Below are 225,579 nucleotides of genomic sequence, written 5' to 3'. Positions count from 1 at the left end.
TCTCCGTCATTGCTGCGGAGGCGGCGGCCATTTTTCGGTCATCTCCTCGCCCGAATGAGAAAAAGCGTGACCTAACGCACGGCCCTGCTGCGGCGCAGCGCAGGGAATGATTGACCGCGCGCGCCGAAAATCCCATCATGCCCGCACCTTGCGACCGGGGGCGTGATGACGGAAACGTACGAAATCGCGATCGTCGGCTCGGGCCCTGCGGGGGCGAGCGCGGCGACGAGGGCGGCGAAACTCGGCGTAAGCCACGTGCTCCTTGAGCGGACCGACCACCTTTCGGACACGATCTACAAATACCAGCGCGGCAAATATGTCATGGCGACGCCGGACAACCTGCCGTTGCAATCCGACCTGAAGTTCGAGGCGGACACGCGGGAAAACATCCTCGGCTGGTGGGACGAGGGGACGGCCGGCTCCGGCGTGAACGTCATGTTCAACGCCGAAGTCACGGCGATCGAGGGCGAAAAGGGCGATTTCACGATCCGCACCGCCAAGGGCGACAGCGTGAAGGCGCGCAACGTCGTGCTCGCCATCGGGTTGCAGGGCAACCTCCGCAAGCTCGACGCGCGGAAGATCCCCGGCGCGGACAACGGATTGACCGAGTACCAGCTCGACGATCCGCGCGACTATTTCGACAAGGACGTAGTGGTCATCGGCGCCGGCGACGCGGCGATCGAGAACGCGGTGGCCCTCGCGCAGGCGCAGAACCGCGTCACCATCGTCAACCGCAGCCGCGAATTCTCCCGCGCCAAGAGCGGAAACATCTCGCTCATCCTCACCGCGATCAAGGACGAGCTCCTCGAATGCGCCTACAACGCGGAGCCGGCGCGGGTCGAGGAGCGGGCCATCGTGCTGAAGACGCCGGAAGGCGAGCGCGTCGTGCCGGCGGACCGGGTCGTCGCCCGGCTCGGCGCCATGGCGCCGCGCGCCTTCGTCGAGGCCGTGGGCGGCGTCTTCGAGGAGGGGGCGGACGTGCCCCGCGTCTCCGAAAGCTACGAGGCGGACCGGCCGGGCGTCTACATCATCGGCGCCCTCGCCGGCTATCCGCTCATCAAGCACTGCATGAACCAGGGCTACGAGGTGATCCACACGATCATCGGCGACCCTGTCGAGAGCATCATCCGCAAGGAGCTGGCGAAGAAGTTCCAGGTCATCCCCGGCTATCGCGACGTGCAGTCGATGCTGGAGCGGATCAAGGACGCCGTGCCGCTCTTCCAGGGCCTCACGCTCCTCCAGCTTTCCGAGTTCCTGCTGGACGCCGAGGTGCATTTCAAGAAGCCGGGCGAGCCCTTCATGAAGAAGGACGAGGCGGGGGACAGCCTCTTCGTCATCCATGAAGGCTCGGTCGAGATTCCCGTCACAGCGGAAAAGATCTTCCGGCTGGAGAAGGGCGCCTTCTTCGGCGAGATGGGCCTCATCATGGGCCGCCGCCGCACCGCGACCGTTCAGGCGGACCGGAACGGCGCCGGCGCCGTCTGCATCGAGATCCCGCGCACCGCGGCGCTGAAGCTCATCGCCTCCTCCCCCGTCGCAAAGCAGGTCATGGACGAGACGGCGATCCTCCGCCAGCTGCAGACCTTCCTCTCCCCCGAGCTGACGCGGGACGACCTGACCGAGCTCATCGCGGCGGCGGAAACGAAGAAGTTCGGCCGTGGCGAGGCGCTCATCAAGGAAGGCGAGGAGGGCGATTCGCTCTTCGTCATCCGCTCCGGCTCCTGCACCGTCTCGAAGCGGGTCGGAAGCTCCGACGTCGTGCTCGCCTATGTGCCCGCCGGCAAGTTCGTGGGCGAGATGGCGCTGCTGACCCGGCAGGTCCGCTCCGCCACCGTGCGGGCGACCGTGCCGGTCGAAGCCGTGCAGCTCGACGGCGCGCTCTTCCGCTCGCTGCTGGACGGCAAGCCGAAGCTACGCGCCATCGTAGACCGCGTGGCGCGCGAGCGCGAGGAGGGCAACCAGAAGGTCTCCGACGACGAGCTTTCGAAGAAGATCGAGTTCCTGACCTCGGTCGGCCTCGGCGAGGCGACTAACGCCATCGTCATCGACGAAGGGCTCTGCGTCCGCTGCGACTATTGCGAGAAGGCCTGCGCGGAGACGCATGGCGGCGTCAGCCGGCTCGACCGGGCGGCCGGGCCGACCTACGCCAACATCCACGTCCCGATTTCCTGCCGCCATTGCGAGCAGCCGCACTGCATGGCGGACTGCCCGCCCAACGCCCTGCAGCGGGACGCGAAGGGCGCGGTCTATGTGAACGAAACCTGCATCGGCTGCGGCAACTGCGCCCGCAACTGCCCCTATGACGCGATCAAGCTTTCGGCCCTCCCGCCGCCCAAGAGCGGCCTCTTCTCCTGGCTGCTCTTCGGCGGGAAATACGGGCCCGGCGAGGCTGGCAAGGCCAAGAAATCCAAGGAGAACAAGGAGCTCGCCCGCAAGTGCGACCTCTGCGCCGGCGACGACGCCGGCCCGGCCTGCGTGCGCGCCTGCCCGACCGGCGCGGTCGTGCGCATGGGGCCGGAAGAGCTCTTCCAGCGGATCAGGGAGGGCGCGTGATGTCCGCCCATTCCTCCTTTCTCGTTTATGAGCGGTTCCGCTGGTTCAAGCGTTCGGCCTGGCTCTGCCTGCTCGTGATCGTGATCTACTCCGCCTATGCGCCGGTCGGCGGGAGGAACGGCGGCACCTGGGTCGGCTACGGGCTCGGCGGGCTCGGGCTCGCGCTGATCCTGTGGCTCACCTGGCTCGGGGTGAAGAAGCGCGGCTTCTCGACCGGGGCGAAGGGCGTGAAAGGCTGGACCTCGGCCCATGTCTATCTCGGCATCTCGCTCGTCGTGATCGCCACGCTGCATACCGGCTTCGAATTCGGCTGGAACGTGCATACGCTCGCCTATGCGCTGATGATGCTGGTGATCCTGTCCGGCGCGTTCGGCGTCTTCGCCTATGTGCGCTATCCGCGCCTGATGTCGCAGAACATGTCGGGCCAGTCGGCCGAAGGCCTCAGGCGCGAGAGCGCGGAGATCGACATCCGCCTCCAGCGGCTGGCGCAGCGCCTGCCGGACGCTTTCGCCGCCGCCGCGCGCGAGGCGCTGGAGGCGCGGATCGGGGGCGGCTTCTTCCAGCTTCTGTCCGGCTCCAGCCGCCGCTGCGCGGCCGCCTCCGCGCTCGGCAAGGCGCGGGCCGAAGCGGAGCGCATCACGGACCCTGAACAGCAGAATGCGGCGACGGAGATGATCGCCGCGCTTTCCCGCAAGGCGGAGATCTCCGCCCGCCTGCGGCGCGACCTGAGCTTCAAGGCGATGATGGACGTCTGGCTCTGGATCCACGTTCCGGTGACAATCGGGCTCATCGCGACGCTGATCGCGCATGTCCTCATCGTCTTCTTCTACTGGTGAGGCCCGGCATGCGTCTTTCGCTCATAACCCTGAAGCGCCGGCCGGACAGCGAAGATGTCTCGAGGCGCGAGACGATGCTGGAGGCGGATGTCTTCCGCGTCGGCCGCGGCTCGGACATGGATGTCAACCTGCCCGACGTGAACGTCGCCTATCACCATGCGACGCTCAGCGCGGGCCCCGGCGGGCTCCGGCTCGAAGGCGTCGGCGGCGCGCTGATCGAGTCGGGCGGCAAGATGGTCGATTCCGTCGCGCTGCGCCCGGGGGAGTCCTGTCGGGTCGGCGCATACGAGATCGGCTGCGAGGCGCCGGGCGCCCATGCCGACGCGGCGATCACCCTGGCCCGCGTCGAGGCGCAGGCGCGCGCCTATCGCACCCCGCAGCGAATTGCGGATACGCTGCCTTCGCGGCGCCGCCTTTCCTGGCTTCTGGCGCTCGCCTCGCTTGTTCTTTTCATCGCCTGGCCGCTTTCCGTCATCCTCCTCCGCGAGGCGCCGCCGCCGGGCGCCGTTGTCGTCAACGCGATGGTCGCGCCGGAGAAGGCGGAGGCGCGGGCCGGCAGCGTCGCGACGCTCGTCGCCCTCGGAACCAGCCTGGCGGAGGGGACGGAGCCGCCGCCGGCGCCCGCCTTCACGCCGATGGAGACGCTCTGGCTCTCGGGCCCGATGTCCAACGTCCATGCCGGGCTCGCAGAGAACTGTTCCGCCTGCCATCTCCGGCCCTTCGAGATGACGACGAACGACGCTTGCCTCGCCTGCCATGCGGAGACGGCGAACCATTTCGACGTTGCGAAACATGCGTCGGCGGCGGACGACCCGTCTCTCGCCCGCTGCGCCGCCTGCCACAAGGAGCATGTCGGCGGCGAGAGCCCGATCGAGGAGGCGTCCTCCACCTGCACCGATTGCCACGCGGACCTGAAGGCCGTGGCGAGCGCGACCGAGCTCTATGACGTCTCCGACTTCGCGCTCCAGCATCCGCAATTCCGCCCGACCCTCGTGACCGGCGTCGGCACGGCGGTGGACGGCGCGCTTCTCCCGACGGTCGCGCGCGCGCCGCTCGACCCGAAGTTTCCGCTCTCGGAGCAGTCCGGACTCAAGTTTCCGCATGACGTCCACCTGAACAAGGAGGGCGTGCGCGGGCTCGGCAGGGTCGCGGACAAGACCTGGGAAATGAACTGCGAGTCCTGCCACCAGCCGCAGGCGGACGGCGCGCTGATGCGGCCGATCGAGATGGAGCGCGATTGCGGCTATTGCCACGAGCTCGTCTTCAAGCCCGACAATCTCGACGTGCTGCGCGAGCTGCCGCACGCCAAACCGGTGGAAGTGCAGGAGATCGTGCACGACTACTATGGCGCGCGCGTGCTCGAGGGCGGCCTCAACGTCCCCGGCGCGCCGGCGAGCGCGCGCCGCCGCCCGGGCGAGGCGATCGGCCTCGCCGGCCGGGCGGAGGGGCTGGACTGGGCCGCGGAACAGGCGGAGCTCGAGCTGAAGCGGATCATGGAGGTCAGCCTCTGCGGCGACTGCCATGTCGCCGAGGCCTCCGCGGAACCGGATTCGCGCGGCCGCACGGTCTGGACGGTGCAGGGCGCGCTTCTCCAGCGCCACTGGATGCCCAAGAGCTACTTCAACCATGGGCCGCATTTCGCGATGGACTGTGTTTCCTGCCACGCGGCGACCACGTCCAAGTCGAGCACGGACGTGCTGATGCCCCCCATCGAGAATTGCCGGGATTGCCACAAGGGCGAGCAGGCGGGGGCCTCCGCCTCCTCCGAGTGCCTCGCCTGCCATGTGTTCCACGCCGATCCCTACGGGGCGATGTCGCCGCCGCACGGGCAGGCGATGGAGACGCGCCGGAATGAGGCGGAGCGTTCGACCGTGGTTCGCGCCACGCAATAGCCGCGCCCTCCGGGGCGCGCAGAAGGGAGAAACCCGATGCGCCGACCATTCATCGCCCTCGCGCCGCTCCTCGCCGCGCTGGCCGCGTCCGGTTCTTTCGCGGCGGAGCGCCTGAGCGCGGGCGGCGCGGCGCTGCCGTCGGTCACCTTCGCGCCGGGGGGCGCGCTGGAGGCGCGGGTGGACGCGGGTGGAGACGAGGTGCTCTCCGTCCACGCCCTCCTGCGCCCCGCCTCCTCCAACCAGGTCTGGATGCGGGACAGGGACGGGTTCTGGACCGAGTGGAACGGCGACCGCGCGGCGCTGATCCCGGCCGCCGCGCGGCGTGAGGGAAGCGAGCTCGTCTTCAAGCTCTTCACGGCGCCGCCCTCCGGCGTCTCCTCCATGACCATCACCCTCGCCTACCGGACGCCCGAAGGGCTGAAATACGGCTGGTTCGAAGCAGCGGAGCGCAACGAATGAAGGCCCCCTTCCGATACGGCCTCGTCGGCCTGCTGACCCTTGGCCTCCTCGCCGCCTGCGGCGGGGAAGAGACGGGGAGCGACGACGGCGCGACGCCCGAGCCCGGCACGCGGTTCACCGGGCTCATCGACTTCCCGCCGCTGGAGGCGCTCACCAGCGCCGAGGTCCAGCAGATCATTGCGCAGGCCGCGGCGGAGGCGACCGCGCAGGGATCGCCGGCCGCCATCGCGGTGGTGGACCGCGTCGGCAACGTCCTCGCCGTCTTCCAGATGAACGGCGCGCCAGCGCAACTCTCCGCCATCGCGGAAGTGCCGCGGACGATCGACCAGGGCCCCCTCTCCGGGACCGTGCTCGCCGGCGCCGACGGGTCGGGCCTCGACGGGCTCGTGATCCCGGGCGCCGCCCCCGTCGGCGCAATCGCCAAGGCGGTGACCGGCGCCTATCTCTCCTCCGGCGGCAACGCCTTCACGACCCGCACGGCAAGCCAGATCGTGCAGGAAAACTTCAATCCGGAGCAGACGTTCCAGGCCGGCGGCCCGCTTTTCGGCGTGCAGTTCAGCCAGCTTCCCTGCTCCGATCTCTCCACCCGCTTCGCCTCCGACAACGGCGCGGGAACGGTCGTCGGGTCGACGGTCGGCCCCCGCCGCTCCCCGCTTGGCCTCGCCGCCGACCCGGGCGGCCTGCCTCTCTACAAGAACGGGACCGTCGTGGGCGGGATCGGCGTGATCGCGGACGGGGTCTACGGGCTGGACCTGCGGGTCACCGACATCGACTCGGATGCGGACATGGTCGACGAGCTGATCGCGCTCGCCGGAACCGCAGGCTTCGAAGCGCCGGCGCAGATCCGGGCCGAGCGGATCACGGTGGAGGGCAACACGCTCCGCTTCACCGACACGGTCGACGATACGGACCGGCTGCGCTCCAACCCCGCCGCCGCGCCCGCCTTCGGCGCGATCCTCGGCGTCCAGGGCGCGCTCCTCGCCGTGAACGGCTACTACGCGACGCCGACCGGCACGGCGGCGGATGTCCTGCCGGGCGCGGCCTATGGCGACGCGGCTTCCGGCTATGTGCCGGCGTCGAGCCTGACCGGCGGCAGCCCCTTCGAGAGCCGGAGCGCCTTCGTGCTGGTGGACGAGAACGGGGACCCGCGCTTCCCGCCCCGCGCCGCGATGGACGCGCCGGGCGGCGACGCGGCCAACCGGCTGACGCGGCGGGAAGTCATCGCGCTCATCGACGAGGCGCTCGGCGTCGCGCTCGCCGGGCGCGCGCAGATCCGCCAGCCGCTCAACAGCCGCATTCAGGTCACCGTCTCCATCGTCGACACGAACGGGGAGATCCTCGGCGTCGCCCGCACGCCGGACGGGCCGATCTTTGGCACGGACGTGTCGCTGCAGAAGGCGCGGACGGCGATGTTCTTCTCCTCCGCCACGGCGGGGACAGAGCTGAACACGCTGGCGGCGGTGGACAGCGGTCCGCTCCTCGCGAGCCTCGGCGTCTTCGCGCCGGACGGGCTGATCCCGAACCCGCTCGGCGGGCCGGGCCAGCGCGTCCTCCTGAATTCAGGCGCCTCCTACGTCCAGAATGCGCGGGATTTCATCGGGCCGAACGCGCTCGACGGCTCCATCGCCTTCTCGGACCGCGGCAACGGCAACCTCTCGCGCCCCTTCTTCCCGGATGGCGTGCAGCGCCAGCAGAACGGAACGCCCTCGCCTCCGGGCCCGTTCTCGCGCCCGTTCAACTCCGCCGACACGACGCAGAACTGGTCTCCCTTCTCGACCGGCCTGCAATTCGACCTCGTGGGCGTGAACATCCTGCAGCATGTCCTCTTCATCCTCGGTCTCCTGCCCGACACGCCGGTGGGCTGCACCGGCCTCGCCCCGCGAGACGGCCTGGCCTTCCCCGAGCCGGCGCTGGCGAACGGCGCGCAGATCTTCGCCGGCTCCGTGCCGATCTACCGCAACGGCGTGCTGATCGGCGGCATCGGGGTCTCGGGCGACGGCATCGACCAGGACGACATGATCTCCGCCCTCGGCCTGCGCCGCGCCGGGCTCCGCCTCGGAAACGGGCTCGGCCATGCGCCGGAGGCGATCCGCTCCGATACGCTCGTGCCGGACGGGCGGAACCGGCTCCGCTACGTCTCCTGCCCGTTCCGCCCGTTCATCGCGAGCGACGTGCAAAATCCGTGTCAGGTGCTCTGATGCCGTCATGCGAGGGAGGCCAGAGATGAAGCCGCGAACGCCAAGAGCCCGAACCGGCCTTCTCGCCGCCGCGGCGGCGGGGGCGCTTCTGGCGGGGTCAGCGCCCGGCCGGGCGGAAGCTCCGCTCCCCGCCGCCGGGCCGCTGAAGGATCAGGAAGTCTTCGTCTTTACGCAGGTCCTTCGCCGCAACCAGCAGCCCGACGTGCGGCAGGTGGCGCCGGAATCCGTGCCGGAGCCGGTCGAGCGCAACCTGTCCATCGTCGACGATACGGGGCGGGAGCGCCCCGCGGGCGTCGAAGGCAGGGACGCCCCGGCCGACGCGGGCGCGGTCCCGCAGGTCGAGAGCGACTGGCGCCGAACGCCGGACGCTTCGGGCGTCGAGACGACGAACATCCCCGCCGGCCCCGGGGCCGGTGAGCCGGGCCCGACGATCCGCCCCGGCGGCTTCCTGCTCAACGACCGCGTGCTGCTGACCGGCGAACCGGACGAGGGCCGCGTGCGACGCCAGACCCTCGACGGCCGCCGCGCCCCTCCGGGGGTGGACGTCGCGCCGCCCGAGCCCGAGCCGTATATCGACCCCACATCCATCCCCCTGCCCCCGCCGCGGGCCGCGGGGCCGGACGATTTCCTCGCCATTCCGGATCGCTGGCGGCTCGTGGACACGCTGGGGCTCATCAAGGAAAACCCGTTCGACCCCTATGACCAGAACACGCTGAAGGGCGACAAGCCGATCTATGAAGGGAACTGCTTTCCGTTCCTGACGCCGCTCACCGGCGAATTCCCGACCGACTGCTTCCTCATCCTCCTCGGCATCTCCGACACGGTGATCGAGCCGCGGAGCTTCCCGACGCCGACCGGCGTCCAGTCCACCGCAAGGCCCGGCACCAACGACATCTTCGGGAAGCCGGACCAGATCATATTCAACCAGAACTTCATCCACGGCTTCAGCCTCCTGAACGGGGACACTGCCTTCCGCCCGCAGGATATCGAGTTCCGCTATACCGGCGTCCTCAACGCCAACTACGCGGATGTGGACGAACGCCGCGTGCTCCGCGCCGACCCCGGCGCCGGCGCCAGCCGGTTCGACTATCACTACGGGATCATCGAGCTCTTCCTCGATTATCACGTCGCCAACATCACGGATCGCTATGACTTCTATTCGATCCGCGCCGGCATACAGCCCTTCTCGTCCGACTTTCGGGGCTTCCTGTTCCAGGACAGCCAGCTCGGCGTCCGGTTCTTCGGCAACTGGGACAACAACCTCTGGCAGTACAACCTCGCCTGGTTCCGCCGGCTGGAGAAGGACACGAATTCCGGCCTGAACGACCCGTTCCAGGACGTGCGGGACGACGACATCTTCGTCGCCAACGTCTACCGGCAGGACTTTCCCATCCTCGGCCTGACGAGCCAGGTAACCGCGATCTACAACCGCAACCGCGAGGCGGGCGAACGCTTCTTCGACGACAACGGTTTCCTCGCCCGCCCCTTCCCCTTCGGCACGCAGCAGGAGCGAAACTATGACGTCTTCTATGTCGGCTACAACGCGGACGGGCGCATAGGCTCCTACAACCTGACGGCCTCCGCCTACTATGCGTTCGGCGACGACCAGAACCCGTTCACGGGCGAGGATTCGAACATTTCCGCCTTCTTCGGGGCGGCGGAGATCAGCCGGGATTTCGACTGGGCGCGCTGGCGGCTTTCGGCGCTCTACGCGAGCGGCGATTCCGATCCGTTCGACAATACCAGCAACGGCTTCGACGCCATCTTCGAGAACCCGCAATTCGCCGGCGGCGACACGAGCTACTGGATCCGGCAGCAGATCCCGCTGATCGGCGGCTCCGGCGTCGGCCTCTCCTCACGCAACGCCGTGCTCCCCTCGCTCCGGCCGAACAAGGAGCACGGGCAGTCGAACTTCGTGAACCCGGGCATCATCCTCGTCGGCCTCGGCGCGGATTTCGACCTGACGCCGGAATTCCGCCTCTCCGGCAACGCCAACTACATGTGGTTCGACGACACCTCCTCGCTGGAGGCGCTGCGGCTCCAGGGCTCGATCGACAACGACATCGGGCTCGACGTCTCGGTGGCGGCGATCTGGCGGCCGTTCCAGACGCAGAACTTCGTCGTCCGCCTCTCGGGCGCCGCGCTGATCCCCGGAGAGGGGTTCAACGATCTCTACGCGTCGCAGGGCGAGCGCGATCTCTACTACTCCGTCCTCGCCAACATCGTTCTGACCTATTGAGGCGGCCATGACCCGGTTTCCCTTCGCCCTCCTTCTCTCCGCGCTGATCGGCCTCGCCGCATCAGGCGCCTGGGCGGCGGGGGGCGAAAAACCGGTGGACCGGGTCTATCCGGTCTATCCCCCGGCGCCGAACGGCCAGTCCCCGGCCGATGTCGCGCTGAAGACGGCGGGCTGCATGTCCTGCCATGAGAAGACGGACAGCCCGACCATGCACATCTCCGGCGCCGTGCCGCTCGGCTGCACGGATTGCCATGGCGGGCAGGCGGATGTCTTTCGGGACGCGAGCCACGCGCCCGGCTCCTCCGAATACAACCGGGCGATGGAGGCGGCGCATGTCCTGCCCCTCTACCCCGAGAGCTGGCACTGGCCGACCTCCGCCAATCCGAAGCGGAGCTACACGCTCATCAACAAGGAAAGCCCCGAATTCCTACGCTTCGTGAACCCTTCGGACTACCGGGTGGTGCGGGAGTCCTGCGGCGCCTGCCACATGAAGCAGATCCAGGCGGCAGAGCGCTCGCTCATGGCGACCTCGGCGATGCTCTGGGGCGGGGCCGCCTACAACAACGGCATCCTGCCCTTCAAGCGCTACGTGCTGGGCCAGGCCTTCACGCGCGATGGCGAGCCCGCCGTGCTGGACAGCCCGATCGCCGTCACGCCCGAAATGGAGGCGAAGGGCATCCTTCCGAAGCTCTACCCGATGCCGGCCTGGGAGGTCCTGCCGGCGGCGGACGTCTTCCGCGTGTTCGAGCGCGGCGGGCGGAATATCATCACCATTTTCCCGGAACTGGGCCTGCCCAACGCGCTGGGCCAGCTCCAGCGGCTCGAGGAGCCGGGCCGGCCGGACATCCGCCAGTCCAACCGCGGGAACGCGACCGGCATCCGCATCGCGATCCCGGTGCTGAACATTCACAAGACGCGCCTCAACGACCCGCATACCTGGTTCTTCGGGACGAATGACCAGCCGGGCGACTACCGCACCTCAGGCTGCGCCGCCTGCCATGTGCCCTATGCGAACGACCGCGAGTGGGAGAGCTCCGGCATGTACGCGAAATACGGGAACAAGGGGCAGACCGTCACCATCGACCCAACCATCAACGGGGAGCATTTCCCCGAGATGAAGGGGGAGAAGGGCCACCCGCTCCGCCACGCCTTCACCTCGGCGATCCCGACCTCGCAATGCATGTCCTGCCACATGCACCAGCCCAACATGTTCGTGAACACCTATCTCGGCTACACGATGTGGGACTACGAGTCCGACGCGCCGCTGATGTGGCCGGAAAAGCAGGTGGATCGCGGCCGGCAGGAAGTCGGCCAGAAGCGCCGCAAGGAGGAGAAGGTCGCCACCCGCGCTTACTGGCACGGCGAGAGCCACGGCGAGGAGGAAACCTACGGCCCCTGGGCCCGGATGCGCGAGATTCTCGATCGGAACCCGGAGGCGGCGGCGGCCGGCGGCAAGTGGCGCGAACTCGCCTTCCTCGAGGAAGTCTGGCGGGACGTGAACCCGAAGGCGAAGGACACGCAATTCGCCGATTACCACGGCCACGGCTGGAACTTCCGCGCCATCTTCAAGCGCAACCGCGAGGGCGACCTGCTCGACAAGGCGGGGAACATCGTCTCGAACGACGATCCGGAGAAGTTCGAGAAGGCCGTCCACATGAACTCGATCCATGCCCAGATCGGCATGCACTGCGTGGACTGCCATTTCAGCCAGGACGGCCACGGGAACGGCTTCATCCATGGCGAGGTGGCGCAGGCCGTGCAGATCATGTGCAAGGATTGCCACGGCTCCGCGCAGGCCTACCCCACGCTCCGCACCTCCGGCCCCGCGGCGCAGCCCGGGGGGGAGGACCTGACGCTCCTCCGCAATCCGGACGGCCAGCGCCGTTTCGAGTGGGTCGGCGGCAAGCTGATCCAGCGCTCCATCGTCAATCCCGGCCTCGAATGGGAGATGTCGCTGGTGAAGGACACGGTGACGCCGGGCAAGCGCGCCTATAACGAGAAGGCCGCCCGCGCGAAGCTGATGTCGAAGCTGTCCGGCCCGACCGACGCGAAATTCGACTGGGGCCCCGGCGTCTCGAATTCGGACCTCGCCCACAAGGACGAGGAGATGGCCTGCTTCGCCTGCCACACCTCCTGGACGACCTCTTGCGGCGGCTGCCACCTCCCCATCGAGGCGAACTGGAAGACGACGCACCACCATTACGAGGACGGGCGGGAGACGCGGAACTGGGCCTCCTACAACCCGCAGGTGGCGCGGGACCAGATCTACCAGCTCGGCAAGCACGGGCCGGTGAAGGGCGGCGTGATCGCGCCGATCCGCTCCTCATCCGCGCTTGTTCTTTCCTCGACCAACATCAACCGGGAGCGGATCTACATCCAGCAGCCGCCCGTCGCCGCCTCCGGCTATTCGAGCCAGGCCTTTGCTCCGCATTTCCCGCACACCGCCCGGAAGGAGGAGACGAAGACCTGCACGGATTGCCATCTCTCGGAGGAAAACGACAACAACGCGATCATCGCGCAGCTGCTGATCCAGGGCACCAATTTCATCGATTTCGTCGGTCACCACGCCTATGTCGGTCAGGTCGGCGGGCTCCAGGCCGTGCGCGTGACGGAATGGGAGGAGCCTCAGGCCGTCTATGGCTCGTATCTCCACAAATACGCCTATCCGGACGACTGGAAGATGATGCAGGCGCGGGACAAGGAACTGGCCTGGGACGGGCGCAACATGATCTCCTCCCAGTCCGCCCCCGGAACGGTCGGCTGCCTCCAGCTCCGCGGCGAGTATGTCTACGCCAGCCAGGGCGACGGCGTGCAGGTCTATGACGTGGCCTCGATCGCCAACAAGGGCATCTCGGACCGGATCCTCACCGCGCCCTTCGGCCCGCTCGGCCATGACGCGCATCTCGACACGAAGGCGGCGACCTGCATCGCTCTGCCGACCGAGCAGCCGATTTCTCCCTTCAAGCAGGAGAAGTACGGGCATGAACTGATGTTCGAGACCAATCTCGAGCAGCCCTTCCACCCGCTCTATCGCTACGCCTATGTCTCCGACGCGGAGGAGGGCCTCATCCTCTTCAACAACGAGACCTTCCAGGACGGGGAGCCGCGCAACAACTTCATCGAGCGGGCGGCGACCTTCAATCCGGGCGGCGCGCTCACTGGCGCCTCCTTCCTCATCGTCCGGGGCGAATATGTCTACATGGCGGTGCCGGACGGCGTCGCCGTGGTGAACATCGACAATCCGCTGGCGCCGCGGCTCGTCACCACGATCCCGATGCGGGGTGTGAAGTATTTCGACCACATGTTCCGCTACCTCTTCGTCACCACCGATTTCGGGCTCGAGATCGTGGACGTGACGGACATGGAGGGGCCGAAGATCGTCCCCGGCGCGGCGGTGGAGATCGCCGATGCGCGGAACCTCCATGTCGCCCGCACCTACGCCTATGTCGCGGCCGGCGCGGAGGGGATCGTGATCGTGGACGTCAAGAACCCGGAAGAACCGTCGATCTACCTCAAGGAGAATTTCGGCGGCCGCATGGACGATGCGACCGATATCGTGATCGGCACCACCAACGCGTCGCTCATCGGCTATGTCGCCGACGGGAAGAACGGGCTGAAAGTGTTGCAGCTGACATCGCCGGACAGCCAGCCGAACTTCTACGGCTTCAGCCCGGCGCCGGTCCCCGAACTCATCGCCTGGTACAAGACGCCGGATCCGGCCGTCTCCCTGTCAGGCGGCCTGAAGCGGGACCGCGGGGTGGACGAGAACGGCAACCAGATCGCCGTCTTCGGCCGCATCGGCTCGCGGCCCTTCACGGAGGAGGAGATGCGCCGCTTCTACCAGAAGGACGGCGAGATCTACCGCGTGACGGACGAGGTGAGAAAGCAGGACTTCCGACGCTGAGGCGCCGGAAGCCTCTTTCACTCGGTTCTTGACGGATGGCGGAGACCATCTGGAGAGAGCGCGTACCCGTCAGCTGCGTCCCGTCGGGCTGTGCCCATGTCGGCGGCGTATCAGGCCGGTGAACCCTGCTTCATTGCAATCCGAAACCAGCGCCCCGGGAGAGCGCCGCCACCGGCGGCGGCGTCAGGCGAAGATGTTCTCCGCACAAGCTTCACAAAGCGGGACGCGCGATCGAAGCCTATTTCTTGAGATCGGGGTTGCGCGTGACCCCCTCGAGTTTGACAGTCTTTGCGTGCAGGCGGCCTGAAAGAAATACCTCCAACTCGCTCAAGGGCAGGCATTCCTTCTCCTTCACAGCCTCACCTGTAAGCGTGAAGTATATGCGAGACAGGTTTTCCAGCGTAATTTCATAAAATTCACGCCGCTTCGATTGGCTTACTTCCTGTATTTCCTCATATTGACTATAAAACTGTTCAACCTTGCTGACCAGATCAGCCGATAGAGTCTTGCTTTCTATATCGACCACATGATCGCCAAGTCCGCTGTCGTTTGCAAAGTACACGACCTTGGGGGCCACATTTACAGGAATGACCGCAGAGCCAGACCCAAACGGCACCATCGCCCCATGACCTCGCGTGGACACGACGAGAGGTTGCCCTGAGAAATAACGAGGCCCCTTGAGAACGTCCTGACCGCCGGTATCCATCTTCACATATGAAAAATCATCGAACCCGTTGTTTCTCAAGTAATTCACGATCTTCTCATCGAAGATATCGAAGAATGACGCGATGCTGATCTCGTAGCCGCGCCGCCGCAAATCAAGACAAGCTGCAAGAACATTCCGCGATATCCGCTCGGAGTCAGGATCCGACCCACCGAGTGTGATCTGAAGTACGACCTTCTTCGCCTTGGCGGGCACGCGCTCTGGATCGAATTCAGCGACGAGATGCCTTATGAACGTGGTCGGGCAGGGTTGGAGATAGATGTTCGAATGAAATCTCTTGTCAACGCTCTCCTTGACCTTTTCAATGGATCCGTTGTTTCGCAACCCGGTGAAAACGGTTCTTTCAAGAAGAGCTTCAAAATTCTCCTTGAACACCTTACTGAATGTATTGTTGCGCTTGTATACGTTGTATCCTACCGCAAAAATTACGGTCCTCTCCATCTTTCGCATCAGTCTCGTCGAACAATTGAATGTCCAGCCACTCGTCTCATGGTTCCGGGGGTAGAGCAGGCCTCCCCCGGCGACAAGGCGGGCGTCAAACTTGTTCGCATGCTCGACCAGCCTCGGACCGATCGGATAACGCAAGTCGGCTCCATCCGTCAGTCGAAAGTATTTTCTCTGACCGAACGAATGAAACAGATAGCGAACCGCCTCATCAAGTATCAGGTCTCCATAGTTCCTGAACGTATAAAACTGCCAAGAAAACAATTTCAACATGGGGGTTTCATCCTGTTTTCTCTTGAGGTCAGCCGAGGATAGAAGGCGAGACTGGAGACGCCTGTCACGATTTGCAAATAGCCTGGGGCAAGTCAAGCGTAGGCGACCAGCACTCCGCGCAAAGGGCGGAGCCGGAAGCCGCGAAGAACGGCTCTCTGACGGCGACCTCCACCGCAGCGCCGCCCGGGGGCGCGGCTTCCTGCTTGCCGCGCTGCATCCACATGTTCCGCCACCACTTCGCCCCGCCGGTTTCGGCCTCGTGGTCGTGGACGCGGCGGACATGAAGGCGCCGGGGATCGCCCCCCGGCGCGGCAGTGGAGATCGCCGGCGCCCGGAACCTCCATGATCGGCTCGCGGCCCCTCACGAAGGAGGAGATGCGCCGCTTCCATCAGAAGGACGGCGCGACCTGCCGCATGACGGGCGAGGCGAGCAAGCGGGACTTCCGGCGCTGAGGCGCCGGAAGCCTCATTCCGTCAATTCGTAGCGGATGGTGGAGACCACGCGGACGACCTTCCGCCGTTCGGTCCGCTCCTCATAGTCGCCGTCCGCGGCGAAGATCTGCACCACGCCCTGGTTCGCCTCCACGATCCGGCCGACCGTAGAGCCCGAATCCGCCGCGAACTGGGCGGCGGAGGCGCGGGCGGCCTGCGTCGCCTCGGCGATGAGACCGGGCTTGATTTCGTTGAGACCGGTGAAGGCGTAAGCGGGCCGGGCGGGGCCGTCATAGTCCCCGGCGCCGAGCAGAACGCCGGAATCGAGCAGCTCGCCCGTCCGCGCCGAGAGAGCGGCGATCAGCCCGGCCTCTTCCGTCCGCATCCGCACCGCGCCGGCGGCGACGTAGCGCTGCCGCTCCTCCTGCCCGCCCGCCGCGGACTGGAGGACCATCCGCTCGATGGTGAGCGCGAAGGGTTCGACATCCATCGCCTCCGGCCCCATACCGCCCTCGCGCCCGAAGGCGAGGACCGCGTCGCGCGCGCGGATCGCCTCGGCGATGGCCTCGTCCCGCCCGGCGCCCACGCCGCGGAAGGCGAGCCGCCATGTCGCCGCGTCCGCCTCCACGACGCGCTCCGCCAGCCCCTTCACCGTCACGGCGCGAAGCGGCGCGCGGCTCTGCTCCAGCGCCTCCGCGAGCTGCAGCGCGCCGAAGGCGATCCCGGCCGCCACCGCCAGTCCGGCCACCCCGAGCCCTGCTCCGTTCCCGTTCATGCCCGCACTCCCCTCGCAGATCGACCTGTCCGACGAGGGCATAACGCGGGAGGATCATGGCGCCGTCGCGGCGGCGCGATGCCCGCAAAGAAAAAGGGCGGCGCCGAAGCGCCGCCCCCGATCCCTTCGCCCCGCTCAGAGCGAGGCGGCGAGGCCCTGCACCGCCCCGATGAAGCGGGAGACGACATAGCGCTCGTCATTCGCCACAGCCGCATAGACCGGCTCCATGCTGGCGGAAAGCTTGTCGTAGCCGGCCGTGTCCACGAAGCCGGCGACGCGCATCGCCTCGATGATCGCGCCGATCGCCATGGTCGCCTGCTCCGCCGTTTCGTAGTCGGCGAAATAGCCCTGGCTGCCCTTCTCGATCAGCGTCTCCATCGCCTTGCGCATCGCCGCCGCGTCAATCTCCTTCGTGGCGAGGATCTCGACCGCCTGCCGCGCCGTCTCCTTCGTGGCGCGGGCGGCCGCGTTCATCGCCTCGCGGGAGGTTTGCGAGGCCTTGTGGATGTCGAGGATATGCTGCGCCATCCGGTCCGCGAGGTCGGGCGCGGCCATGTCGAGCGCGATCTCGAGCATCAGCATGTTGGAGTCGTTGAACTTCGCAACGCCCGGCCCGAGGCCGGTGCCGGGCCGCGGGTTCCACGCCGTCGGAAACTCGCCGCCATCCGTCGGGAGGGAGGAGGACATCGGCTGGTGGCAGGCATGGCAGTCGAAGAACGCGAGCTCGGGGAAGAGCCCGTCCGTCGCGAACTTGCTGTCGGCCAGCAGGTCCATCCGCCGCTCGACCATCAGCGCCTGGCCGATCGCCCAGGTGCGGACGCCGTCCACCACCCGCTTGCGCTTGCGGTAATCGTCATCGACGAGGAAGTGGGCCGGCTGGAAGTCGGTGAAGCTGTCCATCTCGAAGCTGATGCGCGGATGGCCGGCGCCCATGATCCGGTGCGTGGCGAACTGGTCCTCGTCGCCGAGATGGCAATCGAGGCAGATGCCCGCGCGCACGATCGGATCCTCGAGCGGGATCAGCCCGTTCTGCACGTTCTGGTCATGCGGGGAGCCGCCGATATGGAGGCCCATCCACGGCGCTGAGCCCGCGCCGTGGCACGCCTCGCAGCCTACGCCGTCCGCCAGCACGAATTGCGGGCCGCGCTTTTCCTCCGGCACGTTGTCCGCATGGCAGTCGAGGCAGATCTTCGCCTCGTGCGCGTTCGGCAGGCCGAGATTGGCCGCGATCCGCTGGGAACGCGGCTCGAGCAGCACCTTGTAGGCAGTCGCGTGGGCGTCATATTTCTGCCAGGTGACGTATTCGTTCAGGAGCACGTTGGTCGAGGAGGATGCGACCTGCCCGTGGCAGCCGCTGGAGCCGCAGCTCTTCACCCCGAGGTGGACGTCCTGCGCCACGGCTGGCGGCGCGAGCCACGCAAGCGCCAGAAACAGTATCGCAGTCGCGCTAAGCCTAGACATAGGTCCCTCCTCCGTCGGCTTCGGCTGGGTCGGTTTGGCCCCCCGCCAAATCTGTCAGGAGGATACGGCTTGCGCGGCGATACGCCAAACTCGAATATGCCCGCCATGTGGAAAAACCGCGAAAACTCAGTGGCCGCGCCCCCCGAATCCGGGGCGGCGGCGTGCATTCGGTCACTGATCGCCGAAGGCGCGCTGAGCGCGGCGGACGCGGCGCGGGCCGAAGCGGCCGCGCGGGGGAGCGAGTCTGCGGTCGCCGCCTGCGTCAGGCTCGGGCTGATTCCCGCGGGCGCAGCGGCCGGGGCGGCGGCCGCGGCGCTCGGCCTCCCCTTCCATGACGAAGCGGCCGCAGCGGCGCTCGGCCCGCCGCCCGCCGGGAACGGCTCCCTCGCCGCCTTCGTGGCCGCGCATGCGCTCGTGCTGACGGAGGAGCCCGGCGGCGGCCTCCTCGCCGCGCTCGCCGATCCTTATGACGAGCCCCTCCGCCGCGCCGTCGCGCTCGCCGCCGCCGGGCCCGTCCGCTTCGCGGTGACGACGCCCGAAGGCGTCGCCGCGTGGCGCGCGCGGGCGCTCGCCGGGGGCCGGCCGAAGCCCGCGCCGGCGACGGAAACGGAGCCAGCGCCCGGCGGCGCCGCGGTCGAGGCGCTGGAGGCGCTGCTGGAGACGGCGGCCCGCCTCGGCGCCTCCGATCTCCACCTTGAGCCCGCCGGCGCCGGCGGGCGCGCGCGCGCGCGGGTGGGCGGGGCGATGCGCGTCGTCGGCGCGCTCGACGCCGCCACCTACCCCGCCGCGCTCGCCCGCGCCAAGGTGCTCGCCCGGCTCGACGTGGCGGAGCGGCGGCTGCCGCAGGACGGGCGGGCGCGCCTCGCCCTCGCGGGCCGGACGCTGGACCTCCGGCTCTCCACCGCCCCCGCGATCGGGGGCGAAACGCTGGCGATCCGCCTCCTTGACCCCGCGGCGGCGCCGGGGCGGCTGGAGGCGCTGGGGCTCCCCGCGGAATACGAGGCCGCCGTCGCCGCCGCCGCCCGCGCGCCGCACGGGCTCTTCCTCCTCACCGGGCCGACCGGCGCAGGCAAGACGACGACGCTCCACGCCGCCCTTTCCGGCCTCAACACCGAGGCGCGGAAGATCATGACGGCGGAGGACCCGGTCGAATACGAAATCCCCGGCGTCGTGCAGATGCAGGTCCGGCCCGAGATCGGGTTCGACTTCGCCCGCGCCCAGCGCGCCATGCTCCGCCACAACCCGGACGTGATGATGGTCGGCGAGATCCGGGACGGGGAGAGCGCGGCGACCGCGATACAGGCCGCGCTCACCGGCCATCTCGTGCTCTCCACCGTTCACGCCAATTCCGCCGCCGGCGCCGCCATCCGGCTCCTCGACCTCGGTGTGGAGCCCTTCCTCGTCTCCGCCGCGGTGATCGGCGCGGGCGCGCAGCGCCTCGCCCGTCGCCTCTGCGAGGCCTGCGCGGAGCCCGACGCGCCGGACCCTGCCGCCCTCGCGCGGATCGGCGCGCCGGAAGGCGGGCGCTGGCGCCGCGCGCCCGGCTGCGCCGCCTGCGGCGGGACGGGGACGAAGGGCCGCGTCCCGGTCGCCGAAGCCTTCCTCGCCAGCCGCGCCTTCGCCGAGGCGGTGCGCGGCCCGGCCCCCTCGGAAGCCGCGCTCGCCGAACTGACCGGGGCGACGCCGCTCTCCCGCGCCGCGCTCGACCTCGCGGCGCGGGGCGCGATCTCCCTCGAAGAGGCCTTGCGCGTCGCGCCGCCGGCCCGGTCATGACGACGCTTTACCGCTATGCCGCGGCGGAGCCTTCAGGCGCGCGCCGCCGCGGCGTCCTCTCCGCGGCGTCGGAGGCGGAGGCCGCCTCGATGCTGGAGCGGGCGGGGCTCACGCCGCTCTCCCTCGGGCCGGGGCGCCGCCCGACCCGCCCGCGGGCGAAGCTGGCGGACCGGGCGGCGGCGCTCCGCCGGCTCGCCTCCCTCACCGCGGCGCGCGCCCCGCTCGACCGGGCGCTCACGCTCGCCGGCGGCTCGGAAAGCGCGGGGCCGCTCTTCGCCGATCTCGCCCTCGCCGTCGCCTCCGGCAGGCCGCTTTCCGCCGCGATGGCGGACTGGCCGGGGGATTTCACCGAGGCGGAATCCGCCCTTCTCGCCGCGGGCGAGGCGGCGGGGGACATTGCGCGCGCCGCGGCTGCGGCGGCGGCGCTGGCCGAGCGGCGCGCCGCGGGGCGCCGCGCCCTCGCCGGGGCGCTAGCCTATCCGGCCTTCGTCCTCGTCGCGGCGCTGATGGCGCTCGCCGTCTTCATCGGCTTCGCGCAGCCCCGTTTTGCGGAGGTGCTGCGGGCGACGGGGGCGGAGCTTTCCCCCGCCACCGCCGCCTTCTTCGCGATCTCGGATGTCCTCAGGGCGATCGGCGGGCCGCTCCTCCTCCTGCTCGGGGCCGCGCTCCTCGCCGCGATTGTGGCGGGGGGAACGGAGGGCGGGCGCCGCGCGCTCTCGGGCCTCGCGCTCCGGCTCCCGCTTGTCGGCCCGCTGGCGCGGGACCGGGCGGCGGAATCCTATGCCGGCGCGCTCGGCGCGATGCTTGCGGGCGGCGCGCCCCTGCCGGAGGCGGCGCGGCTCGCCGCGCGCACCCTCTCCGCCCCCCGGCTCCGCAAGGCGGCGGAGGCGGCGGCGCGGGCGGTGGAGGAGGGGCGGGATTTCTCCGCCGCGCTCTCCGGCGCCGGCTTTCCCCCCGCACTCCCCGCCTTCGCCGGGATCGGGGAGGAGACGGGCGAACTCGCCCCGCTGATGGAGAGCGCCTCGCGCCATTTCGCGGACGAGGCGGAGGCGCGGGGCCGCCGCCTCGCCGCCGTGGCCGCGCCGCTCGCCACGCTGATCCTCGGCCTGTTGATCGGCGCGGGCGCCTGGCTGATGATGACCGCCGTGCTCGACGTGTACGACGCCGCCCTGTGAGGACCGCTCGATGAGAAGAACCCGGCGAAGACAGGGCGAGGCGGGCTATTCCCTCCTCGAAATCCTGATCGGCCTCGCCATCGTCGCGCTCCTGATCGGCGTCGCCGGGCCGCGCGTCTTCGCCCTCTTCGAACGGGGCAAGCAGAAGGTCGCCGTGATCCAGATGGAGAGCATCCAGGCGGGGCTCGATCTCTTCCGGCTCGACATGCGGCGCTATCCGACCGCGGAGGAAGGGCTCGCCGCGCTCGTCTCCCGGCCCGCAGGCGCGGCGAACTGGTCCGGCCCCTATATCGAGGGCTCGGCGGCCCCGCTCGACCCGTGGGACGCCCCCTATCTCTACGAACCCGCGGGCGCCGCGGGCTACACCCTTCTCAGCTATGGCGCGGACGGCGCCCCCGGCGGCGATGGCGAAAACGCCGACATCCGCGCCGAATAGGCGCGAGCGGGGCGCGGCGCTTCTGGAGGCTGCGGTCGCGCTCGCCCTCATGGCGCTGGTCGCCGCCGCCGGCTTCACCGCCTTCGGGCGGGCCGGGGCGGCGGGCGCGGCGGCGGAGGCGCGGCTCGAAGCGCTGGCCCTGGCCGAAAGCGCGCTGGAGCGCGGCTCCGCCCCCGGCTTCCTCGCCGCCGCGCTCGAAGGGGAGGCGGCGCTTTCCGGGGAGGGCTGGCGCCTCTCGGCCCTGCCCTTTCCGACCGAGGAGGAAGGGCCGCTCGCCCTCGTCCGCCTCGTCGCGGAGGCCGGCTTTCCGGAGGGAGAGGACGGCGCGCCGCTGGTCCGGCTGGAAACATTGCGGAGCCTGCCGCGATGAGCGGCGAGCGCGGCGCGGCGCTCCTTGAAATCCTCGTCGCGCTCGCGATCACGGCGATGCTCGCGGGCGCTGCGGCCGGGATGCTCGGCATGGGCCTCACGACGCTGGACCGGGCGGGCGCCGCAGCGGCGCGGGGCGCCGACGCGCTCGCGCTCCGACGCGATCTCGGCGCGATGCTCACCCGCCTCTCCGCCGGGCCGGAAGCGGCTTCGGGCGGGGAGGAGGCCTTCCGCTGGCGCGGCGCGGCGCCGGACGGCGCGGGCGGCTGGCGCGTCGGCTTCTGGCGGCTGGGCGAGGAACTGGCGCTCGAACGCTGCGACAGCCTCGAAGGACCCTGCGCGGCGGAGCGCGAACCGCGCGGCGCCGCCCGCTTCGCCTATGCGGGGCCGGACGGCGAATGGCGCCCCGATTGGCCGCCAGGCCCGGCCCCGGCCCTGATCCGCGTCACGACGGAGGGCGGCGAGATGATCTTCGCGCCCCGCGTCGCCGGGGCCGCGCGATGAGAGGGGAGCGGGGCTCGGCGCTCCTCGTCACGCTCGGCGCGCTCGCGCTCGTCGGCGCGCTCGCCGCCTCGGCGCTGGTTCTGGTCGCCGGCCCGTCCTCCCGCGCCGCCGCGGCGCTCGCGCAGGCGGAGGCGATGCGGGCGGCGGAGGGCGCGGCGCACCGGCTCATCGCCGCCGCCTCGTCCGAGGCGCTCCGCGGCGCCGCGCCGCTCGACGGCACGGTGATCTCCACCGATTTCCTCGGCGCGCAGATCGACTTCGCGGCGCAAGACGCCGGCGGCCTGATCGACCTCAACGCCGCGCCGGAACCGGCCCTCGCGCGCCTCCTCGCCGCGACCGGCGCAAGCGAGGCGGAGGCGGAGGAGATCGCAGCGCTCTGGATCGCGGCGCGGGCCGAGGCCGGGCCGCGCGGCGGATGGGAGGAGGCGGAGGCGGCGCTGGAGGCCCTGCCCGAGAGTCTCCGCGCGGCGGCGCGGCCCGCCCTCGCACACGCCACCGTCCGGAACGGCCGGCCGGGCGTCGACCCCTGGGCGGCGACCGCCCCCGCCCTCGCCGCCGCCGGCGCCCTCGACCTCGGGGAGGCGCAGGACTTCGTCGCCCGCCGCGCCCTCGAAGGCCGCCGCGCCGCGCCGCCCGAACCCCGCGCCCCCGGCGCCTGGCTCGCCTCGGAGGCCCGCTCGGCGCGGCTTACCGTGAGGGCCGAGGGCGCGCGCGGCGGGCGGGCGGAGATCACGGTCGAACTCCGCCTCTCGACCTCGCCGCTTGCGCCTGTGGCCATCCTCTCGTGGCGGTAGGGGGGGCGGGCCCTCCGATCGACTGAAACAATCCGATCACGAGTTTTTTCTTTTACTTTCAACGCTCCGAGGCCGATTTCCATGGAAATCGGCCTCAAAGGGGCGAAAATCGCCCCTCTCAGCCGGGCTCGAACTCGATCAGCAGGTCCTTCGCGTCGACCTGGGAGCCCGCCGGGGTGACGACCCGCTTCACCACGCCGGCCCGCTCCGCATGGATCGCCGTCTCCATCTTCATCGCCTCGATGGCCATGAGGACGGCGCCGGCGCTCACCTGCTGCCCCTCCCGCACCGAGACGGAGGCGATGACGCCCGGCATCGGCGCGGCGACATGGTTCGGGTTGCCCGCCTCCGCCTTCGGATGCTTCGCCGCCGTCGCCGCGACGGAGCGATCCGGCACGCGGATCACCCGCGGCTGGCCGTTCAGCTCGAAGAAGACCTTCACCTCGCCGTCCTCGTTCGGCTCGGACACCGTCTGGAGCCGGACTATCAGCGTCTTGCCCGCCTCCAGCTCGATGGAGACCTCCTCGCCCGTCTCCATGCCGTAAAAATAGGTCGGCGTCGGCAGGACGCGGACCGGGCCGTATTCCCGGTGGCGGCCCATGTAGTCGAGGAAGACCTTCGGATACATGAGGTAGCCGCAAAGGTCCTCGTCATCGACGGTGAAGCCCTCCAGCTCCTCCGAAACCTTCGCGCGCACCGCCTCGAGATCGACCGGCTCCATTCCCTCTCCCGGCCGCCCGGTCAGCGGCACCTCGCCCTTCAACACCTTCTTCTGCAGCGCCGCAGGGAACCCCCCCGGCGGCTGGCCGAGCCCGCCGCGGAAGAAGTCCACAACGCTGTCGGGGAAGGAAACCTCCGCCGGCCCCGCCACATCCGCCCGCGTCTGCCCGGCGGAGACCATGGCGAGCGCCATGTCTCCGACGACCTTGGAGGAGGGCGTGACCTTCGGGATGTCCCCGAACATCAGGTTCACGTCCGCATAGGTCTCCGCAATCTCCGCCCACCGCTCCTCCAGCCCGAGGCTCCGGGCCTGCGCCTTGAGGTTGGTGAACTGCCCGCCCGGCATCTCGTGGAGGTAGACCTCGGAGGCGCCGGAGATCGTGCCGCTCTCGAAAGCGGCGTAGAGCGGGCGCACGCCCTCCCAATAGGCGGAAATCTCGCGGATCGCGGAACCGTCCAGCCCCGTATCCCGCTCCGAGCCGCGCAGCGCCTCCACGATCGAGCCGAGGCAGGGCTGCGAGGTGCCGGAGGAGAAGGCGTCCATCGCCGCGTCCACCGCATCCACCCCCGCGCTCGAAGCGGCGAGGATCGATGCGGCGGCGATCCCGCTCGTATCGTGCGTATGGAAATGAACCGGGAGGCCCACCTCCTCCTTCAGCGACTTCACGAGGAGATAGGCCGCGCGCGGCTTCAGCAGCCCCGCCATGTCCTTCAGCCCGATGATATGGGCGCCCGCGTCCCGCAGGTCCTTGCCCATCTTCACGTAATATTTGAGATCGTATTTCGAACGGTCCGGGTCGAGGATGTCGCCCGTGTAGCAGATCGCGCCCTCACAGATTTTCCCGGTGTCGATCACCGCGTCCATCGCCACGCGCATGTTCTCGACCCAGTTGAGCGAGTCGAAGACGCGGAACACGTCGACGCCCGACTTCGCGGCCTGATCAACGAACTTCACCACCACATTGTCCGGGTAGTTGGTGTAGCCGACGCCGTTGGCGGAGCGGAGCAGCATCTGCGTCAGGAGGTTCGGCATCGCCGCGCGGAGGTCCACGAGCCGCTTCCACGGGCATTCCTGCAGGAAGCGATAGGCGACGTCGAAGGTCGCCCCGCCCCAGCATTCCATCGAGAAGAGCTGCGGGAGGTTGTGCGCATAGGCCGGCGCGACCTTCAGCATGTCATGCGCCCGCATCCGCGTCGCGAGGAGGGACTGGTGCGCATCCCGCATCGTCGTGTCGGTGAGGAGGAGCTTCTCCTGCGCCAGCATCCAGTCCGCCACCGCCTTGGCGCCCTTCTCCTCAAGCAATTGCCGCGTGCCGGGCGGCGGCGTCTCCGTCCGCTTCGCGGGCGGCTTAGGCGGCGCCGCATGCGCGGGCGGGCGCGGCCGGCCCGCAGCCTCCGGATGGCCGTTCACGGTGATGTCGGCGATATAGGTGAGGAGCTTCGAGGCCCGGTCCCGCCGCTTGCGAAAATTGAAGAGCTCCGGCGTCTCGTCGATGAACTTCGTGGTGTAGGTCGCCGTCCGGAACTTTTCGTGTGCGATCAGGTTCTCGACGAAGGCGAGGTTGGTGGCGACGCCGCGGATACGGAATTCGCGGAGCGCACGGGTGAGCCGCAGCCGCGCCTCCTCCGCCGTCGGCGCCCAGGCCGTCACCTTCTCCAGCAGGCTGTCGTAGTAGCGGGTGATGACCGCGCCGGAATAGGCCGTGCCGCCGTCGAGCCTGATGCCGAAACCGGTCGCGCCGCGATAGGCTGTGATGCGCCCGTAATCGGGGATGAAGTTGTTGAGCGGGTCCTCCGTCGTCACCCGGCACTGCACCGCGTGGCCGCGCAGATGGATGTCCTCCTGCCGGGGAACCCCCGTCTCCTCCAGAACGCCGATCCGCCCGCCCTCGGTGATGCGGATCTGCGCCTTCACGATGTCGATCCCCGTCACCTCCTCCGTGACGGTATGCTCGACCTGCACGCGCGGATTGACCTCGATGAAGAAGAACTCGTGCGTCTCCGCGTCCATCAGGAACTCGACCGTGCCTGCGCAGCGATAGCCGGCATATTGCGCGATCTTGAGGCCGAGCCCGCAGATCTCCACCCGTTCCGCCTCGGTCAGCAGCGGGTCGGGCGCGCGCTCCACCACCTTCTGGTTCCGGCGCTGGACGGAGCAATCCCGCTCGAAGAGATGGACGATGTTTCCGTGATGGTCGCCGAGGATCTGCACCTCGACATGGCGGGCCTTCTGCACCAGCCGCTCGAGGAAGCCCGCGCCGTTGCCGAAGGCGGCCTCCGCCTCGCGCCGGCCCTCCTTCACCTTCGCCTCAAGCTCCTTCTCGGAGAAGATCGGCCGCATCCCGCGCCCGCCGCCGCCCCAGGAGGCCTTGAGCATGAGCGGATAGCCCGTCTCGGCCGCCATACGGCGCACCTCGTCCATGTCGTCCGGCAGCACGTCCGTCGCCGGGACGACCGGCACCCCTGCGGCGACGGCGGCGGCGCGCGCGCTCGCCTTGTCGCCGAGAAGGCGCATCGTCTTCGCCTCCGGGCCGATGAAGGCGATGCCCGCCGCCTCGCAGGCGTCCACGAAATCCGGGTTCTCGGAGAGAAGGCCGTAGCCGGGATGGATCGCGTCCGCCCCGCATTCCTTCGCCACGCGGATGATCTCGGGAATCGAGAGATAGGCCTCGATCGGGCCGAGCCCCTCCCCGATCTGGTAGGCTTCATCGGCCTTGAAGCGGTGGAGGCTCAGCTTGTCCTGGTCAGCGTAGACGGCGACCGTCCTCTTGCCGAGCTCGGTCGCCGCGCGCATGACGCGGATCGCGATCTCGCCGCGGTTGGCGACCAGAATCTTCCTGAACGTGCGCATCGCCGGCCCCTCTCGCCTTCGAATCGTTTCGTTGACGCTAGACCCCGCGACGCCGGGCGCGAAGTCCGAATTCGCAAACAGCGCAAAGGCCTGCCCCTTACCGCTCCGTCAGCGCCGCAATCGCGCGGTCCAGCGCCGCCCGGTCCTCCGGCGCGAGGCGCGCCAGAACTGCCGCCTCGTAGGCTTCCGCAAGCGGGATCAGCGCCGCCATGGTCTCCCGACCCTTCGGGCTGAGCGTGAGCGCGACGAGGCGCCGATCCCCCTCCCCGGCGCGCTTCTCGATCAGACCCGCCTCCTCAAGCCGCGCCGCGGCGCGGCTCGCCTTCGACTTTTCGAGGTCGGCATGGAGGTGAATCTCCCGCACGGAGACCGAGCCCGCCGCGCTCAAATGCGCGAGCACGCGCCATTCCGCGACGGAGAGACCAAACCGCTCCCGGTATATCGCGCTGAAATCCCTGCTCACACGCTGCGCGAGCACAGCGAGACGATAGGGCAGAAAGCGTTCGAGCGCGAACATCGCAGGATCATTGCAGATGCAATGAGGCGGTCAAGGCTGATGACGACGCGCGAAAAACCGCATAGCTTCTGCGCATGAGGGCGCCAGTTATTTCCCTTTGCTTCTTCGTGCTCGCGGCTTCCACGGCGGCGGCGGGAGCGACGCGAATGGAGGCGAGGATAGACCCTGCGGCTTGCCAGAATGCGAACTGGTTCGAGATCGGCCGCCATGACGGGGAAAAGGGCCGCCCGCAGCCCGTGCGCTACACCGCAATCTCGAAAGTCTGCGTCCCGACCGGGCATCCGCCGGATCAGGACGAATATTTCCGAGGATATACCGCGGGTTTCAATCCGATCCGGCGCTAGGGCGGCGGCCCCCTCCCGATCCGGGCGGAAACTTGCTATGTTTCGGGTCCGGCTCATTAGGACAGCCGGAAAAGGAGGATCGAAGATGACACGCCATGTGATCGACGACCGAAAGGACGAACGCGCGGCTGAACTCGCGCGAGTCGCCTCGCCCCGCGCCCGCGGGGCGGCGGAAGCTTTAGAGAAACTGCGCCGGCAGGAGCGCCTCAGGGACGAGGCGCGCACGGCCCAGTACGCCCGGATCGAGCGGGGCCGCGAAGCCTGATCTTGACTATCGTTGCATTTGCAACGATCATCGCGGGCGACAAGGAGGCCGGTCCATGAACAAGCAGCCTGCGCCCGAAAACTTCGCCCGCGATCTCGCCGGGCATGACAGCCGATATGGCGTCACGCCCGGCTATCTCCCCGGTTTCGGCAACGATTTCGAGACGGAGGCGCTGCCCGGCGCCATCCCGCGCGGGCGGAACTCGCCGCAGCGGGTGAATTACGGGCTCTATGCCGAGCAGCTTTCCGGCTCACCCTTCACTGCGCCGCACGCGACGCTGGAGCGGAGCTGGATGTATCGCATCCGCCCCTCGGTGAAGCATGTCTCCCGCTTCCGCAAGGTGGCGATGCCCTACTGGAAGACGGCGCCGAACGTGATCGAGGACGTGATCTCCCTCGGCCAGTACCGGTGGGACCCGATCCCCTTCCCGAAAGAGCGGCTGAACTTCATCTCCGGCATGCGGACGATGACCACGGCGGGGGACGTCAACACACAGGTCGGCATGGCCGCCCATGTCTATCTCGCCAACGAGGACATGGTGGACGACTACTTCTACACGGCGGACAGCGAATTGCTTGTCGTGCCGCAGCACGGTCGGCTGGCGATCTTCACCGAGTTCGGGAAGATCGACCTCGAGCCGCTGGAGATCTGCGTCCTCCCGCGCGGGATGGTCTTCAAGGTCGCGCTGCCGGACGGGGAGGCGCGGGGCTTCGTCTGCGAGAATTACGGCGCGAAATTCACTCTGCCGAGCCGCGGCCCGATCGGGGCCAACTGCCTCGCGAATCCGCGCGACTTCAAGACGCCGGTTGCGGCGTACGAGGACAAGGAGACGCCCTGCCGCGTCTGGGTAAAGTGGTGCGGGCAGTTCCATGTGACGGAGATCGGGCACTCGCCGCTCGACGTTGTGGCGTGGCACGGCAACTACGCGCCCTACAAGTATGATCTCCGGACCTACGCCGCTGTCGGCTCCATCACCTTCGACCACCCCGACCCGTCGATCTTCACGGTGCTGACGGCGCCGACGGCGGAGGAGGGAACAGCGAATATCGACTTCGTGATCTTCCCCGAGCGCTGGCTGCCGCAGGAGGATACGTTCCGCCCGCCCTGGTACCACAAGAACATCATGTCGGAGCTGATGGGCAACATCTACGGCCAGTACGATGCGAAGCCGCAGGGCTTCGCGCCGGGCGGCGTCTCTCTCCACAACTGCATGCTGCCGCACGGGCCGGACCGGAACGCCTTCGAGAAGGCGACGACGGACAGCTGGGAGCCGATCAAGCTGCGCGAGACCATGAGCTTCATGTTCGAAACGCGCTTCCCGCAGCAGCTCACGGCGTTCGCCGCGAAGGAGGCGCCGCTCCAGGACGATTACGTGGAGTGCTGGGACGGACTGGAGAGAAAGTTCGACGGAACGCCCGGCCTGAAGTAAGCCCGGAGTGACAGCCAGCGGGGCGGCGGCCATTGGGCCGGCCGCCCCATCGCCGTGAGGAAAGCCGATGCCAATGCTCCGCTCCCGCCTGAGCGCCGCCAACCACCCCGATTGCCCCTTCCCGCTGAACAACCTGCCCTATGGCGTGTTCTCGACCGAGGGGACGGCGCCTCGCTGCGGCGCGGCGCTCGGAGACCGCGTGATCGACCTCGAGGCGCTTGAGACGGCGGGGATGATCGACGCGGGCGCGCCTGTCTTCGGCGCCGCCGCGCTCAACCCCTTCATGGCGCTGGGGAAGGATGCGTGGGGGCGGGTCCGCGCCAGGCTTCAGGCGCTCTTCGCGGAGGGGTGCATCGAGTCGCTTCCGGGCGATGCGCTCGTCCCACTCGCGGCGGCGCGTCTGCACATGCCGTTCACCGTCGCGGAATACACGGATTTCTATGCGGGGCGGAACCACGCCTTCAATGTCGGCGTCATGTTCCGGGGTCCGGAGAACGCGCTGCCGCCGAACTGGCTCCATATTCCCATCGGCTATAATGGCCGCGCCTCCACCGTCGTCGTCTCGGGGACGCCGGTGACGCGCCCGCTCGGCCAGATGAAGCCGCACGGGAGCGAGACGCACGTCTTCGGCCCCTGCCGGCGGCTCGATATCGAGCTCGAGATGGGCATCGTCGTCGGGACAGGCAACGCGATGGGCCGCCCCATGACGGTGGCCGAAGCGGACGATGCGATCTTCGGCTTCTGCCTTCTCAACGACTGGTCGGCGCGGGACATTCAGGCGTGGGAATACCAGCCCCTCGGCCCCTTCCAGGCCAAGGCCTTCGCCACCTCGATCAGCCCCTGGGTGGTGACGAAGGCGGCGCTGGAGCCCTTCCGCTGCGCCCCGCCGCCCCGGGATTTCGAGCTGCTGCCGTATCTGCGGGAGCCGGGCGCGATGAGCTATGACGTGAAGCTCGAAGTGCTGATGCGCCCGGAAGGCGCGGCGAGGGCCACGCGCATCGCCCATACGAACTACAACGAGATGTATTATTCCGCCGCGCAGCAGCTCTGCCACCACGCCATCGGGGGCTGCGCGATGCGGACCGGGGACCTCCTCGGCTCCGGCACGATCTCGGGCCCGGAGAAGGAGAACCGCGGCTCGCTTCTCGAAATCTGCTGGGGGGGCAAGGAGCCCTTCACGCTGGAGACGGGCGAGACACGGACCTTCCTGGAAGACGGGGACGAGATGACGCTTGGCGGCTGGGCCGAGGGCGACGGATACCGCATCGGCTTCGGCGAGTGCGTGGGCCGGATCCTCCCCGCCCCGGCCGAACGCGACTGGGGCGCCTGAGGCATCGGGGCTGGACCGGCGGGGCGGATCGTGGCAGCCATGCGAGGCAGCAAAGACGGACCTTCCCTCATGGTCTCCACCCCAGCCCGCGCGCGAACGGCGTGACCGCCCTGCCCCCTTGCGGCGAGGTCAAGCTCGGCCTCGTGATCGACCTTGACACCTGCGTCGGCTGCCATGCCTGCGTGACCTCCTGCAAGGAATGGAACACAGGCGGCTACGGCGCCCCGCTTTCCGACCTGAACGCCTACGGGCCGGAGCCCGAGGGCGCCTTTCTCAACCGCGTCCACATGTATGAGGCGGTCCCGGAGACGGGGCCGGCGCAGGTCGTGAACTTCCCGCGCTCCTGCCTCCATTGCGAGGATGCGCCCTGCGTCACCGTCTGCCCGACCGGCGCCAGCTACAAGCGGGCGGAGGACGGGATCGTTCTGGTGAACGAAGACGCCTGCATCGGCTGCGGGCTTTGCGCCTGGGCCTGCCCCTATGGGGCGCGGGAGATGGACCGGGCGGCGGGGGTGATGAAGAAGTGCACGCTCTGCGTGGACCGGATCTACAACGACAACCTGCCGGAGGAAGACCGCGTTCCCGCCTGCGTCCGCGCATGCCCGACCGGCGCGCGGCATTTCGGCGATCTCGGGGACGAGGGCAGCGCCGTGTCCCGCCTCGTGGCGGAGCGGGGCGGCTTCGCGCTGATGCCGGAACAGGGGACGAAGCCGGTCAACCGCTATCTGCCGCCTCGCCCGAAGGCCGCGCCGGAGCCCCTTTCGCTTGCGTCGCTGGCGGAGCCGGAGGCGAAGGGCTTCCTCGGCTGGCTCGACAAGGCGCTGGAGCGGCTCTGACATGCATCCAGCGCCTTCAGTCATCGTCTTCACGGTGCTCTCCGGCCTCGGCTTCGGGACGATGACGCTGCTCGGCCTCGGCTTCGGCCCGTCCGGCGCCGTCGCCGGGCCGTTTACCGGGCTCTTCGCGCTCGCGCTGGCGGGCGCGGGGCTCCTCGCCTCGACACTCCATCTCGGCAATGCGCAGCGCGCCTGGCGGGCCTTCAGCCAGTGGCGGACGAGCTGGCTGAGCCGGGAGGGCGTCGTCTCCGTCGCGCTCATGGCGGTGTTCTTCGCCTATGTGGCGGGGTGGTTCCTGACCGGCGCGCCCTCTCGCCCGCTCGGGCTGCTCTCGGCCCTGCTCGCCGCGCTGGCCGTCTTCTCAACGGCGATGATCTATGCGCAGCTGAAAACGGTGCCGCGCTGGTCCAACCCCTTCACCGTCGCCATGTTCCTCGGCCTCGCCCTCGCCGGCGGGGTGATCGCAAACGGCCTCGCCATGGCGATGGCCGGGGAGACGGCGGGCCCCGGCGCGGGGCTGCCGCTCCTCATCGGCTCCGCCGCGGCCTATGCCTATCGCCGCCGCACGGGCGCGCTCACGCTCGGGACGGCGGCGACGCCCGAGAGCGCCACGGGGCTCGGAGCCCTTGGCAAGGTCAGGCAAGTGGAGCCGCCGCACAGCGCGCCCAACTACCTGATGAAGGAGATGATCTTCGTCGTCGGGCGGCGGCGGGCGGAGAAACTCGCCGTGCTCTTCGTCATCTTCGGGCTCTTCGCGCCGCTCTTCCTCTACATTCTGTCCCGCGATGCGGGGGCGCTGGCGGCGCCGGGCCTCGCGCTCGCGCTTCTCCTGCATCTCTTCGGCGCCTTCGTATCGCGCTGGCTCTTCTTCGCGGAGGCGGAACATGTCGTCGGCCTCTATTACGGGCGTCGATAGCCTCCACATTTTCGCCGCCTTGGGGTAGCATCTGCGCAACGCGCAATGGGTGCGAACGACAATAACGAGGCGCGCGTGAGCAGGACGAAGACCGCGAAGGCCGCCGAAGGCGGGCGCAAGGCTGCGCCGCGCGCGAAGAAGCTCGGCTGGTTCGACCGGGTGATCGGCGGCGCGGTGCGATGGCTCCTGCGGCTCGCCTTCCGTCTCGGCCTCCGGCTCGCCGCGCTGGGGCTGCTGATCCTCGCCGGTTCGACCGTCTATTACGTGGTGAAGCTGCCGGCGGCCTCCACGCTCCTCGATGCGCGGGAGCAGGGCTCGGTGACCATGCTGGACGCGAACGGGGACGTCTTCGCATGGCGCGGCGAGCAGTTCGGCGGGGTCGTGCGGCCGGGGGATGTCTCGCCCCATCTCGTCGCCGCGATCCTCGCGGCGGAGGACCGGCGGTTCTATTCCCATTTCGGGGTCGACCCGCGGGGGCTGGCGCGGGCGATGGTCGTCAACCTCCGCGCCGGTCGGCTGGTCCAGGGCGGCTCGACGATCACGCAGCAGGTGGCGAAGAACGTCTTTCTCACGACGGAGCGGACGCTGGAGCGGAAGCTCAAGGAGATCCCGGTCGCGCTGGCGCTAGAGCTGAAATACTCGAAGGACGAGATCCTCTCGATCTACATGAACCGGGTCTATCTCGGCGCCGGGGCGACGGGGTTCGAGGCGGCGGCGCAGCGCTATTTCTCGAAATCCGCGAAGTTCGTGACCGTGCCGGAGGCGGCGATGCTCGCAGGGTTGCTCAAGGCGCCCTCCCGCTTCGCGCCCACGTCGGACATGGGGCGGGCCGAAGGCCGGGCCGCCATCGTCATCAATGCGATGCGCGAGACAGGGGCGATCAGCGAGACGGACGCGCTCGCCGCCCTCGCGGCGCCCGCGCGCCTGAGCCGGGAGGCGGAGCGGCGCGTCGGCGCGCATTTCGCGGACTGGGTGATGGAATCCGGCCCCTCCTTCCTCACCGCGCGGACGACGGAGGACGTGCGCATCGCCACGACTTTCGATCCGGCGGCGCAGACGGCGGCGGAGGCCGCGCTCGCCCATGTGTTCGAGACGCGCGTGGCGCCGGACAGCCCGGCGGAAGCGGCGATCGTGGTCATGACCCATGACGGGCGCGTGCGCGCCATGATCGGCGGGCGAGACCCGCGCGGCGGCGCATTCAACCGCGCGGCGCAGGCGCTGCGGCAGACGGGCTCCGCCTTCAAGCCCGTCGTCTACGCCGCGGCGCTGGAGGCCGGATGGTCCCCCAATGACGTGATCGTGGACGAGCCGCTGACGATGACCATCCCCGGCTCGGGCCGCTGGAGCCCGGAGAATTACGGCGGCGGCTATTCGGGCCCGGTCACGCTGACGGAGGCGCTGGCGCGCTCGATCAACACGGTCGCCGTCCGGCTCTCGGAAGATGTCGGCCGCGGCAAGGTGCGGAGGCTCGCCGCGGAGATGGGGCTGACCGCGCCGCTGGCCGAGGGGCCGGCGCTGGCGCTCGGCGTTTCCGAGGCGACGCTGGTGGAGATGACCGGGCTCTTCGCCGTCATCGCCAATGGCGGCCTCCGCACGCCGCCGCGCGGGATCGAGGAGATCACGATCCGCGGGGAGGCCTCGCCGCTGATGACGGCGTCAGACACCGGCGCGGGGGAGGCCGTTCTCTCCCCCGCAACGGCGGGCCGGCTCACCGGGATGCTGGAGGACGTGATCCGGACGGGCACGGGCGCCCGCGCCGATCCGGGCCGCCCCGCCGCCGGAAAGACGGGAACGACTCAGGCGGCGCGGGACGCCTGGTTCATCGGCTTCACGGCCGACTACGTGATCGGCGTCTGGATGGGGAAGGACGACAACGAGCCCTTGCGCGGCGTCACCGGCGGCGGCCTGCCCGCCGCGATCTGGCGGGAGGCCGCGATCCGGCTGCATGAGGGGCTGCCGGCGCGCCCGCTGCGCACCGCGCCGGCAGGCGCGCCGGGCCGGAGCCCGGACGGGGGCGAGGAGGCGGACGGCGTCGTCTCCACCGTCTTCCGGGAGGTGCTGCAGGCGCTCGGCGGCGGAGATGGCGGCGGCGCGGCGGAGGCGCCGCGGATCGACCGCTGAGGCCTCAGATCAGGCCGACCCGCCGGCGGATCCCCTCGTCGCGGAGCGAGATGTCCTTCCCGTGGAAGGACGCCGCCTCCGGCCCCGTCGCCCAGAGAATCGCCCGGGCCGCCCAGTCCGCCGGGATATGCGCGGAGGGCGCGAGGCGGGAGACGCGGTTGACCCCGGAGGCGCGGATCGCGGCCTGCATCTCCGTCGCCACTGTGCCCGGGCTGAGGCCGACGATGCGCACGCCCGTCCCCTCCGCCTCCAGATCGGCGCAGCGCGTGAGCATGAGCGCGCCGGCCTTCGAGGCGCAGTAATGGCTCCATCCCTCCAGCGGGTTGAGCGCCGCGCCGGAGGAGACGTTGACGACGACGCCCCCGCCGCGCGCCCGGAACCGGGGCAAGGCGGCGCGGAGGCCGTGGAACACGCCCTTCAGGTTCACGTCGATGACGGCGCCCCAGGCCTCCGGGTCCATCGTCTCGATCGGGCCGATTGGTTCGATCGCGCCGGCGTTGTTCACGAGGATGTCGAGCCCGCCGAACGCCGCCTCGGCCTGCGCCGCCGCCGCCTCGACATCGGCGAAGCGGGCGACGTCGCAACGGACGGCCTCGGCCCGCCCGCCCGCGGCGACGATCTCCGCCGCAAGCCGCCCCGCCTCCCCGTCGCTCCGCGCCGCGAGAATCACCGCGGCGCCCGCCTTGGCGAAGAGGCGCGCGGCGGCCGCTCCGATGCCCCGGCTCGCGCCGGTGACGAGAACGACCTTGCCCTCCAGATGCGTCATGCCCCCTCCCCCTCGAACCGGTAGCGATGCAGCGCCGGCCCCTCCCGCTTCAGCCAGTCCCGCTCCCGCCGCCATCCGGGGCGGAGACGCTCCACCAGCGCCCAGAAGCGGGGGCCGTGGTTCATCTCCACGAGATGCGCCGCCTCGTGCGCCGCGACATAGTCGAGCGCGGAGGGCGGCGCCATCGCGAGCCGCCACGAGAAGCTGAGATCGCCCCGGCCGGTGCAGGAGCCCCAGCGCCCCTTCTGGTCGCGGAGCGTCAGGCTCCGCGCGCGGGCGCCGAGCGCGGCGGCGCAGTCCTCCACGGCGGGGAGCAGCGCGGCGCGGGCGCGCTCCTTCAGCCAGGCGGCGAGCCGCGGGCCGGCCTCGCCCCTGCCCTGGAGGATCACGCGATCCCCCTCGATCCGCGGGGCGCGGCGGGGGCCCGGCGCAGCCTCGATCGTCAGAAGCCTGCCGCCGACGGGAAGGGCGGCTCCCGGGCGGACCGGCGACGGCGCCGGCGCGCGCGCCAGCGCCTCCCGCAGCCAGTCCGAATGGCGGAGAAGGAAGAGCCGCAACTCGCCCTCCATGGCGCCCGGCGGCGCCGTCAGGCGCGGCGGCGCGCCCGTCTGCGGCACGGTGAGCGTGATGCGCCGCGCGCGCGGGGCGCGACGGATCTCCACCTCCGTCTCCGGATCGTCGAGCCGGATGCGGAGCGGCGCCCCCGGCATCAGCTCTCGTTGCGGCGGGCGCGGGGCTTGCGCGGGGTCGCGGGCTTCCGGGGCTCGGCGGAGGCCTCAGGCTCCGGCGCCGCGTCGGCGACGAGGCGGAGCGGCGCGGTCTTGGCCGCCCGCGCGAGCCGGGCGGCGAGCGCACCGCCCCGGTTCTCCGCGAGAAACTCCACGATTCGCGGGCGAATCGAGTTGCGGAAGCGCGAGCCGTTGAAGACACCGTAATGGCCGACCTCGGGCTGTTCCCAATGGAACTTCATCGCGCCCGGCAGATCGGGGCAGAGCACATGCGCCGCCGCGGTCTGGCCGCGGCCGGTGATGTCGTCCTTCTCGCCCTCGACCGTCATCAGCGCGATGTCGGTGATCGCCTCGGGCCGCACCTTCCGCGCCCCGCGATACATCATCCGGCCCTTCGGCAGGGCGTGCTTCTGGAACACGGTCTCGATCGTTTCGAGATAGAACTCGGCCGTCATGTCCATCACGGCGAGATATTCGTCATAGAACGTGTTGTGCGCGTCCGCGCTCTCCCCGTCGCCCTGGATCAGGTGCTGGAACTGCTTCATGTGCGCGTCGACATGCCGGTCCAGATTCATCGACATGAAGCCGGAAAGCTGGAGAAATCCCGGATAGACGCGCCGCATGAAGCCGAGATTGGGGAACGGCACGGTGACGATCACGTTCTTCTCGAACCAGGAGAGAGGCCGCGTAGTGGCGAGCACGTTGGGTTCGGTCGGGTTGCGCGTCGTGTCGATGGGGCTGCCCATCAGAACGATGGATGCGGGGCGGTGCGGATCCCTGTCCTCGGCCATCACCGCGGCGGCGGCGAGAACGGGCACGCCAGGCTGGCAGACCGCCATGACCGCCGGCCGCTCCCCCCGGAGCTCGTGCAGGGCTGCGCAGAAGTCGCGCACGTAGTCGATGTAGTCGTCGAGGCCGAACCGGCCCTCGGAGAGCGGCACGTCGCGCGCGTCGATCCAGTCGGTGATGTAGACCTCATGGTCCTTCAGCATCGCCTGCACGGTGCCGCGCAGGAGCGTCGCGAAATGGCCGGACATCGGCGCGACGATCAGCACCGCGGGGTCCTTCCGCGCCGCGGCGCCGTCCCGCCGGAAATGGAGGAGCGTGCAGAACGGCTTCTCGATCACCGGCTCCTCGAAGACGGCGATCTGCTCGCCGTCCACCTCCACCGTCTCGATGCCGAATTCCGGCTTGCCGTAGCGTTTGGTGGCGGAGACGAACATCTCCAGCATCGCCGCGGATGTGCGGGCGGGCAGCGCCTCGGCGAAGGGATTCAGCGGGTCCCGCAGCATCCGCATGGAGAGCTTCGCCGCCTGCCGCATCGGCGCGATGGCGGCGTGCGTGAATTCATAGGCGTGATAGAGCATATTGTCCCCTCGGTCCCGCGAGGCGGCGCCAACCCCACATGCGCGCGCGTCGCATTACTGAAACACTAGACACCGCCTTGCGGCGCCACAAGGCGATTTCGCATCTGCGGCGCCTGACGCAGGGTCAGCCGCAGCGGCTTTCCTTTTGACTGCCGCCGGGACATGTGGCATTGCCCCGCTTCTTTCGAATCGACCGTTCCCACGGGGGAAGTCTGATGCCCAAAGACGAATGGGGCGTGAAACGCCTGTGCGGCGCCTGCGGCGCCCGCTTCTACGACCTGAACCGCGACCCGGTGGACTGCCCGAAATGCGGGGCGACCTACGAGCCGGCGATGGCCCTTGCGGTCAAGTCGCGGGTCACGAAGGCGGCCGCGTCGAAGGTCGTCGTCGAGGACGACGAGGACGAGGAGGATCTCGACGTCATCGAGGCGGATGACGAGGAGGACGCCGAGGACGAGGAGGAGATCGTCGAGGCGCCGCTGATCGTGGCCGCCGACGACGATGATGATTCCGATCCCCTTGTCGCCGCGGACGACGACGACGAGGAAGAGGAAGAGGACGAGATCGAGGAGGACGTGCTGCTCGCCGACGACGACGAGGAGGACGACGACGACCTCGGCGAGTTCTCCGGCGTCGACCTCGACGAAAAGGACGTCTGACAGCCGCCCGCGGCGCGGCGCGCCCGATTTCGGGCTTGCGCCGCGGCGCGCGCGGACCTAGAGAAGCGCGCACCGCCCGGCCCCATCCGGGCGGAGACGACAAGGGGCCGTAGCTCAGTTGGGAGAGCGCTTGAATGGCATTCAAGAGGTCAGGGGTTCGATTCCCCTCGGCTCCACCATCCCGCCGCAGATGATCCGGCCTGGCGCCTTGGCGACGGGATCAGGCGCTCTCCCGAAGAAGCGCCTCCGGCCTGCGGAGCCTAGAGAAGCTGGCTGAGCTTCATCGCCACCGCCATGTCGCCCTCGACCTTCAGCTTGCCCTGCATGAAGGCCGCCGTGGGATCGAGGTCTCCGGCGATGATGGCCTCCAGGTCTTCGAGGGAGACGCCGACGGTGCAATCGGCGTCCTGATCCGTCGTCGAGACGGACTGACGGTCGATCACCAGCACTCCGTCATCGCCGCAATCGAACTTGATCGAGGCGTCGAACGCCCCGCCCTCGACGCGGGCCTTCATGTCGTTCGCGAGATCCTGCACGCTCATCCTTGTCTCCCCTTCGGCTGTCGCGCCTGAAAATGACGGGCGCAGGGCGGAATGGGAAGAGGCGACGCAAGGTCAGCCCGCGAAAGGCGTGGCGCCGCCGCGCCGGACGGCTAGTCTCGCCGGAAAACCGGAGGAGACCCATGCAGTTCACCGCTGAGCACCGCCAGCTGCGAGACACCGTCGCCCGCTTCGTGGCGGAGGAGATCAACCCCCATGTGAAGGACTGGGAGGCGGCGGAGCAGTTTCCCTCGCACGAGGTCTTCAAGAAGCTCGGCGATCTCGGCCTCCTCGGCGTGAAGTACCCGGAGGAGGATGGCGGGCTCGGGCTCGATTTCTCCTACGCGATGGTGGTGGCGGAGGAGCTGGGCAAGATCGATTGCGGCGGCGTGCCGATGGCGATCGGCGTGCAGACGGACATGTGCACCCCCGCCCTCGCCCGCTTCGGCTCCGAAGCGTTGCGCAAGGAGTTCCTCCGCCCCGCCATCGCGGGCGACGCGGTGGGCTGCATCGGCGTCTCGGAGCCGGGCGCGGGCTCGGACGTGGCCGCGACGAAGACATGGGCGCGAATCGACGGCGACGACTACGTCATCAACGGGCAGAAGATGTGGATCACCAACGGCATGAAGGCCGACTGGTGCTGCCTCCTCGTCAACACCGAGCCGGACGCCGCGCCGCACAAGGCCAAGTCGCTGATCATGGTGCCGATGGACAGCCCCGGGATCACGCGCCAGAAGATCCACAAGATCGGCATGAATTCCTCCGACACGGCGCAGCTCTTCTTCGACGACGTGCGCGTGCCGCGCCGCAACATTGTCGGCAAGCCGGGGGACGGGTTCCGGATGCAGATGATGCAGTTCCAGGAGGAGCGGCTCTGGGCCGCGGCGAACGGGCTGCCGAGCCTCGACAGGATGATCGACGCCACGGTGGAGTATTGCCGCCAGCGCGACGCCTTCGGCAAGAAGCTGATCGAGAACCAGGTGATCCATTTCCGCCTCGCCGAGCTCCGGACGGAGGTGGAGCTGTTCCGCTCCCTCGTCTGGCGCGCGGTGGAGGATTACGTGAACGGGGAGGACGTGACGCGCCTCGCCTCCATGGCGAAACTGAAGGGCGGGCGGCTCAGCCGGGAGATTTCCGATTCCTGCCTGCAATACTGGGGCGGCATGGGATACACGCGGGACAACATCGTCAGCCAGTTCTACCGCGACGGGCGGCTCTGGAGCATCGGCGGCGGGGCTGACGAGGTGATGCTGGGCATCATCTGCAAGTACGAGGGCACGCTCCCGCCCCGCCTGCAATGACATTCACCCGCCTTTAAAGGCGGATGCGCTTTCTGGAGCCGCAACATGGAGGCGCGAACATGCGGATGATCGGAGCGGCGGCCTTTCTGGGCGTTCTTGCGGGCTGGGCTTCGGCGGAGGGAGCCGAGCGCGACTGGGCGCACAAGGACTGGCGGGCGGAAATGCGGGGCGAAGTCTGCTCGATCCATACGGGCGGCGATGCGGAGGGCTCGTTCCGGCTGGAGTTCGATCGGGGCGGCTTCAACGCGGAGGCGATCTATCATCCGCTCTGGTATCGCTCGGAGCCGCAGCCGCTGGACTTCGACGACGGGTTCGAGATCCTGATCGACGGAGAGGCGATCTGGCTCGGCGACGAGCTTTCGGTCTATGTCGGCGCCGACGAGTACGGCGACTATTTCCGCGCCGCGGCCCTCACCTCCGGCTTCGTGCAGGAACTGGCGACGGCGCTTCGCGCCGGCGGACGCATCGGTTTCGTCGTGTTGCGGGCCGGGCGGGAGCCGGCGCTCTATGACGAGCTGTCCCTCTCCGGCTTCACCGCCAACTTTCTGAAGGCCGCTGAATGGTGCGGCTTCAACCCGGACGCGCTGCCGGCCTCCTGACGCCGCGTCGCGCTTGGCGGCGCGCCCGCGCCGCCATAGCCTGCGCGCGAAAAGGGAGGCGCGCATGAGCGGAACCATCGACATCGAGACGAAGGAGGGCGTCGCCCTCCTCGTGATGAATCGCCCGGAGAAGAAGAACGCGCTGACCGACGCGATGTATCACGCGCTGGCGAACGGGATGGCGGCGGCGGAGGCGGACGCGGCGGTCGGCGCCGTCCTCCTCGCCGGCGCGGGCGGGAACTTCACCACGGGGAACGACATCGTCGACTTCCTCGCAGCGTCTAAGGGTGGGGCGAAAGGCGGGGCCGGCGGGCGCGGCGTCGGGCGGTTCCTGATGGCGCAGGTGGAGGGGAAGAAGCCGCTGATCGCGGCGGTGGAGGGGCTCGCCGTCGGCGTCGGCGCCACCACGCTCTTCCAGTGCGACCTCGTCTATGCGGCGGAGAGCGCCTCGATCCGGACGCCCTTCGTCGATCTCGGCCTCGTGCCGGAGAACGGCTCCTCCCTCCTCGCGCCGCGGCTGATGGGCCATGCGCGGGCCTTCGAGATGCTGGCGCTCGGCGAGCCCTTCGACGCGCGCCGGGCGGAGGCGGCGGGGATCGTCAACCGCGTCGTTCCGGCGGACCGGCTTATGGAGACGGCGCTGGCCGCCGCGCGCCGCCTCGCCGCCAAGCCGCGTGAGGCGCTGCTGGCGACGCGGGCGATGCTCCGGCCCGACCCGGAGGCGGTGAAGGCGGTGAGCCTTGCGGAGAGCCGGGCCTTCGCGGAGCGGCTCGGCTCGGCCGAGGCGCGGGCGGCGTTCGAGGGCTTCCTCGCGCGGAAGGCTTAGGCCCGCCGGTTCCCCCGCCCCGGCGCTTTCGCTACTCTCGCCCCGAAGCCGCCGCGCCCGCGCCCGATTTCCGTGCGAGGAGCGGCGCGAGAGACGAGAGGAGCCTTGCCCATGCGCCGCCTTCCCCTGTTCAGAAGCGCCCTAGCCGGCGTCGCCGCGCTCTTCATCGCCGGCTGCGCCGCGCCGGGCGGCCCTTCCGCCGACGAGCCGAGGACGGTCGCCGCCCGCTCCGCCTCCGAGCAGCGGACGGGCGACCAGGCGCATCCGCAGATCCTCGCGCAGTTCGGCGGCGAGGTCTCCGACCGGGCCCTGCGCGACTATGTGGACGGGATCGGCCGCCGCCTCGCCGCCGCCTCGGAACAGCCTGACGCGAAATGGACCTTCACCGTGCTCGACAGCCCGGTGGTGAACGCCTTCGCGCTGCCGGGCGGCTATGTCTACGTCACGCGCGGGCTGATCGCGCTGGCGAATGACGAGGCGGAGCTGGCGGGCGTGATCGGGCACGAGATCGGCCATGTCACGGCGGCGCATGGCGTGCAGCGGCAGGAGCGGGCGGGGATCGCGCAGATCGGCATCCTCGGCGCGACGATCCTCGGCGCCGTCGCGGGCCTTTCGGGCGACGCGCTGAACGCCATCGGGCAGCTCGGCTCGACCATCGGCCAGGGCTATGTCGCCTCCTATTCCCGCTCCCAGGAGTTCGAGGCGGACAAGCTCGGCGTCCGCTATATCGCGCGGGCGGGCTACGACCCGCTGGCGCAGGCGGATTTCCTCGCCAACATGCAGGCGGAGACGACGCTGCAGGCGCGGCTCGCGGGCGGGGCCTACAACCCCAACCGGGTCGATTTCTTCTCCACCCATCCGGCCACGGCGGAGCGGGTGCGGGAGGCGATGGCGGCGGCCGGCGTCTCCGGCGCCGCGGATGACGGGCGGCGCAACCGCCCGCGCTTCTACGCCGCGATCGACGGGATGATCTATGGCGACAGCCCGGCGCAGGGCTTCGTCGAGGGGCGGCGCTTCAGCCATCCGGAGCTGCGCTTCACCTTCACGGCGCCCGAGGGCTTCCGCATCCAGAACTCGGCGGCGCAGATCACCATGGCGGGGCCGAACGGGGCCGGGATCGTCTTCTCCGGCGACGACCGGCAGGGGCAGGACGCGGCGGGCTACATCGCCCGCACCTGGGCCCCCGGCATCGCCCGGCAGACGCGGACGGGGCAGCTCCAGAACGTCCAGCGGGGGCGGATCGGCGGGCTGGAGGCGGCCTCCGCGCTGCTCCCCGCGGAGACGCAGCAGGGCGTCCGCATCCTCCGGCTCACGGCGATCCGGGACGGGGACAGGATCTGGCGCTTCATGGGCGTGCAGCCGCAGGGGCAGGACCGGCTCGGCCTCGTGATGGACCAGGCGGCGGCGAGCTTCGCCAAGCTCTCCCAGCGCGAGGCGGCGGCGCTGAAGCCGCTCCGCATCGCGATCCACGACGTGAGGGCGGGGGACACGCCGGCGAGCCTCGCCCGGCGCATGGCCCTCGCGGACAATCAGGAGGCGCGGTTCCGGGTGCTGAACGGGCTCGGCCCGCGGGAGGGGCTGCGGGCGGGACGCAAGGTGAAGCTGGTGGTGCGGTGATCTGACGGGTTTATCACGCGCGGCGCGAGGTCGGCCGACGCTCGAACGGAGCGCGGAGGGTCGCGGGCTCCCTCGGGGGGCCGCCTCGGAGCGATTGGTCGAAGCGGTTTATGGCGTCAGGAACTCTGACGGTTGCGCCTCTTGCGACGTTGCTATGCGGCCTCCCTTGGGGGGAGGGAGGCCGCGGCCCGGGCTGGTCGCCCGGGCCAGGGGGCGAGCGGGAGCGCGTCGTTTCTGCCCGGCCGGGTCCACAAAGCCGGGCCAGGCGCACGAATGTTTCAATCGAACACGTCGCCCGCCGCCGCGCCCCAGATCTCGGTCTTGAGAACCCAGCCGTGGGCGCCCTTGACGTCCGCCTCGCACCAGTCCGGCGTGCAGGCGGAGAGGGAGAGGATCACCCCCGCCTCGGCCAGCGCGGCGAGCGGCGCCTCCCGGTCCGGCTCGGCGCGAAGCGCGGCGCGGGGGGCGGTGACGACCGCGGAACGGTCGCCCCGCAGCATGGCGTGATGGACCCAGCCGCCGGCGTCGTCCACATCCCGCACCCGGCGCCAGTGCCCGTGCTCGGCCACGATCTCGAGCGGCATGCCGCGGCGCTGGAACACCCAGTCCACCCGGTGGCCGATGCCCGGCCCGCGCCGCACGTTGACGGTTTCCGCCTTCAGGCTCACGAAGCGCGGCAGCGGCAGGTTCGTCTCCGGCCCCAGAGTCTCCGCCGTCGCCGGTTGCGCCAGCGCCAGCGCCGCCGCGAGGAATGCGCCCTTCATCCGTTTCATGCTCTGCCCGCCTCGGGGATCGGTTTCTTGTGGTCTTGTTTGCCATATCCTATCACGGCTTTCTGTTCCTGTCGCAACCGGAAGGCCCGCCCATGCCCACGCGTCTCAAGGTCGTCGTCACCCGCCGCCTGCCCGAGCCGGTGGAGACGCGGCTGCGCGAGCTCTTCGACGTGACGCTGAACATGACCGACGCGCCGATGGACGCGGAGGCGCTCTCCGAGGCGATCGCGACGGCGGATGTGCTCGTCCCCACCGTGACGGACGAGATCGACGGCAAGCTCCTCGCCCGCGCGGGGGAGCGGCTGAAGCTCATCGCCAATTACGGCGCCGGTTTCGACCATATCGACGTGGAGACGGCGCGGGGGCGCGGCATCCTCGTCACCAACACGCCCGGCGTGCTGACGGACGATACGGCGGACATGACGATGACGCTGATCCTCGCCGTGCCGCGGCGGATCATGGAGGGGGCGGCGCTGATCCAGTCCGGCGACTGGGCCGGATGGTCCCCCACCGCGCTGATGGGGCGGCGGGTGACGGGCAAGCGGCTCGGCATCCTCGGCATGGGCCGGATCGGGCAGGCGGTGGCGCGGCGCGCGCGGGCCTTCGGGATGCAGATCCATTATCACAACCGCCGCCGCCTCCATGCAGACGCGGAGGCGGCGCTGGAGGCGACCTACTGGGACAGCCTCGACCAGATGCTTGCGCGGATGGACGTGGTGAGCGTCAACTGCCCGCACACGCCGGCGACCTATCACCTCCTGAACGCGCGGCGGCTCAAGCTGCTGAAGCCCACGGCCTATATCGTCAACACCGCGCGGGGCGAGATCGTGGACGAGAACGCGCTGACGCGGATGCTGGTCCGGGGCGAGCTCGCCGGGGCCGGGCTCGACGTCTTCGAGCATGAGCCGGCGGTGAACCCGAAGCTGATGGCGCAGAAGAACGTCGTCCTCCTGCCGCATATGGGTTCGGCGACGGAGGAGGGGCGGATCGAGATGGGCGAGAAGGTCATCATCAACATCAAGACCTTCGCGGACGGCCACCGCCCGCCCGACCAGGTCCTGCCCTCGATGCTCTGAGGCGGGGGCGGCTGTGGCCGGGCTCTACGCCTTCGTCGAGGCCAATCTCTGGCTCTGCCTCGGCGCGGGCGTCGTCATCCTGATTGTCGCGGACGAGATTTTCGGGATTTCCCGCGCGCTTTTCGGCACGCCGCCGGAGGACCGGCCGCCCGACCCGCCGCGCGCGGAGCGGCAGGCGGAGAGGGAGGACGGGCCGAAGGTGGAGGACTTCCTGCCGCCGCGGCGGTAGCAACGGCGCGCAACAGGCGCAAGGCGGACGGGGAGCGGCGCGGACGCCGCGATTCGGGCGAAAACCGGAGCGCGCGTTGCGCGATTTCGGGGTCTGATGTGCGAAAACCGGGGGTAGCCGCACAAGGCTCTGATATCGTTCGGGAATTACCCGTCGCTCGTGTATTACAAACGTATTACAAGCGTATTACAAACATATTTCGCCAAAGCCCGCGGCCCGCGATCAGGAGCGTCTTTCCGCCCGGGACGGACAGGACATCCCCGATGACGGGAGGATGCCGGAAAAAGGTCTCCATCCCGTGAATCCGCCGCGCGCTACTCCTCGGGGAGCGCGTGGCGCTTCAGGAGCGGGGCCTGGGTCATCACGAAGAGGATGGTGAGGACGGGGCTGCCGAAGGTCTTGAAGCTCACCCAGAAGCTTTCGGAAAAGCCGCGCCAGACCACCTCGTTCACCAGCGCCATGAAGAGGAAGAAGAGCGCCCAGCGCTTCGTGAAGAGCATCCAGCCCTCGTCGGTCAGCGGGATCAGCTCCCCGGCGAGATACTTGAGCCAGGAGCGGCCGAGCATCAGGCCCCAGAACAGGGCGCCGGCGAAGATGAGGTTCACGATGGTCGGCTTCATCTTGATGAAGGTCGCGTCGTTGAGCCAGATCGTGAGCCCGCCGAAGACGACGACGACGACCGCCGTGACCATCGCCATGCGCGGCAGATGCCGCGTGAGCGACCAGGAGATCGCGAGGGAGAGGAGGATCGCCGGGATGAAGGCGATGGTCGCCACGACCACCCCCTGATACTCGGCGCCGAAGAGCGAGACGCTTTCCTCCGCATAGGCGCGATAGGTCAGGAAGAAGACGGCCAGCGGCCCGATCTCCAGCGCGATCTTCACCCAGGGGTTCATGGCTTTTTCGATCATGCCGGGGGCATAGCGGAATTCAGCCGCGCCGGGAAGCGGGCCGGTCAGGCCGCTTCGCCGCAGCGGCGGATGAAGTCCCGCATCAGGGCGAAGGCGCGCTCGGGCTGGTCCTGCGTCACGCCGTGGCCGCAATCGGCCAGCCGCTCGAACCGGGTCAGCGCGGGCGGGGCGCAGCGGGCGATCTCCTCGCTGAAGGGGATCGGGGTCACCGGGTCGTCCTCCCCGCAGAGGACGAGCGTGGGGCAGGCGAGCCGCGCCAGCGCCTCGCGGTAGTCGAAGCGGCCCTGCTCCCGCCCGGGGCCGTTGAAGTGGAGCGAGATCTCCGTCCCCTGCGGAATCCGCGCCCAGAAATCGGGCGGGGCGGGGCGGCGGGTGTAGAGCGGCAGGCAGATTTCGTGATAGCGTGCGCGGCTTTCCGCGCTCGGGGCGAGCCAGTAGCCGGCGGCGGCTTCCTCCGCCCCGGGGCCGCCGATGCGGCCGAAGGCGGCGATCATCGCCGCGAAGTCGAACCGGGCGGCGGTGCTGGCGAGGATCAGCCCGGCGGGATGTTCGGGCCGCGCCGTCGCGTAGGCCTGCGCGACGAAGCCGCCGAAGGAGGCGCCGTAGACGACGGGCCGCTCGATCCCGAGCGTCTCGCAGAAGGCGTGAACATCCTCCCCCCATTGCGCGAGGGTCCAGAGCGCAGGGTCCCCCGCCTCGCTCCGCCCGGCGCCGCGATGATCGAGCCAGATCACCTGCGCGACATCGGCGAGCGCGGCGAAATCGGGCTTGTAGATCGAATGGTCGGCGCCCGGCCCGCCATGGAGGAGGAGAAGCGTCGGCCGCTTCCGCATCCGCGGCCCGTCGGGGACGAGGCCCATCCCCTCCACGTCGAAATAGAGCCTTACGCCGTTGACCTTCACCTGCATACGCCGCTCCTCACCCGAACTCCACGAGCGCGGCGCCGAGGGCGATGAGCGCCATGAGGAGGGCGCGGACGGGCCCGACCTCCTCCTTGAGAAACACCCAGCCGATGATCGCGGCGAAGACGACGGAGGTCTCCCTGAGCGCCGCCGCCTCGCCGACCGCGCCGAGGCGCGTCGCCATCATCACCGAGCCGAAGCTGACGAAGGCGACAAGCGCGGCGACGAAGCCGCGCTTCATCATCGGGCCGAGCGGCGGGCGGGAGGGCCCGCGCTTCCGCCAGAGGATGAAGGAGAGGACGGGGAAGAACACCCCGTCCACCACGAAGAACCAGAAGAGGAAGGAGAACGGGTTCTCCGCCAGCCTGATCCCCCAGGCGTCATAGGTCGTGTAGCCGGCGGTGAAGAGGCCGGTGAAGAAGGCGAGGATCAGCGCGTTGACGAGCGTGTCCCGCTGCAGCTTCACGCGCATCAGGTTCACGCCGGCGAGCGCCATGATGGAGAGGGAGAGGAGCAGCACCCCGCCCCATTGCCCGAGCCGGAACGTCTCCCCGAACACCACGCCTGCGAAGAGGACGGTGGCGAGCGGGCTGACCCCGCGCACGACGGGATAGACGACCGTGAACGCGCCGCGGGCGTAGGCGGCGGCGAGGAGGAGCTTGTAGGCGGTGTGGATCAGGAAGACGCCGATGAAGACGGGCGCAAGCTCGAGCGGCGGCAGCGGAAAGACGAAGAGCGCGATGGGGAGCGCGATGGCGAAATACCAGATGTCGATGGCGCCGCGGATCAGCCACGGGTCCATCCCCTTCGTCTTCTGGAGCGCGCCGAAGGAGGCGTGGGCGAGCGCGGAGACGAGGGCGAGGACGGTGGCGACCAGCCCCGCCGTCTCCGTCCCCTCGATGCTCGCGACCCATTCGGTCAGCATGGGCCGTTCTCCCGCTTCCGCCGGGATTAGCGGGTTTGCGGGGCCGCGGGAAGCGCGTCTATGAGACGGCCGAAGCCGCTGCGAGCCGGGAGCTGACCAGAGTTCTCAGCCGCTCCACATCGAGCGGCTTGGGCAGATAGGCGTCCATTCCAGATTCGATGCAACGCGCCCTGTCGCCGGCCATGGCATGGGCCGTGACGCCGACGATCAGCGTCGGCTCGACGCCGTCCTCGCGCTCGCGCTTGCGGATGAGGCGCGTGGCGTCATAGCCGTTCATCACCGGCATGGAGACGTCCATCAGGACGATGTCGGGGCGATGAAGCGTCGCCGCCTCCACCGCCTCCGCGCCGTCATGCGCCTCGATGACCCTGAGCGGCAAGGTCGCGAGCATCTGTTTGGCGACGAGCCGGTTGACGACATTGTCCTCGACCAGGAGCACGACGCCGATCTCGCCGGTTTCCGGCGCCGCCCGGGACGCGACCGGCGCGGCATCGGCCGGTGCGGGCGGTGCGGGCGGAGCCGCCTCCGCGATACGCCGGCTGCTGTTCGAGAGGGCGTTCGCGAGCGCATCGAAGAGCGCCGAAGCCGCAACCGGCTTGAGCAGATACTGGTCCGCGGACATTTCGGCGGGGGCCGCATTCGACGAATCGACCGAGGAAAGAAGCACGATGCCGACATCCTTCATCGCCGGATCCCCCCGGACGGCGGCGATGACGTCATCGCCGCCGAGGCCGGGCATGTGCTGATCGAGGATCACGACGTCATAGGGGCGGCCGGCGTGAGCCGAACGGCGGATCATCTCGATGGCCTCGCGGCCCGTCGAGGCGGCGTTCTCCGTCATCCGCCAGGACTGCACCAGCTCGCGGAGAACGAAGCGGTTGACCTCGTTGTCGTCGACGATCAGCACGCGCTTGCCGGCCACGTCCGCCGCCACTGTCAGCCTCTCCTCCACCTCGGCCCCGGCGGGAAGGGTCAGTTCGATCCAGAAGATCGAGCCGCCGCCGGGCGCCGGCTCGACGCCGATCCGCCCCCCCATCTGGAGAATCAGGCCGCGCGAGATGGCGAGGCCCAGGCCGGTTCCCTCATGCGACCGGGTGGCGGAGTCGTCCAGCTGCGTGAAGCGCTCGAAAATCCGGTCCTGCATGTCAGGCGGAATGCCGGGCCCGGTGTCCTGAACCTCCATCCGGAGGGCGACCATCTCGACCCCGTCGATCGTGTGCGTCTTGCCGGTCAGGTTGACGTAGACATGGCCCGCGGGCGTGAACTTCACGGCGTTGTTGATCAGGTTGACGGTCACCTGCCGGAGCCGGTCGAGATCGCCGACCACGTAGCGCGGAAGATCGGGCTGGACGCGGACGGTCAACTCTATCCGCTTTTCCTCCGCAAGCCGGGCCACCATCATCAAAGGCTCCGACACGACGCGGCTCAGCTTGAAGGGCCTGCTTTCGAAATTGAGCTTGCCGGCGTCGACTTTCGAGATGTCGAGAATGTCGTTGATCACGCCCAGCAATTGCTCGCCGGATTTGATCACGACCTCGTTGAGCATCTTCTGGCGCTCGGTCAGCTCGGTCTCGGACAGGAGGAGCGACATGCCGATCACGCCGTTCATCGGCGTGCGGATCTCGTGGCTCATCGTCGCGAGGAAATTCGACTTGGCCTGGTTGGCCGCCTCGGCCTTCGCCTGAAGCTTGCGCGTCTCGCGAAGCGTCATCGCCAGCGCCGTCGCAGGAACCCCGAAGGCCGCCGCGAGGAGGAACATCACGATCAACCCGAAGACCTGATAGTCGGCCATCACGACCGCGCGCGTCGCGGTCTGATCGAAATAGACCTCAAGAACGCCTGCGATCCGGCCGTTCTTCAAAAGCGGAAGATAGGTCTCGCTGTAGAAATCCGGCCGGTTTGGCTTGTCGCCGCCGTCCTTGACCTCAGTGAAGGGGACGCCGCTCGTGACGACAGAAAGGGCGGCCGCATTGTGTTTGGCCAGTTCGCCGCTCTTCGCTTGCGCATCCTCGGTATCGAAGTTCAGGCGGCCGACCTCGTCAAAAAGCTTGAAGCGGAAGATATCTCCGACCTGCATCAGATGCGCGATTCTCTCCCTCGTCGCCTCGTCCACCGAGGCGCCCTGGGCGACATCGTGGATCGTCTCCAGATGCGCTGCGGCCACCTCTGCGAAGACGACCGACTGCCATTCCGCATGTCGGATGACGGCGCGCTCGACATGGGTGAGGTAAGTGACTCCGCCGCCGGCGGCGAGGAGAGCGAGTATCGCCCCCATTTGCGCCATCTGAATTCTTGTCACAGCGATCCCGACCCCGGCTGATGCGGCCAAGAGGTCATTGGAGGGAAATTGTTAAGGAGAGGTTTGCTCGCGGATTGCGGGCGACGCGGCGCGGCCGGGTCAAACCCCCGTCAGCGCCTTCGCGAATTCCTCCGGGTCGAAGGGCTGGAGGTCGTCGATCTGCTCGCCGACGCCGATGGCGTGGATCGGGAGGCCGAACCGGTCCGCCAGCGCGACGAGGACGCCGCCTTTCGCGGTTCCGTCCAGCTTCGTCATCACGAGGCCGGTGAGGCCGGCGACCTTGCGGAAGATGTCGACCTGGGAGAGGGCGTTCTGGCCCGTCGTCGCGTCGAGGACGAGGAGCGCGTCATGCGGCGCGGTCGGGTCCTTCTTCTTCAGGACGCGGACGATCTTTTCCAGTTCGGCCATGAGGTCGGCGCGGTTCTGGAGCCGGCCGGCGGTGTCAATCAGGAGGATGTCGGCGCCCTCCGCCTCGGCGCGGGAAAGCGCGTCGAAGGCCAGCGAGGCCGGGTCGGCGCCTTCGGGCGCGGTCATCACGGGAACGCCCGCGCGCTCGCCCCAGACCTGGAGCTGTTCGACCGCGGCGGCGCGGAACGTGTCCCCCGCCGCGATGACGACCTTCTTGCCGGCGCCGCGGAGCTGGCTCGCGAGCTTGCCGATCGTCGTCGTCTTGCCCGAGCCGTTGACGCCGCAGACGAGGACTACCTGCGGCTTCAGGCCCTTGAGGCGGAGCGGGCGGGCGACGGGTTCGAGGATGCGGGCGATTTCGGCGGCCAGCGCCGCCTTCACCTCCGACGCGCCGACGCGGCGGCCGAAGCGGCCCTCGGCCATCGCGGCGGCGACGCGGAGCGAGGTCTCCACCCCCATGTCGGCGCCGATCAGCAGCTCCTCCAGCTCGGCGAGCATCGCATCGTCCAGCACCCGCGTCGGCTCCGCGCCGCGGCCCGTCACGGCGCCGGCGAGGCGGGCGGCGAGGCCGGGCTTCGCTGGTTCGGGCGCGGGGGCGGTTTCCGGGGTGGGGGCGGGCGCCGGCGCGGCCTCGACCAGCGCGGCCACGCCCTCGTCGAGTTTCGTGGAGGATCGGGTCAGCCGATCCTTCAGCTTGCGGAAGAAACTCATCGCCCTCGCGTCTCCGGCCTGTCCGTTTCCGGCCCCTGATACCGCCTCGCGCGCGCCAAGGCCACCTTGCGCCCGCGCCGTCTCCGGGCGAGGCTCGCGCCAAAACGGAGGGGCGCATGACGACGGACGAGGAACCGGGCGAGGACCTTCACGAGCGCATTCTCGCGGCCATCGACGGAGGGGAGTTCCCGCCCGGCGCGCGGCTGCTGGAGGCCGATCTCGCGACGCGGTTCGGCGTGAGCCGCACGCCGGTGCGGGAGGCGCTGCGGCGGCTCGAAAGCCAGGGCGTGGTGACGCACGAGGCGCGGAAGGGCGCGGTGGTGGCGACGCTGGACTATGACCAGCTCGGGGAGCTTTACGCGGTGCGCGAGGTGATGGAGGGGCTCGCCGCGCGGCTCGCGGCGCGGAGCGCCTCGGCGGCGGAGGTCGCGCTCCTCTTCGAGATGATCGAGGCGGACGAGGCGCTGACGGAGCCGCGGGCGCTCGCCCAGGCCAACAAGCGCTTCCACCGGCAGCTTCAGCGCGCGAGCCACAACCGCTACCTGATCGAGACGCTGGGGCCCGTCCGCCGCTCGCTCTCCCTCCTCGGGGGGACGACCTTCGCGGCGCCGGGGCGGGCGGAAAGCTCTGCGCGGGAGCATCGCGCCATCGTCGAGGCCGTGGCCGCGCGGGACGAGGCGGCGGCGGAGGCGGCGGCGCGCGCCCATATCGCCAGCGCCTACGCCGTGAGGCTCCGCTTGGAAGCGGCGCGTTGACGCTCTATCCTCCCGACCGGAAGGAGCAATTCCATGCTGACCAAACCCCTCGGCCGCCTGCGCCTCGGCGTCAATATCGACCATGTCGCGACGATCCGGAACGCCCGCGGCGGCGCCGCGCCGGACCCGGTGCGCGCCGCGAAGATCGCGGAGGCGGCGGGGGCGGACGGGATCACCGCGCATCTGCGCGAGGACCGGCGGCATATCGTGGACGCGGATATCGAGGCGATCCTCGCCGCGATCTCCATTCCGCTGAACTTCGAGATGGCGGCGACGGAGGAGATGCAGAAGATCGCGCTCCGCCACCGGCCCCACGCCGTCTGCATCGTGCCGGAGCGGCGCGAGGAGCGGACGACGGAGGGCGGGCTCGAAGTCGCGCGCGAAGAGAACCGGCTGGCGCATTTCATCGCGCCGCTCAGGGAGGCGGGCTGCCGCGTCTCGATCTTCATCGCGGCGGACCGGCGGCAGATCGAGGCGGCGGCGCGGATCGGAGCGCCGGTGATCGAGCTGCATACGGGCGCCTATTGCGATTATCACGCCGAGGGGCGGGTTGCGGAGCGGGATGCGGAGCTGGCGAAGCTCCGCGACATGGCGGCCTTCGGGCATTCGCTCGGCCTCGAGGTTCATGCCGGGCACGGGCTGACCTACGAGACGGCGGCGGAGGTCGCCGTCTTTCCCGAGGTGATGGAGCTGAACATCGGGCATTTCCTGATCGGCGAGGCGATCTTCTCCGGGCTCGACAGCGCGATCCGGCGGATGCGGGAGGTGATGGACCGGGCGCGGCGCGAGGCCTTCGGGGCGGGCGCGGCGTGAGGGGGGAGTGCGGCGCCTCACCTTGGGGCCGGAACCATAGGGCCACCCGGCCGGACTCCGCGGAACGGCTGCGACATGCGCCCGGCCGATTTGACCCGCGTCAAATCGGCCCGCGGCCGCGTCGGGCGTATACGCTCGACCCCGGCGGCCGCGATTCCGCGGCCACCGCAGCGGCCGCGCTCCGATTTGGAGCTGTTCGGGCAAGCTCGGCGCCCCTCGGCCTCCGGCTTGCGCCTCCGGCCGAACGGCCTCTGCAGGTCTCCACTGGAGACCTGCTGATCGAGGCCGTGGCGCTGCTTCAGCCGCCTGCGCAGCGGAACGGACAGCGCCGGAGCGCCCGATGACCGACCTCGCCTTCCTCCTCGCCCCCGCCATCGCCTTCGCCGTCGCCTGCGGGGCGCCCGGGCCGGCGACGCTCGGCGTCGCGGCGACCGCCATGGCGCAGGGGGCGGGGGCCGCGGCGCGGTTCTCGCTCGGGCTCGCGCTCGTCCTCGCGCTCTGGGGCGCGCTCGTCGCCGCGGGGCTCGGGCCGCTGCTTCTCGCCAGCGCGGCGGCGCTCACCGTGCTGAAGATCGGCGGCGGGCTCTTTCTCCTCTGGCTCGCCTTCGGCGCGGCGCGGAGCGCGATGCGGCCGGGCGGGGCGCCGGCGCCCGCCGCTGCGCGCCGCCATTTCGCGCGGGGCGCGCTCCTCAACGCGATGAACCCCAAGGCGATCCTCGCCTGGGCGGCGGTGATCGCGCTCGGCCTCGGGCCGGAGACGACGGGGGCGCAGATCTGGGCGATCTGGGCCGTTTGCTCCGCCATCGGCCTCCTCATCTATCTCGGCTATTCGCTCGCCTTCGCGGCGCCGCCCGCCCGGCGGCTCTACGCCCGCGCAAGGCGGGGGATCGAGGCGGCGACGGCGGCGCTCTTCGGCCTCGCCGGGCTCCGGCTGCTGACATGGAGGCCGGAGGCGCCATGATCATCGGCATAGGCTCCGACCTCGCAGACATCCGCCGGATCGAGAACACGCTCAACCGGTTCGGGGAGCGGTTCGTCATGCGCGTCTTCACCGAGATCGAGCGCCAGAAATCCGACCGGCGGAAGGAGCGGGCGGCGAGCTACGCCAAGCGCTGGGCGGCGAAGGAGGCCTGTTCCAAGGCGCTCGGCACCGGGCTCCGCATGGGCGTCGCCTGGGCGGAGATGGGGGTGGTGAACCTCCCCTCCGGCCAGCCGACCATGCATCTGACCGGCGGGGCGGCGGAACGGCTCGCCGCGATGATCCCTGCGGGCCATGTGGCGGAGATCCATGTCACGATCACGGACGACCACCCCTACGCCCAGGCCTTCGTCGTGATCGAGGCCCGGCCGCGCGCCCCGTCGCCTTGACAGCGGCGGGGGCCGGACGCACAAGCGGCGGCCTGATCGGGAGACGCGCATGGCCAGGACGCGAGGCGGCAAGCAGAAGGAAGGGATCGGCGAGACGATCCGGACCATCGTCTGGGCGATCGCCATCGCGCTCGTCTTCCGCACCTTCCTGTTCCAGCCGTTCTGGATTCCCTCCGGTTCGATGAAGTCCACGCTGCTGATCGGCGATTACCTCTTCATCTCGAAATATTCCTACGGCTATTCGAAGCATTCCTTCCCCTGGTCGCTCGGGCCGTTCGACGGGCGCATCTTCGCCTCGGAGCCGGAGCGGGGGGACGTGATCGTCTTCAAGCATCCGCGGACCAACGAGGATTTCATCAAGCGGCTGGTCGGCCTGCCGGGGGACCGCATCCAGATGCGGGGCGGCAAGCTCTTCCTCAACGAGGAGGAGGTCCCGCAAGCGCGGCTGGACGATTTCATCGAGCCGATCGACCCGTCGCGCACGCGCTGCATCGACAAGCCGACCATCGGCGGCGAGGTCGTCTGCGCGAAGGAGGCGTGGACGGAGACGCTGCCTTCCGGCCGGAGCTACACCGTGCTGAACGCGGACGGGAACCTTTCGGCGGCGACGGACAACACCCGCGTCTTCACCGTGCCCGAGGGCCAGTATTTCTTCATGGGCGACAACCGGGACAATTCCAACGACAGCCGGCAGGGCGTCGGCTTTGTTCCTTACGAGAACCTCGTCGGGCGGGCGGAGATCATCGCGATCTCCTCCGACGGGCCGTTCTACGAGATCTGGAACTGGCGGTGGAGCCGGTTCCTCACGGTCATCCGGTGAGCGCCCTTGGCCTCTGACGCGCGCGAGGCGGCGGCGCGGCTCGGCCACGCCTTCACGGATATCGCGCGGCTGGAGGAGGCGCTGACCCATCCCTCCGCCGCGACGCCGGCGCGGCCGCACAACCAGCGGCTCGAATTCCTCGGGGACCGGGTGCTCGGGCTGCTGGTGGCGGAGGCGCTGGTCGCGCGGCATCCGGATGCGAACGAGGGCGAGCTCGCGCCCCGCTTCAACGAACTGGTGCGCAAGGAGACCTGCGCCGAGGTGGCGCGGGAGATCGGGCTCGACCGGGCGCTCCGCCTCGGCAAGTCCGAGGCGCGGACAGGGGCGCGGCGGCGCGACGCCCTCCTCGGCGACGCGATGGAGGCCGCGCTCGCCGCCGTCTATCTCGACGGCGGGCTGGAGGCGGCGCGCGGCGTCATCGCCCGGCACTGGCGCGCGCGGATCGAGGCGCAAGGGGCCGAGGCCCCGCGCGACGCCAAGACCTGGCTGCAGGAATGGGCGCAGGCGCGGGGCATGCGGCCGCCGCGCTACGAGGAAGAGGGGCGGACGGGGCCGGACCATGCGCCGCGCTTCACCGTCGTCGCCCGGCTGGAGACCGGCGCCGAGGCGCGGGCCGAGGCGCGCTCGAAACGCGCCGCGGAGCAGGAGGCGGCGATGACGCTGCTGAAGCTGATCGGAGAACTGGATGGCTGACGTCGCCGAAACCCGCGCGGGGTTCGTCGCGCTGATCGGGGAGCCGAACGCCGGCAAGTCCACCCTGCTCAACGCGATGGTGGGCGCGAAGGTCGCCATCGTCACGCACAAGGTGCAGACGACGCGGGCGCGCATCCGCGGAATCGCGATGGCGGACACGCCCCCGGATTCAGGAGGCGGGCGGGCGCAGCTCGTCTTCGTCGATACGCCCGGCCTCTTCCGCCCGCGCCGGAGGCTCGACCGGGCGATGGTCGCCGCCGCCTGGGCCGGGGCGGACGACGCGGACGTGATCTGCCTCCTGATCGAGGCGCATCGCGGGCTGACGGACGGCGTTCAGGCGATCCTCGACCGGCTGGCGGAGCGGCCGGGGCTGAAGGTCGCGCTCGTCATCAACAAGATCGACCGGGTGAAGGCGCCGGCGCTGCTGCACATCGCGCAGGAAATGAACGCGAAGCGGGATTTCGCGGCGACCTTCATGATTTCCGCCGAGCGGGGGCACGGGGTGGAGGCGCTCCGCCTCTGGCTCGCGGCGGAGATGCCGGCGGGGCCGTTCCTCTACCCCGAGGACGAGATTTCCGACCTGCCGACGCGGATGATCGCCGCCGAGATCACGCGCGAGAAGCTGACGCTGCGGCTGCATGAGGAGCTGCCCTACCAGCTCACGGTCGAGACCGAGAGCTGGGACGATCGGAAGGACGGCTCTGCGGAGATCCGCCAGATCATTTACGTGATCCGCGACGGGCACAAGGGCATCGTGCTCGGCAAGCGGGGCGAGACGATCAAGACCGTCGGGCAGGAGGCGCGGAAGGAGATCGAGGCGCTGATCGGCCGGCGCGCGCATCTCTTCCTCGAGGTGAAGGCCCGGCCCGGCTGGCTCGACGAGAAGGAGCGGTTCGACGCGATCGGGCTGGATTTCTCGGGCGGGGAGGAATGAGGGCGGGGCGGCGGGCCGCCCTCCCCCCTCTCCCCCAACCCGAAGGCGGGAGGGGGGAAGCGCCCGCGTCTTTGTGTGCGCCCGATTGTGTCGGTCCCGGCCTCGATCAGCGGCTTTCCGGGGGAAAGCCGCAGAGGCCGTCGCCCGGAGGCGCAAGCCGGAGGGCGAGGGGCGCCAAGCCTTCCCGAACGTCGAAGATCAGTCCGCGGTCGCCGCGGCGGGCGCGGAAACGCGGCCGCCGGGGGGCGGCGGCCGCGGGCGGATCAGCCGCGGGTCTGATCCGCCGGGCGCTTCTGGACAGGTTCTGCGCAATCCCGAAGGCAGGAAGGCGCGGGCGAAGAACTCGCTCAAACCCCCCGTCTTTCGAACGATGACCGCCCGGCTCACCACCGATCTCTGGGTCTCCGCCTATCTCGCGCGGCTCCGCTTCGCCGCCATCCCCGCCTATCTCGCCGCGAAGGGCGACCCGACCGCCGGCGCGGTGGCGGTGAAGGTCGCGACGATGGACGGGCGCGCCTCCGTCTTCGTGCGCGCCTACGGGGCGGAGGGGGAGCGCGTCTGGTCCCCGCTCGTCGAGGCGGCGGAGGAGGCCGAGGCGGAGGCGGCGCTCGCCCGGCAGCGCCGTTTCGACCCCGATCTCTGGATTGTCGAGATCGAGGATCCGAAGGGCCGGACCCTCCTCGGCGAGGAAGGGCTCGACTGACGGGCGCGCGCGGCGCATCCTTCCCCGAAAACGGGAGGCTCCCATGGCGCTCGACAAGCCGAACACGCTCGATGAATGGAACGCCCGCACCGCGGGCCTCTTCCCCGATCTTCTCGGCGCGAAATTCGAGAAGGTGACGCCGGAGGAGGTGATCGGATCGGTGGAGGTGCGGCGCACGCTCTTCGCGCCGAACGGCTATCTCCATGCGGGCGTCGTGGTGACGCTGGCGGATACGGCCTGCGGCTTCGGCGCCATCGCGGCGCTCCCCGAGGGCGCGACCGGCTTCACCACGATCGATCTCTCCTCCAGCTTCCTCTCCACCGCGAAGGAGGGGCGCGTCGTCGTCCGGGCGAAGCCGCTGCATCTTGGCCGGTCGACCCAGCTCTGGGACGCGGTGGTGACCTCGGAGGCTACGGGCCGCGTGATGGCGCAGTTCCGCTGCACGCAGATGGTGCTCTGGCCCAGGGCCTGACGCTTGGAGTGGCGCGACGAAGGCGTGATCCTCTCCGCCCGGCGGCACGGGGAGGATGCGCTGATCCTAGAGGCGCTGACCGCGGCGCACGGGCGCCATGCCGGGATCGTGCGCGGCGGCGCCTCGCGGAAGATGGCGCCGCTCCTTCAGCCGGGGGCGGATGTGAGCCTCGAATGGCGGGCGCGGCTCGGCGAGCATCTCGGCGCGTTCCGGGCGGAGCCCCTGCGCTCCCGCGCCGGGGCGCTGATGGCGGACGGGGACGCGCTGGCGGCGATGGCGTCGGTCGCCGCCCTCCTGACCGCGTTCCTGCCGGAGCGTGAGCCCTGCCCCGCCCTCCATGCGGCGACGGTTTCGCTTCTGGATTCGCTGGGCGCCGCGCCGGACTGGCCGGAAGCCTATGTCGCCTGGGAGCTGATGCTGCTTTCGGAGCTCGGCTGGCCGCTCGAACTCTCCGCCTGCGCCGTCACCGGGGCGCGGGAGGACCTCACCCATGTCTCGCCGAAGAGCGGGCGCGCGGTGAGCCGGGCGGCGGCGGAGCCCTGGGGCGGGCGGCTCCTGCCGCTGCCGGGCTTTCTCGGCGGCGCGGCCGGGGACGCGAACGGGGGCGGGCTTGCGGAGGGGCTCGCGCTCAGCGGCTTCTTCCTTGAACGCTGGGTCGGCGCCGGCGACCTGCCCGCGCCGCGCGGGCGGCTGGCGGAGCGGCTCGCCCGCCGGGCCTGACGCCCGCGGCATTCGAGGCGAATCCGAAGCGGTTTTCGCTGGCCAAACAGGCGGATCGTGAGAGATTCGCATTTGTGTTCGTGTGTGTGCGTGTGTGGGGGCTTCGATGCGGCATCCTCAAGGATTCGGTCGCGAGTTCGGCGATCTTGTGAAGGCCCGACGACGCGAGCGCGGCCTCTCCCGGCCCGAACTGGCGGCGATGGCCTTCGGCGGCCCGGGCGCCGCGCGGCGGGTCGCGGAGATCGAGGACGGGCTCGTTTCCTCACCGGCGCCGCGGGTCGTCGAGGCGATCCGCCATGCGCTCGGCCTTGCGCCCTCCGACCTGCCGGGGGCGGAGACGGAGCCGCCCGGCGCGGCCCCCCTGCGGCAGATGCTGGAGGCGTCGCTCAGGACGCTCGACTCCCGCGAGCGGGACCTGCGGGATGCCGCCATCCGCCTCAAGACGCTGGAATGGCGCGCCTCCCGCGCGCGCCTCGCCGGGATCGTCCGGAACCGGCCGGACGTCCAGCCCTTCGCGACTGCGGCGCAGGCTGCGATCGACCGGGGCGATTTCGCGGAGGCGGAGGCCCGCCTCTCCGCCGCCGAGGCGGAAGTCGGCCGCGGGCCGGCGCGGATCGAATTGCGGCGCGAGCGGGGGGAGGTCGCGCTCATGTCCGGGGCGCCGGGGCTCGCCGCGACGCTCGCCGAATCCGCCGCGGGCTTCCTCGATCCCTTCGTTCCCGATGCGGCGGCGGACCTCCGGCAAGCCTTCGCCGCCGCCCTGCACCGGCACGGGCGGCTCTTCGGGGCCGACGCCATCGCCGCCGCCGGGCCCTTCCTCCGCCGCAATCTCGACTACTGGCGAAAGAACCGGCGGCCCGAGAAATGGGCGACGACGCGCAACAACCTCGCCAACGCGCTGCACGACCTCGCGATCATGCATCCGCACGAGGCGAGCGTGGCGCTGCTGGAGGAGGCCGTCTCGCTCTATCGCGCCGCGCTCGAAGTCTTCACCGAGCGGGCGCATCCCGGGCGGCGGGCGACGACGAACAGCAACCTCGCCACGGCGCTCGGCAATCTCGCGCGGCGGAAGCGCGGGAAGGAGGCGGCGGCGCTGCATGTGGAGGCGGCCGCCGCCTACCGCGCCGCGCTCTCGGCCCGCGCGCGGCGGTCGAAGCCGGCGGACTGGGCGCAGGCGCAGGCGCAGCTTGGCCTCGCCCTCGGCGCGGCGGCGATGGCGACGCCGGGGCCGGCGCGGGCGCGGATGCTGCAGGAGGCGGAACAGGCGGAGCAGGCGGCGCTCGGCGTCTACAGCCGGGAGGCGACGCCGGCGCACTGGGCCGCGGCGCGCAACAATCTCGGCAACACGCTGCGCGCGCAGGCGGCGTCGGGCGGGGGCGCCGGGATGCTCGTGAAGGCCGTCGCCGCCTATCGCGACGCGCTCGACGCGCTCGGCAAGGAGGACGGCGCGGAAGAGCATCGCCGCGCGGCGATCCGCTGCAACCTCGCCCGGGCGCTGGCGGAGCTGGCGGAGTTCGCGCCGAAGGAGCAGGCGGCGGGGCTTGCGGCGGAGGCCGCCGCCTCGGCCCGCGCCGCCCTCGCCGCGCGGTCGCGGGAGCGGGAGCCGGAGGCCTGGGCCGCGGCGCATTTCACCCTCGTCGGCGCGCTGACCGCAGAGGCGCGCTTTTCCGCCGGGCCGAGCGCGGCGCGCGCCGCCTCGGAGGCGGCGGCGCTCTGCCGCAAGGCGCTTCAGGGGGAGGCGGCGGGCGCGCCGCGATGGGTCGACCTTCAGCTCGCGCTCGGGCGGGCGCTGGAGGCGGAGGCGAAGGCGGGCGGGCCGCCGGAGACGCTGCGCCGGCTGCAGGCGGCGGCGCGGGCGGCCTACGCCGCCGCGCTCACCAAGCTCGACCGCCGCTCGCCGCTCGCCGCGGCCGCGGCCGCCGCGCGCGACCGGCTGGCGGCGTGATCAGCGGAGGACGGCGCCCGGGTTCATGATCCCCGCCGGGTCGAGCGCGGCCTTGAGCGCGCGCATCGCGGCGAGGAGGCCCGCATCGCCGTAGCGTTCGAGATCCTCCACCTTGGCGCGGCCGACGCCGTGCTCCGCGCCGACCGAGCCCTCGGTCTCGTGCACGAGGTCGTGGACGAGGCGCTTCACCTCCTCCCGCCGGTTGCCCATCTCCGCCTTGTCGCGGCCTCTGGGCGGATAGACGTTGTAGTGCAGGTTCCCGTCCCCGACATGGCCGAAGCAGTTGATGCGGAGCGCGGGATCGAGCCGGTTCAGCGCAGACGTCGCCTTTTCGATGAACTCGGGCAGGCGGGCCACGGGCACCGAGATGTCATGGTTCGAGAGCGCGCCGACCGCGCGGTTGGCGAGCGGGATCGTCTCCCGGATCGTCCAGAGCGCGTCCCTTTGCTGGGCGGATTGCGCGACGGCGCCGTCCGTCGCCAGCCCGGCCTCGAAGGCCGCTTCGAGCGCGGATTCGAGCGCCTCGCCCACGCCCGCGCGCCCGCCGCATTCGACGAGGACGGACCATTTCGGCATCGGGTCGAGCGGCGCGGGCTTCGGCATTCCGGTCTCGGCGAGGAAATCGAAGCCCACCACGTCGATCAGTTCGAAGGCGGATATCACGTCTCCGACGCGGGGGCGGAGGAAGTGGAGGAGGTCCACCGCCGCCTGTGGGCTCGGCACGGCGAGCCAGGCGGTCGCCGTCTCCGCCGGGCGGGGAAAGAGCTTCAGCGCCGCGGCGGTGATGATCCCGAGCGTCCCCTCCGCGCCGATCAGGAGATGGCGGAGGTCATAGCCCATATTGTCCTTCCGCAACCGCTTCAGCCCGTTGAAGACGGTTCCGTCCGGCAGCACGGCCTCCACCCCGAGGCAGAGGTCGCGCGCGTTGCCGTAGCGGAGCGTGTTCACCCCGCCGGCATTGGAGGAGAGGTTCCCGCCGATCCGGCAGGAGCCTTCGGAGGCGAGGGAGAGGGGGAAGAGACGGTCCACCGAGGCCGCGGCGTCCTGCACGTCCTTCAGGATGACGCCCGCCTCCGCGATCAGCGCATTGTCCGCCGCGTCCACCGCGCGGATGCGGTTCATGCGCTGGAGCGAGAGGAGGACGGGCGCGGGCTCCGCCGTCGTCACATGGCCGCCGACGAGGCCGGTGCCGCCGGAGACGGGGATGAGCGGGGTCCGCGCCGCGGCGCAGCGGCGCACGACTTCCGCGACTTCCGCGGTGGAGGCGGGGCGCGCGACGAAGGCGCCGTGGCCGCGATAACGGTCCCGATCCTCGCGGAAGAGGCCGGGCTCGTCCTCCGGCGTCTTCGCGCCATTGGGGCCGAGAAGCTCGCGGAGGCCGTCCAGCAGCGCGGCGGAGGCGGGGTTCAGGCTCATGCCGGGCTCCTTTCCCGCGGCGCGGCGGCGCGGCGGAGGCGGTCGTTGATCGCGCGGCCGAGGCCGCGTTCGGGGATGGGGGAGACGGCGATGGGGCCGCCCCGCGCGTCGAGCGCGTGGAGCATGGCGAAGAGGTTCGCCGCCGCTTCCTGCAGGTCGCCTGCGGGCGAAAGGTCGAGCGCGGCGCCCGCCGCGCCGCCGAAGCCGAGCAGCGCCTCCCCCGGCGCGGGCGAGGCGGCGGCGAGCCGGAGCGCGGCGCGCGGGGCGTAGTGGCTGAGAAGCTGCCCCGGCGCGCTGATCCCCTCCCCCGCCGGGAGGAGCGGGGCGGCGAGCGCGGCCTCGATCTCCTCCGCCGGGAGCCCGCCGGGGCGGAGAAGCCGCGCGGCGCCCGCATCGTCGAAGCCGACCACCGCGCTTTCGAGGCCGACCGGGCAGGCGCCGCCGTCGATCACGGCGGCGATCCGCCCGGAGAGGCCGGCGAGGACATGGGCGGCGGTCGTCGGGCTGATCCGTCCCGAAGGGTTGGCGGAGGGCGCGGCGAGGGGGCCGCCGAAGGCGCGGAGCAGGGCCTGGGCGACCGGGTGGGCGGGGACGCGGAGCGCCACCGTCTCCAGCCCCGCACGCGCGAGGAGGGAGACAGGCGCGCCGGCGCGCGCCGGGGCGACGAGGGTCAGCGGGCCGGGCCAGAACCGGGCGGCGAGGCGGCGCGCGCCTTCCGGCAGATGGGCGAGGCGCGCGGCGGCCTCTTCGTCCGCGACGTGGAGGATCAGCGGGTTGAAGGAGGGGCGGCCCTTGGCGGCGAAGATCGCGGCGACCGCTTCGTCGGAGGCGCCATCCCCCCCGAGGCCGTAGACGGTTTCGGTCGGGAAGGCGACGAGGCGGCCGGCGCGGAGCAGCGCCGCCGCCTCCACAGCGTCGCCCGGCCCCAGAACCCGCGTGCTCTCCGCCCCCTTGTCCATGCCCCGCACATAGCGCCAAGCGGCGGCGATGGCGAGACGCGGTCAGCGGCGGCGGAGCGCCCGCTCGACGAGAACGAGGTTCAGGAGCGCCGCCGCCGCGACCGCAGCGGCGCCCCAGCCGAGCGCATCGAGCCCGAAGCCCGCCGCGAGGCCGGAGCCGGCGGCGGAGCCGAGCGAGACGCCGAGATAGAGAAGCGCGGAGTTGAGCGAGAGGACGACGGTCGCCCGCTCCGGGACCGCGGCGATCAGGCGGTTCTGCTGCACGGCGAAGAAGCCCCAGCCGAAGACCGACCAGAGGAAGGTCGCGCCGTAGAGGAGGAGGGGCGGGACCGGGAGAAGGGAGAAGATCGGCGTCACGAGTATGGTGACGACGGAGAGCGCGCCGAGGGTCCATGCCGGCCCGATCCGGTCCGCCAGCCGGCCAGAGATCAGGTTGCCGGCGACCGCGCCCGCGCCGGTGACGAAGAGGAAGAGGCTCACCCCCTCCCGCCCCATGCCCATCCGCGTCTCCAGGATCGGCGTCGCGAAGGTGTAGAAGACATAGGCGGCGCCGACGAAAAGCGGGGTGAAGGAGAGGGCGAGCATCGCCCGCCGGTCCATCAGCGTCGCGAAGAGGGCGGAGAGGCGGCCCGGCTCCGCCGAGACGTTCGCGGGCACGAAGCGCATCGCCCCCGCCGCGGCGAGGAGCGAGAGCGCGGCGACGGCCCAGAAATCCACGCGCCAGCCGAAGGTGTAGCCGACCCAGGCGCCGAGGGGGATGCCCATCACCTGCGCCAGCGTGAAGCCGAAGAAGGCCGCGGCGAGCGCCCGGCCCCGCGCCTCCGGCGCGACGGAGGCGGCGGCGACGGCGGCGATGACGGGGGAGACGATCCCGGCCCCGAGCGCGGCGAGCGCCCGCCCGAAGAGGAGGACGCCCGCGCTCTCCGCCAGCGCGATCACCACCGCCGCGACGGCGAAGAGAAGGAGCGCGCCGGCGAGAAGGTCCCGCCGCCGCAGGCCCCCCGTCAGCGCGACGAGGAGCGGCGAGCCGATGGCGTAGGCGACGGCGTAGACGGTCATCACCAGCCCCGCCTCGGCCTCCGACATGCGGAGTTCAGCGGCGACGGGCGCCAGCACGCCGATCACCATGAAGGCGCCGACGCCGATGGTGAAGTTCGCGAAGGAGAGCGCGGGAATCAGCAGCCGCGGGGAGGGAGACGCCATGCGACAGCGTTAGGCGCGCGGCGCGGGGGCTTCAAGCGGCCTGGCGCTCGGGCTCCGCGGCCCCGGTCAGCGGCAGGTCCGGCAGCCAGAGCAGGAAGATCGAGCCGCCGCCCTTTCCGGCGCGATACAGGACATCGCCGCCCATCCGCCGCGCATTCTCCCGCGCCAGGGCGAGCCCGAGCCCGGCGCCGCCGACCGCGCGCCGCTCCGTCTGGTCGAGCTGGAGGAACGGCTCGAAGATGCGCTCGCGATCAGCCTCCGGCACGCCGGGCCCTTCGTCCGCGACGCTGAAGAGGAGGCCGCCCTCCGGCGAATCGGCGACGGAGAGGACGATCGCGCCGGAGGGCGCAAATTTCGCGGCGTTGTCGAGCAGGCAGGCGAGAATCCGGCGGATGCGCTCCGCATCGCCGCAGCGCGGGAGGGCGGCGCCCTGGACAATCTCCCGCCGTATCTCCCGGCCGGTCGCGCCCGCGGCGTCGGCGGCGGCCTCCGCGATCTCCGTCGGCACGAAGGGCGCGGAGAGGGCACCGGCGCGGCCGATCTCCGCAAAGTCCCGCATCGAGCCGACGAGCGCGGCGAAGGCGGAGGCGGAGGCTGCGAGCTGGCGCAGCGTCGCCTCGCTTCGCGGATCGGCTGCGCCGGAAGCCCCCGCCCGGGTCAAGGCTGAGCAGAGCGCAGCCGTCTCCGCGGCGAGGTCCGCGCTCACCTCGTCGAGCAGCGCGGCCTTCGCGTCCCGCGCCGCCTCGGCGAGCTGGAGCGCGCGGTGAAGCCGCCGCGTCCGCTGGCGGCGCGAATAGACGTTCATGAAGGCGACGAAGCCGAACCCGGCGATCATGGCGAGCGAGGAAAGCGTCCAGAGCAATCCGGCGTCGAGGGTCTGCGACGGCTTCAGGGCGAAGAGGCCGTCCGGCGTCGCGCTCAGGCCGTGGATCGCGAGCAGGCAGAGCGCAACGACCAGAATGGAGGCCGCCGTGTCCCGTATCCGCCCCAGCGAGGCGATGACCATCGGGATGATGAATAGCCCGGCGATCGTATAGTAGGCGAGGCCGCCCATGAGGGAAGCGCCGATGACGACGGCGCCCGCGGCGCCGCCAGCAAACATCCAGACCCGCAGCCGCTGGCGGCCTGCGACCCCCGCCATGAACATGGAGCCGACGACGAGCGCGGTGAACGGCAGAGCGAAAAGGAAGGCCGTGCCGCCCACGCGCCAGTCTTGCAGGACAACGAGGCTGAAAACGGCGAAGTAGAAGAGATTAAAAACGCGGGAGATGAAGTTCACAAGCCGCGGCCCGGCGACGACCTCGGGCAGCGCCGCCTCCCGCTCCTCGGCGGCGCCTTCGTCGGGCAGCGCTTCCACCCGCGTCGCCGTGGCTTCGAGCGCGCGCTCGACCAGCCGGGTTAGCCGCCGCCCCCTGCGGCGCGTCTCCTCGGCCAGTTCGCGGACCTTCGGGTCCGGATCAAGGCTCAGAAGTTCCGCGAAACCGAAGACGCCGTTCAGCGGCGTCCGCAATTCATGGCTGATCGTCGCGAGGAAGCGTGACCGGGCGAGGCCCGCCTCTTCCGCCCGGGCGATCGCCAGGGTCAACCGGCGGTGAAGACGCTCCCGCCCGTAGAGATTAAAGAGGCTGGCGATCCCGTACATGGCGAGCGTGACGAGGCTCGCGCCGAGCCAGACGAGCTGGGGAGAAGCGAGGGTCGTGGGCGCCGCCGCATAGGCCGGATCGACGCCGTCCCCCGCGGCCCCGACCGCAAGGACGACGAGGAGGCCGACCGCGGCGCTCAAGGCCGTCGCGCGCTCCGTCGAGAACGAGGCGGCGACGACGGGAACAAGCGCGAGGAGCGGCGCCGCGTGGTAGGCGAGCCCCCCCATCCCTGCCGAAACGACTCCGATCACGCCATAGCTCGCCGCGGTCAGAAGCACGACGACGAGCGAGGCCGGCCTCCGCAGGCGCGCCGCCACGACGGACGCGAGCCCAAGGACGAGGAAAGCGGAGACGAGCGGAGCGACGTCGCGCGCGCGGCCGGCATCGTGCAGAAGCGCGATCAGCCAGATGACGACGAGCGCGATGAAGGCCGAAACGGCGCCGACCTCGATCAGCCTTCCACCCTCCCGCGTGCGGCCCGGTATAAGCGGTCCGACCGGCATCGGCTCTGGGTTCCCTCCCCTATGCGGCGCGCGGCGCCTGGCGCGCCGATCTTTCGCGGACTCAGTTTAACGCGCGGTTAGCGGCGGTTCCACCGCGGCGCGGTTGCGCGGCCCGGCGATTGGCGATAGCGCGAGGGGCGCGCCGCCGAGACGGCGCGGTTCGGGAGGAGGGACGGCCATGACCTATCGCGCCCCGCTGGGCGAGATCGAGCACATCCTCACCCATGTCGTCGGCGCCGGCCGGCTGGCGGCGACGCCGCTCTTCGCCGAGGCGACGGCGGAGACGCGGGCCGCCGTGCTCGGCGAGGCGGCGCGGATGGCGGAGGAGCGGCTCGCGCCGCTCCAGCGGGCGGGGGACCTTCACCCCGCAAGGCTCGAGAACGGCGTCGTCCGCACCTCCCCCGGCTTCGCGGACGGCTTCGCCGCGATCGCGGAGGGCGGCTGGATCGGCATCGCGGCCAACCCGGAGCATGGCGGCATGGGCCTGCCGCTCACCTTCGGGACGGCGGTGAACGAGATGATGGCCTCCGCCTGCCTCTCCCTCTCGCTCTGCCCGCTGATGAGCCAGGGGCAGATCGAGGCGCTGGAGCATCATGCGAGCGACGCGATCCGGGCGCTCTACCTGCCGAAGCTCATCTCCGGCGAGTGGACCGGCACGATGAACCTGACGGAGCCGCAGGCGGGATCGGATGTAGGCGCGCTCCGCACCACGGCGGAGCCGCGCGGCGACGGGACCTATGCGATCACCGGGCAGAAGATCTACATCTCCTGGGGCGACAACGACTTCGCGAGGAATGTCTGCCATCTCGTGCTCGCCCGGCTGCCCGGCGCGCCGGCGGGGACGCGCGGCGTCTCGCTCTTCCTCGCGCCGAAATTCATCCCCGACGAGGAGGGGCGGCCGGGGCGGCGCAACTCGCTCGCTGTCGTGAGCCTCGAACACAAGCTCGGCCTCCACGGCTCGCCCACCGCGGTGATGCAGTATGACGGCGCCACGGCCTGGCTCATCGGGCCGGAGGGCGGCGGCATGGCGGCGATGTTCACCATGATGAACAACGCCCGGCTCGGCGTCGGCGTCGAGGGGCTCGGCGTCGCGGAGGCGGCGACGCAGAAGGCGGTCGCCTTCGCGATGGAGCGCAGGCAGGGGCGCACGCCGGTCGAGGGGACGGGGGCGATCATCGACCATCCGAACATCCGCCGGAAGCTGATGCGGATGAAGGCGCTCACCGCCGCCGCGCGCGCGATCTGCCTCGACTGCGCCTTCAGCCTCGACATGGCGCGCGCCGCGCCGGAGGCGGCGCGGGCGGGATGGGCCGCGCGGGGCGCGTTCCTGACGCCCATCGCCAAGGCCTTCTCGACCGATATCGGGCACGAGGTCGCGCAGATCGGCGTGCAGGTGCATGGCGGCATGGGCTTCATCGAGGAGACGGGCGCCGCGCAATACGCCCGCGACGTGCGCGTCACGATGATCTACGAGGGGACGAACGGCATCCAGGCGATGGATCTGGTCGGCCGGAAGCTTTCGGACGGCGGCGCGGCCGCGCGCGGGCTCCTCGCCGAGATCGCGGAGAGTGCGGCGGCGGGCGAGGCGCCCGGCCTCCGGCTCGGCGAGGCGCGGGCGCGGCTCGATGCGGCGACGGAATGGATGCTCGGCGCCGAGGCGATCGACCGGAACGCCGGGGCCACCCCTTATCTCCGGGCCTGGGGCCTGATCCTCGGCGGCCATTACCTCCTCCGGGCCGCCGCGGCGGACGAGGCGCGCCTGCCGCTCGCCGTGTTCCACCTGCGGCAGCTCCTGCCGGAGGCGGAGGCCGCGCTTGAAGCCGCCGTCGAGGGCGCGGCGCCGCTCTACGCGCTCCCGGCCGAGGCGTTCGGCGCATGAGCGACGCGGAGTCGCCGCCCCCGCTCGACGAAAGCCGCCGCCTCCCCGCCGGGCTCGCCTATCCGCATGGCGAGGCGATTCCGGAGCCGGGCGGGGCGATCGAGGTCGCGGAGCGCATCCTCTGGCTGCGCCTGCCGCTGCCGATGGCGCTCGACCATGTGAACGTCTATGCGCTGGACGACGGGGACGGGTGGACGGTGATCGACACCGGCTTCCAGACCTCGAAGACGAAGGCGCTCTGGGCCGATCTGATGAACGGGCCGCTGGCGGCGAAGCCGGTGACGCGCGTCGTCGCCACGCATCACCACCCGGACCATATCGGCCTCGCCGGCTGGTTCCAGGCGGAGCATGGCGCCCGGCTCTGGACGACGCGGACGGCGTGGCTCTTCGCGCGGATGCTCACGCTCGACCATCAGGAGCGGACGACGGAGCCCTCCCTCCTCCACATGCGCCGCGCCGGGGCGGACGAGGCGCGGCTCGAATGGGCGCGGAACCGCGAGCCGATGAACTTCTCCCGCGTCGTCGCCCCGCTGCCGCCCGGCTTCAAGCGGCTGAAGGACGGGGACAGGATCGAGATGGGCGGGCGCGCCTGGCGCGTGCTGACGGGGGACGGCCATGCGCCGGAACAGGCCACGTTCTGGTCGGAGACGGACGACATCGTCATCTCGGCGGACCAGATCCTGCCGCGCATCTCCCCCAATGTCGGCGTCTACGTCACCGAGCCGGAAGCGGACCCGCTGGGCGAATGGATGGCGTCCTGCCGGAAGTTCCAGCCCCATGCGCGGGAGGGGCATCTCTGCCTTCCCGGCCACAACCGGCCCTTCACCGGGCTGCCGAAGCGGCTGGAGCAGCTGATCGAGAACCATCACGGCGTGCTGAAGCGGCTCCGCAAGGCGCTGGCGCAGCCGAGGACGGCGGTGGAATGCTTCGACGACATCTACAAGCGGCCGATCGGGGACGGGGAGTTCGGCCTCGCCATGGTCGAGGCTGTGGCGCATCTCAACCACATGTGGGCGACGGGCGAGGCGGAGCGGAGCCTCGGCGAGGACGGCGCCTGGCGCTTCCGGCTGCTTCCCTAGAGCCCTGCCGGGCTCCCGGGCTCCGAACGCATTGAAGTTGCGGCTGCCTTTCTTTTGCCGAAAACGCCCTCGATTGCGAAGAAATCAAGGTAAATTTCCGGCCTCTCTTCGAGTCTTTGGCGGCAAGCTATTGATTCCACGCTGAATCAACCAAGAGCAGAGGGTTAACGAAAAACTTCGGTTCTTTTAATCGACTTCGGATTCGTCTACATCACAAACCGTGGGTTGTGGGGTTTGTGAGTGTGGGTGGATGTGGAACCGTGACAAGTCGCGCCGCGTAGCGGGCTGCCTGCTCGCCGCTGCGCTTGCAGCAATTCCTGTCGTCGTCGCGACGGTCGAGCTCGGCTCGCCCTCGGTCGGCGCTCCGTCTCGACATGTCGCCCTCGACGAGGCGCCGGGCGTTGCGGTCGGCTCGGCCGACTGGGCGTTCGCGCCGGTCTGCTATGGCGCGTTCTGGGCCGGGCGGCAGACGGCGACCGCATGGCTCGGCGGCCATCGCCACGCCCTGCGCGACCCCTTCGGCGGGATGCGCGACGGGGTGGCTATCGTTCTCTCCATGACGCCGAAGGGCGCGTCGTTCGCCGGCGACGGATCGGGCGGCGCGGGCGCGGGCGCGGGCGGGTCCGTCGCCGGGCCGGTCCTCGCGAGCATCGTGCGGGGCGGCTCGGGCGGGAGCGCGGGCGGCGGCGGCGGCGGCGGCGGGGGCGGCGGAGCGGCTGGCGGCGGATCGCCCGGCGGCGCCGCGAACCGGCCCGCCCCTGACGGCGGAACGGACGGCGCCGAAAGGCCGGGCGGCGATCTCGACCCGCTCATGCCGCCCGCCGTGATGCGGCCGCCGCATGAGAAGCCGGTCGTCAACCTCGGGCCGGAGGACCGGCCCATCGAGCCGGGCGGCGGCGGAACGACCGCGCCGGTCTCGGCCGTGCCGGTTCCCGCCGCCCTGCCCCTCCTCCTCACCGGCCTCGCGGCGCTCGGCTTCGCCGGCGCCCGGCGGCGCAAGCGTGTTTCAACCCGGCCCGTCGCGGGCTGACCGGAGCGTAACCATGTTCAAGTCGACCTCTCTCGCCCTCGCCCTCTCGCTCGCCGCGCTCGCGGCGCCGGCCCATGCGGTCATCGTGAACGGGAGCTTCGAGGATGTGAGCTCCTCCACGCCCGGCGCCGGCCTCGCGAATGGCGCGCAGCTCTCGAACCTCGCGAGCGGGCCGGGCGCCAGCTGGGACGTGTTCACCTCGATCCCCGGCTGGACGACCACGGCCGGCAGCGGCATCGAGGTGCAGACCAACCGGACCATCGGCTCGATCAACGCGCATAGCGGGCTTCACTATGTCGAGCTCGACAGCCATCCGAGGCCGAACTCCAACTCGACCATGGCGCAGACGCTGAACCTCGCCAGCGGCGTCTACCAGCTCGACTTCCATTACAGCCCGCGGACGCGCGACATCGGCACCAACGGGATCGCCTATTCGATCTTCAACGCGGCGAGCGCCTCTCTTCTCGCCGGGTCGGTGACTGGGCCGAGCGCGACGGCGGGCACGGCGGTCGGCCTCTGGACGCTGGTCTCCACGCTCTTCACGGTCACGGGCGGCGACTCGCCGGTGACGCTGAGCTTCGCCGCGACGGGCAAGGCGGACACGCTCGGCGGCTTCCTCGACGACATCAGCGTCACGCGCGTCGCCGCCGTGCCGCTCCCGGCCGCCGCGCCGCTCCTCGCCGCCGGAATCGGCGTGCTGGTCTTCGCCGCCCGGCGGCGGCGCAAGACCGCCTGAGCCCCCAAGCAGGGACCTGCCGCGCGGGCGCCCCTCCCGGGGCGCCCGTTTTCGTTTCGCTGCGGCGAAGAAATGCGTCGCAGCGGAAAAACGGCTATGCTATCCGCTCCGTGGAACCATGAGATGGAGGAGCGGCATGGCGGAGCACAGGCAAGGCGAGATGGACATCTCCGAACAGAAGCGGACGTTCGCCGGGTTCATCAAGAGCGGCGTCTGGCTGGCCGTGAGCATCGTCGTGATCCTGATCATTCTGGCCATCGTCGGCATCTGACCTAAATCGCCACACGCCCGGCGGAAAAGCGCGGGCGACGAGGGGGAGACCTTATGAAGATCGCCATTCCCAAGGAGACGCGGGAACACGAAACCCGCGTCGCCGGGGTTCCCGAGACCGTGAAGAAATTCGTCGCCCTCGGGGCGGAGGTCGTGGTGCAGGCCGGCGCCGGGGACGGCGCCTCGCTGCCCGACGCCGCCTATGAGGCCGCGGGCGCGACCATCGCCAAGACCTTCGCCGCCACGGTGAAGGGCGCGGACGCCGTGCTCAAGATCCAGAGGCCGACCGAGGCGGAGGCGAAGAGCCTCGCCAAGGGGCAGATGCTCTTCTGCACCATGTCGCCCTATGGCGACCGGGAGATGCTCGGCTCGCTGGCCGAGAAGGGCGTGGACTGCTTCGCCATGGAGTTCATGCCGCGCATCACCCGCGCGCAGTCCATGGACGTGCTCTCCTCCCAGGCCAACCTCGCCGGATACAAGGCGGTGCTGGAGGCGGCGAACGCCTATGGCCGCGCGATGCCGCAGATGATGACGGCGGCGGGCACGGTCGCCCCCGCAAAGGTGTTCATCATGGGCGTCGGCGTCGCCGGGCTCCAGGCCATCGCCACGGCGCGCCGGCTCGGCGCCATCGTGACGGCGACGGACGTGCGCCCGGCGACGGAAGAGCAGGTCGCCTCGCTCGGCGGCAAGTTCATCGCCGTGAAGAACGAGGAATTCGCGCAGGCGCAGACGGCGGGCGGCTACGCCAAGGAAATGTCCGACGACTACAAGAAGCAGCAGGCGGAGCTGGTGGCCGGCCACATCGCCAAGCAGAACATCGTCATCACCACCGCGCTGATCCCCGGCCGCAAGGCGCCGATCCTCGTGACGAAGGAGATGGTGGCCTCGATGGCGCCCGGCTCCGTGATCGTCGACCTCGCGGTCGAGCAGGGCGGCAACGTGGAGGGCGCGAAGCTGGCGGAGAATGTCGTCACCGACAACGGCGTGACGATCCTCGGCTTCGCCAACCTGCCCGGGCGGCTGACGGCGGACGCCTCCGCGCTCTACAGCCGCAACCACCTCAATTTCCTCACGCCTTTCTTCAAGGACAAGGCCTTCGCCCTCGACGACGAGGACGAGCTCGTGAAGGGGATCCGCCTGACGAAGGGCGGCGAGGTCGTGCATCCGCAACTCGTCGCAGCGAAGGGGTAAGACCATGTCCGAAGTCCTCACGTCCCTGAGAGAAGCGGCCGAGGCCGCCGCCGCGGCGAGCCAGAAGGTCGCCGACCTCGCGGCCACCGCCGCGACGACGGCGCCGGAAGGCGTCGTGGAAGCCGCCGCGCACGGCGCCGGCATCTCCCCCTTCGTGTTCTATCTCTCGGCCTTCGTGCTGGCCTGCTTCGTCGGCTATTACGTCGTCTGGTCGGTCACGCCCGCGCTCCATACGCCGCTCATGTCGGTGACGAACGCGATCTCCTCCGTCATCGTCGTCGGCGCGCTCGTCGCCGTCGGCGTCGACACGAGCCTCGCCTCCTGGTGGACGCCGGTCTTCGGCTTCCTCGCGCTGGCGATGGCGGCGGTGAACATCTTCGGCGGCTTCATGGTCACCGAACGCATGCTCGCCATGTACAAGAAGAAGGGTTGAGGGGGCGGAGATGGCCAATTTCGCAGCATTCGCCTACCTCGTCGCGGGGGTGCTCTTCATCCTCGCGCTCCGGGGCCTCAGCCACCCGACGACATCCCGGCAGGGCAACCGCTACGGCATGATCGGCATGGCGATCGCCGTCGGCACGACGCTGATCGCCTATCCGCCGGTCGGCGCCGCCGGCTTCCTGCTCCTCCTCCTCGGCTTCGCCGTGGGCGGCGGGGCGGGCGCGACGATCGCGAAGCGGATCGAGATGACGAAGATGCCGCAACTCGTCGCGGCCTTTCACTCTCTCGTCGGCCTCGCCGCCGTCTTCGTGGCGGCGGGCGCGTTCTATTCGCCGGAAGCCTACGGAATCGGCGAGGTCGGGGCGATCTACACCGCCTCCATCGTGGAGATGAGCCTCGGCGTCGCCATCGGCGCGATCACCTTCTCGGGCTCCGTGATCGCCTTCGCGAAGCTGGACGGCCGCATGTCTGGCGCGCCGATCATGCTGCCGCAGCGGCATCTCCTCAACATCCTCCTTGGCGGCGCGCTCGTCGTGATGGTGATCCTGCTCGTCACCACGCAGTCCACCACGCTCTTCTGGCTCATCACCATCGTGGCGCTGATCCTCGGCGTGACGCTCATCATCCCGATCGGCGGGGCTGACATGCCGGTGGTCGTCTCGATGCTCAACTCCTATTCGGGCTGGGCGGCGGCGGGCATCGGCTTCACGCTCGGCAACATGGCGCTGATCATAACCGGGGCGCTCGTCGGCTCCTCCGGCGCGATCCTCAGCTACATCATGTGCAAGGGCATGAACCGGAGCTTCATCTCCGTCATCCTCGGCGGCTTCGGCGGCGAGGATGCGACGGCGGCTTCGGGCGGCGGCGAGCAGAAGCCCTTCAAGAAGGGCTCGGCGGACGACGCCGCCTTCATCATGCAGAACGCCGGCTCCGTCATCATCGTGCCGGGCTACGGCATGGCGGTGGCGCAGGCGCAGCATGCGCTCCGCGAGATGGGCGACAAGCTGAAGGCGCATGGCGTGGACGTGAAATACGCGATCCACCCCGTCGCCGGCCGCATGCCGGGCCACATGAACGTGCTGCTGGCCGAGGCGAACGTGCCCTATGACGAGGTCTTCGAGCTGGAGGACATCAACTCGGAATTCGCGCGGGCCGACGTCGCCTATGTGATCGGCGCGAACGACGTGACGAACCCCTCCGCCAAGACCGACCCGAAATCGCCCATCGCGGGGATGCCCATCCTCGACGTCGAGAAGGCGAAGACGGTGCTGTTCGTGAAGCGGTCGATGGCCTCCGGCTATGCCGGCGTCGAGAACCCGCTCTTCCATTTCGACCAGACGATGATGCTGCTCGGCGACGCGAAGAAGATGACCGAGGACATCGTCAAGGCGATGGAATGACCATTCGGGCCTGCGGGCCCGGAGAGGGGCGCCGCCGGGAGACCGGCGGCGCCCTTTTTCTTTCGGGGGCGTCGCGATGACCTGGGAAGAGGCGGCGGCGCTCGGGTTGCTGCTGCCCGGGGTAGAGACGGGGACGTCCTACGGGACGCCGGCGCTCAAGGTGCGGGGGAAGCTCCTCCTGCGGCTTCGGGAGGACGGGGAGAGCCTCGTCCTGCTCGACGTTCCGGCGGAGGAGCGGGAGACGCTGATCGCGGCGGAGCCGGAGGTCTTTTTCCTCACGCCGCATTACCGGGACTACGAGATCGTCCTCGGCCGGCTTGCCGGGATGGATGCGGGGCGGCTCCGGCCGTTTCTCGAACGGAGGTGGCGGCGGCTCACGACGAAGCGGGCCGTTGCGGGATGGGAAGGCTGGGGCTGAATTCCTGACGTAACGGCCGATCCGACGAGGCCGGCCGCCTTGCGAACGGAGCGTGGAGGGCCGCGGCCTCGCTCGGGAGGGCGCTTCGGAGCGATTGATCCTTGTGATTTATGTCGACAGGAACTTGAACGATTGAACGTCTTGAGACGTCGCAATGCGGCCTCCCTTGGGGGGAGGGAGGCCGCGGCCCGTGCTGGACGCACGGGCCAGGGGAAGAGGGGGGAGCGCGGCGCTTCAGCCCGGCCGGATGGACTTTCGACCTATTCCAGCGTCGCCAGCAGCCCGGCCATGACCTTCCCCCGGCTCACGAGGGTCGGCACATGGATGTGCTCGTCGAGCGTGTGGATGCCGGCGCCCTCGACGCCGAGCCCGTCCAGCGTCGCGAGGCCCATCGCGCCGGTGAAGTTGCCGTCCGACCCGCCGCCTGAGGATTGCCGCCAGGCCTCGATCCCGAGTTCGGCGGCGAAGCCCTTCGCCATCTCGAAGAGCGCGAGCGTCCCCTCCCCCGGCTCCCAGACGGGGCGGGTGACGCCGCGCCTGACCTCGAAGGCGACCTCGGCATCCGGCGCGTTGAGGGCAAGCATCTTCGCCACGCCGGCGTCGAGATCCTCCTGCCGCTTGGCCATGGAGAGCGCCTCGGCCACGGCGCGGGAGGAGACGCAGTTGACCCATTGCCCGGCATGGAGGACGCCGACCGAGAAGGTGCAATCCTCCGTCGTCATCGCCTCGATCTCGATGATCTTGCGGCACATCTCCCGGATCGCGGAGCGGCCGTCCGCCAGCCGCGCGCCGGCATGGCTGGGCTTGCCGACGGTCGCGAGGTCGAACCGGGCGATGGCGTAGCGGCCCGTCGTCATGCCGCCGTCCTTCAGCCCCGGCTCGGGGACGAGGATGTAGCGGTGCCGAGACGCCTCCGCCTCGATCAGGTCGCGGGTGGAGGGGCTGCCGATCTCCTCGTCGCTGGTCAGGAGGATGGTGACTGGGAGCTTCGTCGCGACGCCGATGCGGGCGAGGACGCGGAGCGCCTCGAAAGAGAGATAGGTTCCGCCCTTCATGTCGCAGAGGCCGGGGCCCCAGGCGCGGTCCCCCTCCCGCCGGAAGGGGAGGACATTGATCGTCCCGACGGGATGCACCGTGTCGAGATGGGCCATGACGAGGATGCCGGGCTCGCCCTGCCGGGGATGCGGCAGGCGGGCGCGCACGCAGTCGCCCCGCCCCATCCGCCCCGGCACGCGTTCGACGAGGGCGCCCATCAGCGCGAGGTCGCGGCTCGCGACGTCCATCATCCGGTTCACGGCGGCGGCGTCGAAGGTCGGGCTTTCGCACTCGATCCAGGGGCGGAGCCCGGCGAGCATGGACTCCGCATCGAAGGGCAGGTCGGCGATCTTCATCATGGTCCTCTCAGGCGGCGCTTTCCGAGATCGGGCGGAAATGCGCAAAGTCCCAGTCACGCCCCGGCGCGGCCTCGATCAGGTCCTTGGTATACTCGGTCTTCGGCGCGCCGAGCACTTCTGCGGCCGGGCCGTATTCGACGACGCGGCCGCGCTGCATCACCATCACGTCGTCGCAGATCTGCGCCGCGACGCGGAGATCGTGGGTGATGAAGAGGAGGCCGACGCCGAGCCGCTCCTGAATCTCCGCCAGAAGGTCGAGCACCTGGGCCTGCACGGAAACGTCGAGCGCGGAGACGGCTTCGTCCGCCACCAAGAGGTCCGGGTCCATCGCCAGCGCGCGGGCGATGGCGATGCGCTGGCGCTGCCCGCCGGAGAACTGGTGCGGATAGCGGTCTATCGCCGTGCGCGGCAGGCCGACGAGCTCCAGCAGCTCCTGCGCCCGCTTCATCGCGTCGGCGCGGGATACGCCGAAATTGGTCGGCCCCTCGATGATCGACTCGCCCACCTCGATGCGCGGGTTGAGGGAGCGGAACGGGTCCTGAAAGACGATCTGCACGCGGCGGCGATGCGGCTTCAGCGCCCTTTGCGAGAGCGTCGCGACCTCCTGCCCGGAGATGCGGATGGAGCCCTCGGTCGGGTCGATGAGCCGCACGATGCAGCGGGCGACGGTGGACTTGCCGGAGCCGGATTCGCCGACGATGCCGAGGGTCCGCCCCCGCTTCAGCGAAAGGTCCACGCCCTGCGCCGCGATCACCTCCCGCCCCTTCCCGAACCATGCGGTGGAGGAATAGGTCTTGCCGAGGCCGGTCGTCTCCAGAGCCGTGGGCGCGCTCCGCTCCGCCGGGCGCGGGGCGCGGGGGATGAGGCTCGGCACGGCCATGAGGAGGCGGCGGCTGTAGTCGGTGCGCGGGGTGCGGAGGAGGTCCATCACCGGCCGCGTCTCCTCCACCTCGCCGAGGCGCAGCACCGTCACCTCGTCCGCGATCTCGGCCACCACGCCCATGTCATGCGTGATGAAGAGCACGGCGGCGCCCGTCGTCTCCCGCAATTCGCGGATGAGGGCGAGGATCTGCTTCTGCGTCGTCACGTCGAGCGCGGTGGTCGGCTCGTCCGCGATGAGGAGCTGCGGGCGGAGGACGAGCGCCATCGCGATCATGATGCGCTGCCGCTGCCCGCCCGAAAGCTGGTGCGGGAAGGAATTGTAGAGCCGTTCCGGCTCCGGCAGGTGCACCTCCTCCATCATGGCGATGACCTTCGCCCGCGTCTCCGCGGCGGAGAGGCTGGCATGCGCCTCCAGCACCTCGGCGATCTGCGGCCCGACGCGGTGGACGGGGTTGAGCGCCGTCATCGGCTCCTGGAAGATCATCGACATCGACGTGGCGCGGAGATGCCGGAGCCGCGCCGGCGTCGCGTCCAGCACGTTTTCCCCCTTCAGGAGGATCTCGCCGCCCGTCGGCTTCAGCGCGGGGGGCAGCAGGCCCATCGTCGCCAGCGCGGTGAGCGACTTGCCGGAGCCGGATTCGCCGACGAGGCACATCGTCTCGCCGGGCTTGATGGAGAGCGTGAGGCCCTTCACCACCTCCGCCGCCGGGTCCCCGTTCAGCGCGATGCGGAGATTGCGGATGTCGAGCAGCGCCCCGTCCTTCGAAGCGCTCACCGGTCGATCCCCCGCTTGGCCATCCGCGGGTCCAGCGCGTCCCGCACCGCGTCGCCGACGAGGTTGATGGCGAGGATGGTGATGGAGACGACGAGGCCCGGCCAGAGGATGATGCCGGGGTTGATCTGGAAGTAGATGCGGCCCTCCGCCATGATGTTCCCCCAGGTCGGGATTTCCGGGCTGATGCCGGCGCCGAGGAAGGAGAGGATCGCCTCCACGAGGATCGCGGAGGCGCAGATATAGGTCCCCTGCACGATCAGCGGCGCGACCGTGTTGGGCAGGAGATGGCGCACCAGGATGCGCCAGGTCGAGGAGCCGGCGGCGATGGCCGCCTCAACATAGGGCTCCTCCCGCGCCGAGAGGACGACGGAGCGCACGAGGCGGACGACGCGCGGAACCTCCGGAATCGTGATAGCCACCAGCACCGTCCAGAGCGAGGCGCCCGAGAGCGCGACGATGGCGATGGCGAGCAGGATGTTGGGGATCGCCATGAGCCCGTCCACGATCCGCATCAGCACCGCGTCGAGCCGGCGGAAGAAGCCGGCGGCGAGACCGACCACGAGGCCGAGGAACACCGCGGCCACGGCGGCGCCGATGCCGACGACGAGGCTGATCCGCGCGCCGTAGATCACGCGGCTGAAAAGGTCGCGCCCGAACGCGTCCGTCCCCAGCAGGAACTCGTCCGAGGGCGGCTTCAGCCGGGTCGCGGGCGAAAGCCGCATCGGGTCATGCGGGGCGAGGAGCGGCGCGAGGAGCGCGGCGATCACGATCAGCAGGAGCAGGATCGAGGCGCCGGTCACCAGCGGGCTGCCGGCGAAGATGCGCCGGAACGCGGCGAACCGGGGCGGACGAGCCGGCGCGGCGTCGATGGTTTCCGTGCTCATGCGTATCTGATCCTCGGGTCCAGGAAGACGTAGAGAATGTCGATGACGAGATTGATCACCACATAGATGAGGGAGGCGAGGAGGATGACGGCCTGGATCACCGGGTAGTCCCGCGCCAGCACCGCGTCCACGGTGAGCCGGCCGATGCCGGGCAGGTTGAACACGCTTTCCGTCACGACCACGCCCGAGATGATGAGCGCGAAGCCGATGCCGATCACGGTCACGATGGGCACGGCGCAGTTGCGGAGCGCGTGGCGCATCAGCACCTGCCGCTCCTTCAGCCCCTTGGCGTGCGCGGTGCGGACATAATCCTCCCCGAGGATTTCAAGCATCGAGGTGCGGGTGATGCGCGCGATGAGCGCGATGTAGAGCAGCGTGAGCGTCAGCGTCGGCAGGGCGATCCGCTCCGCGAAGGGCCAGAACCCCTCCCCGATCGGCTTGAAGCCCTGCACGGGCAGCCATTTCAGGTCGAGCGCGAAGACGGAGATCATCACGTAGCCGATCACGAAGATCGGCACGGAGAAGCCGAGGACGGAGAGCGCCATCACGAAACGGTCGATCAGCGTGCCCTGCTTCCACGCCGCGACGACGCCGAGCGGCACCGCGATGATGATGGAGAGGGTGATGGTGGTGAGCGCGAGGGAGATCGTCGGCTCAAGCCGCGCGGCGATCAGCTCCGTGACAGGCTTGCCGGAAAGGATCGACTTGCCGAAATCGCCCTGGAGAAGATTGCCGATCCACGTGAGGAACTGGACATGCAACGGCTCGTTCAGGCCGAGGCTGATCCGGATCCGCTCGAGCTCCTCCTGCGTGGCCGCATCGCCCGCGATGATCGCCGCGGGGTCGCCCGGCGTCAGCCGCAGGAGCAGGAAGACGAAGAGGGCGACGAAGCCCATGACCGGAATCGCGGCGAGGATCCGGCCCAGAATGTAACCGCCCATCGGGCCCCTCCGGAAAGAAAGGGGCCGGCCGCGACGCGCGCGGCCGGCCCGTCAGGATCACTCCGACTTGGAGATGTTCCAGAAGAACGGCGCCGGGCCGTCCAGCACGCCTTCGACCGAGGAGGCCCAGGCGGTGGTCACGTTGTACTGCCCGAGCGGCACATACATCACCTCCTCATAGGCGAAGGCCTGAAGGTCGCTCGCGATCTTCTGCTTCTCCTCCAGCGATCCGGCGCGGGCGAAGTCATCGCGAAGCTTCTCCGCCACGTCCATCTGCGGCCAGCCGAACCAGCCGCCCTGCGGGCCCTTGCCGTTCACCATGTTGTTGGTGATCGGGTTGAAGACGTCGGCGCCCACCCAGTTGGTGATGAAGGCGTTCCAGCCGCCATTCGCCGGCGGCTCCTGGCTCGCGCGGCGGCCGACGAGCGTCTGCCAGTCCATCGCCTGCAGGTCGACGGTGAAGCCGGCGTCGCGCAGCGCCTGCGCGACGACGACGGGCTGCGCCCGCAGCGTCGAGACGTCGGTCGGGTGCATGAAGACGACGGGCGTGCCGTCATAGCCCGATTCCTTCAGGAGGGCGCGGGCCTTCTCCATGCCCGTCCCGTCGCGCACATCGACCCCGCCGACTTCCGTTTCGAGCGGCGTGCCGCAGACGAACATCGCGGCGCAGGTCTGGTAGAGGTCGGGATTGCCGATGAGGGCGTCCAGCACGTCCTTCTGCGCGATCGCCAGCATCGCCGCCTGCCGCACCTTCTTGTCGGTGAACGGCGGGTGGAGATGGTTGGGCCGGAAGATCGTCTGAAGCCCCATCTTGTTGAGGATGCGCGTCTCGACGTCCGGCGTCGCCTGCACGATGGGCAGAAGGTCGGCCGGCACATCCTCCCAGTAGTCGATCTCGCCCGACTGGAGGGCGGCGAGCTTGGTCTGGTCGTCAGGCATCACCACCCATTCGACCCGGTCGACGTTCACGACCTTGCCGCCGGCGGCCCAGCTCGACGGCTCGGAGCGGGGGACATAGCCCTCGAACTTCTCGTAGACGGCGACGACGCCGGGCTGGAACTCGTCGGCGTTCCACTTGAACGGGCCGGAGCCGATCTGCTCGGGGATCGGCTCGGTCGACGGCGTCGAGGCGATCCGGGCCGGCATGATGAAGGGCACGTTGGAGGAGGGCTTCGCGAGGCTGTCGAGCACGAGGCCGTAGGGCTCCTTCAGCGTCATCACCATCACAGCGTCGCCGTCAGGCTGCATGTCGGCGACGAAGGTCATCAGCTTCTGGCCCATCCCGTCCCGCTCGCCCCAGCGCTTCAGGGAGGCGATCACGTCCGCGGAGGTGACCGGCGCGCCGTCATGGAAGACGAGGCCGTCGCGGAGCGTGAAGCGGTAGGTCAGCTTGTCCTCGGACACCTCCCAGGACGCCATCTGCGGCTGGACGTTGAAGTCCGAATCCATGGCGACGAGCGTGTCGAAGATCATGTAGCCGTGGTTCCGGCTCATGTAGGCGGTGGTCATGATCGGGTCGAGCACGCGGAGCGCCGAGTGCTTGACGGCGCGGAGCGTCTGCGCATCCGCCATCGGCGCGGCGAGCGCGAGGCCGAGCGCCGCGAGCGCCGGCAGCGCGGCGGCGCGGAAGGCGCGGTTTCGGAACGAATGGACGGTCATCGGCAACCTCTCTCCTGTAGGTCGTGGCGGCGTCATTCCGCGGTTCGCGGCGCGCGCGCTTCACATGTTCAAAAAGCTTGCGCCCCGGGCTCAACCCTTGTCAACACTTGTCCGGACACGGAGCGAAGCGCCGCAGGGCGGCGCCGAAATCGGAGGCGGGATGATGCTTGATGAGGCGCCCGAGGCGGCGATCCGCGCGGCGGTGGCCGCAGGGTTCGAGGCGGAGACGCGCTTTCTGGCCGATCTCGTCGCGATCCCCTCCACAAGGGGGGAAGAGGCGCCGGCGCAGGACTACATGGCCGCCGCGATGCGGAAGCGCGGCTTCGCCGTGGACGAGTGGACGATCGACCCGGAGGAGCTGAAACCGCTCCGCGGGTTTGGCCCGGTGATGCACGATTTTTCGCGCGCGCGCACGGTCGTCGGCTCGCTCCGCCCCGATTCGTCCGAGGGAAAGTCGCTGATCCTGCAAGGCCATGTGGACGTGGTGCCCGCCGGCCCGCGCGAGATGTGGACGACGCCGCCCTTCGAGCCCGTGGTGAAGGACGGCTGGATGCATGGCCGCGGGGCGGGGGACATGAAGGCGGGGCTCGTCGCCGCGCTCTTCGCGCTCGACGCGATCCGCGCCGCCGGATACCGGCCCGCGGCGACGGTGCATCTGCAATCGGTGATCGAGGAGGAAAGCACGGGGCTCGGCGCGCTTTCCGCCTGCGCGCGGGGCTATCGCGCCGATTGCGTGCTGATCCCGGAGCCCACCGATTTCCGCATGACGCGCGCGCAGGTCGGCGTGATCTGGTTCCGCCTCCGGGTGCGGGGGCGGCCCACCCATGTCGCCGTCGCGGGCGAGGGCTCCAACGCCATCCTCGCGGCGATGAGCGTGATCGAGAACCTGCGCGGGCTCGAAGCGGAGTGGAACGAGCGGGCGAAGTCGCACCCCGTCTACGCCGATCTCGACCATCCGCTCAATTTCAACCCCGGCGTGATCGCGGGCGGGGACTGGGCTTCCTCCGTCCCGGCCTGGTGCGACGTGGATTGCCGGATCGGCATTCTGCCCGGAACGAAGATCGAGGACGCGCAGGCGGAGATTCGCGCCTGCGTCTCGCAGGCCGCATCCGGCCATCCGTTCCTGCGCGACAATCCGCCGGAGGTGATCTGGAACGGCTTTCTCGCCGAGGGCTGGATCCTGGAGGACGCGGACGAGCCGGAGCAGGTCTTCGCCGGGGCCTATCGCAAGGTCTTCGGCGGGTCGAAGCCGCCCGACAGGACGATGACGGCGCTGACGGACACGCGATTCTATGGCCTCTATTACGGCATGCCCGCGCTCTGCTGGGGGCCGAAGGCGGAGAACATTCACGGGTTCGACGAGAGGGTGGAACTTGAATCGATGAGGAAATGCACGGAGGCCATCGCGCTCTTCATCGCGGACTGGTGCGGGCTGGTGAAGCTGTGAGCGCGCCCCTCCGCATCGCCATCGGCGGCTTCCTGCACGAGACGAACACCTTCGCGCCCTCCCCCGCCACGCTGGAGCGTTTCGTCTCCGGCGGCGGCGCAGGCGGGCTCTTCGAGGGGGAGGATGCGGTCGCCCGCCTTCGCGGCGTGAACCAGGGCTTCGCGGGCGCGCTCGCCCATGCCGAGGCGGAGGGATGGGAGGCGGTTCCGCTCCTCTGGTCCGCCGCCTCCCCCTCCGCCCATGTCTCGGAGGAGGCGTTCGAGACGATCACGGGGAAGATGCTGGACCGGCTGAAGGCCGCCCTGCCCGTCCACGGCGTCTATCTCGACCTCCACGGCGCGATGGTGACGGATCATCACGACGACGGGGAGGGGGAGATCCTCGCCCGCGTCCGCGCGCTCGTGGGGCCCGGCGTTCCCGTCGTCTCCTCGCTCGACCTCCATGCCAACGTCACGGCGCGGATGGTGGCGGAGGCGGACATGCTCGTCTCCTACCGCACCTATCCGCATGTGGACATGCGGGAGACGGGCGCCCGCGCCGCCCGCGCGCTCGGCGCGCTGATGAAGGGCGGGCCGCGGCCGGCGAAGGCGATGGCGCGCGCGCCCTTCCTCCTCCCCATCGCCTGGCAATCGACGGACATGGAACCGGCGCGCGGCCTCTATTCCGCGATGGAGGCGATGGAAGGCGATTGGCCGATGAGCCTCAACATGGGCTTCCCCGCCGCCGACTTCCCGGAATGCGGGGCGACGGCGCTCGCCTACGGGCCTGCGGCGGAGGCGCTGGCGGCGCGGCTGATGGGGATGGTGGAGGCCGCGGAGCCGGATTTCGCGGGGCGCGTCTTCACGCCCGGCGAGGCGGTGGCGGAGGCGTTGCGGCTCCATCGCACCCGCCCCGTCGTGATCGCGGACACGCAGGACAATCCCGGCGCGGGCGGGGACAGCGACACGATGGGCATGGTCCGCGCCCTCCGCGGGGTGGAGCGGGCCGCGATCGGCTCGATCTTTGACCCGGCGGCGGCGGCGGCGGCCCATGCGGCGGGGGCGGGCGCGCGCATCCGCCTCGCCCTCGGCGCGAAATCCGGGATTCCCGGGGACGCGCCGCTCGAAGCCGAATACGAGGTGGCGGCGCTTTCCGACGGCCGCTTCGTCTGCCCCGGCCCGTTCCATGGCGGGCAGGAAGTGGCGATGGGCCCCTCCGCGCGGCTGATGCTGGACGGGCTCGCCATCGTCGTCGCCTCGGCCAAGGCGCAGATGGCGGACCTCGCCATGTTCCGGCAGGTCGGCGTCGACCCGCTGGCGATGCGCATCCTTTGCGTGAAGTCCTCCGTCCATTTCCGGGCCGATTTCGCGCCCGTGGCGGAGGCGATCCTCACCGCCGCGGCGCCGGGGCCGATGCCGGTGAGCCCGGCGAGCCTGCCGTGGCGGCGGCTGCCGAAGGGGTTGCGGCTCGAACCGCTCGGCAAGGCGTTCGGGGGCTGAGATGTCCACGGCGCCGGTCTGGGAGATCGACCACGCCCGCTTCGCGGCGGACCCTTACCCGGACCTCAAGGCGATGCAGGAGCGGGCGCCGGTCGCCTTCGTCCCGCAACTGAACGCCACGCTCTTCACCCGGCGGGACCATATCTTCGAATACGAGAAGCGGATCGACCTCTTTTCCTCCACCCAGCCCGGCGGGCTGATGACGGTGCTGATGGGGGAGAACATGATGCGGCGGGACGGGGAGCCGCATCTTTCCGAGCGGAGGCAGATCTTCCCCGCCCTTTCCCCCCGCACGGTGCGGGATGTCTGGACCGCGACGTTCGAGGCGGATGCGGCGCGCATCCTCGCCGGGCTCGCGCCGAAGGGGCGGGCGGAGCTCTGCCGGGATTATGCGATGCCGCTCTCGGGCGACGCGCTCCGGGCGATCACCGGGCTTCTCTCGATGACGGCGGAGGAGCTGGACTTCTCCAGCCAGGCGATGATCGACGGCTGCGCCAATTATGTCGGCGACCCGGCGGTGGAGGCGCGCTGCCACGAGGGCACGGCGCTCATCGACGCGCATATCGACCGGATGGCGGGCGCGGCGCCGGCGCATTCGATCCTCGCCGTGCTGCAGGAAGCCGGGGCGGCGACGGAGCGGATCCGGGCCAACATCAAGCTGACCATCTCCGGCGGACAGAACGAGCCGCGGGACGCGATCGCCGGGGCGGTATGGGCGCTGCTGGCGCATCCGGACCAGCTTGCGAAGGTTCTCGGCGGCGAGGTGGGATGGGACCAGGCCTTCGCCGAATACGTCCGCTGGATGTCCCCCATCGGGATGAGCCCGCGGCGGGTGGCGGAGCGCTGCGCGGTGGAGGGGGTGGGGTTCGAGCCCGGCGAGCGCGTCTTCTTCATGTTCGGCGCCGCGAACCGGGACCCGGACCATTTCGACGAGCCCGAGCGGTTCGACCTGACGCGGGACGCCTCGGCCCATATCGCCTTCGGCGCGGGGCCGCATTTCTGCGCCGGGGCCTGGGCCTCGAAGGCGCTCGTCGCCGGGGTCGCGCTGCCGCGGCTCTTCGAAAGACTGCCGGGCCTGAGGCTGGCGGGGGAGACGCGATTCCACGGCTGGGCCTTCCGCGGCCCGCTCTCGCTCCCCGTCGCGTGGGAGGCCTGAGGGGGCTGAGGCGGCGGCATTCAGAGGCATAACCATGGTTATCCGCCTCGGCGCATTGATATCGTTGATAATTATCCGTGATCGATTGTTTCAGCGCCGCTCGCGCCGCCTTCGCCGGAGGGCGTGACAAAGGCGCCCCGCAGCCCCATATTCCGGGCATGGCGAAACTCCTCCTCCCCGTTCTGCTCGCGGCCCTCTGGGGCTGGGTCATGTGGCGCCTTGCGATGAGCCGGATGAAGTCCGAGCTCGATTCGAAATCCTGCCCGATCGACGACCCGGCGCTCGAAGCCGTGGTGCGGCGGCTCGGGCGGCAGGTGGGCATCGACCATCTGCAGGCCAATCTCTACGCGATGGAGGCGGTGAACGGGCTCGCCGCGCCGGACGGGCGCATCTTCATCACCTCGGGCCTCTTCGACCGCTACAAGAAGGGGCAGTTCACCGCCGCCGAGATCGGCTCCGTCATCGCGCACGAGCTCGGCCATGTGGCGCGCGGCCATGCGAAGCGGCGGATGATCGACTGGACGGGGCAGAACGCGGCGAAGATGGCGCTCGGCATGATCCTCAGCCGGTTCATCCCGGTGATCGGCTATTACATCGCCAATTTCCTCGCGACGCTGGTGATGACCGGGCTTTCCCGCCGCGACGAGTTCGAGGCGGACGAATACGCCTCCGCGCTGATGGTGAAGGCCGGGCTCGGCACGGCGCCGCAGATCTCGATGTTCGAGAAACTCTCCCGCCTCACGCCGGGCGCGGGGGCCGGCGTCGCCTGGCTGCAGAGCCACCCGCCGACGGCGGACCGCATCGCCGCGATCAAGTCGCGGGCGGCCGGCTGGGCGCCCGAGACCACGCCGAACGCGCCCGCCGAAAGGGAGTGAGCGGCGCGACGCAGCGCTTGCATTCCCGCGCGCCCGCGGCTATCCCCCGCCGCACGCCGCAGTAGCTCAGCTGGTAGAGCACGTCATTCGTAATGATGGGGTCGGGGGTTCGAGTCCCTTCTGCGGCACCACTTCCAGTGTTCCGGGCGTTCCACGGCCCTTTGGCGTGAGGCGACGCCGCCAGAATGGCTTATGGCGGCGCGCCATGCTCCTGCGCCTTGCCCCAGGTGCGGCCGCGCGGTCCGGCCAAACCCTTCAGGCGACCTTGCTGATCGCTTCCTCGCGGTCGATCAGGGACAGCAGTTCCGCCTCGATCCTGTTCAGGGTCGACGTGACCTTGCCGACCGCGGCGGAGGCCAGGGCGGCCTGCGAGGCGTTCGCGTCCATGGCGACGCCGACCTGATCGGTGGCCTCGCGCACCCGGGTCGCAAGGGTGCGCACCTCCTTCGCGACCACCCCGAAGGCGGCGCCGTGCCCGCCCGCCCGCGCCGCCTCGATGGAGGCGTTGAAGGCGAGGAGCGTCGTCTTCCGCGCGATCTCGTCGATGACCGAGACGATGGAGACGGCCTCGCGCGAGGCGCGCTCGATCGCCTCGATGGCGGAGGACGCATCCCCGGTGACGGAGCGGGCCTCGCTCGACATGGCGCCGAGCACGGCGCCGGATTCTTCCTCCTTCGCGCGGAGCCGGCGGATCGACCCGTTGTAGTTCGCGGAGATCGCCGCGAAGGCGCCTGCGCCCCGGTTCGGCATCTCCGTCTTCAGGTCGCCGTTCGCGAGACGCTCCATCGCGCTGGCGAGATCCACGGTCACGCCGTCCATCACGTCGAGAAGCTGGTTGAAACCGGCGCAGACCGTGGCCAGAACCCCATTCGCCCGTCCGAGATCGAGGCGGCCGTGGAACGCCCCTTCCGTGGCCTGGGCGATGATCTGGTTGATTTCCGCGACGACCTCGTCATCCGTCTGCTTCCGGGCGCGGAGCCGCTCGTGACGGAGGCGCGCCTCCATCGCGGTTCTGGCGTTGCGGGCCCGCATGCTGAGAAGCAGACGGTTGAAGAGCTCCGCCAGTTCGCCGGCCTCGTCTCCGGGCTCGACGGCGACGAGTTCCGGCTCGAGCCCCTCGTTCGCGAGCATCGTGGACAGCATCTGCTGCACATGCCCGGTGCCGAGCGTGACGCCATGCTCCGCCGTGTTCAGCCCGACATCCTCTTCATCGGCGGAGACGCGGAGCGGAACAATGAGCCCGATGACCTTGAGCGCCGCATAGACGGTCCCGAACGCCCAGACGGCGCAAAGGGCGACGCCGGCGGCCTGGGCGCCAAGCTGCGCGAGGCGCCCCCCCGCCGCGAGGCTTTCCACGGGCGCGAAGACCGCGACGAGCAGGGTCCCGGTCATGCCGGCGACGCCGTGGACGCCGATGGCGCCGACGACATCGTCGATCCGCGCGCGATGGAGAAGCCAGTCATTCGCGACCTGCGCGACGAGCCCGCCAAGGGCGCCGATCGCGACCGCGCCCTGGAGCCCGACCACGTCGCACCCGGCCGTGATGGCGACGAGGCCGCCGAGAAGGCCGTTGACGATGCGGTCGAACTTCATCACCCGCCCGTCCCGGAACCGGCCGAAGCCCATCCCCGCGATTCCGCCCGCGGCCCCGGCGAGCAGCGTGTTGGCGACGATCTGCGGAACCGCGTCGCTGAAGGCGAGCGCCGAGCCGCCGTTGAACCCGATCCAGCCGACCATGATGATGAGCGCGCCGCAGCCGCTGAGCACCGGATTGTGGCCCGGCATCTCCTGCACCTCGCCCGAAGGCTTGAAACGCCCGAGACGAGGCCCGAGCACGACGAGCGCGGCGAGCGCGGCCCAGGCGCCGACGGAATGGACGACGGTCGAGCCGGCGAAGTCCATGAAGCCGATCGATGCGAGCAGCGTCGGCTCGCCGCCGACGAGCGCCGAGCCCCACGCCCAGTGCCCGAACACCGGATAGATAACGGCGCTGAGCGCCGCGACCATGAGCGCGTAGCCGGCGAATGTCATGCGCTCGGACACGGCGCCCGAGACGATGGTCGCCGCCGTGCCGACGAAGGTGATCTGGAAGCAGAGGAAGAGCAGGTCGTAGGTCGAAGGCCGGTCCGCGGCCGCCATGCCGCCGCCGAAGCCGAAGAGGCCGCCGATCGTCGGGCCGAACATCAGCATGAAGCCGATCAGCCAGAACATCATCGCGGCGAGCAGGAAATCCAGCACGTTCTTCATGGCGACGTTGATCGTCGTCTTCGAGCGCACCATGCCGCATTCGAGCAGCATGAACCCCGCCTGCATGAAGAGAACCAGCGCGGTCGCCGTCAGAATCCAGACATGATCGCCCTGCGAGGCCGCCGGCTCCGCCGCGTCCACGCTTGCGTTAAGGCCGCTCGATGCAAACAGCGCGAGGGCCAAGACATGCGACACCAGTTTCGCCGTCTTCTTCATGCAGAACCTCCAAAGTTTTGGGGGCTGTCTCACGACGACGGTTCATTTCGACATAACGAGACTTGTAAATGTTTAGTCATGGGAAGAAAATTTCGGATCGGGGCTTCAGGATCACGCCCGTCGCGCACGACGCGGGCCGATCTTCGTCAGGCGTCGCGATGCCGGCGCGGGACGACGCCGCGCGAGGCGAGGAGCGCCTGAATGGTGGACGCTATGGCGCAGGCCGCGCGGGTCGTCCGGGCATGCCGGGCCGCCCGAACGGCGATGGAGTATCCGCCGGCGGCGCTGAAGCCGGCGACGCGGGCGCAAGGGTACGCGGCGCAGGCGGCGCCGGAGCGGCCTTCGGGCAGGGTGGAAGGTCTCAACGACGAGCGCGGCGGGGCAGCGGCATATCGGCGTCGAGGGGCCGCTCGGTCGGATTTGTCAGGCGCTCCGCCCTGACGCGAATGCCGGCCGCGCCGGAGCCGCCCCTCACAACGAAGCGAGAAACCGCGCCGCGCTCGCCCGCAGCGCGTCGCGCGCTTCGGGCTTCATCCGGCCCCAGGTGGAATAGACCGGCCCGAGGCGGGGGTTGCCGCGCAGCGTCTTCTCGTTCCGGGCGATGAAATCCCAGTAGAGGGCGTTGAACGGGCAGGCCTTCGGCCCCGTCTTCGCCTTCACGTCGAAGCGGCAGCGGCCGCAATGGTCCGACATCCGGTCGATATAGGCGCCCGAGGCGGCGTAGGGCTTCGAGGCGAGGAGGCCCCCGTCTGCGAAGAGGGCCATGCCGAGCGTGTTCGGCGCCTCCACCCATTCATAGGCGTCGGCGTAGACGGCGAGATACCATTCATGGACCTCGTGCGGGTCGATCCCGGCCAGAAGCGCGAAATTGCCCGTCACCATCAGGCGCTGGATGTGGTGGGCGTAAGCCTCCCGCCGCGTCTGGCCGATCGCGTCGGCCAGGCAGGCCATTTCGGTCTCCCCCGTCCAGTAGAAGGCGGGGAGGGGGCGCTTGGCGCCAAGCGCGTTGCGGCGGAGATAGTCCGGCCCTTCGCGCCAGTAGATCCCGCGCACGAATTCGCGCCAGCCGATGATCTGCCGGATATAGCCCTCCGCGGCGTTGAGCGGCGCGGCGCCGGCGCGCCAGGCCTCCTCCACCCGGCGGCAGATCGTGAGCGGGTCGAGCAGGCCGGCGTTGAGATAGAGGCTGACGACGGAATGCCAGAGGAAGGGCCGCCCGTTCAGCATCGCGTCCTGATGATCCCCGAATCGCGGCAGCGCATGCTCGATGAAGTGGTCGAGCGCCGCTTCCGCCCCTTCCCGCGTCACGGCGAAGCGGAAGGGGCGGAGGTCCCCGAACCGGTCCGGGAAGCGGCGTTCGACCATGGCGAGGACGGCCTCCGTCTCCTCGTCCGGCTCCGCGGCGAAGGCCTCGGGGATGAAGAGGTCGTCGGAGGCGGGCTTGCGGTTTTCCGCGTCGAAGTTCCAGCGCCCGCCCGCGGGCGCGCCGCCCTCCATCAGGAGGCCGGTCTTCTTCCGCATCTCGCGGTAGAAATACTCCATGCGGAGCTGCTTCCGCCCCTCCGCCCAGGCGTCGAAATCGGCGTGCGAGGCGAGGAAGCGGTGATCCTCGCGGATCTCCACGGGAAGACCGAGCGCCGCTTCCCAGCCCCGCATCTCCGCCATGAGCCGGTGCTCGCCCGGCTCCGTGACGACGAGCCGCGCCGCGCCATGCCGCTTCGCCGCCCGCGCCGCCTCCGCGCCGAGGCTCCCTTCGTTCGCCTCGTCATCGAGCCGGACGTAATCGACCTCCCATCCCTCCGCCCGCAGCGCCGCCGCGTGATGGCGCATGGCGGAGAAGACGAAGGCGAGCTTCTTGCGGTGGTGCTGCGCATAATCCGCCTCCGCCGCGACCTCGGCCATGAGGATCACGCTCGCGGCCTTGTCCGCATCGCGAAGCGAGGAGAGCGAGAGCGAAAGCTGGTCTCCCAGCACGGGGATCAGGGTCTTTGCCATGCGCGCGGAACTGGCGCGACGGGCCGCGGGATCAAGGCCGCTTGCCGCCCCCCGGCCCCGCCGCTAAGACGGGGCGACCAGAGCCGGAGCCCGCCTTGTTCGCACATCGCCATCTTCTCGGCATCGAAGGGCTTTCGCAGCCGGACATTCTCTCCATCCTCGACCTTGCGGAGGATTATGTCGGCCTCTCCCGCCAGAGGGACAAGAAGAAGAGCGTCCTCAAGGGCCTGACGCAGATCAACATGTTCTTCGAAAACTCGACCCGCACCCAGGCGAGCTTCGAGCTGGCGGGCAAGCGGCTCGGCGCCGATGTGATGAACATGTCCGTCGCCTCCTCCTCCGTGAAGAAGGGCGAGACGCTGATCGACACGGCGGTGACGCTGAACGCCATGCACCCCGATATCCTCGTGGTGCGGCACCAGCATTCCGGCGCGGTGGCGCTGCTGGCGAAGAAGGTCAATTGCTCGGTCATCAATGCGGGCGACGGGCGGCACGAGCACCCCACCCAGGCCCTGCTCGACGCGCTGACGATCCGGCGGCACAAGGGGCGGCTTCACCGCCTCACTGTCGCGATCTGCGGGGACATCAACCACAGCCGCGTCGCCCGCTCCAACATCGTGCTGCTGAACCGGATGGAGAACCGGGTCCGCGTCATCGCGCCGCCGACGCTGCTGCCGAACGGGATCGGGCGGATGGGCGTCGAGGTGTTCGACGACATGCGGAAGGGGCTGGAGGGCGTGGACGTGGTGATGATGCTCCGCCTCCAGCAGGAGCGGATGCAGGGCGCCTTCGTCCCCTCCAGCCGCGAATATTTCCACCGCTACGGGCTCGATGAAGAAAAGCTCTCCCATGCGAAGCCGGATGCGATCGTCATGCATCCCGGCCCGATGAACCGGGGCGTGGAGATCGACCCGAACGTGGCGGACGACCCGAACCGCTCGGTGATCCAGGAGCAGGTGGAGATGGGCGTCGCCGTCCGCATGGCGGTGCTGGACCTTCTGGCGCGCAACATCCCGGGGGGCGCGGCGTGAGCGCGCTCGTCCTCCGCAACGCGCGCCTGATCGACCCGGCGACGGGGCGGGACGGGCCGGGCGCGCTCCTGATCCGGGACGGGCTGATCGAGGATGTGAGCCATGACCCCGCGCCGGCCCTGCCCGAGGGCGCGGCGCTCGTCGATTGCGGGGGCCTGCCGCTCGCGCCAGGCATCGTGGACATGCGCGTCTTTGTCGGCGAGCCGGGGGAGCGGCACAAGGAGAGCTATCGGAGCGCGGGCGAGGCGGCGGCGGCGGGCGGGGTGACGACGATCTGCGTCCAGCCCGACACCGCCCCGCCGGTGGACGACCCCGCCGTGCTCGAATTCGCCATGCGCCGGGCGGAGAAGGCGAGCGCCGTGCGCGTCGCGCCGATGGCGGCGCTGACCAAGGGCATGAAGGGGCGGGAGATGGCCGAATACGGCTTCCTGCTGGACGCCGGCGCGCTCGCCTTCACCGACGCCTCGCACCCCGTTTCGGACCCGACGGTGTTCCGCAACTGCCTCGACTATGCGCATTCGCTCGGCGCGCTCGTCGTCCACCATCCGCAGGACCCGGCGATGGCGGCGGAGGGCTGCGTGACGGAGAGCCTCTTCGCCTCCATGCTCGGCCTGCCCGGCGTCCACCCCTTCGCGGAGCGGATCATGCTGGAGCGGGACATGGCGCTGGTGGAGATCACCGGCGCCCGCTACCACGCCGACCTCGTGACGACGCGGGGCGCGCTGGAGGCGCTGCGCCGGGCGAAGGAGCGGGGGCTCGACGTCTCCGCCGCCGTCAGCCACCATCATTTCACGCTCAACGAGCATGACCTTGCGGACTACCCGACCTTCTTCAAGCTCGACCCGCCGCTCCGGGAGGAGGAGGACCGCGCCGCCGTCGCGGAGGCGGTGGCGGAGGGGCTGATCGACGTCATCTGCTCCTCCCACCGCCCGCAGGACGAGGAATCGAAGCGCCAGCCCTTCGAGGTCGCCGCCTATGGCGCCGTGGGGCTGGAGACGCTGCTGCCGGGGGCGCTGAAGCTCTTCCATGACGGGGCGATGAGCCTGCCCGCGCTCTTCGAGCGGCTCTCGCTCGCCCCGGCGCGGCGGCTCGGCCTGCCGGGGGGGCGGCTCGCGAAGGGGGCGCCGGCGGACCTCGTGCTCTTCGATCCTTCGGTTCCTTACGTGCTGGACCGGTTCTCGCTCCGCTCGAAATCCAAGAACACGCCCTTCGACCGGCGGCTGATGACGGGCCGGGCGGTGCGGACATGGGTCGGCGGGCGGGAGGCGTTCCGCCGTGGGTGAGGGGGGGAGGAAAACCTTCAACGCAGCGGGTCCGGCCCCGGAAAGCGGGTCTCCGGTGGAGACCCGCAGGCGAGCGCCCGGAGGCGAAGGCCGGAGGGCGAGGGGCGCCAAGCCGCAGCCATCGTCGAAGATCCGCACGCGGTCGCCGCGGCGGGCGCGGACTCGCGGCCGCCGGGGTCGGGCGTATACGCCCGACGCGGCCGCGGGCGGATCAGCCGCGGGTCTGATCCGCCGGGCTGCTGCGGCTCGTGTTGCGCGTCGCACCAACCCGGGAAGCGCGCAAAGAACAAGACCATGACCTTCGCGGACCCCTCCACGGCCCTCCTCTGGCTCGCCCTCGGCTACCTTTCCGGCTCGATCCCCTTCGGCGTCCTCTCCGCCCGCGCCTTCGGGCTCGGCGATCTGCGCAAGGTCGGCTCGGGCAATATCGGGGCGACCAACGTGCTCCGCACCGGGAACAAGGCCGCGGCGGCGACGACGCTGCTGCTCGACATGGCGAAGGGCTGGGCGCCCGTCTTCGCGGCCTCGATGCTGGCGGGGGAGGGCGCGGCGGCCTTCGCCGCGCTCGGCGCCGTTTTCGGCCATGTCTTCCCGGTCTGGCTCCGGTTCCGGGGCGGCAAGGGGGTGGCGACCTTCCTCGGGGTCCTCCTCGGGCTCGCGCCGCTCGCCGGGGCGCTCGGGCTTCTTTCCTGGCTCGGTTTCGCCGCGCTCTTCCGCATCTCCTCCCTCGCCGCGCTGCTGATGACGCTGACGGCGCCCGCATGGCTCTGGCTCGCGGGGGCGGGCGGCGCGCTCTGGGCGCTGGCGATCCTCGTTCCGCTCATCTGGGTCATGCACCGGGAGAACGTCGGCCGGCTCCTCCGCGGCGAGGAGCCGCGGATCGGCAAGAAGTGAGCGACGCCGCCCTCGCCTGGCTCCGCCTCGCCCGGAGCCGCAATGTCGGCCCCCAGACCTTCCCGCGCCTCATCGAGCGCTTCGGGAGCGCGGAGCGCGCGCTGGAGGCGCTGCCCTCCCTCGCCGCGAAAGGGGGCGAGCGCGCCTATCAGCCCTGTTCCGAACGGCAGGGGCGGGAGGAGATGGCGCGGGCCGAGGCGGCGGGGGCGGTGATGCTGCGGCTCTTCGAGGAGGACTATCCCGCCCCGCTGGCCGAGATCGCGGACCCCCCGCCCTTCCTCTGGGCGCTCGGCGACGTGGCCCTTGCGCATCGGCCCGCCATCGCGGTGATCGGCGCGCGGAACGCCTCGACCCTCGGGCGGCGCATGGCCGGGATGCTGGCCGAGGGGCTCTCCGCCGCCGGCTTCGTCGTCGTCTCCGGCTTCGCGCGGGGGATCGACGCGGCGGCCCATGCGGCGGCGGTGGAGGGCGCGGGCACCGTCGCCGCCATGGCCGGCGGGGCGGACGTGATCTATCCCGAGCAGAACGCCGCCCTCGCCGCCCGGATGCGGGAGGGGGGCGGGCTGTTCCTTTCCGAGGCGCCGATGGGGATGCAGCCGCTCGCCCGGCATTTCCCCCGGCGCAACCGCATCGTCTCGGGCCTCTCCGCCGCGACCGTGCTGATCGAGGCGGCGGTGCGCTCGGGCTCGCTCATCACGGCGCGCATGGCGCTCGAACAGGGGCGGGAGGTGATGGCCGTCCCCGGCTCGCCGCTCGACCCGCGGGCGGAGGGCTGCAACGGCCTCATCCGGCAGGGCGCCGCGCTGATCCGTTCGGCGGAGGACGTGCTGGAGGCGCTGGAGGGGCCGCGGCGGCTCCTCTCCCCCGCGCGGGACCGCCCCGCCCCGCCCGCGCTCCCCGAACCGGAGCCGGGAGGGGACCTCGCGGCGCGTCTTTTCGAGCTGATCGGACCCTCGGCGGTGGACCTCGACGCGCTGGCGCGGGACCTCGGCGCGGCGCCCTCCGCCCTCGCGGCGGCGCTCCTCGAACTCGAACTCGCCGGGCGGGTCGAGCGGCTCTCCGGCGGCATGGTGGCGCGCGCGGCGGAGTGACGCCGCCCGCCCCGCCGGCAGGAGGCCGCGTTGACAAGCCCCTTCCTCGCGCACATGGTCCGCGCCCTTGGAGCGAAGAAATCGCGGAGCCCTCATGCCTGTCGTCGTTGTCGAGAGCCCGGCCAAGGCCAAGACCATCAACAAGTATCTCGGGCCCGACTACAAGGTTCTCGCCTCCTACGGCCATATCCGCGACCTCCCCTCGAAGGACGGCTCGGTCGACCCCGAGAACGGATTCGAGATGGTGTGGGAGATCGATTCGAAGGCCGCGCCGCATGTCCGCGCCATCGCGGAGGCGCTGAAAGCGGACCCCGCGCTGATCCTCGCCACCGACCCGGACCGGGAGGGCGAGGCGATTTCCTGGCATCTGATGGAGGCGCTCAGGAAGCGCCGGGCGCTGAAGGGAGACGCGCCGGTGCAGCGCGTCGTCTTCAACGCGATCACGAAGACCGCCGTGACGGAGGCGATGCGCCAGCCGCGCGAGATCGACATGGAGCTGGTGGAGGCCTATCTCGCCCGCCGCGCGCTCGACTATCTCGTGGGCTTCACCCTCTCTCCGGTGCTCTGGCGGAAGCTGCCCGGCGCGAAATCGGCGGGCCGCGTGCAATCCGTCGCGCTCCGCCTCGTCGTGCAGCGGGAGATGGAGATCGAGGCGTTCCGCGCCCGCGAATACTGGAGCGTGAAGGCGGAGCTGGAGACGCCGCGGGGGGACCGGTTCACGGCCCGGCTCACGACGCTCGGCGGCAAGCGGCTCGACCGGTTCGACCTCGCCGACGAGGCCGCGGCGAAGGCCGCCGTCGCCGCGATCCGCGCCGCCGCGCTCAAGGTCCTCAGCGTCGAGGCGAAGCCCGGCCAGCGCAACCCGGCCCCGCCCTTCATGACCTCCACGCTCCAGCAGGAAGCCTCCCGCAAGCTCGGCATGGGCGCGCAGGCGACGATGCGCGCGGCGCAGCGGCTCTATGAGGCCGGGCGCATCACCTACATGCGGACGGACGGGATCGACATGGCGCCGGAGGCCGTGACCATGACGCGGGAGGAGATCGGCGGGCGCTACGGCGCCTCCTATGTTCCCCCCCAGCCGCGGGTCTACAAGAACAAGGCGAAGAACGCGCAGGAGGCGCATGAATGCATCCGCCCGACCGCGATGAGCGCGGCGCCGGGGGAGATTTCCGGGCTCGAACCCGACCAGGCGAGGCTCTACGAGCTGATCTGGAAGCGCACGATGGCGAGCCAGATGGAGGCGGCGCGGTTCGAACGCACGACGGTGGAGATCGCGGGCGGGGAGGCCGGCCTCCGCGCCACCGGGCAGGTGCTGAAATTCGACGGCTTCCTCAAGGTCTACGAGGAGGGGCGGGACGACGCGGAGGACGAGGAAGAGGGCCTCCTCCCCGAGATCGTCGCCGGCGAGCCCGCGAAGCAGGTCGCCGTCACGCCGACGCAGCACTTCACCCAACCGCCGCCGCGCTACACCGAGGCGACGCTGGTGAAGCGGATGGAGGAGCTTGGCATCGGCCGCCCGTCCACCTACGCCTCGATCCTCGGCACGATCCAGGACCGGGACTATGTGCGGAAGGACAAGGGCCGCCTCATCCCGGAGGACAAGGGCCGGCTCGTGACCGCCTTCCTCGAGAACTATTTCGAGCGGATCGTGAACTACGACTTCACCGCCTCGCTGGAGGAGAAGCTGGACGACGTCTCCGGCGGGCGAGCGAACTGGAAGGCGATCCTCGCGGACTGGTGGCGGGATTTCTCGGGCGACCTCGCGGAAACGAAGGACCTCCGCATCGGAGAGGTGCTGGAAACGATCAACGAGGTGCTCGCTCCGCATTTCTTCCCCGATCCGGGCGACGGGAGCGACCCGCGGCTCTGCCGCGCCTGCGGCGTCGGGCGGCTCTCGATGCGCACGGCGCGCTCGGGCGGGGCCTTCATCGGCTGCTCGAACTATCCCGAATGCCGCTACACCCGCGCCCTCGGCGGCGAGGAGAACGGCGGCGCCGAGGAGCGGGTTCTGGGGCAGGACCCTTACGGCGTCGACGTCTGGCTGAAATCCGGCCGTTTCGGCCCCTATGTGCAGCTTGGCGAGGCCGCCCCGGGTTCGGACGAAAAGCCGAAGCGCGCCTCCCTGCCGAAGGGCCTCGCGCCCGAGACGCTGGGCCTCGCCCGCGCGCTCGAACTCCTCTCGCTGCCGCGCATCGTCGGCGCGCATCCCGAGGACGGCGAGCCGATCGAGGCCGCCATCGGGCGCTTCGGCCCCTATGTCCGCCACGGCAAGACCTATGCGAACCTGAAGGACGCGGAGGATGTCTTCACCATCGGCATGAACCGGGCGGTGGAGCTGATCGCGGAGAAGCGCGCCAATCCGGGCCGCGGGCGCGGCGCGGCCGTCGCGCCGCTGCGCGAGCTCGGGGAGCATCCCTCGGGCGGCAAGGTGAGCCTTTATGAAGGCCGCTACGGGCCCTATGTGAAGTGGGAGAAGGTCAACGCAACGGTGCCGAAGGGCGAGGACCCGGCCGCGCTGACGCTGGAGGCGGCGCTGGCGCTGATCGCCGCGAAGGCCCCGAAGGGGAAGGCGGCGCCGAAGAAGGCCGCCGCGAAGCCGGCGGCGGCGAAGAAGCCGGCCGCGAAGAAGAAAGCCCCTGCGAAGAAGAAGGCCCCCGCGAAGAACAAGGCCGGCGGCGGCGACGTCATCGAATAGGCGCGACGCGCCGGAAAGGGCCACCATGCCGCTCGTCGCGCTCTATTTCGCCTTCGGGCTGATCTTCTTCGGGATCGACATGGTCGGCATCCCGCTGCTGATCCTGCCGGAATTCGAGGCGGCGCTCGGCGATCTCCTGATCGAGGAGCCGCGGCTCGATGCGGCGCTGCTCTTCTATCTCCTCTATCCGGCCGGGATGCTGGGCTTCGTGCTCGCCCCCGCCTTCCGCTCGGGGCGCGGCCCCGTCGCCGTCGCGGCGCCGGCCGCCGGGTTCGGCCTCGTCGCCTACGGAACCTACGAGCTGACCAACCTCGCCACCCTCGCGCCCTGGACCTGGCGGCTCACGGCGATCGACATGGCCTGGGGCGCGGCGCTCAGCGCCGTCTCCGCCGCGCTCGCCCTCGCGCTCGTCGGCGCGGTCTTCGCCCGGCGCTGAAGCGCCGCCCGCTTGCAGGACGGCGGGGGAGGCCACATATTCATCGGGCGCGGGCGCCGCTTCAGGGCCCGCGCGCGCACGTCGCTTGACCAAGGACCGTGACAGATGAGCCGCATGAGCTTCGCCCAGCATCCCTTTCTTCTCGGCTTCGAACAGCTCGACCGCCTCGTCGAGCGGACGCAGAAGGCGGGGGGGGACGGGTATCCGCCCTACAATATCGAGCAGCGCGGCGAGACGGCCTATCGCATCACCCTCGCCGTCGCCGGCTTCGCGGAGGACGACCTCGCCATCACGGTGGAGGACCGCCAGCTCGTGATCCGCGGCAAGCAGGCGCCGGAGCCGGAGGGCAGGGTCTTCCTCCACCGGGGCATCGCCGCGCGGCAGTTCCAGCGCAGCTTCGTGCTTGCGGACGGCGTGGAGGTAGCCGGGGCGAATCTCGCCAACGGCCTCCTGCATGTCGATCTCGTCCGCGCCGAGCCCGAGACCGTGATCCGCAAGATCAGGATCGGCGGCCGCGACTGAATTTCCAACGCCCGCTCAGAGGAGGAGGCGACCATGACCGACAGGTTCAACCCCAGCGCCCCCGGCGCCGAGAAGATCGTCTATGTCCGCCAGGTGCGGCCCGACGAGATGCCGCCCGAGGCGGCCGGCGCCGCGGCGCTCTATGCGATCCATGACGAGGCGGGGAACCGCATCGGCCTCGCGCCCCGGCGCGACCTCGCCTTCATCGCGGCGCGCCAGCACGACCTCGCGCCCGTCAGCGTGCATTGAGGGAGGGCGGCCTCAGGCCGCCTTCGAATCCACCGGGTTGGTGAGGACGGCGTAGATCGCCGTCGCCCCGTCCGCCCCCCGAACCTTGGCGCAGACCGAAGCGTCCCGCAGGGAGCGGGAGATGCGGGCGAGGGCGCGGAGATGATCCGCCCCCGCCTCGCCCGGCGCGAAGAGGGCGAAGACGAGGTCCACCGGCTCCCCGTCCGCCGCGTCGTAGTCGAGCGGCTTCTGCAGGCGCGCGAAGACGCCCACCACACGGTCCAGCCCCTCGATCCGGGCATGCGGGATGGCGACGCCGCGGCCCATGCCGGTGGAGCCCAGCCGCTCCCGCTCCAGCAGCGCCTCGAACGCCCCCCGCGCGTCCAGCCCGTAGGAATCCGCCGCGCGCTGGGAGAGTTCCTGCATCAGGTGCTTCTTGCTCGTCGCGTTCAGCGCGGGCTGAAGCGCGCCGGGCGAGAGAATGTCCTTCAGGTCCATATCGGCCTCCGGATTTCGCCAGCGCCTGTTTCAGGCCGCCTTGTCGTCAGGGTCGATCCAGCCGATGTTCCCGTCTTCCCGGCGGAAGACGACGTTGAGCCGGCCATGCGCATCGTTGCGGAACATCAGGAACGGCGCGTTCTCCAGCTCCATCTGCATCACCGCCTCGCCGACGGTGAGGGAGCGGAGGCGCGTCTTGGTCTCCGCGATGACGACGGGGTTGAGCGTCTCGACATGCTCGTCCTCGTCGGTCGCCTGGGCGATGACATAGGCGGCGGCCGGGATCTCCCCCGCCGCCTCGCCGCGATGCTGGGTCAGGCGGCGCTTGTAGCGGCGCACCTGCTTCTCGATCTTCTCGGAGACGCCGTCGAAGGCCGCGTAGATCTCGTTCGCCTTGTCGGAGGCGTTCGCCGTCAACCCGCGGGCGAGCTTCACCACCGCGTCGGCGCGGTAGCTGTGGGCGTCGCGGCTGAAGGTGACCTCGGCGTCGATCACGACATCGGCGTATTTCGAGACTGCGGCGAGAAGTTCCGTCTCCACATGGGCGCGGAGGGCGTCCCCGATGTCGATCTGACGGCCTGTCACCTGAATCCGCATGTTCCGCTCCGCGCTTCGCCCCCGGGCCCGCCGGGAGGCGGATACCTATGGGGGGCTCCCGACCGAGTCAACCGACCCGCCCGGGCGCACGCCTTCAACGGACCAAGGCGTTCGCCTTCATCCGTTTGCGCTGCGCCGAGGACGGGATGCTCATGCCTTCACGGTATTTCGCGACCGTCCGCCGCGCAATATCGACGCCGTTTTGTTTCAGAAGCGTGACGATCCTGTCGTCCGAGAGCGGCCGCGCCGCATCCTCCGCCTCGATCAGCGACCGGATGCTGTGCCGCACAGCGGCGGCCGAGACGGCGTCGCCCCCGTCGGCCGCGGCGATCGCCTGGGTGAAGAAGAACTTCAGCTCGAAGGCCCCGCGCGCGCAGGAGAGGTATTTGTTGGCGGTGACGCGACTCACGGTTGATTCGTGCATCTCGATCCGCTCCGCCACCGCGCGCAGCGTCATCGGCGAAAGGGCGGAGACGCCGTTCTCGAAGAAGCCGGACTGGAGGCGGACGATCTCCGTCGCCACCTTCAGGATCGTCCGCGCCCGCTGGTCGAGCGCGCGGAGCAGCCAGTCCGCATTCTGGCGGCACTCGGCGAGATAGGCGCGCGTCTCGGCCCCGCCCTCCGCCGCGAGGCTGACGGCGTAGCGACGGTCCAGCAGCAGGCGCGGGAGCGCGTCCGCGTTCAGCTCGACGGCCCAGCCGCCATCCGGCGCGCGGCGGACGAAGACGTCCGGCGTCACCGTCGCGGCGAGGCCGCCGGAGAAGGCGGAGCCCGGCCGCGGGTCGAGCCGCCGTATCTCGGCGATCATCTCCGCGAGATCCTCGTCGTCGACGCCGCAGGCCGCGCGCAGCCGGTCCATCCGGGCGGCGGCGAGATCGTCGAGCCGCGCGAGCAGCGCCTCCATCGCCGGGTCCAGCCGGTTCCGCTCCCGCAATTGCAGCGCGAGGCATTCGCGAAGGTCCCGCGCGCCGATCCCCGCCGGGTCGCAGGCCTGCAGCGCGGCCAGCGCCTCGGCGACGAGATCGCCCCGGGCGCCGAGCCGGGCGGCGAGATCGTCGAGATCGGCGCGGAGATAGCCGGCGTCGTCCAGCTCGTCCACGAGCAGGGACGCGAGGGCCCGCGCCGCCGGCCGCGCGGCGAAAAGCGCGATCTGCGGGAGGAGGTGGTCGCGCAGCGTCGTCGTCGCCGCCGTCCGCTCCGCGAAACTCTCCTCGAACGGATCGGTCGCGCCGCCCCCCCCGCCGTCCCGGCCGCCGCCGCCCGGGCCCCAGAGGCCGGATTCGTCCGTCGTCCGGGATTCGGCGCCTTCATAGAGATTGTCCCGGCCCGTCTCGAAGATCTGCTCGGCGGCGCCCGGATCCTCGCGCGCGATGGCGCGGTCCACCCCTTCCGCCGCATCGCCGCCGGGCGAAGCGGCCGCCTCGCCGCCGCCCTCGTCGATGTGCAGGAGCGGGTTCTTCTCGGCCTCCTCGGAGAGATAGGCGGCGACATCGAGGCCGGACATCTGGAGCAGACGAATCGCCTGCTGCAGCTGGGGCGTCATCACCAGCTGCTGGCGCTGTCTGATCTCGAGGCGCGGCCCGATCTTCATTCCCAGCCCCCGGCTTCTTTCCGACCGGCCGGAAGCGGGCGAAGCCGCGCTTCAGATCCGGAAGCCCTCGCCCAGATAGACCCGGCGCACGGCTTCGTCCCGCACCACGTCTTCCGGCGTTCCGCTCATCAGGACGAGCCCGTCATGCAAGATGTATGCCCGATCGATGATCTCCAGAGTTTCCCGCACATTGTGGTCCGTGATCAAGACCCCGATATCGCGATCTTTCAGATGTTTGACGAGAGTGCGGATATCCGAGACCGCGATCGGATCGACGCCGGCGAAGGGTTCGTCCAGCAGCACGAAGGCGGGGTTGGAGGCGAGGCAGCGCGCGATCTCCACCCGCCGCCGCTCGCCGCCCGAAAGCGAGGTGGCGGGCGCGTGGCGGAGGCGCTCCACCGCGAATTCCTCAAGGAGCGAATCGAGCCGCGCCATCCGCTCCTTCCGGTCCGGGGTCGAGAGTTCGAGCACGGCGAGGAGGTTCTTCTCCACCGTAAGCCCGCGAAAGATCGAGGCTTCCTGCGGCAGATAGCCGATGCCGAGCCGGGCGCGCCGGTACATCGGCAGGCGCGTCACGTCGCGCCCGTCGATCTCGATGCGCCCGTTATCCGGCGTCACGAGACCGGTGATCATGTAGAAGGTCGTCGTCTTTCCCGCGCCGTTCGGGCCGAGGAGGCCCACCGCCTCGCCCCGCCGCAATTCGAGATCGACGCCGCGGACGACCTGCCGCCCGCGATAGGCCTTCACGAGCCCGCGCACGACGAGGCCCGGCGCGGCGTGGGACGCGCGCGCTTCTGCCGGGGGCGGCGCTTCCCGGTTCACGCTTCAGTCCGCCGGGGCCTGCGGCGCCGGGGTGAAGACGCTCTGAACGCGGCCGCCGCCGCCCTCCACCTTGCCCTGCCCGGTATTGAGGTCGATGGCGAGGGTCGCGCCCTTCACCGCGTTGCCGCCCTGCGTGAGCGTCACGCCGCCGCTCATGGCGATCCGCCCGGCGGCCACGTCGTATTCCGCGTAGTCGCCCGCCGCCGTCTCCGCCCCGTTGGCGAGGAAGACGGAGCCGCGCGCCTCGATCCGCCGGATCTGCCCCGTCTCGCCGCCGCCCTCGCCGTAATTCACCTCCAGCTCGTCCGCGGTCAGCCGGAGCGTCCCCTGCCCGGCGACGACGCCGCCGCGGAAGATCGCGATCTTCTCGCCCTCGCGCACTTCGAGGCTGTCCGCCGCGATCTCGATCGGCAGCGTCCGGTCATGGCGGAAGCCGCCGAAGGGCCCCGAGGATTGCGCCGCCGCGCCGGCCGCCGCCAGCATGAAGGCCATCGCCGCCGCGCGGCCGAACCCGAACCTCATCTCGCCTCCCTAACCCCGCTCAGCCGCCATCGCCGCGCTGTCGATGCGGACCTTAACCGCTTCCTCGAACCAGATGTAGGCGCCATCGCCATCCGGCGCCCGTTCCGCGCGGAGCCGCTTCGCCACGATGCGCCCGAACGGCCCCTCGGCGGAGACCCCGCCGGAGGCGTCGAGCCGCTCGGCCCCGAGGTCGAGCCGCGCCTCTTCCGCCGCGAGCGCATAGCCGTCCGAGGTCTCGACCCTGACGCCGCCGGAAAGCTCGACGCGATCCTCGCGCGGCAGAAGCACGCCCGAGGCCGCCGAGGCGGTGACGGCGCGCCCGTTCTCAAGGTCGATCCGCGCCTCCGCCGCTTCGAGCCCGACCCGCTCGGGCCGCGGCCCGTCCGGCGTCGCGGAGGCGGCGGAGACGGTAAAGGGCTCGCCCCGCTTCGTCGCGCCGGTGAAGCGGGGATTGGCGATCTTCAGCCCTTCGTCGAGCGCGGAAAGGTCCACCCCGTCGAAGCTGATCCGCCCGTCGAACCGGGCGCTGGAAAAGATGAAGAGCGAGGCGAACACGGCGAGCGCGAAGAGCGGCAGGGCGATCTTCAGGCCCATGACGAGCCGCCGCCGGCCCGCCTCCCTCACGTCACCCCGGCGCGCAGCGCATCGTGCATGTGCAGGACGCCCGCCGGCGCGCCGGCCTCGTCCTCGGGGTCGACGACGAAGAGGCAGGTGAGGGGCCGTTCCGGGTCGTTCATCCGGCCCACGGCGGCGGAGACGAGCATGTCCGGCGCGATCGTCGCCGGGCGCCGCGTCGCCACGTCGCCCGCCGCGCAATCGAGCAGCCGCTCCATGTTGCGCCGGAGGTCCCCGTCGGTGATGACGCCGACGAGCCGGCCCGCTTCGTCCGTCACCCCGGCGATGCCGAAGCCTTTCGAGGTCATTTCGATCAGCGTCTCGCGCATCGGCGTCGTCTCGCGCACCAGCGGCATCTCCCGCCCGCGGTGCATGATGTCGGATACCTTCACTAGCCGGGCGCCGAGCGCGCCGCCGGGGTGGAACTCCCGGAACATCTCCGGCGTGAAGCCGCGCCGCTCCATCAGCGCGACGGCCAGCGCATCCCCCAGCGCCATCGTCAGCGTCGTCGAGGTCGTGGGCGCGAGCCCGGCGGGGCAGGCCTCCTCCGCCCGCGGCAGGAGGAGCGCGACATCCGCCGCCTTCAGGAGCGCGCTCTCGGGCCGGCTTGCGACGCCGATCAGCGGGATGCGCCGGCGCGCGGCGTAGGAGATGACGGGCGCAAGCTCCGCCGTCTCCCCCGAATTGGAGAGGACGAGCGCCACGTCCCGCGCCGTCAGCATGCCGAGGTCGCCATGCGCCGCCTCGGAGGCGTGCAGGAACTGGGCCGGCGCGCCGGTGGAGGCGAAGGTCGCCGCCACCTTCCGCGCGACATGGCCGGACTTGCCGATGCCGCAGACGACGATCCGCCCCGGCGCCGCGATCAGAAGCTCCACCGCCTCGGCGAAGGCGGCGCCCAGCGTCTCGGAAAAGCCCGTCAGCGCCGCGCCTTCGAGCGCGAGGACGCGCCGCCCGGCGGCGATCGTCGCCTCCCGGTCCGCTTCGTCCAGCCTCGGCATCGGCTCATTCATGGCTGAAGATGTCCACCCCGTCCCACCCGGCGAGGTCCAGGAGGGCGCGGTCGGGCAGATAGGCGAAGGCGGCGGCGGCCAGCGCCTCCCGCCGCTCGCGCGCGAGGCGGCGCTCCAGCTCCGCCTTCAGCGCATGGAGATGGAGCACGTCGGAGGCGGCGTAGGACTGCTGCGCCTCGGTCAGCGCCTCCGCGCCCCAGTCGCTCGATTGCTGCTGTTTCGAGAGGTCGACGCCGAGCAATTCCTGCGTCAGCGCCTTCAGCCCGTGCCGGTCGGTATAGGTGCGCACCAGCTTGGAGGCGATCTTGGTGCACCAGACGGGGCGCGCGGCGACGCCGAAGCGATTCGCCATCACCGCGATGTCGAACCGGCCGAAATGGAAGAGCTTGAGCGTTCCCGGATCGGCCAGCATCGCCGTCAGCCGCGGCGCGGGGGCGCCGCCCGGCCGGATGCGCACGAGATGCGCGTCCCCGTCCCCCGCCGAAAGCTGGACGAGGCAGAGACGGTCCCGATGCGGTTGAAGGCCCATCGTCTCGGTGTCGATGGCGACGACGGGCCCGAGGTCGAGCCCCTCCGGCAGGTCGTCGATGTGAACGTGAATCGCCATCCGGCCCTCCGCCCCGCCGCCGGCGCTTGGTGCCCAGGAGAGGACTCGAACCTCCACGTCCATACGGACACCAGCACCTGAAGCTGGCGCGTCTACCAATTCCGCCACCTGGGCAACTGGGGCGAGAGCGCCGTTTACGCCGGGCGCGGAAGGCTGTCAACGGGGGGCGCCGGCCCCCTGCCGCGCCCCGAAATAAGCCTCCCCGGGCAGGAAGCGGGCGAGCCGCGCGGCCTCGGCCCAGCGCTCTTCCTCCTCGCCCTCGCCGATCATCACCACCGCGTCGCGCGGCAGGCGCAGCGGCGCGAGCGCTGCGAGGATGCGGGCGCGCGCGAGGCCCCAGGAGGCGCCCCGCTCCGGCGCCGGGGCTGCGGCCTCGATCCGCGCGCCGGTCGCGGCCTCGAGCTCGGCGCGGAACGCCTCCGCCGGCTCCTCGGGCGGGGAGAGCGCGAGCCGCCCGGCCCCTTCGAGCCGCCGCAGCTTCTCCGCCACCGCCGGCGCCGCCTCCAGCTCCCGCGCCAGCCGCAGCTGGAGCCCGCCGACGGTGAAGAGAAAGCCCGTTATGTCCCGCCCCGAGCCGAGCAGGATGGAGGCGTATTGCGGATAGGCGAGGCCGAGCGCCTGCGCCCGGCGCACCCGCAGCCGCACGATCTCCACGGGGACGCGGGCGCCGATCAGCTCTTTCCGCGCCTTCTTCCAGGCGTAGCGGCGAAAGCCGCGCCCGCCGTCCAGCGACGGCCCGTCATTGTGCCCGATCCCCACGATGCGCGTCATGGCCCCTCCGTTTCGCCGGGAAGCCTGCCGCGGCGGCGGCGGCGCGTCAACGCGAGGGCTTGAGCCTTTCGGCCCCCTCGCACTACATGACGCGGCAACGCACCTGCGAAGGGACGGAGAGATGACAGCTGCATCCGCGCCGATCGTGGCGATCTTCGGGGGCTCCGGCTTCGTCGGCCGCTACATCGCCCGGCGCATGGCGAAGCGCGGCTGGCGCGTGCGCGTCGCCGTCCGCCGGCCGAACGAGGCGATCTTCGTGCGGCCCTATGGCGATGTCGGGCAGGTCGAGCCGATCCAGGCCAATATCCGGGACGACGCCTCGACCCGCCGCGCCATGGAGGGCGCGACCGCGGTGATCAACTGCGTCGGCATCCTCTATCAGGACAGCCGGCAGCGGTTCGACGGCGTGCAGGCCGAAGGCGCGGCGCGCATCGCCCGGCTCGCGGCGGAATGCGGCGCGGCGCGGCTCGTCCACATCTCCGCCATCGGCGCGGACGCGAATTCGGAAAGCGCCTACGCCCGCACAAAGGCGGCGGGCGAGGCGGCGGTGCGGGAGGCGTTCCCGAACGCCGTGATCCTTCGCCCCTCCATCATCTTCGGGCGGGAGGACCAGTTCTTCAACCGCTTCGCCGCGATGGCCCGCCTTTCCCCCGTCGTGCCGCTCATCGGGGCGGAGACGCGGTTCCAGCCGGTCTATGTCGACGACGTGGCCGAGGCCGCCGCCCGCGGCGCCGAGGGCGCGGCGGCGCCCGGCCTCTATGAGCTCGGCGGCCCCGAGGCCTACACGTTCCGCGCGCTGATGGAGCTGATGCTGAAGGAGACGCGGCGCCGTCGCCTCCTCCTCCCCGTCCCCTTCTTCGCCGCGAAGATCATGGCCTCCGTGCTCGACACGATCCAGGGAATCACGCTCGGCGTGCTCGCCAACAGGCAGATCACGCGGGACCAGGTCTCGCTCCTGCGGGGGGACAATGTCGTCTCCGAAGGCGCGAAGGGCTTCGCCGATCTCGGCATCGAGCCGACGGGGGTGGAGAGCGTGGTGGGCGAATATCTCTACGCCTACCGGCCCTACGGCCAGTATGACGCGATCACCGAATCGGCGGCGCGCCTGAAGGGCTGAAAGCCGCGCCGACGCGGTGGCGGCCCCGGCAGGACTCGAACCTGCAACCTCGGACTTAGAAGGTCCTTGCTCTATCCGGTTGAGCTACGGGGCCGGAGGGGGCGCGGGGCCTCAATGGGTCCAGGAGCCCCGGCGGTCATGTGCGAAATTGCCGCCATATCCGCCCGGCTTGATGACCGGCGCGCGCCGCTTCGGCTCCTCGACGCGATAGGCGAGGCCGTGCGTCTCGGCATAGGCGACGGCAGCCTCCTTCGTCTCGAACCGGAGGCGGACCTGGCCGTTCATGTCCCCCGACCCGGTCCAGCCCATCAGCGGGTCGATCCGCTTGGCCTGGGCCTGGTCGAATTCCAGCGTCCATTCCCGCTTCGCCTGGCCGGACTGCATGGCGGTCTTCGCGGGCTGGAAGATGCGGGCGAGCATGGGCGGCCTCGGGCTGGTTGTCGACGCCCCGCTTATGCGGGAACGGCGCGCGGCGCGCAAGGAAAACGGGGCGCGGGCCTGTTGCCGCATCCTGTCACGGGGCCTAGGTAGAGCGGTCAGGAAAGGCGCGCCCATGACCGTCGACACCCTCGTCACCGTTCCCCTGCCCCGCCGCCGCGAGAAGCTGGAGGGCGGCGTCCGCATCGTGATGGAGACGCCGTTCCAGCCGGCGGGGGACCAGCCGGCGGCGATCGCGGAGCTTGCGGCGGGCGTCCTCGCCGGGGAGCAGGACCAGGTGCTGCTCGGCGCGACCGGCACGGGCAAGACCTACACGATGGCGAAGGTGATCGAGGCGACGCAGCGCCCCGCCATCATCCTCGCCCCGAACAAGACGCTGGCGGCGCAGCTCTATGGCGAGTTCAAGTCGTTCTTCCCGAACAACGCGGTCGAGTATTTCGTTTCCTACTATGATTATTACCAGCCGGAGGCCTACGTTCCGCGTTCCGACACCTACATAGAGAAGGAGGCGCAGATCAACGAGCAGATCGACCGGATGCGCCATTCCGCCACCCGCGCCCTGCTCGAACGGGACGACGTGGTGATCGTCGCCTCCGTCTCCTGCATCTACGGCATCGGCGCGGTCGAGACCTACGGGGCGATGACGCAGGACCTGAAGGCGGGGGAAAGCTACGTCATCCGGGACGTGATCCGCGAGCTTGTCGCGCAGCAATACCGGCGGAACGATGCGGGTTTCCAGCGCGGCTCCTTCCGCGTGAAGGGCGACACGGTGGACCTCTGGCCCGCCCATATGGAGGACCGCGCGCTCCGCTTCGCCTTCTTCGGCGACGAGCTTGAGGCGATCTCGGAATTCGACCCGCTGACGGGGGAGAAGACGGGCAAGCTGGACCGCGTGCGCATCTACGCCAATTCGCATTACGTCACCCCGCGGCCGACGCTCAACCAGGCGATCAAGCAGATCAAGGCGGAGCTGCAGACGCGGCTCGACCAGCTCATCGCCGAAGGGCGGCTCCTCGAGGCGCAGCGGCTGGAGCAGCGCACGAATTTCGACGTGGAGATGATGGAATCGACCGGCTCCTGCGCCGGGATCGAGAATTACAGCCGCTACCTCACCGGCCGGAAGCCGGGCGAGCCGCCGCCCACGCTCTTCGAATACATCCCCGACAACGCCATCGTCTTCGCGGACGAGAGCCATGTCTCCGTCCCCCAGCTCGGCGCGATGTACAAGGGCGACTTCCGGCGCAAGATGACGCTGGCGGAGCACGGTTTCCGCCTGCCCTCCTGCATGGACAACCGCCCCCTGAAGTTCGAGGAATGGGACGCGATGCGCCCGCAATCCGTCTTCGTCTCCGCGACGCCGGGGGGCTGGGAGCTGGAGCGGACGGGCGGCGTCTTCGCGGAGCAGATCATCCGCCCGACCGGACTCATCGACCCGCCGGTGGAGGTCCGCCCGGTCGAGACGCAGGTGGACGACCTTCTCGACGAAGTGAAGCGCGTGGCGCTGGCCGGCTATCGCAGCCTCGTCACCGTGCTGACGAAGCGCATGGCGGAGGACCTGACCGAATATCTCCACGAGCAGTCCGTCCGCGTTCGCTACATGCATTCGGACATCGACACGCTGGAGCGGATCGAGATCCTGCGGGACCTTCGGCTCGGCGCCTTCGACGTGCTCGTCGGCATCAACCTGCTGCGCGAGGGGCTCGATATCCCCGAATGCGCGCTTGTGGCGATTCTCGACGCGGACAAGGAGGGGTTCCTCCGCTCCGAGACCTCGCTGGTGCAGACCATCGGCCGCGCCGCGCGGAACGTGGACGGGCGCGTCATCATGTATGCGGACCGCGTCACCGGCTCGATGGAGCGCGCGATGCGGGAGACGGACCGGAGGCGGGAGAAGCAGCTCGCCTACAACGCCGCGCACGGCATCACGCCCGAGAGCATCAAGTCGAAGATCGGGGACATCCTCGGCAGCGTCTACGAGCGCGACCATGTCACGCCCGACATCGGCAAGGGCAAGGCGATGGTCGGCGGCAACCTGAAGGCGCATCTCGACGCGCTCAGGAAGGACATGATGAAGGCCGCCGAGAACCTCGAATTCGAGGAGGCGGCGCGGCTGAGGGACGAGGTGCGCCGGCTTGAGGCGGTGGAGCTGGCCGTGGCGGAAGATCCCCTCGCCCGGCAATCGGCGGTCGAGGCCGCCGCTGCGCCCGAACGCGCGAAGGGCCGCTCGCAGGCCGGGAAGGCGGGCACGCGGGTCTATCGGGGCAAGAGCCGGCCGAAAGGGTAGCGGCCCCTCCCCGACGGTGGAATTTTACACGCCCCGTCACGCCGCGTTGACAGCTTCGAAAGGTCTCTCACCGAGGTTAATGGCAGCGGCGCCCCGATGGTTTCGTGATGTGTCCGGGGCGCGCAGATAAGGAGAGAGACAATGTTCAAGGCCAAGTGCATTCTCATCCCCGTGCTCCTCGCCGCCGCGCCCGCGGCCGCGAACGAGTTCGAGGGCCCGCTCCGCGACCTCGCCGAGACGAAGGTGCGCGCGCTCGTGCAGGACCCGGCGATCATCGCCGCGATCGTCGAGCAGAACGCCCGGCATGAAGGGCTGACGCAGGCCGATATCGACGCGATGGACAAGGCCTGGCGCGCCGAGGTCGGCGCGGGCTCGACGCCGACGATCTCGCCGGTGGCGGATCACGCCGTCTCCGCGCTTCTCCGCGACATGGTCGAGGCGGGCGGCGGGCTCTACACCGAGATCTTCGTGATGGACAATCGCGGCCTCAACGTCGCCATGTCCGACACGACCTCGGATTACTGGCAGGGCGACGAGGACAAGTGGAGCCTCACCTACGCCGTCGGCCCGGATGCGATGGACATCAGCGACATCGAGCTCGACGAGTCGACCCAGACCTACCAGAGCCAGATCAGCGTCGCGATCGTCGATCCGGCGACGGGCCAGCCCGTCGGCGCGGCGACCTTCGGCGTGAACGTCGAAGCGCTCGAATAACCTCAACCGCATTCGTCTGAAGCCCAGCGGCGCCCGGAGCTTTCCGGGCGCACGGAGGACCATTGCATGACGCTCAGGCAGAAAATCGCCCTCGCCCTTGCGGCGGGCATCCTGGCGACGTCCGGAACGGTGATCGGCGGCGCCGTCTTTCTCGGCCTCTCGGCTGCGAAGCAGGCCACGGCGGCGCGCGCCGACGTGCTCGAAGGCCTTCTCGCGGAAAATGCGGCGGGCGCGGTCCGCTTCGGCAAGGCCGACGCGCTCGGCGGCCCGGCCGGCGCTCTCCTCGAAGGATCGGACGGAGAGGTGGAGGCGCTCTTCTTCTATGGCAAGGAGGGCGCGCTGATCGCGGCCTTCCCCGAGGGCGCCGCCGAGAGCGGCGCGGCGGAAAGAGCGGCGACCCTGCTCTCCGGCGCCGAACCCGGCTTCGATCTCGCAACGATGCTCGGCGGGCAGGCGGTGCGGTTCGGCAAGGACAACGAGGTCGTCGGCGCGCTCGTCACGCGCTGGAGCCTCGAGCGGGCGATGGCGACGGAGATCGCGGGCCTGCCCGCGCGGCTCGGCCTCGCGGCCGCAAGCGCGCTCGTCGTCACGCTTCTGCTTCTGGCCCTCTTCGAGCGGATGATCTTCCGCCCGTTCCGCGACCTCGGCGAGGCCGCCCCGAAAGTGGCGAGCGGCGAGGCCGGCGACCTGCCGCATCTCGACCGGAAGGACGAGATCGGCGTCGCCATGCGCGCCCTCGCCGCCCTTCGCGAGACGATCGACCGCAGCGCCCGCATGGCGGAGCGGATCGCCGGCGGCGATCTCACGGCGACGGCTCAAAAGGCCGCCGCCGGGGACCGGCTCGGCGGCGCGCTCGGCGACATGAGCGGGCGGCTCACCGGCGTCCTCGCGGTGGCGGGGGAGAGCGCGGGCTCCGTCGCGGACATGAGCGGCGACATGGCCTCGCTCGGCTCCGAGCTTCGCGACGCGGCGCACCGCCAGGCGGCGGCCGTCCACGAAGCCTCCGCCGCGGTCGAGGAGGTCGGCGCCACGATCCGCCGCACGTCGGAGCACGCGCGGGAGACCGAGGGCATCGCGACCGGCGCCGCCGAGCAGGCCCGCGTCACCGGCGCGACCGTGTCCGAAGCCATCGCGGCGATGACCACCATCGCCGAGCGAATCACCGTCGTGCAGGAAATCGCCCGGCAGACGGACCTCCTCGCCCTCAACGCGGCCGTCGAGGCGGCGCGGGCGGGGGAGATGGGCCGCGGCTTCGCGGTCGTCGCTTCCGAGGTCCGGAAACTGGCCGAGCGGAGCCGCGTCGCCGCCGCCGAGATCGGGGATCTCTCGCGGAAGACGGTCACGGTCTCCGGCGAGGCCGGAAAGCGGCTCGAATCGCTCGCCCCGGAGATCGCGCGCACGGCGGAACTGGTCCGCGACATCGCCGCCGCGGCGCGCGAGCAGGAGATCGGGGCGGACCAGATCGGCAAGGCGGTGCTGGAGCTGGAAGGCGTGCTCGGCCGCAACGCGGCGATGGCGGACCAGGCCGTCTCCCTCTCCGGCGGGCTCGCGGAGCGGAGCGCGGCGCTCCGCGACACGATCAGCTACTTCCGGAGCGACGAGGCCGAGCCGGCCGCCGCGCCCCGGGACAGGGCTCCGCAACCGGACGACGAAACGGGCGCGCTGGCCGCCTGAGCGCTCACGAAACGGCGAGGAGGCTTGATCGAAGCGGCGCGGCGGGATTTTCTGCCGGGATGCGCGCGATCCTTCTCCTCCTCGCCGTTCTCTTCGCCGCGCCCGCCGCGGCGCAGATCGCGGAGGCCGACCGGGCGGTCCTGCTCGACGAGGCCTTCGCCGACCTCTCCGCCGCGCCGGACGAGAACGCGGCTCAGAAGGCCGAGGCCGAAATCTGGTCGATCTGGTTCATCGGGCCGGACGAGGACGCGACCGCCCGCCTCGCCGCCGCCTCCGCCGCGATCCGCGCGGGCGATGCGGTTTCCGCCCGGATCATCCTCGAAAAACTGATCGAGACGCATCCCGGCTTCGCCGAGGCGTGGAACCAGCTCGCCTTCGCGAAATTCCTGTTGGGGGACCCTTACGGCTCCCTCGCCGACATCGACGCCGTGTTGCGGCGCGAGCCGCGGCATTTCGGGGCGCTTGCGGGGCGCGCGCAGATCGAGATTCGGCTCGGCCGGCGCTATGCCGCGGAAAAGACGATGGGCCGGCTCGGCGCGCATCATCCCTGGATGGCGCGGCGGAGCGCCATTCCGGCCAATCCGCCGCCCCCGCCGCCGCCGATCTGAGCCTCAGGCTCAGAACAGGAAATCGTCCGCGCCGGGCTCGACCGAGGCCTGGACGAGTTCCCCGTCGCTCTGGAGGCCCGCTTCGCGCACCACCTCGGCGGACGCTTGCCCTCCATCACCGACGACGCCGGCGCTCATGCTGCTGATGAGCCCGTCTTTCATATCGATCTGCTCGCCCGCCCGCCCCGTCGCCTTGAAGTCGAACGAGTCGTCGGAAGTCTTTTCATATTTGACGCTGATATGCTCGAAGTTGAGGCTAAAGCTTTCGGTCGCCATCTTCGTCTCCCTTCAGGCGCTGTCTCTCGCGCTTCACGCACATGGCGAGCCCGTACGCGATTGAAAGCCGCGCCGTGACCGATGGTTGACGGAGATCACGAGCCGGTTGTCCCGCGCCGTCTCCGTGACAAAGGTCACCGCCCGCCGGCTGTCGCCCTCCGCCTTTCGCGTTGTTCCGGCCGGAATGCGCCGCTATACCGCCGCGATCCCGAGAGCGGACGGTCACCCATGCGCTACATCTCCACACGCGGCGGCGGCGCGCCGCTCGACTTCGAAGCGGCGATGCTTTCGGGCCTCGCGCGCGACGGCGGGCTCTACGTTCCCGAAAGCTGGCCGACGATGCCGCGGGAAGAGATCGCGGCGCTGGCCGGCGCGCCCTATGAGGAGGTCGCGTTCCGCGTGATGCGCCCCTTCATCGGCGGCGCCTTCTCCGACCCGGAGTTCCGCGGCCTGATCGACGCCGCCTATTCCGGCTTCGGCCACCGGCTCCGCGCGCCGCTCGTCCAGATCGGGGAGGAGACCTTCCTGCTCGAACTCCATCACGGCCCGACCCTCGCCTTCAAGGACGTGGCGATGCAGCTCATAGGGCGGCTCTTCGAGGCCGCGCTCGCCCGGAAGGGGGAGCGGGTGACGATCGTCGGCGCCACTTCGGGCGACACCGGCTCCGCCGCGATCGAGGCCTTCCGCGGCTCCGCCGTCGCCGATTGCTTCATCCTCTATCCGCATGGCCGCGTCTCCGAGGTGCAGCGCCGGCAGATGACCACGCCGGCGGAGCCCAACGTCCACGCCATCGCCGTGGAGGGGGATTTCGACGCCTGCCAGGCCGCCGTGAAGGCCATGTTCAACGACCATGAGTGGCGGGACAGGATGCGCCTCGCCGCCGTCAACTCGATCAACTGGGCGCGGGTGCTGGCGCAGGCCGTCTATTACTTCACCGCCGCCATCGCCCTCGGCGCGCCCGGCCGCGCCCTCTCCTTCGCCGTGCCGACCGGCAATTTCGGGGACATCTACGCCGGCTACGTCGCGAAGCGGATGGGCCTGCCCGTGGACCGGCTCGTCATCGCCACCAACCGTAACGACATCCTGCACCGGACGGTGGAGACGGGCCTGCACGAGAAGCGGGGCGTCGCGCCCACCTCCTCGCCCTCGATGGACATCGAGGTCTCCTCGAATTTCGAGCGGCTGCTCTTCGACCTCTACGGGCGCGACGGCGCGGCGATCGCCGCCCTCATGGCGCGGCTCGGCGGGAACGAGGCGGGGTTCGCGCTTTCACAGGAGGCGCTCGCCGCGCTCCGCGCCGGATTCGGCTCCGCCCGGTTCGACGAGGCGGAGGTCTCCGCCCTCATCGGCCGGCTGCACCGGGAGACGGGGCAGCTTCTCTGCCCGCACAGCGCCATCGGCGCCGGCGCCGCGCTCGCCCATCCCGGCCCCTCCGTCGCGCTCGCCACCGCCCATGCCGCGAAGTTCCCCGACGCGGTGGAGGCGGCGAGCGGCCTCCGCCCCGCCCTGCCGCCCCGCATGGCGGACCTTTACGAGCGCCCGGAACGCATTACCGTGGCCCCGAACGACATCGAGGCGCTGAAGGCGCTGATCGAAGGAAAGTCCCGCGCATGACCATCCGCCTCACAACGCTCCCCAACGGGCTCCGCGTCATCACCGAGGCGATGCCGGGCCTCGGCTCTGTCGCGGTCGGGGTCTGGGTGGCGGCGGGGTCGCGCAACGAGGGGGAGGCGGAGAACGGCGTCGCCCATTTCCTCGAACACATGGCGTTCAAGGGCACGGCGCGGCGCAGCGCGCTCCAGATCGCGGAGGCGATCGAGGATGTGGGCGGCCATCTCAACGCCTATACGAGCCGGGAGGCGACGGCCTATTACGCCCGCGTCCTGAAGGAGGACGCCTCCCTCGCGCTCGACATCATCGCGGACATCCTCACCGAGCCCGTCTTCGCGCCCGAGGAGATCGAGCTCGAACGCGGCGTGATCCTGCAGGAGATCGGCCAGGCGCTCGACACGCCGGACGACGTGATCTTCGACTGGCTGCAGGAGACGGCCTATCCCGGCCAGCCGCTCGGCCGCCCGATTCTCGGCCCGGCGGAGCGGGTGCGCGCCTTCGGCGAGGCGGAGCTCCGCGGCTTCGTCGCCCGCCATTACGCGCCCGACCAGATGATCCTTTCCGCCGCGGGCGGCGTCGACCATGACGCCATCGTGCGGGAGGCGGAGACGCGCTTCGGCCATCTCGCCCCCAGCCCCGCCCCGGCGGGGGAGGCCGCGCGCTATCTGGGCGGGGAGCGGCGGGAGGTGAAGAAGCTCGAACAGGCGCACATGGCCATCGCCTTCGAGGCGCCCGCCTGGAAGGACGAGACCTATCACGCCGCGCAGCTGATGAGCGTCGCGCTCGGCGGCGGCATGTCCTCCCGCCTCTTCCAGGAGGCGCGGGAGAAGCGCGGGCTCTGCTACACGATCTTCGCGCAGGCCGGCGCCTTCCTCGATTCGGGGCTCCTGACGATCTACGCCGGCACCGGCGCCGCGGAGGCGAAGGCGCTCGCGGAGCTGACGGCGGACGTGATCCGCGGCGCCGCCGAGGGCCTCAGCCAGGCGGAGCTGGACCGGGCGCGCGCGCAGGTCCGCGCCGGGATCGTCATGGGCCTCGAAAGCCCGTCGGCCCGCGCCGAGCGGCTGGCCCGCTCGCTGATGATCTGGGGCGAGGCGCCGGACCTTGCCCGCACGATGGAGAAGATCGACGCGGTGAGCGTCGCGGACATCCGCGCCGCCGCCGCCCGCCTCGCCGCCGGGCGCCCCGCCCTCGCCTGGTACGGGCCCGTCAAGCGGGCGCCCGACCTCGCCGCCTTCGAAGCCCGCCTCGCCGCCTGAACGGATGTTCGGGCTCTTCGAAGGGCGGGAGATCCGGATCGAGACCGGGCGCCTGATCCTCCGCCCGCCGCGCCTCGAAGACCATGCCGCCTGGGCGAACGCACGGCGCGACAGCCGGGAGCATCTCGCCCCCTGGGAGCCGACATGGGCGGCGGACCACCTCACCCGCGGCGCCTTCCGGCAGCGCGTGCGCTGGGCCCGCGCCGCGATCCGGAAGCGCCAGGCCTGGCCCTTCCTCATCTTCCTCGCGGAGAGCGGCGCGCTCGTCGGCGCCGTGACGCTGGACAATGTGCGCCGCGGCCCGGCGCAGGCCGGCACGCTCGGCTACTGGACGGCGGCGGCGCATCTGCGGCGCGGCTACATGCTCGAAGCCCTCATCGCCCTCCGCGCCTTCGCCTTCCGCGAGCTCGACCTGAGCCGGTTGGAGGCCGGATGCCTGCCGGAAAACGCGGCCTCCCGCGCGCTGCTCGAAAAGGCCGGGTTCCGGCTTGAGGGAACGGCGGAGGCCTATCTCCAGATCGCCGGGCGCTGGCGCGACCACGCGCTCTACGCCGCCCTGCGGCCGGATCGCCGCTCCGCGCCCGCGTGAGGCGTCAGGCCGTGCCGCCGACGGCCGAGAGCGCGGCCGGGTCGATCCCGAGCTTGGCGAGCGCGGCGGCCCATTTCACCCCGTCATCGGCGCCGAAGATGATCTCCTCGTCGGCGTCGCAGGTGAGCCAGCCGTTCTGCTTCAGCTCCCCTTCGAGCTGCCCGCCGCCCCAGCCGGAATAGCCGAGCGCGATCATGCAGCGGCGCGGCCCCTGCCCCGCCGCAATGGCCTTCAGCACGTCCACCGTCGCGGTCATCGAATAGGAGCCGTCCACCTCCAGCGTCGCCTCGGGCGCGCCCCAGTCGGCCGAATGGAGCACGAAGCCGCGGCCCGTCTCGACCGGCCCGCCGTAATGGATCGCGCCGCCCGCGCCGGGGCCGGGCTCGATCTCCAGCTGGCGGAAAAGGTCTTCCCGCTTCACCGAGCCCGCCCGCCGGTTGACCACGAGGCCGAGCGCCCCGTCCTCCGAATGCGCGCAGAGGAAGACGACCGTCTTCTCGAACCGCGGGTCGCCCATGCCCGGCATGGCGATCAGCAGCTTGCCGCTGAGCCCCTCCGCGCCCGTCTCGTCGTCGATCCTGTCCATGACGGAAAATTGCGGTGCGCCCGCCCGCGGATCAAGCCCGCCGTCTCCGATATGTGAGCCCCGGAAACATGCCGGGGCGGTATTGTCGCCCCATGAAAACCGATTCGAATCTGAAGCGCGCGGCGATCGGGCTCGCGGCCCTCTCCCTCTTCGCCGCCGCAAGCGCCGGCGCGCAGGGGTTGTTCGACGACGCCGCCCCCCCGAAGGCGGAGGCGCGCCTCGTGGCGGGATGGGAGGAGGCGGAGGGGCTGCGCCTCGCCGGGCTCGTCGTCGATCTCGCGCCGGGGTGGAAGACCTATTGGCGGAAGCCGGGCGAGGCCGGCATCCCGCCGAGCTTCGACTGGTCGGGTTCCGAGAACCTCGCCGGGGTCGAGGTGATCTGGCCGGCGCCCGTGGCCTTCCACACCTTCGACATGCTGACCATCGGCTACAAGGACCGGATGACGCTGCCGCTGCGCATCGCGGCGGAGGACCCGTCTCGGCCCGTCCGCCTCTCGCTCGCGCTCTTCTACGGGCTTTGCGAGGATATCTGCATACCCGCCCGCGCCGACCTCTCGCTGGAGATCGCGCCCGGCGCCGCCCCGGCGGGAGCCGCGGCGCTGAAGGCGGCGCTGGAGGCGGCCCCGGCTCCGGCCTCCGGCGCGGCGCGCTGCGCCTTCGACCAGACAGCCGCCGTCGGGCGGCTGGAGACGCGCATCGCGCTGGACGAGGCGCCGGCCTCGGCCCCGATCGTCGTCGCCGAGGGGCAGGACGGCCTCTGGTTCGGCCCGATGGAGGCGCGGATCGAAGGCGAGGAAATCGTCGCCGCCGGCTCGATGGAGATGGAGCCCGGCCTCTGGATCGACCGCGGCGCGATCCGGCTGACGCTGATCGGGGATGGCGGGGCCGCGGAGATTCTCGGCTGCCCCGCCGGATAGGGCGGGCGCGCGGCGCCTTGCCCCGCCCCGCCCCCGCGCCCTAAACCCGGCGCATGGATTCCGCCCGCGCCCTCCTCCGCTCCACCTTCGGATTCGACGATTTCCGCCCCGGGCAGGAGGAGATCATCTCCGCCGTCATGGCGGGGGAGGACGTGCTGGCGATCATGCCGACCGGGGGCGGCAAATCCCTCTGCTACCAGCTTCCCGCCCTCGCCCGGCCCGGCCTGACGCTCGTCGTCTCCCCGCTCATCGCGCTTATGCGGGACCAGGTGGAGGCGCTCCGCCGGATCGGCGCGCCGGCCGGGGCGCTCACCTCCGCCAACGACCCGCACGAGACGGAGGAGGTCTTCGCCGGGATCGATTCGGGCGAACTGAAGCTCCTCTACCTCGCGCCGGAACGCCTCGGCGCCGCCGCCCCGCTCCTCGCCCGCGCCGGGGTGACGCTGATCGCGGTGGACGAGGCGCATTGCGTCAGCCAGTGGGGGCATGATTTCCGGCCCGATTATCTCAGGATCGGCGCGCTGCGCGAGCGGCTCGGCAACCCGCCCCTCGCCGCCTTCACCGCGACGGCGGACGAGGAGACGCGGGGCGAGATCGCGGCGAAGCTCTTCGCCGGCCCGCCGCGCATCTTCCTCCGCGGCTTCGACCGGCCGAACATCCATCTCGCCTTCGCGCCGAAGGATCAGCCCAGAAAGCAGCTCCTCGACTTCGTGACGCGGCGAAAGGGCCGCTCCGGCGTCGTCTATGCGGGCTCGCGCAACAAGACGGAGGTGCTGGCGGAAGCCCTCCGCGCCGCCGGGCTCCCCGCCCTGCCCTATCATGCCGGGCTCGACCCTGACGTGCGGCGGGAGAATCAGGACCGCTTCCAGCGGGAGGACGGGGTGGTGATGTGCGCCACCATCGCCTTCGGCATGGGCGTGGACAAGCCGGACATCCGCTATGTCGTCCACGCCGACCTGCCGAAATCGGTGGAGAGCTATTATCAGGAGATCGGCCGCGCCGGGCGGGACGGCGCGCCGGCAGAGACGCTGACGCTCTACGGCCTCGACGACATCCGCCTCAACCGCCAGCGGATCGAGGAGAGCCCGGCGCCGGAGGAGCGGAAGCGCGCGGACCATGCAAGGCTCGACGCCCTCCTCGCCCTCGCGGAGGCGCCGCGCTGCCGCCGGCAGGTGCTGCTCGCCTATTTCGGGGAGGAAAGCGCGCCCTGCGGCAATTGCGATTGCTGCCAGACCCCGCCGCCCCTTTTCGACGGGACGGAGGCGGCGCAGCTCGCGCTCTCCGCCATCTGGCGGACGGAGGAACGCTACGGGCAGGACCATGTCATCTCCGTCCTTCGCGGGGAGCCGGGCGAGAAGAGCGCGCGGGCGGGGCATGACCGGCTCGCGCTCTGGGGCAAGGGCGCCGACCGTTCGAAGGACTGGTGGCGCGGCCTGATGCGGCAGATCTACGCCCTCGGCCTCGTCCGCATCGATCAGGAGCGGCACGGCGCCTGGATGCTGACGGAGGCGGCGCGGCCCGTCCTCCGCGGGGAGCGGCGGCTCGAACTGAGGGAGGCGACGGCCCGCCCGAAGGCGCGGGACGCGCGGCCCGCCCCCGCCGCGCTGGTGCGGGCGGAGGACGAGGCGCTCTTCTCCCGCCTCCGCGCCCTCCGCGCCCGGCTGGCGGCGGAGCAGGGCGGGCCGGCCTATATCGTCTTCTCCGACCGGTCGCTGATCGACATGGCGGAGAGGAAGCCGAGGACGCTGGACGAATTCGCCGCCTGCCACGGCGTCGGCGCGCAGAAGCTCGCGCGCTACGGCGCCGCCTTCCTCGCGGAGATCAGGGGCGCGCCGGAGGAGCCGGCCCATCCCGCCCGCCGCCGCGCCGCGCTGAACGGCTCCGGCGCGCTCGTGGACGCGCTCCACGAGGCGCAGATCGCCCTCGCCCGCGGCGCGGACGGGACGGAGAAGCCGCTCTCCTGCACGCAGGCGACGCTGGCGAAGATCGCGGAGGAGCGGCCGGGCTCCCTCGCGGCGCTGGAGCGGATCCAGGGCATGGGGCCGGCGAAGGCGGCGCGCTTCGGCCCCGCCTTCCTCTCGATCATCGCGGCGGGATGAGCGGCGCGCCGCTCTGGCTCCGCCTCGCCGTGGGCGCCGCGAGCCGTATCGCGCCGGAGCGGACGGCGCGGCTCGCCCACCGGGTCTTCCGCCGCCCCGCCATCGCCCGCCGGTTCGACAGCGGCCAGCGCGCCATGCTGACGGAGGCGGAGGCGCTGCTGGCGGGGGCCGAGGAGATCTTCGCCGAAACGCCCTCGGGCCGCCTCCGCGCGCTCCGCTTTCCGGGCGCGCCAGGCGCGCCGCTCACCCTCCTCCTCCACGCCTGGACGGCGGATGCGCGCGCCATGGCCGCCTTTGTCCCGCCGCTTCGCGAAGCGGGCCATGCGCTCCTGATCCCGGACCTGCCGGCCCATGGCGGCTCGGAGGGGCGGGAGACGGACGCGCCCGCCTCCGCCCGCGCCGTCGCCGCGCTCCTCGAAAGCCTTGGCGCGAAGCCCGATTTCTTCCTCGCCCATTCCTTCGGCGGCGGCGTCGCCGGGCTCCTCGCACTGGACGGAATCGCCCCGCGCCGCTTCGCCTGCATCGCCTCGCCCTCGACGCTCCGCGCGGTCACGGACGATTTCGCCGCCGCCTTCGCCCTCCCCGCGCGAGCCAAGGCCGCCTTCGAGCGGCTGACGGAGGAAACGGCGGGGATGAGCCTCGATGCGCTCGACGGCCTCCTCATCTGGCCCGGGAAGCTGACCGAAATCCTCCTCCTCCACGCCCCGGAGGATTCCGAAATCGCCTATCGGGAGGCCGAACGCCTCGCGACCCTGCCCAACGCCCGGCTCCATCCCCTGCCCGGCCTCGGCCACCGGGACGTGCTCTGGCGCGAGGAAAGCGTCTCCGCCGCCGTCCGGTTCCTCCTCTCCGCTTGACGCGGACCGGCGCATCGCCAACTTCCCTCCCATGTCCACCCCCTCCCCCGCCCTTCGCGGAGTCTTCCGCTCGCTCCGCCTCTACCGGGCGGAGGCGCATCTCCTGAGCCTCGCCGCCTTCCTGCCGGAGGTCGCGCCGGGGGCGCGGCTCGTCTTCGATATCGGCGCCCATGCGGGGGACCGGGTGCGCGCCTTCCGCGCGCTCGGCGCCCGCGTCGTCGCGATGGAGCCGAACCCGCTCATGCTCCGCGCGCTTCGCCTCATGCACGGGCGGGACGATGGGGTGAGCCTCGTCGGCGCCTGCGCCGGGGCGGCGCAGGGGCGGGCGACGCTGCGGCTCAACACGGCGAACCCCACCGTCTCCACCCTCGCCGCCGGCTTCACGGAGGCGGCTTCGGGCGCGCCGGGATGGGAGGGGCAGGTCTGGGACGATGCGCTGGATGTGGAGGTGACGACCGTCGCCGCCCTCGCCGTCGCGCATGGCCAACCCGATTTCGTGAAGATCGACGTGGAGGGGTTCGAAGCCGAAGTGCTGCGCGGGGTCGCGGAGCCCCCCGCCCGGCTCTCCTTCGAGATCGTGACCATGGCCCGCCCCGCCGCGCTGGAGGCGCTCGAAGCCGCCGCGGCGCTCGGCTATCGCCGCTTCCGCCTCACGCTGGGCGAAAGCCATGTCTGGGAGACGGACTGGCTCGACCGGGCGGGCATGGAGGCGAAGCTCCGCGCCCTGCCCGACCGGGCGAATTCGGGGGACGTGGTCGCGGCCATATGATCCTGTCGCACGAGCGGAGCGCGAAGGGCCGCGGCGGCCCCTTGGCGGACGCTTCGAAACGATGGAGCGGCGGCGCTTTATCTCGCCATGAACTCCGACGTCCGGGCGACTTCCAACGTCGCGATGCGTCCGCCCCCCCGCAGGGGCGGCCGCGGCCCGTGCTGGTCGCACGGGCCAAGAGTCTCGGGGGGAGCGCGGCGCCTTCGCCCGGCCGGTTGCTCCGTGTCGGCTTTCCGCTCAGCGCCCGAAAAGCGCCGCGGAGACCTCCGCGGCGGCGGCGAGGGCGATGATCTCCGGCCGCTTGTCCCGCGGCCCGGCGGCGCCGATCGGGCAGACGAGCCCCGCATCGGAAAGCCCCGCCTCGCGGAGCCGCGCCGCCAGCACGGCGCGTTTCGTGGCGGAGCCGATCATGCCGACATGGGCCGCGTCCCCGCGCCGGAGCGCGGCCTCTGCGATCAGGAAGTCGAGCGCATGGTCATGCGTGAGGATGACGAAGGCCGCCCCCGCCGGCGCCGCCGCGACCTCCGCCTCCGGCAGCGCCGTCTCCACGATGCGGCAAAGCCCGGCGAGCGGCGCGAGCCGCGCGGCCCGCTCGTCGACCACGGAGAGCGAGAGCGGCAGCGGCGCCAGCGCCCGCGCCAGCGCCGCGCCCACATGCCCGGCTCCGAAGATCAGCGCCGCCGGTCGCGGCGCGGGCTCCGGCGCCGGCGCGCCGCGGGTCAGCCGCAACGTCACCCGCCCGCCGCAGCACTGGCCGATATCCGGGCCGAGCGGCTGGACGATCTCCCGCTGCGCCTCGCCCCGCGCCAGCATCTCCCGCGCCGCGGCGACGGCCAGCCATTCGAGCGCGCCGCCGCCAATAGTCCCCGTCTCGCCGGAAGCGCTCACCAGCATCGCCGCTCCCGGCTCGCGCGGGGCGGAGCCGGAGACGGCGACGACCTCGATCAGGACCGTGTCCGGCCCCGCGCTCACGCGGCGGCGGCGCGGGCCTTGGCGACGGCCTGCCAGCCGGGCCGCGCGCGCACCAGCGCCATGTAGTCGGCGACCGCGCCCTCCGGCTCCGGAAAGCCCGTCGCCTTCGCCCAGCCGCCGAGATGGCCGGCGATGATGTCCGCGATGGTGAAGGTCTCGCCCATCAGGAACGGCCCGTCGCCGAGCAGCGCGGCGAGCGCGGCGAGGGCGTTGCGGAAATCGTGATGGCAGGCGGGGAGGATCGCCTCCTTCGCCCGGAGCGCCTCGGGCAGGATGAAGCTGTGCTTCGCAGCCGTCCAGAGCGGCTGCTCGAAATCGTCGATCAGGAAGCAGACGACGCTCATCAGGCGGGATCGTTCGGGGGAGCCGGCCGGGAAGGTCAGCATCCCGTGCTTGTCCGCAAGGTGGAGGAGGATCGCCGTCGAATCGAACACCGCCGTCTCCCCGTCGAGGAGCGCGGGGACCTTGCCGAGCGGATTGACCGCCTTCAGCGCATCGCTGTGCGGCTTGGCGGCGACGATTTCGTAGGGGGCGCCGATCTCCTCCAGCGCCCACATGACGCGGGCGGCGCGGGAGGCGGGGGAGCCGTAGAGCTTGTACATGCGGGATCGTCCTGTCGGATCTTGTCTCAGGGCGGCGAGCCCGTCGCGACCGTGGGTCTGTGATCCTCGCGAGCCTGGTTTACCAGGTGGGCGCCAGGTGCATAAGGCCAGGGCCGAACACAGAGCCAGCTCCCGCGAGAAGTTTTACGGCCGGCAGGATTCACGTTCCGGCACGGGAAGGACAGAACTCGCCTCGTCCACAGATAGGGCGCCGGGAGGCGGAGGGGAAGCGGCAAGCGCGGGGGCGTCCGAGGGCCGCGTTGCGCCCGTCTCCGGCACCGCCCATACTGGCCCGAAAGAAACGAAGCGGGCGAGAGGCGGGCATGGTGCGATTCTTCGACGTCCTGGTCGAGATCTGGGACCGGCTGCGCGGCCTCTTCGGCTTTCACCGGCTGACGCGGAAGGGCCGCGGCGCCGATCTCGAAGGGCGCGGCTTCTTCCGCCGCTTCGCCTATTTCCTGCGCCCGCTCCTGATGCTCCTGATCCTCGTCTATTTCGGGACGATGATCTGGCGCTTCGGCTTCACGCGCGGGAACGAGATGGACTGGCCGCAGCAGGCGCTCGCCGCGATGGCGGCGCCGGCGCCCGTCGAGGGCGCGCAGAGTTGCGAGATCAGCCGCGTCGTCGTCATGCAGCAGGCCCTTGTCGACATCCTCGTGAACCGGAACGACTGGGCGCCGGCCACCCCGCAATACAAGATCGGCGTGTTCGGCCTCCTCTCCTGGGAGGCGACGCCCTTCTTCGACAACAAGGCGAGCTTCCAGCGCGGCGCGCTCGCCGCCGCGCGGCGCATGTCGCTCGAGCTGACGGACACGCTCGGCCGCGTCCGCGGCACCTCGGGCGCCGACCCGAACCTCGAGGCGGCGCGCGGCCTCCTGCAGCTCGACGAGCGGACCTGGCTCGTCAACCCGTTCGACTCGCGGCTCCCCTTCCTCGCCACCTCCGCCGCATCCTCCTATCGCAACGCGATCGGCCAGTTCGCCGAATACAACCGCCGCCTCGCGACCTGCGAGGCGCTGTTCGACGCGCGGGCGGACAATCTCTTCCAGCTGATGGACCGGATCACCACCGATCTCGGCTCGAATGTGGAGCAGATCTCCCGCCGCAGCCTCAGCCGCGCCTGGGACCCGGCGACGAAGGCGTTCGTGGAGGGGACGGGCAACAATCTCGGCGTCTTCGACTTCCAGGCGGATAACCTGTTCCACGAGGCGCGCGGGCGGATGTTCGCCTATCACGGGCTGCTGCAGGCCGCGCGGATCGACTTCGCGGAGGTCATCGCGCAGCGCAACCTCGCCGATGTGTGGGACCGGATGGAGGCGCATATCGCGGAGGGCGCCGTGCTCTCCCCGCTCATCGTCTCGAACGGCAACGAGGACGGGCTCTTCGCCCCTGCGCACCTTTCCGCCATGGCGCAGAAGATGCTCCGCGCCCGCGCCAACATGACCGAGATACGGGACATTCTGGCCCGCTGACCCGGTTCAGGCGGCGCGCCGCCCGAGGCCCGGGCGGCGCCGGAGCAGATGCGCGCGCATCCGCCGGAAGGAGCGGATCGCGGAGCCGAGATCGTGCTGGATCGCGATCATCGCCGGCGTGACGAAGAGCACGAGGATCATCCCGAACGACAGGCCCCAGACGAGCGTGACCACCGTCGGCTTGAGGAAGAGCGCCTGCTGGCTCGTCTCGAACATCAGCGGCGCGAGGCCGCCCACCGTGGTCAGCGTCGTCAGCAGCACCGCCCGCAGCCGGTCCGCCGCCGCCTCCGCCAGCGCGGCGAGCCGCGGCCGGAGGCGCGAAAGCTCGTCCGCCCGCCGCACCAGCACGATGGAATCGTTCACGATGATGCCGGACATGCCGAGGAGCCCGACCACCGAGAAGAGCGAGAGCGGCAACCCCGCCCAGTGATGCCCCGCGATGGCGCCGACGATCCCGAACGGGATCGCCAGCACGATCACCAGCGGCCGCGTCCAGGAGCCGAAGATCCAGGCGAGAACGAGGTAGACGCCGGAGACGCAGAAGATGAAGCCGACCGTGGCGTCCGAGAGGAAGTCCCGCTCCTGCTCCGCCAGCCCGGCAAGCTCCGCCTTCACGTCGAACCGGCTCTCGATATCCGGGATGAGGCGGGTGCGGAGAAACTCCGAAACCTCCGCCGCCGCGGCCGGATCGTCCTCGGAGACGTCGCCGGAGACGCGGATCGTCGCCAGCCCGTCCTCCCGTCGCACGGCGGAGAAGCCGGTGCGCGCCGTCGTCTCGATCACTTCGGACAGCGCGACATGGGCGCCGGAGGGCGCGCGCACCCGCGCCCGGTCGAGGTAATCCGCGTTCATCTCCGCCTCGGGCAGCGAGACGAGGACTGTCGCCGTCCGCCCGTCGAGCAGGTATTCCGCCGCCTCGATCCCCGAGAGCCGGTTGCGGAGGTCCCGCCCCACGCTCTCCGTCGAGAGGCCGAGCGCCTCGCCCTTCGGCGTGAGGGTGAGGAGGAGCTCCGTCTTGTCCCAGGCCAGCGAATCCTCGACCGAGGTGACCGCGGCGAACTTCGTCAGCTCGAACTTCAGCGCCTCGGCGGCGGCCTTCAGCGTCTCCGCCTCGGCGCCGACGAGCTTCACGTCGATGGAATCGCCGCCCGGCCCCCGCCCGTCATGGCGGATCGCCATCGTCTCCAGCATGGGCAGGCGGGCGATCTCCTCCTCCCAGGCGGCGATGAAGACCCATTGCGAATAGGGCCGGAGGTCCGGGTCGATCAGCGTGACGGCGAGGCCGCCGAGCTGGTCCGGGTCCTTCGCGTCCGCGCCGGAAAGCCCGCGCCAGCCGATATTGCCGCCGACCTGCGCCACCGCATAGTCGAGCCCGGCGACGCCCCGCTCCTCCGCGAAGCGGGCGTTCACCCGCTCGAGCGCGGCCTGCATCTCGCGGAGCTGCGCCAGCGTGTCCTCCCGCGTCGCGCCGGGGAGCATGGCGATGTTGGCGTTGACGGTCGTGACCTCGGGCGAGGCCCAGAAGCGCCATGTCACCGTCCCGTCCCGGAACAGGGAGACCGAGAGCAGCACGGCGCAGATCGCCCCGGCGACGACCGCATAGCGGGCGCGGATCGCATGGCGCATCAGCGGCAGGAAGACACTGCCCCGGAACCGCTCGAACCCGCGGTTGAAGACCCGGCCCGGCGCGTCGTACCAGGCCTCCCGCGCCCTGCCGGCGAGCGCATGGCGCATGTGGGCGGGCAGGATCAGGAAGCATTCCAGCAGGCTCGCCGCCAGCACCGCGATCACCGTCAGCGGCACGTCGAGGATCATCGAGCCGAACCGGCCCGAGACGAAGGTGATGCCCGCGAAGGCGATGATCGTCGTGATCGTGGCGGCGAAGACGGGCGAGGCCATGCGGATCGCCCCCTCCTCCGCCGCGACGGCGGGCGGCAGGCCCGTCGCCGCCAGATGGTCCGCGTGCTCCCCCACCACGATCGCATCGTCCACCACGATGCCGAGGCAGATGATGAGCGCGAAGAGCGAGACCATGTTGAGCGTGATCCCGGCCATCCACATGAAGCCGATCGCCGCGCCGAAGGCCGCCGGCACGCCAAGGGCCACCCAGAAGGCCGTTCGCGCCGAGAGGAAGAGAAAGAGGAGCCCGACGACGATGGCGAGGCCGAGGAGCCCGTTTTCGAGCAGGATGTTCAGCCGGTCGGTGATCTGGTCCGCCTGGATCTGCGTGAGCCGGATCTCCACGCCCTCGGGCAATTCCGCCGCCAGCGCGTCCGCATGGCTCTGCACGAGCCGCTGCATGGCGATGGAATCGCCCTTCTCCTCCCGGTCCACCCGGAGCGTGACGGCGGGGTTCTCCCCCCAGAAATAGGCGACGCCCTTCTCCACCCCCTCCGTCTCCACCGTCGCGACATCGCGGACGAGGAGCCGCTCGCCCCCTGCGTCGGAGCGGATCGTGATCCCCCCGATCTCCTCCGCGCTCCGCCGCGTCTCCCCGGTGCGGAGCCGGGCGCCGCCTTCCGAGACGGCGCCGGCCGGCCGGCTCTCCGCCCCGGCGCGGATCGCGGCGGCGATCTCGGCGAGCGTCAGGTCGTGCCGCACCAGCATCGCCTCGGGCGTCGAGACGCGGATCACCGGGTCCTCCGCGCCGAAGATCCGCGTCCGCGTCACCCCGGCGCGGAAGAGGCGCGTCTGCAATTCGGCGGCGTAGCGCGTGAGCTGCGCCACATCGGCGGGGCCGTGGATCACCACGTCCGTCACCCGGTCGCGATAGGCGGCGCGGGTGACGACCGGCTCCTCCGCCGTGTCGGGGAGATTCAGCACCGCGTCCACCGCCGCCTTCACGTCGTCGGTCCCGCGGCTCATGTCCCAGCCTTCGGTGAACTCGACGGAGATCACCGCCCGCCCCTCCCGCGCGGTCGAGGCGGTCGATTCCACCCCTTCGAGCGCGAGGAGCGGCGGATCCAGCACCGCGACGATGGCGCGGTCCACGTCCTGCGGCCCGGCCCCCGGCCAGAGGACGGAGACGGTGACGCGCTCCACCACGATGTCCGGCAGGTACTGGCTGCGGAGATTCGTGGCGGAGACGAGCCCGCCGACCAGCATGAAGAGGAGGAGGAGGTTCGCCGCCGTCGGATGGCGGGTGAAATAGCGGATGAGCGCGTTCATCCCGCGCGGCCCATGCGCGTCTCCAGCTCGTCCACGATCCCGGCCGGCGCGCGCCCGCTCCTGAGCGCGTCGAGCAGCCGGGCGCGGGCCGGGGCCGGCATCTCGTCCGCCTCGACGAAGCGGATGAGCCGCAGCCGCCGCTCCGGGTCGAGCTCCACCAGCGGCTCCGGCGCGCGCTCCAGCGGGCGGACGAGCACGCCCGGCCCGAGCTGCGGCGCGCGGGCGGCGACGTATCGCGCGCCGTCCGGCGCGCCGGAGACGATCAGCAGGTCGCCCTGCCGGCGGAGGATCGTCGTCAGGAGCGGGCGAAGCCGGCTCTCCGCATCCACGAGCAGAAGCTCCCCGCGTTCGTCCGCCGCCGCGGCGGGGATGATCGCCACCTCGGCGAGCGGCGGCTCCTCGACCGTGACGGAGACGAAATCGCCCGGCCGGAAGATCGCGGCCGCCTCCGGGTCGAGCCGCGCATAGACGAGCCGCCCCGTCTCCCCCGCGCCGACCATCGCGCCCGCCCGCTCGATCACCCCCGGCGCGGAGAGCGGCGCCGAACCCGCGGAGAGGGAGACGAGCACCGGCCGCTCGACCAGCCGGCCCTTCGCATCCAGCAGCCGCGCGAACTGCTCCGTGGTGACGCGAAACGCGGCTTCGAGCGCGCCGGGGTCGATCAGCGCGGAGAGCCGCTCGTTCCGCGCCACGAGCCCGCCGCGGACGACGGAAACCTCCGCCACCAGCCCGTCGAAGGGCGCGCGGATCACGGTGTCCGCCAGCGCGCGCCGCGCCTCCGCGAGCGCGATCTCCGCCCGGTCCCGGTTCAGCGCCGCCCGGTCGATGCGGATTTCGGCGGAGATCACGGCCTGCCGGCGGCTGGCGAGCGCCTGTTCCGCCGCGGCGAGCATCATCTCCGACTCCTCGACCTCGGCCGAGGTCGAGACGCCGCGCCCGGCGAGGTCCCGCCGCCTTTGCGCCCCCGCCTCCCTCAGCGCGCGCTGCGTCTCCGCCGCCTCCGCCTCGATCCGGGAGATGACGACCGCCTGCCGCGCCTCGGCGAGGTCCGCCTCCGCCTCGCGCAGCGCCGCCTCCGCATCCCCGACGGCGGCCTCGTATTCGCTCGGATCGATCCGGAGGAGCACGGCGCCGGCGGAGACGGCGGCGCCGTCCCGGAACTCGGGGGCGATCTCCACGATCCGCCCGGCGGCGGAAGCGCGAAGCTCCAGCGTCCGCCAGCTCGCGATCTCGCCATAGGCGTCGATCACGGGGCGGGCCACGCCGGTCTCTATCTCGCGCATGTCCACGGCGAAGACGCGCTCGGCGGCGGCCTCCGCCGGGCGCGAAGGGGCCTCGCGCCGCGCGTCGGCGAACCGCCAGCCGCCCCAGAGGAGAAGGCCGGCGGCGACCGCAAGCCAGAGTCCGCCTGCGATGCTCCGCGTCAGAAACCGCATGTCCGCCCCTTGATCCTGCGTCGGGCATGATAGCGCCTTTCGCCCGAAAGGCGCATCCATAGCATGCGATACGGCGCCGCCCCGCGGCTCCGTCGCCGAACCGGCCGTTCGCGCTTGAACCGAGCGCCGCCCCCTGTTCATATCCGGCGCAAAGCCGCCCGTGTCCGGAGGCGGCCGCAATCGGAGGAAAGTCATGAAATTCACGCCCATCGTCGCCGCCGCCGCGCTGTTCGCGGCCCCGGCCTTCGCGCTGGAGCTGCCGAAACAGCTGACCTGGACGGCCTATGACACCGGCTCCGCCGGCTACAACCAGGCCGTCGCCATCGGCTCCGCGCTCCAGAACGCCGCGGGCACGAGCCTTCGCGTCCTGCCCGGCAAGAACGACGTCTCGCGCACCGAGCCGCTCCGGCAGGGCCGCGTCGAGTTTTCCGCCACCGGGGTCGGCGGCTCCTTCATGGCGCAGGAAGGCGTGTTCGAATTCGGGGCCGAGAACTGGGGGCCGCAGAAGATCCGCGTCATCCTCGCCAACAATGGCGGCGCGGTCGGCCTCGCCGTCGGCGTTGCGGCGGACGCCGGGGTGACGACCTATGCCGACCTGAAGGGCAAGCGCGTCGCCTGGATCGCCGGCGCCCCGGCGCTCAACGTCAATGTCGGCGCCTATCTCGCCTATGGCGGGCTGACCTGGGACGATGTGGAGCGCGTGGATTTCGGCGGCTTCGGCGACAGCTGGAAGGGCCTGACCAACGGGCAGGTGGACGCCGCCTTCGCCTCCACCAATTCCGGCCTCGCCTATGAGGCGGCCGCCGGCCCGCGCGGCCTGATGTGGCCGCCCATCGACCCCAACAACGCAGAGGGCATCGCCCGGATGCGGGATATCGCCCCCTTTTTCGCGGCGATGACCGCGACGGTGGGCGCCTCGATCGACGGCGGGCCGGGCGCGCCGACGGCGGGCTACGCCTATCCGGTGCTGACCGCGATGGACACGCAGGACGCCGACCTCGTCTACAACATGACGAAGGCGATGGTGGAGCTTTTCCCCGAATATGACGGCAAGGCCCCCGGCATCGGCGGCTGGGCGCTCGCGAAGCAGGACTTCCAGTGGGTCGTCCCCTATCACGAGGGCGCCGTGCGCTACTTCACGGAGGCCGGCGTCTGGACGGACGAGGCCGAGGCGCACAACGCCAACCTCATCGCCCGGCAGGAGGCGCTCGCCGCCGCCTGGGAAGAGCTGAAGGCCGCCGCCCCCGCGAACTGGGAGGAGGCCTGGGCCGCCAAGCGCAACGAGGCGCTGACCGCCGGCGGATTCGCCCTCGTCTTCTGAGCGGCGCGGCTGACCTCGGCGCGGCGGGCCCCGCCGCGCCGACCCTGACCGAAGGGCGAGCATCATGGCATCCTCAGACCCGCGCGACGCGGCCCTCGCGCCGCCCGCGCCCATGTCCCGCGCCGCGGAGCTGGCGACGGCGGTCCTGACGCTCGCCGCCATCGCGCTCTCGATCCATCAGCTCTTCAACATCCAGCTCTTCGGGATCGTGCTGATCGAGGGGCGGTATCTCTACATCCTCGCCGGGCTCTTCCTCTCGCTCACCTTCCTCGTCTTTCCGCTCAACCGGGCGAAGGGCGCGCAATGGCATGACTGGGCGCTCTTCGCCCTCGCCCTCGCCGTCAGCGCCTATTTCGCCGCCACCGCGCTTCAAAGCCTGACAAGCGGCTGGGAATTCGCGGCGCCGGACGAGGCGCGCTGGGCCTCGATCATCCTTTATCTCCTGATCCTGGAAGGGACGCGCCGCGCCGGCGGGCTGGTGCTCTTCATTCTCGTGGCGCTGATCTCGCTCTACCCCACGGTGGCGGACAGGATGCCGGGGCCGATCTCCGGCTTCGCCTCCCCGTTCTGGGATCTCGCGCCCTATCACATGATCTCTTCCGAAAGCTCCTTCGGCATCCCGATGCGCGCCTTCGGCTCCCTCGTGATCGGCTTCATCCTCTTCGGCGCGGTGCTGCAGCAGACGGGCGGGGGCAAGTTCTTCAACGACCTCGCCCTCGCGCTCGTCGGCCGCTTCCGCGGCGGCGCGGCGAAGGTGGCGATCTTCGCCTCGGGCTTCATGGGCTCGATGTCGGGCTCCGTCATCTCCAACGTGCTGACGACGGGCGCCGTCTCCATCCCCGCGATGAAGAAGACCGGCTTCTCCGCCCGCTACGCCGCGGCGACGGAGGCCTGCGCCTCGACCGGCGGCGTCCTCATGCCGCCGATCATGGGGGCGACGGCCTTCGTCATGGCCTCCTTCCTTTCCCGCCCCTATATCGAGATCGCGATGGCGGCGGCGATCCCCTCGCTCCTCTTCTATTTCGGCCTTTTCGCGCAGATCGACGCCTACGCCGCGCGGCGCGGGCTGAAGGGGCTGGAGCGGGCGGACGTGCCGAGCCTTTCCGGCGCGATGAAGGACGGCTGGCCCTATATCGCCGTCTTCGCCGTGCTCATCTTCCTGATGGTCGCCTGGCGGATGGAGACGCTGGCGCCCTTCTACGCCACCGCGCTCCTCCTCCTCATCAACCAGCTCCTGAAGCGGCACCGCTTCACCGGCGCCGGGGTGCTCACGCTCGTCGTCGGCATCGGGCGCGCGCTGGCGGAGCTGACGGCGGTGCTGCTCGGCGTCGGCCTCATCGTCGGCGCCTTCTCGGCCACCGGGCTTGCGGGCACGCTGGTGAACGAGCTGATCTTCCTCGCCGGGGAATCGACCATCGCCCTCATCCTGATGGGCGCGCTCACCGCCTTCGTCTTCGGCATGGGGATGACGGTGACGGCCTGCTACATCTTCCTCGCCGTCGTGCTCGCCCCCGCGCTGGAGCAGGCGGGGCTGAACCAGCTCGCCGTCCACCTTTTCATTCTCTACTGGGGGATGGTGAGTTTTATCACACCGCCGGTCGCCCTCGGCGCCTTCGCGGCGGCGACGATGGCGGGCGCCGGGCCGATGCGGACGGGGCTGGAGGCGATGCGCCTTGGCGGCGTGATCTACATCGCGCCCTTCTTCTTCATCCTCAACCCGGCGCTGGTCGGCGAGGGGACGACGGAGGAGGTGCTGGTCACGCTCACCACGGCGCTCGCCGGAATCTGGCTTATTTCCGGGGCGCTTCAGGGCTATCTGAGCCTTGTCGGGCGGCTCGGGGACGGGGCCGCCGGCCTCGCGCTCCGGACCGCGCTTGCGGTCGGCGGCTTCCTCCTCGCCATGCCGGGCGGGGGGGAGACGGGGCTCTCCCACACCGCGCTGCTCGTCGCCGGCCTCGCCCTCTCGGCCCCTGCGGTGCTCTATGCGGCGACGGCGGGGCGGCGGCGGCCCGCTTGACCGGCAAGCGCGATTCGGGCGATTTTTAGTCAATTATTGTTCTGGAGGTCGCGCATGAAGCACTTCGCTTTCGCATCCGCTCTCGCAGCGGGACTTTTCGCCGCCGCCTCGGCCCTCGCCGCGCCCGTCGCGCCGCCGGGCGGCGCCATCGCCGGCGCATCGGGAACCTTCGCCTCGGAACGGGGGGTGGACGGCTTCGACATCATGATCAACGGCTCCTTCTTCGCCGCATCGAACCTGGCGAGCACGTCAGCGCCACGGAATTTCATCGCCTCCGCCGAGATCGGCCTCAACGGCTCCACCGTGTTCGGCGGTTCGGCGGAGACGGGCCCGGTCGTGATCGACGATCTCCTCTTCGCCGGGCTCGCGATCTTCGGACCGACGATCGACGTGACGACCTTCGCGCCGCCGCTCATCGAGGGCGTGTTCGACATCAAGGATGTCGATCTCTCGCTTTTCGGAACATCCCTCACCGACCTGCTGCCCTTCGCCCCGCTCCTGCCCGAAGTCGCCTTTTCCGTCGCGCTGACCGGGTTCGGCGGAAACGCTGTCGAAGGAACCTTCGGGTTGACGACCTTCCTCTCGGACGCGCTTCTCGGCGCGACCGGTCTTGGCGCGCCGCCGGCCTCCGCCACGTTCAGCGGCGAATTCGCGATACAGCCCGTCCCCGTCCCGGCCGCGCTGCCGCTCGCGCTCACCGGCGCGGCGCTCCTCGGCGGGCTCGGATGGCGCAAGCGCCGCAAGGCCGCGCGAGCCGCCTGACCTGGCGCCGGACATGCGAAGGGCGGCCCCATGGGCCGCCCTTTTCCGTGCCCGCCCCGGCTCAGAACTTGTAGCGAAGCTCCAGCCGCGCGCCGTAGAGGTCGTCCGCCGGCCCGTCCTGCACGCCGTAGATCGCATCGGCGCGGATGATGAACTGGTTCGTGATCGGGATCTGGTAGCGCAGGCTGAACGCATACTGGTTGTCGCTCACCGCCCCGTTCTCCCCGTCCCACGGGATCACCACCGCGACCTCGCCGACGAGTTGCTGGTCGAGCCCGAAGAGATACTGGACGCCGATGGCCCCGCCCAGCGTATCCCCCGCCGTCGGGTCGAGCGTGGGGAAGCCGGTGAGGTTGTCCGTCTCGAAGGCGAGGCCGGTATTCTTCAGCACTCCGCCCGCCGCCCCGGCGCGGGCCACGGATTGCGGGTTGTCCTTGCCGAGCCAGAAATTCGCGTAGGGAATCAGCGTCAGCGGCAGATGCGTGATGAGCGCATTCTCCGACAGGAGGAGGAACCCGTTCGCCGCCTTCTTCCGCCCGCCGCCCGGCGCCTGCCCGATATTGACGATGGCGCGCGTGGCGTTGGAGACCTTGCCGAAATACCGCTTGGAAAAGCCCGCCGTGAGGTTGAGATAGGAGAAGTCGCCGTCCGATTTGTCCTTGTCGTGGATATAGGCGACCCCGGTTTCGAGATATCCTTCCGCGACGTCGAAGAAGCCGGCGACGCCGATCATCGCCGCCTCCGCGTCGTCCTGCAGGCCGGCGCCGTTCCGCACGCCGGGCGTCGTGATCTCCTGGGCGCCGCCGAAGAAGGTCAGGTCGAAATTGGTGATCCCGAGCGCCGCGCTGTTCTTCGCCGGGATCGTGAAGGCGGCGCCGATGAAGGCGTCCTCCAGCCAGATCCCGTTCTGGAAGAGGAGCGGCATCCGCCCGAAGGAGAAGGGAAGGTCCCAGGGCTGGTATTCGTCCGAAAGCCCCGCGACGATGGCGCCGAGATCGCCTTCGAAGAAGAGCGTCGTCGGCTGGTTCCCGAGCTTGACGCTCGGGTCCTGCTTCCGGTCCCGGTCCGGCCCGGCGAACTCCCACCGCGTCTGGTTCGCGCCGTTCTGGAAGGGCTCCCAGAACATCAGCACGCGCTCCGTGCCCGTCAGCTGGAGATTGGCGAAGAGGTTGAGGTCGACCGCCGCCTGGCCGACTTCCTTGCCCGCGGCGTCCTTGTTGTAGGCGATGGCCGTCCGCGCATCGCCGAAGAGGATGAGCTGCGGCGTGATCCGGTTCTTCTCCCCGAAGATGGCGTAGCCCTCGCCGATCTCGCCCGGCCCGTACAGATCGCGCCCGATCTCCAGCAGCGGGCGGGCGACGGGCACCGCGCTCTTGCCGCCATAGATCTGGATCTGCGCCTCCGGGTCGTAGACCTCGGAATAGGTCGGGTCCGACTTGAAGGCGCCGTCGTCGAATTCCGTCTCCCGCGTCCGCGGGTCGCGCTCGGGCGGGCGCAGATCGGCCGCGAGGTCGGCGATCTCCATCGCCGCGCGCCCCGGAAAGCCACGGATCGGCGCGGCGGCGAGCGGGGCGGCGAGCAGCAGCGCCCGGTCCGCCTCGTCGAGCGCGAGCCCGAGATCGACGGGCGCGCCGGCCGCCGCGGCCGCCCCGGTGGCGAGCAGCGCGGCGGCGGAGGCGCCGCGCCGGAGAAGGCTCGCGATGCTCACTCCGTCACCTCGAACTCGACGGCGACCGGATGGATATCGATCATCCATTCGTTCATCGTCCGCTCCATCTCCTCCGTCGCGAGGACGAACCGCATGAAATACATCGGCTCCGCCCGGCTCCGGAGCCGCCCCTGGATGCGCCATGTCCCCGGCCGGTCGATCAGTTCGCCCGGAACCTTGTATTCCGCATCCTTGAACCCGAGCGGCGGGATGGAGCGGCCCTCCATCCGGATGAAGGGCGGATGGTTCAGCACGGAGGAGGGCACGCCCGAGGGCCGGATATGCGGAATCTGGTCGATGTCGAAATTGACCGGCAGATACATCTCCCGGTCCGGCCCCTTCACCGAGGTGACGAGGAACTTGGTCTGGAGGTTGAAGAGCTGGTCGTCATGCTCGATCGTCCCCGCGGCCACGTCCGTCGAGTGGATGTCCGCCATGTCGCCGATGCTGTCCACATAGCCGGACTCGAACACGGTCTTCCCGTCCGGGTCGATCAGCGCGACGTTGAGCCAGATCTCGGGCTGCGCGCCGAGCGAGCCGGAGGGGAGGTTGTGCCCCTCGTCGATGTTGTTCACGCGGAAGCGGAAGGCGAGGTCGCGGCCCACCTTCGGCCCGCCATCGTCGAAGAACGGCCCGTCGAGGCGGGAGGAATTCTCCATCACCGCGATCCGGTCCTGCCGCTTCAGCTCCAGGAGCCGCAGGTTCTGGTCGAGCACGTAGCGCGCCGTCTCCCGCTCCTGCCGTTCGCGCCAGACATCGGGGAAATCGGCGGCGACGTCACCGCGCGCCAGCCTGTCCTCCCAGTCCGGAACGCCCCAGCCGGCGCGCCAGTCGAACCGCAGCCATTCGGTGATGGACCAGTTGAGCGCCCGCGGGTTGAACGGGAAGATGCCGGGATGGGCGATCGGATAGCCCGGCCCGAAGAAGGCGTGGTTCGAATGCTTGCGGTTCGGGTCGCCGACAGGGCGCCCGTTCACGATGGCCACCGGCCATGTCTCGTAGCCGTTATGCAGGCCCGGGTCCTTGCCCATATGGCAATCCTGGCAGGTGATCCCCTTCTCCGCCGCCGGGGAGGCGCGATACTGCTCCCAAACGACTTCGAGCTTGATGCCGGGATGCACGGCGACCTGGTGGCAGGAGACGCAGAACTCCGATTTCGAGATCTGGTCGAACTGGATGGCGCCGAGATGCATCGGGCTCCCGCTGTCCTCCGGGCCGGTGGCGACGCCGTAGCGGTCCGCATCCTCCAGCACCGTCGCGATGCCGGGGCCGTTGCCGGCGCCCTTCATCGGCTCGTAGATCGTGCCGGGAGTGATGTGCCGCTCCCCGTTCACCTTGCCGAACTGCGCCGCGGCGCGGTGGCAGGTGACGCAGGTGATCCCCTCCCGGCTGATCTGGCTCCGCTCCCAGAGCGGTTTTTCCCTCGGCTCGGCGAGCTGCGTCCCGATCTGCTGGTGGCACCGCACGCAGAAGGTGTTGATCGTGCCGGAGGCGAGCTCGTTCAGCCGCTGCTCGAACCGGTGGAACATCGGGCTGATCGAGGCGTAGGCGTGGTTGGAGGAGGCCCATTGCCAGAAGATCTTCTGGTGGCATTCCGCGCATTGGACGGCGGAGGGGAACTCCGATTCCTTGAAGACGGCGGCGTGCGGGTCCGCCGGCGCGCGGAGCTCGTTCCGCTGCGCGACGGAGAAGGTTGCGTCCGTCGGCGTCTCGGGCTGCGTCTGCGCTGCGGCGGCCCCGGCGAGCCCGAGGAGGGCGAGGGCGGCGAACAGGAGCGGTCGCATTTCGTGACTCCTCATCTGGCGGCGATGCGCGCGATTTCCCCGAGGGAGGCGCGCACATCAGCGGCTGAATAGGCGTTTGCGGAGGCGAAGGCGGAGACGCCCCGCGCCATCGCGTCGAGCGCGGCGGCGGCGTCGGCGGCGGAAAGGGCGTCGAGCCGGTCCAGCTCGTCCACCAGCGATCCGGCGGAAAGCACGGCCTGCTCCGCCGCCTCGTATTCGGAAAGCCGGCCGTCCTGATAGGCGCGGGCGATGCGGATGAGGGAGCGGCGATTGTCCTCCACCGTGAACTCGTGCGCCTTCAGCTTCGCCTCCACCGCTTCGAGCGTCCGCTTGAGATCGGCGGAGGAGGCGATCACCGCCTCCCAGCTTTCGGCGGAGCGGCGCTTCAGCGCCTCGACGTCCTCGCGGATGCGGGCGGCGAGGCCGGGGTCCACAAGCTCCGCCGCAAAGCCCGCGAAGAGGATGTTGGCCGACTTGATGCGCGGCAGCGCCACCCGCTCCACCCCCGGCCCCTTCTGGGAGCGGTGGCAGGCGCGGCATTCGAAATGCGAAAGCTCGGGGAAGAGCCCCTTCGGCCCGTGCTTCGGATCGACGACCAGCTCGAGGATGCGCCGCGCCTGCGCAACCTGCCCGAGCGCCCAGACCTTGACGCCGAAGGGCCAGGGCTTCCGCTGGAGATAGTCGTCATCCACGGTGAAATGGGCGTAGCCGGCGCGGTTCTCCGGGTTCGTCTTGGTGAACCAGGAATAGAAGCCAAGTTCGAACGGCAGCGTCGGATGCCCGGCCGCCATCATGTTGTGGCTGACGAAGCGCTCCCCGTCCCCGACATGGCAGCCGAGGCAGAGATCGGCGCGGGCTGACGGGTCCGTCGTCGGATACATGCCGTTGGCGAGATTCTCGCCATAGAAATAAAGGCCCGCCGTATGGACGCCGAGCCAGGCCGAGGCCGGGCCGTGGCAGGCCTCGCAGGTCACGCCTTCCGTGATGTCGAAGCTCTCCTCGCGCTTTTCCGGCGGGAGCGGCAGGGCGTGGCAGCCGAGGCAGAGCTTCTGCTCCGTCGGCGCGCCGAGGCCGAGCCGCGCCGTGATCGCCTTCGCGCGCGGCGAGTTCAGCGCCGTCCAGGAGTTGGCGTGCGGGTCGCTCTCTTTCCAGACGATGTATTCCCGCTGGCTCACCGCGGAGTTCGGCCAGGGCTCCGAGGCGGCATGGCAGGTCGATGCGCCGCAGGTCGTCGCCCCGAGCGCGACGCCGAGCGCGGCCTCACCTGCGAGAGCGGCCGCGGGTCCGAACCCGAAAAGTATAATCGCCGCAGCGATCCGCGCGAATATCGCCCAGCCCCGCATTTCTATCTTTCGATCGGGCGCGCACAGCGCCTTGGACACAGTTCACAACTGTACGAAACGACATTACGTCGCAGGCCACAGGCTTGCAATCTCAATTCGGATTCACACCTGAGATGGTTGGCTTCGCCTGTGACGATACCAATGCGCCCGCCTTGTCGGCGTGGCTGTGCATTTTCGCACACAACCCGGCTTCAGGCGCCGGCCACTTCCGCTGCAATGCCGGAGACGATCTCGCGCACCAGCGCCTCGTCCTCGCCCTCGGCCATGACGCGGATCACCGGCTCCGTGCCCGAGCGGCGGATCAGGAGCCGCCCCTTCCCGGCGAGCCGCGCCTCCCCCTCCCGGATCGCGGCGAGAACGGGCGCCGCCTGCATCGGGTCCGGCCCCTCGCGGCGGTAGCGCACGTTCTGCAGCACCTGCGGCAGCGGCGCGAACATCCGCAGCACCTCGGAGGCCGGCTTCCCGCTCTGCTGGATCGCCGCGAGCACCTGGAGCGCGGCGACGAGCCCGTCCCCCGTCGTGGCGTAATCGGTGAGGACGACATGGCCGGATTGCTCGCCGCCGAGATTGAGCCCGCGCGCCCGCATCTCCCGCACCACGTGCCGGTCCCCGACCGGGGTGCGCACGAGGCCGAGCCCGACGCCGCCGAGCATCCGCTCCAGCCCCATGTTCGACATCACGGTGGTGACCACGGCCCGCCCCGAGAGCCGCCCCGCCTCGCGCCAGCGCGCCGCGATTAGCGCGATGATCTGGTCGCCGTCCACGATCCGCCCGGTCTCGTCGATCAGGATCACCCGGTCCGCATCCCCGTCGAGCGCGACGCCGAGCGCGGCGCCATTGGCGACGACCCAGGCGGCGGCGGCGTCCGGCGCGGTCGAGCCGCACTTCTCGTTGATGTTGGTCCCGTTCGGGGAGACGCCGAGCGGCAGAACCTCCGCCCCCAGCTCCCAGAGCACGGTCGGCGCGGTGCGATAGGCCGCGCCGTTGGCGCAATCCACCACCACCTTCAGCCCGGAAAGCGAGAGCGCCTTCGGGAAACTGGCCTTCGCGACCTCGATATAGCGGCCGACCGCATCGTCGAGATGCTTCGCGCGCCCGATCTCCCGCGAGGGGGCGAGCGCGGGCCGGTCCATCAGCGCCTCGATCCCCGCCTCGTCCTCGTCCGAGAGCTTGAACCCGTCGGCGCCGAAGAACTTCACGCCATTGTCCTCGAACCCGTTATGCGAGGCGGAGATCATCACGCCGATATCGGCGCGCATCGAGCGGGTGAGCATCCCGATCGCCGGGGTCGGGATCGGGCCGGTGCGCAGCACCTCCATGCCGACGGAGGTGAAGCCCGCCTGCATCGCCGCCTCCAGCATGTAGCCGGAGAGCCGCGGGTCCTTCCCGATCACCACGCGATGCGCCCCGCGCGTGAAATAGCGCCCCGCGGCCATGGCGAGGCGCATCGCCGTCTCCGCGGTCAGAACGCTTCCGTTCGCCTCGCCGCGCACGCCGTCCGTGCCGAAAAGGCCGCTCACCGCCGCTCCTCCGCAAAGCCCGAGGCGGCGGACCAGACGGTCAGCGCCGCCCGCGTCTCCGCCACGTCATGCACACGCAGGATATGCGCGCCCTGGGACGCGGCGGCGAGCGCGGCGCCGAGCGAGCCGGCGAACCGCGCGGAGGGCTCGTCCACCCCGGTCAGCGCGCCGATGAAGCGCTTGCGCGAGGCGCCGACGAGCAGGGGCCGCCCTAGCCCGTGGAAGGCCGCGAGCCCGGCGAGGAGCTGGAGATTGTGCGCCCCGGTCTTGCCGAAGCCGATCCCCGGGTCGACGATCACCCGCTCCGGCGCGACGCCCGCCTCGGCGCAGGCGGCGATCCGCGCCTCGATCCAGGCGTAGACCTCGATCAGCGCATGGCGATAGCTCGGCGCGTCCTGCATCGTCCGCGGGTCGCCCTGCGCGTGCATCAGCACGACGGGGCAGGCGAGCGAGGCGGCGAGCGCCAGCGAATCCGGGTCGTGCGACAGCGCGGAGACGTCGTTCCAGATCGCCGCGCCCGCTTCGATCGCGGCGCGCGCCGTCGAGGCGTTGCGCGTGTCGATGGAGATCGGCGCCTTCAGCCCCGAAGCGACCATCCGCTCGATGACGGGCAGGACGCGGTCCTGCTCCTCCGCCGGGCTGACGGGCCGCGCGCCGGGGCGCGTGGATTCCCCGCCCACATCGATGAAGGCCGCGCCGGCCGCCGCCATGTCGAGCCCGCGCCGCGCCGCCTCCCCCGCGCTCTCGCCCGGCCGCCCGTCCGAGAAACTGTCCGGCGTCACGTTCAGCACGCCCATCACCTGCGGCCGGTCCAGCGCCACGCCCGCCGCCGGAGCGCGCGGCGCCGCGAAGGTGGCGAGGGCGTCGGGCGCCACAGATTTCAGCGGGAGCTTCCGGGATTCGCGGTTGACGCTCACCGTCTCGACCTTGTGGAAGCGGACGGGGCCGCCCGCCAGCGTCATGCCGTCGCCGCCGCCCCCGGCCTCACAGATCGGCCGCAACAGGAAGTCTCTCAACTGGGCCCTCGCTCGGTCTTTCCGCTCAGGGGTTAACGGATTCAGGGGTGCAGGGCAAACCGCCCTATAATACATTTTCTCGATGTTAATTATTTCTTGTGAAGTTTGGTGCTTGTGTTTTATTGCCATCCACATCCCGCGCGCCTAGGTTCTCGATCAGCCGCCCGGAACCCGGAGAAACGCGCCATGACGCTCCGCAGCCAAGAGAAGACCGCTCTGCCGGCCCTCGTTGTCGGCGCCGGCCCTGTCGGCCTTTACGCCGCCTTCCAGCTCGGGATGCGGGGCGTTCGCCCCGTGATCGTCGATTCCCTCTCCTTCGCCGGCGGCCAGCTCGCCGCGCTCTATCCCGAGGGCGTGATCGAGGACGCGCCGGGCGCGGGCCCCGTCTCCGCCGGCGCGCTCGCCGCGCGGCTCGAGGCGCAGCTTGCGCCCTTCCGCCCGCTCCGCCTTTACGGGCGGCGCGCCACCGCGCTCTGGGGCGGGCTCGAAGGCGGCTTCAACCTCGAGACGGAGACCGGGGAGACGATCACCGGCGCCGCCGTGATCTTCGCCGGCGGCGCCGGGGCGATGCGGCCGAAGCGGCTCGTCGCCGAGGGCGTCGCCGCCGTCTCCGCCGATGCGATCCGCTATGACGGCGCGGTCGGGCGGGACGCCCGCGCGGTCGCCGTCGTGGGCGAAGGCCCCGCCGCCATTGACGCCGCCCTCGCCGCCGCGCCGGGCGCCCGCCGCGTCACGCTGATCCACGCCCTGCCGCTCCGCGCGAACGAGGAGCGGGCGGCGCGGCTCGCCGCCGCCGCAGGTTCCGGGCTCGACATCTTCCAGGGCGCGGTCGAGCGGCTCCGCGCCGAGGGCGGCCGCCTCGAAACGGTCGAGGCGCGGGGCGAGGCCGGGAGCCGCGCCTTCGACGCCGACCTCCTCCTCGTCGAGGCGGGGCTCGAATATGCCGGCCGCGGCCTCACCGGCCTCGCGCCCGTCGCCGACGCGGCGACGGGGGAGACGGAGGTCCCCGGCGTCTTCGCCATCGGCGGCGGGCGGGAGGTGGTCGGCGGCGCCGGCTATCTCGCCGCCGGCTTCGCAGACGCGCTCCGCGCGGCGGAGGCCGCCGCCGCCCGCCTCGCGCCCCCCGCCCCGCGCGCCCACGCGCGCCGCTTCGAGATCGCCTGACCCGAAAGGAGCCGATCATGGCCAAGCCCTTCACCCCCGTCGCGCTGACCGCCAACGACCTCCTCGAAGGGGACGCCGTCTGGTGGACGGGCGAAGCCTGGTCCCCCAGCGTCTCCGCAGCGCTCATCGCGCGGGACGAGGCGGAGGCCGCCCTGCTTTCCGCCCGCGCGGCGGACCCGGCGGAGGGCGCCCGCGTCGTCGGCGCCTATCTCGTGGAGTTCGACCAGGCGGGCCGCCCCCGCCTCCGGCGCGAGGCGATCCGGGCCGACCGGGAGCCGACCTTCGCCTATGGCGCCGCCGCCCCGCTTCGCGACGCGGCCTGACCGGAGCCCCTCATGTATCGCTATGACGAGTTCGACGCCGCCTTCGTCGAGGCGCGCGCGGCGGAGTTCCGCGACCAGGTCGCCCGCCGTCTCTCCGGCGCGCTGACGGAGGAGGAGTTCCGGCCGCTTCGCCTGATGAACGGCCTCTACCTCCAGCTTCACGCCTACATGCTGCGCGTCGCCATTCCCTATGGCGTGCTGAACGGCGGGCAGATGCGGGCGCTCGCCGAGATTTCGGAAAAGTATGATCGCGGCTACGGCCATTTCACCACGCGGCAGAACATCCAGTTCAACTGGCCGAAACTGCGCGACGCGCCGGACATCATCGACGACCTCGCGAAGGTCGGGATGCACGCGATCCAGACCTCGGGAAACTGCATCCGCAACACGACGACCGACCCTTTCGCCGGCGTCGCGCCCGACGAGATCGAGGATCCGCGGGCGACCTGCGAGCTGATCCGCCAATGGTCATCCCTCCACCCGGAATTCACCTTCCTCGGCCGCAAGTTCAAGATCGCGGTGACGGGCGCGGAGGCGGACCGGGCCGCGATCCGGGTCCATGACATCGGCGTGCAGCTGGTGCGGAACGCGGCGGGCGAGCCCGGCTATCGCATCCTTGTCGGCGGCGGGCTGGGGCGGACGCCGATGATCGGCAAGGTGGCGCGGGAGTTCCTGCCGAAGGCGGACCTCCTGCCCTATCTCGAAGCCTGCCTCCGCATCTACAACCTCTTCGGGCGGCGGGACAACAAGTACAAGGCCCGCATCAAGATCCTCGTCCACGAGATCGGGATCGAGGAATATTCCCGCCTCGTCGAGGAGGAATTCGCCGCGATGGACGGCACCGCGGCGCCCGACGCCGCCGAGATCGCGCGGATCGAGGCCTATTTCGCGCCCCCCGCCTATCGCGAGCGGGCGGGGACAAGCGCGCTCTTCGAGCGGATGAAGCGGGAGGATGCGGGCTTCGCCGCCTGGACCCGCCGCAACGTCCACCCCCACCGCGTCCCCGGCTACGCCGCGGCGACGATCTCGCTGAAGCCCATCGGCGGCGCGCCGGGGGATGCGACGGCGGAGCAGATGCGCGCCATGGCCGAGGTCGCGGAGCGCTGGTCGCTCGATGAATTGCGCGTGACGCACGAGCAGAACATCGTCCTCCCCCATGTCGCGCTCGATGACCTTTACGCCGTCTGGACCCGCCTTCGCGCGCAGGGGCTCGACGCGGCGAATCGCGGGCTGGTGACGGACATCATCGCCTGCCCGGGGCTCGACTATTGCGCCCTCGCCACCGCCCGCTCCATCCCCGTCGCGCAGATGATCGCGGAGCGCTTCGCCGACCAGGCGCTGCAGGAGAAGATCGGGCCGCTATCGATCAAGATCTCGGGCTGCATCAACGCCTGCGGCCACCATCATGTCGGCCATATCGGCATCCTCGGGCTCGACAAGGCTGGGGTCGAATCCTACCAGATCACCATCGGCGGCGACGCGACCGAGACCGCCGCGCTCGGGGACCGGACGGGCCCCGGCTTCTCCTACGAGGAGGTGACGGGCGCGATCGGGGCGCTGGTCGAGACCTATCTCGAAAGGCGGGAGGCGGGGGAGACTTTCCTCCAGTGCTATCGGCGGCTCGGCATGGATGCGTTCAAGGAGAGGCTCTATGCCGCTGCGTGACGATGGCGGCCCGATCCCGGACGGCTGGACCCGGGTCGAGCCCGGCGCCCCCCTCGCCCCCCGCTCCCTCCTCGCGCTCGATGACGCCGAGGCGCGGGGCGAGGCGCTGGCGGGCGTCGCGCCCGAGGCGCTCGGCATCGCCATCCCCAACGACGCGGAGCGCGCGCGCGTCGCGCCCTGGCTCGCCCGCGTCTCCCTCATCGCCGTCGCCTTCCCCGCCTTCAATGACGGGCGCGGCTTCTCCCTCGCCCGCGCGCTCCGGGCGAAGGGCTATGCGGGCCGTCTCCGCGCCGCCGGGCCGGTGATCGCCGACCAGTACGCCTATCTCCGCGAATGCGGCTTCGACGAGGTCGAGATTCCCGAGGCGCTCGCCGCCCGGCAGCCCGAGGCGCACTGGGCCGCAGCGGCGAAGCGCGTCGGCCTCTCCTACCAGCAGGGCTATGACGGGCGGCGCAACATCCTCGCCGCGCGGGCCATGGCGCGCGGCCAATGAACCTCGGGATGATCGAAACCCTGCCCGAGCCGCGGCTCTTCCCGCGGCTCACCCCGGAGGCGCGGGCCGAGGCGCTTTCCCGCCTTTTTGACGGGCTCGACGCCGGGGAGATGCTGGAGGAGGCGCTCTTCGGCCCGCTCCGCGGCCGCATCGCGCTCGTCTCCTCCTTCGGGGCGGAGAGCGTCGCGCTCCTCCATCTCGTCGCGAAGGTTGACCCGGCGACGCCGGTGATCTTCCTGGATACGGAGATGCTCTTCCCCGAAACGCTCGCCTATCAGCGCGAGCTGGCCGGGCTCCTCGGCCTGACCGACCTGCGCGTCATCCGCCCCGCGCCGCAGGACGCGGCGGAGGCGGGCCCGGAGGACGTGGATCGCTGCTGCCACCTCCGCAAGATCCGGCCGCTCCGCGCCGCGCTCCGGCCCTTCGACGGCTGGATCACCGGGCGCAAGCGCCATCAGGGCGGCGCCCGCGCCGCGCTGCCCCGGTTCGAGACGGACGAGGAAGGGCGGCTGAAGCTCAACCCGCTGGCGGACTGGGAGGCGGAGACGGTCCGCGCCTATGTCGAGGAACACGATCTGCCGCCGCATCCGCTCGTCGCGAAAGGCTATCCCTCCATCGGCTGCGCGCCTTGCACCACCGCCGTGAAGCCCGGCGAGGACCCGCGCGCGGGCCGCTGGCGCGGCTCCGCGAAGACGGAATGCGGCATCCATTTCATCGGCGGGAAGGCCGTGCGCGGCCCGGCGCCGGCGACGTTCGACAGGCTCTGAGGGCTATACGCGCTCGATACGCAGTGCGCCCGATACATTGATCCATAACGAAAACGGCCAAGTCGCAAGCTAAGTCGAGGCGGAGGCCCCTTGCAACGATCAGCGATGCGGCGCCCGGTTTCAATCAGGCGCCCGGCGGATCAGACCCGCGGCTGATCCGCCCGCGGCCGCCGCCCCCCGGCGGCCGCGTTTCCGCGCCCGCCGCGGCGTCCGAGGGCGTATCTTCGACGTTCGGGAAGGCTTGGCGCCCCTCGGCCTGCGGCTTGCGCCTCCGGCCGACGGCCTCGGCATCTCTCCACTGGAGAGATGCTCTTCGAGGCCGGGCGCCCGTCATTTCGAACGCCGTCACATACCCCCTCACACCACGGGGCAAAGCCCCCCGTCGAGATTGACCGACGCGCCCGTGATATAGGTCGCACGCGCCGAGGCGAGGAAGGCGACGAGGTCGGCGTAGTCCTCGGCCTCGCCCACCCGCCCGAGCGGGACCATCTTCCCGAAATTCTCGTAGATCGCGCCCGGCCCGTTCTCGCCCCCGCGCCGGTCCCATTGCGCGGATTTCAGGAACCCGATGCAGATCGCGTTCACGCGGATGTTCTCGCCCGCATATTCGTTGGCGAGGGACTTGGTGAGATTGAGCCCCGCGGCGCGCATCACGCTCGTCGGCAGCATCCGCGCGCCCGGCGCCTTGCCGCCGCCGATCGAGGCGTTGACGATCACGCCGCCGCCCCGCGCCCGCAGATGCGGAACGGCGAGCCGGCAGAGCCGCGCCGCCGCCATCACCTTCAGCTGGAAATCCGCCTCCCATGCGGCGTCCCCCAGCGCCTCCAGCCCGAAGGCGGCGGAGGCGCCGGCGTTGTTCACGAGGATGTCGAGCCCGCCGAAGGCGGAAACCGTCTCCGCCACCAGCGCCTCGCAATCCGCCGCGCTCGTCACGTCGGCCCGGACGGGCAGAACGTCCCCCCCGATCCCTTCGGCGGCGGCGCGCACATGATCCTCCCGCCGCCCGCAGATGACGACCTTCGCGCCTTCCGCCGCCAGCCGCCGCGCCGTGGCGAGGCCGAGCCCGTCGCTCCCCCCCGTGATGATCGCGACCTTGCCGCCGAGTTCGAGGTCCATGCCTAGCTCCCTTTCCGCGCTGTGAAGAAGACGCGGCGGAACGGAAACCAGCAGCCGCCCGCCCCGTCAAGCGGATAGGCCGCCGCGAGCGCCTCGTCCCAGAGCGCGGCGAAGCGCGCCGCCTCCCCCGCGTCCAGCGCATCGAGGATCGGGCGGCCGCCGGTCGAGGAGGTGAAGGCGCGGACGGGGTGACCCCCCGCCCCGGGGCGCTCCATCCGCTGGAGATACTCCGTCTCCCAGAGGTCGAGCGCGAAGCCCGGCAGCAGCGCGGCGTAGTCCGGGAGCGGCAGCGGGCCGGGGAAGGGCGTCCAGCCCGAGAAGAGATCGGGCCGCACCGCCGCCGCCGCTGCGATCATCGTCCGGTGCGAGGGGCGGTCGAGCTGCCCCGGCATCTGCACGGCGAGCGCGCCGCCTTCCACAAGGAACCCGGCGAGGCGGGGGATCAGCGCCTCATGGCCGCCGAGCCAGTGCAGCGCCGCGTTGGAGAAGATCAGCGCCGGCGGCGCGCCCGGCTCCCAGGAGGCGATGTCCGCCTCCTCCACCGCATCGAAGAGCGGCGCGGCCTGTCCCAGCATCGCGGCGGAGCCGTCCACCCCGGTGAGCCGCCGGTCCGGAAACCGCGCCCGGAGCGCCGGCGCCGCCGCGCCCGCGCCGCAGCCGAGATCGACGAGAGGGCCAGGGGGAAGCGCCGGAACCCGCGCCAGAAGGTCGAGCGCGGGCCGGAGCCGGAGATCGGCGAAGAGCGAATAGGCGGCGGGGCTCCAGAATCCGAGCCCCGCGGCGCCGGTCAATTCGGCTGCGGCTCCATGCCCCCGTCCGCCTCGCCGCCGCGGCGCTTGCCGGCCTTCGGGATCGAGGCGAGGCGGGATTTCGCGCCGCCCGAGGGCGGCGGAGCGCCGTCTTCCGGCCGGTCGAGCGGTTCGCCCGCGATGACCTTGCGGATCTCGTCGCCCGTCAGCGTCTCGTATTCGAGGAGGCCCTGCGCCAGCCGCTCCCATTCGTCGCCATGCTCGGTGAGGATGCGCTTCGCCGTCGTGTAGCCCTCGTCGATGATGCGGCGCACCTCCTCCTCGATCAGCCGCTGCGTCTCGGAGGAGATGCGGAGATTGCCGCCATAGGCGCCGAGATAGCTCTCGGTCTGGTCCGCATAGTCGATATTGCCGAGCTTCTCGGAGAAGCCGAACTGCGTCACCATCGCCCGCGCGATCTTGGAGACCTGCTGGATGTCCGAGGTCGCGCCGGAGGTCACGCTGTCCTCCCCGAACTTCAGCTCCTCGGCGACCTTGCCGCCCATCGCCATGGCGATCTTGGACGTGTATTTCCGCCGCGTCACCGAATACTGGTCCCGCTCCGGCAGGGACATGACGAGGCCGAGCGCGCGGCCGCGGGGGATGATTGTCGCCTTGTGGATCGGGTCATGCTCCGGCACGTGCAGGCCGACGATGGCGTGGCCGGCCTCGTGATAGGCGGTGAGGGTCTTCTCCTCCTCGGTCATGACCATGGAGCGCCGCTCCGCGCCCATCATGATCTTGTCCTTCGCCTTCTCGAAATCCTCCATCGTGACGAGCCGCTTGCCGGCGCGCGCGGCGTGGAGCGCCGCCTCGTTCACGAGGTTGGCGAGATCGGCGCCGGAGAAGCCGGGCGTGCCGCGGGCGATGATTTTCAGCTCGACGTCCGGGCCGAGCGGCACCTGCCGCGCATGAACCTGGAGGATCTTGTCGCGCCCGCCGACATCGGGGTTGCTCACCGTCACCTGCCGGTCGAACCGGCCGGGGCGGAGCAGCGCGGGGTCGAGCACGTCCGGCCGGTTGGTGGCGGCGATCAGGATCACGCCCTCGTTCGCCTCGAACCCGTCCATCTCGACGAGGAGCTGGTTCAGCGTCTGCTCCCGCTCGTCATTGCCGCCGCCATAGCCGGCGCCGCGATGGCGGCCCACGGCGTCGATCTCGTCGATGAACACGATGCAGGGCGCGTTCTTCTTCGCCTGCTCGAACATGTCGCGGACGCGGGAGGCGCCGACGCCGACGAACATCTCGACGAAGTCGGAGCCCGAAATGGTGAAGAAGGGCACGCCCGCCTCCCCCGCGATGGCGCGGGCGAGCAGCGTCTTGCCGGTGCCCGGCGGGCCGACCAGCAGCGCGCCCTTCGGGATCTTGCCGCCGAGGCGGGAATATTTCTGCGGCTCCTTCAGGAACTCGACGATCTCCTCGAGCTCCTCCTTCGCCTCGTCGATGCCGGCCACGTCGTCGAAGGTGACCTTGCCGGTCTTCTCCGTCAGCAGCTTGGCCTTCGACTTGCCGAAGGACATCGCGCCCCGGCCGCCGCCCTGCATCCGGTTGAGGAAGAAGATCCAGACGCCGAAGATGATGAGCATCGGCAACCAGAAGCCGAGCGTGGAGAGGAGCCCGCCCTGCTGCTGCGGCTCGACGATCACGCGCACGTCGCCCTGGCGCAGCGTGTCGATGATGTTCGCGCCCAGCGGCTGATAGGTGGTGAAGGCGCGGCCGTCAGTGGTGCGGCCGGTGATCTTCTCCCCGTCGATCGCCACCTCGGCGACCTGTTTCTGCTCCACCTTGTTCAGGAACTCGGAGAAGGCGACCTGCCCGCCCGTCGTGCGCGACCCGCTGTCGCTGAACACGTTGAAGAGCGCGACGAGGAGGAGGATGGCGACAGCCCAGAAGGCGAAGTTGCGCGCGTTTCCCACGGATACGGAATCCTTCGATGACGTCGCGGGGCGTCATCCCGCGTTCACGTGAAGATAAGGTATAGGGATGCGCGATCAATGCGTCGACCCTGCGGCGGCGGCGCGCGGGGCCTTCTTCCTTCCTGCCCCGGGCCCGATCCGGGACCCCGCCGAACGAAGCGCCGGGGCGTCCGAAGCCCGGCTAAAGGCCTCTGAAACAATTCATCACGACTTTTTCTAAACAAAATCAAGCCTCCGACCACGATTTCCATGGAAATCGCCCGAATCCGGCCCTTCGGGCCCAGCCCCTCAAGCCGATTGACCGCGCGCCCCGCCCCTGCCCTAATGCGCGGGACCGGGAGCATAACCCGGCGCCGGGAGAGATCGCCCATGACCCGCGTGATGATCGTGGAGGACGAGCCGCATATCGTCGAGAGCCTCAGCTTCCTCTTCGCGCGGGAGGGGTTCGACGTCCGCGCGATCGATGACGGCGCCGCCGCCCTCAAGGCGCTGGAGGCCGAGCCGCCGGACGTTCTGGTGCTGGACGTGATGCTGCCGGGCCTCGACGGGTTCGAACTCCTGCGCCGCCTTCGCGCCGCGCCCGCGCTGAAATCCCTCCCCGTCCTCATGCTCACCGCGAAGGGCCAGCGCCGCGACCGGGAGATCGCGGAGGCCGCGGGGGCGGACCGGTTCATGACCAAGCCCTTCTCCAACGCAGAACTCGTCGCCGCGGTGAAGGCCCTCGCGGCCCCCGCCTGAGATGAACGGCCCCGGCTTCACCGGCGGGGAGCGCGAGCCGCCGCCGCTCACGCCCGCGGAAGCGGAGGCGGACGCCGCCGGCTTCGCCGCCGCCCGGGCGCGGGACGCGGCGCTGATCCTGCCGCTCTTCGGCGCGCTCCTCTTCCTCCCGCCGCTCGTCGGCGTCTTCGCGACGGATGCGCGGCTCCTCGGCGTGCCCCTCATCGTCGTCTGGCTCTTCGCCGCCTGGGGGCTGCTCATCGTCCTCGCCTGGCGGCTGTCGCGCCGCCTCGCGCGGATCCTGGCGGAGGCCGACGGGGGCGGCGGATGACGGTCTCCCCCGACGCCATCCTCCTCGTCTCGCTCGCCTATGTGGCGCTCCTCTTCGGCCTCGCCTGGTGGGTGGACCGGCGGGCGGCGCGCGGCGGCGGGCGCTGGCTCCGCTCGCCCGTCATCTACACGCTCTCCCTCTCCGTCTACTGCACGGCCTGGACCTTCTACGGCGCGGTCGGCTCCGCGGCGCGGAACGGGCTCGAATTCGTCACGATCTATCTCGGCCCGACGATCCTCTTCATCGGCTGGTGGTGGCTGATCCGGAAGCTGGTGCGGATCGGGCGGACCCACCGGATCACCTCGATCGCGGACATGATCTCCTCCCGCTACGGCAAGTCCGGCCCGCTCGCCGCCTTCGCCACCATCGTCGCGGTGACGGCGACGACGCCCTATATCGCGCTCCAGCTCCAGTCGCTCACGCTCTCCTACGAAGCCATCACCGGCGGCGACCCGAGCCAGGACGCCGCCATCGCCGCCGTCGCCGCGCTCGGCCTCGGGCTCTTCACCATCCTCTTCGGCACGCGGACGCTGGACGAGAACGAACGGCATTACGGCGTCGTCGCCGCCATCGCGGTTGAGGCGGTGGTGAAGCTCGCCGCGCTCGTCGCGGTCGGCCTCTACGCGATCTGGTGGGTCGCCGGCGGCCTCGAGCCGACCTTCGCGGCGACGGATGCGGAGGCGCTGAAGCTCGACCAGCTCTTCGACGCGCGCTGGGCCGCGCTCATGTTCCTCTCCGCCACCGCCATCATCTGCCTGCCCCGGCAATTCCAGGTGACGGTGGTGGAGAACACGGACGAGCGGCATCTCCTCACCGCCTCCTGGATGTTCCCGGCCTATCTCCTGCTCATCTCGCTCTTCGTCCTCCCCATCGCCGCGGTGGGCGCCATGGCGGGGATCGGCGGGAACCCCGATCTCTATGTCCTCACCCTGCCGCTGAAGCGGGGGGACGACGCGCTGGCGATCCTCGCCTTCATCGGCGGCTTCTCGGCGGCGACCTCGATGGTGATCGTCTCCACCATCGCGCTCTCCACCATGGTCTCCAACCACATCGTCGCGCCGCTCTCGGTCCGGCTCATGACGCGGGACGGGGAGGAGCGCTCGGGCGACGTGCGGAGCGCCCTCCTCGCCTCGCGGCGCGTGGCGATCCTCATCATCCTCTGCCTCGGCTATACCTATTTCCGCGTCTCCGGCCGGTCCGACGCGCTGGCCGCGACCGGCCTCATCGCCTTTTGCGGCGTGGCGCAGTTCCTGCCCCCGCTTCTGGCCGGCATCTTCTGGCGCGGGGCGACGAAGGCGGGGGCCGCGGCGGGGCTCGCGATCGGCTTCGCGCTCTGGCTCTGGACTCTCTACCTCCCGAGCTTCGGCGGGGATGTCGCGATCCCCGCCTCGGTGCTGACGGAGGGGCCGTGGGGCCTCTCATGGCTGAGGCCGCATGGCCTTTTCGGGGCGGAGGCCGCGGACCCGCTGGTTCACGCCACGGCCTGGAGCGTCGGGCTCAACGCCGCCGCCCTCGTCCTCGTCTCGCTGATGACGACGATGAGCCCGCTGGAGCGGCTGCAATCGGCGCTCTTCGTCGGCGCCTTCCGGGCGGAGCCGATCCGCGCCTTCTCCCTCGTCCGCCGCTCCGCGGCCTCGACCGATCTCTACATCCTCGCCCAGCGCATCCTCGGCTCAGGCCCGGCGACCGCCCTCTTCCAGAGCGCGGCGGCGCGGCAGGGCAAGGCGACCGGCCTGCCGGACCCGACGCCCGTCTTCATCTCGGGGCTGGAGCGGAACCTCGCCGGCTCCGTCGGCGCCGCCTCGGCCCATGCGATGGTGAACCGCATCGCGGGGGGCGAGACGATCTCGATGGCGGAGCTGGTGGAGATCGCGGACGAGAACGCGAAGCTCCGCCGGGCGACCGAGGCGCTCCGGGCCAAGACGGCGGAGGCGGAACAGACGGCGCAGCAGCTCCGCGCCGCCAACGAGCAGCTCCGCACGCTCGACGCGCGGAAGGACGAATTCCTGAGCCAGGTGAGCCACGAGCTTCGCACGCCCATGACCTCGGTGCGGAGCTTCGCGGAGATTCTGGAGACCAACCCCGACCTCGACGCCGCGAAGCGCCGCCGCTTCGCCGGCATCATCCAGGCCGAAAGCCTCCGCCTCACCCGCCTCCTCGACGAGATCAGGGACCTTTCCTTCCTCGACGATCCGAACGCCGGTGCGGACCTTCGCCCGGTGGACGCCGAGGCGGCGCTGGACGCGGCGGCGGAGATCGCCCTCGCGCCCCATCAGGCCGGGCGGGTGGAGCTGATCTGGGCGGGGCGGAGCGGCGGCGCCGCGATCATGGCGGATCCGGACCGGCTGGCGCAGGTCTTCATCAACCTCATCTCGAACGCGGTAATCCACAACGACAAGGAGGTGGCGCGGCTGACTCTGGCGACGCGCGCGGAAGACGGCGCATGGACGCTCGAAGTCTCCGACAACGGCCCCGGCGTCGCCGAGGAGGACCGGGAGCGCATCTTCGAGACCTTCTTCCGCCGCTCCACGAAGGGCTCCGCCGGCCTCGGCCTGCCGATCTGCCGCAAGATCATGCGGCTCTTCGACGGCAGCATCGAGATCGCGGAGGCGAAGGACGGGGCGCGCTTCGTGCTGCGAGCGCCGCTGGCGGCGGCGGCGCAGGCGGCGGAGTGAGGGGCGAGCGCTTTCGGAACGCTATTTCTGATTATCATTAAATTACAGATATATAACCCCTCTGCACACTGTGTGCACACACCTCACCCCGCCAGCGACCGCAGCACCCGCCAGCCCTCCTCCCCCTGTGGCCAGAAGCTCTCGATGGTCAGCTCCGCCGCCGCCGGCGCCGCCGCCGTGCCGAAGATCGTGGTGGCCGAGAGGAGGTCGAGCCGGCCTGCCGGCGTCTCGAGGCTGAGCGGCATCGCCGCCGCCTCCTGCATCCGGCCCGGCGGGCGGGCGCCGGGCGGGGCGGGGAGGTCCGCGAGCCGGTCCCTGAGGGCGAGGAGCGCGGCATCCCCGCACTCCGCCGCGTCGCGGGCGAGGCGGCGGAGGATGTAGGCCCGCCAGTCCCGCCAGTTGACGATCATCGGCCCGAGCCCCTCCCGGCTCAGCGAGAGCGTGAGGACGCAGACCGGCGGCTGAAGCAATTCGGTCGAGGCCGCCGCCATCAGCCGCTCCGCCATCGGGTTCGCCGCGACAAGCCGCCAGTGCCGGTCCACCGCCAGCGCCGGACAGGGCATCGCCGCCGCGATCATCCCCTCCGCCGCCGCCCGCACGCCGGAAAGCGCCGGCGCCTCCAGCGGCGCCTCCGGAGCGGGCGGGGCAAATCCGGCGGCGAGGTGGAGCGCGTTCGCCGCCCGCGGCGGCAGGTCCAGCGCCTCCGCCAGCCGCGCGACGATCTCCCGCCCCGGCTTCGCCCGCCCGGATTCGAGGAAGGAAAGGTGGCGCTGGGACATCGGCGCCTCCGCAGCGAGATCGAGTTGGGAGACGCGGCGGCGGCGGCGCCAGTCGCGCAGCATGGCGCCGAAGGGATTGGGCTCGTTCATGGCGCGAAATTACCGCCGCCGGACCAGCCGCGCCATTACCTCGCGCGTAATCGCCGCGATTCCCCGAATCCCGTTACTTCGCCTCGGCAGAAAGGGAGAATTCGTGATGACCATGACCGAACAGAAACTCCGCGCCGTCTTCCGCCTCGACGCCGCCTCTGGCGCGCTGATGGGCGCGCCGCTCGTCGTTTTCGCGGGGCCGCTCGCGCCGCTCCTCGGCCTGCCGGAGCCGCTGCTCTTCTGGGGCGGGTTAGCGCTCTTCCCCGTCGCCGCGACGATGCTGGCCGCCGCGGCGACGCTGGCGCGGCCGCTTGTGCTCCTCGTCGTCTGGGGCAACGTGGCCTGGGCCGTGGCCTGCGCCGCGCTGATGGCCGCGCTGCCGGTGACGGGCCTCGGCGTTCTCTTCCTGCTCGTCCAGATCGCCTTCGTCCTGGCGATGGCGTATCTGGAGAGCCGGCCGGCAACAGGCGGGGAGATGGCGGCGTGAACACCGAACAACTGCATCAGGCGATGCCCTTCGCGAAGACGCTGGGCCTTCGCCTCCTCTCCGCCTCGGCGGACCTCGTGGAGGCGGAGATGGAGGTGCGCCCCGATCTCTGCACCGCGGGCGGGATCGCGCATGGCGGGGCGATCATCGCCCTCTCGGATTCCCTCGGCGGGCTCGGCGGCTTCCTCGCCCTGCCCGAAGGCGCGAAGGGAACGACGACGATCGAGTCGAAGACGAACCTGCTTGGCGCCGCGAAGGCGGGCGAGACGCTCCTCGCCCGCTGCGCTCCGGTCCAGAAGGGTCGGAGACTTCAGGTCTGGAAGACCGAGGTGTCGGTGAAGGGCGGCGGCGCCGTCGCCCTCACGATCCAGACGCAGATGACGCTCTGACCGCAAGCGGCTTTCGCCGCTTGCGGCGATGCGAGGCTCCTCAGGCCGCCCGGCGGAAGCGCTTCAGCCCCGCGAGACCGGCGATGGCGGTCGCGAGGAGGAAGACCGGCGCCGGCAGCGGAATCGCCGGAGCATCCCGCGAGTCGATGACGGCGAGGCCGCGGATGTCCGCATTCGCGCCGAAGCTGCGGAGCAGCGTGGTGGCGATCATCCCCGAGGAGTCGGCGCTCAGCGCGATCTGGAAGAGCCCGGTGATCCCGGTTGCCGCATCCGTCAGGATCGCATAGCCGACATCGTCGAAGCCGCCCATTCCGTCGAACGTGGAGAAGATGTCGAACCCGCCCTGAGTCGTGAGGTCGAAGCCGAAGGAGCCGACGGTGCCGAGCGTGCCGGCGTTGTTGCCGAGCGTGATCAGAGAACCTGTCGCCGCGTCGATCGCCATCTGCATCCCGCCCTCCGCGGTCGGCGCGCCGCCGTTGGCGACAGAGTCGCGATAGGCGTTGGCGAAGACTTCCGGCGTCGCCCCCTCGTTCTCGTCGCCTGCGACATAGAAGAGCGAGGTGAACTGCGTGACGGTGTCGGTGGTCTGGTTGAACACGAAATTCGCCGTGTCCGTGTCCACCACGCGCAGGCGGTCGATGTTGTTGTTCCAGTCGATGGCGATCACGTCCGCTGCGCTCGCCGCGGGCAGACCGGCGCGGAACGTGGCGAGGCCGGTCGTCGGGTTGATCAGGTATATGGCGTCATTCGCGGCGCTTGCGCCGTAGAGTTCGCCTGTCTCCTTCTCGAAGTCGATGTCGATCAACGAGATCGATGCGCCGCTCGAGTCGCGGATCGCGACGGAAAGCGGGCTGGCGGAGCCGGCTATCGGCCCGAGGCGAAGCAGCGAGGCGCCGCCATCGCCGAGCGTGAAGCCGATCGGCGCAGCGCTCGCCGCGACGGGCAGCAAGAGGGACGCGAGAAAAAGCGGAACCGAACGGAAGAATGGCATGGCGTACTCCCATGTGGCGGCCGGACAGGCCGCGTTAACGCTACGTTAACAAGGTGCCCGATTCCCGTTGCGGCTGAAAGGCAGTTCCACCGGGCGGGACGCGCCGCCGCTCGGCGCGTGCGTTTTCTCACATTCCCGAGCGGTCAGCCGCCAGCCGCTTCAGAGGCGCGGAACGCCCGCGGGCGCGGCAGACCGAGCGCGAGGCCGGCGACGATGAGCCCGAGCCCCAGCCAGAAGGCCGGCGGCCATTCCTCCCCAAGGATCGCGCCGCCGGCCAGGACGCCCGTGATCGTCACCACATAGGCGACCTGGCTGGCGAAAACCGGGCCGGCCCGGCCGATCAGGTGGACGAAGAGACCATAGGCGAGGAGGCTCCCCGGAACCGTCAGCGCGAAGGCGAGTTCGGGCCGCCCCGGCTCCGAGAGCGAGAGCGGCGCCGGATCGACGAAGAGCAGCGCCGGCGCCGTGTAGAGCGCGGCGAAGAGCGTCATCCCCGCGAGGATCTGCGGGGAGGAGAGGCCGGGCGGGCGCCGGAGCGCGATGAAGCTGTCCTCGCAGGCGTAGGAGAAGGCGCCGAGCGTCGCGACCGCGACCCAGAGCGCCGGCGCCGCGCCCCGGTCCGGATCCGCGATGATCCAGACGGCGGAGAGCGCAAGAACGAGCCCGAAGAGCCGCCGCGCCCGGAAGGGCTCGATCTTCAGGAGCGCGGAGAGGCCGATCTGCATCAGCGGCACCGTCGCCATGCAGACGGAAAGGATGCCCGCGCCGACGTTCTGCGCTGCGAGGAACAGCAGGAAGGACGGCGCCGCCCCTCCGAGCACGCCAAGTACGGGGACGAAGCGCAGGAAGGCGCGGTCGATCCGCGGCGCGCGGCCGAGAAGCGCAAGCGCGGCCCAGATCAGCGCCGCCATGGCCGCCGAATGCCAGAACGTGACGGCGAGCGGATGCCCGCCGCCCGCCATCACCATTCGGGAGAGCGTGAAGGAAAGGCCCCAGAAGCCGCCGCAGAAGAGGAGGATCGCGATGTTGACGCCCATGCGCTCCCCTCTGGACGGGCCGGCGCGCCGGGTCAAGCGCCGCGCCGGCGTCTCCTCGGAACCGAAGGTTCCGCAAGGCTAAGCCGCCGGCGCCATACCGGAACACGCCTCGGAGACCCCGATCCTCTCGGCGCAGATCGCCACCGTGTCGAGGCGATCGAAACCGCAACGCACCCGATCGGCAGCGGGGACGGCGGCAGGTCAGTCGCCCGGTCTCGACGGATTACACGATCGCAGCCGAGGCGCGAAGGGTCGCGGCGGCGAGGGGCAGGCGCATGGCAGGCGCCAATCCTGTCATGCGCGCCAAGGCGCCGCGTCACGCGGCCGCGACGCTTCAGGCCGCCTTCGCCTCGATCCGGAATGCGTGGAGCAGCGGCTCGGTATAGCCCGAGGGCTGCGCCGCCCCGTCGATCGCCAACGCCATCGCAGCGCGGAAGGCGGGGCCGTCAAAGCCGGGCGCCATGGGGCGATAGGCCGGGTCGCCCGCATTCTGCGCGTCCACCTTCGCCGCCATCCGGCGGAACGCGCCCTCCACCTCCTCCCGGCTCACCACGCCGTGGCGCAGCCAGTTGGCGATGTGCTGGGCCGAGATGCGGCAGGTCGCGCGGTCCTCCATCAGGGCGACGTCGTGGATGTCCGGCACCTTGGAGCACCCGATCCCCTGATCCACCCAGCGGACGACATAGCCGAGAATGCCCTGGGCGTTGTTCTCCAGCTCCTCCCGGCGCTCCTCCGGGCTCCAGTTCGCGCCGCGAGCGACCGGGATGCGGAGGAGGTCGTCCCGCCGTGCGCGACGCCCGCCCGCCGCGATCTCACGCTGGCGGGCCTTAACGTCGATCTCATGATAATGCATGGAATGCAGTGTCGCCGCCGTGGGCGAGGGCACCCAGGCGCAGGAGGCGCCGGCCCTGGGATGCCCGATCTTCTCCCGCAGCATCGCCGCCATCAGATCGGGAGCCGCCCACATGCCCTTGCCGATCTGGGCGCGTCCGATGAGCCCGGCGGCGAGGCCGGTGTCCACGTTCCAGTCCTCATAGGCGGAAATCCACGCCTCGCCCTTCATCGCCGCCTTCCGCACCATCGGCCCGGCCGCCATCGAGGTGTGGATCTCGTCCCCCGTCCGGTCGAGGAAGCCGGTGTTGATGAAGCAGATGCGGGCCTTCGCGGCGCGGATGCATTCCTTGAGGTTCAGCGTCGTGCGCCGCTCCTCGTCCATCACGCCGATCTTCACCGTATTGGGCGCGAGGCCGAGCGCCAGCTCGACATGGGCGAAGACCGCATCCGCGAAGGCGACCTCCTCCGGCCCGTGCATCTTCGGCTTCACGACGTAGACGGAGCCGGCGGGGCTGTTCGCCCGCGCGCCCCGGATGTCATGGAGGGCGCAGAGGACGGTGACCATCGCGTCCAGCAATCCTTCCGGCGCCTCGTTCCCCTCGCGGTCCATCACGGCGGGATTGGTCATCAGGTGGCCGACATTCCGCACGAGCATCAGCGCCCGGCCCTTCAGCTTCAGCGCCGAGCCGTCCGGCGCGGTGAAGGCCCGGTCGGCGGCGAGGGCGCGGGTGAAGGTCTTGCCGCCCTTCTGGACACTTTCGGTCAGGTCGCCGCGGCAGAGCCCGAGCCAGTTGCCATAGGCGAGAACCTTGTCCTCCGCATCGACAGCGGCGATGGAATCCTCGCAATCCATGATGGCGGAGACCGCGCTTTCGAGGATGACGTCGGCGACGCCGGCCGGATCGGCCTTCCCGATCCGGTGCGCCCGGTCGATCACGATCTCCGCATGGAGGCCATTCCGCTCGACGAGGATCGAGGACGGCGCCTGCGGCGCCCCTGAGAATCCGGCGAAACGCGCAGGTTCGGCGAGCGCGCGGCGACCTTCAGGCGTCTCCGCGACAAGAGCGCCCCCCTCCACCCGGTACGCAGTCACATCGCCATGCGACGCGCCTGCGAGCGGCGCGGTCCGGTCCAGAAACGCTTTCGCGGCGGCGACGACCGAAGCGCCCCGCTCTGCGTCATAAGGGCCGGGGGCCGGAGCCGCGCCCAAAGCGTCTGTCCCGTAGAAGGCGTCATAGAGCGAGCCCCAGCGGGCGTTCGCGGCGTTCAGCGCATAGCGCGCGTTCATGACGGGGACGACGAGCTGCGGCCCCGGGATCTCCGCAATCTCCGGGTCCACGTTCTCGGTCTCGACCGTGAAGTCCGGCCCCTCGGGCAGGAGATAGCCAATCTCCTCCAGAAAGGCGCGATAGGCGTCGGGCGCCCCCGCGCCGTGTTCTTCATGCCACTCTTCGATCTGCGCCTGAAGCGCCGCGCGGCGTTCGAGCAGGGCGCGATTCTGCGGCCCGAACTCATGGATCAGCGCGGAAAGACCTTGCCAGAAGGCCGCCCGCTCCACGCCCGACCCGGGCAGAGCCCGCTCGTCAATGAAGGCGGCGAGCCGCGCATCCACCTGAAGTCCTTCGATCTCCACGCGCACAGACATGACGTCTCCCTTCGTATCCCACGGGATGCCGGATACGGGAGGCGCGGAGCGGATTCAAGGCCGGAGTTTCCGATCGGAAACTCGCTCAGGAGGCGAGATGCGCGAAGAGGATCGAGAGACCGAGCGCGACCAGCAGCGCCCCGCCGGCCCGTTCCGCCGCCGCGCCGAACCGCGCGCCGAGCATCCCGGCGAGCATCACGCCGGCGACGGAGGCGGCGAAGGTCGCGCCGGCGACGGCGAGCGCGAGCGGCAGGATCGGCGCCTCCACCAGCGCGAGCGAGCCGCCGACCGCCATTGCGTCCACGCTCGACCCGAAGGCCGCGGCGATCAGGCCGAGCGCGCCGGCGCGCCGCGTCGAAACCTCCCGCGCGCCGCCAAGCATCATGCGGAGCCCGACGGCGGAGAGGAGGCCGAAAGCGATCCAGTGGTCCCAGGCGGCGAGCGCCTGCCCCGCCGCATGGCCCATGGCCCAGCCGAGCGCGGCGAGCCCGGCCTCCATCGCGGCGAAGAGAAGCCCGATGCGCAGCGCTGAAAGAAGGCGCGGGCGATCCATAGCAGCGCCGCGGCCCATCGAGGCGATCATCGCATCGATGGAGAGGCCGAGGGCCAGCAGGGCGAGGGCGGGCGCGGACATGGTCGACCTCCATCCGGATCGTGGATGCAGCAGATATGAAAGCGAAAGTCATTTGTCAATGATTTCAATATGTTGAATGGTTCTGAGACGCAGTTGCATCTGGCCCGCTTGAACCGGCCGCCCTCTGCGCCATAGTGCCCGACCATCGAGAAGGAGCCCGCCCATGCGCCCCGAAGACGCCGCCCCCCGCGCCGCGAAGACGATCCGCCTTTCCGAGTATCGCGCGCCGGACTGGCTGGTGGAGGAGACGCGGCTCGTTGTCTCCCTCGGACCCTCCGCGACGCTGGTGAGGGCGGCGATCCGGTTCCGGCGGAACGGAACCGGCCCGGCCGACCTCGTGCTGAACGGCCATTCCATGAAGCGCGTCGCCGCCGCGGTGGACGGCGCCGCGCTCCCGCCCGAGGCGCTGGTCGAGGGGGAGGAGACGCTCACGATCCCCGCCCGGCGCCTCCCCGAGGGCGGATTCCTGTGGGAGGCGGAGACGGAGATCGATCCGGCGGCGAATACGGCGCTGGAAGGGCTCTACATGTCGAACGGCATGTATTGCACCCAGTGCGAGGCGGAGGGCTTTCGCAAGATCACATACTATCCCGACCGGCCGGACGTGATGGCGCCCTTCTCTGTCCGGATCGAGGGGGACCTGCCGGTGCTCCTCTCCAACGGCGACCTCGTGGAGGAGGGCGAGACGGCGGAGGGGCTCCGCTTTGCGGAATGGCGCGATCCTTGGCCGAAGCCCGCCTATCTCTTCGCCCTCGTCGCGGGGGATCTCGTGAGCCATGACGACCGCTTTCGCACGATGTCGGGCCGCGACGTCTCCCTCCGCATCTGGGTGCGGAAGGGGGACGAGGGGCGCTGCGGCTTCGCGATGGACGCGCTGAAACGCTCCATGCGGTGGGATGAGGAGAGATACGGGCGCGAATACGACCTCGACCTCTTCCAGATCGTCGCGGTGGACGATTTCAACATGGGGGCGATGGAGAACAAGGGCCTCAACATCTTCAACTCGAAATACGTGCTGGCGAGCCCCGAGACGGCGACGGACGGGGATTACGAGCGGATCGAGGCGATCATCGCCCATGAGTATTTCCACAACTGGACGGGCAACCGCATCACCTGCCGGGACTGGTTCCAGCTCTGCCTGAAGGAGGGGCTGACCGTCTTCCGCGACCAGCAATTCTCGGAGGATGAGCGGAACGGCGCGCTCCAGCGGCTCGGGCAGGTCTCCACCCTCCGCGCGCGGCAGTTCCGGGAGGATGCGGGGCCGCTCGCCCATCCGGTCCGCCCGGAGGCTTACGAGGAGATCAACAACTTCTATACGGCGACGGTCTACGAGAAGGGGGCGGAGCTGATCCGGATGCTTCGCGCCCTTGTCGGCGACGGCGGCTACGCCAGGGCGCTCGACCTCTATTTCGAGCGGCATGACGGGCAGGCCTGCACGATCGAAGACTGGCTCAAGGTCTTCGAGGACGCGACGGGGGCGGACCTTTCCCAGTTCGCGCTCTGGTATTCGCAGGCGGGGACGCCGCGGATCACGGTTTCCGAGGCCTGGGAGAACGGCGAGTACGCCCTCACGCTCCGGCAGGAGACGCGGTCGACGCCGGGGCAGGCGGAGAAGGCGCCGCTTGTCATCCCCTGCGCGCTCGGGCTTCTCGGCCCGAACGGGGGGGAGATGGCGGCGGAGACGGTGGTGCTGCGGGAGGGGGAGCAGACCTTCCGCTGGACCCTGCCGCACCGGCCTGTCGCCTCGCTCTTCCGCGGCTTCTCCGCCCCGGTGATCGTGGAGCGGGAGATCGGGCCGGAGGGCCGCGCCTTCCTGATGGCGCACGATCAGGACCTCTTCAACCGGGCGGAGGCGGCGCGGGGCTTCGCGCTCGACATCCTGCTCGGCGGGGCGGACCCTGCGCCCTTCCTCGACGCGCTGGAGACGATGGCGGGGGACGAGGCGCTCGCCCCCGCCTTCCGCGCCCATCTGCTCGGCCTGCCGGGCGCCGGGGAGCTGATGCGGGAGCAGGCTTCGCGCGGCCGGGCGGCGGACCCTTCGGCGCTCTTCGGCGCCTCCGAGGCGCTGAAGGAGGCGGTGGCGGCGCGGCTGGAGGCGCGGCTCTTCGCGCTTTACGGGGAGATGGAGACGCCCGGCCCCTACAGCCCGGATGCGGAGAGCGCGGGGCGAAGGGCGCTCCGCAACGCCGCGCTCGGCCTTCTTGTCAGGCGGGAGGGCGGAGCGGCGCTGGCGGCGCAGGCGGCTTCGGGCGGCGCGATGTCGGAGCGGCTGCCGGCGCTGATGGCGCTGGTTCATTCCGGGGCGCCGGAGGCGGCGCCGATGCTCGCCCGCTTCGCGGAGGATTTCGGCGGCGACGCCGGGACGATGGACAAGTGGCTGACGATCCAGGCCACAGCGCCGCGGCCCGAGACGCTGGAGCGGGTGGCGGCGATGGCGGGGGCGGCGGACTTCCCGTGGCGGAACCCCAACAAGCTCCGCGCCCTCGTCGGCGCCTTCGCGGCGAACCCGGTCGGATTTCACGCGCCGGGGGGCGAGGGCTATCGCTTCTATGCCGACTGGCTGATCCGCATGGACGGGACGAACCCGCAGACGGCGGCGCGGATGTCCGGCGCGTTGGAGTCCTGGGCGACGCTGGCGGAGCCCTGGCGGGGCGCGATGCGGGCGGAGATCGAGCGGGTCGCCGCGGCGCCCGGCCTTTCCCGCGATCTCGGCGAGATGACGGGGAGAATGTTGGCGGGCTGAAGCCTGCGCACAGTGAGCAGAGGGGTTATATCATTGAAAATAAACCATAATCAAAACTTTCGAAATTTTTTCCGTGCGTGATCCTTAGGCGGCGCGGCGGCGGACGCGCTGCTTGTGTTCACTGGGCGGGAGGGTGTTTCCCGTCGGGCGTTTGGCTTGGGCCCGTCGCGATCTCGGGGCCGGTTCGGCGCGTCAGGCGGCGCTGCCCCGCGGGCGCGAACGCTAAGGCGCGGGAGATCGTCGGTCGAACCGACCCCGCCGGCGCCATCCGGAACAGTATCAGATACGGGCGCAAGGGCTGCCGCACGCGGAACCCGCCTCAACGAGGGGGTCAAGCGGATGCAGGGGCCCCGCCGCCGCTCAGAGCGAGCCGAAGCCCTTGGTGAAGCCGGAGAGGGAGATCGCAATCTCCGCCTTCTCGCCGTTCAGGGCCATGATGGTCATGGTCGCGGCGTTCCCCTTCTTCATCTTGTCGATGAAGTCGGCCGGCACGGGCTCGGAGGCGATGCAGGCCCGGCTGTCGCAGACCTGGAAGGCCGCGCGGCCGATTTCCGCCCCGTCGATCTTCACCTCGACCCCCGCAGGCAGGAACACGCCGAGCGGCGCGTCGATCTGGATCACGGCGGCGATCTCCACCCCGTTCGGCCCCTGGGCTCCCGGCGTGCTGCGGAGCGCGACGCGGAGCGCGGGCTGCCCGTCCGCCCGGTTGCCGACCTGCGTGAGAATGCAGTTTTCCGGCGCGTTCACATCGCAGCGGATCTCCCACGCGCCGTGGGTCGCCTTCAGCGTCGAGCCCGGCTGGGCGCCCTGCTGCGCGAACGCGGCGAGCGGTGCGAGGGCGAGGATCGCGGCGGCTGCATGTCTGAAGAGCACGGTGGGCATTCCCTGTCTTGCTTTGCGCCGCGTCGCGGCGTCGTTCGGGGAGTGATGATCGGTCGGGGCCGCGAAATCAAGTCGGGTCGGTCACACCGCGGTTCCGAACGAAAGAAAAGGCGCCCTTTCGAGCGCCCTTCCTGCGAGGCTGAACGCCTCTTGTCTCTCCCTGTCGAACCGGCCGCGGCAAGTTCTGGGTCGGAAGCTATGCGGAGTCTTCAGACCGGTCAACGGGAAATGAAAATCCTGTGACGGAAACCGACGCCGGCGCCGAAGGGCGGAAGCCCTGCCCTCAAGACAAAAAAAGGCCGCGCCGAAGCGCGGCCAAGTCCGACAGGGAGGAGTGCAGGCGAAAGCCGCCTGCAACGTCAATATGGGGGTTCATGGTTAAGAAAAGATGTGCAGATGTGCGCATATCGAAAAAGGAGGGCGAAATGGCCGGATCGGACGGCATTTTCATCGGCGGAGGCGGGGACGGCTACGGATCGGCGCAGGAATTGCTGCTGAAAACGGCGAATCGGCACGGCCTCATCTCCGGCGCGACCGGAACGGGAAAGACCGTGACGCTCCAGATTCTCGCCGAGGGTTTCTCCGCAGCCGGCGTCCCCGTCTTCCTGTCGGACGTGAAGGGCGACCTGACGGGGCTCTGCGAGGCGGGTTCGCCCGAGCACAAGCTGCACGGCGCCTTCACGAAGCGGGCGGAGACGATCGGCTTCTCCGATTACGGCTACGACGCCTTCCCCGCCGTCTTCTGGGACCTTTACGGCGAGGCGGGCCACCCGGTGCGGACGACGGTGACGGAGATGGGCCCGCTCCTCCTCTCCCGCCTGCTCGAACTCACGGAGGCGCAGGAGGGCGTGCTCAACATCGCCTTCCGCCTCGCGGACGAGGAGGGGTTGCTGCTGATCGACCTGAAGGACCTTCAGGCGATGCTGGTCCATGTCGGCGAACGGGCGAAGGAGCTCTCGCTCCGCTACGGCAATGTCGCGCCCGCCACGGTCGGCGCGATCCAGCGGCGGCTTCTGGTGCTGGAGGGACAGGGGGGCGCGCATTTCCTCGGCGAGCCGGCATTGCGGCTCGAGGACATGATCCGCACCGCGCCGGACGGGCGGGGGCAGATCAACCTCCTCGCCGCCGACCGGCTCATGCGCTCCCCGCGGCTCTACGCAACGTTCCTGCTCTGGCTTCTCTCCGAGCTCTTCGAGACGCTGCCGGAGGTGGGGGACCCGGAGAAACCCGTCTTCGTCTTTTTCTTCGACGAGGCGCATCTCCTGTTCGACGGGGCGCCGAAGGCGCTGGTCGACAAGGTGGAGCAGGTGGCGCGGCTGATCCGCTCCAAGGGCGTCGGGATCTACTTCATCACGCAGAACCCGGCGGACGTGCCGGACGACATCCTCGGCCAGCTCGGCGCGCGCGTGCAGCACGCGCTCCGCGCCTACACGCCGCGGGACCGGAAGGCGCTGAAGGCCGCGGCGGAGACGTTCCGCCCGAACCCGGCCTTCGACACGGAGGCGGCGATCATGGAGGTCGGCACGGGGGAGGCGCTCGTCTCCACGCTCGGGCCGAAGGGCGCGCCCTCGATGGTCGAACGGACGCTGATCCGCCCGCCCTCCTCCCGCCTCGGGCCGGCGAGCCCGGAGGGGTTGAAGGCGGCGCGCGCGGCCTCCCCCCTCGCCGGGATCTACGAGGCGGCTTTGGACCGGGAGAGCGCCTTCGAGATGCTGCGGGGCGCGGCCGAGGCGGCGGCGCGCGAGGCGGAAGAGGCGGAGGCGCGGGCGACGCGGGCCGAGGCGGAGGACCGCGAGTTCCGCGCCGCCCGCCGCTACCAGCCGCCCGCCCGCGCCGCCTCCCCGCGCCGCGCCTCCCGATCCGACAGCGTGGGCGAGGCGCTGATGAAGCAGGTGGTGCGGACGGCGGGAAGCCAGATCACCCGCAGCCTCGTGCGCGGGGTGCTCGGCGGGCTTTTCAGAGGAAGGTAAGGAAATGCAGACAATCGTAGCTATGCTGAAATTCGTGGCAGGGACGCTGAACTCAATAGCACTAGCTTTTCTTGTCGTGGGATACATAAATCCACGATTTGAACGAGGTGATGAAGTTAAGCCCGATCCGTATCTATTAGAAAAATTCTCAGGAATATTCGACGGTCAGGTAAAGCTTCTTTCATTTCAAAGTGGTTACAATTTTAACTTCCTGTTAACTGGAGCTCTGATATGTGCAACCGCGCTCCTAGCAATCGCTTTTGCTAGAAATCTAGAGAAAGACTGAAAGGGTGAGAAAATGTCGACAGCATTCCCATGGTTCGTTTTCGCCGGCTCACTCATCTCAGTATTAGCTTTGTGGTCTATTGGTCTGGTCTTGAAGCACAAACAGCAATGGAGGCCATCCCAAGAATTGACGGCAGAATCACAAGAAATTTCTGGCACCGTATTTTCGAAATAATTTGTGCCTTCTAATTTTAAAGTGATTGAACGTTGATTTCTCAGCAGGTTCCGGGGGCGGTGAGCCCGCCCCCGGCCAGGCCTCAGCGCGGCTCGCTCGCCAGCGCCTTCATGATGGCGACGCACATCACGAGAAGGACGATTGTGAACGGCAGCCCGGTCGAGATCACCATCGACTGGAGCGAGGAAAGGCCGCCGACCGAGAGCAGCAGCACGATCGCCACCGCCCCTTCGAACACGCACCAGAAGACGCGCTGGGGGACCGGCGCGTCCACCTTCCCGCCCGCCGTGATCGTGTCGATCACCAGCGAGCCGGAATCGGAGGAGGTGACGAAGAAGACGATCACGAGGACGATGCCGACGAAGGAGGTGATTTCCGCCAGCGGCAGCGCCGCCAGCATCTCGAAGAGCTTCAGCTCCAGCGGCGCATCCTGCGCGGCGGTGTAGCCGTCCGCGACGACCTGATTCAGGGCCGTTCCGCCGAAGACCGACATCCAGAGCACGCAGACCAGCGAGGGGACGAGGAGCACGCAGATCACGAATTCCCGCACCGTGCGCCCCCGGCTCACGCGGGCGATGAACATGCCGACGAAGGGGGACCAGGAGATCCACCAGGCCCAGTAGAACGAGGTCCAGCCCTGCATGAAGTTCACGTCCTCCCGCCCCACCGGGTTCGAGAGCGCGGGCAGGTATTCGATGTAGGCGCCGAGCGAGGAGGCGAAGCCGGTCAGGAGCGCCGTCGTCGGCCCGACGATCAGAACGAAGAGGAGGAGCAGGAAGGCGAGGCCCATATTGACCTCGGAGAGCACCTTCACGCCGCCGTCCAGCCCCCGGAGCACGGAGACGAGCGCGACGGCGGTGATGGCCGAGATCAGGATCACCTCCGTCGTCGGCCCGACAGGAATGCCGAAGAGCGCGTTGAGCCCGGCATTGGCCTGCGTCGCGCCGAAGCCGAGCGAGGTGGCGAGGCCGAAGAGCGTGGCGAAGACGGCGAGCGTGTCGATCACATGGCCGGGCCAGCCCCAGACCCGATCCCCGAGCAGCGGATGGAAGGCGGAGCGGATGGTGAGCGGCAGGCCCTTGTTGTAGGTGAAGAGCGCGAGCGCGAGCGCCACAACGGCGTAGATCGCCCAGGGGTGGAGGCCCCAGTGGAAGATCGTCGCCGCCATGCCGAGCCGAGCCGCCTCCGCCTCGTTCCCCGCCGCGGCGCCGAGGGGCGCCCAGTCCGTCCTCAGGCCGCCTTCCGCCGCCGTTCCCCCGAGGGAGGAGGAGAAATGGCTCATCGGCTCCGCGACGCCATAGAACATGAGCCCTATGCCCATGCCGGCGGCGAAGAGCATCGCGAACCAGCCGGGATAGGAATAGTCAGGCGTCGCCTCCTTCCCCCCGAGGCGGACGGCGCCCCAGGGCGTCACGATCAGCACGAGACAGAAGAGCACGAAGACGTTGGCCGCGGAGAGGAAGAACCAGTCGAACCCCTTCGTCACGGCGGAAAAAAGCCAACTGAACGCCGCGCCCGCCTGTTCCGGCAGGGCCAGCGTATAGAAGACGAAAATCACGATCGAGAGCCCGGAAATCATGAAGACCGGGTTGTGAATATCGAAGCCGAACGGCCCCAGTTTTCCTTCGACGTTATCCTGACCGATTTCATAATCCGTATCGATCAGCGCGCCGCCGGCGGCATCGCCGTCGCTGCTGGTCATGGCATGGTTCCCTTTTGTTGAAGGGCCCAAGGGAACATTTCAGGCGCGGCAGGTCAACCTTCAGCCGAGAAGCACCTGCCCGGCCGGATAGCGGACGCGCGGTCGGCTCTGCGTCGCGAGGAAGAAACCGAGGGTCAGCGGTCCGACGCGGCCGAGGAACATGATCGCGATGATCGCCGCCCGCCCGAACCCGTCCAGCTCCGCCGTCGCGCCGCGGGAGAGGCCGACCGTGCCGAAGGCGCTCGCCACCTCGAAGGCGATGTCGAGGAAGGGGCTGCGGTGGGAAAAGGTCAGGACGAAGACGCCGAGGAAGACGACGACGAGGCTGATGGAGACGAGCGCCATCACCTTCACCACCTCCTCGAGCCCGATGGAGCGGCCAAAGGCGCTGAGTTCCGTCCGCCGCCGGAAGAAGGCGATCGTGGCGAGGATCATCACGAGGAAGGTCGTCACCTTGATCCCGCCCGCGGTGGAGGCCGGGCCGCCGCCGATCAGCATCAGCGCGATGAACATGAGCGAGGTGGAGTCCTCCAGCGCCGCGATGTCGGTCGTGTTGAAGCCGGCGGTGCGCGTCGTCGCGCCCTGGAACCAGCTCACCACGAGCTTTTCGAGGACCGAGTCGAATTGGCCGAGAGTCCGGGGGTTGGACCATTCGAGGATCGCAAAGAGCGCGAATGAGCCGACGAGGAGCCCGGCCGTCCCCGCCAGCATCAGCTTCGAGTGCATGGCGAGCCGGCTCCAGCGCCGGCGCCGCCAGAGATCCGCCACCACGACATAGCCGATCCCGCCGGCGATGAAGAGGAGCGGGATGACGACATTGACCAGCGGATCGGTCGCATAGGGCACGAGGCCGGGCGTGAAGGTCGAGAAGCCGGCATTGTTGAAGGCGGAGATCGAGTGGAAGACGGCGTGCCAGAGCCCCGCGGCGAGGCCGTGGTCCGGGACGAAGACGAGCGCCAGAAGCGCCGCTCCCGCCGTCTCGAAGAGGATGACGACGCGGAGGATGATCCGCGTTAGGCGCAGGACGTCCCGCACCGAGGTCTGGTCGAGATCGTCGCGGAGCCAGGCCTGCGCGCCGATCCCGACCGGCAGGCCGAGCGCCCCGAGGATCAGCACGGCGAAGACCATGAGGCCGAGGCCGCCGAGCTGGATCAGCGCCGCGATCACGCCCTGGCCGAAGGGCGTGAAGGCGACCGCCGTGTCGACGACGATCAGCCCCGTCACCGTGATCGCGGAGGCCGAGGTAAAGAGCGCGTCGGACCATGTGACGGAGCCGTCATTCGCGAAGGGAAGCTTCAGCGCCGCCGTCCCCGCCAGCATGGCGAGGAGATAGAACCCCGCAAGCGCGGCGGGCGGCGGCGTCCGCGCGAGCCGGCGCCGTATGGCGCGGCCGAGGGCGAGCGTCATGGCGCGGCTCAGATCGCGTCGCCGAACCGGCGAAGGTCCGGCCGGCGGCCGAGAACGAGGAGCCGGTCTTCCTTCGCCAGGGCGAAATCTTCCTCGGCGCAATCGTGGAACTTGGCGCCCCGCATCACGCCCAGCCCCCGCAGATCGAACTTTTCCGCAAGCCTGAGGCCCGGCACAGTCTTGCCTTCGAGCCGCTGGGGGACGCCGATGGTCACGACATGGAAGCCGTTGCCTAGGCTCACGTAGTCGCGAACCGCGGGGTTGTGCAGCACCTGCGCGGCGTGCTGGCCCATCTCCTGCTCGGGAAGGATCACGCGATCCACGTCCAGCTTGGAGAGGATGCGGTGATGCGTCCGGCTCGCGGCCTTGGCCCAGATCGTCTTGAGCCCGAGCATCCGGAGATTCATCACCGTGAGGATGGAGGCCTCGATGTTGCGGCCGATGGCGACGACCGCGACGTCATGCTGGTCCGCCCCGGCGTCGCGGAGCGCGGCCTCGTCCGTCGCGTCCATGATGAGAGCCTGCGAGAGAGACGACCCCATCACGGAGACGCGGCGTTCGTCGAGGTCCACGCCGGTGACGTAGTTTTCGAAACGGGCCAGTTCGGAGGCGACCGTGGAGCCGAAGGCGCCGAGGCCGATGACGATGAAGGAGCGCTTGCGCTCGTACATTCGGCTCTCCCGAGCCACGCGGTCTGCTGCGCCGCGTGGCGGAGGATAGGCTTTCGCAGGTGCGAAGGAAAGGGCGCAGAACCCTCGCAACGGCGCGGCTTATGGCCTCGACAACCTTTCTGCGGTATCCTTGCGGCTGGCTGCGAACGGGCGAGGAGCGGCGCCGTGTGCTTCATCTGTGGGCTGACCGGAGGCCGCGCCGCCTCTCTTCTTCATCGCGGAAACGCCGAAGCCGAGTCGGTGTTCGGCACTGTGGGCGACGATCACCTGATCGGCATGCAGGGCGACGACACGCTTCGCGGCGGACCGGGCGACGATACGATTGCAGGCGGGCTTCACAACGACGCCCTGAGAGGCGCCGGCGGCGACGATGTGATCCGCGGCGGGGCCGGGGACGACATCGTCTGGGGCGGCCGCGGCGACGACCGCATGTTCGGAGGCGAAGGCGCTGATCGCTTCGTGCTCTCCGCCGGCGACTGGATGGGCGGCCCGACGCGCGATGTGATCCTCGATTTCGAGGAAGACGATCTGATCGATCTGAGGGCGGTCTCCGACGATGAGCTTGTCTTCATCGGCGAAGACGGCTTCTCGGGCGCCGCCGGGGAGGTGCGCATCAGGCACACGAACGCGGGCAATACCGTCGTGATCGTGGATGCGGACGGCGACGGCTCGGCCGACGGGCGCATCGTCGTCAAGGGCTCCACGCAGGTGAGTGTCGACGACTTCCTGCTCTAGGCCCCGCAGGACAGGCGCGGCCGTTCACACCCCGCGATAGGGCTCCACGTATTGCAGGGCCATGTCCCACGGGAAGAAGATCCAGGTGTCCTGGCTCACCTCGGTGATGAACGTGTCCACCATCGGGCGGCCCTTCGGCTTGGCGTAGACGGTGGCGAAATGGGCCTTCGGATAGAGACGGCGGACGACTTCGAGCGTCTTTCCGCTGTCCACGAGGTCGTCGATGATGAGAACGCCCTCGCCGTCGCCCATCATGGCGGCGTCCGGCGCCTTCAGCACCACGGCGTCTGCCTGCGCCTGATGGTCGTAGGACTTGACCGAAATCGTGTCGACGATGCGGACATTCAGCTCCCGCGCGATGATGCAGGCGGGGACCATGCCGCCGCGGGTGATGGCGACCACCGATTTCCACTCCCCGCCGGGGAGCGGGCCGTGCTTGTCCAGCCGCCAGGCCAGCGCCCGGCTGTCCCTGTGGATCTGGTCCCAGGAGATGTGGAAGCCCTTTTCGTGCGGCAGACGGTCGTTCATCACTTGCGGCCCGTGGCGACGTCGATATCCGGCGCGTCCTCCGCCTTCATGCCGACGACATGGTAGCCGCAATCGACATGGTGGCACTCGCCGGTGACGCCGGAGGCGAGGTCGGAGAGGAGGTAGAAGCCGGCCTTGCCCACATCGTCCTGCGTCACGTTGCGGCGAAGGGGGGAGTTCAGCTCGTTCCATTTCAGGATGTAGCGGAAATCGCCGATGCCGGAGGCGGCCAGGGTCTTCATCGGGCCGGCGGAGAGGGAATTCACGCGGATGTTCTTCGGGCCGAGATCCATCGCCATGTAGCGCACGGAGGTTTCCAGCGCAGCCTTGGCGACGCCCATGACGTTGTAGTGCGGCATCACCTTCTCCGCCCCGTAATAGGTGAGCGTGACGAGGGAGCCGCCCTCCGTCATCAGCCGCTCCGCGCGCTGCGCGATGGCGGTGAAGGAATAGCAGGAGATCATCATGGACTGGGCGAAATTGCCCGCCGAGGTGTCGACATAGCGGCCCGTCAGCTCGTTCTTGTCGGACCAGGCGATGGCGTGGAGCACGAAGTCGAGCCGGCCCCATTCCTTTTCGATCCGGTCGAAGACGGCGTCGATCGAGGCGCCGTCGGTCACGTCGCAGGGCTCGACGATGGGGGCGTTCACGCTTTCGGCCAGCGGGCGCACGCGCTTTTCCAGCGCCTCGCCCTGGAAGGTGAAGGCGAGCTCCGCCCCTTCCCGCGCGCAGACCTCGGCGATGGCCCAGGCGATGGACATCTTGTTGGCGACGCCCATGACGAGGCCGCGCTTGCCGGCCATCAGCCCCGTTTCCCGACCCATCCGACCGTCTCCCGCCATTCTGTCGCGCCTCGGGCTTTACGGGTTTTGGCGGGGGCGGGCAAGGCGCGGCGGATGGTCGAAAGGCGCGACGCGACGCGCCCGGACGACGGGCGCGTCGGGCTCCGGGCCGAAGCCCCGCCTCGCTGCGGGTTCAGGTGATCCTTTCGATGCTGGCGCGGATCTCCTCCGGTTCGAACACGCGCTTCCAGTCATCCCGCATCAGGACGGGCTTGCCGAACTCGATGGCCTTGTTGCAGGCGTCGGAGAAGACGCCGTCCACCTCCCGGAAGATGACGGCTCCGAGGATGTTCATGTGGCCGAGCAGGAAATCCCGCGCCGCCTCGGGCGGCACGCCGCGCGCGACGACCTCATCCATCGCTTCCCGCATCACGACGAGTAGGGAGGCGGCGACGGTTTCCGAAAGGCCGGGCTCCAGCAGCGCCATGCCTTCGAGCGTGACGCGGTGGGAGCGGGCGACGGGGGCGTAGATCGCGCGGGCCACGCGCTCGCCGAGGGCGTAGTCTTCCTCCGGACCCTGCATCAGGGCGTTGACGACGCCCTGCTTCGCCGCGATCCCGCCGAAGAAATCCCGCTTCGCGGCCGGCTCCGTCTCGTCGTTGAAGATCGGCGGGTGGCAGGGATGGGTGACGAAATAGGTCACGTCCGCCCGCTCCGGCAGATGCCCGGCGAAGGGCGCCGCCGCGTCGAGGCAGATGATCATGGAGCCCGGCGGCGCCTTCGGGACGACCGAGGCGGCGACGGCGCGAATTGCGGTGTCGGGCACGGCGAGGACGATGACGCGGGCGCCCGCGAGGGCCTCCTCCGCGCTCACGCAGTCGACGCCGAAGGCGGCCTTCACCCGCGCCCTGCCCGCCTCCGCGACCTCGACGCGCACGGTCTCGAATTCGGGGGACTTCGCGAGGTTCGCGCCGAGGCGCATCCCCATCTTGCCGCCGGCGCCGAAGAGGGCGAGCCTGATCATTCCTGCATCCTTTCCGCAGCCGGGCGCCGCGCGCCCCTTTTCAAACTGGTATGATGAGTTGATGATCGGGCCGGCGAGTCAAGGGGGGCGATGATGAAGGAGACGGGGTTGCCGGAGGGCCCGCTCGTCGCCTGGTACGGCGACGACTTCACCGGGGCGGCCGCGGTGATGGAGGCGCTGGCCTTTTCCGGCCTTCCCGCCCTACTCTTCCTCGAGCCGCCGACGCCGGAGCGGCTCGCCCGGTTTCCGGGCCTCCGCGGCGTGGGCCTCGCCTCCACCGCCCGGACCTGGAGCCCCGAGCGGATGGCGCGGGAGCTGCCGCCGGCCTTCGCCGCGCTCCGGGCGCTGAACCCGGCGATCCTGCATTACAAGGTCTGCTCGACGCTCGATTCCGCGCCCGGGATCGGCTCCATCGGCAAGGCGATGGAGATCGGGGCGGATCTCTGCGGATCAGCCCTCGTCCCCGTCCTGATCGCGGCGCCGCAGATGCGGCGATACCAGTTCTTCGGGCATCTCTTCGCGGGCGCCGGGGCCGGCGTGTTCCGGCTGGACCGGCATCCGGTGATGGCGCGCCATCCGGTCACGCCGATGGACGAGGCGGACGTGGCGCTGCATCTCTCCCGCCAGTCCGGACGGATCGAGGCGGGCTGCGTCACGCTTGAAGCGCTCGCCGCGGCCGACCTGAGGCGGCCGGCGCGCGAGGACGGGCGGATCGAGGCCGTCACGCTCGATTCCGTCGATGCGGCGAGCGAGGCGGAGGCGGGGCGGCTGATCTGGGAGGCGCGGGAAAGCGCGCCTTTCGTCGTCGGCTCGCAGGGCGTGGAATATGCGCTCGTCCGCCATTGGAAGGCGAAGGGCTGGCTCCCCGAAGCCGCGCCGGCGGGCGGAATCGGGCGCGCGGCGCGGACCTTCGTCGTCTCGGGCTCCGTCTCCCCCGTCACGGCGGCGCAGATCGCGTGGTCAGGGCGGAACGGCTTCGCGCTCATCCCGTTCGACGCTGCGGCGGCGGCCTTCGGCGGCGCGGCGCTGGAGGGGGAGATCGACCGGGTGCGCGAAGCCGCGCTCGCCGCCATCGGCGCGGGGCGCGACCCGCTGATCCACACGGCGAACGGGCCGGACGATCCGGCGGTCGCCCGGTTCCGCGAAGCCTGCGCCCGCGCCGGGGCGGAGGCGGAGGCGGTCAACCGGCGGGTCGGGGAGAGCCTCGGCGCCCTCCTCGCCGCGCTGTTGGCGGAGGCCGGGCCGGCGCGCGCCGTCGTCTCTGGCGGCGACACGTCAGGCCACGCCACGGGGCGGTTAGGGCTCTTCGCGCTCTCCGCCCTCGCGCCGACGATCCCCGGCGCGGCGATCTTCCGCGGCCATGCGGACGGGCCGATGGACGGGCTCGAAATCGCGCTCAAGGGCGGGCAGATGGGGGCGGAGGACTATTTCGGCGACGTCCGTGAGGGAGGAGGCAAGGCATGAGCCGGGTGACAGCAACTTACGAGATCGAATCCCCGGTTGGCGTCGCGCGCGCCGCCGAGGTGCTCGCCGGGGAGCAGTCCACCGGCACCTTCGTGCGGCTCGCGGCGGAGACGGACGCGCTCCGCGAGCGCTCCGCCGCGCGGATCGAGGCGATGGAGATCACCGGCGTGTCGGACCGGCCCGCCCTGCCCTGCCGGCTGGAGGGCGAGCGGTTCGAGCGCGGAACGGTCACGATCAGCTGGCCTGTCGGGACGTTCGGAACCTCGCTCCAGACGCTGATGGCGACGGTCGCCGGCAACCTCTTCGAGCTGGCGGAGCTTTCCGCCTGCCGGCTGACCGGGCTGACGCTGCCGGAGGACTTCGCCCGCGCCCATCCCGGCCCGCAATTCGGCGCGGCGGGGACGCGGGCGAAGATGGGCGGGCATGAGGGGCCGCTGATCGGCACCATCGTGAAGCCGAGCGTCGGGCTCAGCCCGGAGGAGACGGGCGCGCTCGCCGCGAGCCTTGCGGAGGCGGGGATCGACTTCATCAAGGACGACGAGTTGCAGTCGGACGGGCCTGATTGCCCCCTTGCGGAGCGCGTCGCCGCCGTGATGGCCGTGCTGAACCGCCATGCGGACCGGACGGGGAAGCGCATCGTCTACGCCTTCAACATCTCGGGCGAGGTGGACGAGATGCGCCGGCGGCTCGACCTCCTGAGCGCGCACGGCGCGACCTGCGCGATGGTCTGCCTGAACGCCGTCGGGCTTTCGGGGCTTCGCGACCTGCGGAACCACAGCCCGCATCTCATCCACGGGCACCGGGCGGGGTGGGGTCTTTTCTCCCGCTCGCCGCATATCGGGGTCGGCTTCCCCGTGATGCAGAAGTTCTGGCGCCTCGCCGGGGCGGATCATCTCCATGTGAACGGCCTCGCCAGCAAGTTCACCGAGCCCGACGCCTCGGTCGCCGCCTCCGCGCGCGCGGTGCAGGCGCCCGTGGCGGAGGGCGGGCCGGCGCATCCCGCAATGCCGGTCTTCTCCTCCGGGCAGACGATCCGGCAGGTCGGGCCGACGCGCGCGCTCCTCGGCAATGACGACCTGATCTTCTGCGCCGGGGGCGGCATCCTCAGCCATCCGGGCGGGGCGGGCGCCGGGGTGCGCGCGCTCCGGCAGGCGGCGGAGGCGGCGCGGGACGGGGTCGCGCTCGAAGACGCCGCCGCCCGACACCCGGAACTCGCGGCTGCGATGAAGGCCTTTCCGCCGGTCGCCTTCGGCTGAGCCTCGGTCAGGCGGGCGCGAGGAAGGCGACGGCGTGGGCTCCGAGCGCGAGCCTGCCGCCCGCGACCGGGACGCGCGGCGCTGCATCCCGCCAGCCTGTCCCGGCGACGGCGGCGGGGAAGGCGCCCTCGTCCAGCAGAACCGCCTCCTTCGGACCCGCGGCGCCCGAGAGGGCGATGTCGACCGGCTCGCCGGTGAGGTTCGCGAGGATGAGAAGCGCGCCGCCCTCCCCCTCCGCGGCAAGCGCCTGCACCGCCCGCGGCGCCCCGCTCTCCGCGGAGAGCGGCCGGCCGCGAAGCGCGGCATAGGCTGCGAGTACGTGCCAGGAGGGGCGGAGCGCGGCGCCAGCCGCATCCATCCACGGCGAAGCCTCCGGACCAGGAACATGGAGGACGCCGGAAGGCCCGGCGATCGCGGCGAGCGTTACGGCCTCCACGCCCGCGCGGGCGGCATGGGCGAGATAGCCCGCATACCAGGCGGCGCCGAGCAGCCCCCGCTCCCGCGGGTCAACGCGGTTCATCGCCTGCCGGATGTTGTTCGGGTTCTCCGCCGGAACGGCGCCGTAGGGATTGTCCCGCATCGCGATGGCGGCGGGGAAGATCCAGCAGGGCTTGCCGCCCGCAAGCGCGCGGGCGGAGGAGAAGATGGAGGGCAGCGCCTCCAGATTCTCCGTCACCGAGAGATCGTCCCCTGCATGGACGATGGGGCAGCCGGAATGGCAGATGAAGTCGAGGAGCGCGGCGGGCGGGCGCTTCCGGTTCAGTTCGGTGAAATAGCTGAACATGCCGCCGCCAAGAGTGACGCCCGGAAAGGCGGCGCGCCCCTCGGCGAAGAGGGTCTCCCATGCGGGCGCGGGCGGGAAGACGGAGCCGGGCAGCGTGCATTTGAGGTCCGAGGCCGGGGAGATCGCGACGCGCCCGAAAGAGGCGCCGCCCGCCCGCGCCGCCTCCGCGATGAAGGCGAGGTCGCGTTTCAGGACCGCCGGGTCCGCCGTCGGCGCGCCCGATCCGTCCTCGCAGGGCACGACCGCCTCCAGCACGAGTTCGGCGCCCGTCTCCCGCCCGAGCGCGGCGAAGCGGACCATATCCTCCGCGCCGCAGCCCTTCCGGGCGTCGAACCGGCAGACGAGATGAGAGGGGCCCAGAGTGCGGAGCGCCCCCGCCCGCTCGAGCGCCGCCGCAGCGTGCTCCGCCGGCGCTGCGAGGCCGAGGCGCGGGAGAGCGTGCGGGAGCGCCGCGCCGACCTTCACCGGGATCGCGCCGCCGCCTGCGGCGAGCGCCGGAGCAGCCAGCGCGCCGGAGAGGCGCAGCGTGACGCGCTGCCTCAGCGCCTCGCCCTTCGCCAGAACGTAGGGCCAGGGGAGCGCGAGCGGGCGCACATAGGTCTTCCAGGAGGCGTCCATCCAGTTCCGGTGGTCCTCCATCTCGAAGGCGTCGCCCTCCATCCGGCAGGTGAGGCGGAGGCCGGGGATCGGCTCATGCGTCAGCGCGCGGATGTCCCGGAAGGGGCAATCCGGGTCGATCACCTCCGGGAAGCGGCTCTCCACGATGCGCCCGTCCACATGCTCGACGGTGAGCGGCGCGCCGACCGTGCCGGCGAGGGGGTGGAGGACGACGAAGCCGGTGCGGTTCGTCGTGAAGTCGGAAAGCGCCTCGCCTTCCGCCTCGAAATCGAGCGAACCATCGGGCCGCCCGACGATCCGCGCGCGGTAGCGGATCGCCGCCGCGTCATCCCGGCAGGTCGCCTCGTAGCGGGCGGAGAAGCCTTCCGGCCCCTGCTCGACCGCCAGGTCCGTGATCTCGGGGAGGCAGGTGCCCCAGTTACGGTCCCGCGCGAGGAAGGCGATTCCGCGGATCACCTCGACGCCGTTGAGGCGGATGTAGCGGAGCGCGCCGGCTTCCAGCTCCGCCGTGAGCGGCCCGGCTTCGAGGCGGATCGTCTCCGCCACGGGCTCCTCGGTTCCGAAGAGGATGACGTTGCGGCTCGGGTTCATCGCTCCCTCCCTCAATCGCGGATCGCGCGGCCCGTCGCCGCGTCGAAGAGATGCGCGCGGGCCATGTCGGCGGCGAGCGCGACGCGGGCGCCCGGCCGCTCGACGGCGTGCGCCGGAAGCTCCGCCGTCGCCTCGACGCCGCCGAGGCGAAACTGCGCATAGGTGCGCGCGCCGGTCGGCTGCACGAGGTCGATCTCGACGTCGAGCCGGGGGCGCGGGTCGCCTTCGCCCGGGCGGACGAAATGCTCGGGCCGGACGCCGAAGAGGAGGTCCCGCCCCTCCGGAGCCGGGCGGGAGAGCGGGAGGCTCCGCCCGCAGGAGAAGCGGAGCGCGCCGCCCTCCGCCCGGCAGGGGATGAAGTTCATCTGCGGCGAGCCGAGGAAGCCGGCGACGAAGCGCGTCTCCGGCTTCTCGAAGAGGTCGAGCGGGGCGCCCTGCTGCTCGATCCGCCCGTCGCGGAGGAGCACGATCCGGTCCGCCAGGGTCATCGCCTCGATCTGGTCATGGGTGACGTAGACGGTCGTCTTCCCGATCTCCTGATGCAGGCGCTTGATCTCCGCGCGCATCCCGTCGCGGAGCTGGGCGTCGAGATTGGAGAGCGGCTCGTCGAAGAGGAAGAGCCGCGCATCCCGCACCACAGCGCGGCCGATGGCGACGCGCTGGCGCTGCCCGCCGGAAAGCTCGCGCGGCTTGCGGTCCAGATAGGTTTCCAGCCCAAGCATCGCGGCGGCCCGGACGACGCGGGCGCGCACCTCCGCATCGGCGACCTTCCGCGCGCGGAGGCCGAAGGCGATGTTCTCGAAAACGGAGAGATAAGGGTAGAGCGCGTAGTTCTGGAACACCATCGCCACGTTCCGGTCCCGCGGGCGGAGGCCCTCCACCGCCTCCCCGTCGATCTTCACGCGGCCCTTGTCGATCTCCTCCAGCCCGGCGATGCAACGCAGAAGCGTGGACTTTCCGCAGCCCGATGGGCCGACGAAGACGCAGAACTCCCCCTCCGCAATGTCGAGGTCCACGCCCTTCAGCGCGTGGACCTTCCCGTAGTGCTTGTGCACGCCCTCGATCGACAGCCGCCCCATGCCTACCCCTTCACCGCGCCGAGCGAGATGCCGCGCACCAGATACCGTTGCAGGAGCGTCACCGCGATGAAGATCGGGATCGTCCCGAGCACGCTCATCGCCGCGATCTTCGCCCAGAAGTTCGACTGCCCGCCGAAGTAATGCGTCACCTGGACCGGGAAGGTCGTCACCTCCGCCCGCGTCAGCACCAGCGCGAAGATGAACTCGTTCCAGGCGAAGACGAAGGTGAAGACGGCGGTGGCGAAGAAGCCGGAACGCGCCATCGGCAGCACGACGCGGAGGAAGACCTGCCAGCGCGTGCATCCGTCCACCAGCGCGCTCTCCTCCAGCTCCAGCGGAATGTCCTGGATGTAGCCGCGCATCATCCAGACGACGTAGGGCAGGTTGAAGGCGGTGTAGAGCAGGATCAGGCCTAGATAGCTGTCCACCAGCCCGACCTTCACGTAGAGCAGGAAGACCGGGAAGACGATGACGATGGGCGGCACCATCCGGTTGGAGAGCAGCCAGTCGGTGAAGAAGTTCCCCCCCGTACGGAAGCGGGCGATGGAATAGGCGCACATCGTGCCGATGATCATCGCCGCGGCGGTGGAGACGGAAGCGATCACGACGCTGTTCCAGATCGTCACCACGTCCCCGTCCTTGAAGAGGACGGCGTAGTTGGCGAGTTGCAGGCTTTCCGGCCACCAGACGGGCGGGCTCGAGAAGATCTCTTCCGGCGTCTTGAAGGAGATCATGAAGAGCCAATAGACGGGAAAGAGGAAGAGCAGCGTCACCGCCACGGCGGCGAGATAGCGGAGCGCGAGGCCCGCCCCCCGGTCCGGCCGCATCATCGCTCGATCTCCATGCGCCGGAGCACGATGGTGATGGTGACGACGAGGAGCAGGATGACCACGAAGCTCATCGCCGCGGTGTAGCTCGTCTCGAATTGCTGGAAGCCCAGGACATAGGCGTAGATCGAGAAGGTTTCCGTCATCGTTCCCGGCCCGCCGCGCGTCAGCGCCCAGACAACGTCGAAGAGCCGGAAGAGGTCGAGCGCCCGGATCAGGATCGCGATGGCCATGACGGGCCAGATCGCGGGCAGGATCACGAGGCGGAAGCGCCGCCAGAAGCCCGCGCCGTCAAGCTCCGCCGCCTCGATCTGGCTCCGGTCCACATTCGAGAGCGCGGCGAGGAGGAGGAGGAACATGAACGGCGTCCACTGCCAGACCTCCGCCATGAGGATCGCCGCGTAGACGAAGGAGGGATCGATCGTCCAGAGGATCGTCACCGGCTCGTCGGAGAACCAGCCGAGGATCTGGTTTATCGGGCCGAAGCGGTTGTCGAAGAGGAGCCGCCACGTCGCCCCCGCGACGACGGGGGAGATGGTGACAGGCAGGACGAGGAGCGCGACGAAGACCTGCCGGCCCGGCATCCGGTCAAGAAAGAGGTAGGCCATCGCGAGGCCGAGGATCAGCTCGGCCGGGAGCGCGATGGCGAGGAAGAGGAGCGTGTGGCCGAGCGATTCCCAGAACCGCGTGTCGCCGACGAGCGCGCGGTAGTGTTTCGCGCCCTGGAAGCTCGTGTCCTCGAACATCATGTCGACGTTCTGGAAGGAGAGGATCAGCGAATAGATGACGGGGAAGAGGCCGACGAGGAGGATCGTCGCCACCGCGGGCACGATCAGGAGATACTTGAAGTTCCGGTCCGTATAGGGCGTGCGGGCGGCTGCGGTCACGGCGCGGCCCCTTTCGTGGCGCGATGGGATGGGCGTCGCGTCATGGCGTCAGCCTTCAAGCGAGGGCGGCCGGCCCGGTGAAGGGCCGGCCGCAAGGGTTCAGGCGCCGGCGGGATAGGCGTTGGGCTTGCCCGCCCAGGCGGCGTATGCGGCTTTCTGCTTGTCCATCCCGATCCGGTCCGTCAGCGCGTCCCACTGCCCGGCCACGTCGTTCAGGATCGCCTGCGGATCCTCCCCCGCCCAGAGGCGGGAGACGCCCTGGCGCAGCGCCTCCTCGTAGCGGTCGGTCTGGATGATCGAGAGGTCGAGGAGGCCGGAGACGGCGCCCGCCTCCAGCGCGGCGAGGTATTCGGGCGCCTGCGGCCAGCGGGACTTGTACTCGGCGGAGGCGAAATGGCTCGCCCGGAACGGATCGCGCAGCGCATAGGGGAGCTGCACACGCTCCATGCTGATCTCCTCCGAGTTCAGCCACTGGATGAAGAGATAGGCGGCCTCCTTCTGCTTCGAGGAGGCGGAGACGGAGAGCGCGAAACCCGCCGCGAGCTGCGGCGCGCCGCCCGGCGGCGTGGCGTAGCCGACCTTGCCCGCGATGGTCGATTTCGGCACCCAGGAGAGCGCGTCCTGATCCGTGCCGTAGCCCGCGGCCCAGCGGCCATAGGGCGGCCAGGAGATCGTCATCGCCGTATCGCCCTGCAGGAAGGCGGCGAGGTTCTCGACGAAGCCCCAGGTCTGGACGCCGGCGGGCATCCACTTGTTCTCCTCCACCCAGTCGGAGAAGACCTTCACGCCGGCGGCGGAGTTGACGGTCGCCTTCATCGTGTCGCCGTCGAAGAACTTCCCGCCCTCGACGCGGAACCGCTCCTGGAACATGAACTGCGCATAGGGCGCGTCGCGGAAGAAGGCGGCGCCGTATGGCTTGCCGCCGGTATGCTCCGTGATGAAGGAGCCGACATCGTCGAATTCCTTCCAGGTCTTCGGCGGAACCGGCAGGTCATAGCCGTGCTTCGCCTTGAAGGCGGCCTGGATCGCGGGGTCCCCGAGGATGTCCGTCCGGTAATACATCACGAAGACGTCGCCGTCGTCCGGGAAGCCGTAGATCGACCCGTCCACCGTCATCTGGTTGTCGCGATAGACCGGGGCGATGTTCTGCAGCTCTTCGCGATAGCCGTATTTGTCCACCATCGGGTCGAGCGGCTCGAGCGCGCCGGCGCGGACGAGGTCCGGCATCCAGGCGGGGATGACGTTCAGCGCGTCATAGGCGCCGGTTCCTGCGCGATGCTCCTGCAGGATCTTGGTGAACATCTCGGCGGTCGGCACCTCGATCACCTTCACCTTCACGCCGGTCGCCGCCTCCCATTTCGGGCCGGAGAAATTCAGCGGGTCGAGCGATTGCAGGCCCGCCTCCCAGACGATGGTGATTTCGGAGCCGGCATATTGCTTCGCGGCCTCCACCGCCGCGGCCGCCGCAGCGGCATTGGCGCGGCGCGGCAGACCGAAGGCGGCGGCGCCGGCGAGCGCCGAGGCCGATATCATGAAGCGGCGTCTGTCCATGTCTTCCTCCCTGTCAGGCCGGCCTCCGCCGGCTCGCTTTCATCTCAGCCGAAGAGCCGCGCGCAGCGCGCGAGCTTCGCCCGGAACGCTTCGGTTTCCAGCACATCCCGGTTCACGACGCCGCGCGGCGCCTCCCCCCGCATCACGGCGAGCGCCGCCGCAATGTCCGCCGCGCCGTTGCCGGCGAAGCATTCGTCCGTCCAGCAGAGCGCGTGCGGCGTCACGATCACGTTGTCGAGCTGCAGGATCGGCTCGTCCGCCGGGCAGGGCTCCACCTCGAACACGTCGAGCGCGGCGCCGGCGAGGCGGCCCGAGGCGAGCGCCTCGTGGAGCGCGCGCTGGTCCACGATGGGCCCGCGCGCGGTGTTTATGAGGAAGGCCGTGGGCTTCATCGTCGCGAGCCGGGCCGCGTTCACGTAATGGCGCGTCGCCTCGCTGAGGGGCACGCTGACCGAGAGAAAATCCGCCTCCGCGAAGAGCCGCTCGGAGGAGACGAGCTCGACGCCGAGCGCCTGCGCCGCCGCCGCGTCTACATAAGGATCGTGCGCGATCATCCGCATCCCGAAGGGCGCGAGCAGGCGGAGCGCCTCGGCCCCGATATTGCCGATCCCGAGCTGGCCGAAGGTCTTGCCCACCAGCCCCTCGCCCATGAACTCGCCCCGACGCACCCAGCCTTCCGGCCCCTGCCGGCATAGCCGGTCCTTGATCAGGAGCTTTTGCGAGAGGGCTAGAACGTAGGTGACGATGGTGACGGCGACGGGCCGGCGCACGCCGTCCGGCGTGATGGCGAGCGCGATCCCGTTCGCGTCGCAGGTGGGCAGGTCCACCGTGTCGTAGCCGACGCCGAACCGGGCGACGAGCGCGAGCCTCCCGCTCTTCGGCGCGGAGCCCGGCCCGAACCGGGGGGTGAGAAGGATCAGCGCGTCGCAATCCTCAAGCGCATCGCCAGGGATCGCGCCGTCTGCGGCGTCCACCCATTTCGTCTCGATCCGCGGATCGGCGGAGAGCGGCGAGAGATCGAAGCTCGGATAGGTCGGCGTCCCGTCCGCCTTGCGGAAGTCTCCGGAGAGCGCGACGCGGAACCGCTCCGCCATGTCAGGGCGCCTCGCCCGGGCAGCCGGCGCGGATTTCCGAGACGGCGGCGGAGAGCGCGGCCTGATACATCCAGACGTCGCCCCAATAGCAGACGAAATCGACCCCTTCCGAGAAGAGTTTCTTCGACTGCTCCACATCGGGGATCAGCCGGCCGATGGCCTTGCCGTGGCGGCGTGCGGCGGCGTGGGTGTTCGCCACGGCCTCCAGGAATTTCGGATGCTCGAACTCGCCCGGAATCCCGAGCGAGGCGGAGAGGTCGAAATGGCCGATCCAGAGACAGTCCACCCCGTCCACGGCCGCGATGGCGTCGGCGTTCGCCGCGCCCTCCGACGTCTCGATCTGGGCGAAGATCGTGGTGCGCTGGTTGGCGGCGGCGAGTTTCTCCAGCGTCGGGCCGGCGCGGTAATTGTCATGCGCGAGGCCGAGGCCGACGCCGCGCCCGCCGCGGGGCGCGTATTTCACCGAGCGGACGATGGCCTCCGCCTCCGCCGCCGTGCCGACCATCGGCAGCATCAGCCCCTCCGCTCCCATGTCGAGCGCGCGGGCGATGTGGTGATATTCGCGGGAGGGAACGCGGATGATCGCCGGGAGCCGCGCCGCCTCGAAATAGCGGACGACGCTCTTGATCGTCTCGTTGTGGAAGCCCGAATGCTCGCAATCGAAGAGAACGAAGTCGCAGCCGGCGTTCTTCAGCATATGGCCGATGCCGGGCGTCGCGAACTCGACGACGAAATGGCCGACCTTGAGCGCGCGCGTGCGCGCCATCTCCTTCAGGCCCATGCGCCTCCTCCAGGCAGTCTTTTCTTGTTGATAACTGATTATACCAGTTGATGAGCCCGGGCAAGCGGCGCGTTCAGGTCCGGTCCTCCAGATGGCTCTTCCGGTAAAGCTCGTTCGCCCGCTCCAGATGGTCGCTCATGCGCCGGGAGGCGGCCTCCGCGTCGCCCGCCTCGAGGGCGGCGAGGATGCTCTCGTGCTCCTCCAGCGTGAGCGCCTCCAGCCCCCTCACGCTGACGGCGCCGAAATAGAAATCCCGGAGCCAGAGGAAGACGGCTTCGCTCACCACGGCGAAGAGCGGGTTGCCGGCGATGGACGCGATCTCCCGGTGGAACTCCCCGTCGAGCGCCACGAAGCGCTCCCGATCCGCTCGCGCCTCGCGCTGCGCGGCGAGGATCGCGCGCAGGCGCGCAAGATCGCGGGACGAGCGTTTCCGGGCGGCGAGGCGGGCCATCCCGGCCTCGAACATCGTCCGCGCCTCTTTCAGGTTCTCGAGGCTGGCGGCGGAATGGACGAGGAGGTGGCGCATCGTCTCGCCGAGCTGGTCTACCGTCCGGCTGAGCGAGGGGGAGACGACGCGGGCGCGGCCGCCATGCCGGATCTCGACCAATCCGGCGTGCTGAAGGCGCTGCAGCGCCTCGCGCACCGCGGGGCGGCCGATCTCGTGCGCGGCCATCAGCGCGCGCTCAGAGGGGAGGAGATCGCCCGGCTTCAGCCGACCGGACCTGATATCCTCGATCAGCGCCTCGGCGACGGGTTCGGCGAGCTTGCGGCGGGCGGCGGGAATGTCGCTCATGATACCAGTTTTCTATCCCGAAACGCGCCCGGCGCCAATGATCGCGGCGGCGTTGTGCAGTGGCGAAGGCGATGGTAACGAGTCGATGAAGATCGGCGGAATGCGGGTTCGGCGCCTTCGCGTCCGCACCGGAGCGGGGGTGGCGATGAACCGGAGACCGAATGTGACCGCTCCGGAGCCTCGTCGCTGATGGCGGGAGGCCGGCGCATCACCCTCGCCGTCGATATCGGCGGCACCTTCACCGACCTCGAATTCCGCGATTCCCTCAGCGGCGCGACCCACAGCCTGAAATCGCCAACGACGCCGGAGGACCCGGCGCGCGGGCTGACGGAGGCCGTCGCCCTCGCCGGAGAGCGGTTCGGCTTCGCGCCCGGGGACGTTTCGCTCATCCTCCACGGCACGACCATCGCGACCAACGCCGTCCTGACGCGGGACCTGCCGCAGGGCGCGCTCATCACGACCGAGGGCTTCGAGGACGTGCTGGAGATCGGGCGCCATGCGCGGACGGACATCTACGCGCTCCGCGGGCCGGACCGGACGGTGCTGATCCCGCGCCGCCGCCGCTTCGGCGCGCCGGGGCGGATCGATGCGCGGGGGAACGAGGTTCGCCCGCTCGATCCGGAGGGGCTGGCGGGCGTGGTCGAGGCGGTCGCCGCGGCGGATGTCGAGGCGGTCGCGATCTGCCTCCTCAACGCCTTCGCCAACCCGGCGCACGAGATCGCGATCCGCGACGCGCTCGCCTCACGGCTCCCGGATGTCGCGATCTCCTGCAGCCATGAGGTTTCGCCCGAGATCCGGGAATTCGAGCGGACGGCGACGACGGCGCTGAACGCCCTCCTCGTCCCCGTCATCGGCCGCTATGTGACGACGCTCCGGGCGCGGCTGGCGGAAGCGGGGATCGGCGCGCCCGTGCTCCTCATCCAGTCCAACGGCGGGGCGATCAGCCTCGACGCCGCGGCGCGGCTTCCCGTGCGGCTGCTCCTCTCCGGGCCTTCGGGCGGCGTGCTGGCGGCGCAGTCGCTCGCCGGGCGGCTCGGGATTCCGGACGTCGCCGGGGTCGACATGGGCGGCACGAGCTATGACGTCGCCGTCGTCGCAGGGGGCGAATGCGGCGTCGTCGCCCAGGGCGAGATCGACGGCCTGCCGGTGCGGGCGCCGATGGTGGAGATGATCACCATCGGAGCCGGCGGCGGCTCTGTCGCCCATCTCGACGCGACGGGGCGGCTGATGGTCGGGCCGCGGAGCGCGGGGGCCATGCCCGGCCCCGTCTGCTACCGGCGCGGCGGCGAGGAGCCGACGGTGACGGACGTGAACCTGATCCTCGGCCGGCTCGACGGCGCGCGCTTCCTCGGCGGCCGCTTCGCGCTGGACCGGGAGGCTGCTAGGGCGGCGCTGGAGGCGCGGATCGCCCGCCCGCTCGGGCTCGATCTCGACCGGGCGGCGGCGGGCGTCCTCGCCGTGGTGAACGCGAAGCTCGCCGCCTCGATCAAGACGGCGCTCTTCGCCCGCGGGCTCGACCCGCGGGATTTTGCGCTGATGAGCTTCGGCGGCGCGGGCGGGCTTCATGCCTGCGAGGTGGCGGAGGAACTCGGCGTGCGCCGCGTGATCTTCCCCCGCGATCCCTCCACCTTCTCGGCGCATGGCATCCTTTCCTCCGACATACGGCATGACCTTTCGCGCGCCGGTATCATGCCTCTGGAGGAGGCGAGCCTCACCGGAATCGCCGCAATGGCCGCGGAGCTGCGGGAGGCGGGGGAGGCGCTGCTGGAGGCGGACGGAATCGAGCCAGGGCGGCGGCGCGTGAATTTTTCCGCCGATATCCGCTACCGCGGGCAGGCCTTCGAGCTGATGACGGAGCTGCCTGAAAGCCCGCTTTCGGCGGGGACGCTTTCGGAGTTGCGGGAACGGTTCGAGGCGCAGCACCGGCGGCGTTTCTCCTTCGACGATCCGGCCGAGGCGGTTGAGATCGTGACCCTGCGGCTTACGGCGACGGGGCTGCTCGGCGAGGAGGGCGCGGCGGCGCCCGCCTACGCCGCGGGCGAGGCGGCTGAGCCCGGCTCACGGCCCGTGCATGTCGGCGGCGCATGGGCGGAGGTTCCGGTCCTGCGGCAGCTCTCGCTCCCGCCGGGCGCTCTGGTGGAGGGACCCGCCGTGATCGAACAGGACTACACGACGATGCTGATCCCCGGCGGCTGGTCCCTGACCATGAGGGAGACCGGGGACATGATCGCGGAGAGGAGAGCATGACGCGGGCCGAAATCCATCCTGACCCGATCCTGCTCGAAATCGTCGCCGCGGCGCTCGTCTCGGCGGCGGAGGAGATGTCCGTTACCGTCTGGCGCACCTCGCGTTCGACCACGGTGCGGGAGCTTCTCGACTATTCCACCGCGGTCTTCGACGGGGAGGGGCGGAACGTCGCGCAGGCGGCGCGGATGCCGGTGCATCTGAATTCGATGGAGCTCTGCCTCCGCCACATCGTCGCGCATCACATCCCGCTGGCCGAATGGCGCGACGGCGACGTGATCGTGACGAACGATCCCTATTGCGGCGGGCAGCACCTGCCGGATTTCATCGCCTTCAAGCCTGTATTCCACGAAGGTCGGCGCATCGGGATCACCTGCGTCCTCATCCATCATGTCGATGTCGGCGGCGGCGCGGCGGGCGGCTACAATGCCCATGCGGTCGAGGTGTTCCAGGAGGGGCTGCGCCTGCCGCCGGTCCGGATCGTGCGGGCGGGGGAGATGCAGGAGGATCTCTTCGCCACGATCCTCCAGAACGTGCGCGAGCCCGAGACCTTCCGCGGCGATTTCCTGAGCCAGATCGCGGCGCTCGACGTCGGCGCCCGCGCCATGAGGCGGCTGGCGGACCGCTATGGGGCGGAGACGCTGGAGGCGGTCGGCGCGGCGCTGCTCGACCATGCCGAGGCGGCCATGCGCGGGGCGATCTCCGCGCTCCCCGATGGAAGCTACCACGCCGAGGATTTCGTGGACGGCGACGGGCTGGAGCCAGGCGCGAAGCGCATCGCCGTGGCGCTGACGGTTTCGGGCGACGAGATCGCGCTGGACTTCGCCGGCACGTCGCCGCAGGCCAAAGGGCCGATCAATGCGACGCTGGCGACCACGACCTCCGCCGTCTACTACGCCGTGATCGCCGCCTGCGGCGTGACCGCGACGGTCAATTCCGGCTGCTACCGCCCGATCCGGGTGTCGGCGCCGGAGGGCTGCCTCGTCAACGCCGCCTTCCCCGCGCCTGTCTCCATGCGCATGCTGCCGGGGCACAAGATCGCGACCGCGGTGCTGCGCGCCTTCGCGGAAATCCTGCCGGAGCGGATACCGGCCAGCTATTACGGCACCACGTTCAACCACGCGGTGAACATCCGCCATGCGGACGGGCGGCGGCAGGTCTATTTCGACGCCGAGCTCGGCGGCTGGGGCGCGCACCCGGAGCAGGACGGGCCGAACGGCCTCGCCGCCGGGTTCCATAACGGGCAGAACACGCCGGTGGAGATGATCGAGGCGCTCTTTCCGCTCCGCTTCGTCCGCTACGGGCTCATCCCCGGGTCGGGCGGCGCGGGGCGGATGCGGGGCGGGCTCGGCATCGTGCGGGAATGGGAGTTCCTGGCGGAGAGCGGCCTTCTCAACACCTCCTTCGACGTGTTCGACAAGGCGCCCTACGGGCTCGCCGGCGGGGCTCCGGGACGCTGCGGCGCGCTGAGCGTGACGCGGGGCGGCGTGACGACGCCGCTCGCCGCCAAGACGATCGGTTATCCGCTGCGCCCCGGCGACATCGTGCGGATGGAGACGCCGGGCGGCGGCGGGCATGGCGACCCCGCGCTCCGGGACGAGGCGGCGCGGGCGGCCGACAGGGAAGACGGTTATGTCGTCGACTGAGGCCCGGAAGGGCGAGCCCCTGCCCCGGCGCATCTCCCGCTGGCTCGCATGGCTCGCCGGCGCGATCATCCTCTTCGGCTGCGCCGTTCCGATCACGATAGACGTCGCCGCACGCTATTTCCTCAATCGCGGTCTGGTGGAAAGCTTCGAGATCTCGGGCTTCGCCCTCGCCGCCTGCATCGGGCTCGGCCTCGGCTACACGGTGACGACGAAGGCGCATATCCGGGTCGATTTCCTGATCGCGCGGCTCCCCTTTCCGCTTCGCGCCGCCTGCGACCTGATCGCGGCTTTCGCACTGGCAATCGTCGCGGCGGCGCTCGCCTGGTTCGCGCTCGGCATGGTCACGAAGAGCTGGGAGCTCGACGCGCGCTCCATGTCCCTCCTCCGCATCCCGCTCGTCATCCCGCAGGGGCTCTGGTGGATCGGGCTCTTCTGGTTCGCCTGCATGGCGGCGCTGGCCCCGGCCCTTGCGATCCTCCGCCTCGCGCGCGGCGACAGGGCCGGGTTCGAGGCCGCCATCGGCGTCGCCGATCTCGGCGCCGAGGTCGAGGAGGCCGCGCGGGCGGCGGAGGGGAAGCGATGATCGGCGCGGCGCTTGCGCTTCTTCTCGGCATGCTCGCGGTCGGCGTTCCGGTGGCGGCGGTGCTGGCGCTGACGGGCTATGTCCTTTCCGAGCAATACGCCTTCTTCCCGATGACGGGCGCGGCGGGGGCGCTGGCCTGGAATTCGAGCCACGAATTCATCCTCATCGCCGCGCCGATGTTCATCATGATGGGCGAGCTGATGCACCGCTCCGGCGTCTCCGGCAATCTCTTCAACGCGCTGACGCCGTGGTTCGCGCGGCTGCCGGGGCGGCTGATGCACACCAACATCGCGGCGAGCGCGGTCTTCTCCGCCACCTCCGGCTCCTCCATCGCGACGGCGGCGACGATCGGCACGGTGGCGATTCCGAACATGGACAAGGGCGGCTACAACCGGCCGCTCTTCCTCGGCTCCATCGCGGCGGGGGGGACCCTCGGAATCCTCATCCCGCCGTCGATCAACATGATCATCTATGCGGTGCTGACGGATACGTCCGTGGCCGATCTCTACGCCGCCGGGATGATCCCGGGGATCATGCTGGCGGGGCTTTTCTCCCTCATCGTCCTCCTACTCGTGCTCTGGCGGCCGGGCTGGGGCGGCGCGCCGATCCCGCGCGCGGGGCTCTGGCGCGCGCGGCTCAGGGGGCTTCCGCATCTCGTTCCCCCGCTCGTCCTCTTCGCCATCGTCGTCGGCAGCATCTATGCCGGCCTCGCGACTCCGACGGAGGCCGCCGCGCTCGGCCTGATGGCGACGCTCGCGCTCGTGGCGGCGAACGGGAAGCTCACGCTTCCCATGATGCTCATGGCCTTCGAGGGGACGGTACGGACGACCTGCATGATCATGCTGATCGTGATCGCGGCCTTCTTCCTCAACTTCGTCATGGTCTCCATCGGGCTCGTGCAGGCGATCACCGACGCGGTGCTCGGCCTCGGCTGGGAGCCGTTCTGGATGCTGCTGGCGATCATCGCCTTCTATCTCCTGCTCGGCTGCTTCATGGAGACGCTGAGCATGATGATCGCGACCACGCCGATCATCGTTCCGGTCATCGTCGGGCTCGGCTACGACCCGATCTGGTGGGGGGTGATCTTCGTGATCCTGATCGAGGCGGCGCTGATCACCCCGCCCGTGGGCATGAACCTCTATGTCGTGCAGGCGGTGCGGAAAGGGGGCGGGGCGTTCAGCGACCTTTTCAAGGGCGCGGCGCCCTTCCTCCTCGCAATGCTGGCCATGATCGCGCTTCTGCTCGCCTTTCCGGAGCTTGCGCTCTGGCTGCCGACGATCGTGAACCCCAAATCCGGCTGAAGACGCCGGCTTTCAACAGGAGAGAGACATGAAACATCTGCTTCCCGCCGCCCTCGTCGCGGCCCTCGCGGCTCCCGCCGCCGCACAGGAGATGCCGGCGACCGAGTTCAACGTGGTCGGCTCCATCGGCGGCCTCTCCATGTACAAGGAGAAGGAGCTGCCGTTCTGGACCGAGCAGGTGCCGGCGGAGACGGGCGGCAAGATCACGGCGAACGTGAAGCCCTTCACCGAGCTCGGCATGAAGGGCGGGGAGATCTTCCGCCTCGTGAGCGACGGCACGCTGCAGATGGCGACGACTGTGCTGGCCTACAATTCGGGCGAGGTGCCGCGGAATGAGTCGGCCGATCTCGTCGGCCTCGTCACCAGCGTGGAGCAGCTCGGCGAGATCGTTGAGGCGTGGCGGCCCTCCTTCTCCACATTCCTGGAGACGGAGCACAATATGAAGCTCCTCGGCTTCGGCACCTACCAGGCGCAGGTGATCTATTGCCGGGACGAGTTCACCGCCATTTCCGATCTCGCCGGGCGGAAGGTGCGCGCCTCCGGCGCCTCGCAGCAGGCTTTCGTGAGCCATCTCGGCGGCTCGCCGCTTACCATCGCCTTCGCCGAGGTGCAGACGGCGCTGACGAGCGGCGTGGTGGATTGCGCAATCACCGGCGCGCTTTCGGGGTACAACGCGCGCTGGCATGAAAGCGCGAAGTTCATCTCCCCGATGCCGGTCAACTTCGGCGTCGCCGCGCAGCTCGCCAATCTCGACTGGTGGAACGGGCTCGACCCGGCGGTGCAGACCTATCTCGCGACGAGCCTCCGCGGGCTGGAGACGGAGATCTTCGCCCAGGCCGCGACCGAGACGGCGACCGGCCTCGCCTGCAACACGACCGGCCCCTGCCCGCTCGGCGAGCCCGCGGGCATGACCCTCGTGCCACTGACGCCCGCGGACGAGACGCTGCGCGAGGAGGCCGTCGCCGCCGCGATCCTCCCCGCCTTCGCGGAGCGCTGCGGCGAGGCCTGCGTGGCCGACTGGAACGCGAGCGTCGGCACGGTGCTCGGCGTCACGATCGAGTGACGGGCTCCGGCAGTTCGGGCATGTGACACTGGAGAAAGGCGCGGGCCCCGGTCGTGAACCAGGCCTGCGCCAGACCGGGGCCGAGCGGCTCCAGCCGGAAGGCGTGGCGCGCCCCGCCGCGGAACGCATCGTAGCGCGTCCAGTACGCGTCTCCCTCGAAACCGTAGACGCCCGCCTCCGCCTCGCCTGTCGCGAAGCGGAGGGCGCAGGCGCCGTCGGCCCGGTATTCGACCTCGGCGGCGAAGGCGCGCGTCTCGGGATCGAAGTTGAACACCCGGCGGCCGGCGATGAACCGGCGCACCTCCTCTTCGTTCATCATCGGCGTCTCCCCTCCATTCGTGGGCGAGACTAGCGCGGCTCCGTCCCCTCTGGCCAGCGCGCGCCCGTCTCAAAGAAATAGGGGCGGGCGCGGAGTCTGCGGAAGCCGCTCCGGTAGGCGCGCGGGCCGCTTCGGAAACGGGCACGGAAGGCGCGGGAGAAGGTCGAAAGGGAGGAGAAGCCCGTCGTCGCGGCGACCTCGGTCACCGGCGCTTCCGAATACATCAGCATGTGCCGCGCGGCGTTGAGCCGGATGGCGAGATAGCGGCCCGACGCCGTCTCCCCGAGATGCAGGCGAAAGAGCGCCTGAAGCCGCCGGAGGGAAAGCCCCGCGGCGGCGGCGACCGCTTCTATCGGGAGGGGGATCTCGATGTTCGCCTCCATCGCCTCGATGGCGCGGCGGAGCCGCGGGTCGGGGATCGTCTCGGCGGCGGTCAGCGGGTCTCCCTGTCGCGTCTCGCCCGGGCGGCCCGGCCCTGCGATCAGGTCCGCCTCCACGAAGCGGGCGACGGCGGGCCCGTGGTCCCGCTCCACCACGGCGAGGAAGAGATCGTGGCACGAGAGATGGCCGCCGCAGGTCAGGCGCGGCCCGTCCATCACGAAGATCTCGTCGCGGAAATCGACGCGAGGGAAACGCTCCGCCACCGCAGGCCGCACCTCCCAGTGCGTCGTCGCGCGGCGCCCGTCCAGAAGGCCGGCCTCCGCGAGGAAGACGGCGCCGAAATCCACGCCGCAAAGCTCCACGCCCTGCCGCACGAGCCGCCGGAGCCAGGGGAAGAGCGCGCGCTTCCACGGCTCCGGCTGGTCATAGGCGGCGACGACCAGCGCCATGTCGAGCCGCGGGTCCTCGGCGAAGGTCGCGCCCGGGACAACGGCGATCCCGACCCCGCTCTCGACCGGCGCACGGCTCTCCCCGACGAAGATGATCTCGTAGGCGGGGCGCTGGAAGAACCGGCTCGCCGCGCGGAGCGGCTCGAGCGCGAGGAGCGCCGAGGAAAGCGACATCGCCGGGGTGACGACGACTCCGACCCTGCGAATTCGTGGGGGCGAAGGCGGGAGGGCGCTGCGGCCTCTCGTCACGATCCGTTCATCTTGCATCGTCTCAGGTTAACTTTGCAGCGCCTGAAGACAAGCCTGCAGCCGCGAATCGCCCGATGCTGATTTCGACAGCCGCCGCCCGCCCGGCGGCGCAGACTGCGGAAGGCCACGATGCTCGACCGAACCGACTCCCCCCGCCCGCTCCCCGCCGACGCCGCGCTGCGCGCCCGCGCGGCCTCCGTCATCCCCGGCGGGCTCTGGGGCCACATGAACGCGGCGCGGATGCCGGCCGACTTCCCGCAATTCTTTTCCGGCGCCGAGGGCTGCCGGATACGGGATGCGGACGGCAACGAATATGTGGACTTCATGTGCGCCTACGGCCCGATGGCGCTCGGCTATCGCGACCCGGAGGTGGAGGCGGCGGCGGCGGCGGCGCTGGCGAAGGGGGAGGTCTCGAACGGCCCCTCGCCCGTCCTCGTCGATCTGGCCGAGCTCCTGGTGGACACGATTCCGCATGCCGACTGGGCAATGTTCCAGAAGAACGGGACGGATGCGACGACGGCCTGCGTCACCATCGCCCGCGCCGGGACGGGGCGGCGGAAGATCCTCGTCGCGAAGGGCTCCTATCACGGCGCGGTTCCGTGGTGCACGCCCTCGATCGCCGGGGTGACGGCGGAGGACAGGGCGCATCTCGTCGAGTTCGAATACAATGACGCGGCCTCGCTCCGCGCGGCGGCGGAGGCGGCGGGGGCGGACTTCGCGGGGCTCATCGTCACCGCCTTCCGGCATGACGCGCGGAAGAAGCAGGAGATGCCGACGGAGGACTTCGCCCGCGCCGCGCGGGCCGTCTGCGATGCGGCGGGGGCCGCGCTCATCATCGACGACGTGCGCGCGGGGTTCCGGCTCCATGTCGGTGGCAGCTGGGAGCCTTACGGGGTTCGCCCCGATCTTTCGGCATGGTCGAAGGCCATCGCGAACGGCTGGCCGCTTGCCGCGGTGACGGGGAACGACCGGTTCCGCGAGGCGGCGACGCAGATCTTCGTGACCGGCTCCTTCTGGTGCGGGGCCGCCGCGATGGCGGCCGCGCTGGTCTCGATCCGCCGCTTTCGGGAGACGGACGCCATCCCCCACATGGCGGCGATGGGGGAGCGGCTCCGGGCCGGGATCGCGGCGCAGGCCGCGGCGCATGGCGTCACGCTCAGCCAGACGGGGCCGGCGCAGATGCCGATGGTGCTCTTCGAGGATGACGAGGACCTTGCGAAAGGCTTCTGCTTCGTCTCCGCCGCGCTGCAACGCGGCGTCTATCTCCACCCCTGGCACAACATGTTCCTCTCCGCCGCGCACCGGCCGGAGGACATCGACTTCGCGCTGGAGGCGACGGACGCGGCGCTCGCCGAAGTCGCAAGGAGGTTCGGATGAATCCGGGCAGCAATTCCGACGCTTTCCTCGCGGACCGCGCCCGCTTCGTGCGGACGGAGACGGTTCGCCTCTCCCGCATCGCGGGGGCGGGGCATTATTCCTCCACCTTCTCGGCGGCGGAGCTCTTCGCCTGCCTCTATTACGACCATCTGAAGCTCGACCCGGCGAATCCCGCCTGGGAGGAGCGGGACCGGTTCGTGCTCTCCAAGGGGCACGCTGCCATCGGGCTCTATCCGGTCCTCGCCGATCTCGGCTTCTTCGCGCCTTCAGCGCTGGACGACTACACCCGCCTCGGCAGCCCCTTCGGCGACCATCCGGACATGAAGAAGATTGCGGGGGTGGATTTCTCCTCCGGCTCGCTCGGCCACGGGCTCTCCATCGGGCTCGGCATGGCGCTGGCGGGGCGGATCGGCGGCAAGGGCTACCGCGTCCATGTCATGCTCGGGGACGGGGAGCTGCACGAGGGGCAGATCTGGGAGGCGGCGATGGCGGCCGGGCATTACCGGACGCAGGGCCTTGTCGCCATCGTGGACCGCAACACGCTCTGCATCGACGGGACGACGGAGGAGATCATGTCCGTCGAGCCGATCGAAGAGCGGTTCGCCGCCTTCGGCTGGGCGGTGAGCCGGATCGACGGCCATGACATCCCGACAATCCGCTCAACGCTCCGCGCGCTGAAGCCGGCGGGGGAGGGGAAGCCGCAGCTCATCGTCGCCGACACGATCAAGGGCAAGGGCGTGAAGCGGATGGAGATGGCGCTCAACTGGCATGTCGGGAATCTCGTCGGGCAGGATTACGACGACGTGATGGCCGAACTCATGGGCGAGGAGGACTGATCATGGCGGATGCGCAGGACCAGTCCGAAATCTTCCGCGGCACGCAGGCGGGCGGCGCGCTGCGCGACGCGCGCTCGGTGCAGGGCACGCCCGCGGCTGCTGCGCCGGCCTTCATCCTTGGGGAGGAGCTGGCGGACATGGCCGACGCCGACCCGCGCGTGGTGGCGCTGACGGCCGACCTCGCCTCCGCCAACCGGCTCGTCGAGTTCAAGGGGCGGCATCCTCAGCGGTTCTTCGACATGGGGATCGCGGAGAAGAACATGCTGACGGTCGCGGCAGGGCTCGCCTCCTGCGGCTATGTGCCTTTCGCGGCGACCTTCGCCTCCTTCTGCGCGCTTCTCGGCGCGGAGCAGATCAGGACGGATTGCGCCTATCCGCGCATGAAGGTGCGGGCCATCGGCCATCATTCCGGCATCTCGATGGGGTTCTACGGCACCTCGCATCACGCGACCGAGGACCTCGCGATGATGCGGTCCATCGCGGAGCTCACGGTCGTCTGCGCGGCGGACGCCAACGCGCTCCGCGCCATCCTGCGGGAAAGCGTGGACCACCCGGGCGCGATGTATATCCGCCTCGGCCGCGGGCGGGACCCGGTGGTCTATGACGAGGTTCCCGCGCTCACGTTCGGGCAGGCGATCCGGCTCCGCGAGGGGAGCGACATCACGATCATCGCCACGGGCGCGGTGGTGCGGGCGACGCTCGATGCGGCGGCGCTGCTGGCGGCGGAGGGGATCGAGGCGCGGGTGCTCGACATGCACACCGTGAAGCCGCTCGACCTTTCGGCGCTGGAGGCCGCGGCGCGGGAGACGGGGGCGATCCTGACGGTGGAGGAGGCGAACATCGTCGGCGGGCTCGGCGGCGCGGCGGCGGAGGCGCTGGTCGACATGCCGCGCATCCCCTTCCGCCGCCACGGCGTGCCGGACGAGTTTGCGCCCGTAGGCCCGCCCGCCGCGCTCTACGCCCATTACCGGCTCGACGCGGCGGGAATCGCCGCCGTCGCCCGAGAAACCCTGAAGAGGGCCTGAAGCCCCTGAATCGACACTGGCAACGACAGAGGAGTCACGACATGTTCCGCTTCCCGGCCCCGAGGGCGAGAGCCGCGCTCGCCGCCCTCATCCTGCCGCTGGCGCTCGCCGCGCCGGCCCATGCCCAGACGCTCGTGATCGCGCGCGATATGGACGTGAACTCGCTCGACCCGCATCGCGGCTTCTGCGACACCTGCCAGATCGTCTTCTCCTCCGTCTACGAGCGGCTGGTGGATCTGGCGGCGGACAACAAGACCATTATCCCGCTCCTCGCCGAGAGCTGGACCTCGAACGAGAACCAGACCGTCTACACGTTCACGCTGAACGCGGGCGCGAAGTTCGCGGACGGCAGCCCGGTGACCTCGGCCGAGGTGAAGTGGAGCCTCGAGCGGCTCGCAAGCCTCAAGGCCGATCCGGGCTTCCTGATGGACGGGCTCGCCTCCATCGAGACGCCGGACGCGCGGACGGTCGTCATCACCATGGCGGCGCCGAATTCGGAGCTGCTTGGCATTCTCGCCGCGCCCTACGCCTCCATCGTCAACGCGAAGGTCGCCGAGGCGGCCGGCGCCGCTTCCGGCGCGGGCGCCGATACGGCGGACACGGCGGAAAGCTGGTTCCTCGCCAATTCCGCCGGCAGCGGGCCCTTCACACTGGCCGCCTATGCGGCGGATGACGAACTCCGCCTTGCGCGCAACGCCGCCTACTGGCGCGATGCGCCGGCGGCGGCGGAGGTGGTGATCCGGCAGGTGAAGGACTCGGTCACCCAGGCGCAGATGCTGCAAAGCGGCGGCGCCGACATCGCCATGCAGGTGGACGCGGACACGGCGGCGGGGCTTTCCGACCCGAACGTGGTCGTCAACACCGTTCCCTCCTTCAACTTCGTCTACATCGCGCTCGGCGCCGGCGCCGAAGGCATGCCGATGAAGATGACGAAGCCGGTGCGGGAGGCGATCGGCCTCGCCATCGACTATGAGGGCGCAATCGACCTGATTGTAGGCGGGGAGGGCAAGCTCCAGGCCGCGCCGATCCCGAACGGCTTCCCCGGGACGGACGGGCTGCCCCTACCGAAGCGCGACGTGGAGAAGGCGAAGGCGCTGCTGGCGGAGGCGGGCGTGACCGGGCCGGTGACGCTCGACGCCGTCTATCCCTCCGTCAACGTCTATGGCGTGGACTTCAACCTCCTGATGCAGAAGGTGCAGCAGGACCTGACCGAGATCGGGATCGAGCTGGAGCTTCAGCCGGTCACCTTCGCCGTCTGGCGCGAGCGGATCGGCGCGACGGGCATTCCCGTCACCGCCGTCTACTATGCGCCGGACTATTTCGGCTCGGGCCAGTACGCCAGCTTCTTCGGCCTCTATGAAGGCTCGCCCTGGTACAACCGGAGCCATGCCGCGAAGGCGGAGGATGCGGCGAACCCGAACATGGCGGAGAAGATGGCCGCAGCCCTCGCCGCCCCGGCGGACAAGGTTGACGCCGCCTTCCACGAGGTCGGGATGGAGATGATCTCGGACCGGATCATCATTCCGGTGCTGAGCCCCAACCTCATTCTCGCGCACCGGGCGAATGTGGAGGGCGTCCGCTACAGCGCCTGCTGCAACCTGCCGCTGGCCGAGATCTCGGTGAAATGAGGCTTGGCCGGGGGGCGGCGCCCCCCGGCCTCCCCCGGTGCCGCTGATGACGCGCTATATCGTCCGAAGGCTGCTCGCCATGCCGCTCCTGCTGCTCGGCGTGGCGACGGCGGCCTTCTTCCTCTCCCATGTCACGAAGGCGGACCCGCTCTCCGCCATCGTCAGCGAGCGGCAGATGAACAACCCGGAGGTCGTCGCCGCCGCGAAGGCGCGCTGGGGGCTCGACCGGAGCGTGCCGGAGCAATACGCGATCTATATCGGCAACCTCCTCCAGGGCGACCTCGGCACGTCCTTCCGCACCCGCATGCCGGTGGCGGACGACATCCGCGCGCGGCTGCCGGCGACGCTGGAGCTCGTGCTGTTCGCCATGGTCTTCGGCGTCGTCGGCGGCGTCGCGCTCGGGATCGCGGCGGCCCGATGGCGGGACACGATGATCGACCATGCGGCGCGGCTTGTCGCGCTGATCGGCTCCTCGATGCCGGTTTTCTGGACGGGGCTGATCCTTCTCTACGTTTTCTCCGTCGCGCTCGGCTGGCTGCCCGGGCCGGGGCGGATCGACGCGCGGGCGGTTCCGCCGGCGGGGGCGACGGGCTTCTATACGCTCGACGCCCTGCTGGCCGGGGATTTCGAAGCGTTCCTCAAGGCGCTCTCCCATCTCGTCCTCCCCGCCTTCGTGCTTGGCTGGGCGGTGATGGGCGTCATCTCCCGCCTCGTGCGGGGCTCCATGCTGGACGTGCTGGAGCAGGACTACATCCGCACGGCGCGCGCGAAGGGTGCGGGGGAGCGGCGGGTGCTCGTCGTCCATGCGCTCCGCAATGCGATGATCCCGACGCTGACGATCATCGGCCATTCCTTCGCCTATCTCATCACCGGCGCGGTGCTGACGGAGACGATCTTCGCCTGGCCGGGCGTCGGCTCCTATGCGGTGGACAGCGCGCGGACGCTGGATCATCCGGCGATCATCGGCGTGACGCTCGTCGGCGCGGCGGCCTTCCTGCTCTCCAACCTTGCGACGGACGTCGCCTACGCCGTCTTCAACCCGCGGATCGGCTTCGGCGGGGCAGATGGCTGAGGCGCTGGCGCGGGCGCGGCGCCCTTCCTGGCTGACGGTTCCGGTCGCGCTCGGCATCGTCGTCGTGACGTTCTGGATCGTAGCGGCGCTGACCGCGCCGCTCTGGGGGCTCGACGAGCCGCTGAAGATGGTGGCTCGCCGGCTCCAGCCGCCCTCGGCTGAGCACTGGCTGGGGACGGATGCGCTGGGGCGCGACGTCTTCAGCCGCACGATCCACGGCGCCCGGATCTCCCTCGCCATCGCGGCGGTCGTCGTCCTCGCCGCCGTCGCGATCGGCGCGGGGCTCGGCGCGCTCGCCGGGTTCTTCGGCGGATGGTGGGATACGGCGGTGATGCGGCTGGTTGACGTGACGCTGGCCTTTCCGCCCGTCCTGCTCGCCATGGCGGTGGCGGCGACTCTGGGGCCGGGGCTGGAGAATGCGGCGGTCGCGCTCGTCGCGGTCTGGTGGCCGGTCTATGCGCGGCTGATGCGCGCGCAGGTCCTGGAGGTGAAGACGCGGGAGCATGTGGAGGCGGCCATCGCCGGCGGCGCGACGCGCGCGCGCCTCCTCTTCAAGCACATCCTCACGCTCTGCTGGACGCCCATTCAGGTGAACGCGACGATGGATGTGGGGCAGGTCATCCTCCTCGCCGCCGCGCTCTCCTTCATCGGGCTCGGAGCCTCGCCGCCGACGCCGGAATGGGGGGCGATGATCTCCGAGGGCGCGACGCAGTTCTACTCGTGGTGGATCGCCTTCGGCCCCGGCTTCGCGATCCTCACCCTCGTGCTCGGCTTCAACTTCCTCGGGGACGGATTGCGGGACCTGATGGACGAACGGTCCTCCCGATGAGCGCGCCGGCGCTGGAGATCGCGGACCTACGGGTCGCCTTTCCCGGCGGGCTCGAGGCGGTGCGCGGCGTCTCGCTCTCGGTCGCGCGGGGGGAGGTGCTGGCGGTGGTGGGCGAGTCGGGCTCCGGCAAGTCGCTCACAATGCTCGGCGCGATGGGCCTCGCGCCGCGCGGCGCGCTCGTTTCGGGCTCCGTGCGGCTGAAGGGGGAGGAGCTGATCGGCGCGCGGCAGGCGCGGCTCCGCGCGCTGCGGGGCGACCGCATCGCGATGATCTTTCAGGACCCGCTCTCGGCGCTCAACCCGGTCCTCCCCGTCGGCGAACAGATCGCAGAAGCCATCCGGCTGCACCGCCCGCGCATGGGGCGGAAGGAGATCGGGGAGCGGGTGCTCGACCTGCTCGCGCTCGTCTCCGTGCCGGACCCGAAGCGGCGGGCGGCGCAGCATCCGCATGAATTCTCCGGCGGCATGCGGCAGCGCGCGATGATCGCGATGGCCATCGCGAACGACCCGGACATCCTGATCGCGGATGAGCCGACCACCGCGCTCGACGTGACGGTGCAGGCGCAGGTGATGGAGGTGCTCGCCCGGCTGCGGGAACGGCTGGGCCTCGGCCTCGTGCTGGTGACGCACGATCTCGGCGTCGTCGCGGGTGTCGCGGACCGGGTGGCGGTCATGTATGCGGGCAAGGTGGCGGAGGAGGCGGCGGTCGATCCGCTCTTCGCCGATCCGCGGCATCCCTATACGCGCGGCCTTCTCGGCTCGGTCCCCCGGATCGCTGGCGGGGCGACGAGGCTGACGTCGATCCCCGGGGCGCCGCCGCGGCTCGGCGCGCGCGCCGAGGGCTGCGCCTTCGCGCCGCGCTGCGCGCTCGCCCATGCGGCTTGTGTGGCGGAGCCGCTTCTCCGCCCCGCAGGCTCCGGCGCGGCGGCGTGCTGGGCCGCGGACGCGCCCGCGCCCTCCCCGGCGGCGGAAGCGCACGGGGAGAGGCGCCACGCGGCCACGGGTGCGCCGCTGATCTCCGTCCGCGATCTGGTCAAGGATTATCCGCTCGGCCGTAGTCTCCTGCCCTGGCGATCGGCGGACCGGCTTCGCGCCGTCGCCGGGGTCTCCTTCGACATCGCGGCGGGGGAAACGCTTGGCCTTGTCGGGGAATCGGGCTGCGGTAAGTCCACGCTCGGGCGCAGCGTCCTCGGCCTGATCCGGCCGACATCGGGTTCCGTTGCGTTTCGTGAGCGGGAGATAGCCGGGCTCTCCGAGGCGGAGATGCGACCGCTGCGCCGGCATCTGCAGATGGTGTTCCAGGACCCGTTCGGCTCGCTCCATCCGCGGATGCGGGTGGGGGAGATCGTGGCGGAGCCGCTGCGGCTCCTCGGGGAGGTCGGGCCGAAGGCGGCGGCCAAGGCCGAGGCCTGCCTTGAACGGGTCGGGCTCGAAGCGGGCTTCGCGCGGCGCTGGCCGCACGAGCTTTCCGGCGGGCAACGCCAGCGCGTCGGCATCGCGCGGGCGCTGGCGCTGGAGCCGGAGGCGCTGGTGCTGGACGAACCGGTGAGCGCGCTCGACGTGTCGATCCAGGCGGGGGTTCTGAACCTGCTCGCCGACCTCCAGGGCGAGCTTGGCCTCGCCTATCTCTTCATCGCGCACGACTTGGCCGTGGTGCGCCACATCTCGCATCGCGTGGCGGTGATGTATCGCGGCCGGATCGTGGAGATGGCGGCGGCCGACGCGCTCTATTCCGCGCCGCTCCATCCCTATACCGAAGCGCTGCTTTCCGCCGCGCCGCTGCCCGACCCGGCGGCGGAGCGGGCGCGACGGCGCATTGCGCAGAAGGAGCCGGAAGCCGTCGGGGCGGCTCCGGGCGGCTGCGCCTATCGCGACGCCTGCCCGCGCGCCGGTGCGGAATGCGCCGAGGCGCCGCCGCTCGCGGCGAGGGGCGAAGGGAGGCTCGTCGCCTGCTGGCGGCCCGGCTGACCGGCGCTCACTCCGCCACGACGACCCGCGTTCCCCAGCCCTCGCACGTCTCGCAGAGCGGCCTCGGCAGCGGCGCGTCGGTGAAGACGGCGTCGAGTTCCGCGAGCGAGGCGATCCGCGCCGGGGCGGAGCGCCCGAGCTTCGAGGCGTCCATCACGAGAAAGGCCTGTCGCGCCTGGGCGAGGATCGCCCGACTGACCCGCACCTCGGCGAGGTCGAAGTCCAGAAGATCGCCGTCCATGTCGAGCGCGGAGACGCCGATCACCGCGAAATCGACCTTGAACTGGCCGAAGAACTGCGTCGTCAGGTCCCCGACGAGGCCGCCGTCCGAGCGCCGCAGCGCGCCGCCCGCCACCATGATCTCGCAGCCCGGATTGGCGACGAGGATGTTGGCGACGTTCATGTTGTTCGTCACCACCGTGATGTTGCGATGGTTCACAAGCTCCCGCGCCACGGCTTCCGTCGTCGTGCCGAGATTGAGGATCAGCGAGCAATTCTCCGGGATCTCGGCGGCGCAGGCGCGGGCGATGGCGGCCTTCGCCTCTTCGTTCATCACGCGCCGACGTTCGTAGCCGATGTTGACGACGCCGGTGCGCGCCACCGCGCCGCCATGCACCCGGTCAAGGAAGCCGGCGTCCGCGAGGTCGCCGAGGTCGCGCCGGATCGTCTGCAGCGTGACGTCGAAGCGCTGCGCAAGTTCCTCGACCAGAACGCGCCCCTCGGCGCGCGCGATCTCCAGGATCTCCGTCTGCCTGATCGTGAGGGCCAACGGCGCCGCTCCCTGCCGCGCCGGTCCTTTCGGCGCAGAGGCGACCGTAATTCCGCGAAACGATCACGACAACCCCTCGCAGATATTCGTTTTGACGCCGATTCGCGCAAAAACGAAAATCCTCTTGACCGAAACCGCGCGCCGGGGCACGACTCCGCGCCAAGGGGCGAGACCCCGGGGGAGGATAGGCGTGTCAGACGACGAGCGGCCCGAAGCGGCCGATCTCTTCATCATCGGCGGCGGCGTGAATGGCTGCGGGATCGCGCGGGACGCGGCGGGCCGCGGGCTTTCCGTCATCCTCGCCGAGGCCGGCGACCTCGCGCAGGGCACATCCTCCGCCTCGACCAAGCTCTTTCACGGCGGACTCCGCTATCTCGAATTCTTCGAGTTCCGGCTGGTGCGGGAATCGCTGGAGGAGCGGGAGACGCTGCTGGTCGCCATGCCCCACATCTCCTGGCCAATGCGCTTCGTCCTCCCGCTCAGCGCCGAGATGCGGTTCGACGGCGACACGCCGACCTCCCGGCTCCTCACGCGCATCATGCCCTGGATGAAGGGGCGACGCCCGGCCTGGCTGATCCGGCTCGGCCTCTTCCTTTACGACACGCTCGGCGGGCGGAAGATCCTGCCCGCGACCCGCAGCCTCGACCTGACGAAGGACGAGGCCGGGAAGCCGCTGAAGCCCGCCTTCCGCCGCGCCTTCGAATATTCGGATTGCTGGGTGGAGGATTCCCGCCTCGTCGTCCTCAACGCGCGGGACGCGGAGGCGCGCGGCGCGCGGATCATGGTCGGCCAGCGCGTCGTCTCCGCGGAGCGGCGGGGCGGCCTCTGGGAGGTGACGACGGAAGGGGCGGCGGGGCGGCGCGTCCACCACGCCCGCGCGCTCGTGAACGCCGGCGGCCCCTGGGCGGCGGGCGTCATCCGCAACGTGACGCGGATCAATTCCAGCGAGAAGATCCGCCTCGTCCGCGGCAGCCACATCGTCACGCGCCGCCTCTTCGAGCATGACCGCTGCTATTTCTTCCAGGGCGCGGACGGGCGGATCATCTTCGCGATCCCCTATGAGGGCGAGTTCACGCTGCTCGGCACGACCGACAGGGACCATGACGGCGAGCCTTCGGAGGCGCGCTGCACCGACGCGGAGCGGGATTACCTCCTCGCCTTCGCCTCGACCTATTTCGAGAAGCCGGTGACGAAGGAGGACGTGGTCTGGACCTATTCCGGCGTCCGCCCGCTCTATGACGACGGGGCGAGTTCCGCGACGCAGGCGACGCGGGACTACGTGCTGAGCCTCGACGCGCCGGGAGACGCGCCGCCGCTCCTCAACATCTTCGGTGGCAAGATCACCACCTATCGGCGGCTGGCGGAGAGCGCGATGGCGAAGATCGCGCCCTTCTTCCCCAAGGCGGGGCCATCCTGGACGGCGCGCGTGGCGCTGCCGGGCGGCGACTTTCCGCATGACGGGTTCGACGCGCTCGTGGACGGGCTGCTTCGCGACCATCCGTTCCTCGCGCTCGCCCATGCGCGCCGCCTCGCCCGCGCCTACGGCACGGAAGCGACGAAAATCCTCGCCGGGGCGCGCTCCGCCGCCGATCTCGGCCGCGATTTCGGCGCGACGCTGACGGAGGCGGAGCTGCGGTGGATGATGGAGAAGGAATACGCCCGCACGGCGGACGACGCGCTCTGGCGCCGCACCAAGCTGGGACTCCGGCTTTCGACCGAGCAGAAGAAGGCCGTCGGCGCGTTCATGGCGGCGGCGGCGCCCGCATACGCGACCGCGGAGTGAGGGAGCGGGGATGACGCTGGAGCTTTCAGGCGTGGCGCGGACGGTCAGCGGGCGGGTCCATATCCACCCGACCGATCTGCGGCTGGAGAAGGGGACGATGAACGTCCTCCTCGGGCCGACGCTTTCCGGCAAGACGAGCCTGATGCGGCTCATGGCCGGGCTCGACAAGCCGAGCGCCGGGCGCGTGCTGCAGGACGGGCGGGACGTGACGGGGGTTCGGGTTCAGGACCGCGGCGTCGCGATGGTCTACCAGCAGTTCATCAACTATCCGGGCCTCACCGTCTTCGAGAACATCGCCTCGCCGCTCCGCATTCTCCGCCGCCCGGCGCAGGAAATCGACAGGCGCGTGCGGGAGGTGGCGGAAATGCTGCGGCTGACGCCGATGCTGGGCCGCCGGCCGCTGGAACTTTCCGGCGGGCAGCAGCAGCGCTGCGCCCTCGCCCGGGCGCTGGTGAAGGAGGCCGGGCTCGTGCTCCTCGACGAGCCGCTGGCCAATCTTGACTACAAGCTGAGGGAGGAGCTGCGGGCGGAGATCCCCCGCATCTTCGAGGCCTCCGGCGCGATCTTCGTCTATGCGACGACGGAGCCGGAGGAGGCGCTCCTTCTGGGCGGGGCGACCGCAACGCTCTGGGAAGGGCGGGTGACGCAGTTCGGCCCGACGCCGGAAGTCTATCGACGCCCGGCGGATGCGACGACGGCGCGCGTCTTCTCCGACCCGCCGATGAATTTCGTTTCCTGCGTGAAAGCCGGCGGGCGCCTTCGTTTCGGGGAGGGTTCGGAAGCGCCGGCGGAAGGCGACGCGGCGGCGCTGCCGGACGGGCGTTATCTCGCCGGGTTCCGGGCCAACCATCTCGCGCTGGAGCGCCCCTCGCCCGCCGCCATCGCCTTCCGCTGCGCCGTCGGCGTCAGCGAGCTGACAGGGGCGGAGACGTTTCTGCATGTCGATCACGGGCAGGAGCGCTGGGTCGCGCTCGTCCATGGCGTACGCGCGATCGAGCCGGGCGCGGAGGCGGAGCTTTGGCTCGACCCGACGCACGCATACCTTTTCCGGGAGGACGGGCGGCTGGCCGCCGCGGCGCCCTATGCGGCGGCCGCGCTGAAGGGAGCCGCCTGACATGGCCCGCATCACGCTCGAAAACCTCGCCCACAGCTACCTGAAGGCCCCCCAGGGAGACGCGGATTTTGCGCTGAAGGAGATGACGCATGTCTGGGAGGATGGGGGCGCCTATGCGCTGCTCGGCGCCTCCGGCTGCGGCAAGACCACGCTGCTCAACATCATCTCCGGCCTCGTCCGCCCGAGCCGCGGGCGCGTTCTCTTTGGAGAGCAGGACGTGACGCAGGAGGAGACGGCGGCGCGCAACATCGCGCAGGTGTTCCAGTTCCCCGTCGTCTACGACACGATGACGGTGCGGGACAATCTGGCCTTCCCGCTCCGCAACCGCGGCATGGATGCGGCCTATGTCGCCCGCCGGGTCGAGGAGGTCGCCCGCATGATCGGCATGGAGGAGGCGCTCGGCCGCCGCGCCAAGGGCCTGACGGCGGACGCCAAGCAGAAGATCAGCCTCGGGCGGGGCATGGTGCGGGAGGATGTCAACGCGATCCTCTTCGACGAGCCGCTGACGGTGATCGACCCGCACATGAAATGGGAGCTGAGGACGCAGCTGAAGCGGCTCCATCGCGAGTTCGGGCACACGATGATCTATGTCACCCATGATCAGACGGAGGCGCTCACCTTCGCGGACAAGGTCGTGGTGATGCACGATGGCCGCGTCGTCCAGCTCGGCGCGCCGGAGGCCTTGTTCGAGCGGCCGGAGCACACGTTCGTCGGCTATTTCATCGGCTCGCCCGGAATGAACTTCTTCGACGCGACGGTAGAGGGGGCGGTCGCCCGTCTCGGCGGCGCCGCGATGCCTCTCGGCGCCGCCTATCCGCAACTGTCGGGGCGGGTGCAGGTCGGAATCCGGCCCGAACATGTGACCCTGACCTCGGGCGCGGGCCTGCCCGTCACGATCCGCAGGGTCGAGGATGTCGGCCGGCACCGCATCGTGAGGGCGGAGACGCCGGCCGGGCCGCTCGACATCGTGCTGCCGGAAGGCGAGCCGCTCGGCGCGGGGGCGACCCATGCCCGTTTCGCGCCGGATCGCGTGAACGTCTACCGGGACGACTGGCGCGTTGCGCCCGCAGGGACGCCCCAGGGGGAGGCCGCCTGATGGAGAAGACCCAGAACAACAGGGCCTGGTTTCTCGTCCTCCCCGTCCTCGTCATCGTCGCCTTCTCGGCGGTGATCCCGCTGATGACGGTGGTCAACTATTCCCTGAACGACACGTTCGGGAACAACCAGTTCTTCTGGGCCGGGCTCGAATGGTTCGAGGAGATGGTGACATCCTCCCGGCTCCATGACGCGCTCGCGCGGCAGGTGCTTTTCTCCGCGATCATCCTCGCGATCGAGATACCGCTCGGCGTCTTCATCGCGCTCAACATGCCGAAGAAGGGATTCTGGGCCAGCGTGTGCCTCGTTCTGATGGCGCTGCCGCTCCTCATCCCGTTCAATGTCGTGGGGACGATCTGGCAGATTTTCGGGCGAGTGGATATCGGCCTTCTCGGCCACACGCTCGAAGCGGCGGGGATCGACTACAACTACACCAACGATCCGCTCGACGCCTGGATCACCGTCATCGTCATGGATGTCTGGCACTGGACGAGCCTCGTCGCGCTCCTCGCCTATGCCGGGCTCCAGTCCATCCCGCAGGCATATTACCAGGCGGCGCGGATCGACCAGGCGAGCCGCTGGAGCGTCTTCCGCTACATCGAGTTGCCAAAGATGCGGGGCGTGCTGCTGATCGCCGTCCTCCTCCGCTTCATGGACAGCTTCATGATCTACACCGAGCCCTTCGTGGTCACCGGCGGGGGGCCCGGCAATTCCACCACCTTCCTCTCCATCGACCTCGTGAAGATGGCGGTCGGGCAGTTCGACCTCGGGCCGGCGGCGGCGTTCTCGCTTATGTATTTCCTCGTGATCCTGCTCGTCTCCTGGGTGTTCTACACGGTGATGACCAATCTCGACCGGGAGGATTCGAAATGACCCGCCCGACCGGCTCCGCCGTCGTGATGACGGTCTACATCCTGTTTCTCCTGATCCCGATCTACTGGCTCGTGAACATGAGCCTGAAGACGAATGCGGAGATCACGTCCAGCTTCACGCTCTTCCCGGCGGAGCTGACCTTCCGCAACTACATGGTGATCCTGACGGACCCGAGCTGGTACATGGGCTATGTCAACTCGATCATTTATGTTGTCCTGAATACGGTGATTTCAATTACCGTCGCACTGCCGGCGGCCTACGCCTTCAGCCGCTACAACTTCCTCGGGGACAAGCATCTCTTCTTCTGGCTGCTGACGAACCGGATGGCGCCGCCGGCCGTCTTCGCGCTGCCGTTCTTCCAGCTCTATTCCAGCGTCGGGCTCTTCGACACGCATATCGCCGTTGCGCTGGCGCATTGCCTTTTCAACGTGCCGCTCGCCGTCTGGATCCTCGAAGGGTTCATGCGGGGCGTGCCGAAGGAGATCGACGAGACGGCCTATATCGACGGCTACAGCTTCCCCGCCTTCTTCGTGAAGATCTTCATGCCGCTGATCGCGTCCGGCATCGGCGTCGCCGCCTTCTTCTGCTTCATGTTCTCCTGGGTGGAGCTTCTCCTCAGCCGAACGCTGACCTCGGTGGACGCGAAGCCCATCGCGGCGACAATGACGCGCACCGTCTCCGCCTCCGGCATGGACTGGGGCGTGCTGGCGGCGGCGGGCGTGCTGACGATCATTCCCGGCGCGCTCGTGATCTATTTCGTCCGCAACTACATCGCCAAGGGCTTCGCCCTTGGCCGCGTGTGAGGAGGACGCCATGAGCGAAGCCGCTTCCGCCCGCACTGTCCGCTGGGGCGCAGTCTATGCCGGCGCGGGGGCTGCGCTGTTGGCGATACTCGGCGCGATCCTGCTCGCCGCGCCGAGGAAGGACGGGGCGCTGGACTGGTTCGCGCCGATGATCCCGGGCGGCTGGATGGCATGGACCCTGCCGGTTGCGCTCTTCTTCTACGTGATCGGCTCGCTTCTCGTCGTTTTCACGATCCTCGCGATCCGCTTTCCGGAGACGCCGCGCGTCGGCGTTCTCAGGATCGAGACGACGCGGGGCGACCGGCTCTTCATCTCTCTGCTCGGGACGGGCTTCATCTGCCTGGCCTGGCTCTTCTTCGCCGGCTCGCCCCTCTGGGGCGGGCTCGCGCTCGGTCTCGTCTGGGCCGCGGCGGTGTTCCGCTGGGTCTAGGGAGAAATGCAAACAAGGACTGCTCTTCAAAGGGAGGAAACCTGATGAGACTGCACAAGACGTCAACAGCGATGGCGCTGGCGCTCCTTGCGCTCGGCTCCGCGCCCGCCTGGGCGGACATGGAGGCGGCGAGGGCGTTCCTCGACGCGGAGATCGGCGATCTCTCCACGCTCGACCGCGCGGCGCAGGAAGCGGAGATGCAGTGGTTCATCGACGCCGCCAAGCCCTTCGCGGGCATGGACATCCGCGTCGTCTCGGAAACGATCACGACGCATGAATACGAGGCGAAAGTCCTCGCCCCCGCCTTCACCGCGATCACCGGCATCAAGGTGACGCATGACCTGATCGGCGAGGGCGACGTCGTCGAGAAGCTGCAGACCCAGATGCAGACGGGCGAGAACATCTACGACGCCTATATCAACGACTCGGACCTGATCGGCACCCACTGGCGCTACCAGCAGGTGCGCATCCTCTCCGACTGGATGGAGGGCGAGGGCGCGGCTGTCACCAACCCGAACCTCGACGTGGCGGACTTCATCGGCACGAGCTTCACCACCGCGCCGGACGGCAAGCTCTACCAGCTGCCGACGCAGCAGTTCGCGAACCTCTACTGGTTCCGCTACGACTGGTTCAACCACCCGAAATCGCAGGAGGATTTCAAGGCGAAGTACGGCTATGACCTCGGCGTGCCGCTGAACTGGTCGGCCTATGAGGACATCGCCGAGTTCTTCACCGGGCGGGACATGTCCTATGCCGGCGGCCCCTCCGAGGGCGTGTTCGGCAACATGGACTATGGCAAGAAGGACCCGTCGCTCGGCTGGCGCTACACCGACGCGTGGATGTCGATGGCCGGCATGGGCGATGTCGGCGAGCCGAACGGCCTGCCGGTGGACGAATGGGGCATCCGGGTGGACGAGAACAGCCGCCCCGTCGGCTCCTGCGTCGCCCGCGGCGGCGCGACGAATGACGCCGCGGCGGTCTACGCCGTCACCAAGGCCATCGACTGGCTGCAGCGGTTTACGCCGCCCGAGGCTCAGGGCATGACCTTCGGCGAGGCCGGCCCGGTGCCCGCACAGGGCAACATCGCGCAGCAGATGTTCTGGTACACCGCCTTCACCGCCGACATGGTGAAGGAAGGCCTGCCCGTGATGAACGACGACGGCACGCCGAAATGGCGCATGGCCCCCTCCCCGCACGGCGCCTACTGGGTCGACGGGATGAAGGTCGGCTATCAGGACGCCGGCTCCTGGACGCTGATGAAGTCCACCCCGGTGGACCGGGCTCAGGCCGCCTGGCTCTACGCCCAGTTTGTCGTCTCGAAGACGGTGGACGTGAAGAAGTCCCATACGGGGCTGACCTTCATCCGCGAATCCACCATCCAGCACGACAGCTTCACGGAGCGGGCGCCGCGGCTCGGCGGGCTCGTCGAGTTCTACCGTTCCCCGGCGCGGGTCCAGTGGTCCCCGACGGGCACGAACGTGCCGGACTATCCGAAGCTGGCGCAGCTCTGGTGGCAGAACATCGGCGACGCGATGTCCGGCGCGAAGACCCCGCAGGAGGCGCTGGACGCCCTCTGCGCGGAGCAGGAGCGGGTGCTGGAGCGGCTGGAGCGGGCCGGCGTGCAGGGCGATATCGGGCCGAAGATGAACGAGCCGCAGGACGCGGCCGTCTGGCTCGACGCGCCGGGCGCCCCGGTCGCGAAGCTCGCGAACGAGAAGCCGGCGGGCGAGACCATCTCCTATGACGAGCTGATCAAGTCCTGGAATTGAGCTTTCACTGACGACGAAGGGCGGGGCCTTCCGGGGCCCCGCCCGATTGCGTTTCGGCGCCGCCGGCGCTGTGAGGACCAATCTCGTGACATTCTCCATCCTTCAGCCGCCCCGGATCCTTTTCGGCAGGGGCGAGGCCGCGAAGGCGCCCGCCCTCGCCCTCGGCTTCGGGCGGCGCGGCGCCGTCATCCACGGGCGGGACGCGGCGCGCGCGGCATGGCTGCTCGACGCGCTGGCCGAGGCCGGGGCGGAGACGCTCGCCCTCCCCTGCCCCGCCGAACCGACCTTGCCGATGCTGGAGGCGGCGCTCGGCCCCCTCCGCGACTTCCGGCCGGACTGGGTGCTCGCCCTTGGCGGCGGCGCGGCGCTCGATTTCGGCAAGGCGCTCGCCGCCCTCGCCCCCGGCCCCGGCGCGCCGCTCAACCATCTCGAGATCGTGGGCCGGGGCGCGCCGCTCGCCGCCGCGCCGCTTCCCTTCCTCGCGCTCCCCAGCACGGCGGGAACGGGCGCGGAGGCGACCAAGAACGCCGTGATCGGCGTCCCCGACCGGGCCCGGAAGGTGAGCCTCCGCGATGATCGAATGATCGCCCGCGTCGCCATCGTCGATCCGGCGCTGACGGACCGGTGCCCCCGCGCCGTCACGCTCGCCTCCGGGCTCGATGCGGTCACGCAGCTGATCGAACCCTTCCTGAGCGCGAAGGCCACGCCCTATTCCGACGCATTGACCCGGCCCGCAATCGCCCCCGCCCTCACGGCGCTGAAGCGGCTGATGGAGGGGGAGGACAGGGCGGCGCGCGACGCGATGGCCTGGGCCTCTCTCTCGGGCGGGCTCGCCCTCGCCAATTCCGGGCTCGGGGCCGTCCACGGCCTCTCCGGCCCGATCGGCGGCGCGACGGGCGCCGCCCACGGCGCGATCTGCGGAACGCTGCTCGGCCCCGTTCTCGCGCTCTACCGCGAAACGCTTGGCGGGCCCGCGCGCGAGCGGCTCGAAGCGGTCTTCGGGATGATCGCCAGCGCGCTCGGCAGCGCGGCGGAGAACGCGCCCGAGACGCTCGCGGCATGGGCGCGCGGCGCCGGGCTTCCGGGCCTCGCCGCGCTCGGCCTGGCGGCGGAAGCACATGGCGCGGTCATCGAGGCCGCGCTCGACTCCTCCTCGATGAAGGGCGCGCCGACAGCGCCTTCGCCCGCCCATCTTGCCGCCGCGCTGAAGGCCGCCTGAGAAGGGTCGGCCTTGAGTCGGAGAAGCGTCGCATTCTGCGAGGGTGAAGGGCGAGCGCGCGGCCCGATTGAAGCGCGCCGCCGCCGCCACTATGGTCCGGCCGGGGGCGAGAACAGGCAGGGCATGCGCGGAAACATCGAATCGAGCCTCCCGCCGAACCCCTGGTCGGCGCCGCGAAGGCCGGCCGCCCCGACGCCCGTGGTCTATGACGGCTCCCGCGGCCGGCTCTTCGGCCTCGCGCTCGGGCGCATGGCGCTGACGATCCTCACCCTCGGGATCGGCCGGTTCTGGATGACGACGCGGCTCCGCCGGCATTACTGGGCCTCGATCCGGATCGACGGCTCGCCGCTGGAATATACCGGCCGGGCGATGGAGAAGCTGATCGGCTTCCTCGTCGCGGTCGTGATCCTCGCCGTCTACATCTCGCTCGCCAATCTGGCGCTGACCTTCGCCGGCCTCGCCTGGCTCGAAGGAAGCGTCGTCGGGCTGCAATTGCCGCTCCTCGCGCTGGCCCCCGCGCTCTTCTGGGCGCAGTACCGGGCGCGGCGCTACATCCTCGCGCGCACCCGCTGGCGCGGCGTGCGGTTCGGGCTCGCGCCCGGCGCCTGGGGCTACGCCTGGCGGGCGATGGTCTGGTGGGGGCTGACGCTCCTGACCCTTGGCCTCCTGTATCCGCTGACGCAGCATCGCCTCGCCCGCTACACCACGGCGCGAAGCTATTTCGGCGATCTCCGCTTCACGCAGGAAGGGGGCGCGGGGCCGCTGATGCGGAGCTGGCTCTGGGTCTGGCTCCCGGCGGCGGGGCTCGCCGCGGCCGCAGCGGGTTTCGCCGCGCTTGGCAAGGAACCGGGGCCGGAGGCCGCGCTCGCTCCCTTGCTTCTCCTTTTCGTCGCTCTCGGCTTCGTGCGCCATCAGGTCTTCAGTTTCAGGCATCTAAACTCGCTCAAGACGCTCGCCGGCAAGACGCGCTTCTCCGTTTCGCTCGGCTTCTGGCGGGTCGTCGGCATTTACGTTTCCGGCGCGCTCGCCATCGGGCTCGGCGTCGCCGCGACGGCGGCCGTGTCGAGCCTTGCCGCCGCCGCGCTGATCGGCGATCCGTCCGCGCTCTTCGCGGCGCTGGCGGAAGGGCGCGCGCCGGACGTGACCGGGCTGCTCGCGCTGGCCCTTCTCGCGGCGGCCTACCTGCCGGCGGTCGCGGTCTGGTCCGCGCTGGGACACGCCTTCCTCACGCATCCGCTGCTGAAGGCGGCGTGCGCAGGCCTCCTGATCCACGATCTCGAAGCGGCGGAGCGGGCGCGCCAGCGTGCGCATGACGAACAGGCCGAGGCGGGCGGCTTCGCCGACGCGCTCGGCGCGGATATGGGCGGCGCGTTCTGATGACGGCGCTGGCGCAATACGACCTCCTCGAGGCGCCGGGCCGATATTTCGACGGGCGCTCGGCCGCGCCGGTCGAGGTGATCGTGAAGTTCGGGGACGCTTCGTTGATCCTCATGCGGATGGACGAGACGCCGATCGCCCATTGGTCCCTTTCCGGGCTCCGCGACCTCGGGGGCGGGGGCGGTGCGCTTTCGCTGACGCCCGACGACGAGAGCGACGAGCGACTCACGATCTCCGACCCGGACATGGTCGCGGCGATCCGGAAGGTCTGCCCCGACCTCGCGGCGCGGCCGCGAACGGCGCGGCCGCGCTGGCGGCGCGCCCTGCTCTGGGGCGCGGCGGCGCTCGTTTCGGTCTGGCTCATCGTCTTCCACCTCGCCCCCGCGCTGGCCGACCGGCTTGCGGCGCTGATCCCGCCGGAGGCGGAGGCGGCGATGGGGGAGGAGATGGTCGACCAGTTCGCGCGGCTCTTCGCCTCCGGCCCGCCGCGCTTCTGCGAGGGCGGCGCAGGCGCCGCTGCGCTGACGCGGATGACGGCGCGTCTGGAGCGGGGCGCAGGGGCGCATCTGCCGCTCAAGGTGCGGGTGCTCGACGCGCCGATGGTCAACGCCTTCGCCCTGCCGGGCGGGCGGATCATCCTCTTCCGCGGGCTCCTGCGCGCGGCGGAGAGCCCGGAGGCCGCAGCGGGCGTTCTGGCGCACGAGATCGGCCATGTCGTCGCCCGCGACCCGACGCGCCTCGCCCTCCGTTCTGCCGGAAGCGCGGGATTGATCGGGCTCCTCCTCGGGGATTTCACGGGCGCGACGGCGACCGTGGCGCTCACCGAGGCGCTGCTCCGCTCCGGCTACCAGCGCGAGGCCGAGGCTGCCGCGGACGCTTTCGCGACGCGACTCCTCGCGGCGGAGGGATTGCCGGCGGCGCCGCTCGCCGGCTTTTTCCTGAAGCTGCGGGAGAAGGCGGGGGAGGGGGGCGTCTTCAACCATCTCTCCTCCCACCCCGACCCGGCGGCGCGGGCGGCGGCCGTCGGCGCGGAGGATGTGGTGGGCGATGCGCCTTTCGAGCCGATCCTCTCGGATCAGGACTGGGTGGCGCTCCGCAACATCTGCCGGTAGCGCGGCAGGAGGAGGATCGGCGCCGCCATGATCGCGGCGGCGATCCAAGGCGGCCGGATCTCGAACGAGAAGTCGAGATTGGCGAGGAGAATGCGCCGCCACGGCGCCCCCGTCATCCCAGCATGCCACGCCGCCTCCAGCCCCGCGGCGGATACGCCCGCAAGCGCCGCCGCAAGCAGCAGCGCCAGCGCCGGCGGAGCCGCCCGCAGCGCCCGGAGCCGCAACAGCACAAGCCCGCAGAAGATCCCCGCGAGCAGCGCCGGCTGCGACACATCGAGCTTCGACTGCATGAAGTAGTGGAGAACGCCCAGAGCCGTCAGCGGATAGACGAGCGCGTGTAGCCGCCGCCAGTTCCCCCCCATCCGCCGGATCGCCCTGTCGAAGGACGTGGCGGCGAGCGCGGCGAGGCCGAGGAGCGCGACAAAGCCGACGATCAGATAGACACGGCTCACGATCTCCGTGGCGACCTTCAGCACGTTTCCGTTCATGTAGAGCACATAGAGCCCGAAATGCGCGGCGACGAAGCCGAAGGCGAAGAGGCCGATCATCCGCCGCAAGCCGATGAGCCGCCCATAGCCGAGATGCGCCCGGAGCGGCGAGACGGCGAGCCCCGCGAGGAGGATATAAAGCGTCCACTCACCGGTGAAATGCGTCGCCGCCTTCTCGGGCTCCGGGCCGATCCATCCGAGTGCGAGAAGCGCGATGAGCCATAACGCCGGCGCAGCAAGGGCGGCGAAGGCAGCCGCGCGGATTGCCGAGAAACGGCCGGCGCGATCCTTCCAGGGCGTAAGGTCGTCGATGGTCATCTCGTCCCCCTTCGCCCCTGATATGGGCGCGACGCCGCCGCGCCGCCTCCCGCTCACGAAACCGTCACCGCCTCCGCTTGACCTCGATCAAGGCGCGGCGACCGCCCGCCAGACCATATGGCCGGGAACCCTGAAGGACCAAGCATGCCCGCCGACGCGAACGCCGCCCCGCCCAAACTCTACGCCGCGCGCGAGCCGATCTTCCCGAAACGGGTTTCGGGCTGGTTCCGCACGCTGAAATGGCGGCTGATGATCCTCACGCTAGGGATCTATTACCTCACGCCCTGGATCCGGTGGGACCGCGGGCCGGAGTTGCCGGACCAGGCGGTGCTGGTGGACCTCGCCGGGCGGCGGTTCTTCTTCTTCTGGATCGAGATCTGGCCGCACGAATTCTATTTCGTCGCCGGCCTCCTCATCATGGCGGGGCTGGGGCTCTTCCTCTTCACCTCCGCGCTCGGGCGGGTTTGGTGCGGCTACGCCTGCCCGCAGACGGTGTGGACCGATCTCTTCATTCTCGTCGAGCGCTGGGTGGAGGGGGACAGAAACGCCCGGATCCGGCTCCTCAAGCAGAAATACGACCTCCGCAAGCTCCGCCTGCGGCTGACGAAGTGGACGCTCTGGCTGCTGATCGGAATCGCAACCGGCGGCGCGTGGGTGTTCTACTTCGCCGACGCGCCGACGCTCGCCGTCGACCTCGCGACCGGTCAGGCGCATGTGATCGCCTACAGCTCCATTGCGCTGCTGACGGCGACGACCTTCGTCTTCGGCGGCTTCATGCGGGAGCAGATCTGCATCTACGCCTGCCCCTGGCCGCGCATTCAGGCGGCGATGATGGACGAGCAGACGCTGACTGTCGCTTATCGCGAATGGCGGGGGGAGCCGCGGGGCAAGCACATCAAGGCCGACGGCGCGGCGACACTCGGCGATTGCGTCGACTGCAACGCCTGTGTCGCCGTCTGCCCGACGGGGGTCGACATCCGCAAGGGTCAGCAGCTCGCCTGCATCACCTGCGCGCTCTGCATCGACGCCTGCGACGACATCATGCACAAGCTCGGCCGCGAGCGGGGGCTGATCGACTATCTCTCCCTCGCCGACGAGAAGCGGGAGCAGGCGGGCGGCCATGCCGTTCCGGCCTGGAAGCGCATCTTCCGGCCCCGCGTGCTGATCTACACGGCGGCCTGGAGCGCCGTGGGCCTCGGGCTGCTCTTCGCGCTTTTCATCCGCTCGGAAGTGGACCTGACCGTCGCCGCCATCCGCAACCCGGTGAACGTGACGCTTTCGGACGGCTCGGTGCGGAACGCCTATGACCTCCGGGTGCGCAACAAGCAGGGCGAGGCGGCGGAGTTCCGCGTCTCCATCGTGACGGAGGAGCCGCTGCGCCTCGCCATCGAGGGGACGGACGAGCGGCGCGTCTCCGTCGCCGCGGACGAGACGGGCCATGCGCGGGCCTATGTGATCGCGCAGCCAAGTGGACCGGCGGCGACAGGCGGGCGCTCGCCCCTCCGGTTCTGGATCGAGGATGTGGAGACGGGCGCCCGCGCCAGCGCGGATGTGAGCTTCGTCGGAAAGGGAGAGTGAGATGGCCGGGAACGCGAACACGGGCAAGCCGCTGACGGGGCGTTTCGTCTTCTTCTGCTTCGCGGGGGCCTTCGGCGCGATCCTCGCGGCGAACATCGCGCTCGCCGTCGCCGCGGTCGGCAGCTTCCCCGGCATCGAGGTGAAGAACGGCTATGTCGCCAGCCAGAGCTTCGAGCGGGAACGGGCGGCGCAGGTCGCGCTCGGCTGGTCGGCGAAGGCGGACTACGCCGACGGGCGGCTCGTCATCCGCGTGACGGACCGCATGGGGGACCCGGCGCCGCTGGCGGATTTCGCCCTCCGCATCGGGCGGCCGACGACGGAAGCCTTCGACGTGACGCCCGAGATCACCGAAACCGCGACGATGGAGAGCGCGGAGATCGAACTGGCGCCGGGTCTCTGGCGCCTCGACGTGAAGGCGACCGGGCGGGGCGGAGAGAGCTTCCGCCAGCATCTCGTGATCGAGGTGAAGGGATGACCGCCGCCTGCCCCGCTTGCGGCGGCGCCGCCTTCGCCCCGGCCCGCCCCGCCGCCGCGCGCGCCGGGGCTGATGCGCGGACGCTGATTCTCTCCCTCCCCGACATCCATTGCGCCGGCTGCATTGCGGGCGCGGAACGGGCGCTTTCCGCCGTCCCCGGCGTCGTCTCCGCCCGCGTGAACCTGACGCTGAAGCGCGCGACCGTGCGCGTGTCCGACGCGGTCGCGGCGGAGGCGCTGACCGACGCGCTCGCCCGCGCCGGGCACAGGGCGCTCGAACTCGACGCGGCGACGCTCGCCGGCACCGGCGACGACGAGACGGGCCGAGCGCTCCTCCTCGCCATCGGCGTTTCGGGCTTCGCGATGATGAACGTGATGCTCCTCTCCGTCTCCGTCTGGTCAGGGGCGGAGGCGGCGACGCGGGATTTCCTGCACTGGGTCTCCGCCGCCATCGCGCTGCCTGTCGTCGCCTTCGCCGGGCGCCCCTTCTTCGCCAGCGCCTGGGGCGCGCTCCGCGCGCGGCGGCTCAACATGGACGTGCCGATCTCCCTCTCGATCATTCTCGCCTCGGGCATGTCGCTCTTCGAGACATGGGCGGGCGGGCGGCACGCCTATTTCGACGCCGCGGTCGCGCTGACCTTCTTCCTGCTTCTCGGGCGCTATCTCGATCATCGCGCCCGCGCCGCCGCACGCTCCGCCGCGCGGGAGCTGACGGCGCTGGAAAGCCCGAAGGCGATCCGCCTCGCCGCGGGCGGGCGGGAGACTGTCGCGATCTCCGAGTTGCGGGTGGGCGACCTCGTCCAAGTCGCGCCCGGAATGCGCGCGCCGGTGGACGGGGTGCTCGCCGAGGGCGCCACCGACATGGATCGCTCCCACCTGACCGGCGAAACGGTCCCGGTGGCCGCCGGCCCCGGCGCGTCCGTCTCGGCCGGGGAGATGAACCTCACCGGCCCGGTGACGCTCCGCGCGACCGCGGTGGGGGAAGACACCTCGCTCAGGCGGATGGCGGAGCTCGTCGCAGCCGCGGAGCGCGGGCGCGGGGTCTATCAGACCCTGGCCGACCGGGCCGCGCGGTTCTATTCGCCGGGCGTCCACCTCCTCGCGCTCTCCGCCTTCGTCTTCTGGGTCTGGCATGCCGGCGACATGCGCTTCGCGCTCAATGTCTCGGTGGCGGTGCTCATCATCACCTGCCCCTGCGCGCTCGGCCTCGCAGCGCCAGCGGTGGCGACGGCGGCGGCCGGGCGGCTCTTCCGCCGCGGCATCCTCCTCAAGAGCGGCGATGCGCTGGAGCGGCTGGCGGAGGTCGATGTCGCCGTCTTTGACAAGACGGGGACGCTGACGACCGGGAGGCCCCGCCTCGCGACCGAAGCCGCGCCGCAGGTCCTCGCCGCCGCCGCGGGCCTGGCCCATGGCTCCGCACACCCCTATGCCCGCGCGCTTGCCGAGGCGGCGGAGGCGGCCGGGCTCTCGCCCGTGCCGGTTTCGGGCCTCGCCGAAAGGCCGGGCGCGGGCATGGAGGGGGAGATCGAAGGGGAGGCCGCGCGGCTCGGCTCCGCCGCCTTCACGGGCGCGCCGGATGACGGCGGCGCGGCGATCTGGCTCCGCCTTGGCGAAGCCGCGCCCTTCCGCTTCGGCTTTGCGGACGAGTTCCGGCCCGGCGCCGCCGCGCTCGTCGCCGCGCTGAAGGCGCGGGGAATCGGCACGCTCCTCCTCTCGGGCGACGGCGCCGAGGCGGTGGAGGCGGCGCGCGCCGCGCTCGGGATCGACCATGCCGAGGCGCGCGTCTCTCCGGCGGAGAAGCTCGAACGGCTCAACGCCCTCGCCGCCGCTGGGCGCAAGGCGCTGATGGTGGGGGACGGGCTGAACGATTCCGGCGCGCTCGCCGCCGCCCATGTCTCGGCCGCGCCGGGCTCGGGCCTGGACGCGGCGCGGGTGGCGGCTGACATGGTGCTGCTGAAAGCCGACCTTTCCGCCCTTGCGGGCGCGATGGAGACGGCCCGGTCCGCGCGGCGGCGCATCCTCGAGAATTTCGGCCTCGCCGCGGCCTACAACCTCGTCGCCGTGCCGATCGCGCTCGCCGGTTTCTGCACGCCGCTGATCGCGGCGCTGGCGATGTCGCTCTCCTCGATCACCGTTTCGCTCAATGCGCTGAGGCTTCGCTGATGGACATCCTCGTCTTTCTCATTCCCGTCTCGCTATCCCTAGGCGCGCTCGGGCTCCTCGCCTTCCTCTGGACGCTCCGCTCCGGCCAGTTCTCCGACCCGGAAGGCGACGCCGCCCGCATCCTGCTAGACGATGAGGATCTCGCGCCTCAGCCGCCCCGCCCTTCGACGAACCGTCGATAGAGCGCCGGCGTAACGCTCACCGTCAGCAGGATGCGGAGAATGTGGTGCGTTGTGACGAAGACGGGGTTCGCCCCGATCGTCAGCGCGACGAGGCTCATCTCGATCACCCCGCCCGGCGCGAAGGCCATGACGTAGACCTCCGGCCGCTCCCCCGTCAGCGGCGCGAGCATCGCCCCGAAGCCGAAGGCGAGGAGGAGCGCGCCCGAGGCGGTCAGCGCCGTCAGCCGCGCCGCGGCGATGAGGGCGGCGCGCGTGAGCCCCGCGAAGCGCGCGCCGAGCGAGGAGCCGATCACCACCTGAGCCGCGATCACCGCAAAGGCCGGCGGCTGCGCCTCGACCACCCCCGAGAGATGCGTCGCCCCGCTGAGGAGGATCGGGCCGATGATGTGCCCCGCGGGAATGCCGAGCCGCTTTCCCAGAGCCCAGCCGACCGCGCCCACCCCGATCAGCAGGGCATAGTCCTTTGCGTTCGCCGCGACATGCGCCGGGTCGAAGGTCACTCCCGCCGCGCTGCCGACCACCTCGCCCGTGACGACGAGAAAGCCGAGCGGCACCAGCGCGATGACGAACACGATCCGAAGGAAGTGGAGCGCCGAGATCGTCTTGACGTCGCCGCCCGCCGCCTCGCCGAGGATGATGCTTTCGATCAGCCCGCCCGGCGCGGCCCCGAACCATGAGGTCGGAACGTCATAGCCGCCGAACCGGCGCAACGCATGGTAGCCGAGCACCTGCGCGGCGATCGTGTAGACGAAGAGCGCGATCACGCCAGGCCACCAGTCCGGCAACCGCCCGAGCAGCTCCGGCGTGAACATGCCGCCAATCATTACGCCGATGATCACGACGAAGCTGTTCCGGAGCCATTCGGGAAAGCGGACCGGGTTGAGACGGCCGGGGAGCAGGAGGCACCAGAGCGCGTTCGCCGTGATCGCGCCCAGCATCCACGGCATCGGCGCGCCGATGAGCGTGAACACCCACCCCCCCGTCGCGCCGAGCGCGATGCACAAGAAGAGGCTCGCCGCCTCCCTCCCGGTCAGCAGCGCGGGCACGGCCCGGGGCTTCCGCTTCGGCTCACGCGGCGGCCGCCTCCGTCTCCCGCAGCTTCGCCAGCGCCTCGCGCGACACCGCAAAGCGCGGCCCGTGCCGCTCCGCCAGCTCCGCGGCGCGCGCGGCGAAGGCGTCGATCCCGATCCCGCGGATGAACTGGAGCGCGCCGCCCGTATGGGCCGGGAAGCCGATGGCGAAGATGCCGCCGAGATTGGCCTCGACCTCGGAGCGGATCACCCCCTCCTCAAAGCAGCGCAGCGTCTCGATGGCCTGGCGATAGAGCAGCCGGTCCTCCGCCTCCTGCATCTTGACCTCGCGGTTGCCCTCCCGGAACTGGTCCAGCCCCGGCCACAGCGTCTTCGTCCCGTCAGGGTGATAGTCGTAGAAGCCGCCGCCGTAATGCCGGCCGCCGCGCCCCATCTCCACCATCCGGTGCGCCACGGCCTTCGTATGCGAGCCGTCCGCCGGAAAGCCGTCCTTCACGCCCAGCCGCGCGTCGAGCGCGAGGTGCGTGTCGTGCACCTTCTTCGAAAGGACCATCGAGACTTCGTCATGCACGGCGAGCGGGCCCACCGGCATGCCGACGCGCCAGGCGGCGCGTTCGATGGCGACGGGGCTCATCCCGTCCATGAGCAGGGCTTGCCCCTCGTCGAGGTAAGTACCGAACACGCGCGAGGTGAAGAAGCCGCGGCTGTCGCTCACCACGATCGGCATGTAGCCGAGCTTCGTCACGTAGTCGTAGCCCTTCCGCAGCGTCTCGTCCGAGGTCGCCTCGCCCATGATGATCTCGACCACCTTCATCTTCTCGACGGGCGAGAAGAAATGGAGGCCGATGAAGCGTTCGGGCTCAGGGCAAGCCTTCGCGAGAAGGGAGATCGGCAGGGTGGAGGTGTTGGAGCCGTAGATCCCGCCGGGCGCAAGGCGCGGGAAGGTCTCCGCGATCACCCGCTCCTTCAGCGCGACATCCTCGAACACCGCCTCGACGATCAGGTCCACGCCCTCGAAGGCCGCGTCATCCGCCGTCGGCTCGATGAGGGAGAGGAGCGCGGCGCCCGCCTCCTCGCCCATGGCGCCCTTCTTCACGGCGGCGGCGGCGAGGCCGGCGGAATGCGCCTTGCCCTTTTCCGCCTTGGCCGGCTCCGTATCCTTGAGGATCGTCCGCATTCCGGCCGAGGCCTGCGCCCAGGCGATGCCCGCGCCCATCATGCCGGCGCCGAGGACGGCGACGGAGCCGGGCGCCCATCGCTCCCCCGCGGGCCGGGCCGAGCCCGCCTTGATCGCCTGCCGCCCGAAGAAGAAAGTGCGGATCGCGGCCTTGCATTCCTTCGTCACCATGAGCGCGACGAGGCCGCGGCTTTCCTGACGCAGGGCCGCCTCGAAGCCCATGCGCATCGAGTTCACCGCGATGTCGAGGATCTTCTCCGGCGCCGGCATGAGCCCGCGCGTTTTCTTCACCAGCATGGCGGAGGACGCCATGATCATCGGGCGGACGCGCGGATGCGTCGTGTCGCCGCCGGGGTAGCTGAACCCCTTCCGGTCCCACGGCTGCTGCGCGGCCGACGGGTTGGCCTTGATCCACGCCTTCGCAGCAGGAATGAGATACTCGCGGCTCGCCACGATCTCGTCGACGAGGCCGTAAGCCTTCGCCGCCGCCGGTTTCCAGGGCTTGCCTTCGAGGAGGACGGGCAGCGCCTTCTCCAGCCCGAGCAGGGCCGTCAGCCGCACCACGCCGCCCGCGCCCGGCAGAAGGCCGAGCGTCACTTCCGGCAGGCCGACAACCGCCGCCGGATCATCGACAACGATCCGCCGGTTGCAGGCGAGGCAAAGCTCGTAGCCGCCGCCAAGCGCCGCGCCGTTGATCGCCGCGACGACGGGAACGGGCAGGAGTTCGATCTCCCGATAGGGGCGCTTGTTCTCCTCGACATAGCGGAGCGTCTCCGCATCCGCCGTTTCCATCGAGCCGAGGAGGTTGAGGTCCCCGCCCGCGAAGAAGGTCTTCTTGGCGGAGGCGAAGACGACGCCCGTCAGCCCCTGCTCCGCCCGGAGCTTCGCCAGCGCCCAGTCCATCGACGGAAGATACTTCTCGTTCATTGTGTTGGCGGACTGGCCCGCCATGTCGAGCGTGACGGTGACGATCCCGTCCGCATCCTTCTCGTAGCGGATATGCTCGTGCGCGTCGCCCATCGCTCAGACCCTCTCGATGATCGAGGCGACGCCCATGCCGCCGCCGACGCACATGCAGATGAGCGCCCGCTTCAGCTTCCGCCTCTCCAGCTCGTCCAGCATGGTGGAGACGAGGCAGCCCCCCGTTGCGCCGAGCGGATGGCCCATCGCGATGGCGCCGCCGACGACGTTCAGCTTCTCGTCCGGCACGTTCAGGTCCTTCTGGAGGCGAAGTGCGACGGAGGCGAAGGCCTCGTTTATCTCGACAAGGTCGATGTCGTCCATCGTCAGCCCGGCCTTGGCCAGCGCCTTCAGCGAGGCGGGGCCGGGGCCGGTGAGCATGATGGTCGGGTCCGTCGCAGTCAGCGCGATGGCGAGGACGCGGCCGCGGGGCATGAGGCCAAGGTCCTTCCCGACCCGCTCGTTGCCGACCATGATGAGCGAAGCGCCGTCCACGATCCCGCTCGAATTGCCGGGGGTGTGGACATGATTGATCCGCTCGACCTCCGTGTACTTCGCGAGCGCAACCGCGTCGAAACCCATCGCGCCCGGCCCGGCGAAGGAGGGTTTCAGCGCCCCGAGCTTCTGCATGTCGGTGTCGGGCTTTATGAAATCGTCCTTGGCGAGGATGACGATCCCGTTCTCGTCGGTCACCGGCACCACCGAGCGGTCGAACCAGCCCGAGTCGCGGGCATGGGCCGCGCGCTTCTGGCTTTCCATCGCGAAGGCGTCCACATCGTCCCGGCTCCAGCCCTCGATCGTGGCGATGAGGTCGGCGCCGATCCCCTGCGGCACGAAGCCGGTGGCGATCGCCGTCTCCGGGTCCTCCGCGAAAGGGCCGCCGTCCGAGCCCATCGGCACGCGGGACATCGATTCGTAGCCGCCGGCGCAGACGAGATCCTCCCACCCGCTCGCGACCTTCGCGGCGGCGGTGTTGAACGTGTCGAGGCCTGAGGCGCAGAAGCGGTTGACCTGCGCGCCTGGCACGCTCTCGTCCCATCCCGCCTTCTGCAGCGCGATCTTCGGGAGGACGGAGCCCTGCTCCATCACCGGCATGACGCAGCCGAGCATCACGTCGTCCACCCGGCTCGTGTCGAGGTCGTGCCGCCGCTGCATCTCCTCCAGAAGAGTTGTGACGAGCCGGATCGGCTTCACCTCGTGGAGCGTCCCGTCCTGCTTGCCCTTGGAGCGGGGGGTGCGGATGGCGTCATATATGAAGGCGGCTTCGGTCATGGCTCTCTCCTCCTCGGCGTTTTGCGAGTTATAGGGCGCCCGCGGCGCGGCGGAAGCCCCTCAGCCGGCGCGGCCGGGGGTGACGCGGCGATAGGTGTCGAAATGGCGCCGGAGCGCGGCGGCGCAGCCCTCCGCGTCGCGCGCGAGCGCGGCGTTCAGGATGTCCGCATGTTCCTGAAGGAGTTCCGCGCCGCGAAAGCCGAGCTTCGGGTCGAGCGCGATCACGTGCTGCTTGAACTGGTCGAAGGCGAGCCGGTGCTGCGCCAGAAGCCGGGCCGACCCGCAGGCGGCGATCAGCGCCTCGTGAAAGACGCGATCAGAGGCGGACCAGAGTCGGAGCTGCGCCGCATCGAGCGATTCGCCCCGCATCCGCCTCTCGAGATGCGCGAGCCGGTGATGCGCCGCCGTCAGGTTCGCCTCCCATTCCATCCCGCCCCGCGCGATCGAGAGCCGTGCGCCCTCGGTCTCGATCAGGATGCGGAAATGCGCGATCTCCCAGATCACGTCGGGCCCGGTCCGCGCCGCGCGAAAGCCGCGCTGTGGCAGGCTCTCGATGAATCCCTCCGCCGCGAGGCGGATCAGCGCTTCGCGGATCGACGCCGCCGAAGCGGCGTAGCGCGGCGCGAGCCGCTGGGGCATGAGTTTCGTTCCAGGCGAGATGGCGCCGGCGACAATCTCATCCCGGAGCCGCGCATATACGGCGCCGGACAGTGCGGCCATGATGTTCCCCCCAGGCCTTCTTTTTCGCGCGAGCATAGGCCAGAATTTCGAAATTCGAAAGAATTTCGATATCGCCGTTGTGGGACCGATGCGACCTTGCTAGCCTCGCCCTCAAGCTGCGGCGAAAGAGCCGCGGCGCGAAAAAACCGTCAGCAATCCTCGGGGAGGACATGATGAAACTGAACGCATTCGCAGCCGGACTCGGCGCCGCCGCCGTCGCGGCGCTGCTCGCCGGAGCCGCCGCAGCGCAGCAGACGACGCTGCGCATCCAGACGCACTACGCGCCGGAAACCGTCTCCGGCAAGCTGGCGCAGCGCTTCGTGGACGACGTGCAGGTCATGTCGAACGGCGAGATCGCCATCGAGATGTTCTTCTCCTCCTCCGTGGTGAACTCGGTCGAAGGGTTCGACGCGGCGGCCACGGGCATTCTCGATTGCGAGATGCATGGCGGCGCCTACCAGACCGGCAAGAACCCCGCCTTCCAGTTCGTGGGCGACATCATGGGCGGCTATGACACGCCCTATCAGCAGCTCTCCTGGCTCTATCATGGCGGCGGCCTCGAAGCCGCGCAGGAGCTTTACAACAAGTTCGGCATGCAGCTGATCGGATGGTGGGTCTACGGCCAGGAATCGCTGGCCTCGACGAAGCCGATCCGCGGCGTCGCCGACCTGAAGGACTGGAAGTTCCGCTCGCCGCCGGGCCTCGAGACGAACATCTTCGCTTCGCTCGGCGCCAGCCCGATCGTGATGGACTTCACGGAGATCTTCACCGCGCTCGAATCCGGCATCATCGACGGGGCGGACGCCTCCGGCATCGCGAACAATGTCGGCCTCGGGCTCTATGACATCGCGAAGTACACCAACTTCCCCGGCTTCCACTCGATGCCCTCCGACCATCTTGCCTGCAACAAGGCGCGCTGGGACGGGATGCCCGAGCATCACCGCCGTATCATGGAGCGGGCGATGGAATCGCTCGCGCTCCAGACGGCGCTGACCTTCGAGAAGGCGAACAACGAGGCCGCGGCGAAGCTGCGCGCCGAGGGCGTCGAGGTCGCCGAATGGTCCGCCGAGGACCGCGCCGCATTCCGCGCCGCCGCCCTCGCGCAGTGGGAGCCCTTCGCGACGACGCCGGAGGCGAAGGCGCTGGTCGAGAGCCACATGGCCTATCTGCGGGTGCTTGGCCTCGTCGAGTGACGCGCATCGACTGAGTCTTGGGGCGGCCCTTCGCGGGGCCGCCCTCTTTCCCGTCTCTGAGCGCGGAGCCCTCCATGAAAGAGCACGAACGCACCGGCCCGGTCGACTACCTGACCTGGGGGTTCAGCCGCGTCTCCATGTGGGCGCCCGCCTTCCTTGTCGTCATCATGTTCTACGAAGTCTTCATGCGATATGTCTTCGCCAAGCCGACGATCTGGGTGAACGAGATGTCGCTCTGGGTCGCGGGCGGCATCTATCTGACGGCGGGGCTCTATTCACTGCAGCAGCGCAGCCATATCCGCATCACCATCATCTATGACTTGGCGCCGCGCCGCTTGCGGAAAGTCTTTGACCTGATGTCGCTCTTCTGCGTGCTCGTCTTCGCCTTCTGCGTGATCTGGGGCGGTTTCGGCGAAGCCTGGGCGAAACTGCTGAGATGGGAGACGTTCGGCACGGCCTGGGATCCGCCGATCCCGGCGACGATCAAGCCGCTGATCCTGATCACGCTGGCGATCGTGGCGATCCAGTCGATCTCGAACCTGATCTATGACTGGAACCGGGA

The 225,579-nt window shown here is 70.3% G+C and carries 198 protein-coding genes and 4 tRNA genes (2 of these 202 cut by a window edge); 122 read left to right on the top strand and 80 right to left on the bottom strand.

What is annotated here, in order from left to right:
* The 8 genes from ACE37J_RS02145 to ACE37J_RS02110 form a co-directional block, all read left to right on the top strand.
* Positions 1-58, top strand: partial view of a hypothetical protein gene (locus ACE37J_RS02145; protein ID WP_409706305.1) — the final stretch only. The gene continues 980 nt to the left of window position 1, outside the view; only the last 58 of its 1,038 coding nucleotides appear in the window; the start codon falls outside the window, past its left edge; it ends in the stop codon at positions 56-58.
* Between the two features lie 107 nt (positions 59-165).
* Complete coding sequence (locus ACE37J_RS02140; protein ID WP_409706601.1) at positions 166-2,553, top strand: cyclic nucleotide-binding domain-containing protein; 2,388 nt, start codon at positions 166-168, stop codon at positions 2,551-2,553.
* Positions 2,553-3,389, top strand: a complete 837-nt coding sequence (locus tag ACE37J_RS02135) for a hypothetical protein (protein WP_409706302.1) — start codon at positions 2,553-2,555, stop codon at positions 3,387-3,389. The genes ACE37J_RS02140 and ACE37J_RS02135 overlap by 1 nt, the downstream gene beginning before the upstream one ends.
* Before the next feature lie 8 nt (positions 3,390-3,397).
* Positions 3,398-5,281, top strand: a complete 1,884-nt coding sequence (locus ACE37J_RS02130) for a cytochrome c3 family protein (protein WP_409706299.1) — start codon at positions 3,398-3,400, stop codon at positions 5,279-5,281.
* A gap of 36 nt (positions 5,282-5,317) precedes the next feature.
* A complete protein-coding gene (locus ACE37J_RS02125) occupies positions 5,318-5,740 on the top strand; it encodes a hypothetical protein (RefSeq protein ID WP_409706296.1) in 423 nt (140 codons plus the stop codon).
* Positions 5,737-7,938, top strand: coding sequence for a heme-binding protein (locus ACE37J_RS02120; protein WP_409706294.1), 2,202 nt, complete (start codon positions 5,737-5,739; stop codon positions 7,936-7,938). The genes ACE37J_RS02125 and ACE37J_RS02120 overlap by 4 nt, the downstream gene beginning before the upstream one ends.
* A 25-nt stretch (positions 7,939-7,963) precedes the next feature.
* Positions 7,964-10,177 carry a hypothetical protein gene (locus ACE37J_RS02115; RefSeq protein ID WP_409706291.1) on the top strand — a complete coding sequence of 738 codons (2,214 nt, stop codon included), beginning with the start codon at positions 7,964-7,966 and terminating at the stop codon, positions 10,175-10,177.
* A 7-nt stretch (positions 10,178-10,184) separates the two neighbouring features.
* Complete coding sequence (locus tag ACE37J_RS02110; RefSeq protein WP_409706288.1) at positions 10,185-14,081, top strand: hypothetical protein; 3,897 nt, start codon at positions 10,185-10,187, stop codon at positions 14,079-14,081.
* Between the two features lie 238 nt (positions 14,082-14,319).
* Here the strand turns inward: ACE37J_RS02110 and ACE37J_RS02105 are convergent, their stop codons facing one another.
* The 3 genes from ACE37J_RS02105 to ACE37J_RS02095 all read right to left on the bottom strand — a co-directional run bounded on the left by ACE37J_RS02105 (position 14,320) and on the right by ACE37J_RS02095 (position 18,190).
* Complete coding sequence (locus ACE37J_RS02105) at positions 14,320-15,522, bottom strand: polysaccharide pyruvyl transferase family protein (protein WP_409706285.1); 1,203 nt, start codon at positions 15,520-15,522, stop codon at positions 14,320-14,322.
* Between the two features lie 466 nt (positions 15,523-15,988).
* Positions 15,989-16,729, bottom strand: a complete 741-nt coding sequence (locus tag ACE37J_RS02100) for an SIMPL domain-containing protein (protein ID WP_409706282.1) — start codon at positions 16,727-16,729, stop codon at positions 15,989-15,991.
* 135 nt (positions 16,730-16,864) lie between these two features.
* Positions 16,865-18,190: a multiheme c-type cytochrome gene (locus ACE37J_RS02095; RefSeq protein ID WP_409706279.1), complete on the bottom strand. Its 1,326-nt coding sequence runs from the start codon at positions 18,188-18,190 to the stop codon at positions 16,865-16,867.
* A 129-nt stretch (positions 18,191-18,319) separates the two neighbouring features.
* Between ACE37J_RS02095 and ACE37J_RS02090 the strand changes: the two genes are divergently transcribed.
* The 6 genes from ACE37J_RS02090 to ACE37J_RS02065 are packed head-to-tail and all read left to right on the top strand — an operon-like array spanning position 18,320 to position 23,241.
* Positions 18,320-19,963: a GspE/PulE family protein gene (locus ACE37J_RS02090; protein WP_409706276.1), complete on the top strand. Its 1,644-nt coding sequence runs from the start codon at positions 18,320-18,322 to the stop codon at positions 19,961-19,963.
* Positions 19,960-21,138: a type II secretion system F family protein gene (locus ACE37J_RS02085; protein ID WP_409706273.1), complete on the top strand. Its 1,179-nt coding sequence runs from the start codon at positions 19,960-19,962 to the stop codon at positions 21,136-21,138. Before ACE37J_RS02090 ends, ACE37J_RS02085 begins: the two co-directional genes overlap by 4 nt.
* A gap of 10 nt (positions 21,139-21,148) precedes the next feature.
* Positions 21,149-21,574, top strand: a complete 426-nt coding sequence (gspG, locus tag ACE37J_RS02080) for a type II secretion system major pseudopilin GspG (protein WP_409706269.1) — start codon at positions 21,149-21,151, stop codon at positions 21,572-21,574.
* The gene (locus ACE37J_RS02075) at positions 21,543-21,944 is read left to right on the top strand and encodes a hypothetical protein (protein ID WP_409706266.1); all 402 of its coding nucleotides are present in this window, start codon (positions 21,543-21,545) and stop codon (positions 21,942-21,944) included. The genes gspG and ACE37J_RS02075 overlap by 32 nt, the downstream gene beginning before the upstream one ends.
* Positions 21,941-22,447: a hypothetical protein gene (locus ACE37J_RS02070; RefSeq protein WP_409706263.1), complete on the top strand. Its 507-nt coding sequence runs from the start codon at positions 21,941-21,943 to the stop codon at positions 22,445-22,447. Before ACE37J_RS02075 ends, ACE37J_RS02070 begins: the two co-directional genes overlap by 4 nt.
* On the top strand, positions 22,444-23,241 hold the full coding sequence (locus ACE37J_RS02065) for a hypothetical protein (protein ID WP_409706260.1): 798 nt from the start codon (positions 22,444-22,446) through the stop codon (positions 23,239-23,241). The genes ACE37J_RS02070 and ACE37J_RS02065 overlap by 4 nt, the downstream gene beginning before the upstream one ends.
* 118 nt (positions 23,242-23,359) lie before the next feature.
* Here the strand turns inward: ACE37J_RS02065 and pyc are convergent, their stop codons facing one another.
* Together pyc and ACE37J_RS02055 are read right to left on the bottom strand one after the other, a co-directional pair.
* Positions 23,360-26,812, bottom strand: a complete 3,453-nt coding sequence (gene pyc, locus ACE37J_RS02060) for a pyruvate carboxylase (RefSeq protein ID WP_409706258.1) — start codon at positions 26,810-26,812, stop codon at positions 23,360-23,362.
* Between the two features lie 97 nt (positions 26,813-26,909).
* Positions 26,910-27,329 carry a MarR family winged helix-turn-helix transcriptional regulator gene (locus ACE37J_RS02055; RefSeq protein WP_409706255.1) on the bottom strand — a complete coding sequence of 140 codons (420 nt, stop codon included), beginning with the start codon at positions 27,327-27,329 and terminating at the stop codon, positions 26,910-26,912.
* 146 nt (positions 27,330-27,475) lie between these two features.
* Here ACE37J_RS02055 and ACE37J_RS02050 point away from each other — a divergent pair, with 146 nt between their 5' ends.
* The 7 genes from ACE37J_RS02050 to ACE37J_RS02020 all read left to right on the top strand — a co-directional run bounded on the left by ACE37J_RS02050 (position 27,476) and on the right by ACE37J_RS02020 (position 34,570).
* Positions 27,476-27,673 (top strand): hypothetical protein, encoded by a 198-nt coding sequence (locus ACE37J_RS02050; protein ID WP_409706252.1) that lies wholly within the window; start codon positions 27,476-27,478, stop codon positions 27,671-27,673.
* A gap of 85 nt (positions 27,674-27,758) precedes the next feature.
* Complete coding sequence (locus ACE37J_RS02045) at positions 27,759-27,938, top strand: hypothetical protein (RefSeq protein ID WP_409706250.1); 180 nt, start codon at positions 27,759-27,761, stop codon at positions 27,936-27,938.
* A 55-nt stretch (positions 27,939-27,993) separates the two neighbouring features.
* Positions 27,994-29,367: a homogentisate 1,2-dioxygenase gene (hmgA, locus tag ACE37J_RS02040; RefSeq protein ID WP_409706247.1), complete on the top strand. Its 1,374-nt coding sequence runs from the start codon at positions 27,994-27,996 to the stop codon at positions 29,365-29,367.
* Positions 29,368-29,434: 67 nt separating this feature from the next.
* On the top strand, positions 29,435-30,697 hold the full coding sequence (fahA, locus tag ACE37J_RS02035; RefSeq protein ID WP_409706244.1) for a fumarylacetoacetase: 1,263 nt from the start codon (positions 29,435-29,437) through the stop codon (positions 30,695-30,697).
* A 101-nt stretch (positions 30,698-30,798) separates the two neighbouring features.
* Positions 30,799-31,533 (top strand): 4Fe-4S dicluster domain-containing protein, encoded by a 735-nt coding sequence (locus ACE37J_RS02030; protein WP_409706241.1) that lies wholly within the window; start codon positions 30,799-30,801, stop codon positions 31,531-31,533.
* A gap of 1 nt (position 31,534) precedes the next feature.
* Complete coding sequence (locus ACE37J_RS02025; RefSeq protein ID WP_409706238.1) at positions 31,535-32,449, top strand: dimethyl sulfoxide reductase anchor subunit family protein; 915 nt, start codon at positions 31,535-31,537, stop codon at positions 32,447-32,449.
* 75 nt (positions 32,450-32,524) lie between these two features.
* Positions 32,525-34,570, top strand: a complete 2,046-nt coding sequence (locus ACE37J_RS02020) for a transglycosylase domain-containing protein (protein ID WP_409706235.1) — start codon at positions 32,525-32,527, stop codon at positions 34,568-34,570.
* Positions 34,571-34,574: 4 nt separating this feature from the next.
* Here ACE37J_RS02020 and ACE37J_RS02015 read toward each other — a convergent pair whose 3' ends face one another.
* Genes ACE37J_RS02015 through ACE37J_RS02005 form a run of 3 tightly spaced genes read right to left on the bottom strand, consistent with a single transcriptional unit; the run spans position 34,575 to position 37,431 of the window.
* Complete coding sequence (locus ACE37J_RS02015; protein WP_409706232.1) at positions 34,575-35,336, bottom strand: SDR family NAD(P)-dependent oxidoreductase; 762 nt, start codon at positions 35,334-35,336, stop codon at positions 34,575-34,577.
* Complete coding sequence (locus tag ACE37J_RS02010; RefSeq protein ID WP_409706229.1) at positions 35,333-36,046, bottom strand: M48 family metallopeptidase; 714 nt, start codon at positions 36,044-36,046, stop codon at positions 35,333-35,335. The genes ACE37J_RS02015 and ACE37J_RS02010 overlap by 4 nt, the downstream gene beginning before the upstream one ends.
* Positions 36,046-37,431, bottom strand: coding sequence for a polyhydroxyalkanoate depolymerase (locus ACE37J_RS02005; RefSeq protein ID WP_409706226.1), 1,386 nt, complete (start codon positions 37,429-37,431; stop codon positions 36,046-36,048). Before ACE37J_RS02005 ends, ACE37J_RS02010 begins: the two co-directional genes overlap by 1 nt.
* A 215-nt stretch (positions 37,432-37,646) precedes the next feature.
* Here ACE37J_RS02005 and ACE37J_RS02000 point away from each other — a divergent pair, with 215 nt between their 5' ends.
* Positions 37,647-38,090, top strand: coding sequence for a TIGR02300 family protein (locus tag ACE37J_RS02000; RefSeq protein ID WP_409706223.1), 444 nt, complete (start codon positions 37,647-37,649; stop codon positions 38,088-38,090).
* Positions 38,091-38,193: 103 nt separating this feature from the next.
* Positions 38,194-38,269: transfer RNA gene (locus tag ACE37J_RS01995), tRNA-Ala, on the top strand.
* Between the two features lie 81 nt (positions 38,270-38,350).
* Here the strand turns inward: ACE37J_RS01995 and ACE37J_RS01990 are convergent.
* Positions 38,351-38,632, bottom strand: a complete 282-nt coding sequence (locus ACE37J_RS01990) for an SCP2 sterol-binding domain-containing protein (RefSeq protein WP_409706220.1) — start codon at positions 38,630-38,632, stop codon at positions 38,351-38,353.
* A 140-nt stretch (positions 38,633-38,772) separates the two neighbouring features.
* Between ACE37J_RS01990 and ACE37J_RS01985 the strand changes: the two genes are divergently transcribed.
* The 4 genes from ACE37J_RS01985 to ACE37J_RS01970 all read left to right on the top strand — a co-directional run bounded on the left by ACE37J_RS01985 (position 38,773) and on the right by ACE37J_RS01970 (position 42,972).
* On the top strand, positions 38,773-39,930 hold the full coding sequence (locus tag ACE37J_RS01985) for an acyl-CoA dehydrogenase family protein (RefSeq protein WP_409706217.1): 1,158 nt from the start codon (positions 38,773-38,775) through the stop codon (positions 39,928-39,930).
* Between the two features lie 59 nt (positions 39,931-39,989).
* Entirely contained in the window at positions 39,990-40,529 is a 540-nt protein-coding gene (locus ACE37J_RS01980) for a hypothetical protein (protein ID WP_409706214.1), read from the top strand.
* 64 nt (positions 40,530-40,593) lie between these two features.
* A complete protein-coding gene (locus tag ACE37J_RS01975) occupies positions 40,594-41,355 on the top strand; it encodes an enoyl-CoA hydratase-related protein (RefSeq protein WP_409706211.1) in 762 nt (253 codons plus the stop codon).
* 111 nt (positions 41,356-41,466) lie between these two features.
* A complete protein-coding gene (locus ACE37J_RS01970; RefSeq protein ID WP_409706208.1) occupies positions 41,467-42,972 on the top strand; it encodes a M48 family metalloprotease in 1,506 nt (501 codons plus the stop codon).
* Between the two features lie 278 nt (positions 42,973-43,250).
* Here the strand turns inward: ACE37J_RS01970 and ACE37J_RS01965 are convergent, their stop codons facing one another.
* Complete coding sequence (locus ACE37J_RS01965; protein ID WP_409706205.1) at positions 43,251-43,745, bottom strand: SH3 domain-containing protein; 495 nt, start codon at positions 43,743-43,745, stop codon at positions 43,251-43,253.
* Between the two features lie 92 nt (positions 43,746-43,837).
* Between ACE37J_RS01965 and ACE37J_RS01960 the strand changes: the two genes are divergently transcribed.
* Both ACE37J_RS01960 and ACE37J_RS01955 read left to right on the top strand, forming a co-directional pair.
* On the top strand, positions 43,838-44,821 hold the full coding sequence (locus ACE37J_RS01960; RefSeq protein WP_409706202.1) for a 2-hydroxyacid dehydrogenase: 984 nt from the start codon (positions 43,838-43,840) through the stop codon (positions 44,819-44,821).
* Positions 44,822-44,834: 13 nt separating this feature from the next.
* Positions 44,835-45,050 carry a hypothetical protein gene (locus ACE37J_RS01955; RefSeq protein WP_409706199.1) on the top strand — a complete coding sequence of 72 codons (216 nt, stop codon included), beginning with the start codon at positions 44,835-44,837 and terminating at the stop codon, positions 45,048-45,050.
* A gap of 314 nt (positions 45,051-45,364) precedes the next feature.
* Here the strand turns inward: ACE37J_RS01955 and ACE37J_RS01950 are convergent, their stop codons facing one another.
* The 5 genes from ACE37J_RS01950 to ftsY form a co-directional block, all read right to left on the bottom strand.
* Entirely contained in the window at positions 45,365-45,961 is a 597-nt protein-coding gene (locus ACE37J_RS01950; protein ID WP_409706196.1) for a septation protein A, read from the bottom strand.
* Positions 45,962-46,005: 44 nt separating this feature from the next.
* Positions 46,006-46,869, bottom strand: coding sequence for an alpha/beta fold hydrolase (locus ACE37J_RS01945; protein ID WP_409706193.1), 864 nt, complete (start codon positions 46,867-46,869; stop codon positions 46,006-46,008).
* A 10-nt stretch (positions 46,870-46,879) separates the two neighbouring features.
* Positions 46,880-47,785 (bottom strand): EamA family transporter, encoded by a 906-nt coding sequence (locus ACE37J_RS01940; protein ID WP_409706598.1) that lies wholly within the window; start codon positions 47,783-47,785, stop codon positions 46,880-46,882.
* A 61-nt stretch (positions 47,786-47,846) separates the two neighbouring features.
* Positions 47,847-50,063: a response regulator gene (locus ACE37J_RS01935; protein ID WP_409706190.1), complete on the bottom strand. Its 2,217-nt coding sequence runs from the start codon at positions 50,061-50,063 to the stop codon at positions 47,847-47,849.
* 123 nt (positions 50,064-50,186) lie between these two features.
* A complete protein-coding gene (gene ftsY / locus ACE37J_RS01930) occupies positions 50,187-51,206 on the bottom strand; it encodes a signal recognition particle-docking protein FtsY (protein ID WP_409706187.1) in 1,020 nt (339 codons plus the stop codon).
* A 116-nt stretch (positions 51,207-51,322) separates the two neighbouring features.
* On the opposite strand from ftsY, the gene ACE37J_RS01925 reads away from it, so the two are divergent.
* The 11 genes from ACE37J_RS01925 to ACE37J_RS01875 all read left to right on the top strand — a co-directional run bounded on the left by ACE37J_RS01925 (position 51,323) and on the right by ACE37J_RS01875 (position 60,429).
* Positions 51,323-51,961: a GntR family transcriptional regulator gene (locus ACE37J_RS01925; protein ID WP_409706183.1), complete on the top strand. Its 639-nt coding sequence runs from the start codon at positions 51,323-51,325 to the stop codon at positions 51,959-51,961.
* 33 nt (positions 51,962-51,994) lie between these two features.
* The gene (locus ACE37J_RS01920; protein ID WP_409706180.1) at positions 51,995-52,774 is read left to right on the top strand and encodes a pyridoxine 5'-phosphate synthase; all 780 of its coding nucleotides are present in this window, start codon (positions 51,995-51,997) and stop codon (positions 52,772-52,774) included.
* Positions 52,775-53,114: 340 nt separating this feature from the next.
* Entirely contained in the window at positions 53,115-53,735 is a 621-nt protein-coding gene (locus ACE37J_RS01915) for a LysE family translocator (protein ID WP_409706177.1), read from the top strand.
* The gene (gene acpS / locus ACE37J_RS01910) at positions 53,732-54,142 is read left to right on the top strand and encodes a holo-ACP synthase (RefSeq protein ID WP_409706174.1); all 411 of its coding nucleotides are present in this window, start codon (positions 53,732-53,734) and stop codon (positions 54,140-54,142) included. The genes ACE37J_RS01915 and acpS overlap by 4 nt, the downstream gene beginning before the upstream one ends.
* 49 nt (positions 54,143-54,191) lie before the next feature.
* Positions 54,192-54,962, top strand: a complete 771-nt coding sequence (gene lepB, locus ACE37J_RS01905) for a signal peptidase I (protein ID WP_409706171.1) — start codon at positions 54,192-54,194, stop codon at positions 54,960-54,962.
* 6 nt (positions 54,963-54,968) lie between these two features.
* Positions 54,969-55,655 carry a ribonuclease III gene (gene rnc, locus ACE37J_RS01900; RefSeq protein WP_409706168.1) on the top strand — a complete coding sequence of 229 codons (687 nt, stop codon included), beginning with the start codon at positions 54,969-54,971 and terminating at the stop codon, positions 55,653-55,655.
* A complete protein-coding gene (era, locus tag ACE37J_RS01895) occupies positions 55,648-56,589 on the top strand; it encodes a GTPase Era (protein ID WP_409706165.1) in 942 nt (313 codons plus the stop codon). Before rnc ends, era begins: the two co-directional genes overlap by 8 nt.
* Positions 56,590-56,959: 370 nt before the next feature.
* Positions 56,960-57,292 carry a DUF1491 family protein gene (locus ACE37J_RS01890; protein ID WP_409706162.1) on the top strand — a complete coding sequence of 111 codons (333 nt, stop codon included), beginning with the start codon at positions 56,960-56,962 and terminating at the stop codon, positions 57,290-57,292.
* Between the two features lie 43 nt (positions 57,293-57,335).
* Complete coding sequence (locus ACE37J_RS01885) at positions 57,336-57,764, top strand: PaaI family thioesterase (protein ID WP_409706159.1); 429 nt, start codon at positions 57,336-57,338, stop codon at positions 57,762-57,764.
* Between the two features lie 3 nt (positions 57,765-57,767).
* Complete coding sequence (recO, locus tag ACE37J_RS01880) at positions 57,768-58,484, top strand: DNA repair protein RecO (RefSeq protein WP_409706156.1); 717 nt, start codon at positions 57,768-57,770, stop codon at positions 58,482-58,484.
* A gap of 106 nt (positions 58,485-58,590) precedes the next feature.
* The gene (locus ACE37J_RS01875; RefSeq protein ID WP_409706153.1) at positions 58,591-60,429 is read left to right on the top strand and encodes a hypothetical protein; all 1,839 of its coding nucleotides are present in this window, start codon (positions 58,591-58,593) and stop codon (positions 60,427-60,429) included.
* Here ACE37J_RS01875 and ACE37J_RS01870 read toward each other — a convergent pair whose 3' ends face one another.
* Genes ACE37J_RS01870 through ACE37J_RS01855 form a run of 4 tightly spaced genes read right to left on the bottom strand, consistent with a single transcriptional unit; the run spans position 60,430 to position 66,153 of the window.
* On the bottom strand, positions 60,430-61,845 hold the full coding sequence (locus ACE37J_RS01870; protein ID WP_409706151.1) for an FAD-binding oxidoreductase: 1,416 nt from the start codon (positions 61,843-61,845) through the stop codon (positions 60,430-60,432).
* Positions 61,842-62,804: an L-threonylcarbamoyladenylate synthase gene (locus ACE37J_RS01865; RefSeq protein WP_409706148.1), complete on the bottom strand. Its 963-nt coding sequence runs from the start codon at positions 62,802-62,804 to the stop codon at positions 61,842-61,844. Before ACE37J_RS01865 ends, ACE37J_RS01870 begins: the two co-directional genes overlap by 4 nt.
* A 42-nt stretch (positions 62,805-62,846) precedes the next feature.
* Entirely contained in the window at positions 62,847-64,007 is a 1,161-nt protein-coding gene (locus tag ACE37J_RS01860) for an MFS transporter (RefSeq protein WP_409706145.1), read from the bottom strand.
* A gap of 31 nt (positions 64,008-64,038) precedes the next feature.
* Positions 64,039-66,153: an ATP-binding protein gene (locus ACE37J_RS01855; protein ID WP_409706142.1), complete on the bottom strand. Its 2,115-nt coding sequence runs from the start codon at positions 66,151-66,153 to the stop codon at positions 64,039-64,041.
* Between the two features lie 178 nt (positions 66,154-66,331).
* On the opposite strand from ACE37J_RS01855, the gene ACE37J_RS01850 reads away from it, so the two are divergent.
* From ACE37J_RS01850 to ACE37J_RS01810, 9 genes are all read left to right on the top strand, one after another.
* On the top strand, positions 66,332-68,032 hold the full coding sequence (locus tag ACE37J_RS01850) for an acyl-CoA dehydrogenase (protein ID WP_409706139.1): 1,701 nt from the start codon (positions 66,332-66,334) through the stop codon (positions 68,030-68,032).
* Positions 68,029-69,111, top strand: coding sequence for an MBL fold metallo-hydrolase (locus ACE37J_RS01845; protein ID WP_409706136.1), 1,083 nt, complete (start codon positions 68,029-68,031; stop codon positions 69,109-69,111). Before ACE37J_RS01850 ends, ACE37J_RS01845 begins: the two co-directional genes overlap by 4 nt.
* Positions 69,112-69,361: 250 nt before the next feature.
* Positions 69,362-70,141, top strand: coding sequence for a VPLPA-CTERM sorting domain-containing protein (locus ACE37J_RS01840; protein WP_409706133.1), 780 nt, complete (start codon positions 69,362-69,364; stop codon positions 70,139-70,141).
* 13 nt (positions 70,142-70,154) lie between these two features.
* Positions 70,155-70,877, top strand: a complete 723-nt coding sequence (locus ACE37J_RS01835; RefSeq protein ID WP_409706130.1) for a VPLPA-CTERM sorting domain-containing protein — start codon at positions 70,155-70,157, stop codon at positions 70,875-70,877.
* Positions 70,878-71,013: 136 nt separating this feature from the next.
* Positions 71,014-71,148 (top strand): aa3-type cytochrome c oxidase subunit IV, encoded by a 135-nt coding sequence (locus tag ACE37J_RS01830; RefSeq protein ID WP_409706127.1) that lies wholly within the window; start codon positions 71,014-71,016, stop codon positions 71,146-71,148.
* A 53-nt stretch (positions 71,149-71,201) separates the two neighbouring features.
* Positions 71,202-72,338, top strand: a complete 1,137-nt coding sequence (locus ACE37J_RS01825; protein ID WP_409706124.1) for a Re/Si-specific NAD(P)(+) transhydrogenase subunit alpha — start codon at positions 71,202-71,204, stop codon at positions 72,336-72,338.
* A 4-nt stretch (positions 72,339-72,342) separates the two neighbouring features.
* Entirely contained in the window at positions 72,343-72,771 is a 429-nt protein-coding gene (locus ACE37J_RS01820; protein ID WP_409706121.1) for a proton-translocating transhydrogenase family protein, read from the top strand.
* Positions 72,772-72,781: 10 nt separating this feature from the next.
* Positions 72,782-74,179: an NAD(P)(+) transhydrogenase (Re/Si-specific) subunit beta gene (locus ACE37J_RS01815; protein ID WP_409706118.1), complete on the top strand. Its 1,398-nt coding sequence runs from the start codon at positions 72,782-72,784 to the stop codon at positions 74,177-74,179.
* 76 nt (positions 74,180-74,255) lie between these two features.
* The gene (locus tag ACE37J_RS01810) at positions 74,256-74,597 is read left to right on the top strand and encodes an MmcQ/YjbR family DNA-binding protein (RefSeq protein WP_409706115.1); all 342 of its coding nucleotides are present in this window, start codon (positions 74,256-74,258) and stop codon (positions 74,595-74,597) included.
* A gap of 260 nt (positions 74,598-74,857) precedes the next feature.
* On the opposite strand, the gene ACE37J_RS01805 is transcribed toward ACE37J_RS01810, so the two are convergent.
* Genes ACE37J_RS01805 through ACE37J_RS01785 form a run of 5 tightly spaced genes read right to left on the bottom strand, consistent with a single transcriptional unit; the run spans position 74,858 to position 81,132 of the window.
* On the bottom strand, positions 74,858-75,991 hold the full coding sequence (locus ACE37J_RS01805; protein WP_409706112.1) for a M20/M25/M40 family metallo-hydrolase: 1,134 nt from the start codon (positions 75,989-75,991) through the stop codon (positions 74,858-74,860).
* A 7-nt stretch (positions 75,992-75,998) separates the two neighbouring features.
* Positions 75,999-77,648, bottom strand: a complete 1,650-nt coding sequence (locus tag ACE37J_RS01800; RefSeq protein WP_409706109.1) for an ABC transporter ATP-binding protein — start codon at positions 77,646-77,648, stop codon at positions 75,999-76,001.
* Positions 77,645-78,532 carry an ABC transporter permease gene (locus ACE37J_RS01795; protein ID WP_409706106.1) on the bottom strand — a complete coding sequence of 296 codons (888 nt, stop codon included), beginning with the start codon at positions 78,530-78,532 and terminating at the stop codon, positions 77,645-77,647. The genes ACE37J_RS01800 and ACE37J_RS01795 overlap by 4 nt, the downstream gene beginning before the upstream one ends.
* Positions 78,529-79,473: an ABC transporter permease gene (locus ACE37J_RS01790; RefSeq protein ID WP_409706102.1), complete on the bottom strand. Its 945-nt coding sequence runs from the start codon at positions 79,471-79,473 to the stop codon at positions 78,529-78,531. The genes ACE37J_RS01795 and ACE37J_RS01790 overlap by 4 nt, the downstream gene beginning before the upstream one ends.
* Before the next feature lie 57 nt (positions 79,474-79,530).
* The gene (locus ACE37J_RS01785; RefSeq protein WP_409706099.1) at positions 79,531-81,132 is read right to left on the bottom strand and encodes an ABC transporter substrate-binding protein; all 1,602 of its coding nucleotides are present in this window, start codon (positions 81,130-81,132) and stop codon (positions 79,531-79,533) included.
* A 160-nt stretch (positions 81,133-81,292) separates the two neighbouring features.
* Between ACE37J_RS01785 and ACE37J_RS01780 the strand changes: the two genes are divergently transcribed.
* The 5 genes from ACE37J_RS01780 (at position 81,293) to ACE37J_RS01760 (ending at position 86,219) form a co-directional block, all read left to right on the top strand.
* Positions 81,293-82,579: an ArgE/DapE family deacylase gene (locus ACE37J_RS01780; protein WP_409706095.1), complete on the top strand. Its 1,287-nt coding sequence runs from the start codon at positions 81,293-81,295 to the stop codon at positions 82,577-82,579.
* A complete protein-coding gene (locus tag ACE37J_RS01775; RefSeq protein ID WP_409706092.1) occupies positions 82,576-84,057 on the top strand; it encodes a M81 family metallopeptidase in 1,482 nt (493 codons plus the stop codon). The genes ACE37J_RS01780 and ACE37J_RS01775 overlap by 4 nt, the downstream gene beginning before the upstream one ends.
* Position 84,058: 1 nt before the next feature.
* Positions 84,059-85,213, top strand: a complete 1,155-nt coding sequence (locus ACE37J_RS01770) for a cytochrome P450 (protein ID WP_409706089.1) — start codon at positions 84,059-84,061, stop codon at positions 85,211-85,213.
* A 158-nt stretch (positions 85,214-85,371) separates the two neighbouring features.
* Positions 85,372-86,088 carry a M48 family metallopeptidase gene (locus ACE37J_RS01765; protein WP_409706087.1) on the top strand — a complete coding sequence of 239 codons (717 nt, stop codon included), beginning with the start codon at positions 85,372-85,374 and terminating at the stop codon, positions 86,086-86,088.
* Between the two features lie 55 nt (positions 86,089-86,143).
* Positions 86,144-86,219: transfer RNA gene (locus ACE37J_RS01760), tRNA-Thr, on the top strand.
* A gap of 124 nt (positions 86,220-86,343) precedes the next feature.
* Here ACE37J_RS01760 and amt read toward each other — a convergent pair.
* Together amt and ACE37J_RS01750 are read right to left on the bottom strand one after the other, a co-directional pair.
* On the bottom strand, positions 86,344-88,551 hold the full coding sequence (gene amt, locus ACE37J_RS01755; RefSeq protein WP_409706083.1) for an ammonium transporter: 2,208 nt from the start codon (positions 88,549-88,551) through the stop codon (positions 86,344-86,346).
* Between the two features lie 471 nt (positions 88,552-89,022).
* A complete protein-coding gene (locus ACE37J_RS01750; RefSeq protein WP_409706080.1) occupies positions 89,023-90,546 on the bottom strand; it encodes a cryptochrome/photolyase family protein in 1,524 nt (507 codons plus the stop codon).
* 95 nt (positions 90,547-90,641) lie between these two features.
* On the opposite strand from ACE37J_RS01750, the gene ACE37J_RS01745 reads away from it, so the two are divergent.
* The 8 genes from ACE37J_RS01745 (at position 90,642) to ACE37J_RS01710 (ending at position 98,747) form a co-directional block, all read left to right on the top strand.
* Positions 90,642-91,577: an aspartate carbamoyltransferase catalytic subunit gene (locus ACE37J_RS01745; RefSeq protein WP_409706077.1), complete on the top strand. Its 936-nt coding sequence runs from the start codon at positions 90,642-90,644 to the stop codon at positions 91,575-91,577.
* Complete coding sequence (pyrC, locus tag ACE37J_RS01740) at positions 91,574-92,860, top strand: dihydroorotase (protein WP_409706074.1); 1,287 nt, start codon at positions 91,574-91,576, stop codon at positions 92,858-92,860. The genes ACE37J_RS01745 and pyrC overlap by 4 nt, the downstream gene beginning before the upstream one ends.
* Before the next feature lie 294 nt (positions 92,861-93,154).
* Positions 93,155-93,754 (top strand): glycerol-3-phosphate 1-O-acyltransferase PlsY, encoded by a 600-nt coding sequence (gene plsY / locus ACE37J_RS01735; RefSeq protein ID WP_409706071.1) that lies wholly within the window; start codon positions 93,155-93,157, stop codon positions 93,752-93,754.
* The gene (gene dprA, locus ACE37J_RS01730) at positions 93,751-94,845 is read left to right on the top strand and encodes a DNA-processing protein DprA (protein WP_409706068.1); all 1,095 of its coding nucleotides are present in this window, start codon (positions 93,751-93,753) and stop codon (positions 94,843-94,845) included. The genes plsY and dprA overlap by 4 nt, the downstream gene beginning before the upstream one ends.
* Positions 94,846-94,939: 94 nt before the next feature.
* Positions 94,940-97,540 carry a type I DNA topoisomerase gene (gene topA, locus ACE37J_RS01725; RefSeq protein ID WP_409706065.1) on the top strand — a complete coding sequence of 867 codons (2,601 nt, stop codon included), beginning with the start codon at positions 94,940-94,942 and terminating at the stop codon, positions 97,538-97,540.
* Positions 97,541-97,565: 25 nt separating this feature from the next.
* Positions 97,566-97,976, top strand: coding sequence for a DUF2177 family protein (locus ACE37J_RS01720; RefSeq protein WP_409706062.1), 411 nt, complete (start codon positions 97,566-97,568; stop codon positions 97,974-97,976).
* 105 nt (positions 97,977-98,081) lie between these two features.
* Positions 98,082-98,498: an Hsp20 family protein gene (locus ACE37J_RS01715; RefSeq protein ID WP_409706059.1), complete on the top strand. Its 417-nt coding sequence runs from the start codon at positions 98,082-98,084 to the stop codon at positions 98,496-98,498.
* Between the two features lie 33 nt (positions 98,499-98,531).
* Positions 98,532-98,747: a DUF1150 family protein gene (locus tag ACE37J_RS01710; RefSeq protein WP_409706056.1), complete on the top strand. Its 216-nt coding sequence runs from the start codon at positions 98,532-98,534 to the stop codon at positions 98,745-98,747.
* 12 nt (positions 98,748-98,759) lie between these two features.
* Here the strand turns inward: ACE37J_RS01710 and ptsN are convergent, their stop codons facing one another.
* The 10 genes from ptsN to ACE37J_RS01660 form a co-directional block, all read right to left on the bottom strand.
* Positions 98,760-99,224, bottom strand: a complete 465-nt coding sequence (gene ptsN / locus ACE37J_RS01705; protein WP_409706053.1) for a PTS IIA-like nitrogen regulatory protein PtsN — start codon at positions 99,222-99,224, stop codon at positions 98,760-98,762.
* A gap of 30 nt (positions 99,225-99,254) precedes the next feature.
* On the bottom strand, positions 99,255-99,821 hold the full coding sequence (hpf, locus tag ACE37J_RS01700; protein ID WP_409706050.1) for a ribosome hibernation-promoting factor, HPF/YfiA family: 567 nt from the start codon (positions 99,819-99,821) through the stop codon (positions 99,255-99,257).
* A 94-nt stretch (positions 99,822-99,915) separates the two neighbouring features.
* The gene (gene rpoN, locus ACE37J_RS01695) at positions 99,916-101,412 is read right to left on the bottom strand and encodes an RNA polymerase factor sigma-54 (RefSeq protein WP_409706047.1); all 1,497 of its coding nucleotides are present in this window, start codon (positions 101,410-101,412) and stop codon (positions 99,916-99,918) included.
* 51 nt (positions 101,413-101,463) lie between these two features.
* On the bottom strand, positions 101,464-102,234 hold the full coding sequence (lptB, locus tag ACE37J_RS01690) for an LPS export ABC transporter ATP-binding protein (RefSeq protein WP_409706044.1): 771 nt from the start codon (positions 102,232-102,234) through the stop codon (positions 101,464-101,466).
* Between the two features lie 3 nt (positions 102,235-102,237).
* Complete coding sequence (gene lptA, locus ACE37J_RS01685) at positions 102,238-102,756, bottom strand: lipopolysaccharide transport periplasmic protein LptA (protein ID WP_409706041.1); 519 nt, start codon at positions 102,754-102,756, stop codon at positions 102,238-102,240.
* 9 nt (positions 102,757-102,765) lie between these two features.
* Positions 102,766-103,380: a hypothetical protein gene (locus ACE37J_RS01680; RefSeq protein ID WP_409706038.1), complete on the bottom strand. Its 615-nt coding sequence runs from the start codon at positions 103,378-103,380 to the stop codon at positions 102,766-102,768.
* Positions 103,377-104,369: an SIS domain-containing protein gene (locus ACE37J_RS01675; RefSeq protein ID WP_409706035.1), complete on the bottom strand. Its 993-nt coding sequence runs from the start codon at positions 104,367-104,369 to the stop codon at positions 103,377-103,379. The genes ACE37J_RS01680 and ACE37J_RS01675 overlap by 4 nt, the downstream gene beginning before the upstream one ends.
* A 4-nt stretch (positions 104,370-104,373) precedes the next feature.
* Positions 104,374-104,988, bottom strand: a complete 615-nt coding sequence (locus ACE37J_RS01670; protein ID WP_409706032.1) for a ribonuclease D — start codon at positions 104,986-104,988, stop codon at positions 104,374-104,376.
* Positions 104,989-105,015: 27 nt separating this feature from the next.
* Positions 105,016-105,102, bottom strand: a tRNA-Leu gene (locus tag ACE37J_RS01665).
* Between the two features lie 42 nt (positions 105,103-105,144).
* Positions 105,145-105,759 (bottom strand): hypothetical protein, encoded by a 615-nt coding sequence (locus ACE37J_RS01660; RefSeq protein ID WP_409706029.1) that lies wholly within the window; start codon positions 105,757-105,759, stop codon positions 105,145-105,147.
* Between the two features lie 121 nt (positions 105,760-105,880).
* Between ACE37J_RS01660 and ACE37J_RS01655 the strand changes: the two genes are divergently transcribed.
* Entirely contained in the window at positions 105,881-106,876 is a 996-nt protein-coding gene (locus ACE37J_RS01655; protein ID WP_409706026.1) for a complex I NDUFA9 subunit family protein, read from the top strand.
* A 17-nt stretch (positions 106,877-106,893) separates the two neighbouring features.
* Here the strand turns inward: ACE37J_RS01655 and ACE37J_RS01650 are convergent.
* Positions 106,894-106,970 (bottom strand) — tRNA-Arg (locus ACE37J_RS01650).
* 17 nt (positions 106,971-106,987) lie between these two features.
* Positions 106,988-107,296 carry an ETC complex I subunit gene (locus ACE37J_RS01645; protein ID WP_409706024.1) on the bottom strand — a complete coding sequence of 103 codons (309 nt, stop codon included), beginning with the start codon at positions 107,294-107,296 and terminating at the stop codon, positions 106,988-106,990.
* 133 nt (positions 107,297-107,429) lie between these two features.
* On the opposite strand from ACE37J_RS01645, the gene uvrB reads away from it, so the two are divergent.
* The 4 genes from uvrB to ACE37J_RS01625 all read left to right on the top strand — a co-directional run bounded on the left by uvrB (position 107,430) and on the right by ACE37J_RS01625 (position 112,594).
* Positions 107,430-109,598, top strand: a complete 2,169-nt coding sequence (gene uvrB, locus ACE37J_RS01640; protein WP_409706021.1) for an excinuclease ABC subunit UvrB — start codon at positions 107,430-107,432, stop codon at positions 109,596-109,598.
* Positions 109,599-109,739: 141 nt separating this feature from the next.
* Complete coding sequence (locus tag ACE37J_RS01635; protein ID WP_409706017.1) at positions 109,740-110,312, top strand: hypothetical protein; 573 nt, start codon at positions 109,740-109,742, stop codon at positions 110,310-110,312.
* A gap of 66 nt (positions 110,313-110,378) precedes the next feature.
* Positions 110,379-111,986, top strand: a complete 1,608-nt coding sequence (locus ACE37J_RS01630) for a methyl-accepting chemotaxis protein (RefSeq protein WP_409706014.1) — start codon at positions 110,379-110,381, stop codon at positions 111,984-111,986.
* Positions 111,987-112,045: 59 nt separating this feature from the next.
* Entirely contained in the window at positions 112,046-112,594 is a 549-nt protein-coding gene (locus ACE37J_RS01625; protein WP_409706011.1) for a tetratricopeptide repeat protein, read from the top strand.
* Positions 112,595-112,603: 9 nt separating this feature from the next.
* Here the strand turns inward: ACE37J_RS01625 and ACE37J_RS01620 are convergent, their stop codons facing one another.
* The gene (locus tag ACE37J_RS01620; RefSeq protein ID WP_409706008.1) at positions 112,604-112,870 is read right to left on the bottom strand and encodes a hypothetical protein; all 267 of its coding nucleotides are present in this window, start codon (positions 112,868-112,870) and stop codon (positions 112,604-112,606) included.
* A 228-nt stretch (positions 112,871-113,098) separates the two neighbouring features.
* On the opposite strand from ACE37J_RS01620, the gene thrC reads away from it, so the two are divergent.
* Genes thrC through ACE37J_RS01605 form a run of 3 tightly spaced genes read left to right on the top strand, consistent with a single transcriptional unit; the run spans position 113,099 to position 116,329 of the window.
* Complete coding sequence (gene thrC, locus ACE37J_RS01615) at positions 113,099-114,484, top strand: threonine synthase (RefSeq protein WP_409706005.1); 1,386 nt, start codon at positions 113,099-113,101, stop codon at positions 114,482-114,484.
* Positions 114,481-115,740 carry a M16 family metallopeptidase gene (locus ACE37J_RS01610; protein ID WP_409706002.1) on the top strand — a complete coding sequence of 420 codons (1,260 nt, stop codon included), beginning with the start codon at positions 114,481-114,483 and terminating at the stop codon, positions 115,738-115,740. Before thrC ends, ACE37J_RS01610 begins: the two co-directional genes overlap by 4 nt.
* A gap of 4 nt (positions 115,741-115,744) precedes the next feature.
* A complete protein-coding gene (locus ACE37J_RS01605; protein WP_409705999.1) occupies positions 115,745-116,329 on the top strand; it encodes a GNAT family N-acetyltransferase in 585 nt (194 codons plus the stop codon).
* A gap of 4 nt (positions 116,330-116,333) precedes the next feature.
* On the opposite strand, the gene ACE37J_RS01600 is transcribed toward ACE37J_RS01605, so the two are convergent.
* Positions 116,334-116,915, bottom strand: a complete 582-nt coding sequence (locus ACE37J_RS01600) for a YqgE/AlgH family protein (RefSeq protein WP_409705996.1) — start codon at positions 116,913-116,915, stop codon at positions 116,334-116,336.
* Between the two features lie 92 nt (positions 116,916-117,007).
* Between ACE37J_RS01600 and ACE37J_RS01595 the strand changes: the two genes are divergently transcribed.
* The 4 genes from ACE37J_RS01595 to ACE37J_RS01580 are packed head-to-tail and all read left to right on the top strand — an operon-like array spanning position 117,008 to position 121,557.
* Positions 117,008-117,832 (top strand): protein-disulfide reductase DsbD domain-containing protein, encoded by an 825-nt coding sequence (locus ACE37J_RS01595; protein ID WP_409705993.1) that lies wholly within the window; start codon positions 117,008-117,010, stop codon positions 117,830-117,832.
* Positions 117,833-117,885: 53 nt separating this feature from the next.
* On the top strand, positions 117,886-119,931 hold the full coding sequence (gene recQ, locus ACE37J_RS01590; RefSeq protein WP_409705990.1) for a DNA helicase RecQ: 2,046 nt from the start codon (positions 117,886-117,888) through the stop codon (positions 119,929-119,931).
* Positions 119,928-120,788, top strand: a complete 861-nt coding sequence (locus tag ACE37J_RS01585) for an alpha/beta fold hydrolase (RefSeq protein ID WP_409705987.1) — start codon at positions 119,928-119,930, stop codon at positions 120,786-120,788. The genes recQ and ACE37J_RS01585 overlap by 4 nt, the downstream gene beginning before the upstream one ends.
* A gap of 31 nt (positions 120,789-120,819) precedes the next feature.
* The gene (locus ACE37J_RS01580; RefSeq protein WP_409705984.1) at positions 120,820-121,557 is read left to right on the top strand and encodes an FkbM family methyltransferase; all 738 of its coding nucleotides are present in this window, start codon (positions 120,820-120,822) and stop codon (positions 121,555-121,557) included.
* Positions 121,558-121,794: 237 nt separating this feature from the next.
* On the opposite strand, the gene xdhC is transcribed toward ACE37J_RS01580, so the two are convergent.
* Both xdhC and ACE37J_RS01570 read right to left on the bottom strand, forming a co-directional pair.
* Positions 121,795-122,529 (bottom strand): xanthine dehydrogenase accessory protein XdhC, encoded by a 735-nt coding sequence (xdhC, locus tag ACE37J_RS01575; RefSeq protein WP_409705981.1) that lies wholly within the window; start codon positions 122,527-122,529, stop codon positions 121,795-121,797.
* Positions 122,526-123,131, bottom strand: coding sequence for a glutathione S-transferase family protein (locus ACE37J_RS01570; RefSeq protein WP_409705978.1), 606 nt, complete (start codon positions 123,129-123,131; stop codon positions 122,526-122,528). Before ACE37J_RS01570 ends, xdhC begins: the two co-directional genes overlap by 4 nt.
* A gap of 323 nt (positions 123,132-123,454) precedes the next feature.
* Here ACE37J_RS01570 and ACE37J_RS01565 point away from each other — a divergent pair, with 323 nt between their 5' ends.
* Entirely contained in the window at positions 123,455-124,603 is a 1,149-nt protein-coding gene (locus ACE37J_RS01565) for a DUF2333 family protein (protein ID WP_409705975.1), read from the top strand.
* A gap of 6 nt (positions 124,604-124,609) precedes the next feature.
* Here the strand turns inward: ACE37J_RS01565 and ACE37J_RS01560 are convergent, their stop codons facing one another.
* Entirely contained in the window at positions 124,610-127,771 is a 3,162-nt protein-coding gene (locus ACE37J_RS01560) for an efflux RND transporter permease subunit (protein WP_409705972.1), read from the bottom strand.
* Entirely contained in the window at positions 127,768-129,207 is a 1,440-nt protein-coding gene (locus ACE37J_RS01555) for an efflux RND transporter periplasmic adaptor subunit (protein WP_409705969.1), read from the bottom strand. The genes ACE37J_RS01560 and ACE37J_RS01555 overlap by 4 nt, the downstream gene beginning before the upstream one ends.
* A gap of 193 nt (positions 129,208-129,400) precedes the next feature.
* On the opposite strand from ACE37J_RS01555, the gene ACE37J_RS01550 reads away from it, so the two are divergent.
* The 3 genes from ACE37J_RS01550 (at position 129,401) to ACE37J_RS01540 (ending at position 133,307) form a co-directional block, all read left to right on the top strand.
* Complete coding sequence (locus ACE37J_RS01550) at positions 129,401-130,528, top strand: TAXI family TRAP transporter solute-binding subunit (protein ID WP_409705966.1); 1,128 nt, start codon at positions 129,401-129,403, stop codon at positions 130,526-130,528.
* 64 nt (positions 130,529-130,592) lie between these two features.
* A complete protein-coding gene (locus ACE37J_RS01545) occupies positions 130,593-132,545 on the top strand; it encodes a TRAP transporter permease (protein WP_409705963.1) in 1,953 nt (650 codons plus the stop codon).
* Between the two features lie 54 nt (positions 132,546-132,599).
* Entirely contained in the window at positions 132,600-133,307 is a 708-nt protein-coding gene (locus tag ACE37J_RS01540) for a hypothetical protein (protein WP_409705960.1), read from the top strand.
* Positions 133,308-133,368: 61 nt separating this feature from the next.
* Here ACE37J_RS01540 and ACE37J_RS01535 read toward each other — a convergent pair whose 3' ends face one another.
* The 5 genes from ACE37J_RS01535 to folP all read right to left on the bottom strand — a co-directional run bounded on the left by ACE37J_RS01535 (position 133,369) and on the right by folP (position 140,663).
* Positions 133,369-135,015 carry a hypothetical protein gene (locus ACE37J_RS01535; RefSeq protein ID WP_409705957.1) on the bottom strand — a complete coding sequence of 549 codons (1,647 nt, stop codon included), beginning with the start codon at positions 135,013-135,015 and terminating at the stop codon, positions 133,369-133,371.
* Positions 135,012-136,799 carry a multiheme c-type cytochrome gene (locus ACE37J_RS01530; protein WP_409705954.1) on the bottom strand — a complete coding sequence of 596 codons (1,788 nt, stop codon included), beginning with the start codon at positions 136,797-136,799 and terminating at the stop codon, positions 135,012-135,014. The genes ACE37J_RS01535 and ACE37J_RS01530 overlap by 4 nt, the downstream gene beginning before the upstream one ends.
* Positions 136,800-136,810: 11 nt before the next feature.
* Positions 136,811-138,142 (bottom strand): multiheme c-type cytochrome, encoded by a 1,332-nt coding sequence (locus tag ACE37J_RS01525; protein ID WP_409705951.1) that lies wholly within the window; start codon positions 138,140-138,142, stop codon positions 136,811-136,813.
* 191 nt (positions 138,143-138,333) lie between these two features.
* A complete protein-coding gene (glmM, locus tag ACE37J_RS01520; protein WP_409705948.1) occupies positions 138,334-139,662 on the bottom strand; it encodes a phosphoglucosamine mutase in 1,329 nt (442 codons plus the stop codon).
* Positions 139,659-140,663, bottom strand: coding sequence for a dihydropteroate synthase (folP, locus tag ACE37J_RS01515; protein WP_409705945.1), 1,005 nt, complete (start codon positions 140,661-140,663; stop codon positions 139,659-139,661). The genes glmM and folP overlap by 4 nt, the downstream gene beginning before the upstream one ends.
* 201 nt (positions 140,664-140,864) lie before the next feature.
* Between folP and ACE37J_RS01510 the strand changes: the two genes are divergently transcribed.
* The 5 genes from ACE37J_RS01510 to ACE37J_RS01490 are packed head-to-tail and all read left to right on the top strand — an operon-like array spanning position 140,865 to position 145,090.
* Positions 140,865-141,842 carry an NAD(P)/FAD-dependent oxidoreductase gene (locus ACE37J_RS01510; protein WP_409705942.1) on the top strand — a complete coding sequence of 326 codons (978 nt, stop codon included), beginning with the start codon at positions 140,865-140,867 and terminating at the stop codon, positions 141,840-141,842.
* A 17-nt stretch (positions 141,843-141,859) separates the two neighbouring features.
* Positions 141,860-142,165 carry a DUF2849 domain-containing protein gene (locus tag ACE37J_RS01505; RefSeq protein ID WP_409705939.1) on the top strand — a complete coding sequence of 102 codons (306 nt, stop codon included), beginning with the start codon at positions 141,860-141,862 and terminating at the stop codon, positions 142,163-142,165.
* 12 nt (positions 142,166-142,177) lie between these two features.
* Entirely contained in the window at positions 142,178-143,830 is a 1,653-nt protein-coding gene (locus ACE37J_RS01500) for a nitrite/sulfite reductase (RefSeq protein ID WP_409705936.1), read from the top strand.
* Positions 143,817-144,323 carry a DUF934 domain-containing protein gene (locus ACE37J_RS01495; RefSeq protein WP_409705933.1) on the top strand — a complete coding sequence of 169 codons (507 nt, stop codon included), beginning with the start codon at positions 143,817-143,819 and terminating at the stop codon, positions 144,321-144,323. The genes ACE37J_RS01500 and ACE37J_RS01495 overlap by 14 nt, the downstream gene beginning before the upstream one ends.
* Complete coding sequence (locus ACE37J_RS01490) at positions 144,320-145,090, top strand: phosphoadenylyl-sulfate reductase (RefSeq protein ID WP_409705930.1); 771 nt, start codon at positions 144,320-144,322, stop codon at positions 145,088-145,090. The genes ACE37J_RS01495 and ACE37J_RS01490 overlap by 4 nt, the downstream gene beginning before the upstream one ends.
* Positions 145,091-145,447: 357 nt before the next feature.
* Here ACE37J_RS01490 and ACE37J_RS01485 read toward each other — a convergent pair whose 3' ends face one another.
* The 3 genes from ACE37J_RS01485 to ftsH are packed head-to-tail and all read right to left on the bottom strand — an operon-like array spanning position 145,448 to position 148,910.
* The gene (locus tag ACE37J_RS01485) at positions 145,448-146,206 is read right to left on the bottom strand and encodes an SDR family NAD(P)-dependent oxidoreductase (RefSeq protein ID WP_409705927.1); all 759 of its coding nucleotides are present in this window, start codon (positions 146,204-146,206) and stop codon (positions 145,448-145,450) included.
* A 2-nt stretch (positions 146,207-146,208) separates the two neighbouring features.
* Positions 146,209-146,997: a methyltransferase domain-containing protein gene (locus ACE37J_RS01480; protein WP_409705924.1), complete on the bottom strand. Its 789-nt coding sequence runs from the start codon at positions 146,995-146,997 to the stop codon at positions 146,209-146,211.
* Positions 146,994-148,910: an ATP-dependent zinc metalloprotease FtsH gene (ftsH, locus tag ACE37J_RS01475; RefSeq protein WP_409705921.1), complete on the bottom strand. Its 1,917-nt coding sequence runs from the start codon at positions 148,908-148,910 to the stop codon at positions 146,994-146,996. Before ftsH ends, ACE37J_RS01480 begins: the two co-directional genes overlap by 4 nt.
* A 369-nt stretch (positions 148,911-149,279) precedes the next feature.
* Here ftsH and ACE37J_RS01470 point away from each other — a divergent pair, with 369 nt between their 5' ends.
* From ACE37J_RS01470 to ACE37J_RS01460, 3 genes are read left to right on the top strand one after another with little or no spacing between them, the layout of a single operon-like run.
* Positions 149,280-149,648, top strand: a complete 369-nt coding sequence (locus ACE37J_RS01470; protein ID WP_409705918.1) for a response regulator transcription factor — start codon at positions 149,280-149,282, stop codon at positions 149,646-149,648.
* Between the two features lies 1 nt (position 149,649).
* Positions 149,650-149,958: a hypothetical protein gene (locus tag ACE37J_RS01465; RefSeq protein ID WP_409705915.1), complete on the top strand. Its 309-nt coding sequence runs from the start codon at positions 149,650-149,652 to the stop codon at positions 149,956-149,958.
* The gene (locus tag ACE37J_RS01460) at positions 149,955-152,633 is read left to right on the top strand and encodes an ATP-binding protein (protein ID WP_409705912.1); all 2,679 of its coding nucleotides are present in this window, start codon (positions 149,955-149,957) and stop codon (positions 152,631-152,633) included. Before ACE37J_RS01465 ends, ACE37J_RS01460 begins: the two co-directional genes overlap by 4 nt.
* An 83-nt stretch (positions 152,634-152,716) precedes the next feature.
* Here ACE37J_RS01460 and ACE37J_RS01455 read toward each other — a convergent pair whose 3' ends face one another.
* The gene (locus ACE37J_RS01455) at positions 152,717-153,502 is read right to left on the bottom strand and encodes a helix-turn-helix domain-containing protein (RefSeq protein ID WP_409705909.1); all 786 of its coding nucleotides are present in this window, start codon (positions 153,500-153,502) and stop codon (positions 152,717-152,719) included.
* Positions 153,503-153,608: 106 nt separating this feature from the next.
* Between ACE37J_RS01455 and ACE37J_RS01450 the strand changes: the two genes are divergently transcribed.
* Together ACE37J_RS01450 and ACE37J_RS01445 are read left to right on the top strand one after the other, a co-directional pair.
* Positions 153,609-153,989, top strand: coding sequence for a hypothetical protein (locus ACE37J_RS01450; RefSeq protein WP_409705906.1), 381 nt, complete (start codon positions 153,609-153,611; stop codon positions 153,987-153,989).
* On the top strand, positions 153,986-154,378 hold the full coding sequence (locus ACE37J_RS01445) for a PaaI family thioesterase (RefSeq protein WP_409705903.1): 393 nt from the start codon (positions 153,986-153,988) through the stop codon (positions 154,376-154,378). Before ACE37J_RS01450 ends, ACE37J_RS01445 begins: the two co-directional genes overlap by 4 nt.
* A gap of 40 nt (positions 154,379-154,418) precedes the next feature.
* Here ACE37J_RS01445 and ACE37J_RS01440 read toward each other — a convergent pair whose 3' ends face one another.
* The 4 genes from ACE37J_RS01440 to ACE37J_RS01425 form a co-directional block, all read right to left on the bottom strand.
* Positions 154,419-155,369, bottom strand: a complete 951-nt coding sequence (locus ACE37J_RS01440; protein ID WP_409705900.1) for a DUF4394 domain-containing protein — start codon at positions 155,367-155,369, stop codon at positions 154,419-154,421.
* A 143-nt stretch (positions 155,370-155,512) separates the two neighbouring features.
* Positions 155,513-156,406, bottom strand: coding sequence for a DMT family transporter (locus tag ACE37J_RS01435; protein ID WP_409705897.1), 894 nt, complete (start codon positions 156,404-156,406; stop codon positions 155,513-155,515).
* A 334-nt stretch (positions 156,407-156,740) separates the two neighbouring features.
* Positions 156,741-158,885: a malate synthase G gene (locus ACE37J_RS01430; protein WP_409705894.1), complete on the bottom strand. Its 2,145-nt coding sequence runs from the start codon at positions 158,883-158,885 to the stop codon at positions 156,741-156,743.
* A gap of 85 nt (positions 158,886-158,970) precedes the next feature.
* Positions 158,971-159,519, bottom strand: a complete 549-nt coding sequence (locus tag ACE37J_RS01425) for a manganese efflux pump MntP family protein (protein ID WP_409705891.1) — start codon at positions 159,517-159,519, stop codon at positions 158,971-158,973.
* Between the two features lie 163 nt (positions 159,520-159,682).
* Between ACE37J_RS01425 and pepN the strand changes: the two genes are divergently transcribed.
* Positions 159,683-162,262, top strand: a complete 2,580-nt coding sequence (gene pepN, locus ACE37J_RS01420) for an aminopeptidase N (RefSeq protein ID WP_409705888.1) — start codon at positions 159,683-159,685, stop codon at positions 162,260-162,262.
* Between the two features lie 360 nt (positions 162,263-162,622).
* Here pepN and ACE37J_RS01415 read toward each other — a convergent pair whose 3' ends face one another.
* A complete protein-coding gene (locus tag ACE37J_RS01415; protein ID WP_409705885.1) occupies positions 162,623-163,144 on the bottom strand; it encodes an invasion associated locus B family protein in 522 nt (173 codons plus the stop codon).
* A 425-nt stretch (positions 163,145-163,569) separates the two neighbouring features.
* Between ACE37J_RS01415 and ACE37J_RS01410 the strand changes: the two genes are divergently transcribed.
* Complete coding sequence (locus ACE37J_RS01410) at positions 163,570-165,114, top strand: helicase HerA-like domain-containing protein (RefSeq protein WP_409705882.1); 1,545 nt, start codon at positions 163,570-163,572, stop codon at positions 165,112-165,114.
* Positions 165,115-165,118: 4 nt separating this feature from the next.
* Entirely contained in the window at positions 165,119-165,400 is a 282-nt protein-coding gene (locus ACE37J_RS01405; RefSeq protein ID WP_409705879.1) for a hypothetical protein, read from the top strand.
* Between the two features lie 256 nt (positions 165,401-165,656).
* Here ACE37J_RS01405 and ACE37J_RS01400 read toward each other — a convergent pair whose 3' ends face one another.
* From ACE37J_RS01400 to ACE37J_RS01390, 3 genes are read right to left on the bottom strand one after another with little or no spacing between them, the layout of a single operon-like run.
* Positions 165,657-167,276 (bottom strand): BCCT family transporter, encoded by a 1,620-nt coding sequence (locus ACE37J_RS01400; RefSeq protein WP_409705877.1) that lies wholly within the window; start codon positions 167,274-167,276, stop codon positions 165,657-165,659.
* A gap of 60 nt (positions 167,277-167,336) precedes the next feature.
* On the bottom strand, positions 167,337-168,683 hold the full coding sequence (locus ACE37J_RS01395) for a TrkH family potassium uptake protein (protein ID WP_409705874.1): 1,347 nt from the start codon (positions 168,681-168,683) through the stop codon (positions 167,337-167,339).
* Between the two features lie 8 nt (positions 168,684-168,691).
* A complete protein-coding gene (locus tag ACE37J_RS01390) occupies positions 168,692-169,354 on the bottom strand; it encodes a potassium channel family protein (protein ID WP_409705871.1) in 663 nt (220 codons plus the stop codon).
* A 165-nt stretch (positions 169,355-169,519) separates the two neighbouring features.
* Here ACE37J_RS01390 and ACE37J_RS01385 point away from each other — a divergent pair, with 165 nt between their 5' ends.
* Entirely contained in the window at positions 169,520-170,089 is a 570-nt protein-coding gene (locus ACE37J_RS01385) for a M10 family metallopeptidase C-terminal domain-containing protein (RefSeq protein WP_409705868.1), read from the top strand.
* 24 nt (positions 170,090-170,113) lie between these two features.
* Here the strand turns inward: ACE37J_RS01385 and gpt are convergent, their stop codons facing one another.
* The 3 genes from gpt to ACE37J_RS01370 form a co-directional block, all read right to left on the bottom strand.
* Positions 170,114-170,617 (bottom strand): xanthine phosphoribosyltransferase, encoded by a 504-nt coding sequence (gene gpt, locus ACE37J_RS01380; protein WP_409705865.1) that lies wholly within the window; start codon positions 170,615-170,617, stop codon positions 170,114-170,116.
* Positions 170,617-171,441 (bottom strand): enoyl-ACP reductase FabI, encoded by an 825-nt coding sequence (gene fabI, locus ACE37J_RS01375; RefSeq protein ID WP_409705862.1) that lies wholly within the window; start codon positions 171,439-171,441, stop codon positions 170,617-170,619. Before fabI ends, gpt begins: the two co-directional genes overlap by 1 nt.
* A gap of 151 nt (positions 171,442-171,592) precedes the next feature.
* Complete coding sequence (locus ACE37J_RS01370; RefSeq protein WP_409705859.1) at positions 171,593-172,423, bottom strand: phosphogluconate dehydrogenase C-terminal domain-containing protein; 831 nt, start codon at positions 172,421-172,423, stop codon at positions 171,593-171,595.
* Positions 172,424-172,513: 90 nt separating this feature from the next.
* On the opposite strand from ACE37J_RS01370, the gene ACE37J_RS01365 reads away from it, so the two are divergent.
* Entirely contained in the window at positions 172,514-173,887 is a 1,374-nt protein-coding gene (locus ACE37J_RS01365; protein WP_409705856.1) for a four-carbon acid sugar kinase family protein, read from the top strand.
* Positions 173,884-175,143, top strand: a complete 1,260-nt coding sequence (locus ACE37J_RS01360; RefSeq protein WP_409705853.1) for a ribulose-bisphosphate carboxylase large subunit family protein — start codon at positions 173,884-173,886, stop codon at positions 175,141-175,143. The genes ACE37J_RS01365 and ACE37J_RS01360 overlap by 4 nt, the downstream gene beginning before the upstream one ends.
* A gap of 7 nt (positions 175,144-175,150) precedes the next feature.
* Here the strand turns inward: ACE37J_RS01360 and ACE37J_RS01355 are convergent, their stop codons facing one another.
* The 8 genes from ACE37J_RS01355 to nanR form a co-directional block, all read right to left on the bottom strand.
* The gene (locus ACE37J_RS01355) at positions 175,151-177,136 is read right to left on the bottom strand and encodes a hypothetical protein (RefSeq protein WP_409705850.1); all 1,986 of its coding nucleotides are present in this window, start codon (positions 177,134-177,136) and stop codon (positions 175,151-175,153) included.
* A gap of 11 nt (positions 177,137-177,147) precedes the next feature.
* Complete coding sequence (locus ACE37J_RS01350; protein ID WP_409705847.1) at positions 177,148-178,215, bottom strand: ABC transporter ATP-binding protein; 1,068 nt, start codon at positions 178,213-178,215, stop codon at positions 177,148-177,150.
* A gap of 2 nt (positions 178,216-178,217) precedes the next feature.
* Positions 178,218-179,045 carry a carbohydrate ABC transporter permease gene (locus ACE37J_RS01345; RefSeq protein ID WP_409705844.1) on the bottom strand — a complete coding sequence of 276 codons (828 nt, stop codon included), beginning with the start codon at positions 179,043-179,045 and terminating at the stop codon, positions 178,218-178,220.
* Positions 179,042-179,929: a carbohydrate ABC transporter permease gene (locus ACE37J_RS01340; RefSeq protein ID WP_409705841.1), complete on the bottom strand. Its 888-nt coding sequence runs from the start codon at positions 179,927-179,929 to the stop codon at positions 179,042-179,044. Before ACE37J_RS01340 ends, ACE37J_RS01345 begins: the two co-directional genes overlap by 4 nt.
* Before the next feature lie 99 nt (positions 179,930-180,028).
* A complete protein-coding gene (locus ACE37J_RS01335; protein WP_409705838.1) occupies positions 180,029-181,480 on the bottom strand; it encodes an ABC transporter substrate-binding protein in 1,452 nt (483 codons plus the stop codon).
* Positions 181,481-181,524: 44 nt separating this feature from the next.
* A complete protein-coding gene (locus tag ACE37J_RS01330; protein WP_409705835.1) occupies positions 181,525-182,574 on the bottom strand; it encodes an NAD(P)-dependent oxidoreductase in 1,050 nt (349 codons plus the stop codon).
* A 1-nt stretch (position 182,575) separates the two neighbouring features.
* Positions 182,576-183,355 (bottom strand): HpcH/HpaI aldolase family protein, encoded by a 780-nt coding sequence (locus tag ACE37J_RS01325; protein WP_409705832.1) that lies wholly within the window; start codon positions 183,353-183,355, stop codon positions 182,576-182,578.
* 73 nt (positions 183,356-183,428) lie between these two features.
* Entirely contained in the window at positions 183,429-184,148 is a 720-nt protein-coding gene (gene nanR / locus ACE37J_RS01320) for a transcriptional regulator NanR (RefSeq protein WP_409705829.1), read from the bottom strand.
* Positions 184,149-184,337: 189 nt separating this feature from the next.
* On the opposite strand from nanR, the gene ACE37J_RS01315 reads away from it, so the two are divergent.
* The 5 genes from ACE37J_RS01315 to ACE37J_RS01295 are packed head-to-tail and all read left to right on the top strand — an operon-like array spanning position 184,338 to position 190,985.
* Positions 184,338-186,395, top strand: coding sequence for a hydantoinase/oxoprolinase family protein (locus ACE37J_RS01315; RefSeq protein WP_409705826.1), 2,058 nt, complete (start codon positions 184,338-184,340; stop codon positions 186,393-186,395).
* Positions 186,392-188,038, top strand: a complete 1,647-nt coding sequence (locus ACE37J_RS01310) for a hydantoinase B/oxoprolinase family protein (RefSeq protein WP_409705823.1) — start codon at positions 186,392-186,394, stop codon at positions 188,036-188,038. The genes ACE37J_RS01315 and ACE37J_RS01310 overlap by 4 nt, the downstream gene beginning before the upstream one ends.
* Positions 188,025-188,621: a TRAP transporter small permease subunit gene (locus ACE37J_RS01305; RefSeq protein WP_409705820.1), complete on the top strand. Its 597-nt coding sequence runs from the start codon at positions 188,025-188,027 to the stop codon at positions 188,619-188,621. The genes ACE37J_RS01310 and ACE37J_RS01305 overlap by 14 nt, the downstream gene beginning before the upstream one ends.
* Positions 188,618-189,922, top strand: coding sequence for a TRAP transporter large permease (locus ACE37J_RS01300; protein WP_409705817.1), 1,305 nt, complete (start codon positions 188,618-188,620; stop codon positions 189,920-189,922). The genes ACE37J_RS01305 and ACE37J_RS01300 overlap by 4 nt, the downstream gene beginning before the upstream one ends.
* 28 nt (positions 189,923-189,950) lie before the next feature.
* Positions 189,951-190,985 (top strand): TRAP transporter substrate-binding protein, encoded by a 1,035-nt coding sequence (locus tag ACE37J_RS01295; protein WP_409705814.1) that lies wholly within the window; start codon positions 189,951-189,953, stop codon positions 190,983-190,985.
* On the opposite strand, the gene ACE37J_RS01290 is transcribed toward ACE37J_RS01295, so the two are convergent.
* Both ACE37J_RS01290 and ACE37J_RS01285 read right to left on the bottom strand, forming a co-directional pair.
* Positions 190,972-191,304 carry a hypothetical protein gene (locus ACE37J_RS01290; RefSeq protein WP_409705811.1) on the bottom strand — a complete coding sequence of 111 codons (333 nt, stop codon included), beginning with the start codon at positions 191,302-191,304 and terminating at the stop codon, positions 190,972-190,974. The genes ACE37J_RS01295 and ACE37J_RS01290 overlap by 14 nt on opposite strands.
* Positions 191,305-191,333: 29 nt before the next feature.
* Entirely contained in the window at positions 191,334-192,308 is a 975-nt protein-coding gene (locus tag ACE37J_RS01285; protein ID WP_409705808.1) for a GlxA family transcriptional regulator, read from the bottom strand.
* 204 nt (positions 192,309-192,512) lie between these two features.
* Between ACE37J_RS01285 and ACE37J_RS01280 the strand changes: the two genes are divergently transcribed.
* Genes ACE37J_RS01280 through ACE37J_RS01250 form a run of 7 tightly spaced genes read left to right on the top strand, consistent with a single transcriptional unit; the run spans position 192,513 to position 201,117 of the window.
* Positions 192,513-193,760 carry an aminotransferase class III-fold pyridoxal phosphate-dependent enzyme gene (locus tag ACE37J_RS01280; protein WP_409705805.1) on the top strand — a complete coding sequence of 416 codons (1,248 nt, stop codon included), beginning with the start codon at positions 192,513-192,515 and terminating at the stop codon, positions 193,758-193,760.
* Positions 193,757-194,596 (top strand): transketolase, encoded by an 840-nt coding sequence (locus ACE37J_RS01275; protein WP_409705803.1) that lies wholly within the window; start codon positions 193,757-193,759, stop codon positions 194,594-194,596. The genes ACE37J_RS01280 and ACE37J_RS01275 overlap by 4 nt, the downstream gene beginning before the upstream one ends.
* Before the next feature lie 2 nt (positions 194,597-194,598).
* Positions 194,599-195,621, top strand: a complete 1,023-nt coding sequence (locus ACE37J_RS01270; RefSeq protein WP_409705800.1) for a transketolase family protein — start codon at positions 194,599-194,601, stop codon at positions 195,619-195,621.
* 41 nt (positions 195,622-195,662) lie between these two features.
* Positions 195,663-197,249 (top strand): ABC transporter substrate-binding protein, encoded by a 1,587-nt coding sequence (locus ACE37J_RS01265; RefSeq protein WP_409705797.1) that lies wholly within the window; start codon positions 195,663-195,665, stop codon positions 197,247-197,249.
* 46 nt (positions 197,250-197,295) lie between these two features.
* The gene (locus ACE37J_RS01260; RefSeq protein WP_409705794.1) at positions 197,296-198,321 is read left to right on the top strand and encodes an ABC transporter permease; all 1,026 of its coding nucleotides are present in this window, start codon (positions 197,296-197,298) and stop codon (positions 198,319-198,321) included.
* Positions 198,314-199,150 carry an ABC transporter permease gene (locus tag ACE37J_RS01255; protein WP_409705791.1) on the top strand — a complete coding sequence of 279 codons (837 nt, stop codon included), beginning with the start codon at positions 198,314-198,316 and terminating at the stop codon, positions 199,148-199,150. Before ACE37J_RS01260 ends, ACE37J_RS01255 begins: the two co-directional genes overlap by 8 nt.
* The gene (locus ACE37J_RS01250; RefSeq protein ID WP_409705788.1) at positions 199,147-201,117 is read left to right on the top strand and encodes a dipeptide ABC transporter ATP-binding protein; all 1,971 of its coding nucleotides are present in this window, start codon (positions 199,147-199,149) and stop codon (positions 201,115-201,117) included. Before ACE37J_RS01255 ends, ACE37J_RS01250 begins: the two co-directional genes overlap by 4 nt.
* A gap of 7 nt (positions 201,118-201,124) precedes the next feature.
* On the opposite strand, the gene ACE37J_RS01245 is transcribed toward ACE37J_RS01250, so the two are convergent.
* Positions 201,125-201,886 carry a DeoR/GlpR family DNA-binding transcription regulator gene (locus ACE37J_RS01245; protein WP_409705785.1) on the bottom strand — a complete coding sequence of 254 codons (762 nt, stop codon included), beginning with the start codon at positions 201,884-201,886 and terminating at the stop codon, positions 201,125-201,127.
* A 190-nt stretch (positions 201,887-202,076) separates the two neighbouring features.
* Between ACE37J_RS01245 and glpD the strand changes: the two genes are divergently transcribed.
* From glpD to ACE37J_RS01195, 10 genes are all read left to right on the top strand, one after another.
* Entirely contained in the window at positions 202,077-203,669 is a 1,593-nt protein-coding gene (gene glpD, locus ACE37J_RS01240) for a glycerol-3-phosphate dehydrogenase (protein WP_409705782.1), read from the top strand.
* A gap of 10 nt (positions 203,670-203,679) precedes the next feature.
* The gene (locus ACE37J_RS01235; RefSeq protein ID WP_409705779.1) at positions 203,680-204,783 is read left to right on the top strand and encodes an ABC transporter ATP-binding protein; all 1,104 of its coding nucleotides are present in this window, start codon (positions 203,680-203,682) and stop codon (positions 204,781-204,783) included.
* Position 204,784: 1 nt separating this feature from the next.
* Complete coding sequence (locus ACE37J_RS01230; RefSeq protein ID WP_409705776.1) at positions 204,785-205,879, top strand: ABC transporter ATP-binding protein; 1,095 nt, start codon at positions 204,785-204,787, stop codon at positions 205,877-205,879.
* Entirely contained in the window at positions 205,879-206,751 is an 873-nt protein-coding gene (locus ACE37J_RS01225) for a carbohydrate ABC transporter permease (RefSeq protein WP_409705773.1), read from the top strand. The genes ACE37J_RS01230 and ACE37J_RS01225 overlap by 1 nt, the downstream gene beginning before the upstream one ends.
* Positions 206,748-207,554, top strand: coding sequence for a carbohydrate ABC transporter permease (locus tag ACE37J_RS01220; RefSeq protein ID WP_409705770.1), 807 nt, complete (start codon positions 206,748-206,750; stop codon positions 207,552-207,554). Before ACE37J_RS01225 ends, ACE37J_RS01220 begins: the two co-directional genes overlap by 4 nt.
* Positions 207,555-207,564: 10 nt before the next feature.
* Positions 207,565-207,984 (top strand): DUF2160 domain-containing protein, encoded by a 420-nt coding sequence (locus tag ACE37J_RS01215; RefSeq protein WP_409705767.1) that lies wholly within the window; start codon positions 207,565-207,567, stop codon positions 207,982-207,984.
* 44 nt (positions 207,985-208,028) lie between these two features.
* A complete protein-coding gene (locus ACE37J_RS01210) occupies positions 208,029-209,753 on the top strand; it encodes an ABC transporter substrate-binding protein (RefSeq protein ID WP_409705764.1) in 1,725 nt (574 codons plus the stop codon).
* An 85-nt stretch (positions 209,754-209,838) separates the two neighbouring features.
* Positions 209,839-210,972: an iron-containing alcohol dehydrogenase gene (locus ACE37J_RS01205; RefSeq protein ID WP_409705761.1), complete on the top strand. Its 1,134-nt coding sequence runs from the start codon at positions 209,839-209,841 to the stop codon at positions 210,970-210,972.
* A gap of 123 nt (positions 210,973-211,095) precedes the next feature.
* Positions 211,096-212,349, top strand: a complete 1,254-nt coding sequence (locus ACE37J_RS01200) for a DUF898 family protein (protein ID WP_409705758.1) — start codon at positions 211,096-211,098, stop codon at positions 212,347-212,349.
* The gene (locus ACE37J_RS01195) at positions 212,349-213,461 is read left to right on the top strand and encodes a M48 family metallopeptidase (RefSeq protein ID WP_409705755.1); all 1,113 of its coding nucleotides are present in this window, start codon (positions 212,349-212,351) and stop codon (positions 213,459-213,461) included. Before ACE37J_RS01200 ends, ACE37J_RS01195 begins: the two co-directional genes overlap by 1 nt.
* Here ACE37J_RS01195 and ACE37J_RS01190 read toward each other — a convergent pair.
* Positions 213,425-214,267, bottom strand: a complete 843-nt coding sequence (locus tag ACE37J_RS01190) for a sulfite oxidase heme-binding subunit YedZ (protein WP_409705753.1) — start codon at positions 214,265-214,267, stop codon at positions 213,425-213,427. The genes ACE37J_RS01195 and ACE37J_RS01190 overlap by 37 nt on opposite strands.
* Positions 214,268-214,411: 144 nt before the next feature.
* Here ACE37J_RS01190 and ccoG point away from each other — a divergent pair, with 144 nt between their 5' ends.
* From ccoG to ccoS, 4 genes are read left to right on the top strand one after another with little or no spacing between them, the layout of a single operon-like run.
* Entirely contained in the window at positions 214,412-215,845 is a 1,434-nt protein-coding gene (ccoG, locus tag ACE37J_RS01185; protein ID WP_409705750.1) for a cytochrome c oxidase accessory protein CcoG, read from the top strand.
* 1 nt (position 215,846) lies between these two features.
* Positions 215,847-216,320 (top strand): FixH family protein, encoded by a 474-nt coding sequence (locus tag ACE37J_RS01180; protein WP_409705747.1) that lies wholly within the window; start codon positions 215,847-215,849, stop codon positions 216,318-216,320.
* Positions 216,317-218,482 carry a heavy metal translocating P-type ATPase gene (locus ACE37J_RS01175; RefSeq protein ID WP_409705744.1) on the top strand — a complete coding sequence of 722 codons (2,166 nt, stop codon included), beginning with the start codon at positions 216,317-216,319 and terminating at the stop codon, positions 218,480-218,482. Before ACE37J_RS01180 ends, ACE37J_RS01175 begins: the two co-directional genes overlap by 4 nt.
* The gene (ccoS, locus tag ACE37J_RS01170; protein WP_409705741.1) at positions 218,482-218,664 is read left to right on the top strand and encodes a cbb3-type cytochrome oxidase assembly protein CcoS; all 183 of its coding nucleotides are present in this window, start codon (positions 218,482-218,484) and stop codon (positions 218,662-218,664) included. The genes ACE37J_RS01175 and ccoS overlap by 1 nt, the downstream gene beginning before the upstream one ends.
* Here the strand turns inward: ccoS and ACE37J_RS01165 are convergent.
* From ACE37J_RS01165 to ACE37J_RS01150, 4 genes are read right to left on the bottom strand one after another with little or no spacing between them, the layout of a single operon-like run.
* Positions 218,631-219,710 carry an AbrB family transcriptional regulator gene (locus ACE37J_RS01165; RefSeq protein ID WP_409705738.1) on the bottom strand — a complete coding sequence of 360 codons (1,080 nt, stop codon included), beginning with the start codon at positions 219,708-219,710 and terminating at the stop codon, positions 218,631-218,633. The genes ccoS and ACE37J_RS01165 overlap by 34 nt on opposite strands.
* A 22-nt stretch (positions 219,711-219,732) precedes the next feature.
* Positions 219,733-221,892 (bottom strand): 3-hydroxyacyl-CoA dehydrogenase NAD-binding domain-containing protein, encoded by a 2,160-nt coding sequence (locus ACE37J_RS01160; protein ID WP_409705735.1) that lies wholly within the window; start codon positions 221,890-221,892, stop codon positions 219,733-219,735.
* A gap of 3 nt (positions 221,893-221,895) precedes the next feature.
* Positions 221,896-223,104, bottom strand: coding sequence for an acetyl-CoA C-acetyltransferase (locus ACE37J_RS01155; protein ID WP_409705732.1), 1,209 nt, complete (start codon positions 223,102-223,104; stop codon positions 221,896-221,898).
* A 60-nt stretch (positions 223,105-223,164) separates the two neighbouring features.
* Positions 223,165-223,824: a GntR family transcriptional regulator gene (locus ACE37J_RS01150; protein WP_409705729.1), complete on the bottom strand. Its 660-nt coding sequence runs from the start codon at positions 223,822-223,824 to the stop codon at positions 223,165-223,167.
* A 173-nt stretch (positions 223,825-223,997) separates the two neighbouring features.
* Between ACE37J_RS01150 and ACE37J_RS01145 the strand changes: the two genes are divergently transcribed.
* Together ACE37J_RS01145 and ACE37J_RS01140 are read left to right on the top strand one after the other, a co-directional pair.
* The gene (locus ACE37J_RS01145) at positions 223,998-225,017 is read left to right on the top strand and encodes a TRAP transporter substrate-binding protein (protein ID WP_409705726.1); all 1,020 of its coding nucleotides are present in this window, start codon (positions 223,998-224,000) and stop codon (positions 225,015-225,017) included.
* Positions 225,018-225,091: 74 nt separating this feature from the next.
* Positions 225,092-225,579: the 5' portion of a TRAP transporter small permease subunit gene (locus ACE37J_RS01140; protein WP_409705723.1), read on the top strand. The gene runs 76 nt beyond the window's last position; the window shows 488 of its 564 coding nt (coding positions 1-488); the start codon lies at positions 225,092-225,094; its stop codon lies beyond the right edge, outside the window.

Source organism: Pikeienuella sp. (assembly GCF_046290545.1).
Taxonomy (GTDB): domain Bacteria; phylum Pseudomonadota; class Alphaproteobacteria; order Rhodobacterales; family Rhodobacteraceae; genus Pikeienuella.
The sequence above is the reverse complement of the archived record's forward strand: the minus strand, read 5'-3'. Positions and strand labels throughout refer to the sequence as shown.

Excerpts from the sequence above, each read along its gene's own strand:
- ACE37J_RS02140 (WP_409706601.1), top strand. The coding sequence starts at position 166 with ATGACGGAAACGTACGAAATCGCGATCGTCGGCTCGGGCCCTGCGGGG.
- ACE37J_RS02135 (WP_409706302.1), top strand. The coding sequence starts at position 2,553 with ATGTCCGCCCATTCCTCCTTTCTCGTTTATGAGCGGTTCCGCTGGTTC.
- ACE37J_RS02130 (WP_409706299.1), top strand. The coding sequence starts at position 3,398 with ATGCGTCTTTCGCTCATAACCCTGAAGCGCCGGCCGGACAGCGAAGAT.
- ACE37J_RS02125 (WP_409706296.1), top strand. The coding sequence starts at position 5,318 with ATGCGCCGACCATTCATCGCCCTCGCGCCGCTCCTCGCCGCGCTGGCC.
- ACE37J_RS02120 (WP_409706294.1), top strand. The coding sequence starts at position 5,737 with ATGAAGGCCCCCTTCCGATACGGCCTCGTCGGCCTGCTGACCCTTGGC.
- ACE37J_RS02115 (WP_409706291.1), top strand. The coding sequence starts at position 7,964 with ATGAAGCCGCGAACGCCAAGAGCCCGAACCGGCCTTCTCGCCGCCGCG.
- ACE37J_RS02110 (WP_409706288.1), top strand. The coding sequence starts at position 10,185 with ATGACCCGGTTTCCCTTCGCCCTCCTTCTCTCCGCGCTGATCGGCCTC.
- ACE37J_RS02105 (WP_409706285.1), bottom strand. The coding sequence starts at position 15,522 with ATGTTGAAATTGTTTTCTTGGCAGTTTTATACGTTCAGGAACTATGGA.
- ACE37J_RS02100 (WP_409706282.1), bottom strand. The coding sequence starts at position 16,729 with ATGAACGGGAACGGAGCAGGGCTCGGGGTGGCCGGACTGGCGGTGGCG.
- ACE37J_RS02095 (WP_409706279.1), bottom strand. The coding sequence starts at position 18,190 with ATGTCTAGGCTTAGCGCGACTGCGATACTGTTTCTGGCGCTTGCGTGG.
- ACE37J_RS02085 (WP_409706273.1), top strand. The coding sequence starts at position 19,960 with ATGACGACGCTTTACCGCTATGCCGCGGCGGAGCCTTCAGGCGCGCGC.
- gspG (WP_409706269.1), top strand. The coding sequence starts at position 21,149 with ATGAGAAGAACCCGGCGAAGACAGGGCGAGGCGGGCTATTCCCTCCTC.
- ACE37J_RS02075 (WP_409706266.1), top strand. The coding sequence starts at position 21,543 with ATGGCGAAAACGCCGACATCCGCGCCGAATAGGCGCGAGCGGGGCGCG.
- ACE37J_RS02070 (WP_409706263.1), top strand. The coding sequence starts at position 21,941 with ATGAGCGGCGAGCGCGGCGCGGCGCTCCTTGAAATCCTCGTCGCGCTC.
- ACE37J_RS02065 (WP_409706260.1), top strand. The coding sequence starts at position 22,444 with ATGAGAGGGGAGCGGGGCTCGGCGCTCCTCGTCACGCTCGGCGCGCTC.
- pyc (WP_409706258.1), bottom strand. The coding sequence starts at position 26,812 with ATGCGCACGTTCAGGAAGATTCTGGTCGCCAACCGCGGCGAGATCGCG.
- ACE37J_RS02055 (WP_409706255.1), bottom strand. The coding sequence starts at position 27,329 with ATGTTCGCGCTCGAACGCTTTCTGCCCTATCGTCTCGCTGTGCTCGCG.
- ACE37J_RS02050 (WP_409706252.1), top strand. The coding sequence starts at position 27,476 with ATGGAGGCGAGGATAGACCCTGCGGCTTGCCAGAATGCGAACTGGTTC.
- ACE37J_RS02045 (WP_409706250.1), top strand. The coding sequence starts at position 27,759 with ATGACACGCCATGTGATCGACGACCGAAAGGACGAACGCGCGGCTGAA.
- hmgA (WP_409706247.1), top strand. The coding sequence starts at position 27,994 with ATGAACAAGCAGCCTGCGCCCGAAAACTTCGCCCGCGATCTCGCCGGG.
- fahA (WP_409706244.1), top strand. The coding sequence starts at position 29,435 with ATGCCAATGCTCCGCTCCCGCCTGAGCGCCGCCAACCACCCCGATTGC.
- ACE37J_RS02025 (WP_409706238.1), top strand. The coding sequence starts at position 31,535 with ATGCATCCAGCGCCTTCAGTCATCGTCTTCACGGTGCTCTCCGGCCTC.
- ACE37J_RS02015 (WP_409706232.1), bottom strand. The coding sequence starts at position 35,336 with ATGACGCATCTGGAGGGCAAGGTCGTTCTCGTCACCGGCGCGAGCCGG.
- ACE37J_RS02010 (WP_409706229.1), bottom strand. The coding sequence starts at position 36,046 with ATGCCGGGGGCGCCGCTCCGCATCCGGCTCGACGATCCGGAGACGGAG.
- ACE37J_RS02005 (WP_409706226.1), bottom strand. The coding sequence starts at position 37,431 with ATGCTCTATCACGCCTATGAATTCACGCACGCCGCCATCGCGCCGATG.
- ACE37J_RS02000 (WP_409706223.1), top strand. The coding sequence starts at position 37,647 with ATGCCCAAAGACGAATGGGGCGTGAAACGCCTGTGCGGCGCCTGCGGC.
- ACE37J_RS01990 (WP_409706220.1), bottom strand. The coding sequence starts at position 38,632 with ATGAGCGTGCAGGATCTCGCGAACGACATGAAGGCCCGCGTCGAGGGC.
- ACE37J_RS01985 (WP_409706217.1), top strand. The coding sequence starts at position 38,773 with ATGCAGTTCACCGCTGAGCACCGCCAGCTGCGAGACACCGTCGCCCGC.
- ACE37J_RS01980 (WP_409706214.1), top strand. The coding sequence starts at position 39,990 with ATGCGGATGATCGGAGCGGCGGCCTTTCTGGGCGTTCTTGCGGGCTGG.
- ACE37J_RS01975 (WP_409706211.1), top strand. The coding sequence starts at position 40,594 with ATGAGCGGAACCATCGACATCGAGACGAAGGAGGGCGTCGCCCTCCTC.
- ACE37J_RS01970 (WP_409706208.1), top strand. The coding sequence starts at position 41,467 with ATGCGCCGCCTTCCCCTGTTCAGAAGCGCCCTAGCCGGCGTCGCCGCG.
- ACE37J_RS01965 (WP_409706205.1), bottom strand. The coding sequence starts at position 43,745 with ATGAAACGGATGAAGGGCGCATTCCTCGCGGCGGCGCTGGCGCTGGCG.
- ACE37J_RS01960 (WP_409706202.1), top strand. The coding sequence starts at position 43,838 with ATGCCCACGCGTCTCAAGGTCGTCGTCACCCGCCGCCTGCCCGAGCCG.
- ACE37J_RS01950 (WP_409706196.1), bottom strand. The coding sequence starts at position 45,961 with ATGATCGAAAAAGCCATGAACCCCTGGGTGAAGATCGCGCTGGAGATC.
- ACE37J_RS01945 (WP_409706193.1), bottom strand. The coding sequence starts at position 46,869 with ATGCAGGTGAAGGTCAACGGCGTAAGGCTCTATTTCGACGTGGAGGGG.
- ACE37J_RS01935 (WP_409706190.1), bottom strand. The coding sequence starts at position 50,063 with ATGGGGGCGATACTCGCTCTCCTCGCCGCCGGCGGCGGAGTCACTTAC.
- ftsY (WP_409706187.1), bottom strand. The coding sequence starts at position 51,206 with ATGAGTTTCTTCCGCAAGCTGAAGGATCGGCTGACCCGATCCTCCACG.
- ACE37J_RS01925 (WP_409706183.1), top strand. The coding sequence starts at position 51,323 with ATGACGACGGACGAGGAACCGGGCGAGGACCTTCACGAGCGCATTCTC.
- ACE37J_RS01920 (WP_409706180.1), top strand. The coding sequence starts at position 51,995 with ATGCTGACCAAACCCCTCGGCCGCCTGCGCCTCGGCGTCAATATCGAC.
- ACE37J_RS01915 (WP_409706177.1), top strand. The coding sequence starts at position 53,115 with ATGACCGACCTCGCCTTCCTCCTCGCCCCCGCCATCGCCTTCGCCGTC.
- acpS (WP_409706174.1), top strand. The coding sequence starts at position 53,732 with ATGATCATCGGCATAGGCTCCGACCTCGCAGACATCCGCCGGATCGAG.
- lepB (WP_409706171.1), top strand. The coding sequence starts at position 54,192 with ATGGCCAGGACGCGAGGCGGCAAGCAGAAGGAAGGGATCGGCGAGACG.
- era (WP_409706165.1), top strand. The coding sequence starts at position 55,648 with ATGGCTGACGTCGCCGAAACCCGCGCGGGGTTCGTCGCGCTGATCGGG.
- ACE37J_RS01890 (WP_409706162.1), top strand. The coding sequence starts at position 56,960 with ATGACCGCCCGGCTCACCACCGATCTCTGGGTCTCCGCCTATCTCGCG.
- ACE37J_RS01885 (WP_409706159.1), top strand. The coding sequence starts at position 57,336 with ATGGCGCTCGACAAGCCGAACACGCTCGATGAATGGAACGCCCGCACC.
- ACE37J_RS01875 (WP_409706153.1), top strand. The coding sequence starts at position 58,591 with ATGCGGCATCCTCAAGGATTCGGTCGCGAGTTCGGCGATCTTGTGAAG.
- ACE37J_RS01870 (WP_409706151.1), bottom strand. The coding sequence starts at position 61,845 with ATGAGCCTGAACCCCGCCTCCGCCGCGCTGCTGGACGGCCTCCGCGAG.
- ACE37J_RS01865 (WP_409706148.1), bottom strand. The coding sequence starts at position 62,804 with ATGGACAAGGGGGCGGAGAGCACGCGGGTTCTGGGGCCGGGCGACGCT.
- ACE37J_RS01860 (WP_409706145.1), bottom strand. The coding sequence starts at position 64,007 with ATGGCGTCTCCCTCCCCGCGGCTGCTGATTCCCGCGCTCTCCTTCGCG.
- ACE37J_RS01855 (WP_409706142.1), bottom strand. The coding sequence starts at position 66,153 with ATGCCGGTCGGACCGCTTATACCGGGCCGCACGCGGGAGGGTGGAAGG.
- ACE37J_RS01850 (WP_409706139.1), top strand. The coding sequence starts at position 66,332 with ATGACCTATCGCGCCCCGCTGGGCGAGATCGAGCACATCCTCACCCAT.
- ACE37J_RS01845 (WP_409706136.1), top strand. The coding sequence starts at position 68,029 with ATGAGCGACGCGGAGTCGCCGCCCCCGCTCGACGAAAGCCGCCGCCTC.
- ACE37J_RS01840 (WP_409706133.1), top strand. The coding sequence starts at position 69,362 with ATGTGGAACCGTGACAAGTCGCGCCGCGTAGCGGGCTGCCTGCTCGCC.
- ACE37J_RS01835 (WP_409706130.1), top strand. The coding sequence starts at position 70,155 with ATGTTCAAGTCGACCTCTCTCGCCCTCGCCCTCTCGCTCGCCGCGCTC.
- ACE37J_RS01830 (WP_409706127.1), top strand. The coding sequence starts at position 71,014 with ATGGCGGAGCACAGGCAAGGCGAGATGGACATCTCCGAACAGAAGCGG.
- ACE37J_RS01825 (WP_409706124.1), top strand. The coding sequence starts at position 71,202 with ATGAAGATCGCCATTCCCAAGGAGACGCGGGAACACGAAACCCGCGTC.
- ACE37J_RS01820 (WP_409706121.1), top strand. The coding sequence starts at position 72,343 with ATGTCCGAAGTCCTCACGTCCCTGAGAGAAGCGGCCGAGGCCGCCGCC.
- ACE37J_RS01815 (WP_409706118.1), top strand. The coding sequence starts at position 72,782 with ATGGCCAATTTCGCAGCATTCGCCTACCTCGTCGCGGGGGTGCTCTTC.
- ACE37J_RS01810 (WP_409706115.1), top strand. The coding sequence starts at position 74,256 with ATGACCTGGGAAGAGGCGGCGGCGCTCGGGTTGCTGCTGCCCGGGGTA.
- ACE37J_RS01805 (WP_409706112.1), bottom strand. The coding sequence starts at position 75,991 with ATGATGAAGATCGCCGACCTGCCCTTCGATGCGGAGTCCATGCTCGCC.
- ACE37J_RS01795 (WP_409706106.1), bottom strand. The coding sequence starts at position 78,532 with ATGAGCACGGAAACCATCGACGCCGCGCCGGCTCGTCCGCCCCGGTTC.
- ACE37J_RS01790 (WP_409706102.1), bottom strand. The coding sequence starts at position 79,473 with ATGGGCGGTTACATTCTGGGCCGGATCCTCGCCGCGATTCCGGTCATG.
- ACE37J_RS01785 (WP_409706099.1), bottom strand. The coding sequence starts at position 81,132 with ATGACCGTCCATTCGTTCCGAAACCGCGCCTTCCGCGCCGCCGCGCTG.
- ACE37J_RS01780 (WP_409706095.1), top strand. The coding sequence starts at position 81,293 with ATGATGCTTGATGAGGCGCCCGAGGCGGCGATCCGCGCGGCGGTGGCC.
- ACE37J_RS01770 (WP_409706089.1), top strand. The coding sequence starts at position 84,059 with ATGTCCACGGCGCCGGTCTGGGAGATCGACCACGCCCGCTTCGCGGCG.
- ACE37J_RS01765 (WP_409706087.1), top strand. The coding sequence starts at position 85,372 with ATGGCGAAACTCCTCCTCCCCGTTCTGCTCGCGGCCCTCTGGGGCTGG.
- amt (WP_409706083.1), bottom strand. The coding sequence starts at position 88,551 with ATGAAGAAGACGGCGAAACTGGTGTCGCATGTCTTGGCCCTCGCGCTG.
- ACE37J_RS01750 (WP_409706080.1), bottom strand. The coding sequence starts at position 90,546 with ATGGCAAAGACCCTGATCCCCGTGCTGGGAGACCAGCTTTCGCTCTCG.
- plsY (WP_409706071.1), top strand. The coding sequence starts at position 93,155 with ATGACCTTCGCGGACCCCTCCACGGCCCTCCTCTGGCTCGCCCTCGGC.
- topA (WP_409706065.1), top strand. The coding sequence starts at position 94,940 with ATGCCTGTCGTCGTTGTCGAGAGCCCGGCCAAGGCCAAGACCATCAAC.
- ACE37J_RS01720 (WP_409706062.1), top strand. The coding sequence starts at position 97,566 with ATGCCGCTCGTCGCGCTCTATTTCGCCTTCGGGCTGATCTTCTTCGGG.
- ACE37J_RS01715 (WP_409706059.1), top strand. The coding sequence starts at position 98,082 with ATGAGCCGCATGAGCTTCGCCCAGCATCCCTTTCTTCTCGGCTTCGAA.
- ACE37J_RS01710 (WP_409706056.1), top strand. The coding sequence starts at position 98,532 with ATGACCGACAGGTTCAACCCCAGCGCCCCCGGCGCCGAGAAGATCGTC.
- ptsN (WP_409706053.1), bottom strand. The coding sequence starts at position 99,224 with ATGGACCTGAAGGACATTCTCTCGCCCGGCGCGCTTCAGCCCGCGCTG.
- hpf (WP_409706050.1), bottom strand. The coding sequence starts at position 99,821 with ATGCGGATTCAGGTGACAGGCCGTCAGATCGACATCGGGGACGCCCTC.
- rpoN (WP_409706047.1), bottom strand. The coding sequence starts at position 101,412 with ATGAAGATCGGGCCGCGCCTCGAGATCAGACAGCGCCAGCAGCTGGTG.
- lptA (WP_409706041.1), bottom strand. The coding sequence starts at position 102,756 with ATGAGGTTCGGGTTCGGCCGCGCGGCGGCGATGGCCTTCATGCTGGCG.
- ACE37J_RS01675 (WP_409706035.1), bottom strand. The coding sequence starts at position 104,369 with ATGCCGAGGCTGGACGAAGCGGACCGGGAGGCGACGATCGCCGCCGGG.
- ACE37J_RS01670 (WP_409706032.1), bottom strand. The coding sequence starts at position 104,988 with ATGGCGATTCACGTTCACATCGACGACCTGCCGGAGGGGCTCGACCTC.
- ACE37J_RS01660 (WP_409706029.1), bottom strand. The coding sequence starts at position 105,759 with ATGACGCGCATCGTGGGGATCGGGCACAATGACGGGCCGTCGCTGGAC.
- ACE37J_RS01655 (WP_409706026.1), top strand. The coding sequence starts at position 105,881 with ATGACAGCTGCATCCGCGCCGATCGTGGCGATCTTCGGGGGCTCCGGC.
- ACE37J_RS01645 (WP_409706024.1), bottom strand. The coding sequence starts at position 107,296 with ATGCTCGCCCGCATCTTCCAGCCCGCGAAGACCGCCATGCAGTCCGGC.
- uvrB (WP_409706021.1), top strand. The coding sequence starts at position 107,430 with ATGACCGTCGACACCCTCGTCACCGTTCCCCTGCCCCGCCGCCGCGAG.
- ACE37J_RS01635 (WP_409706017.1), top strand. The coding sequence starts at position 109,740 with ATGTTCAAGGCCAAGTGCATTCTCATCCCCGTGCTCCTCGCCGCCGCG.
- ACE37J_RS01630 (WP_409706014.1), top strand. The coding sequence starts at position 110,379 with ATGACGCTCAGGCAGAAAATCGCCCTCGCCCTTGCGGCGGGCATCCTG.
- ACE37J_RS01625 (WP_409706011.1), top strand. The coding sequence starts at position 112,046 with ATGCGCGCGATCCTTCTCCTCCTCGCCGTTCTCTTCGCCGCGCCCGCC.
- ACE37J_RS01620 (WP_409706008.1), bottom strand. The coding sequence starts at position 112,870 with ATGGCGACCGAAAGCTTTAGCCTCAACTTCGAGCATATCAGCGTCAAA.
- thrC (WP_409706005.1), top strand. The coding sequence starts at position 113,099 with ATGCGCTACATCTCCACACGCGGCGGCGGCGCGCCGCTCGACTTCGAA.
- ACE37J_RS01610 (WP_409706002.1), top strand. The coding sequence starts at position 114,481 with ATGACCATCCGCCTCACAACGCTCCCCAACGGGCTCCGCGTCATCACC.
- ACE37J_RS01605 (WP_409705999.1), top strand. The coding sequence starts at position 115,745 with ATGTTCGGGCTCTTCGAAGGGCGGGAGATCCGGATCGAGACCGGGCGC.
- ACE37J_RS01600 (WP_409705996.1), bottom strand. The coding sequence starts at position 116,915 with ATGGACAGGATCGACGACGAGACGGGCGCGGAGGGGCTCAGCGGCAAG.
- ACE37J_RS01595 (WP_409705993.1), top strand. The coding sequence starts at position 117,008 with ATGAAAACCGATTCGAATCTGAAGCGCGCGGCGATCGGGCTCGCGGCC.
- recQ (WP_409705990.1), top strand. The coding sequence starts at position 117,886 with ATGGATTCCGCCCGCGCCCTCCTCCGCTCCACCTTCGGATTCGACGAT.
- ACE37J_RS01585 (WP_409705987.1), top strand. The coding sequence starts at position 119,928 with ATGAGCGGCGCGCCGCTCTGGCTCCGCCTCGCCGTGGGCGCCGCGAGC.
- ACE37J_RS01580 (WP_409705984.1), top strand. The coding sequence starts at position 120,820 with ATGTCCACCCCCTCCCCCGCCCTTCGCGGAGTCTTCCGCTCGCTCCGC.
- ACE37J_RS01570 (WP_409705978.1), bottom strand. The coding sequence starts at position 123,131 with ATGTACAAGCTCTACGGCTCCCCCGCCTCCCGCGCCGCCCGCGTCATG.
- ACE37J_RS01565 (WP_409705975.1), top strand. The coding sequence starts at position 123,455 with ATGGTGCGATTCTTCGACGTCCTGGTCGAGATCTGGGACCGGCTGCGC.
- ACE37J_RS01560 (WP_409705972.1), bottom strand. The coding sequence starts at position 127,771 with ATGAACGCGCTCATCCGCTATTTCACCCGCCATCCGACGGCGGCGAAC.
- ACE37J_RS01555 (WP_409705969.1), bottom strand. The coding sequence starts at position 129,207 with ATGCGGTTTCTGACGCGGAGCATCGCAGGCGGACTCTGGCTTGCGGTC.
- ACE37J_RS01550 (WP_409705966.1), top strand. The coding sequence starts at position 129,401 with ATGAAATTCACGCCCATCGTCGCCGCCGCCGCGCTGTTCGCGGCCCCG.
- ACE37J_RS01545 (WP_409705963.1), top strand. The coding sequence starts at position 130,593 with ATGGCATCCTCAGACCCGCGCGACGCGGCCCTCGCGCCGCCCGCGCCC.
- ACE37J_RS01540 (WP_409705960.1), top strand. The coding sequence starts at position 132,600 with ATGAAGCACTTCGCTTTCGCATCCGCTCTCGCAGCGGGACTTTTCGCC.
- ACE37J_RS01530 (WP_409705954.1), bottom strand. The coding sequence starts at position 136,799 with ATGCGACCGCTCCTGTTCGCCGCCCTCGCCCTCCTCGGGCTCGCCGGG.
- ACE37J_RS01525 (WP_409705951.1), bottom strand. The coding sequence starts at position 138,142 with ATGCGGGGCTGGGCGATATTCGCGCGGATCGCTGCGGCGATTATACTT.
- ACE37J_RS01510 (WP_409705942.1), top strand. The coding sequence starts at position 140,865 with ATGACGCTCCGCAGCCAAGAGAAGACCGCTCTGCCGGCCCTCGTTGTC.
- ACE37J_RS01505 (WP_409705939.1), top strand. The coding sequence starts at position 141,860 with ATGGCCAAGCCCTTCACCCCCGTCGCGCTGACCGCCAACGACCTCCTC.
- ACE37J_RS01500 (WP_409705936.1), top strand. The coding sequence starts at position 142,178 with ATGTATCGCTATGACGAGTTCGACGCCGCCTTCGTCGAGGCGCGCGCG.
- ACE37J_RS01495 (WP_409705933.1), top strand. The coding sequence starts at position 143,817 with ATGCCGCTGCGTGACGATGGCGGCCCGATCCCGGACGGCTGGACCCGG.
- ACE37J_RS01490 (WP_409705930.1), top strand. The coding sequence starts at position 144,320 with ATGAACCTCGGGATGATCGAAACCCTGCCCGAGCCGCGGCTCTTCCCG.
- ACE37J_RS01485 (WP_409705927.1), bottom strand. The coding sequence starts at position 146,206 with ATGGACCTCGAACTCGGCGGCAAGGTCGCGATCATCACGGGGGGGAGC.
- ACE37J_RS01470 (WP_409705918.1), top strand. The coding sequence starts at position 149,280 with ATGACCCGCGTGATGATCGTGGAGGACGAGCCGCATATCGTCGAGAGC.
- ACE37J_RS01465 (WP_409705915.1), top strand. The coding sequence starts at position 149,650 with ATGAACGGCCCCGGCTTCACCGGCGGGGAGCGCGAGCCGCCGCCGCTC.
- ACE37J_RS01460 (WP_409705912.1), top strand. The coding sequence starts at position 149,955 with ATGACGGTCTCCCCCGACGCCATCCTCCTCGTCTCGCTCGCCTATGTG.
- ACE37J_RS01455 (WP_409705909.1), bottom strand. The coding sequence starts at position 153,502 with ATGAACGAGCCCAATCCCTTCGGCGCCATGCTGCGCGACTGGCGCCGC.
- ACE37J_RS01450 (WP_409705906.1), top strand. The coding sequence starts at position 153,609 with ATGACCATGACCGAACAGAAACTCCGCGCCGTCTTCCGCCTCGACGCC.
- ACE37J_RS01440 (WP_409705900.1), bottom strand. The coding sequence starts at position 155,369 with ATGCCATTCTTCCGTTCGGTTCCGCTTTTTCTCGCGTCCCTCTTGCTG.
- ACE37J_RS01435 (WP_409705897.1), bottom strand. The coding sequence starts at position 156,406 with ATGGGCGTCAACATCGCGATCCTCCTCTTCTGCGGCGGCTTCTGGGGC.
- ACE37J_RS01430 (WP_409705894.1), bottom strand. The coding sequence starts at position 158,885 with ATGTCTGTGCGCGTGGAGATCGAAGGACTTCAGGTGGATGCGCGGCTC.
- ACE37J_RS01425 (WP_409705891.1), bottom strand. The coding sequence starts at position 159,519 with ATGTCCGCGCCCGCCCTCGCCCTGCTGGCCCTCGGCCTCTCCATCGAT.
- pepN (WP_409705888.1), top strand. The coding sequence starts at position 159,683 with ATGCGCCCCGAAGACGCCGCCCCCCGCGCCGCGAAGACGATCCGCCTT.
- ACE37J_RS01415 (WP_409705885.1), bottom strand. The coding sequence starts at position 163,144 with ATGCCCACCGTGCTCTTCAGACATGCAGCCGCCGCGATCCTCGCCCTC.
- ACE37J_RS01410 (WP_409705882.1), top strand. The coding sequence starts at position 163,570 with ATGGCCGGATCGGACGGCATTTTCATCGGCGGAGGCGGGGACGGCTAC.
- ACE37J_RS01405 (WP_409705879.1), top strand. The coding sequence starts at position 165,119 with ATGCAGACAATCGTAGCTATGCTGAAATTCGTGGCAGGGACGCTGAAC.
- ACE37J_RS01400 (WP_409705877.1), bottom strand. The coding sequence starts at position 167,276 with ATGACCAGCAGCGACGGCGATGCCGCCGGCGGCGCGCTGATCGATACG.
- ACE37J_RS01395 (WP_409705874.1), bottom strand. The coding sequence starts at position 168,683 with ATGACGCTCGCCCTCGGCCGCGCCATACGGCGCCGGCTCGCGCGGACG.
- ACE37J_RS01390 (WP_409705871.1), bottom strand. The coding sequence starts at position 169,354 with ATGTACGAGCGCAAGCGCTCCTTCATCGTCATCGGCCTCGGCGCCTTC.
- gpt (WP_409705865.1), bottom strand. The coding sequence starts at position 170,617 with ATGAACGACCGTCTGCCGCACGAAAAGGGCTTCCACATCTCCTGGGAC.
- fabI (WP_409705862.1), bottom strand. The coding sequence starts at position 171,441 with ATGGGTCGGGAAACGGGGCTGATGGCCGGCAAGCGCGGCCTCGTCATG.
- ACE37J_RS01370 (WP_409705859.1), bottom strand. The coding sequence starts at position 172,423 with ATGATCAGGCTCGCCCTCTTCGGCGCCGGCGGCAAGATGGGGATGCGC.
- ACE37J_RS01365 (WP_409705856.1), top strand. The coding sequence starts at position 172,514 with ATGATGAAGGAGACGGGGTTGCCGGAGGGCCCGCTCGTCGCCTGGTAC.
- ACE37J_RS01360 (WP_409705853.1), top strand. The coding sequence starts at position 173,884 with ATGAGCCGGGTGACAGCAACTTACGAGATCGAATCCCCGGTTGGCGTC.
- ACE37J_RS01355 (WP_409705850.1), bottom strand. The coding sequence starts at position 177,136 with ATGAACCCGAGCCGCAACGTCATCCTCTTCGGAACCGAGGAGCCCGTG.
- ACE37J_RS01350 (WP_409705847.1), bottom strand. The coding sequence starts at position 178,215 with ATGGGGCGGCTGTCGATCGAGGGCGTGCACAAGCACTACGGGAAGGTC.
- ACE37J_RS01345 (WP_409705844.1), bottom strand. The coding sequence starts at position 179,045 with ATGATGCGGCCGGACCGGGGGGCGGGCCTCGCGCTCCGCTATCTCGCC.
- ACE37J_RS01335 (WP_409705838.1), bottom strand. The coding sequence starts at position 181,480 with ATGGACAGACGCCGCTTCATGATATCGGCCTCGGCGCTCGCCGGCGCC.
- ACE37J_RS01330 (WP_409705835.1), bottom strand. The coding sequence starts at position 182,574 with ATGGCGGAGCGGTTCCGCGTCGCGCTCTCCGGAGACTTCCGCAAGGCG.
- ACE37J_RS01325 (WP_409705832.1), bottom strand. The coding sequence starts at position 183,355 with ATGGGCCTGAAGGAGATGGCGCGCACGCGCGCGCTCAAGGTCGGCCAT.
- nanR (WP_409705829.1), bottom strand. The coding sequence starts at position 184,148 with ATGAGCGACATTCCCGCCGCCCGCCGCAAGCTCGCCGAACCCGTCGCC.
- ACE37J_RS01315 (WP_409705826.1), top strand. The coding sequence starts at position 184,338 with ATGGCGGGAGGCCGGCGCATCACCCTCGCCGTCGATATCGGCGGCACC.
- ACE37J_RS01310 (WP_409705823.1), top strand. The coding sequence starts at position 186,392 with ATGACGCGGGCCGAAATCCATCCTGACCCGATCCTGCTCGAAATCGTC.
- ACE37J_RS01305 (WP_409705820.1), top strand. The coding sequence starts at position 188,025 with ATGTCGTCGACTGAGGCCCGGAAGGGCGAGCCCCTGCCCCGGCGCATC.
- ACE37J_RS01300 (WP_409705817.1), top strand. The coding sequence starts at position 188,618 with ATGATCGGCGCGGCGCTTGCGCTTCTTCTCGGCATGCTCGCGGTCGGC.
- ACE37J_RS01295 (WP_409705814.1), top strand. The coding sequence starts at position 189,951 with ATGAAACATCTGCTTCCCGCCGCCCTCGTCGCGGCCCTCGCGGCTCCC.
- ACE37J_RS01290 (WP_409705811.1), bottom strand. The coding sequence starts at position 191,304 with ATGATGAACGAAGAGGAGGTGCGCCGGTTCATCGCCGGCCGCCGGGTG.
- ACE37J_RS01285 (WP_409705808.1), bottom strand. The coding sequence starts at position 192,308 with ATGTCGCTTTCCTCGGCGCTCCTCGCGCTCGAGCCGCTCCGCGCGGCG.
- ACE37J_RS01280 (WP_409705805.1), top strand. The coding sequence starts at position 192,513 with ATGCTCGACCGAACCGACTCCCCCCGCCCGCTCCCCGCCGACGCCGCG.
- ACE37J_RS01275 (WP_409705803.1), top strand. The coding sequence starts at position 193,757 with ATGAATCCGGGCAGCAATTCCGACGCTTTCCTCGCGGACCGCGCCCGC.
- ACE37J_RS01270 (WP_409705800.1), top strand. The coding sequence starts at position 194,599 with ATGGCGGATGCGCAGGACCAGTCCGAAATCTTCCGCGGCACGCAGGCG.
- ACE37J_RS01265 (WP_409705797.1), top strand. The coding sequence starts at position 195,663 with ATGTTCCGCTTCCCGGCCCCGAGGGCGAGAGCCGCGCTCGCCGCCCTC.
- ACE37J_RS01260 (WP_409705794.1), top strand. The coding sequence starts at position 197,296 with ATGACGCGCTATATCGTCCGAAGGCTGCTCGCCATGCCGCTCCTGCTG.
- ACE37J_RS01255 (WP_409705791.1), top strand. The coding sequence starts at position 198,314 with ATGGCTGAGGCGCTGGCGCGGGCGCGGCGCCCTTCCTGGCTGACGGTT.
- ACE37J_RS01250 (WP_409705788.1), top strand. The coding sequence starts at position 199,147 with ATGAGCGCGCCGGCGCTGGAGATCGCGGACCTACGGGTCGCCTTTCCC.
- ACE37J_RS01235 (WP_409705779.1), top strand. The coding sequence starts at position 203,680 with ATGACGCTGGAGCTTTCAGGCGTGGCGCGGACGGTCAGCGGGCGGGTC.
- ACE37J_RS01230 (WP_409705776.1), top strand. The coding sequence starts at position 204,785 with ATGGCCCGCATCACGCTCGAAAACCTCGCCCACAGCTACCTGAAGGCC.
- ACE37J_RS01225 (WP_409705773.1), top strand. The coding sequence starts at position 205,879 with ATGGAGAAGACCCAGAACAACAGGGCCTGGTTTCTCGTCCTCCCCGTC.
- ACE37J_RS01220 (WP_409705770.1), top strand. The coding sequence starts at position 206,748 with ATGACCCGCCCGACCGGCTCCGCCGTCGTGATGACGGTCTACATCCTG.
- ACE37J_RS01215 (WP_409705767.1), top strand. The coding sequence starts at position 207,565 with ATGAGCGAAGCCGCTTCCGCCCGCACTGTCCGCTGGGGCGCAGTCTAT.
- ACE37J_RS01210 (WP_409705764.1), top strand. The coding sequence starts at position 208,029 with ATGAGACTGCACAAGACGTCAACAGCGATGGCGCTGGCGCTCCTTGCG.
- ACE37J_RS01200 (WP_409705758.1), top strand. The coding sequence starts at position 211,096 with ATGCGCGGAAACATCGAATCGAGCCTCCCGCCGAACCCCTGGTCGGCG.
- ACE37J_RS01195 (WP_409705755.1), top strand. The coding sequence starts at position 212,349 with ATGACGGCGCTGGCGCAATACGACCTCCTCGAGGCGCCGGGCCGATAT.
- ACE37J_RS01190 (WP_409705753.1), bottom strand. The coding sequence starts at position 214,267 with ATGACCATCGACGACCTTACGCCCTGGAAGGATCGCGCCGGCCGTTTC.
- ccoG (WP_409705750.1), top strand. The coding sequence starts at position 214,412 with ATGCCCGCCGACGCGAACGCCGCCCCGCCCAAACTCTACGCCGCGCGC.
- ACE37J_RS01180 (WP_409705747.1), top strand. The coding sequence starts at position 215,847 with ATGGCCGGGAACGCGAACACGGGCAAGCCGCTGACGGGGCGTTTCGTC.
- ACE37J_RS01175 (WP_409705744.1), top strand. The coding sequence starts at position 216,317 with ATGACCGCCGCCTGCCCCGCTTGCGGCGGCGCCGCCTTCGCCCCGGCC.
- ccoS (WP_409705741.1), top strand. The coding sequence starts at position 218,482 with ATGGACATCCTCGTCTTTCTCATTCCCGTCTCGCTATCCCTAGGCGCG.
- ACE37J_RS01160 (WP_409705735.1), bottom strand. The coding sequence starts at position 221,892 with ATGGGCGACGCGCACGAGCATATCCGCTACGAGAAGGATGCGGACGGG.
- ACE37J_RS01155 (WP_409705732.1), bottom strand. The coding sequence starts at position 223,104 with ATGACCGAAGCCGCCTTCATATATGACGCCATCCGCACCCCCCGCTCC.
- ACE37J_RS01150 (WP_409705729.1), bottom strand. The coding sequence starts at position 223,824 with ATGGCCGCACTGTCCGGCGCCGTATATGCGCGGCTCCGGGATGAGATT.
- ACE37J_RS01145 (WP_409705726.1), top strand. The coding sequence starts at position 223,998 with ATGAAACTGAACGCATTCGCAGCCGGACTCGGCGCCGCCGCCGTCGCG.